The organism is Enterobacter sp. ECC-219, assembly GCF_043966805.1.
GTDB classification, from domain to species: domain Bacteria; phylum Pseudomonadota; class Gammaproteobacteria; order Enterobacterales; family Enterobacteriaceae; genus Enterobacter; species Enterobacter cloacae_N.
Genome location: NZ_CP143680.1, coordinates 4,576,723 through 4,806,752, shown reverse-complemented (window position 1 = coordinate 4,806,752; position 230,030 = coordinate 4,576,723). Strand labels below are relative to the sequence as shown.

212 protein-coding genes, 9 tRNA genes, 1 other RNA gene and 1 pseudogene (2 of these 223 only partly in view) are annotated in these 230,030 nt (G+C 56.7%); 150 read left to right on the top strand and 73 right to left on the bottom strand.

What is annotated here, in order from left to right; translation table 11 throughout:
• The 5 genes in view from V1603_RS22845 to V1603_RS22825 are tightly spaced (at most 54 nt apart) and all read right to left on the bottom strand, a layout consistent with a single transcriptional unit that may run on beyond the window.
• Positions 1–559: the start of a ShlB/FhaC/HecB family hemolysin secretion/activation protein gene (locus V1603_RS22845; RefSeq protein ID WP_395313305.1), read on the bottom strand. The gene continues 1,175 nt to the left of window position 1, outside the view; only the first 559 of its 1,734 coding nucleotides appear in the window; the start codon lies at positions 557–559; its stop codon lies off the left edge, out of view.
• A 17-nt stretch (positions 560–576) separates the two neighbouring features.
• The gene (locus V1603_RS22840; RefSeq protein WP_233002838.1) at positions 577–1,572 is read right to left on the bottom strand and encodes a fimbrial protein; all 996 of its coding nucleotides are present in this window, start codon (positions 1,570–1,572) and stop codon (positions 577–579) included.
• Positions 1,569–4,142: a fimbria/pilus outer membrane usher protein gene (locus V1603_RS22835; protein ID WP_395313304.1), complete on the bottom strand. Its 2,574-nt coding sequence runs from the start codon at positions 4,140–4,142 to the stop codon at positions 1,569–1,571. The genes V1603_RS22840 and V1603_RS22835 overlap by 4 nt, the downstream gene beginning before the upstream one ends.
• 29 nt (positions 4,143–4,171) lie before the next feature.
• The gene (locus V1603_RS22830) at positions 4,172–4,909 is read right to left on the bottom strand and encodes a molecular chaperone (RefSeq protein WP_395313303.1); all 738 of its coding nucleotides are present in this window, start codon (positions 4,907–4,909) and stop codon (positions 4,172–4,174) included.
• Positions 4,910–4,963: 54 nt separating this feature from the next.
• On the bottom strand, positions 4,964–5,542 hold the full coding sequence (locus V1603_RS22825; RefSeq protein WP_233002841.1) for a fimbrial protein: 579 nt from the start codon (positions 5,540–5,542) through the stop codon (positions 4,964–4,966).
• 400 nt (positions 5,543–5,942) lie between these two features.
• On the opposite strand from V1603_RS22825, the gene speB reads away from it, so the two are divergent.
• Positions 5,943–6,863 (top strand): agmatinase, encoded by a 921-nt coding sequence (gene speB / locus V1603_RS22820; protein WP_008499737.1) that lies wholly within the window; start codon positions 5,943–5,945, stop codon positions 6,861–6,863.
• A gap of 3 nt (positions 6,864–6,866) precedes the next feature.
• Here the strand turns inward: speB and V1603_RS22815 are convergent, their stop codons facing one another.
• Complete coding sequence (locus tag V1603_RS22815) at positions 6,867–8,078, bottom strand: MFS transporter (protein ID WP_395313302.1); 1,212 nt, start codon at positions 8,076–8,078, stop codon at positions 6,867–6,869.
• A gap of 414 nt (positions 8,079–8,492) precedes the next feature.
• On the opposite strand from V1603_RS22815, the gene V1603_RS22810 reads away from it, so the two are divergent.
• The 14 genes from V1603_RS22810 (at position 8,493) to V1603_RS22745 (ending at position 21,183) form a co-directional block, all read left to right on the top strand.
• Positions 8,493–8,816: a non-heme iron oxygenase ferredoxin subunit gene (locus V1603_RS22810; RefSeq protein ID WP_116341948.1), complete on the top strand. Its 324-nt coding sequence runs from the start codon at positions 8,493–8,495 to the stop codon at positions 8,814–8,816.
• Positions 8,813–9,121: a recombinase-like helix-turn-helix domain-containing protein gene (locus tag V1603_RS22805; protein WP_163329644.1), complete on the top strand. Its 309-nt coding sequence runs from the start codon at positions 8,813–8,815 to the stop codon at positions 9,119–9,121. The genes V1603_RS22810 and V1603_RS22805 overlap by 4 nt, the downstream gene beginning before the upstream one ends.
• A 10-nt stretch (positions 9,122–9,131) precedes the next feature.
• Positions 9,132–10,154, top strand: coding sequence for a Rieske 2Fe-2S domain-containing protein (locus tag V1603_RS22800; protein ID WP_395313301.1), 1,023 nt, complete (start codon positions 9,132–9,134; stop codon positions 10,152–10,154).
• Positions 10,154–10,903 carry an SDR family oxidoreductase gene (locus tag V1603_RS22795; RefSeq protein WP_166712304.1) on the top strand — a complete coding sequence of 250 codons (750 nt, stop codon included), beginning with the start codon at positions 10,154–10,156 and terminating at the stop codon, positions 10,901–10,903. The genes V1603_RS22800 and V1603_RS22795 overlap by 1 nt, the downstream gene beginning before the upstream one ends.
• A 12-nt stretch (positions 10,904–10,915) precedes the next feature.
• The gene (locus V1603_RS22790; RefSeq protein WP_116342271.1) at positions 10,916–11,704 is read left to right on the top strand and encodes an IclR family transcriptional regulator; all 789 of its coding nucleotides are present in this window, start codon (positions 10,916–10,918) and stop codon (positions 11,702–11,704) included.
• 78 nt (positions 11,705–11,782) lie between these two features.
• Entirely contained in the window at positions 11,783–12,709 is a 927-nt protein-coding gene (locus V1603_RS22785; RefSeq protein WP_395313300.1) for a VOC family protein, read from the top strand.
• On the top strand, positions 12,706–13,893 hold the full coding sequence (locus tag V1603_RS22780; RefSeq protein WP_395313299.1) for an NAD(P)/FAD-dependent oxidoreductase: 1,188 nt from the start codon (positions 12,706–12,708) through the stop codon (positions 13,891–13,893). The genes V1603_RS22785 and V1603_RS22780 overlap by 4 nt, the downstream gene beginning before the upstream one ends.
• Before the next feature lie 21 nt (positions 13,894–13,914).
• Positions 13,915–15,171, top strand: a complete 1,257-nt coding sequence (locus tag V1603_RS22775; protein WP_395313298.1) for an MFS transporter — start codon at positions 13,915–13,917, stop codon at positions 15,169–15,171.
• A gap of 10 nt (positions 15,172–15,181) precedes the next feature.
• Positions 15,182–15,712, top strand: a complete 531-nt coding sequence (locus V1603_RS22770) for a cupin domain-containing protein (RefSeq protein WP_116341934.1) — start codon at positions 15,182–15,184, stop codon at positions 15,710–15,712.
• Positions 15,713–15,721: 9 nt separating this feature from the next.
• On the top strand, positions 15,722–16,492 hold the full coding sequence (locus tag V1603_RS22765) for an alpha/beta fold hydrolase (protein ID WP_395314008.1): 771 nt from the start codon (positions 15,722–15,724) through the stop codon (positions 16,490–16,492).
• Positions 16,476–17,270 carry an SDR family oxidoreductase gene (locus tag V1603_RS22760; RefSeq protein WP_395313297.1) on the top strand — a complete coding sequence of 265 codons (795 nt, stop codon included), beginning with the start codon at positions 16,476–16,478 and terminating at the stop codon, positions 17,268–17,270. Before V1603_RS22765 ends, V1603_RS22760 begins: the two co-directional genes overlap by 17 nt.
• Positions 17,271–17,279: 9 nt before the next feature.
• Complete coding sequence (locus tag V1603_RS22755; RefSeq protein ID WP_395313296.1) at positions 17,280–18,050, top strand: aspartate dehydrogenase; 771 nt, start codon at positions 17,280–17,282, stop codon at positions 18,048–18,050.
• 9 nt (positions 18,051–18,059) lie between these two features.
• Positions 18,060–19,529, top strand: coding sequence for an aldehyde dehydrogenase (locus tag V1603_RS22750; protein WP_395313295.1), 1,470 nt, complete (start codon positions 18,060–18,062; stop codon positions 19,527–19,529).
• Between the two features lie 13 nt (positions 19,530–19,542).
• On the top strand, positions 19,543–21,183 hold the full coding sequence (locus V1603_RS22745; protein ID WP_116341924.1) for a thiamine pyrophosphate-binding protein: 1,641 nt from the start codon (positions 19,543–19,545) through the stop codon (positions 21,181–21,183).
• Between the two features lie 54 nt (positions 21,184–21,237).
• On the opposite strand, the gene V1603_RS22740 is transcribed toward V1603_RS22745, so the two are convergent.
• The gene (locus V1603_RS22740) at positions 21,238–22,506 is read right to left on the bottom strand and encodes an OprD family outer membrane porin (protein WP_116341921.1); all 1,269 of its coding nucleotides are present in this window, start codon (positions 22,504–22,506) and stop codon (positions 21,238–21,240) included.
• A 210-nt stretch (positions 22,507–22,716) separates the two neighbouring features.
• Entirely contained in the window at positions 22,717–23,475 is a 759-nt protein-coding gene (locus V1603_RS22735) for a M48 family metallopeptidase (protein WP_116342269.1), read from the bottom strand.
• A 271-nt stretch (positions 23,476–23,746) separates the two neighbouring features.
• Here V1603_RS22735 and tkt point away from each other — a divergent pair, with 271 nt between their 5' ends.
• From tkt to V1603_RS22695, 8 genes are all read left to right on the top strand, one after another.
• Positions 23,747–25,738 (top strand): transketolase, encoded by a 1,992-nt coding sequence (gene tkt, locus V1603_RS22730; RefSeq protein WP_080330053.1) that lies wholly within the window; start codon positions 23,747–23,749, stop codon positions 25,736–25,738.
• Between the two features lie 500 nt (positions 25,739–26,238).
• Positions 26,239–28,584, top strand: coding sequence for a glycoside hydrolase family 18 protein (locus V1603_RS22725; protein WP_395313294.1), 2,346 nt, complete (start codon positions 26,239–26,241; stop codon positions 28,582–28,584).
• A 317-nt stretch (positions 28,585–28,901) separates the two neighbouring features.
• Positions 28,902–29,921 carry an erythrose-4-phosphate dehydrogenase gene (gene epd, locus V1603_RS22720; protein ID WP_061097136.1) on the top strand — a complete coding sequence of 340 codons (1,020 nt, stop codon included), beginning with the start codon at positions 28,902–28,904 and terminating at the stop codon, positions 29,919–29,921.
• A 49-nt stretch (positions 29,922–29,970) separates the two neighbouring features.
• On the top strand, positions 29,971–31,134 hold the full coding sequence (pgk, locus tag V1603_RS22715) for a phosphoglycerate kinase (RefSeq protein WP_023309116.1): 1,164 nt from the start codon (positions 29,971–29,973) through the stop codon (positions 31,132–31,134).
• Positions 31,135–31,226: 92 nt separating this feature from the next.
• The gene (gene fbaA / locus V1603_RS22710) at positions 31,227–32,306 is read left to right on the top strand and encodes a class II fructose-bisphosphate aldolase (RefSeq protein ID WP_061097137.1); all 1,080 of its coding nucleotides are present in this window, start codon (positions 31,227–31,229) and stop codon (positions 32,304–32,306) included.
• Between the two features lie 186 nt (positions 32,307–32,492).
• A complete protein-coding gene (gene mscS / locus V1603_RS22705; protein WP_163329636.1) occupies positions 32,493–33,347 on the top strand; it encodes a small-conductance mechanosensitive channel MscS in 855 nt (284 codons plus the stop codon).
• Positions 33,348–33,492: 145 nt separating this feature from the next.
• Entirely contained in the window at positions 33,493–34,128 is a 636-nt protein-coding gene (gene argO, locus V1603_RS22700) for an arginine exporter ArgO (protein ID WP_395313293.1), read from the top strand.
• 92 nt (positions 34,129–34,220) lie between these two features.
• Entirely contained in the window at positions 34,221–34,961 is a 741-nt protein-coding gene (locus tag V1603_RS22695; RefSeq protein WP_116341915.1) for an oxidative stress defense protein, read from the top strand.
• Between the two features lie 48 nt (positions 34,962–35,009).
• Here the strand turns inward: V1603_RS22695 and argP are convergent, their stop codons facing one another.
• A complete protein-coding gene (gene argP / locus V1603_RS22690; RefSeq protein WP_003860089.1) occupies positions 35,010–35,903 on the bottom strand; it encodes a DNA-binding transcriptional regulator ArgP in 894 nt (297 codons plus the stop codon).
• A gap of 127 nt (positions 35,904–36,030) precedes the next feature.
• Between argP and rpiA the strand changes: the two genes are divergently transcribed.
• Positions 36,031–36,690, top strand: coding sequence for a ribose-5-phosphate isomerase RpiA (gene rpiA, locus V1603_RS22685; protein ID WP_003860091.1), 660 nt, complete (start codon positions 36,031–36,033; stop codon positions 36,688–36,690).
• A gap of 266 nt (positions 36,691–36,956) precedes the next feature.
• The gene (gene serA, locus V1603_RS22680) at positions 36,957–38,189 is read left to right on the top strand and encodes a phosphoglycerate dehydrogenase (RefSeq protein WP_116341913.1); all 1,233 of its coding nucleotides are present in this window, start codon (positions 36,957–36,959) and stop codon (positions 38,187–38,189) included.
• 102 nt (positions 38,190–38,291) lie between these two features.
• Here serA and V1603_RS22675 read toward each other — a convergent pair whose 3' ends face one another.
• From V1603_RS22675 to zapA, 3 genes are all read right to left on the bottom strand, one after another.
• The gene (locus tag V1603_RS22675; RefSeq protein WP_320719827.1) at positions 38,292–38,888 is read right to left on the bottom strand and encodes a 5-formyltetrahydrofolate cyclo-ligase; all 597 of its coding nucleotides are present in this window, start codon (positions 38,886–38,888) and stop codon (positions 38,292–38,294) included.
• A 24-nt stretch (positions 38,889–38,912) separates the two neighbouring features.
• Positions 38,913–39,096: non-coding RNA, 6S RNA (gene ssrS / locus V1603_RS22670), on the bottom strand.
• A gap of 41 nt (positions 39,097–39,137) precedes the next feature.
• The gene (gene zapA / locus V1603_RS22665; RefSeq protein ID WP_006811891.1) at positions 39,138–39,467 is read right to left on the bottom strand and encodes a cell division protein ZapA; all 330 of its coding nucleotides are present in this window, start codon (positions 39,465–39,467) and stop codon (positions 39,138–39,140) included.
• A gap of 167 nt (positions 39,468–39,634) precedes the next feature.
• Here zapA and V1603_RS22660 point away from each other — a divergent pair, with 167 nt between their 5' ends.
• The 8 genes from V1603_RS22660 to V1603_RS22625 all read left to right on the top strand — a co-directional run bounded on the left by V1603_RS22660 (position 39,635) and on the right by V1603_RS22625 (position 49,663).
• The gene (locus tag V1603_RS22660) at positions 39,635–40,213 is read left to right on the top strand and encodes a YecA family protein (RefSeq protein ID WP_028014333.1); all 579 of its coding nucleotides are present in this window, start codon (positions 39,635–39,637) and stop codon (positions 40,211–40,213) included.
• A gap of 31 nt (positions 40,214–40,244) precedes the next feature.
• Entirely contained in the window at positions 40,245–41,558 is a 1,314-nt protein-coding gene (pepP, locus tag V1603_RS22655; RefSeq protein ID WP_395314007.1) for a Xaa-Pro aminopeptidase, read from the top strand.
• The gene (gene ubiH, locus V1603_RS22650; RefSeq protein ID WP_233002857.1) at positions 41,555–42,733 is read left to right on the top strand and encodes a 2-octaprenyl-6-methoxyphenyl hydroxylase; all 1,179 of its coding nucleotides are present in this window, start codon (positions 41,555–41,557) and stop codon (positions 42,731–42,733) included. Before pepP ends, ubiH begins: the two co-directional genes overlap by 4 nt.
• 12 nt (positions 42,734–42,745) lie before the next feature.
• On the top strand, positions 42,746–43,948 hold the full coding sequence (gene ubiI, locus V1603_RS22645; protein WP_116341907.1) for an FAD-dependent 2-octaprenylphenol hydroxylase: 1,203 nt from the start codon (positions 42,746–42,748) through the stop codon (positions 43,946–43,948).
• A 397-nt stretch (positions 43,949–44,345) separates the two neighbouring features.
• Positions 44,346–45,440 (top strand): glycine cleavage system aminomethyltransferase GcvT, encoded by a 1,095-nt coding sequence (gene gcvT, locus V1603_RS22640; protein WP_116341905.1) that lies wholly within the window; start codon positions 44,346–44,348, stop codon positions 45,438–45,440.
• Between the two features lie 23 nt (positions 45,441–45,463).
• Complete coding sequence (gcvH, locus tag V1603_RS22635; protein ID WP_008499718.1) at positions 45,464–45,853, top strand: glycine cleavage system protein GcvH; 390 nt, start codon at positions 45,464–45,466, stop codon at positions 45,851–45,853.
• Between the two features lie 124 nt (positions 45,854–45,977).
• Complete coding sequence (gcvP, locus tag V1603_RS22630) at positions 45,978–48,851, top strand: aminomethyl-transferring glycine dehydrogenase (RefSeq protein ID WP_395313292.1); 2,874 nt, start codon at positions 45,978–45,980, stop codon at positions 48,849–48,851.
• A gap of 68 nt (positions 48,852–48,919) precedes the next feature.
• A complete protein-coding gene (locus V1603_RS22625) occupies positions 48,920–49,663 on the top strand; it encodes an SDR family oxidoreductase (RefSeq protein WP_047650195.1) in 744 nt (247 codons plus the stop codon).
• A 47-nt stretch (positions 49,664–49,710) separates the two neighbouring features.
• On the opposite strand, the gene bglA is transcribed toward V1603_RS22625, so the two are convergent.
• Together bglA and V1603_RS22615 are read right to left on the bottom strand one after the other, a co-directional pair.
• Positions 49,711–51,144 carry a 6-phospho-beta-glucosidase BglA gene (gene bglA / locus V1603_RS22620; RefSeq protein WP_033146593.1) on the bottom strand — a complete coding sequence of 478 codons (1,434 nt, stop codon included), beginning with the start codon at positions 51,142–51,144 and terminating at the stop codon, positions 49,711–49,713.
• A gap of 116 nt (positions 51,145–51,260) precedes the next feature.
• On the bottom strand, positions 51,261–51,992 hold the full coding sequence (locus V1603_RS22615; protein WP_192982836.1) for a MurR/RpiR family transcriptional regulator: 732 nt from the start codon (positions 51,990–51,992) through the stop codon (positions 51,261–51,263).
• A 265-nt stretch (positions 51,993–52,257) separates the two neighbouring features.
• Between V1603_RS22615 and V1603_RS22610 the strand changes: the two genes are divergently transcribed.
• On the top strand, positions 52,258–52,917 hold the full coding sequence (locus V1603_RS22610) for a hemolysin III family protein (RefSeq protein ID WP_192982607.1): 660 nt from the start codon (positions 52,258–52,260) through the stop codon (positions 52,915–52,917).
• 62 nt (positions 52,918–52,979) lie between these two features.
• Here the strand turns inward: V1603_RS22610 and ygfZ are convergent, their stop codons facing one another.
• Positions 52,980–53,960 (bottom strand): tRNA-modifying protein YgfZ, encoded by a 981-nt coding sequence (gene ygfZ / locus V1603_RS22605; protein ID WP_116341899.1) that lies wholly within the window; start codon positions 53,958–53,960, stop codon positions 52,980–52,982.
• 294 nt (positions 53,961–54,254) lie between these two features.
• Here ygfZ and sdhE point away from each other — a divergent pair, with 294 nt between their 5' ends.
• Both sdhE and V1603_RS22595 read left to right on the top strand, forming a co-directional pair.
• The gene (gene sdhE, locus V1603_RS22600) at positions 54,255–54,521 is read left to right on the top strand and encodes an FAD assembly factor SdhE (protein ID WP_010435322.1); all 267 of its coding nucleotides are present in this window, start codon (positions 54,255–54,257) and stop codon (positions 54,519–54,521) included.
• Entirely contained in the window at positions 54,502–54,912 is a 411-nt protein-coding gene (locus tag V1603_RS22595; protein ID WP_116341897.1) for a protein YgfX, read from the top strand. Before sdhE ends, V1603_RS22595 begins: the two co-directional genes overlap by 20 nt.
• Before the next feature lie 6 nt (positions 54,913–54,918).
• On the opposite strand, the gene fldB is transcribed toward V1603_RS22595, so the two are convergent.
• Positions 54,919–55,440: a flavodoxin FldB gene (gene fldB / locus V1603_RS22590; RefSeq protein ID WP_116341895.1), complete on the bottom strand. Its 522-nt coding sequence runs from the start codon at positions 55,438–55,440 to the stop codon at positions 54,919–54,921.
• A 101-nt stretch (positions 55,441–55,541) separates the two neighbouring features.
• Between fldB and xerD the strand changes: the two genes are divergently transcribed.
• From xerD to lysS, 5 genes are all read left to right on the top strand, one after another.
• Positions 55,542–56,438 carry a site-specific tyrosine recombinase XerD gene (gene xerD, locus V1603_RS22585; RefSeq protein WP_116341893.1) on the top strand — a complete coding sequence of 299 codons (897 nt, stop codon included), beginning with the start codon at positions 55,542–55,544 and terminating at the stop codon, positions 56,436–56,438.
• Positions 56,439–56,466: 28 nt separating this feature from the next.
• Positions 56,467–57,180 (top strand): bifunctional protein-disulfide isomerase/oxidoreductase DsbC, encoded by a 714-nt coding sequence (gene dsbC / locus V1603_RS22580; RefSeq protein WP_116341891.1) that lies wholly within the window; start codon positions 56,467–56,469, stop codon positions 57,178–57,180.
• Positions 57,181–57,185: 5 nt separating this feature from the next.
• Complete coding sequence (recJ, locus tag V1603_RS22575) at positions 57,186–58,919, top strand: single-stranded-DNA-specific exonuclease RecJ (protein ID WP_395313291.1); 1,734 nt, start codon at positions 57,186–57,188, stop codon at positions 58,917–58,919.
• 90 nt (positions 58,920–59,009) lie between these two features.
• A protein-coding gene (gene prfB, locus V1603_RS22570) for a peptide chain release factor 2 (protein WP_096059326.1) occupies positions 59,010–60,108 on the top strand; the annotation gives its coding sequence in 2 pieces (ribosomal slippage) (positions 59,010–59,084 and positions 59,086–60,108; 1,098 coding nt in all).
• 9 nt (positions 60,109–60,117) lie between these two features.
• Entirely contained in the window at positions 60,118–61,635 is a 1,518-nt protein-coding gene (gene lysS / locus V1603_RS22565) for a lysine--tRNA ligase (protein ID WP_061097156.1), read from the top strand.
• Positions 61,636–61,672: 37 nt separating this feature from the next.
• Here the strand turns inward: lysS and idi are convergent, their stop codons facing one another.
• Positions 61,673–62,215, bottom strand: a complete 543-nt coding sequence (idi, locus tag V1603_RS22560; RefSeq protein WP_116341887.1) for an isopentenyl-diphosphate Delta-isomerase — start codon at positions 62,213–62,215, stop codon at positions 61,673–61,675.
• 163 nt (positions 62,216–62,378) lie between these two features.
• On the opposite strand from idi, the gene actS reads away from it, so the two are divergent.
• Both actS and V1603_RS22550 read left to right on the top strand, forming a co-directional pair.
• Complete coding sequence (gene actS, locus V1603_RS22555; protein WP_116341885.1) at positions 62,379–63,122, top strand: amidase activator ActS; 744 nt, start codon at positions 62,379–62,381, stop codon at positions 63,120–63,122.
• An 80-nt stretch (positions 63,123–63,202) separates the two neighbouring features.
• A tRNA-Gly gene (locus tag V1603_RS22550) sits at positions 63,203–63,276 on the top strand.
• A 620-nt stretch (positions 63,277–63,896) separates the two neighbouring features.
• Here V1603_RS22550 and V1603_RS22545 read toward each other — a convergent pair.
• On the bottom strand, positions 63,897–64,706 hold the full coding sequence (locus V1603_RS22545) for a LecA/PA-IL family lectin (protein WP_395313290.1): 810 nt from the start codon (positions 64,704–64,706) through the stop codon (positions 63,897–63,899).
• 537 nt (positions 64,707–65,243) lie between these two features.
• Here V1603_RS22545 and V1603_RS22540 point away from each other — a divergent pair.
• Both V1603_RS22540 and V1603_RS22535 read left to right on the top strand, forming a co-directional pair.
• Positions 65,244–65,873, top strand: a complete 630-nt coding sequence (locus V1603_RS22540; RefSeq protein WP_116341877.1) for a helix-turn-helix domain-containing protein — start codon at positions 65,244–65,246, stop codon at positions 65,871–65,873.
• 94 nt (positions 65,874–65,967) lie between these two features.
• Entirely contained in the window at positions 65,968–66,582 is a 615-nt protein-coding gene (locus V1603_RS22535; RefSeq protein ID WP_302221267.1) for an outer membrane beta-barrel protein, read from the top strand.
• Positions 66,583–66,641: 59 nt separating this feature from the next.
• On the opposite strand, the gene V1603_RS22530 is transcribed toward V1603_RS22535, so the two are convergent.
• Entirely contained in the window at positions 66,642–67,037 is a 396-nt protein-coding gene (locus tag V1603_RS22530) for a hypothetical protein (protein ID WP_395313289.1), read from the bottom strand.
• Between the two features lie 287 nt (positions 67,038–67,324).
• Here V1603_RS22530 and yjdI point away from each other — a divergent pair, with 287 nt between their 5' ends.
• Both yjdI and V1603_RS22520 read left to right on the top strand, forming a co-directional pair.
• On the top strand, positions 67,325–67,555 hold the full coding sequence (yjdI, locus tag V1603_RS22525) for a 4Fe-4S mono-cluster protein YjdI (RefSeq protein ID WP_032660181.1): 231 nt from the start codon (positions 67,325–67,327) through the stop codon (positions 67,553–67,555).
• 10 nt (positions 67,556–67,565) lie between these two features.
• Positions 67,566–67,838 (top strand): GNAT family N-acetyltransferase, encoded by a 273-nt coding sequence (locus V1603_RS22520; RefSeq protein ID WP_013098585.1) that lies wholly within the window; start codon positions 67,566–67,568, stop codon positions 67,836–67,838.
• A gap of 27 nt (positions 67,839–67,865) precedes the next feature.
• On the opposite strand, the gene V1603_RS22515 is transcribed toward V1603_RS22520, so the two are convergent.
• Positions 67,866–68,477: a LysE family translocator gene (locus V1603_RS22515; protein WP_192982593.1), complete on the bottom strand. Its 612-nt coding sequence runs from the start codon at positions 68,475–68,477 to the stop codon at positions 67,866–67,868.
• Positions 68,478–68,591: 114 nt separating this feature from the next.
• Here V1603_RS22515 and V1603_RS22510 point away from each other — a divergent pair, with 114 nt between their 5' ends.
• Positions 68,592–69,062, top strand: a complete 471-nt coding sequence (locus V1603_RS22510) for an Lrp/AsnC family transcriptional regulator (protein WP_061097185.1) — start codon at positions 68,592–68,594, stop codon at positions 69,060–69,062.
• 36 nt (positions 69,063–69,098) lie between these two features.
• Here the strand turns inward: V1603_RS22510 and V1603_RS22505 are convergent, their stop codons facing one another.
• Both V1603_RS22505 and V1603_RS22500 read right to left on the bottom strand, forming a co-directional pair.
• Entirely contained in the window at positions 69,099–70,328 is a 1,230-nt protein-coding gene (locus V1603_RS22505) for an amino acid permease (protein ID WP_233002864.1), read from the bottom strand.
• Positions 70,329–70,447: 119 nt separating this feature from the next.
• Entirely contained in the window at positions 70,448–70,909 is a 462-nt protein-coding gene (locus tag V1603_RS22500; protein WP_116341865.1) for a multidrug/biocide efflux PACE transporter, read from the bottom strand.
• A 104-nt stretch (positions 70,910–71,013) separates the two neighbouring features.
• On the opposite strand from V1603_RS22500, the gene V1603_RS22495 reads away from it, so the two are divergent.
• The 6 genes from V1603_RS22495 to wzz(fepE) all read left to right on the top strand — a co-directional run bounded on the left by V1603_RS22495 (position 71,014) and on the right by wzz(fepE) (position 78,090).
• A complete protein-coding gene (locus V1603_RS22495; protein WP_395313288.1) occupies positions 71,014–71,880 on the top strand; it encodes a LysR family transcriptional regulator in 867 nt (288 codons plus the stop codon).
• Between the two features lie 93 nt (positions 71,881–71,973).
• Positions 71,974–73,152, top strand: coding sequence for an acetyl-CoA C-acetyltransferase (locus V1603_RS22490; RefSeq protein ID WP_116341861.1), 1,179 nt, complete (start codon positions 71,974–71,976; stop codon positions 73,150–73,152).
• A 235-nt stretch (positions 73,153–73,387) separates the two neighbouring features.
• Positions 73,388–74,224 carry a 5-dehydro-4-deoxy-D-glucuronate isomerase gene (gene kduI / locus V1603_RS22485; RefSeq protein ID WP_166712274.1) on the top strand — a complete coding sequence of 279 codons (837 nt, stop codon included), beginning with the start codon at positions 73,388–73,390 and terminating at the stop codon, positions 74,222–74,224.
• A gap of 63 nt (positions 74,225–74,287) precedes the next feature.
• A complete protein-coding gene (gene kduD / locus V1603_RS22480; RefSeq protein ID WP_395313287.1) occupies positions 74,288–75,049 on the top strand; it encodes a 2-dehydro-3-deoxy-D-gluconate 5-dehydrogenase KduD in 762 nt (253 codons plus the stop codon).
• Between the two features lie 313 nt (positions 75,050–75,362).
• Complete coding sequence (locus V1603_RS22475) at positions 75,363–76,778, top strand: sugar porter family MFS transporter (protein WP_395313286.1); 1,416 nt, start codon at positions 75,363–75,365, stop codon at positions 76,776–76,778.
• Positions 76,779–76,965: 187 nt separating this feature from the next.
• Positions 76,966–78,090, top strand: a complete 1,125-nt coding sequence (gene wzz(fepE), locus V1603_RS22470) for an LPS O-antigen length regulator Wzz(fepE) (protein ID WP_395313285.1) — start codon at positions 76,966–76,968, stop codon at positions 78,088–78,090.
• Between the two features lie 39 nt (positions 78,091–78,129).
• On the opposite strand, the gene V1603_RS22465 is transcribed toward wzz(fepE), so the two are convergent.
• The gene (locus tag V1603_RS22465; protein WP_233002867.1) at positions 78,130–78,453 is read right to left on the bottom strand and encodes a cupin domain-containing protein; all 324 of its coding nucleotides are present in this window, start codon (positions 78,451–78,453) and stop codon (positions 78,130–78,132) included.
• Positions 78,454–78,586: 133 nt separating this feature from the next.
• Here V1603_RS22465 and V1603_RS22460 point away from each other — a divergent pair, with 133 nt between their 5' ends.
• Positions 78,587–79,279, top strand: a complete 693-nt coding sequence (locus V1603_RS22460; RefSeq protein WP_116341851.1) for an aspartate/glutamate racemase — start codon at positions 78,587–78,589, stop codon at positions 79,277–79,279.
• On the opposite strand, the gene V1603_RS22455 is transcribed toward V1603_RS22460, so the two are convergent.
• Positions 79,274–80,200: a LysR family transcriptional regulator gene (locus V1603_RS22455; RefSeq protein WP_116341848.1), complete on the bottom strand. Its 927-nt coding sequence runs from the start codon at positions 80,198–80,200 to the stop codon at positions 79,274–79,276. The genes V1603_RS22460 and V1603_RS22455 overlap by 6 nt on opposite strands.
• 122 nt (positions 80,201–80,322) lie before the next feature.
• On the opposite strand from V1603_RS22455, the gene lysA reads away from it, so the two are divergent.
• On the top strand, positions 80,323–81,585 hold the full coding sequence (gene lysA / locus V1603_RS22450) for a diaminopimelate decarboxylase (RefSeq protein ID WP_395313284.1): 1,263 nt from the start codon (positions 80,323–80,325) through the stop codon (positions 81,583–81,585).
• On the opposite strand, the gene V1603_RS22445 is transcribed toward lysA, so the two are convergent.
• Positions 81,555–82,592, bottom strand: coding sequence for a LacI family DNA-binding transcriptional regulator (locus V1603_RS22445; protein WP_061097196.1), 1,038 nt, complete (start codon positions 82,590–82,592; stop codon positions 81,555–81,557). The genes lysA and V1603_RS22445 overlap by 31 nt on opposite strands.
• Positions 82,593–82,812: 220 nt before the next feature.
• Here V1603_RS22445 and V1603_RS22440 point away from each other — a divergent pair, with 220 nt between their 5' ends.
• Complete coding sequence (locus V1603_RS22440; protein ID WP_302221236.1) at positions 82,813–83,298, top strand: GNAT family N-acetyltransferase; 486 nt, start codon at positions 82,813–82,815, stop codon at positions 83,296–83,298.
• On the opposite strand, the gene galR is transcribed toward V1603_RS22440, so the two are convergent.
• Positions 83,259–84,275: an HTH-type transcriptional regulator GalR gene (gene galR, locus V1603_RS22435; RefSeq protein ID WP_116341842.1), complete on the bottom strand. Its 1,017-nt coding sequence runs from the start codon at positions 84,273–84,275 to the stop codon at positions 83,259–83,261. The genes V1603_RS22440 and galR overlap by 40 nt on opposite strands.
• Before the next feature lie 624 nt (positions 84,276–84,899).
• On the opposite strand from galR, the gene aas reads away from it, so the two are divergent.
• Positions 84,900–87,059 (top strand): bifunctional acyl-ACP--phospholipid O-acyltransferase/long-chain-fatty-acid--ACP ligase, encoded by a 2,160-nt coding sequence (aas, locus tag V1603_RS22430; protein WP_233002870.1) that lies wholly within the window; start codon positions 84,900–84,902, stop codon positions 87,057–87,059.
• Positions 87,052–88,245 carry a lysophospholipid transporter LplT gene (gene lplT, locus V1603_RS22425; RefSeq protein WP_233002871.1) on the top strand — a complete coding sequence of 398 codons (1,194 nt, stop codon included), beginning with the start codon at positions 87,052–87,054 and terminating at the stop codon, positions 88,243–88,245. Before aas ends, lplT begins: the two co-directional genes overlap by 8 nt.
• A 93-nt stretch (positions 88,246–88,338) precedes the next feature.
• Here the strand turns inward: lplT and V1603_RS22420 are convergent, their stop codons facing one another.
• The 4 genes and pseudogenes from V1603_RS22420 to V1603_RS22405 form a co-directional block, all read right to left on the bottom strand.
• Positions 88,339–89,379 carry an NADP(H)-dependent aldo-keto reductase gene (locus V1603_RS22420; RefSeq protein ID WP_028014287.1) on the bottom strand — a complete coding sequence of 347 codons (1,041 nt, stop codon included), beginning with the start codon at positions 89,377–89,379 and terminating at the stop codon, positions 88,339–88,341.
• Positions 89,380–89,510: 131 nt separating this feature from the next.
• On the bottom strand, positions 89,511–89,729 hold the full coding sequence (locus tag V1603_RS22415; protein WP_014885085.1) for a YgdI/YgdR family lipoprotein: 219 nt from the start codon (positions 89,727–89,729) through the stop codon (positions 89,511–89,513).
• A 128-nt stretch (positions 89,730–89,857) separates the two neighbouring features.
• A complete protein-coding gene (gene mutH / locus V1603_RS22410; protein WP_233003223.1) occupies positions 89,858–90,550 on the bottom strand; it encodes a DNA mismatch repair endonuclease MutH in 693 nt (230 codons plus the stop codon).
• 151 nt (positions 90,551–90,701) lie between these two features.
• Positions 90,702–90,791 (bottom strand): annotated as a pseudogene (locus V1603_RS22405) (hypothetical protein); the annotation flags it as partial.
• 442 nt (positions 90,792–91,233) lie between these two features.
• Between V1603_RS22405 and rppH the strand changes: the two are divergent.
• From rppH to recD, 12 genes are all read left to right on the top strand, one after another.
• Positions 91,234–91,764, top strand: a complete 531-nt coding sequence (rppH, locus tag V1603_RS22400; RefSeq protein WP_013098553.1) for an RNA pyrophosphohydrolase — start codon at positions 91,234–91,236, stop codon at positions 91,762–91,764.
• Between the two features lie 12 nt (positions 91,765–91,776).
• Positions 91,777–94,023: a phosphoenolpyruvate--protein phosphotransferase gene (ptsP, locus tag V1603_RS22395; RefSeq protein ID WP_116341830.1), complete on the top strand. Its 2,247-nt coding sequence runs from the start codon at positions 91,777–91,779 to the stop codon at positions 94,021–94,023.
• A 259-nt stretch (positions 94,024–94,282) separates the two neighbouring features.
• On the top strand, positions 94,283–95,158 hold the full coding sequence (gene lgt / locus V1603_RS22390; protein ID WP_116341828.1) for a prolipoprotein diacylglyceryl transferase: 876 nt from the start codon (positions 94,283–94,285) through the stop codon (positions 95,156–95,158).
• Between the two features lie 6 nt (positions 95,159–95,164).
• On the top strand, positions 95,165–95,959 hold the full coding sequence (thyA, locus tag V1603_RS22385) for a thymidylate synthase (protein WP_014885081.1): 795 nt from the start codon (positions 95,165–95,167) through the stop codon (positions 95,957–95,959).
• Positions 95,960–96,171: 212 nt separating this feature from the next.
• Positions 96,172–96,609 (top strand): prepilin peptidase-dependent protein, encoded by a 438-nt coding sequence (locus V1603_RS22380; protein ID WP_395314006.1) that lies wholly within the window; start codon positions 96,172–96,174, stop codon positions 96,607–96,609.
• Positions 96,600–97,160, top strand: a complete 561-nt coding sequence (locus V1603_RS22375; protein WP_192982570.1) for a prepilin peptidase-dependent protein — start codon at positions 96,600–96,602, stop codon at positions 97,158–97,160. Before V1603_RS22380 ends, V1603_RS22375 begins: the two co-directional genes overlap by 10 nt.
• Entirely contained in the window at positions 97,157–97,558 is a 402-nt protein-coding gene (locus V1603_RS22370; RefSeq protein WP_192982567.1) for a DUF2509 family protein, read from the top strand. The genes V1603_RS22375 and V1603_RS22370 overlap by 4 nt, the downstream gene beginning before the upstream one ends.
• The gene (locus V1603_RS22365) at positions 97,543–97,866 is read left to right on the top strand and encodes a prepilin-type N-terminal cleavage/methylation domain-containing protein (protein WP_163331126.1); all 324 of its coding nucleotides are present in this window, start codon (positions 97,543–97,545) and stop codon (positions 97,864–97,866) included. Before V1603_RS22370 ends, V1603_RS22365 begins: the two co-directional genes overlap by 16 nt.
• A 12-nt stretch (positions 97,867–97,878) precedes the next feature.
• Positions 97,879–101,253: an exodeoxyribonuclease V subunit gamma gene (gene recC, locus V1603_RS22360; RefSeq protein WP_395313283.1), complete on the top strand. Its 3,375-nt coding sequence runs from the start codon at positions 97,879–97,881 to the stop codon at positions 101,251–101,253.
• 263 nt (positions 101,254–101,516) lie between these two features.
• Positions 101,517–104,399, top strand: coding sequence for a pitrilysin (gene ptrA / locus V1603_RS22355; RefSeq protein ID WP_395313282.1), 2,883 nt, complete (start codon positions 101,517–101,519; stop codon positions 104,397–104,399).
• Positions 104,396–107,938: an exodeoxyribonuclease V subunit beta gene (gene recB / locus V1603_RS22350; RefSeq protein ID WP_395313281.1), complete on the top strand. Its 3,543-nt coding sequence runs from the start codon at positions 104,396–104,398 to the stop codon at positions 107,936–107,938. Before ptrA ends, recB begins: the two co-directional genes overlap by 4 nt.
• Positions 107,935–109,755, top strand: a complete 1,821-nt coding sequence (gene recD, locus V1603_RS22345; protein ID WP_116341810.1) for an exodeoxyribonuclease V subunit alpha — start codon at positions 107,935–107,937, stop codon at positions 109,753–109,755. The genes recB and recD overlap by 4 nt, the downstream gene beginning before the upstream one ends.
• A gap of 34 nt (positions 109,756–109,789) precedes the next feature.
• Here the strand turns inward: recD and argA are convergent, their stop codons facing one another.
• Positions 109,790–111,121 carry an amino-acid N-acetyltransferase gene (gene argA, locus V1603_RS22340; protein WP_014885072.1) on the bottom strand — a complete coding sequence of 444 codons (1,332 nt, stop codon included), beginning with the start codon at positions 111,119–111,121 and terminating at the stop codon, positions 109,790–109,792.
• Between the two features lie 226 nt (positions 111,122–111,347).
• Here argA and amiC point away from each other — a divergent pair, with 226 nt between their 5' ends.
• Positions 111,348–112,601 carry an N-acetylmuramoyl-L-alanine amidase AmiC gene (gene amiC, locus V1603_RS22335; protein WP_014885071.1) on the top strand — a complete coding sequence of 418 codons (1,254 nt, stop codon included), beginning with the start codon at positions 111,348–111,350 and terminating at the stop codon, positions 112,599–112,601.
• An 88-nt stretch (positions 112,602–112,689) separates the two neighbouring features.
• Here amiC and V1603_RS22330 read toward each other — a convergent pair.
• The 3 genes from V1603_RS22330 to V1603_RS22320 form a co-directional block, all read right to left on the bottom strand.
• Positions 112,690–112,766 (bottom strand) — tRNA-Met (locus V1603_RS22330).
• A 33-nt stretch (positions 112,767–112,799) separates the two neighbouring features.
• A tRNA-Met gene (locus V1603_RS22325) sits at positions 112,800–112,876 on the bottom strand.
• Positions 112,877–112,910: 34 nt separating this feature from the next.
• Positions 112,911–112,987, bottom strand: a tRNA-Met gene (locus V1603_RS22320).
• A gap of 209 nt (positions 112,988–113,196) precedes the next feature.
• Between V1603_RS22320 and mltA the strand changes: the two genes are divergently transcribed.
• Together mltA and tcdA are read left to right on the top strand one after the other, a co-directional pair.
• Positions 113,197–114,294 (top strand): murein transglycosylase A, encoded by a 1,098-nt coding sequence (gene mltA, locus V1603_RS22315; RefSeq protein WP_116343499.1) that lies wholly within the window; start codon positions 113,197–113,199, stop codon positions 114,292–114,294.
• 75 nt (positions 114,295–114,369) lie between these two features.
• Entirely contained in the window at positions 114,370–115,176 is an 807-nt protein-coding gene (tcdA, locus tag V1603_RS22310) for a tRNA cyclic N6-threonylcarbamoyladenosine(37) synthase TcdA (protein WP_233003228.1), read from the top strand.
• On the opposite strand, the gene csdE is transcribed toward tcdA, so the two are convergent.
• Positions 115,167–115,613: a cysteine desulfurase sulfur acceptor subunit CsdE gene (gene csdE, locus V1603_RS22305; protein WP_047364461.1), complete on the bottom strand. Its 447-nt coding sequence runs from the start codon at positions 115,611–115,613 to the stop codon at positions 115,167–115,169. The two genes, tcdA and csdE, sit on opposite strands and share 10 nt — an antisense overlap.
• On the bottom strand, positions 115,613–116,818 hold the full coding sequence (gene csdA, locus V1603_RS22300) for a cysteine desulfurase CsdA (RefSeq protein ID WP_233003229.1): 1,206 nt from the start codon (positions 116,816–116,818) through the stop codon (positions 115,613–115,615). Before csdA ends, csdE begins: the two co-directional genes overlap by 1 nt.
• A gap of 192 nt (positions 116,819–117,010) precedes the next feature.
• On the opposite strand from csdA, the gene V1603_RS22295 reads away from it, so the two are divergent.
• From V1603_RS22295 to rlmM, 4 genes are all read left to right on the top strand, one after another.
• Entirely contained in the window at positions 117,011–117,238 is a 228-nt protein-coding gene (locus tag V1603_RS22295; RefSeq protein WP_008499648.1) for a YgdI/YgdR family lipoprotein, read from the top strand.
• Between the two features lie 354 nt (positions 117,239–117,592).
• Positions 117,593–118,510 carry a glycine cleavage system transcriptional regulator GcvA gene (gene gcvA / locus V1603_RS22290; protein WP_014885066.1) on the top strand — a complete coding sequence of 306 codons (918 nt, stop codon included), beginning with the start codon at positions 117,593–117,595 and terminating at the stop codon, positions 118,508–118,510.
• A gap of 39 nt (positions 118,511–118,549) precedes the next feature.
• Entirely contained in the window at positions 118,550–118,945 is a 396-nt protein-coding gene (locus V1603_RS22285) for a DUF423 domain-containing protein (RefSeq protein WP_028014272.1), read from the top strand.
• A complete protein-coding gene (gene rlmM, locus V1603_RS22280) occupies positions 118,938–120,038 on the top strand; it encodes a 23S rRNA (cytidine(2498)-2'-O)-methyltransferase RlmM (protein WP_028014271.1) in 1,101 nt (366 codons plus the stop codon). The genes V1603_RS22285 and rlmM overlap by 8 nt, the downstream gene beginning before the upstream one ends.
• Before the next feature lie 121 nt (positions 120,039–120,159).
• Here rlmM and xni read toward each other — a convergent pair whose 3' ends face one another.
• From xni to queF, 5 genes are all read right to left on the bottom strand, one after another.
• The gene (gene xni, locus V1603_RS22275) at positions 120,160–120,915 is read right to left on the bottom strand and encodes a flap endonuclease Xni (protein ID WP_395313280.1); all 756 of its coding nucleotides are present in this window, start codon (positions 120,913–120,915) and stop codon (positions 120,160–120,162) included.
• 112 nt (positions 120,916–121,027) lie between these two features.
• Positions 121,028–122,395, bottom strand: coding sequence for an L-serine ammonia-lyase II (sdaB, locus tag V1603_RS22270; RefSeq protein WP_028014269.1), 1,368 nt, complete (start codon positions 122,393–122,395; stop codon positions 121,028–121,030).
• Positions 122,396–122,460: 65 nt separating this feature from the next.
• Positions 122,461–123,756: an HAAAP family serine/threonine permease gene (locus V1603_RS22265; RefSeq protein WP_028014268.1), complete on the bottom strand. Its 1,296-nt coding sequence runs from the start codon at positions 123,754–123,756 to the stop codon at positions 122,461–122,463.
• Between the two features lie 514 nt (positions 123,757–124,270).
• Positions 124,271–125,635: a nucleotide 5'-monophosphate nucleosidase PpnN gene (gene ppnN / locus V1603_RS22260; protein ID WP_023309027.1), complete on the bottom strand. Its 1,365-nt coding sequence runs from the start codon at positions 125,633–125,635 to the stop codon at positions 124,271–124,273.
• 114 nt (positions 125,636–125,749) lie between these two features.
• Positions 125,750–126,592, bottom strand: a complete 843-nt coding sequence (gene queF, locus V1603_RS22255; protein ID WP_116343495.1) for an NADPH-dependent 7-cyano-7-deazaguanine reductase QueF — start codon at positions 126,590–126,592, stop codon at positions 125,750–125,752.
• A gap of 69 nt (positions 126,593–126,661) precedes the next feature.
• Here queF and syd point away from each other — a divergent pair, with 69 nt between their 5' ends.
• From syd to V1603_RS22205, 10 genes are all read left to right on the top strand, one after another.
• Entirely contained in the window at positions 126,662–127,207 is a 546-nt protein-coding gene (syd, locus tag V1603_RS22250; RefSeq protein ID WP_395313279.1) for a SecY-interacting protein, read from the top strand.
• Between the two features lie 761 nt (positions 127,208–127,968).
• The gene (locus V1603_RS22245; RefSeq protein WP_395313278.1) at positions 127,969–128,460 is read left to right on the top strand and encodes an Hcp family type VI secretion system effector; all 492 of its coding nucleotides are present in this window, start codon (positions 127,969–127,971) and stop codon (positions 128,458–128,460) included.
• A gap of 87 nt (positions 128,461–128,547) precedes the next feature.
• On the top strand, positions 128,548–129,021 hold the full coding sequence (locus V1603_RS22240) for a putative adhesin (RefSeq protein ID WP_233003233.1): 474 nt from the start codon (positions 128,548–128,550) through the stop codon (positions 129,019–129,021).
• An 83-nt stretch (positions 129,022–129,104) separates the two neighbouring features.
• On the top strand, positions 129,105–129,434 hold the full coding sequence (locus V1603_RS22235; protein WP_233003234.1) for a YqcC family protein: 330 nt from the start codon (positions 129,105–129,107) through the stop codon (positions 129,432–129,434).
• Positions 129,431–130,207, top strand: a complete 777-nt coding sequence (gene truC / locus V1603_RS22230; RefSeq protein WP_233003235.1) for a tRNA pseudouridine(65) synthase TruC — start codon at positions 129,431–129,433, stop codon at positions 130,205–130,207. The genes V1603_RS22235 and truC overlap by 4 nt, the downstream gene beginning before the upstream one ends.
• 24 nt (positions 130,208–130,231) lie before the next feature.
• The gene (locus V1603_RS22225; protein WP_163330075.1) at positions 130,232–130,681 is read left to right on the top strand and encodes a flavodoxin; all 450 of its coding nucleotides are present in this window, start codon (positions 130,232–130,234) and stop codon (positions 130,679–130,681) included.
• Positions 130,682–130,973: 292 nt separating this feature from the next.
• Positions 130,974–132,329, top strand: coding sequence for a galactarate/glucarate/glycerate transporter GudP (gene gudP / locus V1603_RS22220; protein WP_116343490.1), 1,356 nt, complete (start codon positions 130,974–130,976; stop codon positions 132,327–132,329).
• The gene (locus V1603_RS22215; RefSeq protein ID WP_163330076.1) at positions 132,329–133,669 is read left to right on the top strand and encodes an enolase C-terminal domain-like protein; all 1,341 of its coding nucleotides are present in this window, start codon (positions 132,329–132,331) and stop codon (positions 133,667–133,669) included. The genes gudP and V1603_RS22215 overlap by 1 nt, the downstream gene beginning before the upstream one ends.
• A 15-nt stretch (positions 133,670–133,684) precedes the next feature.
• Positions 133,685–135,022 carry a glucarate dehydratase gene (gene gudD / locus V1603_RS22210; RefSeq protein WP_116343488.1) on the top strand — a complete coding sequence of 446 codons (1,338 nt, stop codon included), beginning with the start codon at positions 133,685–133,687 and terminating at the stop codon, positions 135,020–135,022.
• 77 nt (positions 135,023–135,099) lie between these two features.
• Positions 135,100–136,239, top strand: a complete 1,140-nt coding sequence (locus V1603_RS22205) for a glycerate kinase (protein WP_163330078.1) — start codon at positions 135,100–135,102, stop codon at positions 136,237–136,239.
• 107 nt (positions 136,240–136,346) lie between these two features.
• Here V1603_RS22205 and barA read toward each other — a convergent pair whose 3' ends face one another.
• Positions 136,347–139,106, bottom strand: a complete 2,760-nt coding sequence (gene barA, locus V1603_RS22200; RefSeq protein WP_163330079.1) for a two-component sensor histidine kinase BarA — start codon at positions 139,104–139,106, stop codon at positions 136,347–136,349.
• Positions 139,107–139,163: 57 nt separating this feature from the next.
• Between barA and rlmD the strand changes: the two genes are divergently transcribed.
• The 5 genes from rlmD to eno all read left to right on the top strand — a co-directional run bounded on the left by rlmD (position 139,164) and on the right by eno (position 146,848).
• Positions 139,164–140,462: a 23S rRNA (uracil(1939)-C(5))-methyltransferase RlmD gene (rlmD, locus tag V1603_RS22195; RefSeq protein ID WP_316380122.1), complete on the top strand. Its 1,299-nt coding sequence runs from the start codon at positions 139,164–139,166 to the stop codon at positions 140,460–140,462.
• A gap of 51 nt (positions 140,463–140,513) precedes the next feature.
• Positions 140,514–142,745, top strand: coding sequence for a GTP diphosphokinase (gene relA / locus V1603_RS22190; RefSeq protein WP_008499628.1), 2,232 nt, complete (start codon positions 140,514–140,516; stop codon positions 142,743–142,745).
• 69 nt (positions 142,746–142,814) lie between these two features.
• Complete coding sequence (mazG, locus tag V1603_RS22185) at positions 142,815–143,606, top strand: nucleoside triphosphate pyrophosphohydrolase (RefSeq protein WP_116343483.1); 792 nt, start codon at positions 142,815–142,817, stop codon at positions 143,604–143,606.
• A gap of 223 nt (positions 143,607–143,829) precedes the next feature.
• Complete coding sequence (gene pyrG, locus V1603_RS22180; RefSeq protein WP_116343482.1) at positions 143,830–145,467, top strand: glutamine hydrolyzing CTP synthase; 1,638 nt, start codon at positions 143,830–143,832, stop codon at positions 145,465–145,467.
• Between the two features lie 82 nt (positions 145,468–145,549).
• Entirely contained in the window at positions 145,550–146,848 is a 1,299-nt protein-coding gene (gene eno, locus V1603_RS22175) for a phosphopyruvate hydratase (RefSeq protein ID WP_006811784.1), read from the top strand.
• 53 nt (positions 146,849–146,901) lie between these two features.
• Here the strand turns inward: eno and V1603_RS22170 are convergent, their stop codons facing one another.
• Positions 146,902–148,011 (bottom strand): SDR family oxidoreductase, encoded by a 1,110-nt coding sequence (locus V1603_RS22170; RefSeq protein WP_116343481.1) that lies wholly within the window; start codon positions 148,009–148,011, stop codon positions 146,902–146,904.
• A 357-nt stretch (positions 148,012–148,368) separates the two neighbouring features.
• A complete protein-coding gene (locus V1603_RS22165; protein ID WP_116343480.1) occupies positions 148,369–149,193 on the bottom strand; it encodes a MurR/RpiR family transcriptional regulator in 825 nt (274 codons plus the stop codon).
• Between the two features lie 165 nt (positions 149,194–149,358).
• Here V1603_RS22165 and V1603_RS22160 point away from each other — a divergent pair, with 165 nt between their 5' ends.
• The 3 genes from V1603_RS22160 to queE are packed head-to-tail and all read left to right on the top strand — an operon-like array spanning position 149,359 to position 152,351.
• Entirely contained in the window at positions 149,359–150,918 is a 1,560-nt protein-coding gene (locus V1603_RS22160; protein ID WP_395313277.1) for a PTS transporter subunit EIIC, read from the top strand.
• Positions 150,918–151,625, top strand: coding sequence for an N-acetylmannosamine-6-phosphate 2-epimerase (locus V1603_RS22155; RefSeq protein WP_395313276.1), 708 nt, complete (start codon positions 150,918–150,920; stop codon positions 151,623–151,625). Before V1603_RS22160 ends, V1603_RS22155 begins: the two co-directional genes overlap by 1 nt.
• A 54-nt stretch (positions 151,626–151,679) precedes the next feature.
• Complete coding sequence (gene queE, locus V1603_RS22150) at positions 151,680–152,351, top strand: 7-carboxy-7-deazaguanine synthase QueE (protein ID WP_116343477.1); 672 nt, start codon at positions 151,680–151,682, stop codon at positions 152,349–152,351.
• A gap of 28 nt (positions 152,352–152,379) precedes the next feature.
• On the opposite strand, the gene queD is transcribed toward queE, so the two are convergent.
• Complete coding sequence (queD, locus tag V1603_RS22145; protein ID WP_014885039.1) at positions 152,380–152,742, bottom strand: 6-carboxytetrahydropterin synthase QueD; 363 nt, start codon at positions 152,740–152,742, stop codon at positions 152,380–152,382.
• A 306-nt stretch (positions 152,743–153,048) separates the two neighbouring features.
• Here queD and cysJ point away from each other — a divergent pair, with 306 nt between their 5' ends.
• From cysJ to cysH, 3 genes are read left to right on the top strand one after another with little or no spacing between them, the layout of a single operon-like run.
• Positions 153,049–154,854 (top strand): NADPH-dependent assimilatory sulfite reductase flavoprotein subunit, encoded by a 1,806-nt coding sequence (gene cysJ, locus V1603_RS22140; RefSeq protein ID WP_395313275.1) that lies wholly within the window; start codon positions 153,049–153,051, stop codon positions 154,852–154,854.
• Entirely contained in the window at positions 154,854–156,566 is a 1,713-nt protein-coding gene (gene cysI / locus V1603_RS22135) for an assimilatory sulfite reductase (NADPH) hemoprotein subunit (protein ID WP_116343475.1), read from the top strand. The genes cysJ and cysI overlap by 1 nt, the downstream gene beginning before the upstream one ends.
• A 15-nt stretch (positions 156,567–156,581) precedes the next feature.
• The gene (gene cysH / locus V1603_RS22130; protein ID WP_116343474.1) at positions 156,582–157,316 is read left to right on the top strand and encodes a phosphoadenosine phosphosulfate reductase; all 735 of its coding nucleotides are present in this window, start codon (positions 156,582–156,584) and stop codon (positions 157,314–157,316) included.
• A gap of 71 nt (positions 157,317–157,387) precedes the next feature.
• On the opposite strand, the gene V1603_RS22125 is transcribed toward cysH, so the two are convergent.
• A complete protein-coding gene (locus V1603_RS22125; RefSeq protein ID WP_116343473.1) occupies positions 157,388–158,431 on the bottom strand; it encodes an aminopeptidase in 1,044 nt (347 codons plus the stop codon).
• 246 nt (positions 158,432–158,677) lie between these two features.
• On the opposite strand from V1603_RS22125, the gene cysG reads away from it, so the two are divergent.
• From cysG to rpoS, 13 genes are all read left to right on the top strand, one after another.
• Positions 158,678–160,027 (top strand): siroheme synthase CysG, encoded by a 1,350-nt coding sequence (gene cysG, locus V1603_RS22120; protein ID WP_192982835.1) that lies wholly within the window; start codon positions 158,678–158,680, stop codon positions 160,025–160,027.
• Positions 160,028–160,036: 9 nt separating this feature from the next.
• Positions 160,037–160,945 carry a sulfate adenylyltransferase subunit CysD gene (gene cysD, locus V1603_RS22115; protein ID WP_008499613.1) on the top strand — a complete coding sequence of 303 codons (909 nt, stop codon included), beginning with the start codon at positions 160,037–160,039 and terminating at the stop codon, positions 160,943–160,945.
• Between the two features lie 9 nt (positions 160,946–160,954).
• Positions 160,955–162,379, top strand: a complete 1,425-nt coding sequence (gene cysN, locus V1603_RS22110) for a sulfate adenylyltransferase subunit CysN (protein WP_395313274.1) — start codon at positions 160,955–160,957, stop codon at positions 162,377–162,379.
• A complete protein-coding gene (gene cysC, locus V1603_RS22105) occupies positions 162,379–162,984 on the top strand; it encodes an adenylyl-sulfate kinase (protein ID WP_080330141.1) in 606 nt (201 codons plus the stop codon). The genes cysN and cysC overlap by 1 nt, the downstream gene beginning before the upstream one ends.
• 58 nt (positions 162,985–163,042) lie before the next feature.
• Complete coding sequence (locus tag V1603_RS22100; RefSeq protein WP_192982541.1) at positions 163,043–163,369, top strand: DUF3561 family protein; 327 nt, start codon at positions 163,043–163,045, stop codon at positions 163,367–163,369.
• Between the two features lie 79 nt (positions 163,370–163,448).
• Positions 163,449–163,760, top strand: a complete 312-nt coding sequence (gene ftsB, locus V1603_RS22095; protein ID WP_008499609.1) for a cell division protein FtsB — start codon at positions 163,449–163,451, stop codon at positions 163,758–163,760.
• Positions 163,761–163,779: 19 nt separating this feature from the next.
• Entirely contained in the window at positions 163,780–164,490 is a 711-nt protein-coding gene (ispD, locus tag V1603_RS22090; RefSeq protein ID WP_116343470.1) for a 2-C-methyl-D-erythritol 4-phosphate cytidylyltransferase, read from the top strand.
• Entirely contained in the window at positions 164,490–164,969 is a 480-nt protein-coding gene (ispF, locus tag V1603_RS22085) for a 2-C-methyl-D-erythritol 2,4-cyclodiphosphate synthase (protein ID WP_116343469.1), read from the top strand. Before ispD ends, ispF begins: the two co-directional genes overlap by 1 nt.
• On the top strand, positions 164,966–166,015 hold the full coding sequence (gene truD, locus V1603_RS22080; RefSeq protein WP_192982538.1) for a tRNA pseudouridine(13) synthase TruD: 1,050 nt from the start codon (positions 164,966–164,968) through the stop codon (positions 166,013–166,015). Before ispF ends, truD begins: the two co-directional genes overlap by 4 nt.
• Positions 165,996–166,757: a 5'/3'-nucleotidase SurE gene (gene surE / locus V1603_RS22075; RefSeq protein WP_028014238.1), complete on the top strand. Its 762-nt coding sequence runs from the start codon at positions 165,996–165,998 to the stop codon at positions 166,755–166,757. The genes truD and surE overlap by 20 nt, the downstream gene beginning before the upstream one ends.
• The gene (locus tag V1603_RS22070) at positions 166,751–167,377 is read left to right on the top strand and encodes a protein-L-isoaspartate(D-aspartate) O-methyltransferase (RefSeq protein ID WP_116343467.1); all 627 of its coding nucleotides are present in this window, start codon (positions 166,751–166,753) and stop codon (positions 167,375–167,377) included. The genes surE and V1603_RS22070 overlap by 7 nt, the downstream gene beginning before the upstream one ends.
• A 116-nt stretch (positions 167,378–167,493) precedes the next feature.
• Positions 167,494–168,618, top strand: coding sequence for a murein hydrolase activator NlpD (gene nlpD, locus V1603_RS22065; RefSeq protein WP_041908436.1), 1,125 nt, complete (start codon positions 167,494–167,496; stop codon positions 168,616–168,618).
• A 59-nt stretch (positions 168,619–168,677) separates the two neighbouring features.
• Entirely contained in the window at positions 168,678–169,670 is a 993-nt protein-coding gene (gene rpoS, locus V1603_RS22060) for an RNA polymerase sigma factor RpoS (RefSeq protein WP_013098493.1), read from the top strand.
• Between the two features lie 52 nt (positions 169,671–169,722).
• Here the strand turns inward: rpoS and V1603_RS22055 are convergent, their stop codons facing one another.
• Both V1603_RS22055 and V1603_RS22050 read right to left on the bottom strand, forming a co-directional pair.
• The gene (locus V1603_RS22055) at positions 169,723–170,103 is read right to left on the bottom strand and encodes a DUF4440 domain-containing protein (protein ID WP_163330088.1); all 381 of its coding nucleotides are present in this window, start codon (positions 170,101–170,103) and stop codon (positions 169,723–169,725) included.
• Entirely contained in the window at positions 170,100–171,302 is a 1,203-nt protein-coding gene (locus V1603_RS22050; protein WP_233003247.1) for an MFS transporter, read from the bottom strand. Before V1603_RS22050 ends, V1603_RS22055 begins: the two co-directional genes overlap by 4 nt.
• A 108-nt stretch (positions 171,303–171,410) precedes the next feature.
• Here V1603_RS22050 and V1603_RS22045 point away from each other — a divergent pair, with 108 nt between their 5' ends.
• Complete coding sequence (locus V1603_RS22045) at positions 171,411–172,298, top strand: LysR family transcriptional regulator (protein WP_395313273.1); 888 nt, start codon at positions 171,411–171,413, stop codon at positions 172,296–172,298.
• On the opposite strand, the gene V1603_RS22040 is transcribed toward V1603_RS22045, so the two are convergent.
• Positions 172,295–172,702 carry a MarR family winged helix-turn-helix transcriptional regulator gene (locus V1603_RS22040; protein ID WP_116343463.1) on the bottom strand — a complete coding sequence of 136 codons (408 nt, stop codon included), beginning with the start codon at positions 172,700–172,702 and terminating at the stop codon, positions 172,295–172,297. The genes V1603_RS22045 and V1603_RS22040 overlap by 4 nt on opposite strands.
• A gap of 172 nt (positions 172,703–172,874) precedes the next feature.
• On the opposite strand from V1603_RS22040, the gene V1603_RS22035 reads away from it, so the two are divergent.
• Genes V1603_RS22035 through V1603_RS22025 form a run of 3 tightly spaced genes read left to right on the top strand, consistent with a single transcriptional unit; the run spans position 172,875 to position 175,126 of the window.
• Positions 172,875–173,477, top strand: coding sequence for a non-oxidative hydroxyarylic acid decarboxylases subunit B (locus V1603_RS22035; protein ID WP_116343462.1), 603 nt, complete (start codon positions 172,875–172,877; stop codon positions 173,475–173,477).
• Positions 173,467–174,894, top strand: a complete 1,428-nt coding sequence (locus tag V1603_RS22030) for a non-oxidative hydroxyarylic acid decarboxylases subunit C (RefSeq protein WP_395313272.1) — start codon at positions 173,467–173,469, stop codon at positions 174,892–174,894. Before V1603_RS22035 ends, V1603_RS22030 begins: the two co-directional genes overlap by 11 nt.
• A 10-nt stretch (positions 174,895–174,904) precedes the next feature.
• The gene (locus V1603_RS22025; RefSeq protein ID WP_059311755.1) at positions 174,905–175,126 is read left to right on the top strand and encodes a non-oxidative hydroxyarylic acid decarboxylases subunit D; all 222 of its coding nucleotides are present in this window, start codon (positions 174,905–174,907) and stop codon (positions 175,124–175,126) included.
• 93 nt (positions 175,127–175,219) lie between these two features.
• On the opposite strand, the gene mutS is transcribed toward V1603_RS22025, so the two are convergent.
• Positions 175,220–177,781 (bottom strand): DNA mismatch repair protein MutS, encoded by a 2,562-nt coding sequence (gene mutS, locus V1603_RS22020; protein WP_045261242.1) that lies wholly within the window; start codon positions 177,779–177,781, stop codon positions 175,220–175,222.
• Between the two features lie 113 nt (positions 177,782–177,894).
• Positions 177,895–178,125 (bottom strand): SymE family type I addiction module toxin, encoded by a 231-nt coding sequence (locus V1603_RS22015; protein WP_395313271.1) that lies wholly within the window; start codon positions 178,123–178,125, stop codon positions 177,895–177,897.
• Between the two features lie 175 nt (positions 178,126–178,300).
• Here V1603_RS22015 and V1603_RS22010 point away from each other — a divergent pair, with 175 nt between their 5' ends.
• Positions 178,301–178,645 carry a nitrous oxide-stimulated promoter family protein gene (locus V1603_RS22010; RefSeq protein ID WP_395313270.1) on the top strand — a complete coding sequence of 115 codons (345 nt, stop codon included), beginning with the start codon at positions 178,301–178,303 and terminating at the stop codon, positions 178,643–178,645.
• A 5-nt stretch (positions 178,646–178,650) separates the two neighbouring features.
• On the opposite strand, the gene V1603_RS22005 is transcribed toward V1603_RS22010, so the two are convergent.
• The 10 genes from V1603_RS22005 to hypA all read right to left on the bottom strand — a co-directional run bounded on the left by V1603_RS22005 (position 178,651) and on the right by hypA (position 188,586).
• Positions 178,651–179,871 (bottom strand): MDR family MFS transporter, encoded by a 1,221-nt coding sequence (locus V1603_RS22005; protein WP_371199882.1) that lies wholly within the window; start codon positions 179,869–179,871, stop codon positions 178,651–178,653.
• A 16-nt stretch (positions 179,872–179,887) separates the two neighbouring features.
• Positions 179,888–180,649, bottom strand: a complete 762-nt coding sequence (locus tag V1603_RS22000) for an ABC transporter ATP-binding protein (RefSeq protein WP_371199881.1) — start codon at positions 180,647–180,649, stop codon at positions 179,888–179,890.
• Complete coding sequence (locus V1603_RS21995) at positions 180,649–181,686, bottom strand: iron ABC transporter permease (RefSeq protein WP_163330096.1); 1,038 nt, start codon at positions 181,684–181,686, stop codon at positions 180,649–180,651. The genes V1603_RS22000 and V1603_RS21995 overlap by 1 nt, the downstream gene beginning before the upstream one ends.
• A complete protein-coding gene (locus tag V1603_RS21990; protein WP_395313269.1) occupies positions 181,686–182,684 on the bottom strand; it encodes an ABC transporter substrate-binding protein in 999 nt (332 codons plus the stop codon). Before V1603_RS21990 ends, V1603_RS21995 begins: the two co-directional genes overlap by 1 nt.
• Before the next feature lie 153 nt (positions 182,685–182,837).
• The gene (flhA, locus tag V1603_RS21985; RefSeq protein WP_166712227.1) at positions 182,838–184,910 is read right to left on the bottom strand and encodes a formate hydrogenlyase transcriptional activator FlhA; all 2,073 of its coding nucleotides are present in this window, start codon (positions 184,908–184,910) and stop codon (positions 182,838–182,840) included.
• A gap of 64 nt (positions 184,911–184,974) precedes the next feature.
• Positions 184,975–185,985: a hydrogenase expression/formation protein HypE gene (gene hypE, locus V1603_RS21980; RefSeq protein WP_395313268.1), complete on the bottom strand. Its 1,011-nt coding sequence runs from the start codon at positions 185,983–185,985 to the stop codon at positions 184,975–184,977.
• Positions 185,982–187,103 (bottom strand): hydrogenase formation protein HypD, encoded by a 1,122-nt coding sequence (hypD, locus tag V1603_RS21975; protein ID WP_395313267.1) that lies wholly within the window; start codon positions 187,101–187,103, stop codon positions 185,982–185,984. Before hypD ends, hypE begins: the two co-directional genes overlap by 4 nt.
• Before the next feature lie 2 nt (positions 187,104–187,105).
• Positions 187,106–187,378 carry a HypC/HybG/HupF family hydrogenase formation chaperone gene (locus V1603_RS21970; RefSeq protein ID WP_047650282.1) on the bottom strand — a complete coding sequence of 91 codons (273 nt, stop codon included), beginning with the start codon at positions 187,376–187,378 and terminating at the stop codon, positions 187,106–187,108.
• On the bottom strand, positions 187,369–188,232 hold the full coding sequence (gene hypB, locus V1603_RS21965) for a hydrogenase nickel incorporation protein HypB (RefSeq protein ID WP_395313266.1): 864 nt from the start codon (positions 188,230–188,232) through the stop codon (positions 187,369–187,371). The genes V1603_RS21970 and hypB overlap by 10 nt, the downstream gene beginning before the upstream one ends.
• 3 nt (positions 188,233–188,235) lie before the next feature.
• Positions 188,236–188,586: a hydrogenase maturation nickel metallochaperone HypA gene (hypA, locus tag V1603_RS21960; protein ID WP_116343446.1), complete on the bottom strand. Its 351-nt coding sequence runs from the start codon at positions 188,584–188,586 to the stop codon at positions 188,236–188,238.
• 211 nt (positions 188,587–188,797) lie between these two features.
• Here hypA and hycA point away from each other — a divergent pair, with 211 nt between their 5' ends.
• The 9 genes from hycA to hycI all read left to right on the top strand — a co-directional run bounded on the left by hycA (position 188,798) and on the right by hycI (position 196,579).
• Complete coding sequence (gene hycA / locus V1603_RS21955; RefSeq protein ID WP_116343501.1) at positions 188,798–189,262, top strand: formate hydrogenlyase regulator HycA; 465 nt, start codon at positions 188,798–188,800, stop codon at positions 189,260–189,262.
• A gap of 73 nt (positions 189,263–189,335) precedes the next feature.
• Positions 189,336–189,944, top strand: a complete 609-nt coding sequence (locus V1603_RS21950) for a 4Fe-4S dicluster domain-containing protein (RefSeq protein WP_163330102.1) — start codon at positions 189,336–189,338, stop codon at positions 189,942–189,944.
• Positions 189,941–191,755, top strand: coding sequence for a formate hydrogenlyase subunit 3 (gene hycC, locus V1603_RS21945; protein ID WP_316380145.1), 1,815 nt, complete (start codon positions 189,941–189,943; stop codon positions 191,753–191,755). The genes V1603_RS21950 and hycC overlap by 4 nt, the downstream gene beginning before the upstream one ends.
• Position 191,756: 1 nt before the next feature.
• The gene (locus V1603_RS21940) at positions 191,757–192,680 is read left to right on the top strand and encodes a respiratory chain complex I subunit 1 family protein (RefSeq protein WP_395313265.1); all 924 of its coding nucleotides are present in this window, start codon (positions 191,757–191,759) and stop codon (positions 192,678–192,680) included.
• A gap of 15 nt (positions 192,681–192,695) precedes the next feature.
• Positions 192,696–194,405, top strand: coding sequence for a formate hydrogenlyase subunit HycE (gene hycE, locus V1603_RS21935; protein WP_116343442.1), 1,710 nt, complete (start codon positions 192,696–192,698; stop codon positions 194,403–194,405).
• Between the two features lie 9 nt (positions 194,406–194,414).
• Positions 194,415–194,957, top strand: a complete 543-nt coding sequence (locus V1603_RS21930; protein ID WP_116343441.1) for a formate hydrogenlyase complex iron-sulfur subunit — start codon at positions 194,415–194,417, stop codon at positions 194,955–194,957.
• Positions 194,957–195,724: an NADH-quinone oxidoreductase subunit B family protein gene (locus V1603_RS21925; protein ID WP_116343440.1), complete on the top strand. Its 768-nt coding sequence runs from the start codon at positions 194,957–194,959 to the stop codon at positions 195,722–195,724. The genes V1603_RS21930 and V1603_RS21925 overlap by 1 nt, the downstream gene beginning before the upstream one ends.
• Entirely contained in the window at positions 195,721–196,131 is a 411-nt protein-coding gene (locus V1603_RS21920; protein ID WP_116343439.1) for a formate hydrogenlyase maturation HycH family protein, read from the top strand. Before V1603_RS21925 ends, V1603_RS21920 begins: the two co-directional genes overlap by 4 nt.
• Positions 196,124–196,579, top strand: coding sequence for a hydrogenase maturation peptidase HycI (hycI, locus tag V1603_RS21915; protein ID WP_166712212.1), 456 nt, complete (start codon positions 196,124–196,126; stop codon positions 196,577–196,579). The genes V1603_RS21920 and hycI overlap by 8 nt, the downstream gene beginning before the upstream one ends.
• Positions 196,580–196,667: 88 nt before the next feature.
• Here hycI and V1603_RS21910 read toward each other — a convergent pair whose 3' ends face one another.
• Both V1603_RS21910 and ascF read right to left on the bottom strand, forming a co-directional pair.
• Positions 196,668–198,092, bottom strand: a complete 1,425-nt coding sequence (locus tag V1603_RS21910) for a 6-phospho-beta-glucosidase (protein ID WP_395313264.1) — start codon at positions 198,090–198,092, stop codon at positions 196,668–196,670.
• A gap of 18 nt (positions 198,093–198,110) precedes the next feature.
• Positions 198,111–199,562 (bottom strand): PTS cellobiose/arbutin/salicin transporter subunit IIBC, encoded by a 1,452-nt coding sequence (gene ascF / locus V1603_RS21905; protein WP_116343436.1) that lies wholly within the window; start codon positions 199,560–199,562, stop codon positions 198,111–198,113.
• Between the two features lie 213 nt (positions 199,563–199,775).
• Here ascF and V1603_RS21900 point away from each other — a divergent pair, with 213 nt between their 5' ends.
• The 4 genes from V1603_RS21900 to V1603_RS21885 all read left to right on the top strand — a co-directional run bounded on the left by V1603_RS21900 (position 199,776) and on the right by V1603_RS21885 (position 204,713).
• Positions 199,776–200,789, top strand: a complete 1,014-nt coding sequence (locus V1603_RS21900; RefSeq protein WP_395313263.1) for a LacI family DNA-binding transcriptional regulator — start codon at positions 199,776–199,778, stop codon at positions 200,787–200,789.
• Positions 200,790–200,920: 131 nt separating this feature from the next.
• The gene (gene hydN / locus V1603_RS21895) at positions 200,921–201,466 is read left to right on the top strand and encodes an electron transport protein HydN (protein ID WP_008499565.1); all 546 of its coding nucleotides are present in this window, start codon (positions 200,921–200,923) and stop codon (positions 201,464–201,466) included.
• Between the two features lie 6 nt (positions 201,467–201,472).
• Positions 201,473–203,689, top strand: coding sequence for a carbamoyltransferase HypF (gene hypF, locus V1603_RS21890; protein WP_395313262.1), 2,217 nt, complete (start codon positions 201,473–201,475; stop codon positions 203,687–203,689).
• A gap of 1 nt (position 203,690) precedes the next feature.
• The gene (locus V1603_RS21885) at positions 203,691–204,713 is read left to right on the top strand and encodes a HoxN/HupN/NixA family nickel/cobalt transporter (protein WP_395313261.1); all 1,023 of its coding nucleotides are present in this window, start codon (positions 203,691–203,693) and stop codon (positions 204,711–204,713) included.
• A gap of 113 nt (positions 204,714–204,826) precedes the next feature.
• Here the strand turns inward: V1603_RS21885 and norW are convergent, their stop codons facing one another.
• Both norW and norV read right to left on the bottom strand, forming a co-directional pair.
• Positions 204,827–205,960, bottom strand: coding sequence for an NADH:flavorubredoxin reductase NorW (gene norW / locus V1603_RS21880; protein WP_395313260.1), 1,134 nt, complete (start codon positions 205,958–205,960; stop codon positions 204,827–204,829).
• The gene (norV, locus tag V1603_RS21875; RefSeq protein WP_320720734.1) at positions 205,957–207,399 is read right to left on the bottom strand and encodes an anaerobic nitric oxide reductase flavorubredoxin; all 1,443 of its coding nucleotides are present in this window, start codon (positions 207,397–207,399) and stop codon (positions 205,957–205,959) included. The genes norW and norV overlap by 4 nt, the downstream gene beginning before the upstream one ends.
• A 186-nt stretch (positions 207,400–207,585) precedes the next feature.
• On the opposite strand from norV, the gene norR reads away from it, so the two are divergent.
• Entirely contained in the window at positions 207,586–209,100 is a 1,515-nt protein-coding gene (norR, locus tag V1603_RS21870; RefSeq protein WP_192984374.1) for a nitric oxide reductase transcriptional regulator NorR, read from the top strand.
• Here the strand turns inward: norR and gutQ are convergent.
• The 7 genes from gutQ to srlA all read right to left on the bottom strand — a co-directional run bounded on the left by gutQ (position 209,097) and on the right by srlA (position 214,007).
• A complete protein-coding gene (gene gutQ, locus V1603_RS21865; protein WP_116343430.1) occupies positions 209,097–210,062 on the bottom strand; it encodes an arabinose-5-phosphate isomerase GutQ in 966 nt (321 codons plus the stop codon). The genes norR and gutQ overlap by 4 nt on opposite strands.
• Entirely contained in the window at positions 210,055–210,828 is a 774-nt protein-coding gene (locus V1603_RS21860) for a DNA-binding transcriptional repressor (RefSeq protein ID WP_032640855.1), read from the bottom strand. Before V1603_RS21860 ends, gutQ begins: the two co-directional genes overlap by 8 nt.
• A gap of 63 nt (positions 210,829–210,891) precedes the next feature.
• The gene (gene gutM, locus V1603_RS21855; protein WP_233003265.1) at positions 210,892–211,251 is read right to left on the bottom strand and encodes a transcriptional regulator GutM; all 360 of its coding nucleotides are present in this window, start codon (positions 211,249–211,251) and stop codon (positions 210,892–210,894) included.
• 67 nt (positions 211,252–211,318) lie between these two features.
• Complete coding sequence (gene srlD, locus V1603_RS21850) at positions 211,319–212,098, bottom strand: sorbitol-6-phosphate dehydrogenase (protein ID WP_116343428.1); 780 nt, start codon at positions 212,096–212,098, stop codon at positions 211,319–211,321.
• Between the two features lie 14 nt (positions 212,099–212,112).
• On the bottom strand, positions 212,113–212,475 hold the full coding sequence (gene srlB, locus V1603_RS21845; RefSeq protein WP_023308951.1) for a PTS glucitol/sorbitol transporter subunit IIA: 363 nt from the start codon (positions 212,473–212,475) through the stop codon (positions 212,113–212,115).
• Between the two features lie 12 nt (positions 212,476–212,487).
• Positions 212,488–213,447: a PTS glucitol/sorbitol transporter subunit IIB gene (locus V1603_RS21840; RefSeq protein ID WP_116343427.1), complete on the bottom strand. Its 960-nt coding sequence runs from the start codon at positions 213,445–213,447 to the stop codon at positions 212,488–212,490.
• Complete coding sequence (gene srlA, locus V1603_RS21835) at positions 213,444–214,007, bottom strand: PTS glucitol/sorbitol transporter subunit IIC (protein ID WP_023333189.1); 564 nt, start codon at positions 214,005–214,007, stop codon at positions 213,444–213,446. The genes V1603_RS21840 and srlA overlap by 4 nt, the downstream gene beginning before the upstream one ends.
• Positions 214,008–214,259: 252 nt before the next feature.
• On the opposite strand from srlA, the gene mltB reads away from it, so the two are divergent.
• The 19 genes from mltB to V1603_RS21740 all read left to right on the top strand — a co-directional run bounded on the left by mltB (position 214,260) and on the right by V1603_RS21740 (position 228,852).
• Positions 214,260–215,360: a lytic murein transglycosylase B gene (gene mltB, locus V1603_RS21830; protein ID WP_170228335.1), complete on the top strand. Its 1,101-nt coding sequence runs from the start codon at positions 214,260–214,262 to the stop codon at positions 215,358–215,360.
• Between the two features lie 324 nt (positions 215,361–215,684).
• Positions 215,685–216,338: a metal ABC transporter ATP-binding protein gene (locus tag V1603_RS21825; RefSeq protein WP_116344152.1), complete on the top strand. Its 654-nt coding sequence runs from the start codon at positions 215,685–215,687 to the stop codon at positions 216,336–216,338.
• On the top strand, positions 216,335–217,195 hold the full coding sequence (locus tag V1603_RS21820) for a metal ABC transporter permease (RefSeq protein WP_166712185.1): 861 nt from the start codon (positions 216,335–216,337) through the stop codon (positions 217,193–217,195). The genes V1603_RS21825 and V1603_RS21820 overlap by 4 nt, the downstream gene beginning before the upstream one ends.
• Positions 217,196–217,209: 14 nt before the next feature.
• Complete coding sequence (locus tag V1603_RS21815; protein ID WP_395313259.1) at positions 217,210–218,088, top strand: metal ABC transporter substrate-binding protein; 879 nt, start codon at positions 217,210–217,212, stop codon at positions 218,086–218,088.
• A gap of 129 nt (positions 218,089–218,217) precedes the next feature.
• On the top strand, positions 218,218–218,715 hold the full coding sequence (pncC, locus tag V1603_RS21810) for a nicotinamide-nucleotide amidase (protein WP_061097290.1): 498 nt from the start codon (positions 218,218–218,220) through the stop codon (positions 218,713–218,715).
• Positions 218,716–218,804: 89 nt separating this feature from the next.
• A complete protein-coding gene (recA, locus tag V1603_RS21805) occupies positions 218,805–219,863 on the top strand; it encodes a recombinase RecA (protein ID WP_028014189.1) in 1,059 nt (352 codons plus the stop codon).
• A gap of 68 nt (positions 219,864–219,931) precedes the next feature.
• Positions 219,932–220,432 carry a recombination regulator RecX gene (gene recX, locus V1603_RS21800; protein ID WP_233003269.1) on the top strand — a complete coding sequence of 167 codons (501 nt, stop codon included), beginning with the start codon at positions 219,932–219,934 and terminating at the stop codon, positions 220,430–220,432.
• A gap of 131 nt (positions 220,433–220,563) precedes the next feature.
• On the top strand, positions 220,564–223,191 hold the full coding sequence (alaS, locus tag V1603_RS21795; protein WP_116344148.1) for an alanine--tRNA ligase: 2,628 nt from the start codon (positions 220,564–220,566) through the stop codon (positions 223,189–223,191).
• Between the two features lie 241 nt (positions 223,192–223,432).
• Positions 223,433–223,618, top strand: coding sequence for a carbon storage regulator CsrA (csrA, locus tag V1603_RS21790; RefSeq protein WP_000906486.1), 186 nt, complete (start codon positions 223,433–223,435; stop codon positions 223,616–223,618).
• Between the two features lie 342 nt (positions 223,619–223,960).
• Positions 223,961–224,053 (top strand) — tRNA-Ser (locus V1603_RS21785).
• Between the two features lie 4 nt (positions 224,054–224,057).
• A tRNA-Arg gene (locus tag V1603_RS21780) sits at positions 224,058–224,134 on the top strand.
• Positions 224,135–224,198: 64 nt separating this feature from the next.
• Positions 224,199–224,275, top strand: a tRNA-Arg gene (locus tag V1603_RS21775).
• A gap of 29 nt (positions 224,276–224,304) precedes the next feature.
• A tRNA-Arg gene (locus tag V1603_RS21770) sits at positions 224,305–224,381 on the top strand.
• A 28-nt stretch (positions 224,382–224,409) separates the two neighbouring features.
• Positions 224,410–224,486, top strand: a tRNA-Arg gene (locus tag V1603_RS21765).
• A 258-nt stretch (positions 224,487–224,744) separates the two neighbouring features.
• On the top strand, positions 224,745–225,311 hold the full coding sequence (yqaB, locus tag V1603_RS21760) for a fructose-1-phosphate/6-phosphogluconate phosphatase (protein ID WP_116343828.1): 567 nt from the start codon (positions 224,745–224,747) through the stop codon (positions 225,309–225,311).
• Positions 225,308–225,736, top strand: a complete 429-nt coding sequence (locus V1603_RS21755; protein WP_008499541.1) for a YqaA family protein — start codon at positions 225,308–225,310, stop codon at positions 225,734–225,736. Before yqaB ends, V1603_RS21755 begins: the two co-directional genes overlap by 4 nt.
• Positions 225,737–225,819: 83 nt before the next feature.
• Positions 225,820–227,364 (top strand): glutamate--cysteine ligase, encoded by a 1,545-nt coding sequence (gene gshA, locus V1603_RS21750; RefSeq protein ID WP_316380162.1) that lies wholly within the window; start codon positions 225,820–225,822, stop codon positions 227,362–227,364.
• Positions 227,365–227,517: 153 nt separating this feature from the next.
• Positions 227,518–228,033 (top strand): S-ribosylhomocysteine lyase, encoded by a 516-nt coding sequence (gene luxS / locus V1603_RS21745; RefSeq protein ID WP_014884972.1) that lies wholly within the window; start codon positions 227,518–227,520, stop codon positions 228,031–228,033.
• Between the two features lie 54 nt (positions 228,034–228,087).
• Positions 228,088–228,852: an AraC family transcriptional regulator gene (locus V1603_RS21740; RefSeq protein WP_395313258.1), complete on the top strand. Its 765-nt coding sequence runs from the start codon at positions 228,088–228,090 to the stop codon at positions 228,850–228,852.
• Here V1603_RS21740 and leuA read toward each other — a convergent pair.
• On the bottom strand, positions 228,839–230,030 hold the 3' portion of the coding sequence (gene leuA / locus V1603_RS21735; RefSeq protein WP_395313257.1) for a 2-isopropylmalate synthase. Its footprint extends 464 nt past the window's final position; 1,192 of the gene's 1,656 nt are visible here — the last part of the coding sequence; its start codon lies off the right edge, out of view; the stop codon is at positions 228,839–228,841. The genes V1603_RS21740 and leuA overlap by 14 nt on opposite strands.

The following is a 230,030-nucleotide window of genomic DNA, read 5'->3' as shown; positions in this document are numbered from 1 at the left end:
GGATCTTGTCTTTAGCAAACGGGTAGGCGGTAAAAAGACGTGTGCTATCACGCAGACCCGGTGTCTGGCCGTTAACTTTGAAATTGTTGATCTTTCCCCACAGCACGCGAAGCTTAAGCGTACCGCTCTTGATGTTGCCGGGGTCGATGCTGATAAGGGTGGTGGCATAGCCACGGGAAATATAAAAATCCGTTAACTCTTTCACTAAGGTGAAAATGTCAGATTTACCCAGATCCTTTCCCAGATAGCGCTGGACGATCTCCTCGCGCTGCGGCGATCCGTCGAACAAATGATCGTCGAGGATCTCGATCCTGGTTACGTTGAACTTCCACGATGAGTCTGCCGGCAGTCCGGTCTCCGCGTCTTCTCCGCGAATTTCGCGCTGCTGTTGCAGCAATGCTTCCGTTCTTTTCGCCTCTTCAATCAGATATTGGTTACTCTGCCGCTCCAGGCGGTCAAGTTCCTGCTTGTTCTGAACTGAGGGCAGTATGGCGGCATGGGCCACCTGTAATAAAGGCAGTAAAAACAGGACGTTTTTAATTTTGAAATGACAACGCATCACTCTCTCCCTGAGCGTTATTTAATGACAACAGTGTATTGAACGGCGCCGACAACTTTGCCGGGGGTGAGGGCCGTCTTACGATCGACCCCGCCGCCAACATAGATATGTGCCTGATAGTTTTTGGTGAGCGTGGAGGCGGTATAGACCTTCTCCTTACCCAGCGTGATCGCGGTTGAGTTCTTCTCAAAAAGGCGAATACTAAAATTACTTGCATAGCCATCGCCGCTTTCAACGCCGATCACACCGGTCAATGCTCCTAAGGGGGTGTTAATTAAGGAATTGAAGGTGATGCCAATTTGTTCCGTGGAAGGGCAGCCCACGGTGATGCTGAAGTCTTTTTTAACACCTTGAAAAGTGTCGTCGTTTTGAAAATCGGCGATGTTATAGGTGCCTAAATCGACGTTCGTCGCTGAGGGGTAAATTGAGCACGAAGCGGTAACCACCTTAATGGCAACACCAAAATTGATGGCCATAATCGGCAGTTTTTCGCTTTCATCGGTGGATGGGATCACCAGTGCCTCCGCCACCTTACCCGCTGGAATAAAGTATTCCCCTTCAGGCATTGAGCCGGTCTGGACCATTTCCACCAGAACCGTACTGTTTTTCACCCCACAACCGGTGGAACACGTGGTCGGCGATCCTGAGTTACCCGGCAGCCATGAAGATTCGGTCTGCGTGGGCCACCGCATGCGAATGCCAATCCCCGGGATTTCGGTGTTATAGACATGATCAATCTGCGACCGGATATAGCTTCGCGAGTAGCTTGAATGCCATGAGGATTGTGTGGAAGCGTCGCAGGTGTAGCTGACATCTGGCACCTGATAGGTTTTGCTCCATAAAACCTTGCCGACTTCACGCTGCTTTATGACGTTAAGCGTGATGTCGTCCATGATATTCAGCGTCGCCAAAGGGGACGTGAGGGTGCACAACGCCGCATAGGCGTTGTTGCACGTTAAAGAGAAAAACGCCGAGGATAAAAGAATCAGCGCAGCCGTAAAGCTCCGTTTCATGGTGTTGCCCCGTTATTGATGCAGGTAATTTCAATAGCCTTAAACGCCTCTTCCTCGGATGGCCGATCCTTAGTGCCTTGCTTCACATAACGCGCACCGCACTGCGTGGGCTTTTTATTTTTCTTCCACTGGAGGGTAAAGACGTTTTGGCCTTCCTTAAGCGCCACCATCGCCACGCCGTTTTGCCCGACCATGCCGATCGCGTTGTGCGAGTCGTCCAGTACCGACGCACCAAATGGGATCACTTCGCCGGAAGGCTGCATAAAGCGCACAAAGCTCTGGCTATTGGCCTGGGTGTCCATTTTGATCAGCACTGCCGCGCCGGAGGTTGGCACGATGGTTCGGCGGGTGTCGTCGACCTCAACGGTATACGCGGTGCCTTTCGGGTCGGCGTACACCTCGTTGTACTTGTAAGGCACCAGATATCCGACAATGCCGTAGCCGTTGTCTTTGATGACGGCCTGGGAATCCGGGTAGATGCGGGAGCCTTCGGCGCCTTTTGCTTCCACAATGCCAATGGTGTCTGCGAGGCTAGGCACAAAGTTGATGCCGCCTTCATGCACCACCACGCCGCCGTTCAGGTTGACCCCTCCCATAAAGGAATCTCGGGACTGGCTGTAGGTCATCCCGCCCGAGGCGCTCTCGCCCGTATAGGAGAGGTTCATGCCGAAGTTGGTTTCCGGCGTGTTGGACTGGCTGAAATAGCCGCCAAAGCCAAACTGTGAGCGTTCCCCGGCGGAGCCGTTCAGCGAGGTACGGAAGTTAGCCTCTTCGCTGTTATAGCTAAAGTTGGCCCCCAGGCGAGCTTGCTTCTCGTAGTGGTGGCCAAGCGGCATGCTCACGTTTAGGTAGAGCGTATCTTCGTGGTCGCCATCGTCGTTATTGGTACGGCCAAGGGAGATCCCCCAGGTCGTAATGCCAAACTGGTTGTTGTAGCCCAGCACGAAGTTCGACTTTTCATTCCGACCCTGTTCGTTATTCCAGACGTTGCCCACAAACCCGCTGAGGTAGAAGCTTCCCCAACCGGCCGGAAGCGTCTGGTTGATGTTGGCTTCCAGGCGCTCTCGATAGCGTTCCGGGAGAAAGTCTTCTTCATCGGCTTCAATTGAGCGCTTCAGGCTGACCGCATCGCTCAGGGAGTAGAAATTCGCACTTGAATAGCGATAGCCAATCAAGCTGAAGTTCGTCCCGGTAGTCGGAAGGGTTTTCGCCAGGCTAATGCGCAGGCTCATATTGCAAAACGTGCCGCAGCCTGCGGTGTCGGGCTGCCCCTCGAAGCGGGTAAAGGAGCGCGTCACGTCTATGCCTAATGCGCCCAGACGAGTGTTAATCGCAAAACCGGTCATCAGCGCCGCATAATCACCTTCGAACGCGCTCTGTCCGCCAACGTAGCCGGTAAAGTTATTGAATAAGCCGTACTGAAACGTGCCCTCAACCGCTTTCGGATCCTCTTTCAGCCAGGTATCGCGGATTTCACCTGCAGCCACAGAGTAGCGGGAGTAACCCTCGCGCAGCAGCTGCGGCACGCTGGAGTAGGGGACCACGAAGTAGGACTCTTTGCCGTTTGTCTCTTTAACTGTGACCTCAAGATCGCCGTTATAGCCGGTCGCATAGAGATCGCTGATAGCGAACTCCCCAGGCGGCACCACCTTTTCATACAGGGTGTTGCCAGCCTGCTTGATGGTCACCGTGGCATTGCTGTTGGCGATGCCACGCACCACCGGGGCGTAGTTGCGTACAGAGTCGGGAAGCATGCGATCGTCCGTGGCGAGACGAACGCCACGCAGAGCGGTAGTGTCAAAAAAATCACCGGTGGTGTTCAGATCGCCCAGCACTATCTGCGATTGCAGCGGCGCAATCGCCCGCTCTGCATAGGCCTGGATATGCTGTACGCCGGTATTTTCAGTGTCGCTGCCGGAGCTAAGGCTGTCGTAAGTCGTAAAACGCCATGCACCCAATGCGAGGGTGTTGTGCAAATTGCTGTAGAGATAGGTCGCGTTATCCTGAGCGGGGCGATAACGTGAACTGGTGGCGCTAAGGGTATAGGAGGACATCAGCGCCGGTACGCCGTTATCCCATAACTCCGGGCTTACGTAACCGGCAGGCGTGTTAAGCAGCATTGCCTGAGGAATCGTGACATCCAGCTGTTCTTCTACCGCGTTATAATTAACCGTCGCGCCTTTAATCAGCTCAGGGAGAATAATGCAGGTATTTTGCTTCCAGTCGGGAGGAAGTTTTGATGTGTCGACGTCAAAGCGGACGACCATTTCGGGCGTCATGCAGGCGTTGAATCCCTGCTCATTATTTGCAGCAACAAAGGTCACGGTCCAGGTATTAACAGGCTTTAGATTGCTGTAAACCTCAAGCGCATATTTACCCGGTTTTATTTTTTCAACGCCGTCAAATTGTGTCAGATCAATTCCGCTATCGTAATACTTCATAAACCCATGAGAAAATGTCATCGGCTTACTGGTATCACTGGCATAAACTGCGAGTGGCGCAATTGTCACCGAAATGACAAAGCCACTAATCACCCGCAGGGTGTTAGTTTTCTTGTAAAACATCGACATATCACCGTCCTGGTCAATATGATTACAAATCAGAAGTTATACGTGCGCTTAATATAGGCACCCAGATCGGTAATATAATTGTATTGGAATGTCCCTTTTCCCTGTACGGCATTGACCTTCGGGAAGTGATATACCATCGTGCTATATGGCGCAATCATCTCGCCATCAATCATGACATCTTTGCCCTGAGCATCTCTGAGCCAGACATTTGTCATACTTACATGGAAAGGCGAATTATTTGTTCCAACGACGTCATAACCATTGGCTGTTTTTTTCAATTGCCAGGTTAACTCATCTGCCGCTTTCATTGGATTACCTTTCAGGCCAACCGGGCGATAGAAAAATTTAATCAGCGTTCTGAACGCCATCTTTAGCTGGTTTTTATCTGCGTCTTCCGCCATTTCAGGGGGAATATCCAGGACATTAAGCCACAGGACCGTTTCACGATCTTTTGGATATTTCGCGGCTGCGCCTTCCGTCTGGAATATGCGGAAAACTTTCCCCTTTTGGCCGTTAATTCTGGCCGCCGGTGGGGTGATAAAGAAAGGCAAGTTTTCTTTGGCGATGCCGTCACTCTTATCGGTGCTGGAAAGCCATACCTGAACCAGTTCAGGCGTTTTGCTGACGTTATTAATACGAATCGTTTGTTCTTTCTCCCCAGCGTTGAATGCCACGCGGGTCGTCATAATTTGAATCGTTGCACTGGCCGCAAAGGAAAAGGCCAGCGTCATCATGAGTACAGAAGATATAACAAGTTTTTTTAACATCTGGCCTAATCCTTTAGGTGATACTCTTAGCAGATAAACCCGCGGTGCGCGCGGTTACTGATATTTAATGGAGTACACAACGTCGGTTGATACTTGACCGGCAGTAGCTGCACCACCCGTTGCCACATATTGTGCCCAGTAATCAAAGCGAGCCGTATTACCGGCAACCGTAACGGTTTTAGCGTTATTGTTTGCGGTATTCAGGTTCAGAATTGCTTTTGAAGAATCCAGTAAACCAACCTGAACTTTCTCCGCACCGCCTGATGCTTTAGCCACGGTATTTTTCAGGTTACCGGTGGTGGCATCGATATTGGTGCTTTGCGCCAGTTCGAAGAATACGCTGGCAATTTTGCCATCGGTGCAGTTAGCGCCGCTTAACGTAATGTGGAATGGGGTATCACCCGCACGCTGTCCATCCGTTGCAAGCGCGGTTGTACTAATAGAAGGTAAATGAACGGTAAAATCAGGGCTGGTAGATTCGCCCTGTGCGTCACCGCCGGTAATAGTACAGGTTGCGTCGCTAATAGTACCTTCAAAAGTAATAGTGCCATCTTCTGCTGCCGCGGCGGTACCGATGGTTGAAAGAACGGCCAGGATTACAAGCTTAGATAACTTATTCATAAAAATATCCATATTATTTTATTGGGAGCGCTATTGTATAGAGGTCATCTCCTCCACCGCTATCGTCCAGACATAAATATATTCCTATTTTTAAAATGATATATTTATTAAATCTATGGATTAATTTTTGATTAGGGCTTTTAAGCGCAAATAATGCGAGGTAATGCGTGGCTTAAGAGAATATAAATTATAAAAATGAATTTTATCTGTGTGGCGAATATTTGAGGGCCGTAAAAGTCTGGCAACGCAATTGATTTATGTTTTGAAAAGTGAGCTTGAATCTTCACGTTCCAGAGGCTAGCATTAGGCAAAAGCAGTAAGGACATCAATCCCTTCCTCGTCGGGTTTAACGACGCGGAGGGGATTTTTTTTCATCTGTATCTAATGCAACGACTTTCAATGAGGTCAGGACATGAGCACTTTAGGTCATCAGTACGATAACTCTCTGGTATCTAACGCGTTTGGTTTTTTACGTCTTCCGATGAACTTCCAGCCGTACGACAGTGACGCTGACTGGGTAATCACCGGCGTACCGTTCGATATGGCGACCTCTGGCCGCGCGGGTGGTCGTCACGGCCCGGCGGCGATCCGTCAGGTTTCCACTAACCTGGCCTGGGAGCACAACCGCTTCCCGTGGAACTTCGACATGCGCGAGCGCCTGAACGTCGTGGACTGCGGTGACCTGGTGTACGCCTTTGGCGACGCGCGTGAAATGAGCGAAAAGCTGCAGGCCCATGCTGAAAAACTGCTGGCCGCCGGCAAGCGCATGCTCTCCTTTGGCGGTGACCACTTCGTGACCCTGCCGCTGCTGCGCGCCCACGCGAAGCACTTCGGTAAAATGGCGCTGGTGCATTTTGATGCGCATACCGACACCTACGCGAACGGCTGCGAGTTCGACCACGGCACCATGTTCTTCACCGCGCCGAACGAAGGTCTGATCGACCCAAACCACTCGGTGCAGATCGGCATCCGCACCGAGTTTGACAAAGACAACGGCTTCACCGTGCTGGACGCGGGCCAGGTTAACGATCGCGGCGTGGACGATATTCTGGCGCAGGTGAAGCAGATCGTCGGCGACATGCCTGTTTACCTGACTTTCGATATCGACTGTCTGGATCCGGCATTTGCACCGGGCACCGGTACGCCGGTCATCGGCGGCCTGACGTCTGACCGCGCCATCAAGCTGGTGCGCGGCCTGAAGGATCTGAACATCGTCGGGATGGACGTAGTAGAAGTGGCACCGGCCTACGACCAGTCCGAGATCACCGCGCTGGCCGCGGCGACCCTGGCGCTGGAAATGCTTTACATCCAGGCGGCGAAAAAAGGCGAATAAGCCTTACGCGCTCACTGCTGCTGCGCGACGCATGTGCAGCAGCAGCATTCCTCCTGCGAGCAGGGTAATGACCTGCGAGACGACCAGCACCGAAAAACCAGAACTGACCGACCCCACCGATTTCATCACCATCCCCATCAGCAGCGGAATAAACGCCGCGAAGATATTGCCTGTCCCATTGATAATGCCGTACGCACTGCCCACGGCGTCCCGCGCGGCGTGATGTTGGATCACCGCAGGAATGGCGGCCCCCTGAACTCCCCAGAACACATTGGCGGACAGCATAAACAGCGCCAGCCATGCGGGCTGATGGCTTAGCATCAGTGCCACCACGGAGAGCGCCGTCAGCGTTCCTCCCGCGACAAACAGCACCGGCGCCTGCTCCGGGCGCATTTTGTCGAGCAGCACGCCGCCGAGGAATTTAGAGCCCAGGCTCAGCAGGAAGGGAATGGCCGCAAGCATGCCGGTGGCATGCAGCGAGAAGTGGTGTTCGTCGCGAAGCCATGCTGGCAGCCAGGCGCTGCTCCCCCAGAGGTAGCTCAGCGTGGCGACTTCAACCAGCAGGATCCAGCCCAGCAGCGGCGTTTGCCACGCCAGGGTGAAGGTGCGAACAAAACCCGGTTTTTTCGTCGTTGGGAGGCCGCCCGGCACGGGCAGGTATCGCCAGATGAGTCCGCCACCGAGAGCCAAATTCAGTATCGCCAGCGCATAAAACGACCCGGCCCAGCCCAGATGGTCCATCAGCCAGGTCACCAGCGGAAAGCCCACGGCCAGGCCGAGCGAGACGCCCAGCGCGGTCACGGCGTTGGGTTTGCCGATCTCATCCGCGCTAAAGTTATCGCTGATGAAGCGCGTTTTCAGGGAAAAGAGCGGTCCTTCCGCCACCCCAAGAATCACGCGCGCGATGAGCATCCCCATCAGCGAGCCGAGCAGGGGAGAGATTGCACAGACCGCGGCCCAAATCACAATACTGCCTAATAACCCCTGCCGATAATGAAGTTTGCTTTCAATAACTGGTGTTAATAATAAAGCTGAGAAACCATAACCCAGAAGAAAGCAGGTCATTAGCATTCCCTGTAACATCCTGTTTTCATTTAGCTGAAAATGATGGGCAAATTCCGGGTTTAATATCATTACAGAAATATTTACCCGGTCGATGTAGGAGATAATGATGAGTAATAACAGTGCAATTGTACCTTGCCATCTTGCCGTCATGTTGCCTGCCTTATGCGTGCGCATAGTTATATTTTTATCAGCGTGATTGTCACGGTTCTAAAATGATTCACCAGTGAAACTTGTTGTTTTAAAAGAATAAAATAAATATTTGTTTCACTGGTGAAACATTAAGCGCTTCCTCTCTTTTATTTGTACGAAGCAAAAACAAAGAAAGTCAATATCTGAGTAATGAAATTTAAAGTCATCGAAAAATCGTATTCATTCACGCTGCAATAATGAAAATTTCATATCGCTGCATTTTTTCGTGATCCTTTCCACACTTAGTTAATTAATTACCTTTCCATTAACAAATTCTTCACATCAGCGCTTGACGAAACATTCATCGCTTTTATATTGACCGTATTAAATAAGAAACAGAGTTTCATATATGAAACAAAAGCCTGGAGGATCGTGATGAGCTGGATAGGCGTATGTGACGCAGAACAAGTACAGGAAGATTTCCCTTTTAGCGGTAGCGTCGACGGTAAAGAGATCGGCGTTTATTTGATTGACGGCGAGTATTACGCGCTGGAAGACGTATGTCCGCACGCTTATGCCCTCCTGAGCCAGGGCTTCGTCGAAGATGGAAAGGTGGAATGCCCGCTGCACGAGGCGGTCTTCGACGTTAAAACCGGCCAGTGCCTGCACGGCCCCGGCGGTCGCAACCTTAACCGCTACCCGGTTCGGGTCTATGAAAACCAAATCCAGATTACTTTCGTCGAGGAGACCGTGGCATGAGCAACACCCTGAACTACAACCCGGCGCTGCCGGAAAGCCGCCAGTTTACCCCGCCTGCAGAAGGCGGTAACGGCGCCATTCATAAGCCAGGCGATTACCAGAATCTCATCTGGCAAACCCGCAGCCGCGAACCGGAAAACTGGGAGGTGAACCTCATTGCGACGCTGGAAGAGCTCTTTGAGCAGGGTGTTGAAACCTTACCGGAGCTGGTGAACGGCCTGAACGCGGTGCGCATGCACGACCAGCAGGGCGAGCCGTGGAGCAACGCCAGCTTCCAGGCATTCTTACAGGTTAACGGCTACTGAGGACAACGCGATGACGACGACCGTACAACATTATCTCGATAAAGGCCTGCGCGGCCTCTGGTATCCGGTGCTGTCGAGCTGGGAAGTGCAGTCCGCGCCGGTGGGGATTACCCGCCTGGGCGAGCAGATTGTGGTCTGGCGTAACAAGGACGGTCAGGTCCAGGCGCTGGAAGACCGCTGTCCGCACCGCGGCGCGCGCCTGTCCATGGGCTGGAACCTCGGCGACCGTATCGCCTGCTGGTATCACGGCGTGGAAGTGGCGGGCAACGGCGAGGTGAAAGACGTGCCCGCCGTGGATAAATGTCCGCTGGTCGGTCAGCAGTGCGTGCGCAGCTATAACGTGCAGGAGGCGCACGGCGCCATCTTCCTGTGGTTTGGCGTCACCGCTGACCAGCAGCCGGACGAGCTGACCTTCCCGGATGAACTCGCCGACACGGAGAACTTCAGCAACTTCCTCTGTACCGCCGCGTGGAAATGCAACTACCAGTACGCGCTGGAAAACGTAATGGACCCGATGCACGGCACCTATTTGCACTCGTCCTCACACTCGATGGCGGAAGGGGACCGCAAAGCCGACATGGTTCTTCAGCCGACCAAAACCGGCTTCATCTTCGAGAAGAAGGGCCAAAGCGGCGTTAACTTTGACTGGGTGGAGCTGGGCAATAGCGGCACCTGTTGGATGCGTCTCTCCATTCCGTATAAGAAGCGCTTCGGACCGGGCGGCCACTTCTTTATTGTCGGCATGGTGGTGCCGGAAGATAACGACAACTGCCGCGTCTTCTTCTGGCGTATTCGCCGCGTGCAGGGCTGGCAGCGCGACATGTGGCGCTTTATGTACCGCAACCGTCTGGAAAAGCTGCACTGGGAAGTGCTGGAGCAGGACCGCGTGGTGCTGGAAAGCCTGGCGCCAAACGCCCGCGACCATGAGTACCTTTATCAGCACGACGTTGGGCTCTCTCGCCTGCGCCGCATGATGCAGAAGGCCGCCAAAGAGCAGCTGGCGATGCGCGAAGCGCAGCAGGGAGCCGCCTGATGAACGGACTGCTGGGGGGAAAGCGCATCGTCGTGACCGGCGCCGCGCGCGGGCTGGGCTACCACTTTGCCAGAGCCTGCGCGGAGCAGGGCGCGTCGGTGGTGATGTGCGACATCCTCAAAGGCGAACTGGCCGAGAGCGCGCAAACGCTCCGCGAACAGGGCTATGCGATCGAGCCGCACGTCATCGATCTGGCCGATCCGCATTCCATTGAGCAGGCGTTCAGCGCCATTGGCGAGCAGGGGCAGTTTGACGGCCTGGTGAACAACGCGGCAATGGCGACGGGCGTGGGCGGCAAAAATATGCTCGATTACGATCCGGACCTGTGGGACCGCGTGATGAGCGTGAACGTCAAAGGTACCTGGCTGGTGACGCGCGCCGCCGTGCCGCTGCTTCGCGAAGGGGCGGCAATTGTGAATGTGGCGTCCGATACCGCGCTGTGGGGCGCCCCGCGCCTGATGGCCTACGTCGCCAGTAAGGGGGCGGTGATTGCCATGACCCGCTCGATGGCGCGCGAGCTGGGCGAAAAGCGCATTCGTATCAACGCTATCGCGCCGGGGCTGACCCGCGTCGAGGCAACCGAATATGTGCCCGTCGAGCGGCATCAGCTCTACGAAAACGGACGTGCACTCGCGGGCGCGCAGCAGCCGGAAGATGTGACCGGCAGCGTGGTCTGGCTGTTAAGCGATCTGTCGCGGTTTGTCACCGGGCAGCTGATCCCGGTCAACGGCGGCTTTGTCTTTAACTGAGGTATGGCGATGATGGCAAATGATCGGGAAGTGAAGTATCTGGTGCCGGGGCTGGAGCGCGGCCTGCAACTGCTGTTGGCCTTCGGCGAGCAGCATCGCGAACTGACCTTTGCCGAACTGCACCGGCTGGTGGATATGCCGAAGGCCACCGCCTACCGGGTAGTGCAGACCCTGGAGTACATGGGTTTTCTGGAGCGCAACGCGCGCACCAATACCTTTTCGCTCGGCATGAACGTGCTGCGCCTGGGCTTTGAGTACATCGCTTCGCTGGACGTGGCGCAGGTCGGCCAGCCGGTGATCGAGCAGCTGCGCGACGTCAGCCAGTGCAGCAGCCATCTGGCGATCCGCGACGGGCGCGACATTATCTATATCGCCCGCGTCAGCGCCGCCGGGTCACGCATCAATCAGGTCAGCATTGGCACCCGTCTGCCGGTGCACTGCACCTCGCTCGGGCGCATGCTGCTGACCGATGTATCCCGTGCCGATTTTGAACAGTTGTTCCCGCACGAGCGTCTGCCGGGCAACACGCCGGGGCAGCTTCACGACCGCGAAGCTCTCTGGCAGATGGTGCAGCAGGATAAAGCCCGTGGGTACGTGATCGGTGAATCCTTCTTCCGCCACGGCATCTCCTCCATCGTCTACCCGGTGTATGACCGAAGCGGACGCGTGGCGGCGGTGGTCAGCATTCTGGTGCCGTCGGAAGAGATCCCGCAGACCGACCGCGAACGCCTGCAAAACGAGGTTCGCCTCGCGGCGGATAGAATTTCTGGCTTCCTAGGGTATCTGTCACAGGCCAGTTAAATCAGTGAGTTAACGTCAGGCGCTTGACCGCGTCGGGCATGTTTTACGCCCAATTTGGGCCAGATGAGGCAACGAACGATGAGTGTAACCGGAATTGAAAAGCTGGAATTTGGCGTAGAAGACCTGACGCACTGCGCCAAATTTATGCGTGATTTTGGCCTGACGGGCGATGCCAGCGGCCAGCGTTTTACTACCCTGAGCGGCGCGCGCGTGGAGCTTAACCAGATCGACAGTTCAGACCTGCCGCCAGCGTTTGAGACGGGCAACACCCTGCGCCGCATGACCTGGGCGGTTGAGAGTCAGTCAGATCTTGACGCGCTGCGCCCGAAGCTGGCGCAGCAGCCCGGCTTTCGCGAGGTGGGCGACGCGCTGGAGTGCCTCGACCCGAACGGTATGACCCTGCGCGTGCAGGTCAGCCAGCAGACCGAGGTAGAGCTGAACGTCGAGCCGATTAACCAGTGGGGCGACGTCCGCCGCATCGACACCCCGAGCCCGGTTTACGATCGCGCCCAGCCCATCAACGTTGGGCACGTGGTGTTCTTCGTGGAAGAGCTGGCGGCGGTGGAGAAATTCTACCGCGAGGTGCTCGGCTTCCAGGTCTCTGACCGCTACATCAACCGGGCCGTGTTCCTGCGCTGCGGCGCGCGCGGCGGCCATCACAACCTGTTCCTGCTGCAGCTGCCGAACCGCAGGCGCGGTCTCAACCACGTGGCCTTCACGGTACGTGATATTCATGAGGTGATCGGCGGTGGGATTGCGATGAATAAACACGACTGGAGCACCTTTATCGGGCCGGGCCGCCATCCGGTGTCGTCGGCCTATTTCTGGTACGTCAACAGCCCGACCGGCGGCGCGTTTGAGTATTACACCAACGACGACTACCTGACCGAAAACTGGCAGCCGCGCGAGCTGGAGCACTCGCTCGTCTCCTTTACCGAATGGGCGGTGGAAGGTGGGATTGACCACGACACGCGCCGCCAGCAGAAAAAGCCGGAGGCGGTATGACGTCGCGCATTGTCATTATTGGCGGCGGCCAGGCGGGCGGCTGGGCGGCGAAAACCCTGCGCGACGAGGGCTTCGACGGCGAGATTTGCGTGGTGGCAGAAGAGGAATGGGATTTCTACGAACGGCCGCCGCTGTCGAAGGCGTCTCTGCTGGAGCCGGACGCGGCGCTCCCGCGCCTGTTTACCGACGAGGTGCAGCAGGCGCTGAACCTGACCTGGTTCCGCCCGCTGCGTGCGGAGCAGATCGACCGAGCAGCGAAAACGGTGCGGTTAAGCAACGGCGAGTATCTTAGTTACAACATTCTTTTGATTGCCACCGGAGGGCGGGCGCGCCTGCCGGGTGAGGCGTGGGCTTCCCATCCGCAGGTCTACACCCTGCGCCACTGGCAGGACGCGCAGCGCCTGAAGGTGCGTCTGGCGGAAAGTCAAACTCTGGCGATTGTCGGCGGCGGCTGGATTGGGCTGGAGATTGCCGCCTCCGCGCGCAAAAGCGGCGTGGCGGTTACCCTGTTCGAGCAGCAGCCTGCGCTCTGCATGCGCTCGGTGAGCGGTGAGGTGTCGCAGCGCCTGGAAGCCCTCCATCGCGGGCAGGGTGTCGAGATACGTACCGGCTGCGGCGCGCTGGAGCTGGAGGACGATAGCGGCCTGCCGGTTATCCACTGCGATGGCCGGCGCGAAACCTTTGACGCGGTGGTGGTGGGGATCGGCGTCGATCTCAATCTGGAGCTGGCGCGCGATGCGGGGCTGCGCACCGAACGAGGGATCGTCGTCGATGCCCAGGGGCGAACGTCGGATCCGTCCATTTTTGCCGCAGGCGATGTGGCCCGGCATCATCACTACGGCCTGTGCATCCAGTCCTGGGCCTTTGCGCAGAATCAGGCGGTGGCGACGGCAAAAGCGATGCTCAACCCCGATGCGCCAGGCTACGACGACGCGCCGTGGCTGTGGTCGGATCAATATCAGCACAACATCCAGATCCTCGGCATACCGCAGCCGGGAAGCACAACGATAGCGCGCGAAGATTCGCTGTTCTTCTCGCTGGACGAGAGCGGGCGGCTGACGCAGCTGGTGGCGTTTAACGATGCGCGTACCGTCAAGCTGGCGAAGCGCTGGATGGCGGCAGGGCGGGATCTGTCCGACGTGCCGCTCGCCGACCCGACTTTTTCACTGATGTCACTGCGATAACCCGCACCCGTAGGGGGAGACATGACCACATTAGAGACCAACACCGCGCCCGTTGAGGCGAGCGGTGAGGGAGCCCGCACGCCTGAAAAAGCGGTGCGCTGGGCTATCCCGCTGTCGCTGCTGGCCTGCGTGCTGCTGGCGTTTTTCGACAAAATCAGCATCGCGGCGCTGTTTTCCGACGGCCATTTCCAGCAGGCGATGGGGATCGATTTCGACACCACGCGCCTCGGCATTCTGATGAGCGCCTTTCTGCTCAGCTACGGCTTTTCGTCGGTATTTTTAAGCGGCTTAGGCGACAAGATCGCGCCGCTGCGCCTGCTCACCGGAATGATGGTGGTGTGGTGCGTGCTGATGGTGGCGATGGGCTTTACCCATAACTACACGCTGATGATCGTTCTGCGCATTCTGCTGGGCGTGGCGGAAGGGCCGCTGTTCCCGCTGGCCTTTGCCATTGTGCGGCACAACTTTCCGCAGCATCTGCAGGCGCGCGCCACCATGCTGTGGCTGCTGGGCACGCCGGTGGGCGCGGCAATCGGTTTCCCGCTCTCCCTCTGGCTGCTGAACGCCTTCGGCTGGCAGAGCACCTTCTTCGTGATGGCGATGCTCACCGTGCCGGTGCTGATTTTCGTGCGCGTAGGTCTGTGCGGGATCCGTCTGGAAGCAAAACCCGGCACCTCGCAGGCGTCTCAGGACGAGCGCCGCGCCGCGCGCCGCGAGCTGTTTGTCAGCCCGCACTTCTGGATCATCTGCATCTTTAACATTGCCTTCCTGACCTACCTTTGGGGCATCAACGGCTGGCTGCCGGGCTACCTGATTAAGGGGAAAGGCATTCACCTGGAGCACGCGGGCTGGCTGTCGTCGATGCCGTTCATCGCCATGCTGGCGGGCGAGGTGATTGGCGCGTGGCTGTCGGACCGGGTCGATAAGCGCGCGGCGGCCTGCTTTATCTCGATGGCGGGAGCGGCGGTAGGCCTGGCGGCGGTGATGCACCTTGACACCCCGCTGACCATCATCGCGGCGATGAGCTTCAGCACCTTCATGTGGGGCACCGGTGCACCCAACATTTTCGCCCTGCTGGCGAAGGCCACCCATCCGCGGGTGAGCGCTACGGCGGGCGGCATTTTCAACGGGCTGGGAAACTTTGCGGGCGCACTGTCGCCGGCGGTGATGGGCGCGCTTATCGCCTTCACCCACAGCATGGATTCCGGGCTGATTTTTCTGGCGGTGATGGCGGCGGTGGGCTGCGTCCTGTTACTGCCGCTGCTGAGACGTTACTGAGGAGAGTGTCATGACTGATTCAACCGTAACCAAGACATCTGGCATCAAGCCTGACCACCTGACGATGGAAGAGTGGGTCGAGTCGCGCATCGCGCGCTTCGAAGGCCGCAAGTACGACTGGAACGCGCTGAAGTTCCAGGCCGATTTTGACCCGAAGTACCGCCGGGCGCAGATGCGCTACATCGGCACCGGCGCAACGGGCGTGGCGAACGACACCAACACCGTGCAGGCGGATCACTTTACCTTCTCCACCATGGTGCTGCCGTCGAAGTGCGAGGGGCCGCTGCACCTGCACGACGACGTGGAAGAGGTGTTCTTCATGCTTAAAGGGCAGATCACGCTGATGATCCAGGACGGCGACAACTACACCGAAACCGTGCTGCGCGAGCGCGATTTGATTTCCGTCCCGCCGGGGATCTATCGCGGCCTGTTTAACCATGGGGAAGAAGAGGCGCTGATGTGCGTCATGCTGGGAACCAACAAGCCGGAAATCCCGACCTATCCGGCCGACCATCCGCTCTCAAAAGTGAAGCGGAACTAAGGGGGCATGATGACGGGGTTTCGTGAACAGGGAAGCGGCATTCCGCTGATGCTGCTGCACGGCATCAGCTCCGGCGCGGCCTCCTGGCACAAGCAGATGACGCTGGAAGGCTTTCGCGTGTTGGCGTGGGACATGCCCGGCTATGGCGAAAGCCCGATGCTGGCGGTTGAGCGTGCGAACGCGGGGGATTACGCCGACGCGCTGGCGGCGATGCTCGACCGCGCGGGCGTCTGGCAGACGGTGCTGGTGGGCCATTCACTCGGCGCGCTGGTCGCCAGCGCCTTTGCGGCGAAGTATCCGCAGCGCGTGCTGCAACTGGTGCTGGCGGACGCCGCGCAGGGCTACGGCAATGCTGTCCCGGAGCAGCGGGAGCAGGTCTGGCGCAGCCGCGAGCAGCAGATGGCGCTCGGCGGTGAAATCCTCGCGCAGACCCGCGCCGCGAAGCTGCTGCGCCCCGGCGCGCGCGCGGACGATATCGCCACCGTCGCGGCGGGCATGCGCGCGCTGCGCCCGGAAGGCTACCTTGCCGCCGCGTGGATGCTGGCGCACGACGACATTCATACCTGGCTCAAGCGGCACCCCGGCACGTTTGAAGTCTGGTGCGGCGAGCAGGACGCCATCACGCAGCCCGAGCTGGTACAGGGGCTGGCGCTGCGCTACCGCATGCCGTTTACCGCCATACCGCAAGCCGGGCACGCCAGCTATCTCGATAACGACGCGTTTTTTAACCAACAGCTTTTACGCATTAACGAAGAGGTGCGCGATGAATGCACACATTGACGGCCGCGTAGCGGTAGTCACCGGCGGTTCTTCCGGCATTGGCTTTGAAACGCTGCGCCTGCTGCTGGGCGAGGGAGCAAAAGTGGCCTTCTGCGGCCGCGACTCGGACCGGCTCGCCAGCGCCCACGCGACGCTGCAAAACGACTATCCCGACGGGGAGATTTTCTCTTACCGCTGCGACGTGCTGAACGCTGACGAGGTGCAGGCTTTCGCGGATGCCGTTCAGGCCCAATTTGGCGCGGCGGATATGCTGATCAACAACGCCGGGCAGGGCTACGTGGCGCATTTCCACGACACCCCGCGTGAGGCGTGGCTGCACGAGGCCGAGCTGAAGCTGTTCGGGGTGATCAACCCGGTTCAGGCGTTTCAGCCTCTGCTGGAGCGGTCCGACATCGCCTCGATCACCTGCGTCAATTCCCTGCTGGCGCTGCAGCCGGAGGAGCACATGATTGCCACTTCTGCCGCCCGCGCCGCGCTGCTGAACATGACGCTCACTCTCTCAAAAGAGCTGGTGGGCAAAGGCATTCGCGTCAACTCCATTTTGCTCGGCATGGTGGAATCCGGGCAGTGGCAGCGCCGCTTCGAAAGCCGGGCGGACAAAAGCCAGAGCTGGCCGGCCTGGACGGCGGATATCGCGCGCAAGCGCGGCATTCCGATGGCGCGCCTCGGCAAGCCGCACGAGCCCGCGCAGGCGCTGTTGTTTCTCGCTTCGCCGCTGGCTTCGTTTACTACCGGTGCCGCGCTGGACGTTTCCGGCGGCTTCTGCCGCCATCTGTAAGGACGCATCATGAAAAAGGTAATGTTAATTGGGTTTGGCGCCATGGCGCAGGCGGTGATTGAGCGTCTGCCCGCCGGCGTGGCTATTGGCTGGATCGTGGCGCGTGAAGCCCACCACGCGGCCATTCGCGCGCAGTTTGGTGATGCGGTAACGGCGCTGACCTCGCCGGTGGACTGCGCGGAAGCGCCCGACCTGGTGCTGGAGTGCGCCAGCCAGCAGGCGGTGGCGCAGTATGGCGAAGCGATTTTAAGTCGCGGCTGGCATCTGGCGGTGATCTCCACCGGTGCGCTGGCGGACAGCGTGCTGGAGCAGCGCCTGCACGCGGCGGGCGGCAGGCTGACGCTGCTCTCCGGTGCGGTTGCCGGCATTGACGGGCTGGCGGCGGCGAAAGAGGGAGGGCTTGAGCGGGTTACCTATCAGTCGCGCAAAAGCCCGGCCAGCTGGCGCGGTAGCTATGCCGAGCAGCTTATCGATCTTAACGCGGTCTCAGAGGCGAAGGTCTTCTTTGAAGGCAGCGCCCGCGAGGCGGCTCGCCTGTTCCCGGCGAACGCCAACGTGGCGGCAACCGTGGCGCTCGGCGGCGTGGGGATGGACGACACCCGCGTGCAGCTCATGGTCGACCCGGCAACGAAGCGTAATACCCACACGCTGCACGTCGAAGGATTGTTCGGCGAGTTCCATCTGGAGCTGAGCGGGCTGCCGCTGGCGTCCAATCCCAAAACCTCCACCCTTGCGGCACTGAGCGCGGTTCGCGCCTGCCGCGAGCTGTCCCTGAGCTGAGGAGTGACGATGGACGATCTGATGATTTTTATCGGCGGCCAGTGGCGACGCGGCGGCGGTAACCCGATGCAAAGCCATTTCCCGGCTGACGGGTCGATCAATGCGACGCTGAATGCCGCAAGCCCCGACGATCTCGTGGAGGCGATAGAGGCCGGCGAGCGGGCGTGGCGCGATCCCGCGTGGAGCAACAGTCTGCCGCATATGCGCGCGAAGATCCTGCATAAGGTCGCCGATCTGATTGAATCCCGCGTGGATGCTCTGGCGCAGATGCAGAGCCGCGATAACGGCAAGCCGCTGGCGGAAGCGCGCGGGCTGGTGATGAGCGCGGCGGGAACGGCGCGCTACTTTGCCGCCGCCTGCGAGCTGCTGGAAGGCGAGCTCCCGACGCCGCGCCAGCCGGATTTGCTGACCCTGAGCCGCTACGAGCCGCTTGGCGTGGTGGCCGCCATCACGCCGTGGAATTCGCCGATTGCCAGCGAGATGCAGAAGATCGCGCCGGCGATTGCCGCGGGTAACGCAGCGATCCTCAAGCCCGCCGAAGCCACGCCGCTGATGGCGCTGGAGCTGGCGCGGATTTTTGAACAGGCCGGGCTGCCCGCCGGGCTGTTGAGCGTCCTGCCAGGAAAAGGCTCGGTAATTGGCGATGCGCTGGCGCGTCATCCAAAGGTGCGGAAAATTTCGTTTACCGGCGGCACCACTACGGGCCGTCATCTGGCGCACGTGGCGGCGGAAAAGCTGATCCCGGCCTCGCTGGAGCTGGGTGGAAAATCCCCGACCATCGTGCTGGAGGATGCCGACGTTGAGCAGGCCGCGCGCGGGATCTGCTACGGCATTTTCAGCTCGGCAGGGCAGGCGTGCATCGCCGGGTCGCGCCTGTTTATTCACGAAAGCATCTACGCGCCGCTGATGGCGCGGCTACTGGAATTAACTCGCGGGCTGCGCGTGGGGCACCCCTTCACCGACGGCGTCCACGTTGGGCCGCTGATCAATGAGAAACATCGCCAGAGCGTGCAGGAATACGTCGAGCTGGCTAAGCGCGAGGGGGGCCGCGTGCTGTGCGGCGGGGAGATCCCGGCGGATCCTGACCTGGCAAACGGCAGCTTCTTCCTGCCGACCATTATCGAAGGGTTGACGAACAGCGCCCGCGCCTGCCAGGAAGAGATCTTCGGCCCGGTGCTGGTGGCAATGCCGTTTCGCGATGAAGCCACGCTTATCCGCGAGGCGAACGACTCGGTTTACGGCCTGGCGGCAGGGATCTGGACCCGCGACACCGGGCGCGCGTTGCGCCTGAGCGAACGGCTGGAGGCGGGCACGGTGTGGATCAACACCTACAAAGTTTTTGCGATTTCGACCCCGTTCGGGGGCTTTAAAGAGAGCGGTCTGGGCCGCGAAAAGGGCATTCAGGGGCTTAAAGCCTGGATGCAGCAAAAGAGCATTTATCTGGCGACGGGTAATAGCGTCAACCACTGGTGCGACTGAGAAAGGGTGAGCAATGAGCGAAATGATAACCGTCGGCGACGCCATCGCCAGAACGCTGGAGCAGTATCAGGTTGAGGCCATCTACGGCGTCATCTCCATTCACAACCTGCCGATCGCGGACGCGGTGGGGCAGCGCGGCAACATTCGCTTCGTGCCCGCGCGCGGCGAGGCGGGATCCGTCACCATGGCCGACGCCCACGGGCGTTTTTCCGGCCTCGGCGTGGCGCTGACCAGCACCGGCGCCGGGGCAGGCAACGCGGTCGGCGCGCTGGTAGAAGCCATGAACGCCTGCACGCCGCTGCTGCATTTAACCGGACAGGTGGAGAAAGCGTGGCTGGATGCCGACACCGGGTTTATCCACGAAACCCGCGACCAGCTGACCTTCCTGAAGGCCAGCTCAAAGCGGGCCTACCGCATCAGCAACGCCAACCAGGCGATAGCGATTCTGCATAAAGCGATTCAGGAGGCGCAAACGCCGCCGTGCGGGCCGGTTTCAGTGGAGATCCCGATTGATATTCAGGGGGCCCAAATTCCAATGTCGCTGGTGACCGCACCGGTGAAACCGGCTTCGGTTGCAGCCGTGGAGCCCGCGTCGGTCGATGCATTGTGGGCACAGCTCAGGCAGGCGAAACGGCCGCTGCTGTGGCTGGGCGGCGGGGCGCTGGGAAGCGCTGAAGCCGTGAAAACGCTGGCGGATGCGGGCGTGACGGTGATTTCCAGCACCCACGCGCGCGGCGTGCTGCCGGACAGCCATCGCGCCAGCCTGCGGGCGTTCCATAATTCTCCGTCGGTGGAGGCGATTATCGCGCAGTGTGACTTTACGCTGATCGCCGGTTCACGCCTGCGCAGCAACGAAACCCGCTCCTGGACGCTGGCGCTGCCCTCTCCGCGCGTGCAGATTGATATCGATCCGGCGGCAGCGAGCCGCAATTACCTGATGGATAACACGCTGATAGCCGACTGCTCCACGCTGCTTCGCGCGCTGGCCGACAAAGCCCAGGGCCGGGAGTGGGGCGACGCGCAGTGGGATACGCAGGTGCAGCAGGCGGTTGCCAAAGCAGAGCAGGGGCTGCGCGAACAGTGCGGCGCCTACGCGAAACTTAACGACGCCATTGAGAAAGCCCTGCCGCAGGACGGCCTGCTGGTGCGCGATATCACCGTTTCCGGCAGCCTGTGGGGCAGTCGTCTGTTCCGCGCTAACGGTCCGCTGATGAATATCCACTCGCTGGCTGGCGCAATTGGTATGGGACTACCGATGGCCATCGGTACCGCGATTGCTAACCCGCAGCGTAAGGTGGTGGGGCTGGTGGGCGACGGTGGCCTGAGCCTGAATTTAGGCGAGCTGGCAACGCTGGCGCAGGAGAAAGCCAACGTGACGCTGCTGATCATGAACGACGGCGGCTACGGCGTGATGCGCGGCATCCAGGATAAGTATTTCGGCGGGCGTCAGTATTATAACGAACTGCATACGCCGGACTTTACCCTGCTGGCACAGGCAATTGGCTTGCAGGCGTGGAGCGTGGAGCGGGCAGAGGATTTTGATGCGGTAATGACGGAGGCGCTTGCGATGCCGGGGCCGTCGGTGGTGGAAGTGCGGATGGGACAGATTGGCGCGCTGAAGTTTGCCGGGCCGCCGCAGAAGACGCTTTACTGATATGCGAGATTTCCCCTCTCCCCAAAGGGGAGAGGGTTAGGGTGAGGGGGTAAATCAGAACACGTTAAACGGGTATTCCACGTAGGCGCGGATCTCATCCCCGCCCACGTTGTACTCGCTGGCGTTGCTGGAGACGCGCAGCACGGAGTAGCGCAGGCGCAGCGTCAGGTCTTTCGCCGGGCCGTCCTGCACCTTGTACTGGATCTGGTTAAACCACTCGTGCTCTTTGCCGTTGCTGGTTTCAGAGGTTTTGATGTTGTCCCCACGCACGTAGGCGGTGGTCCAGCTCAGGCCCGGCAGGCCAAGGCCGCCAAAGTCCAGGCCGTACGACGCTTGCCATGAGCGCTCGTCTTCACCGTTGAAATCAGACCAGTAGGAGTTCGCCAGCCAGATGGTATTGCCACCGTCACCCACGCCGCCCTTGTCGCGATAGCCGCCGTAGTTGTAGCCGGTGCTGCCGCTGCTCTGCTGGTATGCCACTTTGAACGTATGAATATCCCAGATGTAGCTTGCCGCCAGGCTCCAGATGGTGTTGCTGCGGCCGGTGTCGAGGCTGTCAGCGTAACCCTGATCAAGACGCGAGTTATAGCCGTTAAAGTCGAGTACCAGCTGCTGTCCGGTGCTGAACGGCTGTTTGAAATTCAGGCCCAGATACTGTTTGTTCATCACCTCTTCGTTATGAGAGGCGTACAGCGCACCGCTGAACTGGTCGTTGAACTGGTAGCTTGCGCCCCCGAAGGTCAGGCTTTTCAGGCCGCTGTCGTGGCGGTCGTCGCTTTTACGCTGCTCGTCGGTGAAATAACCGGCGTTCACTTCCAGCCCGTCGATCTCTTTCGAGGTCAGCATGGCACCGGTGTAGCTTTCAAACAGCAGGCGGGAGTTATCGGCGTTAACGATAGGCAGTTCAGGGCGCTGGTTACCGTAGCTCAGCACGGTATTTGAGATGCGCATTTTGGCGGTTGCGCCAAATTTCGCTAGATCGGATTTGGCCCTCCCATCGTCTTCCTGTTTAAAGAAGTCGATACCGCCCGCGCCGCTCTTGCCGCGACCGCCATCCAGGCGCACGCCGTACTGTGCGATGCCGTCCACGCCAAAGCCCACCAGCCCTTCGGTATATCCGGATTCAAATGTGGCGATGATACCCTGGCCCCATTCGGCTTTATCCTGCTGGCCCTGATGGTAATCACGGCTGATATACGCATTGCGTAAAAACAGGTCTAAATGGCTGTCGTCGATAAAACCCATGCTGTCAGATTGCTGGCTTGCAGCGGCAGGTAATGCGGCGAATAAACTTAAAGCAATTAACGATAATTCTTTTTTCACGGAGGGAACGTCTCTGTCTTAATATATTAAATTGAATTACTGCGCGCTTGATAATTACCGGAAAGGTTAACGATTGCAATAAATATGTGACCAGACGTTTCAGCAGGAAAGGGCAGATTTGACGGGGTTTTCAGAGGTGTTACCGATACGTGCGATTTAGTTAGCAATTCATGCGAAATAAAAAGGAGGCAAAATTGCCTCCTTTCAATATTATTTAATTCCGTCAGCGGCCATACGGTCGCGAATATGCTGCGCGCGCGCTTCTGAGGCCGGGTGATCGTCAAACATGGAGCTCTGGCGACCCGCTTCCAGCTTGGCCAGCTTTTCGAAGCTGGTGGCTAAACCAGATGGATTAATCCCGCGTTTGCGCAACAGATCGTAGGAGTAGTCATCCGCTTCGGACTCCTGACGCTGTGAGAACTGGGAGTTAACCAGCTTTTCGCCTACGTCACCAAGCTGAGACTGGGACAGGCTGCCAACGATACCGCCCGCAGAGGCCGCCGCCGCGCGGATGGCATTGGTGCCTAAGGCAACCTGCATCCCTTTCTTGACGTGGCCGAGCGCAACGTGGCCCATTTCGTGGCCGATCACCGCTTCGACTTCGTTGTCGGTCATCATGTCCATCAGCCCGCTGTAGACGCGGATGCAGCCGTTCGCCATCGCGAAGGCGTTCACGTCTTTCGCCATGTAAACCTTGTAGTTCACCGGCTGGCCGTTGATGTTATCGCCGAGCGCGGAAGCAATCTTATTCAGACGCTGTGTGTAGGTACTGTCAGCCGGCGCAAGCGTGGCTTTTCCGTCCATATCTTTACAGGCCTGATCGCTCAGCGCTTTAACCTGCGCGTCACTCAGGGAGTAGGCCTGAAAGGCTTCTGCACCTGAGGTCATCAGACCGTTAGAGTCCATATTCTGACAGCCGCTCAGCATGAGCGTTGTACCCAGGGCCAGCACTATTGCACGCATTTTCATGAAGTTGCTTCCGTACTCGTTAATCTGAATAAAATCCGAAAAGTGCACCCGCAACGAAGCCGGGGCGGGGTAAGTATAAGGAATATCTACAGGCGCGGGCGAGCAGATTGCGCAACATGCGAGCATGATCCAGAGATTTCTTAAGCTGCAAAAGAATGGTCCATGTACATGCCCTGCGGCTTGGGTTACATTGTTGGCACTTTTTTCCGGCGTAGCCCAAAACGCGCTGTCGTCAAGGGCATGGCCTTTAACAGTCCGATCTGGAGTTAAAATGTCCTCACGTAAAGAGCTTGCTAATGCTATTCGTGCGCTGAGCATGGACGCAGTACAGAAAGCCAAGTCCGGCCACCCGGGTGCCCCTATGGGTATGGCTGATATCGCCGAAGTCCTGTGGCGTGATTTCCTTAACCACAACCCGCAGAACCCGGCATGGGCTGACCGCGACCGTTTCGTGCTGTCTAACGGCCACGGCTCTATGCTGATCTACAGCCTGCTGCATCTCACCGGCTACGATCTGCCTATCGAAGAGCTGAAAAACTTCCGTCAGCTGCACTCCAAAACTCCAGGTCACCCGGAAGTGGGCTACACCGCTGGTGTAGAAACCACCACCGGCCCGCTGGGTCAGGGTATTGCTAACGCTGTGGGTATGGCGATTGCTGAGAAGACCCTGGCGGCGCAGTTCAACCGTCCTGGCCATGACATCGTGGACCACTTCACCTACGCCTTCCTGGGCGACGGCTGCATGATGGAAGGCATTTCTCACGAAGTGTGCTCCCTGGCCGGTACCCTGAAGCTGGGTAAACTGGTTGCGTTCTATGACGACAACGGCATCTCCATCGACGGTCACGTTGAAGGCTGGTTCACTGACGACACTGCAGCACGTTTCGAAGCTTACGGCTGGCACGTTGTGCGTGGCGTTGATGGCCATGATGCTGACTCGATTAAACGTGCAGTAGAAGAAGCGCGCGCAGTGACCGACAAACCGTCCCTGCTGATGTGCAAAACCATCATCGGCTTCGGTTCTCCGAACAAAGCGGGCACCCATGACTCCCACGGTGCACCGCTGGGTGACGCGGAAATCGCACTGACCCGTGAAGCGCTGGGCTGGAAACACCCTGCATTCGAAATCCCGTCTGAGATCTATGCACAGTGGGATGCAAAAGAAGTGGGCCAGGCGAAAGAAGCGGCCTGGAACGAGAAGTTCGCTGCCTATGCGAAAGCGTTCCCACAGGAAGCGGCTGAATTCACCCGTCGTATGAAAGGCGATATGCCGTCTGACTTCGACGCGAAAGCCAACGAATTCATCGCTAAGCTGCAGGCGAATCCGTCTAAAATCGCGAGCCGTAAAGCGTCTCAGAATGCGATTGAAGCGTTCGGTCCTCTGCTGCCTGAATTCCTCGGCGGCTCCGCTGACCTGGCGCCATCTAACCTGACCCTGTGGTCTGGTTCTAAGCCAATCAACGAAGATACTGCCGGTAACTACATCCATTACGGTGTACGTGAATTCGGTATGACCGCTATCGCGAACGGTATCTCCCTGCACGGTGGTTTCCTGCCGTACACCTCTACCTTCCTGATGTTCGTTGAATATGCACGTAACGCCGTGCGTATGGCCGCGCTGATGAAACAGCGTCAGGTGATGGTCTACACCCACGACTCCATCGGTCTGGGCGAAGATGGCCCAACTCACCAGCCGGTAGAGCAGGTGGCTTCCCTGCGCGTGACCCCGAACATGAGCACATGGCGTCCATGTGACCAGGTTGAATCCGCGGTAGCGTGGAAATACGGCGTTGAGCGTCAGGACGGTCCAACCGCGCTGATCCTCTCCCGTCAGAACCTGGCGCAGCAGGAACGCACGCCAGAGCAGCTGGCGAACATCGCGCGCGGTGGTTACGTGCTGAAAGATTGCGCGGGCCAGCCTGAACTGATCTTCATCGCCACCGGTTCTGAAGTTGAACTGGCTGTTGCCGCGTGGGAAAAACTGACTGCCGAAGGCGTGAAAGCGCGCGTGGTCTCCATGCCGTCTACCGACGCGTTCGACAAGCAGGATGCCGCTTACCGCGAATCCGTACTGCCTAAAGCGGTTTCCGCTCGCGTGGCAGTGGAAGCGGGTATCGCTGACTACTGGTTCAAATACGTGGGCCTGAACGGCGCTATCGTCGGTATGACCACCTTCGGTGAGTCTGCTCCGGCAGAACAGCTGTTCGAAGAGTTCGGCTTCACCGTTGAGAACGTTGTCGCTAAGGCGAAAGAACTGCTGTAATTCCTCTCAAAGAAAGCCCGTACCATTGAGCAGAGCTCAGTCGGTACGGGCAGAAATCAAGCATAACGTATTGTGATCTTCAGAGGGTGTCAGTGCCTCAGAAGATCATCTTTTCGTAAAATTTTATGTCACTTCGTGATCTCCATTCTAAAAAATGCACTTTATCGCCCTCCGCAGACAGCATCCGTTGTATTAAATTATTTTTTATGTCTGAGACTTTTTTCACATATCTTTTTTTTGTTTATGATTTTATTTCATCTTTATTCAGGATAGTCCTGGTGATTTATTATTTAAGTTGTATCAGTAGATTGATATGTATCATTTACAGGAATGTATATTTTAATTCGCAATGTTCATTTTCTGTATTATAAGAAAATCTAACGATTATCGTTAATATTACTTCATTGGTTTTTAACTTCCTTGTTTGTTACTTTGTTTTAACTGATGGATTTATATCTGAAAGTCAGTAATACAAACGTTTATTAAAATAAGGATGTTATATGCAATTCAGACCCACATTGATCGCTATGACAATAGCGACAAGCCTGCTTTCTGCAAATGCAATGGCAGAATTAAAAGCAAACGACAGCACCAACAAAATTGATGGTACTTATAATGGCGCACTCATGCGCTCTACAGATAATGGGGAATCATGGCTTGAATTTGCGGCTAATGATGGAACAGATGCTGGCGTGAATAATGACTTCCCAGGAGCCGAAACGGTTGTCGTCGCCAACAGACTGGATGAAGTGATACAAACCCCGCTCTACGATCCTACTCTCAGCTACAGTCAGCCCAATACCCGGGTACGCTACAACGGCTATTATTGGACCAATCAGTGGTGGGCAAACCCAGGTGAAATGCCAGGCAGTAATGCGGTCTGGCTGAAAGGTGCACCCACTAATCTTGAACAAAACGTTGTAGATAGCTTTAATTTCACGCCATGGACCGGGCAGGAAGCTGAAGATTATCAAAAACAGCAAAAAGAGAAGGTTGCTAACCAAACGAAGATTTACGGCTATTATCCTGAATGGGGAGTTTATGAAGCGCACAACTACTTCACTCCTGATAAAATTGCCTGGGATTTGATGACCCATATTTCTTATGCCTTCGCCATCATCAAAGACGGCGTTGTTATTACTCACGATACTGAAAAAGGTCCTGAGTTGATGAAGGAACTCGCCAGTGCCAGCGAGCAGAATGGGGTAACAAATATTCTTTCTGTCGGGGGTTGGACTAACTCGGAAGATGGGGTATTTGAAAGCGCAACGTCAACCCCGGAGGGGGTTGAGAAACTTGCGCAAAGTATTGTCGATTACATGATTCAATGGAAATTCGATGGCGTCGATATTGACTGGGAGTATCCCGATTCTGACCAGGAGAAAACCCAGTTTACCAATCTCATCACCAGCCTTCGTACGAAACTGGATGACATTGGTAAGAAAAATGACCGTTATTATCAACTGTCGGCTGCCGTAACGGTTAATCACAACTCAATGTCCTATATCAACCCATCCGTGACGGCTTCTATTCTCGACTCCGTAAACGTCATGGCGTATGACATTCATGGGGCGTTTGATCCTATTACCGGCCATAATGCGCCGTTATATGCGAACAGCCAGGATGAAGATCAGAAGCTTAATATCTCTTCCGCTATATCTGAATATGTGAATACCTGGGGCATTCCGAAAAACAAATTAACGATGGGCATTCCTTTCTACGGTCGCGGCTGGGGGGATGTTCAGCCGACAGAGAAAGTTGCAGGTTTGCCAGGATTGTTTGTTCCGGGGAGTGCAACGGTGCATGGTGCCTGGGATGATGAAGGACAGTTTACGGGAACTAACCCTTTCTATGTTCTTCAGCAAAAGCTGGCGAGCGGGCAATACACCCGTTACTGGGATGCTGAGTCGCACGTGCCGTATCTGTATAACGCCTCAAGTAAAGAATTCCTGACCTATGACGATGAATCCTCTATCGCGGATAAAGTGAACTACATCAAAGACCAGGGTCTTGGCGGCGCCATTATATGGGACATCAGCGGCGATGATACCAATCATACGCTGGGCAAAATTGTTGCGACGCTGAAAGATTCTGACAGCGACGATGATGATGACGATGATGACACCAGTGTCATCTCTTATCTGACGCTTTCCCGCGCTGCTAACGATATCTGGGCGTCAACGCCAACGACTGGTAAGTCCTATTTCGACAGCAAAACAGGCATATTTACCATGGCGTATGGCGTCTTCTTTGAAATGCCGACGGAGGATTTCCAAAGCGGCATATTTGATATACGTGTAAACAACATATCGATTGCCAAAGTGAATAAAGGGAAAGTCACGAACGGTAACTTTGACAAAGGCAGTGAAAGTACTGATGTGCATACCAACTACGCCAATCTGAAAGAGGGGGACGTCGTTACGGTGGTAAGGACAGATACTGAGCATGAAAGCGTTCAGATAACGAAAACGGTGACCAAAGAGATGCTCGGGGATGCGGTGTTAACCACTGATGGTTCTTTGCAGGCGATCTATGTTCTCAGTATGGCAGGTAAAACCCTATACCCTTACTTCGCAATAGAGGTTCTGTTGCCACAATGTTCTGATAGCGGTGAGTATCAGGTCTATCTCAATGATGTTCGCGTTTCTTCTGTGAAAACGCTTGCGGATTGTAGGGACGCGATGGACCATATGGATAAAGGTGGCCAGGGCAAGAATATGGCATATTCTACGTCCAGTGATATTGTTTTACATGAGGGTGATGACGTTAAGGTCTATAATGTGACTAACGGAAACCAGGTTTTAGCTGGTCATTTGACCATTCCTCATAACTTTACTTACTATTGATTTACGTTGAGTTATCCATCCGGGCTTTTTCTGGCCCGGATTTCCAAATCTGCCCTGACGCTATTCCTGATCAATGTAGTGCTTCTGAGAACTATTCCACTCAAAATGTGACGCAAGTCATATAGCTCGCTTATTCATCTGGACAGACATTCCTTTTATTCCTCGATTCGCTTATTCTTGCTGAAGCGTTTCAGTCGATTAAATGTTCGACAATTGACCAATCAATCGCAGTTTGTGATAGCAAGGATTCCCCTTCGGGCGTAGCTGGATTACTCTTTCAGCCACCTCAAACTCAGGGATAGCTTTGCAGGAGATCTATGACCGTACGCGTAGCGATTAATGGCTTCGGTCGCATCGGGCGCAACGTGGTTCGTGCTTTATATGAATCCGGGCGTCGTGCGGAAATCACCGTGGTGGCAATCAACGAACTGGCGGATGCTGCGGGCATGGCGCATTTGTTGAAATATGACACCAGCCACGGCCGTTTTGCCTGGGATGTTCGCCAGGAAAGAGAGCAGCTGTTTGTCGGTGACGACGCGATTCGCGTACTGCATGAGAGCAGTATTGCAGGACTACCCTGGCGGGAACTGGGCGTGGATGTGGTGCTCGACTGCACCGGTGTTTACGGTAACCGCGAGCACGGCGAAGCGCATCTGGCCGCTGGCGCAAAAAAAGTCCTGTTTTCTCATCCCGGCAGTAACGATCTCGACGCGACCGTCGTGTTTGGCGTCAACCAGCATGAGCTGAAGGCTGAACACCTCATCGTTTCCAACGCCTCCTGCACCACCAACTGCATTATTCCGGTCATCAAACTGTTAGACGATGCGTACGGCATTGAATCCGGCACCGTGACCACGATTCACTCCGCCATGCACGATCAGCAGGTTATCGACGCTTACCATCCGGATTTACGACGCACGCGCGCGGCGAGCCAGTCAATCATTCCGGTGGACACAAAGCTGGCGGCAGGGATCACCCGAATTTTCCCGCAGTTTAATGACCGTTTTGAAGCGATTGCCGTGCGTGTCCCGACAATTAACGTGACGGCAATTGACCTCAGCGTGACGGTGAAAAAACCGGTAAAAGCCTGTGAAGTCAACCTGTTGCTGCAAAAAGCGGCACAGGGAGCATTTCATGGTATAGTTGACTATACGGAATTACCGTTGGTCTCAGTAGATTTTAACCACGACCCGCACAGCGCCATCGTCGATGGCACGCAGACGCGAGTCAGTGGCGCACACCTTATCAAGACGCTGGTCTGGTGTGATAACGAATGGGGCTTTGCTAACCGGATGCTCGACACCACGTTAGCAATGGCCGCTCAAGGTTTCAGGTAAGACGCATCGTGCGTCTGCAAAACTTTAAGAATCAACGAGAGGATTCACCATGTCTGTAATTAAGATGACCGATCTGGATCTGGCTGGTAAACGCGTTTTCATCCGTGCCGATCTGAACGTACCGGTTAAAGATGGCAAAGTGACCAGCGACGCGCGTATCCGTGCATCTCTGCCAACCATCGAGCTGGCTCTGAAGCAGGGCGCTAAAGTGATGGTCACCTCCCACCTGGGCCGTCCAACCGAAGGCGAGTACAACGAAGAGTTCTCTCTGCTGCCAGTTGTTAATTACCTGAAAGACAAACTGTCCAACCCAGTTCGCCTGGTGAAAGATTATCTGGACGGCGTTGAAGTGGCTGCCGGTGAACTGGTGGTTCTGGAAAACGTTCGCTTCAACAAAGGCGAGAAGAAAGACGACGAAACCCTGTCCAAAAAATACGCTGCACTGTGCGACGTATTCGTGATGGATGCGTTCGGTACAGCTCACCGTGCGCAGGCGTCTACCCACGGTATCGGTAAATTCGCAGACGTAGCGTGCGCCGGTCCTCTGCTGGCCGACGAACTGGAAGCGCTGGGTAAAGCGCTGAAAGAGCCTGCTCGTCCAATGGTGGCTATCGTTGGTGGTTCTAAAGTTTCTACCAAACTGACCGTTCTGGATTCCCTGTCTAAAATCGCTGACCAGCTGATCGTCGGCGGTGGTATTGCGAACACCTTCGTTGCTGCTCAGGGCCACAACGTGGGTAAATCCCTGTACGAAGCAGACCTGGTTGACGAAGCCAAACGCCTGCTGGGTACCTGTGATATCCCGGTTCCAACTGACGTTCGCGTGGCGACCGAGTTCTCCGAAACCGCTACCGCGACCCTGAAATCTGTAAACGACATCAAAGATGAAGAGCAGATTCTGGACCTGGGCGACGTTTCTGCACAGAAACTGGCTGAAATCCTTAAAAACGCAAAAACTATCCTGTGGAACGGTCCTGTTGGCGTGTTCGAATTCCCGAACTTCCGCAAAGGGACTGAAATCGTTGCTAACGCTATTGCAGACAGCGAAGCGTTCTCTATCGCAGGCGGTGGTGACACCCTGGCAGCAATCGACCTGTTCGGTATCGCTGACAAAATCTCCTACATCTCCACTGGTGGCGGCGCATTCCTCGAATTCGTGGAAGGCAAAGTACTGCCAGCAGTAGCAATGCTCGAAGAGCGCGCTAAGAAGTAAGCCATTCAAGGGCAGGGAAACCTGCCCAATTTTCAGCGCGCTTCTAAGAGCTCGCACCTTTTCTAACGGCCGAAGATACAGGACTAAGCAACATGTCTAAAATTTTTGATTTCGTAAAACCTGGCGTTATCACTGGTGATGACGTACAGAAAGTGTTCCAGGTAGCTAAAGAAAACAACTTCGCTCTGCCAGCAGTTAACTGCGTAGGTACCGACTCCATCAACGCCGTACTGGAAACTGCTGCTAAAGTTAAAGCGCCAGTTATCGTTCAGTTCTCTAATGGTGGCGCTGCGTTCATCGCAGGTAAAGGCGTGAAAACTGACATTCCTCAGGGTGCTGCAATCCTGGGCGCTATCTCCGGTGCACATCACGTACACCAGATGGCTGAGCACTACGGTGTTCCGGTTATCCTGCACACTGACCACTGCGCGAAGAAACTGCTGCCGTGGATCGACGGTCTGCTGGACGCGGGTGAAAAACACTTCGCGGCAACCGGTAAGCCACTGTTCTCTTCTCACATGATCGACCTGTCTGAAGAGTCACTGCACGAAAACATCGAAATCTGCTCTAAATACCTGGCGCGCATGGCCAAAATGGACATGACCCTGGAAATTGAACTGGGTTGCACCGGCGGTGAAGAAGACGGCGTGGACAACAGCCACATGGACGCTTCTGCACTGTACACCCAGCCAGAAGACGTTGATTACGCTTACACCGAGCTGAGCAAAATCAGCCCACGCTTCACCATCGCAGCGTCCTTCGGCAACGTCCATGGCGTTTACAAACCAGGTAACGTGGTTCTGACTCCAACCATCCTGCGTGATTCTCAGGAATACGTTTCCAAAAAACACAACCTGCCGCACAACAGCCTGAACTTCGTCTTCCACGGCGGTTCCGGTTCTTCTGCTCAGGAAATCAAAGACTCCGTAAGCTACGGCGTAGTGAAAATGAACATCGATACCGACACCCAGTGGGCAACATGGGACGGTATCCTGCAGTACTACAAAACCAACGAAGCTTACCTGCAGGGCCAGCTGGGCAACCCGAAAGGCGAAGACCAGCCGAACAAGAAATACTACGATCCACGCGTATGGCTGCGCGCTGCTCAGACGTCCATGGTGACCCGTCTGGAGCAGGCTTTCAAAGAACTGAACGCAATCGACGTTCTGTGATTTGAGCTGCTAACAGCATCGGAAGGCCCGCAAATGCGGGCCTTTTTTTATGCATTTTCAACATGCTGCAACATCTGATTTTGTGATCTGTTTGGCAAAACATGCGCTTTTTGTTTACCCTTTACTGACCTGCCTGTCTCCATGGGGGATGGATTTAGTGTTTTGGTTTAACAAAAGGAAGAATAAATGGAACAACTCGATGTTGTAGACAGCATCAATAACGCCGGTAACTGGCTGGTGCGCAACCAGGCGCTGCTGCTGAGCTATGCCGTGAACATCGTTGCGGCAATTGCGATCATTATCGTCGGGATGATCGTGGCGCGTATCGTATCGAACGCGGTTAACCGCGTAATGCTGGCCCGTCACATTGACGCCACGGTGGCTGACTTCCTCTCCGCACTGGTGCGCTACGGCATTATCGCCTTTACGCTGATTGCGGCGCTGGGCCGTGTGGGCGTGCAGACCGCCTCCGTTATTGCCGTTCTCGGTGCCGCCGGTCTGGCTATTGGTCTGGCGCTGCAGGGCTCGCTTTCAAACCTGGCGGCAGGCGTGCTGCTGGTGACCTTCCGTCCGTTCCGCTCCGGCGAATACGTTGATCTGGGCGGCATTGCCGGCACCGTGCTGCAGGTGCAGATTTTCTCTACCACCCTGCGTACCGTCGACGGCCGTATCGTGGTGGTGCCGAACGGGAAAATCATCGCGGGCAATATCATTAACTTTTCCCGCGAGCCGGTGCGTCGTAACGAGCTCATCATCAGCGTGGCGTATGATTCAGATATCGATCAGGTGAAGTCGCTGATCGCGAACATCATCGCTTCTGACGACCGCATTCTGAAAGACAAAGAGCAGACGGTTCGCCTGAACGAACTGGGCGCGTCATCGATTAACTTCGTGGTGCGTATCTGGAGCAAAAGCAGCGATCTGCAAAATGTTTACTGGGACGTGCTGGAGCGCATTAAGCGCGACTTCGATGCCAACGGCATCAGCTTCCCGTACCCGCAGATGGACGTAAACGTCAAAAAAGTTAAAGAAGCGGAATAACTTCACCCGTAGGCCCGGTAAGCGCTAGTGACACCGGGCTTTATTTTTATAAGCGCCGCTAATCTCCAATTAATATTATCAATTTCCTCTAATGTGATTCGCGCAGTATAGTCGGCTTCCAGAACAAGACTGTGAGAATTGCGTTATGTTATCCTATTACTTTCAAGGGCTTGCCTTAGGTGCGGCCATGATCCTCCCTCTCGGGCCGCAAAATGCGTTCGTCATGAATCAAGGCATTCGCCGCCAGTATCATCTGATGATTGCCCTGCTTTGCGCGGTGAGCGATCTGCTGCTGATTTGCGCCGGGATTTTCGGCGGCAGCGCGCTGCTGATGCAGTCCCCCTGGCTGCTGGCGCTGGTAAACTGGGGCGGCGTGGCGTTTCTGCTGTGGTACGGATTCGGCGCCCTGAAAACCGCTATGAGCAGCAATCTTGAGCTGGCGAGCGCCGAAGTGATGAAGCAGGGGCGCTGGAAGATCATCGTCACCATGCTGGCGGTCACCTGGCTTAACCCGCACGTTTACCTTGATACGTTCGTGGTGCTGGGTAGCCTGGGCGGGCAGCTGGACGTTGAGCCCAAACGCTGGTTTGCGCTCGGTACGGTCAGCGCCTCTTTCCTCTGGTTCTTCGGTCTTGCGATCCTGGCGGCGTGGCTGGCTCCACGGCTGCGGACTGCCAAAGCGCAGCGCATCATTAACACGCTGGTCGGTCTGGTGATGTGGTTTATCGCTTTCCAGCTGGCGAAGGAGGGCATTCATCATGTACAGGGATTGCTCAACTAAGCGTTGTCTTATGGACAACTGAACAAGACCCGCTAAGCTTGCTGGCATGCGCCCTGTTGTTGGGGCACTCTTCGCAACATGGAGGAATGACAGTGAAGTTTAAAGTGATGGCCCTGGCGGCATTAGTGAGTTTCGGTGCGGTGTCGGTGCAGGCAAGTGAATTGCCGGATGGCCCGCACATCGTCACGTCAGGCACCGCAAGCGTGGACGCGGTACCGGATATTGCAACCCTGGCAATTGAGGTCAATGTCGCTGCGAAAGATGCGGCCTCCGCCAAGAAGCAGGCGGACGATCGTGTTGCGCAATATCTCTCTTTCCTCGAGCAGAACGGTGTAGGTAAAAAAGATATCAACTCCGCGAACCTGCGTACTCAACCTGATTACGACTACCAGAACGGCAAAAGCATCCTGAAAGGCTACCGCGCCGTGCGTGCTGTTGAAGTGACCGTGCGTCAGCTGGACAAGCTGAATTCACTGCTGGACGGCGCGCTGAAGGCTGGCCTGAACGAAATCCGTTCGGTGTCGCTGGGCGTTGCGCAACCGGAGAAATACAAAGACGAAGCGCGTAAAGCCGCGATTAATGATGCAATCCATCAGGCAGAGCAGCTGGCGTCCGGCTTTAAGAGCAAGCTCGGCCCGGTATACAGCGTGCGTTACCACGTCTCTAACTACCAGCCAAGCCCGATGGTACGGATGATGAAGGCTGATGCAGCCCCGGTGTCCGCTCAGGAAACCTATGAGCAGCCAACCATTCAGTTCGACGATCAGGTGGATGTGGTGTTCCAGCTGGAGCCAACTCAAACTCAGCAAACTGAGGCGGCTAAGGCGCAGTAGTTTGCCCTCACCCTAACCCTCTCCCACAGGGAGAGGGAATTCAAGCGATTAATCCTGTCTCAACACCTTATGCCCAAACGCCAGCAGCGCGTCAGTAACGTTGCGCATCATGCGGCTTTCCGGCGCAAAACGGTGCCAGTAGAGCATCCGGCGCTGATACAGCCCCGGCGTTAGGTCAATCAACTCACCGCTTTTCAACTCTTTCTCAATCTGCAGGTGCGGGATCATGCAGCAGGTCGTGCCCTGACGCGCAAGCTGCACAAAGGCTTCGGACGAGTTGACGATATGGCACGGTACGCTGCCCGGCGGCAGGTCAAAGTTTTGCTGCAAAAATGCCTGGTGCATATCGTCCAGATGGTCGAACGCCACGGCCGGCGCTTTCAGCAGCGCTGCGCGGGTGACGCCGTTCGGGAAGTAGCGCTCCGCAAAGGCTTTTGAACCCACGAACAGGTAGTCCAGCGCGCCCAGCTGATCGACAAGACAGCTTGGCAGCGCCTGCGGCTGAATACTGACTGCCCCCACCACTTCACCGCGACGCAGGCGCTCCTGGGTGCGGGTTTCATCTTCAACCTGGAGATTCAGGCGGATAGGGGAGTCGGCCAGGACCGGCGCAAGGGCCGGCAGCAGCCAGGTTGCCAGACTGTCGGCGTTGACCGCCAGCGAGAGCAGCAGCGGCGTGGAGCCCGTTTGTTCGTCACCCAGCCATTCGTCTTCCAGCAGCTCAACCTGACGCAGCAGGGCGAGAAGTTTTTGCCCTTGCTCCGTTGGGCGCGGCGGCACGGTACGCACCAGCAGCGGCTGCCCGAACATGTTTTCAAGCTGTTTGATACGCTGTGATACGGCGGACTGGGTGATACACAGCTTTTGCGCTGCGCGCTCAAAGCCACGTTCACGAATAACTGCATCAAGTGCCTGTAGTGTTCTGTAGTCCGGACGTTTCATTGCTCTGGCTGGCTCCTTAATTTTGCTTAATCTGCACTATGACACAATTTTCCCTTCCTGGCAGACGAAATCCATTCGACGTGTTCTATAATGCGCCCTGAGTTTTCACACCACAGGCAAAACGATCATGACGCAGGATGAACTGAAAAAAGCAGTAGGATGGGCCGCTCTCCAGTACGTACAGCCAGGGACCATTGTCGGTGTTGGTACGGGGTCAACGGCGGCGCACTTTATCGATGCACTGGGCACGATGAAGGGGCAGATCGAGGGCGCGGTTTCCAGCTCCGATGCGTCCACGGAAAAGCTGAAAAGCCTCGGCATTACCGTTTTCGATCTCAACGAAGTGGATCGTCTGGGCATTTACGTTGATGGTGCGGATGAAATCAACGGCCATATGCAGATGATCAAAGGCGGCGGCGCGGCGCTGACCCGTGAAAAGATCATCGCCTCGGTTGCGGACAAGTTCATCTGCATCGCGGATGCCTCCAAGCAGGTCGACATTCTGGGTAATTTTCCGCTGCCGGTCGAAGTGATCCCGATGGCGCGCAGTGCGGTTGCCCGTCAGCTGGTGAAGCTGGGTGGCCGTCCGGAATACCGTCAGGGCGTGGTCACCGACAACGGTAACGTCATCCTCGACGTTCACGGCCTGGAAATTCTCGACGCGATTGCCCTGGAAAACGCCATCAACGGCATTCCAGGCGTTGTTACCGTAGGGTTATTTGCCAACCGCGGCGCGGACGTGGCACTGATAGGTACGGCCGACGGCGTCAAAACCATCGTAAAATGATCTGACGGGGGGAGGGCTCCCCCCGCTAAAAAATTTTTGAAAAGCTATATTTGGTGACTTGTGTCACGCTTTTCCGCCTCTTTTGCCGATCCTGCCACGTTTGTAAATTTCCTCAGCATTTTACTCTGCCATTTAGCCCTGTATGACTTTTCTTCAGAGTGCCGACGCAAACGTTCATATTGCTGCAATAGTTTTTTTTGATATGTTGGCTACAGCGGATTTCAATCCAGCACAACATCAGTTCAGATAAAAACAGGGTCGGGGAAATGGCAAAGGTATCACTGGAGAAAGACAAGATTAAATTCCTGCTGGTCGAGGGCGTGCATCAGAAAGCGCTTGATAGCCTTCGTGCGGCGGGTTACACCAATATCGAATTTCACAAAGGCGCGCTGGACACGGAAGAGCTGAAAGCCGCCATCCGTGATGCCCACTTCATTGGCCTGCGATCCCGTACCCACCTGACTGAAGACGTGATTGCCGCGGCGGAAAAGCTGGTTGCCATTGGCTGTTTCTGCATCGGCACCAACCAGGTCGACCTGAACGCTGCCGCAAAACGCGGTATCCCGGTCTTTAACGCGCCGTTCTCGAACACCCGTTCCGTGGCGGAACTGGTGATTGGCGAACTGCTGCTGCTGCTGCGCGGTATTCCGGAAGCTAACGCCAAAGCGCACCGCGGCGTGTGGAACAAACTGGCCGCGGGCTCATACGAAGCCCGTGGTAAAAAGCTGGGCATCATCGGCTACGGCCACATCGGTACTCAGCTGGGGATCCTGGCGGAGTCGCTGGGAATGCACGTTTACTTTTACGATATCGAAAGCAAGCTGCCGCTGGGTAACGCGACGCAGGTGCAGCATCTCTCTGACCTGCTGAACATGAGCGACGTAGTCAGCCTGCACGTGCCGGAAAACGCCTCCACCAAAAACATGATGGGTGCGGAAGAGCTGGCGCTGATGAAGCCGGGCTCTCTGCTGATCAACGCCGCGCGCGGTACGGTGGTCGATATCCCTGCGCTGTGCGATGCGCTGAAGCGTAAGCATCTGGCGGGGGCAGCCATCGACGTATTCCCGACGGAGCCTGCGACCAACAGCGATCCGTTTAACTCTCCGCTGTGCGAGTTCGACAACGTGATCCTGACGCCACACATCGGTGGTTCTACTCAGGAAGCGCAGGAGAATATCGGTCTGGAAGTGGCGGGCAAGCTGAGCAAATATTCCGACAACGGTTCAACGCTCTCTGCGGTGAACTTCCCGGAGGTGTCTCTGCCGCTGCACGGCGGTCGCCGTCTGCTGCACATCCACGAAAACCGTCCTGGCGTGCTGACCGCCATCAACCAGATCTTTGCCGAGCAGGGCGTCAACATCGCCGCGCAATATCTGCAAACCAACTCGCAGATGGGTTATGTGGTTATCGATATTGAAGCCGATGAAGACGTTGCCGAGAAAGCGCTGCAGAGCATGAAGGCTATTCCGGGGACGATTCGCGCGCGCTTGCTTTACTGATAGTGTGGTTTGTGGTGTCGGGTGGCGCTTACGCTTACCCGACCTACAATGCCCGAGGATTTATGTAGGCCGGGTAAGGCATAGCCGCCACCCGGCTTTGTTCTACCAGACCCAGATTTTACTGGGCGTCACCACAGCCGGTAACGGCACATCCCATTTCTCCACCGGCAGGGCCTCTACAGCCTGGCAATCATGCGCATAACCCACCGGCTGTAGCCCGTACTCCTGCCAGTTTTGCAGCGTTCTGTCATAGAACCCGCCGCCCATGCCTAAACGCTGGCCCTGTTCATCAAACGCCACCAGCGGGGTAATCAGCACGTCCAGCCCGGACAGCGGTAATACGTCGCGCACGTCGAGTTTCGGTTCGGTAATTTTCAGACGATTTACCACCAGCTCGCTGTGCGGGTGGTAGTGTAGAAACAGCAAATTACCTTGGCTAAATGGATGCAGTACCGGCAGATAAACCTTCTTTCCGGCGCGCCAGAGCTGGTCGATAAGCGGCTGGGTATCCAGCTCGCCATCAAACGACAGAAACAGAGCGACCGTGTTCGCCATTACCACTGGCGGATACGCCATCATGCGGGCTGCGGCCTGCTGCGCAAAGTGTGCTTGTTGCTCGGACGTAAGCGCGCGACGACGCTGGCGAATAAGCTGACGGATATCCTGGCGTGAGGCAGAAACTTCAGGGAATTGAGTCATGGTAGTGGGTAGAAGAAGAAAGAGGGAATCTCCGAGATGCCGCCGCAGGCTGTAACCCTTGAACCCTTGGTTCAAGGTGAATGTGTCGTCATAGTTTTAAGGCTTCTCGGACGAACCGAGCATGCTCACCAACCATGGAGCGCCACATTCTTGTGGTATGAAATATCGGCTCAGGGGACTGGCCCGCTTGCGAACATCTCAGAGAAATTTTGTCTTCACAGTTACTCTACCATAGTCAACTGAGAAGTGTTATTCAAACTTTGGTCCCGGTCTTTCGGGATTGCGACCTTGATCAAGCAACGCCTGTTCAATGGTCTGCTGGAGCATTTTAATGCGCTGCTCCATGCTAGCCGCGTAGTCGCGGGTCTTCGCTTTTTCCTGAGTCAGTTCATAGCTGATGTTCAACGCGGCGATGAAAACCAGCTGCTCAGTATTTGTGACTCTAGTGCGTTCTTTTAGATCTTGCAACCGCTGATTCAAATCGTCCGCAGCCTGATTCAAAGCATCCCTTTGTTCAGGCGGACAATTCACTCGCAGTGAACGGCCAAAAATCTGGAGATCGACGGGTTGTGCAGACATGCCACCTTCCTGCTGATTGACTGCGCTGCCTTCGCTTACTGCCCCGGGGGCTGCGAAGGGGCGACACTATAGCTACCCTGATGTGAAGATACAAGCCCTTTTCTGGTATCACCAGGGTCCAAAGTGGTAGCATACCATGAATATCCTCCCTTTGATGACGAATGCGTATGTCTATACAGAACGAAATGCCTGGTTACAAGGATTTAAACCAGTTACTGAACCAGCAGGGAGTCGGTCTTACCCCTGCCGAAATGCACGGTCTGATCAGCGGCATACTGTGCGGCGGAAACAGCGACAGCTCATGGCAGCCGCTGATCCACGACCTCACGAACGAAGGGCTGGCTTTTGGCCACGAATTGGCGGAAGCGCTGCGAAAAATGCACGCGGCCACCAGCGATTCGCTGGAAGACGATGGCTTCCTTTTTCAGCTTTATCTGCCTGAAGGTGACGATGTCAGCGTCTTCGATCGTGCCGATGCGCTCGCAGGTTGGGTAAACCACTATCTGCTGGGGCTGGGCGTGACGCAGCCTAAGCTTGATAAAGTCACCGGCGAAGCGGGTGAAGCGATCGACGATCTGCGTAACATTGCCCAGCTCGGCTACGATGAAGAGGAAGACCAGGAAGAGCTGGAGATGTCTCTCGAAGAAATTATCGAGTACGTGCGCGTGGCGGCGTTGCTGTGCCACGACAACTTTACGCGCTCGCAGCCGACCGCGCCGGAAGTTCGCAAGCCAACCTTACATTAAGAAAAATAACGCACAGGAGGGTGTCATGGTTATCTCGCAACAAGAGTATTTGCGCCGTCGTCAGGCGCTGCTGGCAAACATGCAGCCGGGCAGCGCGGCGCTGATTTTTGCCGCGCCAGAGGTGACGCGCAGCGCCGACAGCGAATACCCCTATCGCCAGAGCAGCGATTTTTGGTACTTCACCGGCTTTAACGAACCGGAAGCGGTGCTGGTGCTGATTAAGAGCAATGACACCCATAACCACAGCGTGATTTTCAACCGCGTACGAGACTTAACCGCTGAAATCTGGTTTGGCCGCCGCTTAGGGCAAGAGGCCGCACCGGAAAAGCTGGGCGTTGACCGTGCGCTGGCGTTTAGCGAAATCAACCAGCAGCTCTATCAGCTGCTAAACGGCCTCGACGTGCTCTACCACGCGCAGGGCGAATATGCGTACGCCGATGAGGTTGTTTTCACCGCGCTGGATAAGCTGCGCAAAGGCTCGCGCCAGAACCTGTCCGCGCCCGCCACCCTCACGGACTGGCGTCCGGTAGTGCACGAGATGCGCCTGTTCAAATCTGAAGAAGAGCTGAACGTGATGCGCCGTGCGGGCGAAATCAGCGCGCTGGCGCACACCCGCGCGATGGAAAAATGCCGTCCCGGGATGTTCGAATATCAGCTGGAAGGCGAAATTCATCACGAATTTAACCGTCACGGTGCGCGCTTCCCGTCCTACAACACCATCGTTGGCGGTGGGGAAAACGGCTGCATTCTGCACTACACCGAAAACGAAAGCGCGCTGCGCGACGGCGATCTGGTTTTGATTGACGCCGGTTGCGAATATCAGGGCTATGCGGGCGACATCACCCGTACTTTCCCGGTGAACGGTAAATTTTCACCAGCGCAGCGGGCAATTTATGACATCGTTCTCGAGTCACTTGAGACGGCGCTCACGCTGTATCGGCCAGGCACCTCTATTCAGGAGGTGACCGGCGAAGTCGTGCGCATCATGGTGACCGGGCTGGTGAAGCTCGGCATTCTGAAAGGCGACGTGGACACCCTGATTACCGAGAATGCCCATCGTCCGTACTTTATGCACGGCCTGAGCCACTGGCTGGGGCTGGACGTGCACGACGTGGGCGCATACGCCCCTGAACGTTCACGCGTGCTGGAGCCGGGCATGGTGCTGACCGTCGAGCCGGGTCTGTACATCGCGCCGGATGCCGACGTGCCAGAGGAATACCGCGGAATCGGCATTCGTATTGAAGACGACATCGTCATCACCGAAACCGGCAACGAAAACCTGACCGCGAGCGTGGTGAAAAAAGCGGACGATATCGAGGCGCTGATGGCAGCGGCGCGCGTATGAGCGTGATTATCGTTGGCGGCGGCATGACGGGCGCCACGCTGGCCTTGGCTGTCTCGCACTTAACGAAGGGGCAACTTCCGGTGCATCTTGTCGAGGCGGTCGCCCCACAAACGAAGAATCACCCCGGTTTTGATTCCCGCGCCATTGCCCTGGCGCAGGGCACCTGCCAGCAGCTGTCCCGGATTGGCATCTGGCAGGCCATCGCCGACTGCGCCACCGCCATTAATACCGTGCACGTGAGCGATCGCGGCCATGCCGGGTTTGTGACGCTGGATGCCCACGATTACCGTATTGACGCGCTGGGTCAGGTCGTTGAACTGCACGATATTGGCCTGCGCCTGTTCCGCCTGTTGCAGGACGCGCCGGGCGTTACGCTGCACTGCCCGGCACGCGTTGCCAGCTTCACCCGCAGTGAAGAAGCGGTCAGCGTAACGCTGGACAATGGCATCGTGCTCGATGGACAGCTTTTGGTTGCGGCGGACGGGTCGCGCTCGGCGCTCGGCACCCAGTGCGGCGTAGAGTGGCGACAGCAGCCTTACGGGCAGGTCGCGGTCATCGCGAACGTCTCGACCGCAGCAGAACACAACGGCCGGGCATTTGAACGCTTCACCCGGCACGGTCCGCTGGCGATGCTGCCGATGACGGACGGGCGCTGCTCGCTGGTCTGGTGCCACCCGCAGGATAAAGCCGAAGAGGTTAAGGCCTGGTCCGACGAACGCTTTTGTACCGAGCTGCAGAAAGCCTTTGGCTGGCGGCTGGGGCGTATTACCCATGCCGGGAAACGTGCGGTCTATCCGCTGTCGTTAACCACGGCATCACAGTCTGTTTCTCACCGCGTGGCGCTGGTCGGCAATGCGGCGCAAACCCTCCACCCCATCGCCGGCCAGGGCTTTAATCTTGGCTTGCGGGATGTGATGAGCCTTGCCGAAACGCTTTCGCAGGCGTGGAGCGAACAAAAAGACTGTGGCGCTTACCCGGTGCTAAGCCATTACCAGACGCGACGCCAGCCCGATAAAGAGGCGACAATTGGCGTCACCGATGGTTTAGTCCATCTCTTTGCCAATCGCTGGGCGCCGCTGGTTGCCGGCCGCAACCTCGGGCTGATGGCGATGGAACTGTTCATTCCGGCACGTGACGTGCTGGCGCAGCGGACCCTGGGTTGGGTTGCGCGTTAAGGAGTTATCACCGTGCAAAATGTTGATGTTGCCATCGTTGGCGGAGGAATGGTTGGGCTGGCGCTGGCCTGTGGATTGCAGGGCAGCGGCCTGCGCGTGGCGGTGCTGGAGCAAAAGCCGCCTCAGCCCGTCGCACCTGATGCCCCGCCAGAACTCCGCGTCTCGGCGATTAACGCGGCCAGCGAAAAGCTGCTGACGCGTCTCGGCGTCTGGTCAGATATCGTCGCCCAGCGCGCCAGCTGCTATCACGGCATGGAAGTGTGGGACAAAGACAGCTTTGGCCATATTGCCTTCGATGATGAAAGTATGGGCTATAGCCATCTGGGCCATATCATTGAGAATGGGGTGATCCATCACGCGCTGTGGCAGAAAGCAGAGCTGTGCAGCGACGTGACGCTGGTCGCGCCTGCGCAGATCCAGCAGGTGGCGTGGGGCGAAAACGAGGCGTTTATCACCCTGCAAAGCGGCGACATGCTGACCGCGCGTCTGGTGGTCGGTGCCGACGGCGCAAACTCCTGGCTGCGTAATAAAGCCGATATCCCGCTGACGTACTGGGATTACCGCCATCATGCGATGGTGGCAACAATCCGTACCGAAGAGCCGCACGGCGGCGTGGCCCGGCAGATTTTCCACAACGACGGTATTCTGGCCTTCCTGCCGCTTGCCGATCCGCACCTGTGCTCGATTGTCTGGTCCTTAGTGCCGGAAAAAGCGCAGCAGATGCAGGAGGCGACGCCCGAGGCCTTTAACCAGGCGCTGTGCGTGGCGTTTGATAACCGCCTTGGCCTGTGCACGCTTGAAAGCGAGCGTCAGGTGTTCCCGTTAACCGGCCGCTACGCGCGCCAGTTTGCCGCGCATCGTCTGGCGCTGGTGGGCGATGCCGCGCATACCATTCATCCGCTGGCCGGGCAGGGCGTCAACCTCGGCTTTATGGACGCGGCGGAGCTGGTTGAGGAACTGCGCCGCCTGCATCGTGAAGGCAAAGATATCGGTCAGCATCTCTACCTGCGTCGCTACGAGCGCAGCCGCAAGCACAGTGCGGCGATGATGCTGGCAGGGATGCAGGGCTTCCGCGAGCTGTTTGCCGGGGCAAATCCGGCGAAGAAACTGCTGCGCGATATCGGTCTTAAACTCGCAGATACCCTTCCTGGCGTCAAACCGCAACTTCTTCGTCAGGCGATGGGTCTTAACGACCTGCCGGACTGGCTTAAATAATATTGACCCCCGTCACACTATAATTTCCCGGCCTCTGCGCCGGGGAAATCCCCTCGTTTGAAATATTCTAATTTCACGTCATTTTTCGCATTAGATAATCTAATGTCGTGTTTTTCTTGTTACGGAAATTCGGCCCGTTTTTCCGCACGAAATATCACCATGTGCTAAATCCTGTTAGATCATTGTTAATTTTGTGCGGGGTTAATCGCATTTTTCCAGTGAATAACTCTGTAGGCTTTTCAGCGTTTTTTGGTCATAAGCTAATGTGATGACCCGTTTTACCTTATGGTTAACCGCCGGTTTCGGTGGTAAGTTCAGGTAAAAGAGAACGTTTGCGTCGGCATTCGGGAACGAGGCCGATACCGGGTTTCACGGTGAATTTTTCAACGAGGACAAGATGGCTCAACAGACTCCTTTGTACGAACAGCACGTGTTATGCGGCGCCCGCATGGTGGACTTCCACGGCTGGATGATGCCGCTGCACTACGGGTCGCAGATTGATGAGCACCACGCGGTGCGCACCGATGCCGGTATGTTCGACGTGTCCCATATGACGATTGTCGACCTGCGCGGTAGCCGCACCCGGGAGTTTTTGCGTTATCTGCTGGCAAACGACGTCGCCAAACTGAAGACGCCGGGTAAAGCGCTCTATACCGGCATGCTGAATGCTTCGGGCGGCGTGATTGATGACCTCATCGTCTATTACTTCACTGAAGATTTCTTCCGCCTCGTTGTAAACTCCGCCACCCGCGAAAAAGACCTCTCCTGGATCACCCAACACGCTGAACCTTATGCCATCGACATCACCGTCCGTGACGATCTGTCGCTGATCGCCGTGCAGGGGCCAAACGCGCAGGCGAAAGCCGCGTCTCTGTTTAACGACGAGCAGCGCAAAGCCACAGAGGGCATGAAGCCTTTCTTCGGCGTGCAGGCGGGGGATCTGTTTATCGCCACTACCGGCTACACCGGTGAAGCGGGCTACGAAATTGCGATGCCAAACGAGAAGGCCGCTGATTTCTGGCGTGCGCTGGTGGAAGCGGGCGTGAAGCCAGCGGGCCTGGGCGCGCGCGATACCCTGCGTCTTGAAGCGGGTATGAACCTCTACGGCCAGGAGATGGACGAAGGCGTCTCTCCGCTGGCCGCCAACATGGGCTGGACCATCGCATGGGAACCGGCTGACCGTGACTTTATTGGCCGTGAAGCGCTGGAGATGCAGCGCGAGAAGGGTACCGAACAGCTGGTGGGGCTGGTGATGAAGGAAAAAGGCGTGCTGCGCGGCGAACTGCCAGTGCGCTTCACCGATGCCGACGGCAATCATCTCGAAGGCGTGATCACCAGCGGCACCTTCTCCCCGACGCTGGGCTACAGTATTGCACTGGCACGCGTGCCGGCGGGCATTGGCGACACGGCGGTGGTACAGATCCGCAACCGCGAAATGCCGGTCCACGTGACCAAACCGATTTTTGTTCGCGCCGGTAAGCCGGTCGCCTAATCATTTTTATCAGGAGAACTTCAATGAGCAATGTGCCAGCAGAACTGAAATACAGCAAAGAACACGAGTGGCTGCGCAAAGAGGCGGACGGCACTTACACCGTAGGGATCACCGAGCACGCGCAAGAGCTGCTGGGCGACATGGTGTTTGTTGACCTGCCTGACGTGGGCACGACCGTTAGCGCGGGCGACGACTGCGCCGTGGCGGAGTCCGTAAAAGCGGCATCTGACATCTACGCTCCTGTGAGCGGCGAAATCGTTGCCGTCAACGACGCGCTGAGTGATTCGCCAGAGCTGGTGAACAGCGAGCCGTATGAAGGCGGCTGGATCTTCAAGATCAAAGCCAGCGACGAATCTCAGGTTGCCGCGCTGCTGGATGCGACCGCGTACGAAGCATTGTTAGAAGACGAGTAATTGTTTATCCCCCTCTCCCTCTGGGAGAGGGCAGGGGTGAGGGTGCCAGTCTTCCCCTCACCCTAACCCTCTCCCAGAGGGAGAGGGAACTTAAATTCACTGCACGTTTCAGGAACCATCGCTCATGACACAGACTTTAAGCCAGCTTGAAAACCGTGGCGCCTTCATTGAACGTCACATTGGGCCGGATGCTCAGCAACAGCAGGAGATGCTGAAGACAGTTGGCGCGGATTCATTAAACGCACTGATCGGCCAGATTGTGCCAAAAGACATCCAGCTTGCCACGCCGCCTCACGTGGGGGAAGCCACCACGGAATTCGCCGCGCTGGCGGAGCTGAAGGCTATCGCAGGCCTGAACAAGCGCTATAAGTCTTACATTGGCATGGGCTACACCAACGTGCAGTTGCCGCCGGTTATCCTGCGCAACATGCTGGAGAACCCGGGCTGGTACACCGCTTACACCCCGTATCAGCCAGAAGTCTCCCAGGGCCGTCTGGAAGCGCTGCTGAACTTCCAGCAGGTGACGTTGGATCTGACCGGTATGGATATTGCCTCCGCCTCGCTGCTGGATGAAGCCACCGCTGCCGCCGAAGCAATGGCGATGGCAAAACGCGTCAGCAAGCTGAAAAATGCTAACCGCTTCTTCGTGGCGGCGGACGTGCATCCTCAGACGCTGGACGTGGTGCGCACCCGTGCGGAAACCTTCGGCTTTGACGTGATCGTCGACGACGCTGACAAAGTGCTGGATCACCAGGACGTCTTCGGCGTACTGCTGCAGCAGGTAGGTACGACGGGTGAAGTACACGACTACGGCACGCTGATTGCCGAGCTGAAGTCCCGCAAAGTGGTTGTCAGCGTTGCCGCCGATTTTATGGCGCTGGTGCTGCTGACGGCGCCGGGCAAACAGGGCGCGGATATTGTCTTCGGCTCTGCGCAACGCTTTGGCGTGCCGATGGGCTACGGCGGCCCGCACGCGGCGTTCTTCGGCGCGAAAGATGAATTCAAACGCTCCATGCCTGGCCGCATTATCGGCGTCTCAAAAGATGCTGCCGGTAACACCGCCCTGCGCATGGCGATGCAGACTCGCGAGCAGCATATCCGCCGCGAGAAAGCGAACTCCAACATCTGTACCTCCCAGGTGCTGCTTGCAAACATCGCCAGCCTGTACGCCGTGTTCCACGGCCCGGCTGGCCTGAAGCGCATTGCCAGCCGCATTCACCGCCTGGCCGATATTCTGGCCTGTGGTCTGCAGCAGAAAGGCCTCAAGCTGCGCCACGCTCACTACTTCGACACTCTGTGTGTGGAAGTGGCGGACAAAGCGGCGGTGCTGGCGCGTGCGAATGCGGCAGAGATCAACCTGCGCAGCGACATCCACAACGCGGTCGGCATTACGCTGGATGAAAGTACCACCCGTGACGATATTCTGAACCTGTTCAGCGTGTTGCTGGGTGACGCGCACGGTCTGGACATTGATGCGCTCGACAAAGAGGTCGCGCTCGACAGCCGCTCCATTCAGGAAAGCATGCTGCGTGTTGACGCGATCCTGACCCATCCGGTGTTCAACCGCTACCACAGCGAAACCGAGATGATGCGCTATATGCACTCTCTGGAGCGCAAGGATCTGGCGCTGAACCAGGCGATGATCCCGCTGGGCTCCTGCACCATGAAGCTGAACGCCGCGGCAGAGATGATCCCTATCACCTGGCCTGAGTTCTCCGAACTACACCCGTTCTGCCCGCCAGAGCAGGCGGAAGGTTATCATATGATGATCAACCAGCTTTCCGACTGGCTGGTGAAGCTGACCGGTTATGACGCGCTCTGCATGCAGCCGAACTCCGGCGCGCAGGGCGAATACGCGGGCCTGCTGGCGATTCGTCACTATCATGAAAGCCGCAACGAAGGACACCGCGATATCTGCCTGATCCCAAGCTCTGCTCATGGCACCAACCCGGCCTCTGCCCAGATGGCGGGCATGGAAGTGGTGGTCGTGGCGTGCGATAAGAACGGCAACATCGATCTGGCAGACCTGCGTGCGAAAGCCGAACAGGCGGGCGACAAGCTCTCCTGCATCATGGTGACCTACCCTTCCACCCACGGCGTATACGAAGAGACCATCCGTGAAGTGTGCGAAGTGGTGCACCAGTTTGGCGGTCAGGTTTACCTCGACGGCGCAAACATGAACGCTCAGGTGGGCATTACCTCTCCGGGCTTTATTGGCGCGGACGTGTCGCACCTGAACCTGCACAAAACCTTCTGCATCCCGCACGGCGGTGGCGGCCCGGGCATGGGCCCAATCGGCGTGAAAGCGCACCTGGCACCGTTTGTGCCGGGCCACAGCGTGGTGCAGATTGAAGGCATGCTAACCCGTCAGGGCGCGGTCTCTGCGGCACCGTTCGGTAGCGCCTCTATCCTGCCAATCAGCTGGATGTACATCCGCATGATGGGCGCGGAAGGGCTGAAGCAGGCGAGCCAGGTGGCGATCCTGAACGCTAACTACATTGCGACTCGCCTGAAGTCCGCCTTCCCGGTGCTTTACACAGGCCGCGACGGTCGCGTGGCGCACGAGTGCATCCTCGATATTCGTCCGCTGAAAGAGCAGACCGGTATTAGCGAGCTGGATATCGCCAAGCGTCTGATCGACTACGGCTTCCACGCGCCAACCATGTCGTTCCCGGTTGCGGGGACGCTGATGGTGGAGCCGACCGAGTCTGAAAGCAAAGCCGAGCTGGATCGCTTTATCGACGCGATGCTGGCCATCCGCATGGAGATCGACCGCGTGCAGGACGGCGAATGGACGCTGGAAGATAACCCGCTGGTTAACGCCCCGCACACTCAGCACGAGATGGTGGCAGAGTGGAACCACGGCTACTCCCGCGAACTGGCCGTCTTCCCGGCAGGCGTGGCGAACAAATACTGGCCGACCGTGAAGCGTCTTGATGATGTCTACGGCGACCGTAACCTGTTCTGCTCCTGCGTACCGATGAGCGAATATCAGTAATTATTTGCCATACTGTAGGCCGGGTAAGCGTAAGCGCCACCCGGCTTTTTTTTATCTGGAGGTTGTGAATGGCAATTGCACTGGTCACCGGCGCGAGCCGGGGCATTGGGAAAGCCACCGCGCTGCAGCTGGCACGTGAAGGCTACACCGTGGCGGTAAACTATCACCACAACATTAAAGCCGCGACGGACGTGATCAACCAGATCGTTGAGGCGGGCGGTAAAGCGTTTGCCGTGCGTGCGGACATCAGCGACGAAGCTCAGGTGCTGGCGATGTTTGACAGCCTCGATCGTGAAGGCGAGCCGCTTCGTGCGCTGGTCAATAATGCGGGCATTCTGTTTGAGCAATCCACTATCGAGAATCTCTCCGCTGAGCGCATTAACCGCGTCCTTGCGACCAACGTCACGGGCTACTTTCTCTGCTGTCGGGAAGCGGTAAAACGCATGTCCTTCAAACATGGCGGCAAGGGTGGGGCGATAGTGAACGTCTCTTCCGCGGCATCGCGTCTGGGCGCGCCGGGTGAATATGTGGATTATGCCGCGTCCAAGGGGGCGGTGGATTCGCTGACAACCGGGCTATCGCTGGAGGTGGCAGCACAGGGTATCCGCGTGAATTGCGTGCGGCCCGGGCTTATCTATACTGATATTCACGCATCCGGCGGGGAGCCGGGGCGGGTGGATCGGGTGAAATCGCTGCTGCCGATGCAGCGCGGCGGCCAGCCGGAAGAGGTGGCGCAGGCGATTGTCTGGCTGCTGAGCGAGAAGGCGTCGTACGTAACGGGTAGTTTTATCGAGTTAGCGGGTGGGAAATAAATCCCTCACCCTAACCCTCTCCCCAAAGGGGAGAGGGGATCACTGCGTTAAAGTTTTTCGCCGTTGCTGGCAATCACTTCCTTATACCAGTTAAAGCTCTTCTTACGGGAACGCGACATGTCGCCCGTTCCGTCGTCGTGCTTGTTCACGTAGATAAAGCCGTAGCGCTTGCTGTACTGGCCGGTGGTGAACGACACGCAGTCGATGCAGCCCCACGGGGTATAGCCCATCAGATCCACGCCATCGTGCGTGACGGCTTTGATCATCTCTTCCACGTGTGCACGCAGGTAGTCGATACGATAGTCATCGTTGATGCTGCCGTCTTCTTCCACTTTGTCATAGGCGCCGAAGCCGTTTTCCACGATAAACAGCGGCTTCTGATAACGCTCGTACAGTTCGCACAGGGAATAACGCAGGCCCACCGGGTCAATCTGCCAGCCCCAGTCGGATGCCTTCACGTGCGGGTTCGGTACGCTGCCTTCAAAGCCGGAGATGGCGTCACCGGTACCGCCTTCCGCCTTCACCGCATTGGTCATGTAGTAGCTGAAACCTAAGTAGTCGCAGGTACCTTCACGCAGGATCTGCTCGTCGCCTGCCTCCATTTTGATGGAGAAGCCGCGGCGCTCCCACTCGTTCAGCACGTAGGACGGGTAGTAACCACGCAGCTGGACGTCGGTAAAGACATAGCGCTCGCGCATCGATTCCTGGGCGAACATCACGTCTTCCGGCTTGCAGGAGAACGGATAGAGCGCCACCATGGCCAGCATACAGCCCACTTTCATCTCCGGGTTGATGCGGCGCGCGGCTTTCACCGCCAGGGCGCTGGCCACAAACTGGTGGTGCAGGACCTGGTACATGGTCTCTTCCGGATTGTCATGTTCGGTATAGACCACGCCCGAGCAGCAGTAACCGAACAGCGGCGCGCGCCAGTTACGCTGGTTATTGATTTCGTTGAAGGTCATCCAGTATTTGACCTTGTTTTTGTAGCGCTCGAAGACCACTTCCGCGAAGCGCACAAAGAAATCGACCACTTTACGGTTGGTCCAGCTACCGTACTCCTGCACCAGGTGCAGCGGCATTTCGAAGTGGGAGAGGGTGATCACCGGTTCGATGTTGTACTTCAGCAGCTCATCGAACATGTCGTCGTAGAATTTTAGCCCTTCCTCGTTTGGCTGCGTTTCGTCACCTTTCGGGAATATGCGTGTCCAGGCAATAGAGGTACGGAAGCACTTGAAGCCCATCTCGGCAAACAGCTTGATGTCTTCTTTATAGTGGCCGTGGAAATCGATGGCCTCATGATTGGGGTAATATTTACCCGGCACCACCTCCTGCGTGATTTCGCGCGGCACGCCGTGTGCGCCGCCGGTTAAGACGTCGCAAATGCTTGGCCCTTTGCCGCCTTTGTTCCAACCGCCTTCAACCTGGTGAGCGGCAACCGCGCCGCCCCATAAAAAATCTTTTGGTAAGGTTAATTTTTTCATCGCTGCTATTCTCAACAAATGGCTTATTGGCATTGAGTCTAGCAAAGCGAAATTGATTGTCACGATATAACAATTTGCGGAAATTGTGATTTGTCACATCAAAAAAACAGGGTGTTTTATTCCGTCAGTTTCTTCGCCAGCTTGCGTCCGAGGGATTCCAGAATATAGATGACGGGGATTTGCGTGGTGATATCGTAGACGCCGCCAATTCGCGTCTGGGGAACGTGCCAGGAGAGATTAAAGTCCGCCAGTTTTGCCAGGCGAGAGTGCTCATGGCTGGTGATGGAGAGCACCTTACAGTGATGCAGGCTGAACTGGCTGGCGAAGCGCAGTATCTCCTCGGTTTCGCCCGAGACGGAGAGCACAATGGCCAGCGCATTTTTCGCCATATCATTGGTGACCGGGAAATAAGGGTCATCAATATGATTACTGAATTTACCAATATTCGAAAAGAAACGTGCGCCATATTTCGCCAGTGAGCCTGACGTGCCCGCCCCGACAAAAATAATGCGCTCTGAAGAGAGAATGATATTTACCGCGTCATCTAATAACGCGTCGAACTCTTCATTATTCACGCTTTTAAAGAAGCTGATAATTTCGCTGGCACCGAAATTCGCCTGCTGGGGCTCATTCTGCTCAAGATAGAGCTTAAAGCGCACGCGAAATTCCGAATATCCTTCGCAGTTGAGCTTGCGGCAAAAGCGCAGGATGGTGGTGGTTGAGACGCCGGCCGCATCCGCCAGCTCGCGGATGGTCATATACATCACTTTGTCTCGATTTTTGATGACATAGTTGTAGACCATCATCTCCAGGTTATTGAGACTGGCAATGGCGGAGTGGGTGAACATACTCACTGTGGCAAAACTCTCATTCAGACCTCATTTATCCATCATAACATGCAGCCAGACGGCACGGGCCAATTTTATGCCATTGATTAGTAACGCTTAAATTTTTATGTGAACAAATGTCAGGTGAATTGTTTGTTTATGTTTTTGATTTTTATTATAAAAATTTACGTTAAAATTATTTTAGCTAACAGGTGTTCACTGGAATCATTCTCAGTTAGCATAGTCATGCGATGAATAATCATCTTTAGTTTTCCCGGAGTTTTGTATGGCGAGCAGACCATTAATCGCACAGGGATATTCGCTGGCTGAGGAAGTAGCCAACAGCATCAGCCACGGCATTGGCTTGGTGTTTGGGATTGTCGGTTTAGTGTTATTGCTGGTACAGGCGGTAGATACCAATGCCAGCGTGATGGCGATTACCAGCTATAGCCTGTATGGCGGAAGCATGATCCTGCTGTTCCTGGCGTCGACGCTCTATCACGCGATTCCGCATCAACGGGCCAAAATATGGCTCAAGAAATTTGACCACTGCGCTATCTATCTTCTGATTGCGGGTACCTATACGCCTTTCCTGCTGGTGGGGCTAAACTCACCGCTGTCGCGCGGCCTGATGATAGTTATCTGGAGCCTGGCACTGCTGGGGATCCTGTTTAAGCTGACGATTGCGCACCGGTTTAAGGTGTTGTCGCTTGTCACCTATCTGACGATGGGCTGGCTGTCACTGATTGTAGTGTATCAGCTGGCGATTAAGCTGGCGGTCGGCGGGGTAACGCTGCTGGCCGTGGGTGGCGTGGTGTACTCGCTGGGCGTTATTTTCTACGTCTGCAAGCGCATCCCGTACAATCATGCTATCTGGCACGGCTTTGTTCTGGGCGGCAGCGTATGCCACTTTTTGGCGATTTATTTGTACGTGGGGCAGGTGTAGTTTTTTCCACCGTGCGGGCGGTGGCCCTCTCCCACAGGGAGAGGGAGGACACCTGTCGACGATTACTCTTCCAGTGAATACGGCAGCGGCTCAATACTCAACGTATTGGCGTCGTCGCGCACGCGGAACACGCTGTCGGCTTCCATGTCGTTGTTCATGACGGCTTGAACCAAAAGACGGCCATCGTCCAGCTGTACGGCGGCTAACACGGTGCCGGTGCGGCGCCAGTTATCACCCATCTTCAGCTCTAAGTCTTCACCCGCTTCAGGTACACGGCTGGCATGGCCCGCCAGAGTCCACAGCGCACGTTTGTTTGCCCCACGGAATTTTGCACGCGCCACCATCTCCTGACCGGTGTAGCAGCCTTTTTTAAAGCTGATGCCCCCCAGCGCCTGCAGGTTAGTTGCCTGAGGAATAAACTGCGCGCTGTTGGCTGCGTCAATTACCGGCAGACCCGCTTCGATGTTCAGCGCCAGCCACTGCTGGCTGTTGTTGAGCTGCGCTTCGCCGCGCAGCGCATCGGTCACGCGTTCGGCGGTTGCGGCATCCGTGACTAACAGGAAGCGCTCTGCCGGGTGTTCAAACCACAGAATGGAGGTCGCGCCCTCGCTGACCACCTGTTTTTCTGCATCCGGCAGTTCAGCAAACAGGTTTTTCAGCGCTGCACGCGCCTGGAAGCCCGCCACGCCCAGCAGAACATGTTCGTCGTCCGGGGCGATGGTGACTTTGGAAAAGACTGCGTATTTTTTCAGCTCTTTGAGCTGCGCATCACGCAGGCTGCGGCGTTCGATAAAGGCAAATCCATCCTGACGGCGGAACAGACGCAAGTTGCTCCACATTTTGCCTTTAGGATCGCAGTGCGCGGCCAGCAGATGCTGGTGTTCAGTCATCTGCGCGACATCCGCGGTGACCTGACCCTGCAGGTATTTTTCGGCGTCAGCGCCGGAAAGGGTAGCCAGCGCCCAGTCATCAAGAGAAATAAGCGTCAGCGGCAGACGCGCAGAGGCGGCGGGCTGGCGAGGAGAAAATGGTGTAAATGCCATAACGATATCCTGAATTGCTTAACGCTTTGATAATGCCTAATGGTAAAAGAGCCTGCAGGCATTGCAAGCGCTTTCAGCAGACCATTTGTGCCATAAACCGGTTATGCGTAGCGCTAAGCAAAATAGTGTAATCCGCTGTCTTTGTAGGGAATATTCTGGAAGCCAGCTCGTCGATCGCAATATTCCAGTAATGAAACGGTCAAAAACACGTTACACTAGCTGGTGTCCCCGTAAAGAAATTAAGAACAGAGAACGGGGTACCGACTGTGCCAAACGTAATGCAGGAAACTGAACATGGATATTAACAACAAGGCCCGTATTCACTGGGCATGCCGTCGCGGCATGCGTGAACTTGATATTTCCATCATGCCTTTCTTCGAATATGAGTACGACAGCTTAAGCGATGATGATAAGCGTCTGTTTGTTCGGTTGCTTGAGTCTGACGATCCGGATTTATTCAACTGGCTGATGAACCACGGCAAACCCGCCGACACCGAGTTGCAACGGATGGTGCAATTAATTCAAACACGGAATCGGGAACGTGGTCCTGTGGCAATCTGATCTTCGCGTCTCGTGGCGTTCGCAGTGGATGTCTTTATTGCTCCACGGCCTGGTTGCGGCCATCGTGTTGCTGATGCCGTGGCCCCTGAGCTATACGCCGCTGTGGCTGCTGTTGCTGTCGTTTGTCGTTTTTGACAGCGTACGCAGCCAGCGTCGCATTAATGCGCGCCAGGGGGAAATCAAGTTACTGATGGACTCCCGCCTGCGCTGGCAGGGAAAAGAGTGGGATATTCTTGGTATGCCCTGGATGCTCAACTCCGGGATGATGTTACGGTTACGCAAGGTTGATGGCGGACGTTGCCAGCACCTGTGGCTGGCGGCTGACAGCATGGACGCGTCAGAATGGCGGGATCTGCGCCGGATGTTGCTGCAACAGCCGACGCAGGAGTAGGGGGCGTTAGCTAAATTTTTCTGCCATTTCGCCGAGGATCTGCTCGCACCAGGTCTGCAGGCGCTCGTCGCTGAGATCGTACTGATTGGTTTCATCCAGCGCGAGCCCAACAAACAGCTCGCCGTCGGCAATAATCGGTTTTTTACTGGTGAATTCATACCCTTCGGTTGGCCAGTAGCCGATAAACGTCGCCCCTTTTGGTGCCAGCTTGTCGTGCAGCATGCCGAGTGCGTCCAGGAACCATTCGCCGTAGCCCAACTGGTCACCCATGCCGTACATCGCAATAATTTTACCGTCGAAATTGACTGAATCGAGCTGATCCCAGATGGCTTCCCAGTCTTCCTGTATCTCCCCAAAATCCCAGGTTGGGATGCCGAGGATCAGCACATCGTACTGTTCCATCAGCGCGACCGCGTCATCTTTCAGGTTATGCAACGTCACCAGTTCCGGGCCAATGATGTCGCGAATTTTCTCTGCCGCCATCTCGGTGTAGCAGGTGCTGGAACCATAGAACAGACCAATATTCATCGCGTAACTATCTCAATTCATGCTTTGACATTGCGCGTAGTGTACCAGAAACCGGTCGCAATCAGGCATAATGGCCTGACTGCAAAATCAAAGGGGCTGATGTGGAAAAGGATCTCACACTCGTTGAACAGTTTCTCGACGCGCTGTGGCTGGAGAAAAATCTGGCTGAGAATACCCTCAGTGCCTACCGGCGCGATCTCTCCATGCTGGTGGAGTGGCTGGCGCGTCGGGAGCTATCGCTTGCAAGTGCGCAAAGCGACGACCTGCAGGCGCTGCTCGCTGAACGTGTAGAAGGGGGTTACAAAGCCACCAGCTCTGCACGCTTGCTCAGCGCAATGCGTCGGCTTTTCCAGCATCTCTACCGCGAGAAGATTCGCGGGGACGATCCCAGCGCGCTGCTGGCGTCCCCGAAACTCCCGCAGCGGCTGCCGAAAGATCTCAGCGAAGCACAAGTTGAGAGATTATTACAGTCACCGGCTGTTGACCTGCCGCTGGAGTTACGCGATAAAGCCATGCTTGAGTTATTGTATGCTACCGGCTTGCGCGTTTCGGAACTGGTTGGCCTGACGATGAGCGACATCAGCCTGCGTCAGGGCGTGGTGCGCGTCATCGGTAAAGGAAACAAGGAGAGGCTGGTGCCGCTGGGTGAAGAGGCGGTTTACTGGCTGGAGACGTACCTTGAGCATGGCCGTCCGTGGTTGCTTAATGGCGTGTCTATCGACGTCCTGTTTCCGAGCCAGCGCGCGCAGCAGATGACGCGGCAAACGTTCTGGCATCGCATCAAGCATTACGCCACACTGGCGGGTATCGACAGTGAAAAGCTCTCGCCGCACGTATTGCGTCACGCCTTCGCGACGCATTTGTTAAACCACGGCGCAGATTTACGCGTGGTGCAGATGCTGCTGGGACACAGCGATCTTTCAACGACGCAAATTTACACCCATGTCGCGACGGAACGCCTGCGGCAGCTACACCAACAGCACCACCCTCGTGCGTGAGTGCCGACAAATTGTAACAGGATCACATATGAAAAAGTCTTTCGCGCTGCTCACCCTGCTGGCAGCCTCATTTACCGGCTTCGCCCATGCGGACGACGCCGCTATCAAACAGTCTCTGGCTAAGCTTGGCGTCACCAGCAGCGACATCCAGCCTGCGCCGGTTGCCGGCATGAAAACGGTACTGACCAACAGCGGCGTGCTGTACGTCACCGAAGACGGCAAACACTTCATTCAGGGGCCGCTGTACGACGTGAGCGGCGCGCAGCCGGTGAACGTCACCAACCAGCTGCTGATGAAAAACCTTAATGCACTCGAAAAAGAGATGATCGTCTATAAAGCGGCGCAGGAAAAACACGTGATTACCGTCTTCACCGACATCACCTGCGGCTACTGCCACAAGCTGCATGAACAGATGAAAGACTACAACGCGCTGGGCATTACCGTGCGCTATCTGGCCTTCCCGCGCGCGGGCGTGCAGAGCCAGCCTGAACAGGACATGAAGGCGATCTGGTGTGCGAAAGACCGCAACAAAGCGTTTGATGACGCAATGAACGGCAAAGGCATTAAGCCTGCCTCCTGCGACATCGACATTGCTAACCACTACGCGCTGGGCGTGCAGTTTGGCGTGAGCGGTACGCCAGCGATTGTCCTGAGTAACGGCTATGTTGTTCCGGGTTATCAGGGACCAAAAGAGATGAAAGAGTTCCTCGACGCGCACCAGAAACAGTTTGGTGGTAAATAATTCGCGTGAAAGCCCCCATCAAATTGCGCCGCCGCGAGGCGGTTGAACCCGTTGATTTGCCGGACGATCTACCGGCGCTGCTGAAGCGCCTCTACGCCAGCCGCGGCGTGCGTCGCGCTGAGGATCTTGAGCGCAGCGTGAAAGGGATGTTGCCATGGCAGCAGCTGAACGGTATCGAGAAAGCTACCGAAATGCTCTACAACGCGCTTCGCGAGGGAACGCGCATTGTAGTGGTCGGGGATTTCGACGCCGACGGCGCAACCAGCACCGCGCTGAGCGTGCTCAGCCTGCGCGCGCTGGGCTGCGATAACGTCACGTATCTGGTGCCGAACCGCTTTGAAGACGGCTATGGCCTCAGCCCGGAAGTTGTCGATCAGGCCCACGCCCGCGGTGCGCAGATGATCATGACCGTAGACAACGGGATCTCCTCCCATGCGGGCGTCGATCATGCTCACGCTTTGGGGATCCCGGTGCTGGTCACCGATCACCACCTGCCCGGCGATACGCTCCCCGCAGCGGAAGCGATTATTAACCCCAACCTGCGCGACTGCGATTTTCCATCGAAATCTCTCGCCGGCGTGGGGGTGGCGTTTTATCTGATGCTGGCGTTACGGACCCTGCTGCGTGATAAGGGCTGGTTCGAATCCCGCGGTATTGCCATACCAAACCTGGCCGAATACCTCGACCTGGTGGCGCTGGGCACCGTAGCGGACGTGGTGCCTCTTGATGCCAATAACCGCATTTTGACCTGGCAGGGCTTAAGCCGCATTCGTGCGGGCAAGTGCCGCCCCGGAATTAAGGCGCTGCTGGAGATTGCCAACCGCGATCCGCTCAAGCTGGCGGCAAGCGACCTGGGCTTTGCCCTCGGGCCGCGTCTGAATGCTGCCGGCAGGCTGGACGATATGTCCGTCGGCGTGGCGCTGCTGCTGTGCGACAACATTGGCGAAGCGCGCGTACTGGCCAACGAGCTGGACGCCCTGAACCAGACCCGTAAAGAGATTGAGCAGGGGATGCAGGCCGAAGCGCTGACCCTGTGCGAAAAGCTCGAACGCAGCGGCGATACGCTGCCGGGCGGGCTGGCGATGTACCATCCTGAGTGGCATCAGGGCGTGGTTGGCATTCTGGCGTCGCGCATTAAAGAGCGCTTCCACCGCCCGGTGATTGCGTTTGCACCCGCGGGCGACGGCACGTTGAAAGGCTCTGGCCGTTCGATTCAGGGGCTGCACATGCGCGATGCGCTTGAGCGTCTGGATACGCTATACCCGGGTCTGATGATCAAGTTCGGCGGCCACGCGATGGCGGCTGGCTTGGCGCTGGATGAGGCGAAATTCGACGAGTTCCAGCGCCTGTTTGGCGAGCTGGTCACCGAGTGGATTGACCCGGCGCTTCTGCAGGGAGAGGTGGTCTCTGACGGTGAGCTGTCTGTCTCCGAAATGACGATGGACGTGGCGCAGATGCTGCGCGATGCCGGTCCATGGGGGCAGATGTTCCCGGAACCGCTGTTCGACGGGCGATTCCGCCTGCTGCAGCAGCGTATCGTCGGCGAACGTCACCTGAAAGTGATGGTCGAGCCCGTGGGCGGCGGACCGCTGCTGGACGGCATTGCTTTCAACGTTGATACCTCTATCTGGCCGGACAACGGCGTGCGCGAGGTCGAACTGGCGTACAAACTGGATATCAACGAGTTTCGCGGTAACCGCACCCTTCAGATCATCATCGACAATATCTGGCCAATTTAGCGGCAGTAATCTCTATAAAAAAGGGCGTGGATTCGGTACAATCCCGCTCTTATCACCGCATTTTGACAAGTCCATAAAAGAAAACAGACCATGTTTGAAATTAATCCGGTAAAAAACCGTATTCAGGACCTTACGGAGCGCTCCGACGTTCTTAGGGGGTATCTTTGACTACGATGCCAAGAAAGAGCGTCTTGAAGAAGTAAACGCCGAGCTGGAACAGCCGGACGTCTGGAACGAACCTGAACGCGCACAGGCGCTGGGGAAAGAGCGTTCCTCTCTCGAAGCTATCGTAGATACGCTGGATCAAATGGCCCAGGGGCTGGAAGACGTTTCCGGTTTGCTGGAGCTGGCCGTCGAAGCCGACGACGAAGAGACCTTTAACGAAGCCGTGGCAGAACTCGACGTACTGGAAGAGAAGCTGGCGCAGCTGGAATTCCGTCGCATGTTCTCCGGCGAATACGACAGCGCTGACTGCTATCTCGATATTCAGGCAGGGTCTGGCGGTACCGAAGCACAGGACTGGGCCAGCATGCTGACGCGTATGTACCTGCGTTGGGCAGAGGCGCGCGGCTTCAAAACCGAAATTATCGAAGAGTCTGAAGGTGAAGTGGCCGGTATTAAATCCGTCACCATCAAGATCATTGGCGATTACGCCTACGGCTGGCTGCGTACCGAAACCGGCGTTCATCGTCTGGTGCGTAAGAGTCCGTTTGACTCCGGTGGCCGTCGTCATACCTCCTTCAGCTCCGCGTTTGTTTACCCGGAAGTTGACGAAGATATCGATATCGAAATTAACCCGGCGGACCTGCGTATTGACGTTTACCGTGCTTCCGGCGCGGGTGGTCAGCACGTTAACCGTACGGAATCTGCGGTGCGTATTACCCACATTCCAACCGGGCTGGTAACACAGTGCCAGAACGACCGTTCCCAGCATAAGAACAAAGACCAGGCCATGAAGCAGATGAAAGCGAAGCTTTATGAGCTGGAGATGCAGAAGAAAAATGCTGAGAAACAGGCGATGGAAGATAACAAGTCCGACATCGGTTGGGGCAGCCAGATCCGTTCTTACGTCCTTGATGACTCCCGCATCAAAGACCTGCGTACCGGGGTTGAAACCCGCAACACGCAGGCGGTGCTGGACGGCAGCCTGGACCAATTTATCGAAGCAAGTTTGAAAGCAGGGTTATGAGGAACCAACATGTCTGAACAACAAGCACAGGGCGCTGACGCGGTAGTCGATCTTAACAACGAACTGAAAACCCGCCGCGAGAAGCTGGCAGCGCTGCGCGAGCAGGGCGTGCCGTTCCCGAACGATTTTCGTCGTGACCACACCTCAGACCAACTGCACGCTGACTTCGACGGTAAAGAGAACGAAGAGCTGGAAGCGCTGAACGTTGAAGTGGCCGTTGCAGGCCGCATGATGACCCGTCGTATCATGGGTAAAGCCTCTTTCGTGACCTTGCAGGACGTTGGCGGCCGTATTCAGCTGTACGTTTCCCGTGACGACCTGCCGGAAGGCATCTACAACGAGCAGTTCAAGAAGTGGGACCTGGGCGATATCCTGGGCGCGAAAGGTAAGCTGTTCAAAACCAAAACTGGTGAACTGTCTATCCACTGCACCGAGCTGCGTCTGCTGACCAAAGCCCTGCGCCCGCTGCCGGACAAGTTCCACGGCCTGCAGGATCAGGAAGCGCGCTACCGTCAGCGTTATCTGGATCTCATCTCTAACGATGAATCCCGTAAGACCTTCAAAATTCGCTCCCAGATCATGGCCGGTATCCGCCAGTTCATGGTGAACCGCGACTTTATGGAAGTGGAAACCCCGATGATGCAGGTGATCCCAGGCGGCGCGTCTGCGCGTCCGTTCATCACCCATCACAACGCCCTGGACCTGGACATGTACCTGCGTATCGCGCCGGAACTGTACCTGAAGCGTCTGGTGGTTGGTGGTTTCGACCGCGTATTCGAAATCAACCGTAACTTCCGTAACGAAGGTATCTCCGTTCGTCATAATCCAGAGTTCACCATGATGGAACTCTATATGGCGTATGCGGACTACAAAGATCTGATCGAGCTGACCGAGTCCCTGTTCCGTACCCTGGCTCAGGACATTCTGGGCACCACGCAGGTACCTTACGGTGAAGAAGTGTTCGACTTCGGCAAGCCGTTCGAAAAACTGACCATGCGCGAAGCGATCAAGAAATACCGTCCGGAAACCAACATGGCGGATCTGGATAACTTCGACTCTGCGAAAGCAATCGCTGAAAGCATCGGTATTAAAGTGGAGAAGAGCTGGGGTCTGGGCCGTATCGTGACCGAAATCTTCGAAGAAGTGGCGGAAGCACACCTGATTCAGCCGACCTTCATTACTGAATACCCGGCTGAAGTTTCTCCTCTGGCACGTCGTAATGACGAGAACCCGGAGATCACTGACCGCTTTGAATTCTTCATCGGCGGCCGTGAAATCGGCAACGGCTTTAGCGAGCTGAACGATGCAGAAGACCAGGCGCAGCGCTTCCAGGATCAGGTTGACGCGAAAGCGGCAGGCGACGATGAAGCGATGTTCTTCGATGAAGACTACGTGACCGCACTGGAGCACGGCCTGCCACCAACTGCAGGTCTGGGTATTGGTATCGACCGTATGGTTATGCTGTTCACCAACAGCCACACCATCCGTGACGTTATCCTGTTCCCGGCGATGCGTCCGGTGAAATAAGGCGTTAAGATGTGAAAAAGCCCCGAAAGGGGCTTTTTTATTGCGCCGCGAACGCTCTCAGAGCCTCTCGTGCGGTGGTTGCTTCCAGCACCATCCACGGGCTAAAGCTCCAGGGCGCGGCGTCCAGCGCGCGGAATAACGACTCCAGCCTGACCCATTCAAATTCCATTACTTCATCGTGATTAATACACAGTTCGCTGGTAACGCGTGCCGCGAAGACCGGGCAAATTTCGTTTTCCACGATGCCGGAAGGATCGGTTTCACGGTAGCGAAACTCGGAGGCGACAGGCGTAATCGCGGTGATTTCAGCACCGACTTCATAGCGGCAGCGGCGGATAATCGCCTCTTCCGTCTTTTCACCGGATTGAGGGTGCCCGCAGACGGAGTTCGTCCAGACGCCCGGCCAGGCTTTTTTGCTTAACGCGCGTCGTGTGACCAGACATTCGCCTTCGGCGTTAAAGAGCCAGGATGAGAACGCCAGGTGCAGAGGGGTTTGGGCAGTATGCGCGGCGTACTTCTCCTGAGTGCCAATCACCATTCCCTGGTCATTTACCAAAATAACGTGTTCTTGAATACTCATTCATGCTCCAGTGCCAACGATGCGGATGGTTTTGCACCATCAGCAGGGAACATTATACGGCATTCTTATACGAACGGTTTGTCTCCTGGAGCGGAAAAGGGCTGACCCATATCTCTCCGGGCTGGTATCATAGTGCGCCATTCACGCTGACCGAGGATCTGTTTTGTTTGCAGGAAGCCTGACGAGAAACCCCATCATCGCCATCTTTTGCCTGACGCTGACGCTATTCCTGGCAGGCTGTTCAGGGAGCAAATCATCGGATATGGGTAGCTATTCCGGTTCGGTTTATACCGTTAAGCGCGGGGATACGCTGTACCGGATTTCGCGCGCAACGGGGACCAGCGTGAAGGATCTGGCGCGCCTGAATAACATCTCTCCGCCGTACACCATCGAAGTGGGACAAAAGCTGAAGGTGAACGGCAGTTCGTCCTCGGGCAAAAAATCTTCATCGAAAGGCAAAACCGCCAAAGTGACGCCGTCCTATCAGGTACCGCAATCGTCATGGCCGCCGGTTGGACAGCGCTGCTGGATTTGGCCTGCCAGCGGTAAAGTTGTTGCTCCTTACTCACTCTCTGAAGGTGGTAACAAGGGTATTGATATCGCCGCTGCGCGCGGTACGCCGGTTTATGCCTCCGGGGCAGGGAAGGTGGTTTACGTCGGTAACCAGCTGCGCGGCTACGGTAACCTGATCATGATTAAGCACGGCGAAGACTACATCACGGCCTATGCGCATAACGAAACGATGCTGGTCAACAACGGGCAGAACGTGAAGGCGGGGCAAAAGATTGCCACGATGGGCAGCACGGGAACGGACTCGGTGAAGCTGCATTTCCAGATTCGCTATAAAGCGACGGCCATCGATCCGCAGCGTTATCTTCCTGCGCCAGGCAGCAAACCGAAGTGCTAAGTGATTATTTAATCGCCATTTAGTAGTGAAGAGGCTTGTATGAAAAGGCGTAAGGTCTATAATGCCTTACGCACCTCAAAGCGGGCGTAGTTCAATGGTAGAACGAGAGCTTCCCAAGCTCTATACGAGGGTTCGATTCCCTTCGCCCGCTCCATATCTCTCCCCTTGTTGCAAAACACCACCCAAAATTGGCTTAAATGTGTTTCGCTATCAACAAGTTACTTAACATACGTTGTCTGTTATCGTTCAACAATTGAACGACGTTTACCAATAAGAGGTATGATCTGCTGCCCCCTGAATTAACCAGACAGGTCTTGTATCGTTCAGCGATATACCGGCAGTACAATTACGTTGCCTTTTAATTAAACAAGGATGTGCTTTGCTAATTACAGATTATGGCTCTTTCATGGTGCGCTTTTGCAGGCACCATGATCTTTTTGATTACGTGAATATGCAGCCCTGAATGTGTATTCAGAACCGATATTACCCCACTGGTGTTTATTAGGCATGAAGTTAGTGTGTTACTTCCGCTCAGATACCCTAACCGAAAGCGTGCTGTGTTTCAGGATAGCGTTAATCGAGACGCGTCTTGTTTCTAATCACAGCCGATACTGAGAGGATATACAACATAATAAAGAGTAATGCCGTGTGTTTATTGCCTGTTGGTGTAGCGCATATGTTGATCATGTGCGCTACACAATTTTTTAATCCTGTTTTGAACATCGAACTGCCATCCAGCATTCATGCCGAATAGCAGACCGACACTCCTGTAGATTATCCCTTAATTTTTAGCTCCTTAATTCTGAAATCATTCCCCATACTTGCTGTAACATGGCTGACTACCGCGAGTTCAGCCTGACTGCCCGCGGCTTTGAATTTTCCACTAAGGGTTACCCATTCATTCGCCTGCTTCAGCTCCAGCGGTGCGGAGATGTCTTTGCCATCTGCACGGAGAGAAATTTTTGGCGCTTCATATTTTCCAATAATGCGCGCAGCTTTCAGCGTCCAGGTATATTCATGCCCGGCAGTCAGACCTGTCAGCGTCTTTTTGAGGATCTCTCCGGCATGATTTTTATTGGGCTTGGTAATAAACTCGACGGCGCGGGCGCTGGCGTCAACCAGGTAAAGATCGTGCCCGGCAGGTCCCGCCTGCCAGCTATTCCAGTTATCACGTTCAAAGTTGGTTAAATCTTCAAACGGTGCTGTCGTCGCTGTAATATCCGCCTCGCGATACACTTCAACGCTGAATTCGCCCGAGTTGTCTTTGTACTGGTCTTTACCATCGGCATAAATCAGCGTCAGAATACCTTCAGCAGGAATTGACCAGCGATATTTATGGTTGCCAACCGGATATGTTTCACTCCCAATCCGTGCCAGAAGTGAAGGATTGCGTATCGTTAGCGGTTCGCCCTCTCTGGGAATACGTCCCTGTGGCGCGGTCAGAGCAAAAGTTTCGCTACCATTTTTGGCCCAGCCATCGGCCAGAATCGTAATGATCTCCCCTCGTTTGAGGGAAAGGCCTGTATTTATCCCTTCGGCACTTTTTGCATCAACTTTTCCTGACCAGATTAAATTTGCGCTCATGTCTGACTCCTGTGAGAGTGGCGTACAATTTCGCCATTGAAAGATAGTCCTTGCGAAATGAGTTTTTTAATGACTCACATCGGCTAACAGCCTGATAAAGCGAATAAATGAATCTATATGTATTACACTTTACGCATATTCATTTCCGGAATGTTTTCGGCTCGAAAGAGAATAGTCAGGCTGTATATACAATTCAAAAGCTGGAACGGCCTGTTTTGGCTTGATATTTCCTAATTATTTAAAAAACAACAAATATTTGTTGTTTTATTAGGAATAATCTTAATGAGGTGATGTGTAAGAAGAAAAGATTGTTCAGGTTTTAATAGTCTTTTCTCCCCAGTGTTTTCATAGGTATTAGAGCAAGCACCAACAAATATCAGTTACCTATTACCGACGTTCTTGATGGGAAATTCAAAAATAAACAAAGTTTTTTTTTACTCATGTTTTTCTATCTGATATCACTTCCCCCTCATACTTGTCTGATCAATGACTGTTGTAGTCTATACTGGCCATTACCCAACGCTAAAAGGCTGTGTTATGAATATTTTACCTCCTGTTCGGCCTGAACAATCCATTGAACGTTTGACGGCGATCCTTGAGCCAATCGCAGAGAAAGTGAAGCTCGCGCCGCGCAAGCGGATCACCTGGAAACACAAAGGCCACCAGCAGATGTACCTTTTTCAGGACGGGGAGCTTTCGCTGCTGCGGGCCTCTGATGGACTGCTCTTAGTGACCGTTTTCGAGCCTCATCTGTTCGGCATTGCCGAGATGATCCAGCCGACACAAGGGCATATTTTACGTGCAGAAAGAGAGTCTATAATTTTACGTGCTGATGCAGATGAAGCAGCTGCGCTATTTCGTGAAAAGGGCGTCTGGGAAGACGTTGCGGCCTTACTGTCGTATCATACGGCGTATCTGATTTATCGTGATGCGCAGGTCGTGCAGCAACGTACCTATTCCGTGATTCGTAGCTATCTGCAGGAAATGATATTACTTCCCGAAGAGGCGCGTATGCGGACGAGCATTCTGGAATATATTCAGGATCGTACGCTTCTTTCACGCAGCAGCATTCTCAACGTATTATCGGCGCTTAAGCAAGGTCAATATATTGCGTTTAAGCGCGGCGGTTATTTACTGGAAGTGGGAAATTTACCTGAGTCGTTCTAAAATTTAAAATTAAACAGAAAAGCATTTCACGTTGTTCTCGTTTGTCTATATCGTTTGCTCACTGAAAATATTTAGCAGAGTAAACGGGATTTGTATGAAGAAGACACTTTTTGCATTAATTATTGCTAACGCGTTCACTGCAACGGCTGCATTTGCAGCTGCGGATACAGGTACATGGTATAGCGGGGCTAAATTTGGCTGGTCACACTATTTTGACGCCAGCACAGGTTCTAAAGCGAGCGATAATAACAATGGCTCAAGCCAGTATAATATCGATCATGATAACGTCGGCGGTGGGGTTTACGCTGGCTATCAGATGACACCCTGGCTCGCAGTAGAAGGTGGTTATGATTATTTAGGAAATATGCAGATGAAAGGCAACCATAGTGCGGGCGCACAAATGAAAAGCCAGGGGCTGCAGATGTCCTTAAAAGCAAGCTATGCCGTGACCGACAGCTGGGATATCTATGGGCGTGCCGGGGCGATGGCGTATCGCGCAGAATCTGATGTAAGTGGTCACAATCGTTTTGATACAGGCATTCGCCCGCTTGCCGCAGTGGGGACGGAGTATGCGTTCAACAAAAATTTGGCTGGCCGCCTGGAATATCAATGGGTAAGCAATGTGGGTAACGCCAACCAGATTGGCGTCAGCAGCGACGTAAGCTCCGTAACGGCAGGCCTGACATGGCGATTCGGACAGCACGATTAATCGTTGTTAGCCTCTCAATTAAAAAAGCCCAGCTGCTCAGCAGTTGGGCTTTTTGGCATTTAAGTGACTAAAGGCTGAAGGGCAAGTTTAATCTTTTGCAGACCGGTAACATTTTTATCTTTCAGGTATTGCTGATTAATCATTTCCAGCTGTTCCAGTTTTGTCAGCGAGGCGTAGACCGGCTGAACGGGGCTGTCTTCGGTGAAAATATCCTTCGCGGTGGCGTGCTGTAAATACCGTGATTTCAGCTGTGTTGCTATTTTATTTATCTGTATTTTATTTTCTTCATAAAGTGCTGCAATATGTGATGCCGGAACGGCAGGCGGTTTTTCTCCCGGTAAAACTAGCGGGACCTGCAGATGGTGTATTTGTTCAACCTTATCTGGCTCAGAAGCGCTGCACGCGGTTAATAAATTGAGGCTGAGCAGAGTCAGTAATAATGGGCGTGTCTTCATGGGTAACTCATGTTAAATAAGCAGAGCGGACATTATCGTAAACGACAGGCTCATCTTCAGATTAAACTTGTTTAATTTTAAACATCTCACCGGGGATACTCAGTAACAGAATGTCGGATCACGCTTAATGCGTAAAACAGCCTGTATGCGCACCCACCGATGTACGCAGGGGGACGCAATCCGGCGAGAAGTGTTGCGAACTGGCTTTTCGTTTTCAGCGTGATAGCTATCGGGATCCCATAAGGCTATGCTTCATTCAGCACGAGAATAATTACAGAGGCAATGTCATGGATAAAGAACTACTGGATGCAGGCTACCGGGCCTATACCGGCGAGAAAATTGACGTTTACTTCAACACCGGGATCTGCAAACACTCCGGTAACTGCGTGCGTGGGAGCGCAAAGCTGTTTAATCTGAAGCGTAAGCCGTGGATTGTTCCTGATGAAGTGGACGTGGAAACGGTTGTACGCGTGATTGATACCTGCCCGAGCGGTGCGCTGAAGTACCGCCAAAAATAAGCGAGGAACCATGGATATTCTGGAAGGCCACAACAAGTTTTACGTGAACGATGCGAACGGCAATCAGGTCGCTGAGATTGTCTTCGTGCCGACCGGCGAACACCTGAGCATTATTGAGCATACCGATGTCGATCCGAGCCTGAAGGGGCAGGGTGTGGGCAAGCAGCTGGTGGCGAAAGTGGTTGAGAAGATGCGCGGTGAGAACCGCAAAATTATCCCGCTGTGCCCGTTTGCGAAGCATGAATTTGATAACACGCGGGAATATGACGATATTCGGGCGTAAAACACACCGGCGATGGCCGGTGTTTTTTTATCTCATCTGTTCAAACAGCAATATCAACGCGATCATCACCATTATCCCGCCCGATGCCATGCTCACCAGACGCGCCGCCTGTGGCCGGGTCGCCAGCACCGCTCTCGAACCATACCCCACCAGCAGATAGACCAGCGTGCAGGTGATCAGGTGCATCACGCCAAGCGCGGACATCTGCATCGCTATCGACCAGCTTCCGGCAGGGTCTGTAAACTGCGGAAGCAGCGCCAGAAAAAGCAAAAAAACTTTCGGGTTAAGGCCGCTAATGCAGAGCCCTTTCACCGCCCACTGTTTCCAGTTTCCCGCGTGGTGGGTGGCCTTTTCCGGCGCGGCGGGATGACGTAATAGCGTAATGCCAAGCCACAGGAGATACACGGCCCCCGCAATGGTCAGCCCGGTTAGCGCCAGAGGATGTTGAGCAATCAGTACGCCTACGCCAGCCACCACGATCAGCGTGGCTAACAGATGCCCTGACATCAACCCCATCACCGCCGGCACCACGCGCCGCCCGTTAATCCCGGCGCTAATGGCGTAGGCCCAGTCGGCGCCAGGCGTCATGATGAGCAGAAACGAAACCACCCAAAAGCCGGCCACAATACTCATTTCCATCGTCCTGAAGACTCCTGCAGTGCGTCAAAGTTGAGAAAAAGAATATCGCTAACCCTGCGAAATAGGCTTTCAATGTTATGCTCATAACACCGTCAAAATGAGAAAATCTTCCACATGGATAGCATTGATCGAAAAATTCTTGCGGAGCTGCAGTCCGATGGCCGCTTATCCCTTACCGAGCTGGCTGAACGGGTGAATCTGAGCCTTTCACCGTGCCATCGTCGCGTCCGGGCGCTGGAGCAAAGCGGGGCCATAACGGGATACCGTGCCAGCCTTGACCCCGCCAAAATGGGCTTTAACTTTCTGGCGATAGTGTTTGCGACGCTAAAAGAGGGTGACCGAAAGGCGGTAAGCGCGTTTGAAGAGGCGGTAGAAGAGATCCCACAGATCGTGCTGGCACAGCGTCTGTTTGGCGATCCGGATTATCTGATGCACGTTGTGACCCGCGACCTGTCGGCCTTTCAGAAACTCTATGACGAGAAACTCTCCGCCATGCCTGGCGTGCAGCACCTTCGCTCTACGCTTGTCATGAAAACGGTAGTGCAGGACAGACCTTTTCCGCTGGAGTCAGCAGGGCGAGACTGAGAGGCATGCCCGACAGAATGTCGGGCATGAGTATGTTTAGCCCACAAACATCACCGACACGCATAGCACGCCGACGATCAGTGTCAGCAGGCTGCCAATGGAACGGTATTGTTTCAGGGAGGGGATCAGATACGTCGACAACGTCGGCATGATAAACAAAATCATGGCGATAAGTGGACCGCTGATGGCGTAAATCATCGAAATGGCGTTCGGGTTAATGCAGCAGACGGCAAAGGTGATTAACGACACCCCCATAATGGAAAGCGCGCGGTTGAAGGCGCGGCTTTTTTTTACGCCGATCTGATTTAGCGACGACTTCACGATCTCCGTCGCCCCTTCAATCACCCCAAAATAGGTGCCGAGGAACGATTTCGACATCGCAACAATCGCCACCACAATGCCGGAAATGCCCAGCCACGCCGGTGAAGAAGGCATCATCGACAGCGCGGACAGGATCGTTACCCCTTGCTCTTTGGCGGCTACAATATACGACGGTGGAATAGAGAGCAGGCAGCTGAAGACAAAGAACAGCACGCTCAGGCAGATGATCAGGTACGCCACCTTCATGATTTTCTTGCATTTATCCATGGCGCCGTCGGCAAATTTCTCGCGACGGTCAACGGCAAATGTGGAGATAATCGGGGTATGGCTGAACGCAAACACCATCACCGGAATCGAAATCCAAACCTGGTGCAGCGTATGGCGATCGACGGCCATCTGGCTGGTCAGCAGCGAGGGTTGCCAGCTGCCGATCAGGTAGAGCGAGACAAACAGGAAATAGGCAATCAGCGGAAACACCAGGAAGCCCATCACTTTTATTGTGATATGCCGTCCCATCAGGAAGATCAGATTCAGAACCAGCACCACGCCCAGGCTGACCAGCACGCGAACGACGGTATCCACCGCCAGGTGTTTCGCCAGCTGTTCGGTTAACGAGTTGGTGATGGCCACCGCATATATCTGCACCACCACAAAGAAGGCGATGAAATAGAGCGTGGTGATCAGGTTGCCAATCTTCTTACCATAGTAGTGGGAGACGGCGCCGGTGATCCCTTCATTACCTTTTGTTTTTGAAGAGAGAATAAATTGCGTCAGCGCCCGGTGCGGCCAGTAGGTTAACGGATAGGCCACAAGGGCGGTGATAAACAGGACAATAGCGCCTGCGGAGCCCAGCTGAATGGGCAAGAACAGCGTTCCTGCGCCCACGGCCGTGCCATAGAGAGCGAAACTCCAGAGAGTCTCATCTTTTGACCAAATTTTCGACATTAGAGCAACGTTTCAACTAACAAACCATCAGAATGGCGTGCAATTTACCATAGTTATGCCTGAAGAGCGCAGTTGCTTCGACGGAGTTTGGCCGGAACGGGCGTCCGGCCAGCGTGAGTTTAGCCTGCCAGAGCGCGTCGTTGCTGGCGGCGCTTAAGAAATTTCTCGCGCAGGTTATCGTATGCCCAGTTATAGAACATGGTGTACGGCAGGAAGAACAGGAAGAAACCTATTTCCAGCGTGAATGCCTGAAGCAAGGTCACGCCCAGCACGGCGGCGACAATCGACACGCCAATCACAATAAACCCACATTCGAACCCCAGCGCGTGCAGCGCACGCACTTTTGCCGTACGTTTTACGCGCTGGACAGGCCAGAAACGGTCGAAGCCGAAGTTATAGATAATGTTCCAGAGCATGGCGGTGGTAGCCAGGATAATGGTTAACCCGCCCATCTCCACCACGGAGCGCTGCATCAGCCACGCCGCCGTGGGGGCGAGAATTGCCGTGGCAATCCCTTCGAAACAGACAGCGTGAAAGATCCGCTCCGGCAGCTTACGTTGGAGTACATCCTGGTGTTGCATAGTGTAGACCTCATTAATTCGCCGGTATGGGCGTTGATGCAGCCTATTTTTATCGCTAAAGCTGATATATTAAAGATGGTGTCCATCGATAAAGTAGATAGGTTATGCGCTATTCACCTGAAGCCCTTACCGCGTTTGTTGAGACCGTTGCGGCAGGCTCTTTCTCTGCTGCCGCGCGCCGGCTGCGTAAAAGCCAGTCGACGATCAGCACCTCCATTGCCAATCTTGAGGTCGATCTGGGTTTCGAACTGTTTGACCGCTCGGCGCGGCAGCCGGTGCTAACGGTCCTGGGGGAACAGGTGCTGGGCTACGTGCAGGCCATCCTCGCCGCCAGCACGCGGCTTGATGAGCTGGCGGTGTCGTTAACGGCACGAACCGAAGCGCGTTTGACGTTTGTCCTTTCCGATACCCTCAACCCGGACGTGCTGGAAGATCTGATGAAGCAGTTTGACGCCCGCTTTCCCCATACGGAATTCGAATGTCTGATTGGCGAGGAAGAAGACGTGATCGATCTGCTGCAAAAGGAGCGCGCGCAGGTGGGTCTGACGGAAGCGCGAGACAGTTATCCTACGGATATTGGCGCCACCCGGCTGCCGGTGCAGACCCGAATGGCGATATATGTCGCGACCACGCATCCGCTCGCCGGGCAACACGAGGTGCAGAGCGACGAGCTGCACGGCTGGCGGGAGCTGAGGCTCAGCACCTACCTTGAGCGCGAGGCTGAGATTGCTCGGGGGCCCGTCTGGTCAGCGCCGAACTACCTGTTACTGCTGAGTATGGCCGTCCAGGGTTTCGGCTGGTGCGTGCTGCCGTGCGCGCTGGTGGATGAATTCGCCGCGGCGAAATCGCTGGTACAGCTCAATGTTCCCGGCTGGCCAAGGGCGATCGGCATCGATTTGCTGTGGAATAAACGATCCCCGCCCGGCGTTGCCGGAAGCTGGCTGCGGCAGTATTTGCAGGATGCGCGCTAATCCTTGTGATTAAACTCACTATTTTTAAACAATTAAGATAATTGCCAGTAACAATCCTCTACTATCGTCATGTCATTTAACACAGAGGTCGTGATGAAAGATGTCGTAATAGTGGGTGCGTTGCGTACGGCTATCGGCTGTTTTCAGGGAGCGCTTGCGCGTCACTCGGCGGTTGACCTGGGCAGCGTGGTAGTTAAAGCGCTGGTGGAACGTAGCGGGATCGCCGCACATGAAGTTGATGAAGTGATCCTGGGGCAGGTTCTCACGGCCGGAGCCGGGCAGAACCCTGCGCGCCAGGCGGCGCTGAAGGGCGGGTTGCCCAATACCGTATCCGCCATCACCATTAACGACGTCTGTGGTTCAGGATTAAAAGCGCTGCATCTCGCCACCCAGGCCATTCAGTGCGGTGAAGCGGATGTGGTTATTGCTGGCGGACAAGAGAACATGAGCCGCGCGCCGCACGTTCTGACCGACAGCCGTACCGGCGCGCAACTGGGCAACAGCCAGCTGCTCGACAGCCTCGTGCATGACGGGCTGTGGGATGCGTTCAACGACTATCATATGGGCGTGACGGCAGAAAATCTGGCGCGCGAGTACGGCATCAGCCGCGAACTGCAGGACGCCTATGCGCTAAGTTCGCAGCAAAAAGCGCGTGCCGCGATTGATTCCGGTCGTTTTCGCGACGAGATTGTCCCGGTCAGCACGCAGCGTCAGAACGGTGAGGTTATCGTTATAGATACCGATGAACAGCCGCGCACCGATGCCAGTGCTGAAGGCCTGGCAAGACTGAATCCCGCGTTTGAGACCCAGGGCTCGGTCACGGCGGGAAATGCCTCTTCCATTAACGACGGCGCCGCGGCCGTCATGATGATGAGTGAAAGCAAAGCCCTTGAACTCGATCTCCCCGTGCTGGCCCGCATTAAGGCATTTGCCAGCGTGGGCGTGGATCCTGCGTTAATGGGGATCGCGCCGGTCTACGCTACCCGCCGCTGCCTGGATCGCGCAGGGTGGCAGCTTTCTGATGTGGATCTGATTGAAGTGAACGAAGCCTTTGCCGCGCAGGCGATCTCGGTCGGCAAAATGCTGGAGTGGGATCCGCTGCGGGTCAACGTAAACGGCGGGGCCATTGCGCTGGGGCATCCCATCGGTGCATCCGGTTGCCGAATCCTGGTCTCCCTGGTCCACGAAATGAAAAAGCGAAACGCCCGCAAAGGGATTGCTACTCTCTGTATAGGCGGCGGACAAGGGGTGGCGCTGGCCATCGAGCGCTAATCTTACCTCATTAAAAAAACCTCCTTCGGGAGGTTTTTTTATGGCGCTGTTTTTGCCTGGCGTATTTATCGTGATCCGAACGTCATTTCCGCTATAAATAAAATAAAAAATGAAACGTTGTTTTAAGTTGGGTTGAAAAGCCTATTTTCTGCCGCTAGTATGTGCTCATAATGAAAAACGGAACGCTGTTTCGTTTATTTTCTTCTTTCGGGAATGACCACATCTGGAGGTTACCGTGGACGTCAGACAAAGCATTCACAGCGCGCACGCCAAAACGCTGGATACTCAGGGGCTGCGCAGCGAGTTTTTAATTGAGCAGGTGTTCGAAGCCGACACGTACACCATGGTCTATAGCCACATCGACCGCATTATTGTGGGCGGCATTATGCCGGTGGCGAAAACCGTCTCCGTGGGCGGCGAAGTGGGCAAGCAGCTGGGCGTCAGCTACTTCCTGGAACGTCGTGAACTGGGCGTGATTAATATCGGCGGGCCGGGCACGATTACCGTGGACGGCCAGTGCTACGAGATTGGCCACCGCGACGGGCTGTACGTCGGCAAAGGGGCGAAAGAGGTGGTCTTTGCCAGCATCGACGGCGCTAAGCCCGCGAAGTTTTACTACAACTGCGCCCCCGCGCACACCGCTTATCCAACCAAAAAAGTGACGCCAGCGGACGTTGCGCCCGTGACGCTGGGCGATAACCTCACCAGCAACCGCCGCACCATCAATAAATACTTCGTTCCGGATGTGCTGGAAACCTGCCAGCTCAGCATGGGGCTGACCGAACTGGCTCCGGGCAACCTGTGGAACACCATGCCGTGCCATACCCATGAGCGCCGCATGGAAGTCTACTTCTACTTCAACATGGACGACGATGCCTGCGTGTTCCACATGATGGGACAGCCGCAGGAGACGCGCCATATCGTCATGCATAACGAGCAGGCGGTCATTTCACCCAGCTGGTCTATTCACTCCGGCGTGGGGACGAAAGCCTATACCTTCATCTGGGGTATGGTTGGAGAAAACCAGGTCTTCGATGACATGGACCACGTCGCTGTTAAGGATCTGCGCTAGTCGCGGGCAGCTAAGTATCAATCTGCCTGTTGGTGACAGGCGCTGAAAGAGTAAGGAACAAACATGATTCTGGATGCATTCTCTCTGCAGGGTAAAGTGGCTGTGGTTTCCGGTTGTGATACCGGGCTGGGCCAGGGGATGGCGCTAGGCCTGGCGGAAGCGGGCTGCGACATCGTCGGGATTAACATTGTTGAGCCCACGGAAACGATTGAACGCGTGACCGCGCTGGGCCGTCGTTTTCTCAGCCTGACCGCCGACCTGCGTAAAATCGACACCATTCCGGACCTGCTGGATCGCGCCGTGGCGGAGTTTGGCCATATCGATATTCTGGTCAACAACGCCGGGCTGATTCGCCGTGAAGACGCGATTAACTTCAGCGAGACCGACTGGGACGACGTCATGAACCTGAACATCAAGAGCGTGTTCTTTATGTCTCAGGCGGCGGCGAAGCACTTCATCGCCCAGGGGAAAGGCGGCAAAATCATTAATATCGCTTCGATGCTCTCCTTCCAGGGCGGCATCCGCGTGCCGTCTTACACCGCGTCAAAAAGCGCGGTGATGGGCGTGACCCGCCTGCTGGCGAACGAATGGGCGCAGCACAACATCAACGTCAACGCGATTGCGCCGGGCTATATGGCCACTAACAATACCCAGCAGCTGCGGGCGGACGAAGAGCGCAGTGCGGCGATCCTTGAGCGTATTCCGGCTGGCCGCTGGGGGCTTCCGAGCGATCTGATGGGGCCGGTTGTGTTCCTGGCTTCCCCTGCATCGGACTATATCAATGGTTATACCGTCGCGGTTGATGGAGGCTGGCTGGCGCGATAGACCCACTTATGACAAATACCTCTGCTCTTCGGCGGAGGTTTTTTTTGCTTAAAATTTGCCAAAGTCCATATTGATAAACACGAAAAATCCATACTGAAAAATCATAGATGACCGCCATCACACTTTTATTACTGAAAAATTAAGGTATTAGTAAAATAAGGTGATTATCCAGCATTGGTTGAAATTGTAATGTCCATCACAGATCGCTATGCCATAGCGAAATAATCCATATCTTCACGAATTCCGGCCTGACACTTTTCCCCGCTATCTCGTAATTTCACTTAACGAATTTTGCTGTTGAGGCAGGAAAAATATGACATCTATAAATGACTCTACCCTGATGCCCGCTGCGCTGCGCGATACCCGCCGCATGAACCAGTTTGTCTCCATTGCGGCAGCCGTGGCCGGTTTACTGTTTGGCCTGGATATCGGCGTTATCGCCGGTGCGCTGCCGTTTATTACCGATCACTTTACGCTGAGTAACCGCCTGCAGGAGTGGGTGGTGAGCAGCATGATGCTCGGCGCGGCCATCGGCGCGCTGTTTAACGGCTGGCTTTCGTTCCGCCTCGGGCGCAAATACAGCCTGATGGTCGGGGCGGTCCTGTTTGTTGCCGGATCCATTGGTTCGGCGTTTGCCACCAACGTTGAAGTGCTGCTGCTCTCCCGCGTGCTGCTGGGCGTGGCGGTGGGGATCGCCTCCTACACCGCACCGCTGTATCTCTCCGAAATGGCGAGCGAGAACGTGCGCGGCAAGATGATCAGCATGTACCAGCTGATGGTGACGCTGGGCATCGTGCTGGCGTTCCTGTCCGATACGTACTTCAGCTACAGCGGTAACTGGCGGGCGATGCTCGGTGTGCTGGCGCTGCCTGCGGTTGTGTTGATTGTATTAGTGATTTTCCTGCCGAACAGCCCGCGCTGGCTGGCGCAAAAAGGGCGTCACGTGGAGGCGGAAGAGGTGCTGCGTATGCTGCGCGACACGTCTGAGAAAGCGCGTGAAGAGCTGAACGAGATCCGCGAAAGCCTGAAGCTGAAGCAGGGTGGCTGGTCATTGTTCAAGGTTAACCGCAACGTGCGCCGCGCGGTATTTCTCGGTATGTTGCTCCAGGCGATGCAGCAGTTCACCGGGATGAACATCATCATGTACTACGCGCCGCGCATCTTCAAAATGGCCGGTTTTACCACCACCGAACAGCAGATGATCGCCACGCTGGTGGTGGGGCTCACCTTTATGTTCGCCACCTTTATTGCGGTGTTCACCGTCGATAAAGCCGGACGTAAGCCAGCGCTGAAAATTGGCTTCAGCGTGATGGCGCTCGGTACGCTGATCCTCGGCTACTGCCTGATGCAGTTTGATAACGGCACGGCGTCCAGTGGCCTCTCATGGCTCTCCGTGGGCATGACCATGATGTGCATCGCTGGCTACGCGATGAGCGCCGCGCCGGTGGTGTGGATCCTGTGCTCTGAAATTCAGCCGCTGAAATGTCGCGATTTTGGTATCACCTGTTCCACCACCACCAACTGGGTATCGAACATGATCATCGGCGCGACCTTCCTGACGCTGCTGGATGCGATTGGCGCGGCGGGAACTTTCTGGCTCTATACGGTGCTGAACGTGGCGTTTATTGGCGTCACATTCTGGCTAATTCCAGAAACCAAAGGCGTGACGCTGGAGCATATTGAACGCAAGCTGATGAGCGGGGAGAAACTGCGAAATATCGGCGTGTAAGGGGTAATGCCGGGTAAGCGCAGCGCCACCCGGCGTTTTGTTAGCGTGATGCTTAATAACTACCAACTTTGATAGCAATCTCTCAGATAGTCCATTCTCGCATTCAGATTATTCTTAGTTTCTTGTATTATCGGGCAACTGAACTCATCCGGCAGGAATTTACTGCACCCGAAACAGAAGAACGGTTATGTCAGCAATGGATTTCAAGAAAAAAACGGACCTCGATTTTCCCTCATATGCCCCCCCAGCAGTCAGTTCAAAAGAGATCGATCTTCTGGGTCTGTTAGATGTTCTGATTACCGCGAAAAAACGTATTGCCACCATTATCTTTGTTTTCGCGCTGGCAGGTCTGGCAATTGCGCTTCTACTGCCGCAAAAATGGACCAGTAAAGCGGTGATCACTCCGGCGGAACAGACACAGTGGAACCCGCTGCGCCAGATGATGGTTGCGCTGCAGGTTCTTGACGTGAAGGTGACGGTCACCCGTCAGGAAATCTTTGACCTGTTTATTAAAAAATTCCAGTCGCAGTCATTGCTCGAAGAGTATATGACCTCTTCCCCTTACGTGATGGCGCAGCTTAAGAATGCGGAAGTGGACCCGCTTGAACTGCACCGTGCGGTTGTTAATATCGCAGACAGAATGAAAGCGGTGAATGATGTTCAGGGAAAAGACGCGGATAAATCGCCTTTCGTCTCCTGGACATTGAGCTTCACCGCGCCGACCGCAGCCGATGCCCAATCCGTCCTGGAGGGGTATATCGAGTATATCTCGGCAATTGTTGAGAAAGAGACGGTGCAAAATATCCGCAATCAGATCGCCCTCAAAACGAACGAGGTAGAACAGCAGCTGGCGCTCGACCGCGTTCGTCTGACCAATGTGCACAACACCAACCTGCAGCGGCTGAATTATTCGCTGGAAGTGGCGAATGCCGCGGGCATTAAGAAGCCCGTGTACAGCAACGGACAGGCGGTAAAAGACGATCCGGATTACTCCGTTGCGCTCGGGGCTGACGGTATCGCGCAAAAGCTAAAGATTGAAAAAAATCTCAAGGACGTGACGGAGCTGAACGCGGATTTCCAGAACCGGGAATATTACCTGGCGCAGCTGAAAAAACTCTCCTTTGCAGACGTTAAGCTTGAGCCATTCAGGTATCAGCTTTCGCCATCGATGCCAGTGAAAAAAGACGGCCCGGGCAAAGGGATGATTGTCATTCTGGCAGCGATCCTTGGCGCTCTGTTTGCCTGCGGCAGCGTGTTACTGCGTGAGGCCATGCTCAGCCGAAACCCATCGCCAGAGCCGGTAACGGAATAAATTCTGCATACAGGAAAGGCGCTGAAACAGCGCCTTTTTTTATTTCAGGAAATCCTCGCGGACAGGCGTAAAGGTGTCCAGCAGCGTGCCGGACTTGAGGCAGAGGCAGCCGTGCATCACATGCGGTTTTTTGTAGAGCGTATCTCCCGCCGTCACGACATGCTTCTCTTCACCAATCGTAAATTCAAACTCGCCGGAGAGAACATAGGTTAACTGTTCGTGCGGGTGGTTATGCAGTGGGCCAATTGCACCCTGCTCAAAATGCACTTCAACCGCCATCATCCTGCCGCCGTGGGCCAGCACACGACGCGTAACGCCGTTCCCTAAATCTTCAGACGCGGTCTCTTTGTGGAACATAAACATGGTCTTGCCCTTTATAATAAAACGGTGTTTTATTTAATTTATATGGGCCAGCTTAAAAAGAAAACGACGCAACAAAGATCTGGAAACAGGATCACAAGTTTGCTTCACTGGCTTAAACAGAGAAGGAGGGATGATGAAAACGATTGGCCTGTTAGGTGGGATGAGCTGGGAATCGACTATCCCTTATTACCGCCTGATTAACGAAGGCGTAAAGCAGCGTCTGGGCGGCCTGCACTCCGCGAGCCTGCTGCTGCACAGCGTTGATTTTCATGAAATCGAAGCCTGTCAGTCGAGCGGCGAATGGGATAAAGCCGGAGAAATACTGGCCGATGCCGCGCTGGGGCTGGAGCGTGCGGGGGCGCAGGGCATTCTGCTGTGTACCAACACGATGCACAAAGTGGCCTCGCACATTGAAGCGCGCTGTTCGCTGCCGTTCCTGCACATCGCGGATGCCACCGGACGCGCAATTCGCGCCTCGGGAATGTCGCGCGTGGCCTTGCTGGGCACACGTTACACCATGGAGCAGGATTTCTATCGCGGGCGCTTGCACAGCGAGTTTGGGATAGAAAGCCTGATCCCGGATGAGGAGGACCGGGCGCGCATTAATCAGATTATCTTCGACGAGCTCTGCCTCGGAACCTTCAGCGAAACCTCCCGTGCGTATTACGTGAGCGTAATAGAGAAACTGGCGCAACAGGGGGCTGAAGGGGTGATTTTCGGCTGCACGGAGATCGGTTTACTGGTGCCGGCCGAACGAAGCCCCATCCCGGTGTTTGATACCGCGGCTATTCACGCGGCAGATGCCGTGGAATTTATGCTGTCATAACGGGTTTTGCAGGTCAGGCAAGCGAAGCGCCGCCTGACGCGCATGCTCAACTAAGTGTTCGGTGAATGCGTCCACCAGCGCGGAAGCCGGACGGTGCAACGGGCGGATAAGGCTTACGGTGAACGGGACGGAAACGCTAAAACGGCGGATGACGATCCCGCTCCCGGCATAGTCCAGCGCCGTAAGCGGATTGACGACCGCGACGCCGACGCCCGCACGAACCATCGCGCATATTGAGGCCGCGCTGTGCGTTTCTACCACCATCCGCCGCTTCACCTGATGCTCAGCAAAAAGCGTATCCAGCAGCTGCCGGTAGCTGTCGGTTTGCGACAGGCTAATGTAGTTCTCACCGTGAAAATCCGCAGGCGTCAGCACCGCTTTGTGAGCAAGCCGATGCCCGGCGGGCAGAACGCACACTTCATCCAGCGCGAGCAGTTCCGTGCGCGCCGTTCCTGCAGGTGTCGAGAAGGTCTCGGTTAACCCGAGATCGTGCCGCTGTGCCGACAGCCACTCTTCAAGCAGAGGCGACTCCTGCGGCACGATGGTGAGATTGACCTCGGGATAGCGGGCCAGAAAAGGCTGGAGCAGCGTCGGTAAGAAGGACTGAGAGAAGACAGGCAGGCAGACAATCGACAGCTCGCCCTGACGAAACTCGCGCAGGCTTTCCGCCGCGCTGACGATTCTGTCCAGCCCGTACCATGAGCGCTGCACTTCCTCAAACAGGCGCAACCCCTGAACCGTCGGGTGAAGCCTTCCCCGGGCGCGTTCGAACAGCTTCAGCCCCAGCACTTTCTCGAAGCGCGCCAGCTCGCGGCTGACCGTCGGCTGGGAGGTATGCAGCATCTGTGCGGCTTCGGTGAGATTGCCGGCGGTCATCACGGCGTGAAAAATCTCGATGTGGCGTAAATTGACGGCGGGCATAGGGCACCTGAAAGCAAAGAACTGTCCATATCATTTTTGCATAGACTCGCGATAAAACGATATTTTTTATTCGGCTTCCGCTGTGGCGTAATCATTAAAAATGAATTGACCCGGAGAAGACCATGCCACGCCCGCTCAACCAGACGGATACCGATTTGAACGCTGAAAACCTGCTGCGCCTGCCCGCCGAGTTTGGCTGCCCGGTATGGGTCTATGACGCGCAGATCGTTCGCGAGAAGATCGCCGCCCTGCATCAGTTTGACGTGGTGCGTTTTGCCCAGAAGGCCTGCTCCAATATTCACATTCTGCGCCTGATGCGCGAGCAGGGCGTGAAGGTTGACTCCGTGTCGCTGGGTGAAATCGAGCGTGCGCTGGCGGCCGGGTTCGATCCGAAAACCGATCCTGATGCGATCGTCTTTACCGCGGATGTGATCGACGACGCCACGCTTGCGCGCGTGCATGAACTGCAGGTGCCGGTGAATGCCGGTTCTGTGGATATGCTGGAGCAGCTTGGGCAGGTTTCGCCTGGTCATCGCGTCTGGCTGCGGGTGAACCCGGGCTTCGGTCATGGCCACAGCCAAAAAACCAACACCGGGGGCGAAAACAGCAAGCACGGGATCTGGTACGCCGATATGCCTGCTGCCCTGGAGGTGCTGCAGCGCTACAACATGAAGCTGGTGGGCATTCATATGCATATTGGCTCTGGCGTCGATTACGGGCACCTGGAGCAGGTGTGCGGGGCAATGGTGCGCCAGGTTGTCGACTTCGGCCAGGATCTGGAGGCGATCTCTGCCGGTGGCGGTCTTTCCATTCCTTATCGCGAAGGGGAAGAGGCGATCGACACCGATCACTATTACGGCCTGTGGAGCGCCGCGCGCGATCAAATCGCCGCGCATTTTGGTCATGCCGTGAAGCTGGAAATTGAACCGGGTCGTTTCCTGGTGGCCGAAGCCGGCGTGCTGGTGGCGCAGGTGCGCAGCGTCAAAGAGATGGGCTCCCGCCACTTCGTGCTGATTGACGCGGGCTTTAATGACCTGATGCGTCCGTCCATGTACGGCAGCTACCATCACATTACCGCCCTTGCCGCCGATGGCCGCGATTTAACGCACGCGCCGCGCCGCGAGACGGTGGTCGCAGGCCCGCTGTGTGAATCCGGTGACGTATTTACCCAGCAGGAAGGCGGCAAAGTGGAAACCCGTGCGCTGCCGGAGGTAGCGCCTGGCGATTACCTGGTGCTGCACGATACCGGCGCGTACGGGGCGTCTATGTCCTCGAACTACAACAGCCGTCCGCTGCTGCCGGAAGTGCTGTTTGATAACGGCAAGGCGCGGCTGATCCGTCGTCGTCAGACCATTCAGGAACTGCTGGCGCTGGAACTCGTTTGATGAAAGTACGGCCCCGTTGTGACCGAATCGCGTAATACCAGCGTGCCGGTAAACGGCGGGATCGCATCGACCGGCTGGTTCTTCGCCAGCCGGATCGCCTGATCGATAGCCGTGACGATCATGTTATCTATCGGAAGATAAACCGATGAGAGCGCAGGCTCCAGCCACTTCGCGCTTGGGGCATCGTCAAAGCCGAACAGGGAGATATCCTGCGGGATCTTAAGCCCTGCCTGATGCAGCGCTTTGGACGCGCCCAGCGCCATATCATCGTTACAGGCAAACAGCGCGCTGAACGATACCCCTTCAGCAATCAGCTCCTTACACAGCTCATAGCCCCGCGTCATTCCCGCATCACCGTACTTTATTCGACGCTCGTCCAGACGAATGCCGTGCTTTTCCAGCGCCTTACGGTAGCCCATTAGCCGCGCTTTACCCGTGGGGGTGTGGATCGGGACGGTAATGCAGGCGATCTCCCGGTGGCCCTGATTGATCAGGTAATCCACCGCCTTAAACGCGGCATCCTGCTGTTCGAAGAATACGCAGCGCTCCGGTGCCTGGCTGACTTCACGGTTGATGACCACCAGAGGCGTTTGCACGGTATTAATCAGCTTGATGATCGCCTTTTCGCTCATATAGCGCGTGTAAAGCACGATGGCATCGCACTGGCGGTCGGCCAGCATCTGCACCGCCTGTTCTTCCTGCTCTGGCGCGTCGTGACCGTCGGTGACGATCAGTTGTTTCCCGTGGGTTTCGGTCTGCCGCGACGCCTGCTGCAAAAGACGACCAAAGTAAAAGCCGTCGAAGGTAGAGACGACCAGACCAATGCTGTTGCTGGTCTGGTTAGCCAGCGAACGCGCGAGAAAGTTTGGGCGGTAGCCCAGCTCTTCCATCGCAGCAAAGACCTGCTGACGCGTACTCTCTTTAACCTGACCTGTGCCGTTCAGCACGCGCGAGACGGTAGCCTTCGACACGCCCGCGCGCAGTGAGACATCCAGCATTGTTGCCATTCTACATTCCTGCTTCCACGTAATGGTCTGCAGTTTAACACAGACCTGACAGCGTATAAGCGATGCGGGAAGCGCAAAACTTCTGCCACGATCACGCTTTTTGGTCACGATTCGCCTGGCCTGCCAGAAGTAAAACTAAATAGTCTGACTCTGGTAAAATACTCGCCAAACCCGGCTGGAGGCGTCAGGCCAGCATATTCATTAAAAACGCAGGTGAAACGTGAAAAAGACCGTCATCCTCCCGCTTTACGAGGCACCGCACTATGCGGAGCAGGTTACCGACTGGCTATGGCAGGCCTTTGGCGAGGGGCTTTCACGGGAATTTTTCCACAGCATCGTTGCGCACAGCCAGACGCCGGATGTCCTGCCGCTGACCTTTATCGCCGTAGAAGATGAACGGCTTCTCGGCACGGTGGGACTCTGGCGCTGCGATTTGATTACCCGTCAGGATCTTTTTCCGTGGCTGGCGGCGCTCTACGTTGACGACGCGGCGCGCGGCAAGGGGCTGGCAGGAAAGTTACAGCAGCACGTTATTCGCTTCGCCGCACGGGCCGGGTACGAGGAACTCCATCTCTGGTCTGCCTGCCGCGACTTCTATGAACGTTACGGCTGGCAGTATATTGGCGATGGGCTGGAGTATCCGGATAAAACGGTACACCTGTATCGTTATTCGCTCTGCGCGTCAGCAGGCGCTGCAACGGAGTGACGGCGCACTAACGTTGGGCTGAAGAGATGGGTAATCTCCGGCGGCTGGCGTTGCTCGGCCAGCGCCAGCGCCAGCTCTGCGGCCTGGGTGGCCATCGTGATGATTGGGTAACGGACGGTGGTCAGGCGCGGGCGCACGTACCGGGAGACCAGGACATCGTCAAAGCCAATCAGTGAGATCTCCGTCGGCACCTCAATCCCGTTGTCATTCATGACACCCATTGCCCCGGCGGCCATCGAATCGTTATAGCTGGCAACCGCGGTGAAATTTCGTCCACGACCCAGCAGCTCCGTCATGGCCTGTTCGCCGCCGCTTTCATCCGGCTCTCCGTAGGCCACCAGACGGTCATTACACGGCAGACCATTTTCGCGCAGGGCGTCGTAGTAGCCCTGCAGGCGGTCTTCCGCATCAGAAATAGGGTGATTGGAACAGAGATAGCCAATCCGGGTGTGACCCTGTTGAATCAGATGACGAGTTGCAAGCCAGGCGCCGTAGCGGTCGTCGAGGGCCACACAGCGTTTTTCAAAGCCGGGGATAATACGGTTGATGATCACCATTCCGGGCATCTGCTTCATCAGGTGAATCAGTTCGGCATCCGGGAGCATTTTGGCGTGAACAACCAGCGCCGCGCAGCGGTGGCGGATCAGCTGCTCAATAGCCTGGCGTTCTTTTTGTTCATTGTGATAGCCATTGCCGATCAGTAAAAAATTACCCGTCTGATAAGAGACCTGTTCAACCGCTTTAACCATGGCCCCGAAAAAGGGGTCGGAAACGTCGCCCACCACCAGCCCAATGGTATCCGTTGACTGCTGGGCGAGCGCGCGGGCGTTGGCATTTGGATGGTAATTCAGGGTTTCCATGGCGCTTTGTACCGCCTGGCGTGATGCGTCACTGGCTTTGGGTGAATCATTAATCACGCGGGAGACGGTGGCTACCGACACACCTGCCAGACGAGCCACATCCTTTATTGTCGCCATTTATAACCTTCTTATTTGGGGTAAGCGTTTACACACTAAATAGTGTTGCGGAAAAGTGACGCGCATTCAAGGGAAGCCGATTCCCTCGCGCCACAAACGTGACGCAGACCCACCCTGATAGTGTAATCGTTACACGCCTGGTCATGTCTGAGGAATGTCAATCTGAACCTTTAGTTACACTTTGCCTCAGGCTGTTGCGATTGGCCGGTGGCGATGACGTTAAAGAGGTTGGTAGAGTTGAGGTCCCAGAGGTATTGATAGGTGGAATCAACTCCGGTTGATTAACACGACTTACACCAGCCTGCGTTCTTACGCAGGTTTTTTTTTGCCTGACAGTTCAACCTGTAACAGCAACAGAGAATATTCACACCTGGTTGCATTTCGGCTCATTCCCTTGCGTTTTACTGCTGGCGAAGCGCAGGGTCAACAGCCACAATCAAGATCCCAGAGGTATTGATTGGTGAGAATTCTTAGTACGGTTTCGTACTCATCACTTGCACCAACCTGCGCGGATGCGCAGGTTTTTTTTCGTCCCCACTTTTGCTGTCGCTCCTGTATCACTTCTCGTGTAATCTGCCACCATTTACCGTCACCCCACCACACTGTCTGGCAAAGGGAGTTGAGATGCTATTTGGGTTTTTCCGTACACTGTTCCGTATTCTTTTTCGCATCCGCGTCACTGGCGACGCCCAGGCGCTTCGCGGCGAGCGCGTTCTCATCACACCCAATCATGTTTCCTTTATAGACGGCATTCTGCTGGCGCTATTTCTGCCCGTGCGCCCGGTGTTTGCGGTGTACACCTCCATCAGCCAGCAGTGGTACATGCGCTGGCTCACCCCGCTGATTGATTTTGTGCCGCTCGACCCGACAAAGCCGATGATGATTAAACATCTGGTACGTCTGGTAGAGCAGGGGCGTCCGGTGGTTATTTTCCCGGAAGGGCGCATTTCAGTGACCGGTTCGCTGATGAAAATCTACGACGGCGCGGGTTTTGTCGCGGCGAAGTCAAAAGCGACCGTGGTGCCGCTGCGTATCGAAGGTGCAGAGTTGACCCACTTCAGCCGCCTGAAGGGGCTGGTGAAGCAGCGTCTGTTCCCCAAAATCACTCTGCATATTCTGCCGCCAACGTCGCTCCCGATGCCCGACGCGCCGCGTGCCCGCGATCGCCGTAAAATCGCCGGGGAAATGCTGCACCAGATTATGATGGAAGCGCGCATGGCCGTGCGCCCGCGCGAAACGCTGTACGAATCCCTGCTTTCCGCGCAGTACCGCTATGGCGCAAAGAAAAACTGCATCGAAGACATCAACTTTACCCCGGATTCCTATCGCAAGCTGCTGACCAAAACGCTGTTTGTGGGCCGCATTCTGGAGAAGTACAGCAAGAAGGGCGAAAAGATCGGCCTGATGCTGCCAAACGCGGGCATCAGCGCGGCGGTGATTTTTGGCGCGGTTTCCCGTGGACGTATACCGGCGATGATGAACTACACGGCGGGGGTGAAAGGGCTGACCAGCGCCATTACCGCCGCCCAGATAAATACCGTCTTTACCTCCCGACAGTTCCTGGACAAAGGCAAGCTCTGGCATCTGCCAGAACAGCTGACCCAGGTGCGCTGGGTCTTTCTGGAAGATCTGAGAGCGGACGTGACCACCGGAGACAAGCTGTGGATTTTTGCACACCTGCTGATGCCGCGTCTGGCGCAGGTCAAACAGCAGCCGGAAGATGATGCGATTATCCTCTTCACGTCGGGTTCGGAGGGCAACCCGAAAGGCGTTGTTCACAGCCACAAGAGTATTCTGGCGAACGTTGAGCAGATCAAAAGCATTGCCGACTTTACTGCCAGTGACCGCTTTATGTCGGCGCTGCCGCTGTTCCACTCCTTTGGCCTGACGGTGGGACTTTTTACGCCGCTGCTGACCGGTGCGGAAGTGTTCCTCTATCCCAGCCCGCTGCATTACCGCATTGTGCCGGAGCTGGTGTATGACCGTAACTGCACCGTCCTGTTCGGGACCTCAACCTTCCTGGGTAACTATGCCCGTTTCGCCAATCCGTATGATTTCTTCCGCGTGCGCTATGTGGTGGCCGGTGCGGAAAAGCTGCAGGAGAGTACGCGTCAGATCTGGCAGGACAAGTTTGGCCTGCGCATTCTTGAGGGCTATGGCGTTACCGAGTGCGCGCCCGTGGTCTCCATCAACGTACCCATGGCGGCGAAACCGGGTACGGTGGGCCGAATTCTGCCGGGGATGGATGCGCGTCTGCTGGCCGTGCCGGGCATTGAGGAGGGGGGCCGCCTGCAGCTGAAAGGGCCAAACGTGATGAACGGCTACCTGCGCGTAGAAAACCCAGGCCGGCTGGAAGCGCCGACGGCGGAAAACGTCAACGGCGAGGTTGAAACCGGCTGGTACGACACCGGTGATATCGTGCGTTTCGATGAGCAAGGCTTTGTGCAGATTCAGGGACGCGCAAAACGCTTCGCCAAAATCGCCGGTGAAATGGTCTCTCTGGAAATGGTCGAACAACTGGCGACGGCTGTCTCCGCCGATAAAATGCATGCGACGGTGGTGAAGAGTGATGCCAGCAAAGGCGAGGCGCTGGTGCTGTTTACCACCGACGGCGAGCTTAAGCGCGACAGGCTACTGAGCTATGCGCGTGAGCATGGCATTCCCGAGCTGGCGGTGCCGCGCGATATTCGCTACCTGAAGCAGCTTCCGGTGCTGGGTAGTGGGAAACCCGATTTCGTGACCCTGAAAGGCATGGTTGAAGAGGCGGAACAGCAAAATGCGTGAGTCAGTACACACTAACACCTCACTGCGTTCAAAAGGCATGATGGCGGTCATTGCCGCGCAGTTTCTCTCTGCGTTCGGCGATAACGCGCTGTTGTTCGCCACGCTGGCCCTGCTGAAAGCCGAGTTTTACCCCGACTGGAGTCAGCCGATCCTGCAGATGGTGTTTGTGGGCGCTTACATTATCTTTGCCCCGTTTGTGGGGCAGGTGGCGGACAGTTTCCCGAAGGGCCGGGTGATGATGTTTGCCAACGGTCTCAAGCTGCTGGGTGCCTCCAGCATTTGCTTTGGCTTCAATCCGTTTATTGGCTATACGCTTGTGGGCATCGGCGCTGCTGCCTACTCTCCGGCGAAGTATGGCATTCTTGGCGAGCTGACCACGGGCGATAAGCTGGTCAAAGCCAACGGTCTGATGGAGTCGTCAACCATTGCCGCTATCCTGCTCGGCTCCGTCGCAGGAGGCGTACTGGCCGACTGGCATGTCCTGGCGGCTCTGGGCGTATGCGCGGCGGTGTATGGCGGGGCGGTCGTGGCTAACCTGTTTATTCCGAAGCTGCCGGTCGCTCGCCCGGGGCAATCCTGGCGCTTCAAACCGATGACTGGCAGTTTCTTCAACGCGTGCCGCGTGCTGTGGCGTAACGGGGAAACGCGTTTCTCCCTGATGGGAACCAGTATGTTCTGGGGGGCGGGCGTCACGCTGCGCTTCCTGCTGGTCCTGTGGGTACCGGTGGCGCTGGGAATTACTGACAATGCGACGCCGACCTATCTTAATGCGATGGTAGCGATCGGCATCGTGGCTGGCGCAGGCGCTGCAGCGAAGCTGGTAACGCTCGAAACGGTAGCACGCTGCATGCCGGCGGGGATCCTGATTGGCGTCGTGGTGCTTATTTTCTCGCTTCAGCATGCGTTGCTGCCCGCTTATGCCCTGCTGATCCTGATTGGTATTCTGGGCGGTTTCTTCGTGGTGCCGTTGAATGCGTTACTTCAGGAGCGCGGCAAGCAGACCGTCGGGGCGGGGAATGCCATTGCGGTACAAAACCTCGGCGAAAACCTGGCAATGCTGTTAATGCTGGGACTCTATTCGCTGGCGGTGAAAGTGGGGGTACCGGTGGTGGCGATTGGCGTCGGATTTGGTGGACTGTTCGCGTTGGCGATTGCGGGATTGTGGGTTTGGCAGCGTCGGCGCTGATAAGTGCGGCCTGATGCCCTCACCCCGGCCCTCTCCCACCGGGAGAGGGGGCAAACCCTAAAAACGGCAACGCACGTTGCCGTTTTGCTTTTATTACGGTGCCGGGTATGTGTATACCTGATGCACCGCTTCAATCTCCGCCAACACCTCTTCACTCAGGTTCAGATGGAAACTCTCAATATTGGTTTTAAGCTGTTCCATCGTGGTCGCGCCCAGCAGGGTGCTGGCAACAAACGGCTGACGGCGCACAAAGGCCAGCGCCATCTGCGCCGGATCAAGGCCGTGGCGCTTCGCGATATCCACATAGGCTGCAACGGCTTTTTGCGTTTGTTCGCCGCTGTAGCGGGTAAAGCGGCTAAAGAGGGTATTGCGCGCCCCGGCCGGTTTCGCACCGTTGAGGTATTTCCCCGTCAGGGTGCCAAAACCCAGGCATGAATAAGCGAGCAGTTCCACTTCCTCATATTGCGTCACTTCGGCCAGCCCCACTTCGTAGCTGCGGTTAAGCAGGCTGTACGGGTTCTGGATGGTGACGATGCGCGGCAGATCGTGTTTATCCGCCAGGTGCAGGTAACGCATGACCCCAAAGGCCGTTTCGTTGGACACGCCAATGTAGCGGATTTTTCCCGCACGCTGGCACTCCGTCAGCGCTTCCAGCGTTTCCAGCAGGGTAACGGCGGGGGCGCTCTCGTTCCAGCTGTAGCCGAGCTTGCCAAAGCAGTTGGTTGGGCGCTGGGGCCAGTGGACCTGGTACAGGTCGAGATAGTCGGTTTGCAGACGCTTCAGGCTCGCGTCCAGCGCGGCGCGGATATTTTTGCGATCGAGGATCTGATTTGGGCGGATCCCGGCATCGTTGTTTCGCGCGGGGCCACTGACTTTCGAGGCGATGACCAGCTTTTCACGGTTACCGCGTTTTGCCAGCCAGTTACCGACGTAGGTTTCGGTAAGTCCCTGTGTTTCAGGGCGTGGTGGCACAGGGTACATCTCTGCAACATCAATCAGGTTAATCCCCTGACTGACGGCATAATCGAGTTGTGCATGGGCATCGGCTTCGCTGTTTTGTTCACCAAATGTCATCGTGCCCAACCCCAGTTGACTTATCTCCAGAGCGCTGTGGGGGATACGGTGATAATGCATAGCCGGCTTCCTTCAATAGACATGTAGACCGCGTCAGGAACCTCCCGACAAAGGAATATAAACATGGCAGAGGGGAAGCAAAAGGGGAAGAAAAAAATCAAAAAGGCCAGTAAGCTACTGACCTCCGACCGTTATCGCTCAATAATTTGCGAGACTTCGTCGCGATTGATCTGCATTTTATTGCCTGCCTGGTCGTGGTAGCTGACCAGACCGGTATCGTCGTCGACTTCGGGTTTGCCGTCGGTCAGGATCATCCGGCCATCTTTCGTTGCCATGACGTAATCGCTGCTGCAGCCCGATACGGCAAACGCCAACCCGACAGCTGAAATTAACACCGCCCATTTTTTCATCGTTATCGTCCTCATCTGGCTCGTATCAAATCATAGTGTAGTATTAACCCGTTATGGCAACAGGGTGAAGCGGTAAAATCTTAAAAACCAGGTGATTATGTTTGTGAGCTCGCAAAATAAGTAAAAAACTATGTTTTAAGTAAGAAATGACGAGCAAGCAGCGCGCCGGTGAAATTCTTTTTAAGATAAAAACCGCGCGGCAGCGTCAGTATGGGTTCGCCCATCGCGCCGATCGCCTCGGTAAGCGCTTTGCTGTTTGCCGCTTTCGGGCGCAGCTGTAACACTTCTCCGTGTCGGGCGGTAATTCGCTCGACCTGCCCGAGCACAATCATGTCCATCAGCTCTTCCCAGTCCAGGCGCAGCTGATGCTCCTCCTCTTCATCCGGACTCCAGAGCAGCGGTGCGCCAACGCGACGTTCGGCCAGCGGGATCTGCCGTTCACCTTCAACCGGTACCCAAAGCACGCGTTTCAGCTTATGACGCACGTGGCTGGTTTCCCACGTCACGCCGGTATTGCCGGTTAAGGGCGCAACGCAGACAAAGGTTGTCTCCAGGGGGCGACCCCAGCTGTCGATGGGGATGGTTTTTAACTCGACGCCAAGGGCGGCAAAATCTTGCTCAGGTTTGCTCCCGGCGCTGGCACCCAGCCACAGCTCCAGCAGCATGCCGATCCAGCCTTTATCCCGTTTAAGATCCTTCGGGATCTGAAGCCCTGCCATAGCCGCCAGTTCGCCAAGCGAGAAGCCTGCCAGGCGCTGTGCCTGCTCTAGCAGCTGGCCTTCGCTGGACGGCGGTGAGAGCAAGGGGGTAAGCGAATGCATGAAGGTAACCTTTTGATTAAAAAATAAACGAAGAAATTGTCCCCTGTGGATAGAGTTTATCTTTTTCTGTCCCAATATTCCATGCCTATGATTTATAGGTTTTTTTATGAGGTTTTAACTGTTTCATCTGAGACGTAAAACGGGTTGTTCAAATCTGGTCACTGACAATAAACAGGATCTTACACCATGTTATCCACAGAAAAGTGGGATAACTGGGCATAACCCTGACTACTGTTTCAATTTACAGCCTTGACGTGCGATGAAAATCCAAATTTCAGACAAATTGTGCCTAACTTATTGGCACAATCTGTGGATAAAACCGACGCTGTTCGATCTTTCATCAGTACGACGATCCCTGCTGTGACGAACGTCACGCTAATCTGCGTTTTATTTACTGGTATTAAGTTAATTGTATGAAAAATATGATTTTATATTGACGGTGTGAAAGAGGGCGGGAGAGGTTGTTTAAGGTTGTTCATCGGTAATCAGACACTTCTTCACAACTATATCCACAGAAAAGGTGAATAAAATTGTCCTCGTTACCGTATATCTGTTTATAACTCTGCACTTATTTGTGAGTTATTCAAATGTTATTAGGTTGCAGGCCTGTAAGAGAGTGGTTTACCGCCTCACTGTAGTGTGAAACAATCATTCATATATAAGGTTTAGTTTGGGGTAGTCCGGTGATTGATGACGATGGCTACCGCCCGAACGTAGGAATAGTAATTTGTAATCGTCAGGGCCAGGTAATGTGGGCCCGTCGATATGGTCAGCACTCCTGGCAGTTCCCGCAAGGCGGGATCAATCCGGGAGAGTCCCCAGAACAAGCGATGTACCGGGAGCTTTTTGAAGAGGTCGGTTTAAGCCGAAAAGATGTTCGCATCCTCGCCTCGACCCGCAACTGGTTGCGTTACAAGTTACCGAAACGTTTGGTGCGTTGGGACACAAAGCCGGTTTGTATCGGCCAGAAACAGAAGTGGTTTCTTCTGCAGTTGGTGGGCAACGATTCAGACATCAATATGCAAACCAGCAGTACGCCGGAGTTCGATGGCTGGCGCTGGGTGAGCTATTGGTATCCTGTTCGTCAGGTCGTGTCATTTAAGCGCGATGTTTACCGTAGGGTGATGAAAGAGTTTGCAAGTGTGGTTATGCAGCTTCAGGAGATCCCGCCTAAGCCGCAGAGCGCACCTGCATGGCGACGTAAAAGAGGTTAAGCTACGCAAATCATGCTCACCCGCTTGCGAGAAATAGTCGAGAAGGTGGCCAGTGCTCCGCGTCTCAACGAGGCGCTGAATATTCTGGTCACTGACATCTGTCTTGCGATGGAGACCGAAGTCTGTTCGGTGTATCTGGCCGACCACGATCGGCGCTGCTATTACCTGATGGCGACCCGTGGTTTGAAAAAGCCACGGGGACGCACCGTAACGCTCGCATTTGATGAAGGTATCGTCGGCCTGGTTGGGCGGCTGGCTGAACCTATCAACCTTGCCGACGCGCAAAAACACCCCAGCTTTAAATACATCCCTTCCGTAAAAGAAGAGCGTTTCCGCGCGTTCCTTGGCGTGCCGATTATCCAGCGTCGTCAACTTTTGGGCGTGCTGGTCGTCCAGCAGCGGGAGCTGCGTCAGTACGATGAAAGCGAAGAGTCCTTCCTCGTCACGCTGGCGACACAGATGGCGGCGATCCTCTCACAGTCTCAGCTTGCAGCGCTCTTCGGTCAGTATCGCCATACGCGCATTCGTGCCCTTCCGGCATCGCCAGGGGTAGCGATTGCTGAAGGCTGGATGGACGCCACGCTGCCGTTAATGGAGCAGGTTTACGAAGCCTCTACGCTCGATGAAGCGCTGGAGCGCGAGCGTCTTACCGCCGCGCTGGAAGAGGCGGCAAATGAATTTCGCCGCTACAGCAAACGCTTTGCGGCGGGTGCGCAAAAAGAGACGGCGGCTATCTTCGACCTTTATTCGCACCTGCTTTCCGACGCGCGGCTGCGCCGTGAGCTTTTTGCGGAAGTGGATAAAGGTTCGGTAGCAGAATGGGCCGTTAAAAAGGTCATCGAAAAATTTGCTGAGCAGTTTGCAGCATTAACAGACGGTTACCTGAAGGAGCGTGCCGGCGATCTCCGTGCGCTGGGGCAACGTCTGCTGTTCCATCTTGATGACACCATTCAGGGGCCAAACGCCTGGCCAAAACGGTTTGTGCTGGTGGCCGATGAACTCTCGGCAACGACGCTGGCTGAACTGCCGCAGGACCGGCTGGCCGGTGTCGTGGTGCGCGATGGTGCCGCTAACTCCCACGCCGCCATTATGGTGCGCGCGCTCGGTATTCCTACCGTTATGGGGGCGGATATCCAGCCGTCGGTACTGCATCGACGCACGCTGGTGGTGGATGGTTACCGCGGTGAACTGCTGGTCGATCCTGAACCCGTTCTGCTCCAGGAATATCAGCGTCTCATCAGCGAAGAGAATGAATTAAGCAAGCTGGCGGAAGATGACGTTAACCTTCCCGCACAGCTGAAGAGCGGTGAGCGGATCAAAGTCATGCTCAACGCCGGTTTAAGCCCTGAGCACGAAGAGAAGCTGGGCAGCCGCATCGACGGTATTGGCCTGTACCGTACTGAAATCCCGTTTATGCTGCAGAGCGGTTTCCCCTCCGAAGAGGAGCAGGTGGCGCAGTATCAGGGGATGTTGCAAATGTTCAACGACAAGCCTGTCACCCTGCGTACCCTGGATGTCGGGGCGGATAAACAGCTGCCGTATATGCCGATCAGCGAAGAGAACCCGTGTCTTGGCTGGCGCGGGATCCGCATTACGCTCGATCAGCCGGAGATCTTCCTGATCCAGGTGCGCGCCATGCTGCGCGCTAATGCTGCGACGGGCAATCTCAGCATCTTACTGCCGATGGTCACCAGCATTGATGAGATCGACGAAGCGCGGCGCCTGATTGAGCGTGCTGGTCGTGAAGTGGAAGAGATGATTGGCTATGCGATCCCGAAACCACGGATCGGCGTCATGCTCGAAGTGCCGTCTATGGTCTTCATGCTGCCGCAGCTGGCAAACCGCGTTGATTTTATCTCTGTCGGTACCAACGACCTGACGCAATATATTCTGGCCGTCGACCGGAACAACACCCGCGTCGCCAGTATCTACGATAGCCTGCATCCGGCAATCATTCGCGCGCTGGCGATGATTGCCCGTGAGGCTGAACAGTACGGTATTGATCTACGCCTGTGCGGTGAAATGGCCGGAGATTCGATGTGCGTCGCGATCCTGATTGGTCTGGGATACCGCCATCTGTCGATGAACGGCCGTGCCGTAGCGCGCGTGAAGTATTTGTTGCGTCATATAGACATCAATGATGCCCGTGAGCTGGCTGAGCGCAGCCTTGACGCACAGCTGGCGGCTGAGGTTCGTCACCAGGTGGCGGCATTTATGGAACGACGCGGTATGGGCGGCCTGATTCGCGGTGGTCGCTAAAGCCTTCCCCTCTCTCACAGGGCTGAGGGATCCCCACAAATTAATGCGAGCAGTGAACAATCCCCTCGCCCCTTTGGGGAGAGGGCCAGGGTGAGGGGACCAGCGTGCACAAAACCCTATACACATCTTTTACATCTCTGGCGCATCCTCCGCGCCAGCCTTATGCTATGATTCGCAACTTTGGAGCCTCTGCTTAAGGCAGAATCGCATTTCTACCGCTGTCCACTTTCAGCGGAATAACAACATCTTGTGGTGACAGATGAACAGTGGTTATCTGCATTTTCCGGAGTTTGATCCGGTCATTTTCTCAGTAGGACCTGTTTCGCTTCACTGGTACGGTCTGATGTACCTGGTGGGCTTCGTTTTTGCCATGTGGCTCGCGGGCCGTCGCGCCAGCCGTCCTGGCAGCGGCTGGACCAAAAATGAAGTTGAAAACCTGCTATACGCAGGCTTCCTCGGCGTGTTCCTCGGTGGCCGTATTGGGTATGTTCTGTTCTATAACTTCCCGGTATTCCTGAACGATCCCCTCTATCTTTTCCGCGTCTGGGACGGCGGCATGTCTTTCCACGGCGGCCTGATTGGGGTGATCCTGGTGATGGTGATTTTTGCCAAACGCACCAAGCGCAACTTCTTCCAGGTGTCAGATTTTATCGCACCGCTGATCCCGTTTGGTCTCGGGGCTGGTCGTCTGGGCAACTTTATCAACGGTGAGCTGTGGGGCCGCGTTGACCCAAGCGTGCCGTACACGATGCTCTTCCCGGGCTCCCGCGCGGAAGATATCGCGCTGCTGCCGTCGCACCCGGAGTGGCAGTCCATTTTCGATACCTACGGCGTGCTGCCGCGTCATATGTCCCAGCTGTACGAACTGGCGCTGGAAGGCGTGGTGCTGTTTATCATTCTGAACCTGTTTATTCGCAAGCCGCGCCCGATGGGGGCTGTTTCCGGGCTGTTCCTGATTGGCTATGGCGCGTTCCGCATCATCGTCGAATTCTTCCGCCAGCCCGACGCCCAGTTTACCGGCGAATGGGTACAGTACATCAGCATGGGGCAGATCCTCTCCATTCCGATGATCGTAGCGGGTGCCATTATGATGATTTGGGCGTATCGTCGTCGTCCACAGCAACAACTTTCCTGAGGAATCATGAAACAGTATCTTGAATTGATGAAAAAAGTGCTCGATGAGGGCACGCCGAAAAACGACCGTACCGGTACCGGTACGCTCTCCATTTTTGGCCACCAGATGCGCTTCAATCTGCAAGAAGGCTTCCCTCTGGTGACGACAAAGCGCTGCCACCTGCGCTCTATCATTCATGAACTGCTCTGGTTCCTGCAAGGCGATACCAACGTTGCGTATCTGCACGAAAATAACGTCTCCATCTGGGACGAATGGGCAGATGAAAACGGCAACCTGGGCCCGGTATACGGCAAGCAGTGGCGCGCATGGCCAACGCCTGATGGCCGCCATATTGACCAGATCACAACCGTCATGAACCAGTTGAAAAACGATCCGGACTCGCGCCGAATCATCGTTTCTGCCTGGAACGTGGGTGAGCTGGATAAAATGGCGCTGGCACCGTGCCACGCGTTCTTCCAGTTCTATGTGGCCGACGGCAAGCTCTCCTGCCAGCTCTACCAGCGCTCCTGTGACGTGTTCCTCGGCCTGCCGTTTAACATTGCCAGCTATGCGCTGTTAGTCCACATGATGGCGCAGCAGTGTGACCTTGAAGTGGGTGATTTCGTCTGGACAGGTGGGGACACCCATCTCTACAGCAATCATATGGAACAGACGCATCTTCAGCTCACCCGCGAACCGCGTGCGCTACCGAAGCTGATTATCAAACGCAAACCGGCATCAATCTTCGACTACCGCTTTGATGATTTTGAGATTGAGGGCTACGACCCGCACCCAGGCATCAAAGCGCCCGTCGCTATCTGATGCGATAAAGCGTGACACAACCGGTGCTGTTTAGCGCCGGTTTTTTTTTCGTCTCCATCCCGTTTTACGAGGCGTTATCAAGAAAGCGTGCAACACGCTGCAACACGCTCAATTCTTCGGATAACGCCTCCTAAAACCCTTATTCACCGCTCGCCACGCCCTCGTCGAATCGCCACACTTCCCGCATGAAAAAAGAGAACGGCTTTACGCTTATCGAAACGCTGGTGGCTGTCTCGCTGGTTGTCATACTCAGCGCCTCAGGTCTGTACGGCTGGGACAGCTGGCAGCGGCAGCAGCGGTTGTGGCAAACCGCCGACCAGGTGCGCGACTATCTGGTCTTTCTGCGCAACGACGCCAACCGGCACAACCGCGACCATCAAATTCGCCTTCAGCGGGTGGGCGAAAAGGAGTGCCTCGTGAGCTCAGCCGTACAAGGCTGTGAGAAGGGAAGCCCCTTTGTTCTGATTCCACTCTGGCCAGAGGTCGCGGTGAGCGAAGTCACGCCGTCATTAGGGTTCTATGGGTTAAGGGATACGGCATGGGCAGAGCGGATAAGGGTTCAAAGCCGTGCCGGAGAATGGCTGATCATAGTCTCAGACGGAGGGCGCATCAGAATGTGTAAGGTCTCACAGGGAGGTTCATGTCGATGAGACAGCGCGGTTTTTCGCTGACTGAAGTTCTGATTGCCACGGCCATCAGTAGCCTGTTGTTGATTGGCGCATCGCGCTTTTTACCCGGATTGCAGCGGGCGGTATTACTGCAATCCGGCCAGAGAGAGCTGGAAGAAGAGGTCTGGCAGCGCCTGTTTGCTTTCGGCAAACAGCTTCAGCGTGCGGGTTACTGTGCGGGGAACTGTCAGGGGCAAGGGCTGACGATCGCAAGGCAGGGCAGTTGCGTCATTGTGCGGTGGGATGCCAACAGTAACGGCCGCTGGGATCGCAGTGCATCAGAAAACGACAGCACCGGTTTTCGTCTGGAATCGGGCGCGCTGGAAACCCTGCGTGGAGCAACCTCGTGTGAAGGTAAGGGATGGGAAAAGCTCACGGACCCGGACAGGCTTGCGATTGCACACTTTGTGGTGAGGAAAGTTACACGCGCCGGGTTTGCGCCGGAGCTGAATATCGAACTGTCCGCCCTTCGCAAAGGCGAGCAGGGGGAGCCTTATCAGGCGTTGTATACGGTCACGGGGTACAACCTGTGAACCGTCAACGCGGTATGTCTTCTCTGGGGCTGGTCCTGCTTTTGCTGGTGCTCGGTACCCTGATCCTCACTGGCCTAAACCAGCAGCTCACCACGTTTAGTGCGCTCGTTGGCGGTGAAAGCCGTTCGCTACAGCAGCAGGCTTCTGTCCAGTCAGCGCTTGAGTGGGGACGCGTTCAGAACTGGTCACCCGACCCTGACGTTCAATGTAAAAAGGCACCCGCGTGGCGAGTGTGTTTGCGGCAACTGAGTGAAACCACTGTTTTACTGATTGCCGGAGTCAACGACCTGCTGCTCTGGCGTTCAGGAGAGATCGTCGACGGTAAAATTCGCTTTTCGCCTCACGGCTGGAGTGATTTTTGTCCGCTAGAGGAGCGTTCGCTATGCCAACTGCCATAAAAAAAGAGAAAGGATTTAGCATGGTTGAGGTTCTGCTGGCGATGATGCTGCTGGTCATCATCGTCACGGCACTGGCCGGCTATCATCGGGCGCTGGCGGCGCGGTTTAACCTGTTTAACCAGTATCGCCAGCTCTGGCACCATGCATGGAATCAGGCACAGCTCTCGACAAATGTTCTGCCCGCAGGCTGGCAGGCCAGTCGGGTGCAGACAACGCACGCAGGATGTGTCAGCATCACGGTTACACTTATTTCTCCTCTGGGGCGACGCGGTGAGATAACGCGTCTGCATTGCCCGGTTAGCCAGTAGTCGGGAGCGTCTATGTTAAGGGTCTACCACTCAAATCGTCTGGATGTGCTGGAAGCGCTGATGGAATTTATCGTTGAGCGCGAGCGGCTTGACGATCCTTTTGAGCCAGAAATGGTGCTGGTGCAGAGCACCGGTATGGCACAGTGGCTGCAAATGTCGCTTTCCCGTAAGTTTGGCATTGCCGCGAACATTGATTTCCCGCTGCCCGCGAGCTTTATCTGGGATATGTTCGTGCGCGTGTTGCCAGACATTCCCGAACAGAGCGCCTTCAACAAGCAGGGCATGAACTGGAAACTGATGGCGCTACTGCCGGAAATGCTGCAACACGATGAATTCGCAATGCTGCGCCACTACCTCAATGACGATACCGATAAGCGCAAGCTGTTCCAGCTGGCGTCCCGCACCGCCGATCTCTACGACCAATACCTTGTTTACCGTTCTGACTGGTTAATTCGCTGGGAAGCGGGCGAACTGGTTGAAGGACTACCGGAGGCGCAAATATGGCAGGCACCGCTGTGGAAAGCGCTGGTAGAGCATACGGAGAAGCTTGGGCAGCCTAAGTGGCACCGTGCCAACCTGTACGATCGGTTTATCTCAATACTCGAGAATGCGTCGGAGCGTCCAGCCCGACTGCCGTCACGCGTTTTTATCTGTGGGATATCCGCATTACCGCCTGTTTATCTGAAGGCCTTGTATGCGCTGGGTAAACATATTGATATTCATATTTTGTTCACCAACCCTTGCCGACAGTATTGGGGGGATATCCTCGACGAACGTTGGCTTGCGCGGCTGGTAACTCGCCAACGAAAGCGCCTTTTTGAAGAACGATCCGTCCCGCTGTTTAAAGACGGTTCGACTGCCGGGCAGCTTTTTGATGAAGACGGTATCCAGAACCTGCCCAATCCACTGCTTGCCTCATGGGGGAAGCTGGGGCGTGATTACATTCATATGCTCTCCGATATTACCTCATCAGGCGAGGGTGACGTTGACGCCTTTGTCGAGATCGCGCCGGATAGCCTGCTGCATAATATTCAATTAGATATTCTGGATCTGGAAAACCGTGCCGTTATGGGCGTGACGGCGAAAGAGTTTGAGCGCAGCGACAGCAAGCGGAAGCTGGATGCTGAGGATCGCAGTATCACGTTCCATGTTTGCCATAGCCCTCAGCGTGAGGTCGAAGTACTTCACGACCAGTTGCTGGCGATGCTGCAGGACGACCCTGAACTCACCCCGCGCGATATCGTGGTGATGGTGGCGGATATCGACAGCTACAGTCCCTTTATTCAGGCCGTTTTCGGCAGTGCGACCGGGGAGCGGTACCTGCCTTATGCTATCTCTGACCGTCGTGCCCGCCAGTCTCACCCGGCATTGCAGGCATTTGTTACCCTGCTTTCACTGCCGGATAGCCGCTTTATCTCCGAAGATGTTCTGGCATTACTGGATGTTCCCGTGCTGGCCGCGCGCTTCAACATCAATGAAGAAGGGCTGCGCTACCTTCGCCAGTGGGTAAACGAATCAGGCGTTCGCTGGGGGATCGATGACGATAACGTCCAGGAGTTCGAGCTTCCCCCAACCGGGCAGCATACCTGGCGGTTTGGCCTGACGCGTATGCTGCTGGGCTACGCCATGGAGAGCAGCCAGGGCGAGTGGAACGAAGTGCTGCCTTACGATGAGTCCAGCGGTTTGATTGCTGAACTGGTAGGGCATTTAGCTTCTCTCCTGATGCAGCTAAACCGCTGGCGCCGTGAGCTAATGCAGCCGCGTCCGCTTGAAGCGTGGCTCCCGGTTTGCAGGGCGTTACTTAATGATTTCTTCCTGCCAGACAGTGACACCGAAGCGGCGATGGCGCTCATTGAAACGCAGTGGCAGGCTATCGTCGACGAGGGCGTGAATTCCCACTATCACGAGGCAATTCCTTTGTCGCTGCTGAGAGATGAGTTGACGCAGCGCCTTGATCAGGAGCGAATCAGCCAGCGTTTCCTGGCAGGCCCCATCAATATCTGTACCCTGATGCCAATGCGCTCAATTCCCTTTAAGGTGGTCTGTCTGCTCGGCATGAACGACGGTGTTTATCCTCGTGCCCTGGCACCGCTGGGGTTCGATTTGATGAGCGCAGATCCAAAGCGGGGTGACCGTAGCCGTCGCGATGATGACCGCTATCTCTTCCTTGAAGCGCTTATCTCTGCTCAAAGTAAGCTCTATATCAGCTATATCGGCCGCTCCATTCAGGACAACAGCGAGCGCTTCCCCTCAGTTCTGGTGCAGGAACTGGTGGACTATATTGGCCAGAGCCACTATCTGGCTGGCGATGACGCGCTTAACTGCGATGAAAGCGAGCAGCGGGTGAAGGCGCACATTACGTGTATCCACAGCCGCATGCCGTTTGACCCGGTAAACTATATTGTCAGCGAACAGCAGAGCTATGCCCGCGAATGGCTGCCGGCAGCGAAAAAAGAGGGACGAGCCCATACGGATTTCATTCAGCCGCTTGATCCGCTGCCCATTAGCACCCTGACTTTCGAACAGCTTCAGCGGTTTTGGGCGCACCCGGTGCGCGCCTTCTTCCAGCAGCGACTACAGGTCAATTTCCGTTCTGAAGAGAGTGAAATTCCGGATGCAGAACCCTTTACCCTGGAAGGGCTGGAGCGCTATCAGTTAAACCTCCAGCTGCTGAATGCGCTGGTTGAAGAGGAAGATGCTGACAAACTTTACCGCCGCTACCGCGCTGCAGGGCAACTGCCTTACGGGGCGTTTGGGGAAATTGTCTGGGAGGCGCAGTGCCAGGAGATGACCGCTCTGGCTGAGCGCGTAAGGGAGCACCGCCAGCCCGGACAAAGCATCGAAATCGATCTCCACTGTAATGGCGTACAGCTCACGGGCTGGCTAACCCAGGTTCAGCCCGATGGGCTATTGCGCTGGCGGCCTTCTTTGCTCAGCGTTTCACAAGGATTGCAACTCTGGCTGGAACATCTTGTCTACAGTGCGGGTGGCAATAAAGGCGAAAGCCGGATCTTCGTGCGCAAAGACGGCGAGTGGCGCTTCCCACCAATGGAGGCAGAACAGGCGTTACGCTATCTGTCTTTGTACATCGAGGGCTATCTTCAGGGAATGAACAAACCCCTCCTGCTACTGCCCGAAAGTGGCGGTGCGTGGATAAAAGCCTGTTATGACGCGCAGAATGATGCGATGTTAACGGACGAGGCTTCGCTGCAGAAAGCGCGCAGTAAATTTATGCAGGCCTATGAAGGAAACATGATGGTGCGCGGTGAAGGTGAGGATGTCTGGTATCAACGTTTATGGCGAACGCTTGAGCCAGAATACTTCGAGGCTATTACGGAAGAGGCGCAACGCTACCTGTTACCGTTGTTTAAATTTAATCAGTCCTGAGCGCTGTATAAAAATTGCGCAGCATGGGGTGTTCATTTATGATGCACTTCTTATCACGGACTGATGTACCCAAATAAAGAGATGTTGGCGTGTCCAGCACGCAGTTTGTTAATGATGTTTGCCCTAAGTAATTCGAGTTGCAGGAAGGCGGCAAGGGCGTGAATCCCAGGGAGCTTACATGAGTAAGTGACTGGGGTGAACGCATGCAGCCGACGCACATGCAACTTGAAGTATGACGGGATAGCCGTGATAAAGAGGTCGTAATGCCAGGCAGCACCTTGTTCAAAGCATTTGTTTTGTTTGTCGCCCTTTGGGCGCCCGTCACTCAGGCAGACTCCGGTTGGCAACCCGTCCAGGAAACTATCCGTAAGAGCGAAAAAGATACCCGTCAGTATCAGGCTATTCGCCTTGATAACGGTATGACCGTGCTGCTGGTTTCCGATCCGCAGGCGGTGAAATCCCTCTCGGCGTTAGTGGTGCCTGTTGGATCGCTGGAAGATCCTGAGGCGCATCCGGGGCTGGCGCATTACCTCGAACACATGACGCTGATGGGCTCTAAAAAATATCCGCAGCCGGATAGCCTGTCCGAGTTTTTGAAAATGCACGGCGGCAGCCACAACGCCAGTACGGCACCGTACCGCACGGCCTTTTATCTCGAAGTCGAAAATGACGCGCTGGCAGGGGCGGTTGATCGCCTTGCCGATGCTATCGCCGCGCCGCTGCTGGATAAAAAATACGCCGACCGCGAGCGTAACGCCGTCAATGCGGAGCTGACCATGGCCCGTACCCGGGACGGTATGCGCATGGCGCAGGTCAGCGCCGAAACGATCAACCCGGCGCATCCTGGGTCACGTTTCTCGGGCGGTAACCTGGAGACGCTGAGCGATAAACCGGGAAGCCCGGTCATTGACGCCCTCCATGCGTTTCGCGACAAATACTACTCTGCCAACCTGATGAAGGCGGTTATTTACAGCAACAAACCGTTGCCGGAGCTTGCTGGCCTGGCGGCACAAACGTTTGGCCGGGTGCCGAATAAAAATATCGGCCTGCCGAAGATAGACGTACCGGTTGTCACGGACGCGCAAAAAGGGATCATCATCCACTACGTCCCTGCCATGCCCCGCAAAGTGCTGCGCGTTGAGTTCCGCATTGATAACAACACCGCCCAGTTCCGCAGCAAAACCGACGAGCTGGTGACCTACCTGATTGGTAACCGCAGCCCGGGAACCTTATCTGACTGGCTGCAAAAACAGGGACTGGTGGAAGGGATCCGCGCCGATTCCGATCCCGTGGTAAACGGCAACAGCGGCGTGCTGGCGATCTCCGCCACCCTGACCGACAAAGGGCAGGCCAACCGTGATGAAGTGGTTGCGGCTATCTTTAGCTACCTCTCTTTACTGCGCGAGAAAGGCGTCGATAAACGCTACTTTGATGAACTGGCGCACGTGTTGGATCTCGATTTCCGTTACCCGTCCATTACCCGCGATATGGATTACGTGGAGTGGCTGGCAGATACCATGATCCGTGTACCGGTGGCGCACACGCTTGACGCGGTCAATATTGCCGATCGTTATGATGCCGAGGCGGTTAAAGCGCGCCTGGCGATGATGACGCCGCAGAATGCCCGCATCTGGTACATCAGCCCGAACGAACCGCATAACAAGACGGCGTACTTTGTTGATGCTCCTTATCAGGTAGACAAAATCAGCGACCAGACCTTCGCCGACTGGCAGAAGAAGGCCGGTGAGATTGCGTTGAAGCTGCCGGAGCTGAACCCCTATATCCCGGATGATTTCTCGCTGATCAAAACGACTAAGGATTATCCGCACCCGGAGCTTATTATTGATGAGCCGACGCTGCGCGTGGTGTATACCCCAAGCCGTTATTTCGCGAGCGAGCCAAAGGCCGATGTCAGCGTGGTCCTGCGTAATCCTAAAGCGATGAACAGCGCCAAAAATCAGGTGATGTTCGCGCTCAATGACTATCTGGCCGGTATCGCGCTCGATCAGCTCAGCAACCAGGCGGCCGTGGGCGGGATCAGCTTCTCCACCAACGCCAACAACGGTTTGATGCTCAATGCAAATGGCTATACCCAGCGTTTGCCTCAGCTTTTCAAGGCGCTGCTGGAGGGCTACTTTAGCTACACGCCAACGGAAGAGCAGCTTGAGCAGGCTAAATCCTGGTATGCGCAGATGATGGATTCAGCAGAGAAGGGCAAAGCTTACGATCAGGCGCTTATGCCTGCGCAGATGCTGTCGCAAATACCTTATTTCCAGCGTGAAGAACGCCGTGCATTGCTGCCATCAATCTCATTAAAAGAGGTGCTGGCTTACCGTGACGCGCTGAAAACTAACACGCGTCCGGAATTTCTTATCGTCGGCAACATGAGCGAAGATCGGGCTAAAACGCTGGCAGAGAATGTTCGCACGCAGCTCGGTTCGAAAGGCGACGAGTGGTGCCGCAACCAGGACGTGCTGGTTGAGAAAAAACAGAATGTGATTTTTGAAAAAGCGGGGAGTAGCACCGATTCCGCGCTGGCCGCGGTGTTTGTGCCAACGGGCTATGATGAATTTTCCAGCTCTGCGCAAAGCGCCGTTCTGGGACAAATTGTTCAACCGTGGTTCTATAACCAGCTGCGCACAGAAGAGCAGCTTGGCTACGCGGTGTTTGCCTTCTCGATGAACGTAGGCCGTCAGTGGGGGCTGGGCTTCCTGCTGCAAAGCAGCGACAAACAACCGGCCTATCTCTGGCAGCGCTATCAGGCGTTCTTCCCGCAGGTGGAAGCAAAACTGCGCGCCATGAAGCCGGAAGAGTTTGCCCAGATCCAGCAGGCCGTCATCGCGCAGGTGATGCAGCCGCCGCAGACGCTGGGCGAAGAGGCCTCGCAGCTGAGCAAAGATTTCGATCGCGGTAATCTGAAATTTGATTCGCGTGATAAAGTAGTGGCCGAGATAAAACAGCTGACGCCGCAGAAGGTTGCCGACTTCTTCCATCAGGCGGTCATTAAGCCGCAGGGGATCACCATTCTGTCCCAGGTTTCTGGTAGCCAGAACGGGAAAACGGAGTACGTGAACCCGAAAGGCTGGATAGTCTGGAAGAGCGTCAGCGCGCTGCAGCAATCTATGCCCTGGAGTAAGAAAGAATGATCGACACCGCTGAGTCCCTTGATCCCTTACGTTTACCTCTGCAGGGTGAACGATTGATTGAAGCCTCAGCGGGAACCGGAAAAACGTTCACCATCGCCGCGCTCTATCTGCGCCTGCTGTTAGGGCTTGGCGGCAACGCCGCTTTTCCACGGCCTTTGAGCGTGGAAGAGCTGCTGGTGGTCACCTTCACCGAGGCCGCCACCGCTGAGTTGCGCGGTCGTATTCGGACCAACATCCACGAACTGCGCATCGCCTGTCTGCGCCAGAGCACGGATAACCCTCTCTACGCGAGTCTTCTGGAAGAGATAGCCGATAAGCAACAGGCAGCCCAGTGGCTGCTCCTCGCAGAACGGCAGATGGACGAAGCGTCCGTCTTCACCATTCACGGTTTTTGCCAGCGTATGCTGAGCCTGAACGCGTTTGAATCCGGCATGCTGTTTGAACAACAACTCATTGAAGATGAATCCGTGCTTCGCTATCAGGCCTGCGCGGATTTCTGGCGTCGCCACTGCTATCCGTTACAGCGAGATATTGCCGAAGCGGTACATGCGTTGTGGAAGGGGCCTGAAGCGCTGCTGCGCGCCATCGATCGTTACCTTCAGGGGGAAGCGCCGGTCATCAAATCTCCGCCGCCAGCGGATGAAACCCTGGCTTCCCGCCATGAAAAAATCATCGCGAAAATTGCCGACATCAAGCAAAAATGGATTGAGTCAGTCGGCGAGATTGACGCGATCATCGAGAATTCCGGGATCGACCGACGTAAGTTCAATCGCGGTAACCAGGGCAAATGGATCGAGAAGGTCAGCGCGTGGGCGCAGGAAGAGACGCGCGGTTACCAGCTCCCGGATGCGCTGGAGAAATTCTCCCGGCGTTTCCTGGTTGAGCGGACCAAAGCCGACGGCATCGTGCCTGAACATCCCCTGTTTGTGGCGATTGAAACCCTGCTTGCGGAACCCCTGACGCTCAACGATCTGATGATCGTCCGTGCCATGACGGAGATTCGCGACGCCGTCGCGCGCGAAAAGCGCCGCCGTGGCGAGCTGGGGTTCGACGATATGCTGAGCCGACTTGATGCGGCGCTGTGCAGTGAAAATGGCGAAGCGCTTGCCGCCGCGATTCGCACCCGCTTTCCGGTGGCGATGATCGACGAATTTCAGGATACCGACCCTCAGCAGTACCGCATTTTCCGCCGTATCTGGCGCCAGCAGCACGGCACCGCGCTGTTGTTAATCGGCGATCCGAAACAGGCCATTTACGCCTTTCGCGGTGCGGATATTTTTACCTATATGAAAGCCCGCAGCGAGGTTGATGCGCACTACACGCTCGACACCAACTGGCGCTCTTCGCCCGGCATGGTGGAAAGCGTCAATGCGCTGTTCAGCCGCATGGATACGGCATTTATGTTCCGGGAGATCCCTTTCCAGCCGGTCAAATTTGCCCCGAAAAATACCACCCTGCGCTTCGAGTTTAACGGCGAAACTCAGCCCGCCATGAACTTCTGGCTGCTGGATGGGGAAAGCTGGGGCGTCGCGGACTATCAAAATGCTATGGCCCAGCATTGTGCCGCGCAAATCCGTGACTGGCTCAGCGCAGGCGCGCGCGGTGATGCGCTGCTGTGGAAGGAGGATAAACCAGCCCCGGTAAAGGCATCCGATATCACGGTGCTGGTGCGCAGCCGTCAGGAGGCCGCGCTCATCCGCGACGCCCTGACGCTACTGAATATTCCCTCCGTTTACCTCTCCAACCGCGACAGCGTCTTTGAAACGCTGGAAGCCCTGGAGATGCTGTGGCTGCTTCAGGCCGTCCTGGCCCCGGAGCGGGAAAGCACGCTGCGCAGCGCCTTAGCGAGCGCGATGCTCGGGCTGAACGCGCGTGACATTGATGCGCTCAACAATGACGAAGCCGCGTGGGATTCTGTGGTAGACGAGTTTGTTCGCTACCGTGAAAAATGGCAGAAACGTGGCGTGATGGCGATGGTGCGTGAGCTTATGGCACAGCGTCATATTGCGGAGAATATGCTGGCGACAGCGGGCGGCGAGCGCCGTCTAACCGATATTTTGCACATCAGCGAGCTGCTCCAGGAAGCGGGTACGCAGCTGGAGAGCGAGCATGCCCTGGTGCGCTGGCTGGCCCAGCAGATTGCCGACCCGAACAGCAACTCCTCAAGCCAGCAGATGCGCCTCGAGAGCGATAAACATCTGGTGCAGATCGTCACCATTCACAAGTCGAAAGGGCTGGAGTATCCGCTGGTCTGGCTGCCGTTTATCGCCAATTATCGCGTGCAGGACCAGGCCTTTTACCACGATCGCGAGTCGTTCGAAGCGGTACTCGATCTCAGCAACGCGGAGTCCAGCGTTGAGCTGGCCGAAGCCGAGCGTCTCGCGGAAGACCTGCGCCTGCTCTATGTGGCGCTGACCCGTTCGGTCTGGCACTGTTCCCTGGGCGTCGCGCCGCTGTTCCGTCGCCGTGGCGAAAAGAGCGGCGAGAGTGATTTTCATCTGAGCGCGCTGGGGCGGCTTATACAGCGCGGCGAACCCAAAGATGCTGCCGGTCTGCGCCAGTGCATCGAATCACTTTGCTCAGAGCATGTTGCCCTGCATATCCCATCCCAGCCCGACAGCAGTCGCTGGCAGACGCTGGAGCAGGGAGAGTCAGCGCTGCATGCCCGCGAGGTGACGCGCACCATTGCTGACGACTGGCGCGTCACCAGTTACTCCGGTTTACAGCAGCACGGGCAGAGTATCGCGCAGGATCTGATGCCAAAACTGGACGTGGATGCCGCTGGGGCCGGTAGCGTGCCCGTCGAGCCGGTGCTCACGCCGCACCAGTTCCCGCGCGGCGCCTCACCGGGTACGTTTTTGCACAGCCTCTTTGAAGAGCTGGATTTTACCCAGCCGGTCTCTGAAGAGTGGGTGCAGAAGATGCTGCAGAGCGGCGGCTACGACGCGCAGTGGCTGCCGGTTCTCACTGAATGGATCCGCGCTATTCTGCACGCGCCGCTCACGGCGCAGGGGATCTCGCTGAGCCAACTGACCGCCAAAGATAAGCAGGTGGAGATGGAGTTTTATCTCCCCATCGCCAGCCCGCTCAGGGCCGAGGTGCTTGATGCGTTGATCCGCGAGCACGATCCGTTATCCGCCGGGTGCCCGCCTCTCAACTTCCGCCAGGTGCAGGGAATGCTGAAAGGCTTTATCGACCTGGTTTTCCGCCACGAAGGGCGCTACTACCTGCTGGATTACAAATCGAACTGGCTGGGTGAAAACAGCGAAGCCTATACCCAGCAGGCGATGGCCTCAGCGATGCAAATGCATCGCTACGATCTGCAGTACCAGCTCTACACCCTCGCGCTGCACCGCTACCTGCGCCATCGCATGGCCGATTATCGTTACGAAGACCATTTCGGCGGCGTCATTTACCTGTTCCTGCGCGGCGTGGATGCGAACGACCCGCGTTCGGGTATCTTCAGCACCCGTCCGGCTGCGGAGTTGATTGAAAAGATGGATAACCTGTTTGCTGCAAGCACGGAGGAGGTGGCATGACGATGCAGGCGCTACTGCTGGAAGCAGTTGAACAACGAACACTTCGCCACCTGGACGTGCAGTTTGCCATGATGGTGGCGGACGAGGAGCCTGCCGTTATGCTCGCCGCCGCGATCCTGAGTAAAGACGCGGGGGAGGGACATGTGTGTCTTCCACTGTCGCGTCTGGTGGTGGATGAAAAAATGCCCCCGGCGTTACAGGCGTGTTTCGCGCTGCTGGGTAATGCGGTGGACTGGCAGGCGATATTACTCGGCTCGCCTGCCGTGAGCGGAGCCGATACCGGGACGCCAATGATCCTTGTCGGCGAGCGTTTGTATCTTAACCGGCTGTGGCGTAACGAACTGACGGTAGCGCGCTTTTTCAGCGAGACCAACGCCCCGCTTCCCTGTGATGAAGCACAGCTCCGGCAAACGCTGGATACGCTGTTTATCTCTGACGACGAGACAGACTGGCAGAAAGTGGCGGCAGCGGTGGCGTTAACGCGGCGGATATCAGTGATTTCGGGCGGCCCGGGCACCGGGAAGACGACCACCGTGGCAAAGCTGCTTGCCGCGCTGATTCAGTTATCGGGTGAGAAAAAGTGTCGTATTCGCCTGGCGGCACCCACCGGTAAAGCGGCTGCACGTCTGACGGAGTCGTTAGGCGGGGCGCTGCAAAAACTGCCGCTTACCGGGGATCAGCTTGCGCTTTTCCCTAACGAAGCCAGCACGCTGCACCGTTTACTTGGCGCTCAGCCGGGTAGCCAGCGTCTGCGCTACCATGCCGGTAACCCACTGCACCTGGACGTGCTGGTGGTGGATGAAGCATCGATGATTGACCTGACAATGATGTCGCGGTTGATTGACGCTTTGCCGCCGCACGCGCGCGTCATTTTCCTCGGAGACCGCGATCAGCTTGCCTCCGTGGAGGCCGGGGCCGTGCTGGGCGATATCTGCACCTATGCCAGCCTCGGGTATACCGCAGAACGCGCTGAGGAGCTAGCGCGCCTGACCGGATGCTCGCTCGTGGCTGAAAATCATGTACTTGCGGGAGCGCTGCGCGACAGCCTGTGCCTGCTGCAAAAAAGCTACCGTTTTGGCAGCGACTCCGGCATTGGCCAGCTTGCAGCGGCGGTGAACCGGGGCGACCGGCACACGACCTGTGCGGTATTTGACGGCACCTTCACCGATATTGAGAAAAAATCGCTGCAAACCGGGGAAGAGTATCAGGCGATGCTGGATGACGCTCTTCTGGGGTACCAACGTTTTCTGACGGGCGTACAGCAGCAAAGCACGCCGGAGCAGGTTATTGCTGCGTTTGGCGAATACCAGCTGCTCTGCGCGCTCAGAGAAGGGCCCTTTGGCGTCAGCGGCCTGAACGACAGGCTGGAACAGCTGCTGGCGCAAAAGCGTAAAATCAGCCGTACCCCACATTCGCGCTGGTATGAAGGCCGGCCGGTGATGATCTCCCGCAACGACAGCGCGCTGGGATTGTTTAACGGGGATATCGGGATTGCGCTCGATCGCGGACAGGGGCTCCGCGTCTGGTTCCAGATGCCGGACGGTAGCGTGAAGTCCTTCCAGCCGAGCCGCTTGCCCGAGCATGAAACCGCCTGGGCGATGACGGTGCATAAATCCCAGGGCTCCGAGTTTAACCATGCGGCGCTGATCCTGCCCACACAGCTTTCCCCCGTCGTTACCCGCGAGCTGATCTATACCGCCATTACGCGCGCGCGTCAGCGTCTGTCGCTGTATACCGATGAACGGGTGCTGGTGCAGGCGATCGCTACCCGGACGGAACGCCGAAGTGGGCTGAGCGCGATATTTGAGTCCCTCTGAACGAAAGCCCTCGCCGGACGGTGAGGGCGTCGTATCATCCCAGGTCAGCCATCAGCACTTTTGAACGGCGCTGATAGTTGTACATCTCTTTCTTCGTTTCCGGCAGGGAATCAATATCCACCGGCGTGAACCCGCGCTCCTGGAACCAGTGAATGCTGCGCGTCGTCAGGACGAACAGCTTGCTCAGCCCCATCTGACGCGCCTGTGCCGCCACGCGCTCAAGCAGCATTTCACCGCGTGAAGAGCTGCGGTAATCCGGGTGCACCGCCACGCAGGCCATTTCTCCGATCTTCTCTTCCGGGAACGGGTAGAGCGCGGCGCAGGCGATGGTCAGGTTATCGCGCTGGATAATAGTGAATTTGTCGATCTCCATCTCCAGCTGCTCGCGGGAGCGACGAACCAGGATACCCTGCTGTTCCAGCGGGCGGATCAGCTCCAGAATGCCGCCGATATCGTTGATGGTGGCGCGGCGAATTTGCTCCGCACTCTCCATCACAATCTGGGTGCCAATACCGTCGCGGGAGAACAGCTCCTGCAGCAGGGCGCCGTCTTCCTGATAGCTGATCAGGTGGCTACGGCGCACGCCGCTGCGGCAGGCCTTCACGGCGCCACGCAGGAAGCGGACGGTGCCGGAGTGGTAATCCCCTTCGGCTTCCAGCGCTTCCACGCGGGCCTGGGCTTCGTTAGGGAAGAGTTCCGGCACAATCACCCCTTCATCGTTTACGACGCCCTGGGAAGAGCAAAACCCAATCATTTTTTCCGCCTTCAGCTTGATTGCCAACTGGGTGGCAATCTCTTCGGACGTCAGGTTAAAGCTTTCGCCAGTTACGGAAACGGCCACCGGTCCCATCAGCACGATGGCACCGCTGTCCAGCTGACGGTGAATGGCCTCTTCATCAATACGACGAATGCGGCCGCTGTGGCAGTAATCCACGCCATCGTCCACGCCGAGCGGCTGAGCGATGATGAAGTTGCCGCTCACGACGTTGATATGCGCGCCCTGTAGCGGCGTGTTGTTCAGGCTCATCGACAGGCGAGCGGTGATATCAAGCTGCAGCAGCCCCGCCGCCTGTTTCACCAGCTCAAGGGTTTTAGCATCCGTGACGCGGGTGTGTTTGTGGTAAATCGGCTCGTGGTGGTGAGCAGCCAGGTTGGCATCGATCTGCGGGCGCGCGCCATAGACCACCACCAGGCGGATCCCGAGGCTGTGCAGCAGGCCGATGTCATTGACGATGCTGGAAAAATTTTCATGCTCAATGGCTTCGCCGCCAAGCATGATGACAAACGTTTTTCCCCGATGGGCGTTGATATAGGGAACAGAATGGCGGAATCCCTGGACCAGTTCGGTTCTACGTTCCTTCACCATGGCACAACCCTTAATGAATGTTTATTCGTAATTTCTGTATTTTTATTCGATTGTGGTCGCGGGTGCAAGTGCAAATTTTCTGCGACCAACAGAAATTAATAAGTAATCCGTGCGTTAGCGTATGATTGTTTACCCTTTTATAGATGACAGTTTATGCGTCATTCGTTAAAGTTTTCGGTCAATCTGCACTTTTGTATATCAGTTTGTTTTCTTGCTCGGGAGAAGCATGTCGGGATCCAATTCAGCAATAAGCCGCCGCCGTTTGTTAAAAGGGGCCGGGGCAATGTGGTTGCTTAGCGTCAGCCAGGTCGGTCTTGCCGCCACGAGTCAGGTGGTTGCGGTGCGCGTCTGGCCGTCGTCGACCTATACGCGCGTGACGGTTGAATCCAATCGCGTGCTGAAATATAAGCAATTTGCCCTCAGCAACCCGGAACGTGTGGTGGTGGATCTCGAAGGCGTTAACCTCAACTCCGTGCTGAAAGGCATGGCGGCGCAGATCCGCGGTGACGATCCGTTTATTAAATCGGCGCGCGTTGGGCAGTTTGATCCGCAAACCGTGCGCATGGTGTTTGAACTGAAGCAGAACGTTAAGCCGCAGCTGTTTGCCCTGGCGCCCGTTGCGACCTTCAAAGAGCGCCTGGTGATGGATCTCTACCCGGCGAATGCGACGGATATTCAGGATCCGCTTCTCGCCCTGCTGGAGGACTACAACAAAGGCGATCTTCAGCGTCAGGTGCCCCCTGCCCAAAGCGGCCCGCAGCCGGGGAAAGCAGGGCGCGATCGTCCGATTGTGATCATGCTCGATCCCGGCCACGGCGGCGAAGACTCCGGTGCGGTGGGGAAATACCATACGCGTGAAAAAGACGTGGTGCTGCAAATTGCCCGTCGTCTGAAGGCGTTAATTGATAAAGAGGGCAATATGCGCGCCTACATGACGCGCAATGAGGATGTCTTTATTCCGCTGAAGGTGAGGGTGGCGAAAGCGCAGAAGCAGCGTGCCGATTTGTTCGTCTCGATCCATGCGGATGCCTTTACCAGCCGCCAGCCGAGCGGCTCGTCGGTGTTTGCGCTCTCAACCAAAGGCGCGACCAGTACCGCGGCGCGATACCTTGCGGACACCCAGAACGCCTCGGACCTGATCGGTGGCGTGAGCAAAAGCGGCGACCGCTACGTCGACCACACCATGTTCGACATGGTGCAGTCCCTGACCATTAACGACAGCCTGAAGTTTGGTAAAGCGGTGCTGGGCAAGCTGGGGAATATCAATAAGCTGCACAAAAACAGCGTTGAGCAGGCCGGGTTTGCGGTGCTGAAGGCACCGGATATCCCGTCCATTCTGGTAGAAACCGCGTTTATCAGTAACGTTGAAGAAGAGCGTAAGCTCAAGACGGCAAAGTTCCAGCAGGAGGTGGCGGAGTCGATTCTGGCGGGGATACGGGCGTATTTCTCAGACGGGGCGACGCTGGCGCGGCGCGGGTAGGTTTTTAGCCGGGTGAAATGCCCGGCAAATTCACAAACGGCAGATACAAAAAAACACCCTTAAGGGTGTTTATTGTTTTCAGAAGTGTTGGTTGCGGGGGCCGGATTTGAACCGACGACCTTCGGGTTATGAGCCCGACGAGCTACCAGGCTGCTCCACCCCGCGGCACCGTACTTCTTATCTTTTCTAAAATTTGATTGGTTGCGGGGGCCGGATTTGAACCGACGACCTTCGGGTTATGAGCCCGACGAGCTACCAGGCTGCTCCACCCCGCGTCACCGTACTGCTTATACTTCATCAAATTTTAATTGGTTGCGGGGGCCGGATTTGAACCGACGACCTTCGGGTTATGAGCCCGACGAGCTACCAGGCTGCTCCACCCCGCGTCCGTGGAAGCGCACTATACTCGGATAGGTTTGTGATGCAACCCCTTTTTCACATAAATCATTAACTTTGTATGTAAATTGAACGGCATTGCGTCATTTGGACTATTTTTTGCTCAGAATTTGCCAAAGGGCATGCGATCGCATTTCATTCGCTTTGTCGGTTTGTTATCTTCATCACGCGGAAATGGGCAACTTAAAGACGAGATATAATGAAAGGACGTTGGGCGAAGTATCTAATGGCGGGCGCAATGGTAGCGATTCTTGCGGCCTGTTCTTCCAAACCGACCGATCGCGGTCAGCAGTATAAAGACGGGAAGTTATCCCAGCCTTTCTCTTTAGTTAATCAGCCTGACGCCGTTGGCGCGCCGATCAACGCCGGTGATTTCTCCGAGCAGGTCTACCAGATCCGCAACGCGTCGCCGCGTCTGTATAGCTCACAGAACAATGTTTATAGCGCGGTACAGGACTGGCTGAAGGCGGGCGGCGATACGCGCAACATGCGCCAGTTTGGTATTGATGCCTGGCAGATGGAAGGGGCGGATAACTACGGCAACGTCCAGTTCACTGGCTACTACACGCCCGTGATTCAGGCGCGACACACGCGCCAGGGCGAGTTCCAGTACCCTATCTACCGTATGCCGCCAAAACGCGGCCGTCTGCCGTCCCGCGCCGAAATCTACGCCGGTGCGCTGAGTGAAAACTACGTCCTGGCCTACAGCAACTCCCTGATGGATAACTTCATCATGGACGTGCAGGGCAGCGGCTACATTGATTTTGGCGACGGTTCGCCGCTCAACTTCTTCAGCTATGCCGGGAAAAATGGCCATGCCTACCGCAGCATCGGTAAGGTCCTCATCGACCGCGGCGAAGTGAAGAAAGAAGATATGTCGATGCAGGCGATCCGCGAGTGGGGCGAAAAGCACAGTGAAGCCGAGGTGCGTGAGCTTCTTGAGCAGAACCCGTCGTTCGTCTTCTTTAAACCGCAAAACTTTGCCCCGGTGAAAGGCGCCAGCGCGGTACCGCTGATTGGCCGTGCCTCGGTGGCATCGGATCGTTCTATCATTCCTGCGGGTACCACGCTGCTGGCGGAAGTCCCTCTGCTCGACAACAACGGCAAGTTCAACGGCAAGTATGAGCTGCGTCTGATGGTAGCCCTGGATGTGGGCGGAGCGATTAAGGGCCAGCACTTTGATATCTATCAGGGCATTGGCCCTGACGCAGGCCATCGCGCGGGCTGGTATAACCACTACGGACGCGTATGGGTGCTGAAGGCGGCGCCGGGCACCGGAAACGTATTCAGCGGCTGATTGTGGTATTCTGAGCGCAATACGGATTATTGTTCAGGGTGAGGATAACCTCACCCTTTTTACATCTGAGGTTTTATGTCTGTGGTAATCAGCGATGCCTGGCGCCAGCGTTTTGGCGGCACGGCACGTCTCTATGGTGAAAAAGTCCTGCAGCTGTTTGCGGATGCGCACGTCTGCGTTGTGGGCATTGGCGGTGTCGGTTCCTGGGCGGCGGAAGCGCTGGCGAGAACCGGGATTGGCGCGATCACGCTGATTGATATGGATGACGTTTGTGTGACCAACACTAACCGCCAAATCCACGCCCTGCGCGATAACGTCGGCCTGGCGAAGTCCGAGGTGATGGCGGAGCGCATCCGTTTGATCAACCCGGAGTGCCGCGTGACGGTGATTGACGACTTTGTGACGGCAGATAACGTCGCGGAGTATATGAGCAAAGGCTACAGCTACGTGATTGACGCTATCGACAGCGTGCGGCCAAAAGCGGCGCTGATCGCATACTGCCGTCGTTACAAGGTGCCGCTGGTCACGACGGGCGGCGCGGGTGGGCAAATCGATCCCACGCAGATTCAGGTGGCCGACCTGGCGAAAACTATTCAGGATCCGCTGGCAGCCAAGCTGCGTGAACGCCTGAAGAGCGACTTCAACGTGGTGAAGAACAGCAAGGGCAAGCTGGGCGTCGACTGCGTATTCTCCACCGAAGCGCTGGTCTACCCGCAGGCGGATGGTTCAGTCTGTGCGATGAAAAGCACGGCGGAAGGGCCAAAACGCATGGACTGCGCTTCAGGCTTTGGGGCGGCCACCATGGTAACCGCCTCCTTTGGCTTTGTGGCGGTCTCTCACGCACTGAAGAAGATGATGGCGAAGGCGGAACGTCAGGCCTGAGCCTGACGGGCTGCGTCCAGCACTGCATCGCTGAGCGCGATTAGACCCTGACCGCGCGAGGCGCTCAGCTGCGCGCGCAGCCCCAGCTCGTCGAACAGCGCCAGCGGTGAATGCGTTAACAATTCCGCCGCGCTTTTCCCCTCTATGGCGGTTAACAAGACCGCCAGCAGCCCGCGTACGATGCGTCCTTCGCTGTCGCCAAAGAAATGCAGCTTCTCACCGGATACGCTCACGCCCAGCCAGACGCGGTTTTCACAGCCTGCGATCTCTTTCGCCTGCGCTTTGAGATCGTCTGAAAGGGCAGGGAGCTGTTTACCCAGCAGGATCAGCTGTCGATATTTATCTTCCCACTGCTGGAGCGGGGCGAAGGTCTGTTTTAAGGTCTCTTCTGTGATGACCGTGCCAAACGGATGTCCGGCTAAAGCAGCGCTAGTCATTAATCCACCAGTATTTCAAGGGCGCGGTCAACGGCGGCAACCAGCGCGTCGACATCGCTTTGAGTGTTATATGGCGCAAACGAGGCGCGCAGCGTACCGGTAACACCGAGCGCCGCCAGCAGCGGCTGGGCGCAGTGTTGTCCGGCGCGCAGGGCAATGCCGTACCCGGCCAGCAGCGTCACCATGTCGCTATGATGCACGCCAGCAAAATCAAAGGCGAGCAGGCTGGAGTCCTGAACGCGGAACGAGCGGAAACCCGGGCGTTTTTTCAACTCTTCTTCGGCAAGAGTGGCAAGGCCCCGGCTCCAGCTTTCAGCCTGTACAATGTCTGTTTCAGCCAGCCACTCCAGCGCCGCGCTTAAGCCAATGACGCCCGCCACGTTCGGCGTACCGGCTTCCAGACGATAGGGGACATCCTGCGTTTTGAAGCCATCGAACGACACTTCGGTAATCATTTTGCCGCCACCGAGCCACGGCGTCATTTTTGCCAGCAGTTCCGGCTTACCGTACAGCGCGCCAATCCCGGTTGGCCCGTAGAGCTTATGTCCTGAGAAGGCATAGAAGTCGATATCCAGCGCCTGCACATCAGCAGGGAAATGGACCACGCCCTGAGCGCCGTCGACCATCACCACCACGCCGCTGGCATGGGCAATCTCAATGGCGCGAGCCAGATCCGGACAGCCACCGGTAACGTTGGACATCTGCCCCAGCGCCAGGATACGGCTGCGAGGGGTAATCAGCTCGGGGAGACGGGCCACCTCTGGCAGCAAGTCTGCACCCAACGGGAGCTTTACAACGCTCGCCCCCGTTTGCTCCGCCACCATCAGCCACGGCACCAGGTTAGCGTGGTGTTCCGCCTCGCTGACGATGATCTCATCGCCCGACTGAAGCAGCGGGCGGGCATAGCACTGGGCCACCATATTGATGGCTTCGGTCGTGCCGCGCGTCCAGACGATATTTTTCCCGCTTTCGGCATTGAGCAGGCGAGCGACCTGGTCCCGTGCGGCTTCGTAGCGCGCGGTCAGTCGCTGCGCTTCGGCAAACTGGCTGCGATGTACGTTGCCGGCGCTCAGGCTATAGAACTGCTGCGTGGCCTCGATCACCGCCTGAGGCTTCAGGGCCGTGGCGGCGCTATCAAGGTAAATACCGGCATCGGCCAGCGCCGGAAACTGTGCGCGAAACTGCGCAGGACTGAAAGCGTTCATGGAATTCCTCGTGTCGATAGAGAGATCGTCGCGCAATTTCAGCGGCAGAGCAAGGAGGTTGATATCTATCAGAATTGTCTGCTTATCCTTACGACCTCAAAAAAGCAGGTTATGCTAAATAGTGTTAGGCGGATGTTTTAGCCTGTTATAAATCGAGGTTTGAATAGCATTAATTGCTAAAGGAGAATAATCATGAATAAGACAGCTGCAATCATTTCTGCCTGTGCGTTTACTTTTGCCCTGAGCGCCTGTTCCGGTAACAATTACGTGATGCACACCAACGATGGTCGTTCTATCGTTTCGGAAGGGAAACCGACTACTGATAACGATACCGGGATGATTTCGTATAAAGATGCTAACGGGAACAAGCAGCAGATCAACCGCACGGACGTGAAAGAGATGAAAGAGATCGAGCACTAAAACCACCGATCGCAGGCGAAAAAAAAGCACCGCAAATTGGCGGTGCTACATTAATCACTATGGACAGACAGGGTAAATGTACAGGAAGTGAAAAATTGGTAGCGTTGCTACCGTGGTCTGAATCGCAGACCAATTGCAAACACAACAACACAACATCACAACCGTAAGCCAAAAGCCCTTCAGAACACGCATTCCGAAAAAAGCTCTTCGTTCCGGCTCAGGAAGTGCCGCCACTATAGGTATTTGCTGGTAGTTCCTCAACGGACAAATTATAATGGCTCAGATAAAAAAAACTAATAGGTTAAACGTTGTTTCCTGTTTGTTAAATTCCGTTAACATCGAAGCCAGATAACCATGTCAAAGCGATTGCCACCCCTTAACGCATTACGGGTTTTTGATGCAGCAGCACGTCACCTGAGCTTCACCCGTGCGGCAGATGAGCTTTTTGTGACACAGGCCGCAGTAAGTCACCAAATCAAGTCTCTGGAGGATTTCCTGGGCCTTAAGCTGTTCCGCCGACGCAATCGTTCATTGCTGTTGACCGAAGAGGGGCAGAGCTATTTTCAGGATATAAAAGAGATTTTTTCCCAGCTAACGGAAGCCACACGTAAGCTGCAGGCCCGCAGTGCAAAAGGTGCCCTGACTGTTAGTTTATTGCCCAGTTTTGCCATTCAGTGGCTGGTGCCAAGGCTCTCAAGCTTTAACTCAGCTTATCCGGGGATCGACGTTCGAATCCAGGCGGTGGATCGTCAGGAAGACAAGCTGGCCGATGATGTGGATGTCGCCATTTTTTATGGTCGCGGTAACTGGCCGGGCTTGCGTGTAGAGAAATTATACGCAGAATATCTGCTGCCGGTCTGTTCGCCTCTGCTTTTAACGGGCGACAAGGCGCTGAAAACACCCGCTGACCTTGCGCAGCATACGCTTTTACATGATGCCTCTCGCCGCGACTGGCAAACTTATACCCGTCAATTAGGTCTTAGTCATATAAACGTGCAGCAGGGCCCCATTTTTAGCCACAGTGCGATGGTGCTACAGGCTGCCATTCACGGACAGGGCGTGGCGTTGGCAAATAACGTCATGGCGCAGTCCGAAATTGAGGCAGGCCGTCTGGTTTGCCCTTTTAATGATGTACTGGTCAGTAAGAATGCGTTTTATCTGGTTTGTCATGACAGTCAGGCAGAACTGGGTAAAATAGCCGCCTTCCGGCAGTGGATACTGGCGAAAGCGGCAAGCGAGCAAGAAAAATTCCGCTTCAGGTATGAACAATAACGTTTGTGTGCCGGGCACGCATCAATTCAGGACTTAAACATGACCAGCCGATTCATGCTGATTTTTGCCGCGGTGAGTGGCTTTATTTTTGTTGCACTGGGCGCCTTTGGCGCGCACGTATTGAGCAAGTCTTTGGGCGCCGTCGAGATGGGCTGGATCCAGACCGGCCTTGAATACCAGGCGTTCCATACGCTGGCTATTTTTGGGCTGGCGGTGGCGATGCAGCGCCGGATCAGCATCTGGTTTTACTGGAGTAGCGTATTTATGGCGCTGGGTACCGTGCTGTTCAGCGGCAGCCTTTACTGCCTGGCACTCTCGCATTTGCGCCTCTGGGCGTTTGTTACACCTGTCGGCGGCGTCAGCTTCCTGGCGGGATGGGTATTAATGTTTATCGGAGCTATCCGTCTGAAACGCAAGGGCGTTGTTCATGAATAAGGTTGTTTTATATTGTCGCCCGGGGTTTGAGAAAGAGTGCGCCGCGGAAATTACCGATAAAGCGGCGAAGCGTGAAGTCTTCGGTTTTGCCCGCGTCAAAGAGAATGCGGGTTATGTGGTATTCGAATGTTATCAGCCTGAAGACGCCGACAAGCTGGCGCGCGAGCTGCCGTTCAGCTCGCTGATCTTCGCCCGCCAGATGTTCGTCGCGGGTGAGCTGCTGAAAGACCTTCCGCCGGAAGATCGCATCACGCCGATTGTGGGCATGCTGCAGGGCGTGGTGGAGAAGGGCGGCGACCTGCGCGTTGAGGTTGCCGATACCAACGAAAGCAAAGAGCTGATGAAGTTTTGCCGTAAGTTCACCGTGCCGCTGCGCGCTGCGCTGCGTGACGCGGGCATACTGACGAACTACGAAACGCCGAAGCGTCCGGTGGTGCATATCTTCTTTATCGCACCGGGCTGCTGCTATGCGGGCTATTCGTACACCAATAACAATTCGCCATTCTTTATGGGCATCCCGCGTCTGAAGTTCCCGGCAGATGCGCCGAGCCGTTCAACCCTGAAGCTGGAAGAGGCGTTTCACGTCTTTATCCCGGCAGATGAGTGGGACGAGCGTCTGGCTAACGGCATGTATGCCGTCGACCTTGGCGCGTGCCCGGGCGGCTGGACCTATCAGCTGGTGAAACGCAACATGTGGGTGTCGTCTGTGGATAACGGCCCAATGGCGCAAAGCCTGATGGATACCGGACAGGTCACCTGGCTGCGTGAGGACGGTTTCCGCTATCGCCCAACCCGCAACAACATCTCGTGGATGGTGTGCGACATGGTGGAGAAGCCGGCGAAAGTGGCCGCGCTGATGGCCTCCTGGCTGGTGAACGGCTGGTGCCGTGAGACCATTTTCAACCTCAAGCTGCCGATGAAAAAGCGCTACGAGGAGGTATCCCAGAACCTGGCCTATATTCAGGCACAGCTGGATGAGCACGGTATTAACGTGGAGATCCAGGCGCGTCAGTTGTACCACGACCGTGAAGAGGTGACGGTACACATTCGTCGCTGGTGGGCGGCTGTAGGCGGACGTCGCGACGAGCGATAATTCAATGTTTCCCCTCACCCTAACCCTCTCCCCGGAGGGGAGAGGGGAGAGGGGATTGCTCGGTGCTGTCTTTTCACCCTCGCCCCTTTGGGGAGAGGGCCGGGGTGAGGGGGGGCGGCTATTACCGTTCTAACCTTAACTGCTGCAAATTCCCGTCCAGCTGTAAATCCGTTCGTAACGTCGCTACATCCCGGCAGATAAACGCCATCTCTTTATGCGCTTCCAGCTTCTTGCGCCATTTTTCCGGCACGTCATCCAGACGAGAGTAAATTCCTTCCAGGCTCTGAAAGTCCGTCAGCAGCTGGGCGGCGCTCTTCGGCCCTATGCCTGCAACCCCCGGCACCTTTGAGCTGCTTATCCCCGCCAGCCCCCAGTAGTCAGGCAATTGCACTGGCGAAACGCCAAACTCGCTGGCAATGAAGGGGGCATCGAGCCAGCGTTTCTGGAAATAATCGCGAATGCGGATCGTGGGTGAAAGGAGCTGGCAGTAGCCTTTGTCGGTTGAAACGATCGTCGCCTGGTGTCCTGCGCTGGCCACCTTTACCGCAAGTGTCGCGGCCAGGTCGTCAGCTTCATTGCCGTGTGCGCCCCAGCAGGGGACGCCGCGCTGCTCAAAGGCGGCCCGGAGGGCGGGCATTTCGGCATGCAGATCGTCCGGCATCGGTGCGCGTCCGGCTTTGTAGTCGGGCAGGCGCTGATGTCGCCAGCCGCTGTTGCGCGCTTCGTCATCAAACACGGCCACGACATGCGTCGGTTCGCTGTGGCGAATGAGCTGCTCCAGCGCGTGCAGGCAGGTGTCCTTGCAGGGCGTGCCTTGTACCGCATGGATCCGGCGAATCAGATTGAGCGCGTCGACGATAAGCAAATGAACAGCCACAGATATTCTCCCTTAAATCTAATGGGTGAAGGGTATCACTGTCGGCAGGATGAAACGAATAGCGTGAGGAAAAACAGGAAGAAGCCTCGCAAAACGAGGCTTCCGGGGAGGCTTAATCGCAGGTCACGATCTTCATCGCCAGGCCGCCGCGAGAGGTTTCGCGGTATTTGGCGTTCATATCTTTACCGGTTTCGTACATGGTTTCGATAACTTTATCGAGACATACGCGCGGTTCGCTGGTGCGGCGCAGCGCCATACGCGCCGCGTTCACCGCCTTGACGGAGGCGATCGCGTTTCGCTCGATGCACGGCACCTGTACCTGTCCGGCAACCGGATCGCAGGTTAGCCCCAGGTTATGTTCCATGCCGATTTCCGCAGCGATGCACACCTGCGCCGGGCTTGCGCCCAACAGCTCCGCCAGGCCCGCCGCCGCCATGGAGCACGCCACGCCGACTTCACCCTGACAGCCTACTTCCGCACCGGAAATGGAGGCGTTCATTTTATACAGCGAACCAATCGCGCTGGCGACCAGCAGGTAGCGCGCCAGCGAGTTGGCGTTCACTTCACGGATAAACTTGTCGTAGTACGCCAGCACGGCCGGAACGATACCGCATGCACCGTTGGTTGGCGCAGTGACCACGCGGCCCCCTGCGGCGTTCTCTTCGTTCACCGCCAGGGCGAACATGTTGATCCAGTCGACGACGGCCATCGGGTCCGTTGTCGTTTTGTCGGTGCTCACCAGCATACGGCGCAGCGCCGCCGCACGACGCGGTACGCGAAGCTTGCCCGGCAGCACGCCTTCGGTGGTGATCCCGCGCTCAATGCCGCCGCGCATCACTTCCCAGACGCTAGCGAAGTGCTGTTCCAGCTCTTCTTTGCTGTGAAGGGCCAGCTCGTTTTTCATCATCAGACCGGAGAGAGAAAGACCCGTCTCCTGGCAGTGGCGCTGGAGGTCCGCCGCGGTTTTGTACGGATACGGCACCTCAACAGAAGAGGTGGTGGTTTGACCAAAGTGGTCTTCGTCGACGATAAAGCCGCCGCCGATGGAGTAATACGTCTGGCTGTAAACCGCTTTGTCGCCGGCCAGCGCGGTAATGCGCATGCCGTTTTCGTGCAGCGACAGGTTGTCCGCATGGAAATTCATGCAGTGGTCAACCGGGAATTCAACCTCATGCTCACCGTTTGCCAGCAGCAAACGACCGTGGGTGTTCACGTCCTGGATGAAGCCAGGGATCGCGTCAATATCAACGGTATCCGGCAGATTTCCCGCCAGGCCCATGATAATGGCGATATCGGTATGGTGGCCTTTCCCGGTCAGGGAAAGCGAGCCGTACACATCGACAACCACGCGGGTGATGTCGTGCAGAATGCCGCGTGCAATCAAGTCATCCGTGAACTGCTTACCGGCTTTCATTGGTCCGACGGTGTGAGAGCTGGAAGGACCAATACCGATTTTGAAAATATCGAATACGCTAATCATGATGCGTCCATTGCTTTCAGTCAGAGGGGGAGGAGTGCGCCGCCCGAAGGCGGCGCGGGCGTTCATCAGAACATGGTGTACAGGGAGTAGAAGATCGCAGAGATAGCGATAAGGCCCATGATAACCACAAACACGTTGCTGACCTGGCCGCTGTACTTGCGCATGGCAGGCACTTTCTGAATCGCGTACATCGGCATCAGGAACAGAATCATCGCGATAACCGGGCCACCCAGGGTTTCAATCATGCCCAGGATGCTTGGGTTCAGCGTTGCTACCGCCCAGGTGGTGAGCAGCATGAACAGTGCAGTGATTTTGTTCAGCTTGTTGATTTCAATGCTCTTGCCTTTACCGCGCAGAGATTTAATCACCATACCGTTGAAGCCTTCACGTGCGCCCAGGTAGTGGCCCAGGAAGGATTTGGTGATGGCGATCATCGCGATGATCGGTGCCATCCACGCAATCAGCGGTGCGTTAAAGTGGTTTGCCAGGTAAGACAGAATAGAGATGTTCTGCTCTTTCGCTGCCGCCAGGTCCGCCGGGGAGAGGCTCAGTACGCAGCTGAAGACGAAGAACATCACGGTCAGCACCATCATCACGTGAGCGCGGGCCAGGATGCTGGAGCACTTCTTCTCTGCACCATTACCGTACTCTTCGCGTTTCGCCACGGCGAAAGAGGAGATGATTGGGGAGTGGTTGAAGGAGAAGACCATTACCGGGATCGCCAGCCACAGGGTCATCAGCAGGCCGTTACCGGTCGCAGACGCGCTGCTCAGGGACAGGGTTTCCAGCGCTGCACCGTTCCACTGTGGGATCAGGTAGCAGGCCAGCAGCATCAGCGCAGCCACAAACGGGAAGACCAGCACGCTCATGGCCTTAACAATCATCTGCTCGCCGAAGCGCACGATGGTCATCATACCCACGATCAGGATCAGAGACAGAATGGCACGCGGTGGTGGCGTCATGTGCAGCTGGTGCGTCATGAAGCTTTCAACGGTGTTGGTGATTGCCACGCTGTAAACCAGCAGGATTGGGTAAATCGCGAAGAAGTAGAGCAGGGTAATCAGTTTACCTGCGCCAACGCCAAAGTGTTCTTCAACCACTTCGGTGATGTCTTCGCCCGGGTTTTTACCGGACAGCACGAAGCGGGTCAGACCGCGGTGTGCGAAGTAGGTCATCGGGAAGGCGATGATGGCCATAATGATCAGCGGAATCAGACCGCCGACGCCTGCGTTGATAGGAAGGAACAGTACACCAGCGCCGATTGCCGTGCCGTAAAGGCCAAGCATCCACATGGTATCCGTTTTGCGCCAACCACTTCGGGATTCAATCGAAGCAACGGTGCTGGTTTGAGTGGTTTCCATCTGTATCTCCTGGAGGAAGCAAATTGTCAGGTTTTTAGTCAAATCCGATGAAAAAGTGCCTGACGGTAATATGAAATTCGTTCAGTGACGGTTTTTTAATAATTTTCGCCCGTAACTATTGGCGGGCGGAAAGATACATTCTCGTTATGAATCTATCAGTGATCGCGATCCCAAATGCAATAATCCACTTATGATGTGGGCATCTTTAGACCATTTATCTGTTAAAAAAACATCAAAGAGAATTTACGCGCGCGAAGGCTACCACCAACGACATGTAAGCTAAAAGAGCGGCCCGCGAGATAGGTGTCTTTCGCTGTAAAGAAATGTCTTTATAGGATTTTCTGGCAGGTAATTTGGATTAAGGCTGATAAATTACGGTTGTTAAATGGAGGTAATCGTTTGCGTTCACCGTAAATTTGTTAAATCTATACGTGAAACCTATGAATTGATTCGGTAATAAAAAAAGCCGGGACCGCTACAGGGTGCCCCGGCTTTACGAAGAAGACGCTGAGCGTTACGTGCAGATTTCGTAGCACGGAATGTAGGCTGAACCCGGCAACTTCATACGGTGTTGAGCCACAAAGCCCTGTAGCATGTCATCCATACGGCGCATCATCTCCGGGTCGCCGTGGATCTTGTACGGACCATACTGCTCAATCGCGCGGATGCCCATCTCCTTCACGTTCCCCGCCACAATCCCGGAGAAGGCGCGACGCAGGTCGGCGGCCAGCACTTCCACCGGCTGGTCCGGATAGAGTTTCAGGTTCGCCATATTTTCATGGGTAGGCTCGAACGGGATCTGAAGGTCTGGTGCAATACGGATCGACCAGTTAAAGCTGTACGCATCACCGGTATCACGACGATTCTCTTTCACCAGCGGCATCGCTTTTTTCATCTGACGCGCCACTTCCGCCGCGTCATCAATGATGATGCGATAGTGACGACGTGCGGCTTCGCCCAGCGTATGCACGATAAACTCGTCCAGCACGCGGAAGTAGTCGGCGCTCTCTTTTGGCCCGGTCAGGATCAGCGGCAGAACCTGATCTTTGTTGGCCGGGTTCATCAGAATCCCCAGCAGATAGAGCAGCTCTTCCGCCGTTCCCACGCCGCCCGGGAAGATGATAATCCCGTGAGCGATACGGACAAACGCCTCAAGGCGCTTCTCGATATCCGGCATGATAATCAGCTCATTGACCAGCGGGTTAGGCGGCTCGGCGGCAATGATTGATGGCTCAGTCATGCCGATAAACCGTCCTTCTTTGTAACGCTGCTGCGCATGACCCACCGCTGCACCTTTCATTGGTGCTTCCATCGCACCCGGACCACAGCCGGTACAGATATTCAGCTCGCGCAGGCCAAGCTGCGTTCCGACCCGGCGGGCATAGAGATATTCGGTTTCGTTAATCGAGTGGCCGCCCCAGCAGACGACCATGTTCGGTGCTTCGCCAACGTGCAGGGCGCGGGCGTTGCGCAGAATAGAGAACACCAGGTTGGTGATATGGACCGAGCTTTCCAGGTCGAGATGCTGGAAGCGGCCTGCGTTGTGGATCTGCCCGTTAACAAACAGGATATCGCGCAGCACCGCAAACAGGTTAGCCTGAAGGGAACGAATGATACGCCCGTCGACAAAGGCCTCTTCCGGCGGGTTGATGACTTCAAGCTTCACGCCGCGCTCGCGGCGCAGCACGTTAATATCAAAGCTTTCGAAGCGGGACAGCAGTTCTTTACTGTTATCTGTCAGGCTTCCGGAGTTCAGTACGGCAAGTGAACAGTTACGAAACAGTTGATAAAGATCGCTGCTGGCCGTGCGTTTAAGCATGTCCACTTCCAGCTGCGACAACATATCCATTGAGCCAAGCGGGCTAATATGTGTAATCAAGTGAGCTCCTTATGGGACGATTATCGTCATTCCCTTTGATTACAATAGCCCTGGCGCGTGACGTTTCACAACACTTCGGCGGAATACCGCCCGCATATTGTGAAAATATTTATATTATTGACGTACCAGCCGACCCGTTGCCGGCACAAAATCGGTGTTGGTGCGCCACGGGTTAATGTCCAGCCCGCCACGGCGGGTATAGCGCGCGTAGACGCTCAGCTTTTCCGGCTGGCAGAAACGCTGAATATCGTTAAAAATGCGCTCCACGCACTGCTCGTGGAATTCGTTGTGATTGCGGAACGACACCAGATAGCGCAGCAGCTTTTCCCGGTCAATTTTCGGCCCGCGGTACTGGATCTGCACCGAGCCCCAGTCCGGCTGGTGGGTAATCAGGCAGTTAGACTTCAGCAGATGGCTGACCAGCGTCTCTTCAACCACTTTTCCGCTCGCCGCGTTTTCGAGGTAATCGGCGCTGAAATCATAATTCTCCACCTCGATGTCCTGCTCGTCGATGCAGGTCCCGTGGAAGTGGGCAATCGGCTGCCCCTCCAGCTCGTGCAGGCGGTACAGTGACACGCTCACCTTTCCCTGTGCGCAGGCGGTTAAATCGCGTTCCAGCGTCTGCTGAACATCATCCCAACTGTTAAATTTGGTCTGGTTAAAGCTGTTGAGATAGAGCTTAAAGCTTTTGGATTCCACCAGGTTCTGGCTGGCGTAATCCAGCTCAACGTGGCCGACCGCCACCTGAGGCAGACCGCGCGCGTTAAGCCACGAGAGTTCGTACAGCGTCCAGATATCGCCGCCGACAAACGGCAATGCGTCCGCATGCAGTCCAAGGGGATCGCGGTTCAGGCTGCGCGGCACACCCTGCAGCAGGCCTGCATCGTAGGTATCGCGGTAATCGGTCGATTTACCCAGCGTTAAGCCGGTTAACGCCTGATGATTTTCGTAAGACATGTTTCATAGCCACTTTACAGGTACACTTATGGGCAGAGTTTATCCTGTCTTACAAGAAGAGAGAAATCTGTGGACATCGAAACCGCAAATGCCCTTACTACCTTCACGACCCGCTATTGCGATGCATGGCATGAAAAGCACGGAACATGGCCGCAAAGCGCTGATTTATATGGCGTGCCGTCGCCGTGCATTATCTCTTCGCAGGATGACAATGTTATCTGGCAACCGAAGCCCAATACCGCTGAGCAAAATGTAAATGCGGTTGAACGGGCTATGGACCTTGTGGTAAAACCAGCGGTTCATGCGTTTTATGCCACGCAGTTTGCAGGGGATATGCCCGCGCGCTTTGGTGATTTGACGCTGACGCTGTTGCAGACCTGGAGCGAAGACGATCTGCAGCGTGTTCAGGAAAACCTGATTGGTCATCTGGTCACGCAAAAACGCCTTAAGCTTTCTCCGACGCTCTTTATTGCCACGCTGGACAGCGAACTGGATGTGATATCCGTCTGCAACCTGTCCGGGGAAGTGATTAAAGAGACCATCGGTACCCGCAATCGCGAAACTCTCGCCCCCTCTCTTGCGGATTTCCTTACCCAGCTTGAGCCACTTCTGTAATCCATGATGCTACGGCGCGTGTGAGAGATCTCTTACAAGGTTTGTGAGAGATCGCTGGATCGTTCAGTATTGCCTTATTTAATTCAGAATAATATCACTCTGTTTTTCAAAGAATTAATTGTTCATCGCATCTTTTTTAGGGATTTCTTACGGCTTACAGTGCTGCAAGGGTGGGTTGTAAGACGAAGCGGAATAGCGGATTCTATCTCCGTCGACAGGACGCCGACACGAGAAACGAACATCAGGATGATGGCGTTTCTTACTCAGGACACGTCAGGATGGCGCTGCAGGAAGGCTTCAGGATGAAGCAAAGGGATAACGCAGGACGCGTAAGGGACACCTCCAGGAAGGAGAACGAGAACCGAACAGGATGGTCGGTGGGTCAGGAAGGCCAGGACGTTTCAGGATGAAACAAGCGCGTCAGGAAGATGCGGGCAGGATGCGAAAGGTATAAGGATGACCAGGCCTTCGGGCATCAGGAAAAGTTGTCACGGAAGAGCAGGGAGCACGAATTGTAGCTGGAATGCTGCGAAACGAACCGGGAGCACTGTTTTTACAGTGCTCCCTTTTTTTATCACCTGAAGAAATAACCTCCGCTAATTATCTTCATACAAACTCACTCCTCCGATGATTAAATTTATTCTGAGATCGCCGCGCCATTCTTAAATTTTATTGTGCTGCCATTTTTGTCTCTTTATTATCGATTTTGATTTTAAGTCTTATCTATAAACTTCATGCATTATTCTATTCTGGAGAAGAAAATGGCAATTCCTGCTTATTTATGGCTGAAGGATGATGGCGGCGCGGATATAAAAGGGGCAGTCGACGTTGTTAATCGTGAGGGGAGTATTGAAGTATTAAGTTTTTCTCATGGTCTGGATATTCCTGTGAGTGGCAATGATGGTAAAATTACAGGAACACGAATTCATAATGCAATGACGATTGGCAAAGAGTTTGACCGCTCCTCGGCTTATCTCTATAAGGCTGCTGCAACAGGGCAGACGTTGAAATCTGCTGAGCTTAAGTGGTACAGAATCAACGATGCGGGGATGGAAGAAGAGTACTTCAACATCTTTGTTGAGAATGTCAAAATCGTATCTATTCATCCTTTGATGAACAATTGCAAAGACCCAGCCACTTCACATATTAACCATATGGAATTTATTAGTCTGAGATATGATACGATCACCTGGAAGAATTGTGATGGAAATATAATGTTCACGGATTCATGGAATGACAGGCGAACCGCGTAATAAAATTGGTTTTGAAAGCTTATATACTATCAGCTTAAAAACTCATTCCTGTCAATTTAGGGGGCAAACTTCCCTTAAGGTCATTTTATGCCTGTCTACAAGTATAAAAATGTTATTATTTCAAGTGCCTCTTCTAGCGCCAGACAGGCAGTGTTGATCTGTCATGGCGGCCATACTCCTGCTCGAAACAGACTCATGACGGGATCGGGAGAGGTAATGGTGCCACATGGATTGAATGTTGGCTTTAACACGACTGAAGATAACTTTTCTATTGGGCCAAGGGTACTGCATTTTTTGCAAGGTTATGATTATTCGCCTGTTGAGATCGTGCGCGGAGGTGAAATCATAAAAAATTACTCGCTCAGCTGTGATGAAAAATATGCGGAACTCAATCCTACGTTAGATAAAGATGTGATTACGATATCTGATAAAGGGAAGGCACATATGTCAGATGTCTTTGAGGCGATTCGTATCCACTCTCTCATGTATACTACCCTCTACAGTTTTGCCTGCCGGGTCAACAAGCTGACTTACACCGGTGCAATCCAGGTAAGACGCTAAACTTGATGAACAAACGTTCAGCGAAGCTGGGGACTCCAGTCCCATCCAGCCTTGCTGGACGTCATTATCATTCCTGAGAGATTATGGAACAGAGTAATAAAATACGTCTTCAACTTCACGCCATCGAAGCCCTTTTGCGCCAACATCAGCTGTGGCAGGAGACTGCGCCGCAGCCGGAAGCGTTCGCCAGTACCCAGCCATTCTGCCTGGATACGCTGGCCCCGTTCGAGTGGCTCCAGTGGGTATTAATTCCGAGAATGCACGCGCTGCTGGAAGGCGGCCACCCGCTGCCGCAGGCGTTTGCTGTTTCTCCCTATTATGAAATGGCGCTTGAGGCGACGCACCCTGCTCGGGCTGTCATGCTGGCTGAGCTGGAAAAACTGGACGCCCTGTTTGCCGGTGATGAGGCATGACGCTGGAAATCCTCTATCAGGATGAGTGGCTGGTAGCGGTGAACAAACCGTCTGGCTGGCTGGTGCACCGCAGCTGGCTCGATCGCGACGAGAAAGTGGTGGTGATGCAGACCGTGCGCGACCAGATTGGTCAGCATGTTTTTACCGCCCATCGTCTCGACAGGCCCACTTCCGGCGTGCTGCTGATGGGGCTTTCCAGCGAGGCGGGCCGCCTGCTGGCACAGCAGTTCGAGCAGCATCAGATCCAGAAGCGCTACCATGCGATCGTCCGTGGCTGGCTGACCGAATCCGCCACGCTCGACTATCCGCTGGTGGAGGAACTGGACAAAATCGCCGATAAATTTGCCCGGGATGACAAAGGTCCGCAGCCCGCAGTGACGGATTATCGCGGCATGGCGATCGCGGAAATGCCGGTGGCAACAAGCAAGTTTCCCACCACACGCTACAGCCTGGTTGAGCTTTTGCCCAAAACCGGACGCAAGCACCAGCTTCGTCGCCACCTTGCGCACCTGCGCCACCCGATAATTGGCGATAGCAAGCACGGCGATCTGCGCCAGAACCGCAGCGCGGCAGAGCATTTTGGCTGTAATCGTTTAATGCTGCACGCCAGCGAGCTTAGCCTGACTCACCCGTTTACCGGCGAACCATTGATCATCCGTGCGGGGCTGGACGACGTCTGGATGCAGGCGCTGTCACAGTTTGGCTGGCGGGGGCAACTCCCCGAAAATGAAAGGGTTGAGTTTGTATCAGGCAACGTTCAGGATGAACGGTAAGCGCAATAATCATGGGAGCAAAGCATGGCTGAAGTAGGCATTTTTGTCGGCACGATGTACGGCAACTCACTGCTGGTAGCGGAAGAGGCTGAGGCGATTTTGACAAGCCGGGGCCATAAAGCCACGGTCTATGAAGATCCAGAGCTGGCGGACTGGGAAAAGTATAAAGATAAATACATTCTGGTGGTGACCTCCACCACCGGGCAGGGCGATCTGCCGGACAGCATCGTGCCGCTTTTCCAGGGTATTAAAGACCAGCTTGGCTACCAGCCAGATGTTCACTACGGCATCATTGCCTTGGGTGATAGCTCCTACGCCAACTTCTGCGGCGGCGGTAAGCAGTTCGATGCGCTTCTTCAGGAACAGAGCGCTAAGCGCGTCGGCGAGATGCTGCTGATCGATGCCGGTGAGCATCCTGAACCCGAAAGCGAGTCGAACCCGTGGGTTGAACACTGGGCAACGCTCCTTAAATAGTTTCGTAAGCCGGGTAAGGCGTAGCCGCCACCCGGCAATACACCCCGCACCAAACGCCAATTCCGTGAACCACCTTCCACTCACCTGGGCTTATGCCATAAACAACCTCTCACATGTCCTTTAATACTGTGTTTTTGCACGGTGAGAGGACGCGTCACTCCTTCATATACTTTTCCGGTCACGATAAAACGGCTTCAGGCCGAACTAAAACGACAAAACTAATCTCATTCTGATTACCCTACCGGTGCTGTACAGAATGAACAGGCGAAAGCTATGTTTCAGGAGTGCAACAATGAGTACATTAAGCCACGCAGCGAGCAGCGCTGAAAAGCGCACCAATGCCCGCTACTGGATAGTGGTGATGCTGTTTATCGTCACGTCCTTTAACTATGGTGACCGCGCCACGCTGTCGATTGCCGGCTCGGAAATGGCAAAAGACATCGGCCTTGATCCGGTGGGCATGGGTTACGTTTTCTCTGCATTCTCATGGGCCTACGTCATCGGCCAAATTCCTGGCGGCTGGCTGCTGGACCGCTTTGGCTCTAAACGCGTCTATTTCTGGTCCATTTTTATCTGGTCTGCTTTTACCCTTTTGCAGGGTTTCGTCGATATCTTCAGCGGCTTCGGCATTATCGTGGCGCTCTTTACGCTGCGCTTCCTGGTGGGCCTGGCGGAAGCACCTTCCTTCCCGGGCAACAGCCGCATTGTCGCGGCCTGGTTCCCGGCGCAGGAGAGGGGAACGGCGGTGGCAATTTTTAACTCCGCCCAGTATTTCGCGACGGTGATCTTTGCACCCATTATGGGCTGGTTGACGCATGAGGTGGGCTGGTCGCACGTCTTCTTCTTCATGGGCGGGCTTGGGATCGTCATCAGCTTTATCTGGCTGAAAGTGATCCACGAACCCAACCAGCATCCTGGCGTGAACAAAAAAGAGCTGGAGTACATTGCCGAGGGCGGGGCGCTGATCAATATGGATCAGAAATCCGAGAAAGCAAAAGTCCCGTTCAGCCAGAAATGGGCGCAGATCAAACAGCTCGTCGGCTCGCGCATGATGATTGGTATCTATCTCGGCCAGTACTGTATCAACGCCTTAACCTACTTCTTTATCACCTGGTTCCCGGTTTACCTGGTGCAGGCGCGCGGTATGTCGATCCTGAAGGCGGGGTTTGTCGCCTCGGTCCCGGCAATCTGCGGCTTCATCGGCGGCGTGCTTGGCGGGGTAATTTCCGACTGGCTGATGCGCCGTACGGGGTCGCTGAATATCGCGCGGAAAACGCCGATCGTGCTCGGCATGCTGCTCTCCATGACCATGGTGTTCTGTAACTACGTCAGCGCCGAGTGGATGATTATCGGCTTTATGGCGATGGCCTTCTTCGGCAAAGGCATTGGCGCGCTGGGCTGGGCGGTGATGGCGGATACTGCGCCAAAAGAGATTAGCGGCCTGAGCGGCGGCCTGTTCAATATGTTCGGCAACGTTTCCGGGATTGTCACGCCAATCGCTATCGGCTACATCGTCGGCACCACGGGGTCTTTCAACGGCGCGCTGATCTACGTCGGCGTGCATGCTCTGGTGGCGGTTCTGAGCTACCTCGTGCTGGTAGGCGATATCAAACGCGTCGAACTTAAACCTGTTGGGGAGCGCGGCTGATGACAACGCAATCGAGCCCAACCGTGACCGAAATGAAGGTCATACCGGTGGCCGGTCAGGACAGCATGCTGCTCAATATTGGCGGCGCGCACAACGCCTGGTTTACCCGGAATATCGTCGTGCTGAAAGACAGCGCAGGGAATACCGGCGTGGGCGAGGCCCCTGGCGGAGAGGTGATTTACCAGACGCTGGTCGATGCCATTCCGCAGGTGGTGGGCCAGGAGGTCGCCCGCCTGAACAAGGTGGTTCAGCGAGTGCATAAGGGTAACCAGTCGGCGGACTTTGATACCTTTGGCAAGGGCGCATGGACGTTCGAGCTGCGCGTCAATGCGGTGGCCGCCCTGGAAGCGGCGCTGCTGGATTTACTCGGTAAAGCCCTTAACGTTCCGGTCTGCGAACTGCTGGGGCCGGGCAAACAGCGTGATGCGGTCACCGTGCTGGGCTATCTGTTCTACGTTGGCGACCGCAATAAAACCGATCTCCCCTATCTGGCCCGCTCACCGGGCGACCACGACTGGTATCAGCTGCGCCACCAGGAAGCGCTCTCCAGCGAGGCGGTGGTCCGCCTCGCTGAGGCGGCGCAGGATCGCTACGGTTTTAAGGATTTCAAGCTGAAGGGCGGCGTATTGCCCGGCGAACAGGAGATTGAAACGGCACGGGCGCTGAAAAAACGCTTCCCGGCGGCGCGCATCACCGTTGACCCGAACGGCGCATGGCTGCTGGATGAAGCGATTAGCCTGTGCAAAGGGCTGAGGGAAGTCCTGACCTACGCTGAAGACCCGTGCGGCGCTGAGCAGGGCTTTTCTGGCCGCGAGGTGATGGCTGAGTTTCGTCGTGCCACCGGCCTGCCGGTCGCGACCAATATGATCGCCACCAACTGGCGCGAAATGGGCCATGCGGTAATGCTGAACGCCGTCGACATCCCGCTGGCGGACCCGCACTTCTGGACGCTTTCAGGAGCGGTGCGCGTGGCGCAGCTGTGCGACGACTGGGGTCTGACCTGGGGTTGCCACTCGAACAATCACTTTGATATTTCGCTGGCGATGTTTACCCACGTTGGCGCGGCGGCGCCGGGGAACCCGACAGCCATCGATACCCACTGGATTTGGCAGGAAGGCGAAGCCCGCCTGACGAAAAATCCGCTGGAAATCAAAAACGGTAAAATTGCTGTACCCGATGCGCCCGGACTGGGCGTGGAGCTTGACTGGGATCGGGTCCATAAAGCCCACGAGGCGTATAAAAAGCTACCGGGCGGCGCGCGTAACGACGCGGGTCCGATGCAGTATCTTATTCCCGGCTGGACATTTGACCGTAAGCGCCCTGTTTTTGGACGTCACTGATAAAAGGATTACACGATGAGTACTTTTACTACCCCTGTCGTCACTTCCATGCAAATCATTCCGGTCGCGGGCCATGACAGCATGTTGATGAACCTGAGCGGGGCGCATGCGCCGTTTTTTACCCGCAATATTGTCATTATCAAGGACAATGCCGGCCATACCGGCGTGGGTGAAATTCCGGGCGGGGAGAAGATCCGCAAAACGCTGGAAGATGCCATTCCGCTGGTGGTGGGAAAAACGCTGGGTGAGTACAAAAATGTCCTCAACACCGTGCGCAACACCTTTGCCGATCGCGATGCCGGTGGCCGCGGCCTGCAAACCTTCGATTTGCGCACCACTATCCATGTGGTGACCGGCATTGAAGCCGCGATGCTGGATCTGCTGGGCCAGCACCTGGGCGTTAACGTTGCCTCGCTGCTGGGCGAGGGCCAGCAGCGCAGTGAAGTGGAGATGCTCGGCTATCTCTTCTTTGTCGGCGACCGCAAGCTGACGCCGCTGCCGTACCAGAGCCAGCCGGACGAACGATGCGACTGGTACCGCGTACGTCACGAAGAAGCGATGACCCCGGATGCGGTAGTGCGCCTTGCGGAAGCTGCGTATGAAAAATATGGTTTTAATGATTTCAAACTGAAAGGCGGCGTGCTGGCCGGGGAAGAGGAGGCGGAAGCCATTACCGCGCTGGCAAAACGTTTCCCGCAGGCGCGCGTGACGCTCGATCCGAACGGTGCGTGGTCGCTTGATGAAGCGATCAACATTGGCAAACAGCTGAAAGGCGTGCTGGCGTATGCGGAAGATCCGTGCGGGGCTGAGAAAGGCTTCTCGGGCCGCGAAGTCATGGCGGAATTCCGTCGCGCCACGGGGCTGCCGACTGCGACCAATATGATCGCCACCGACTGGCGTCAGATGGGGCACACGCTCTCTCTGCAGTCGGTGGATATCCCGCTGGCAGACCCGCACTTCTGGACGATGCAGGGCTCGGTTCGTGTAGCGCAGATGTGCCATGAGTTTGGCCTGACCTGGGGTTCACACTCCAACAACCACTTCGACGTGTCGCTGGCGATGTTCACCCACGTTGCCGCCGCCGCGCCGGGCACCATTACCGCGATTGACACGCACTGGATCTGGCAGGAGGGTAACCAGCGCCTCACCAAAGAGCCGTTTGAGATTAAAGGTGGCATGGTGCAGGTACCGTCAACTCCAGGTCTTGGCGTGGAGCTGGATATGGACCAGGTGATGAAGGCTCACGAGCTGTATCAAAAACACGGTCTGGGCGCGCGCGACGACGCGATGGCGATGCAGTACCTGATCCCTGACTGGACATTCGACAATAAACGTCCGTGCATGGTACGATAAACGCATTGGGACCGCTCCCATGAGCGGTTCTCTACGTGGTGTATGCTTAACGTAACGACTATGCGTAAGGATGGCTTATGAAAATTGTTATCGCACCGGACTCGTATAAGGAAAGTTTGAGTGCGCTTGAGGTTGCGACAGCAATCGAGCGCGGTTTTCGCGAGATTTTCCCTGAGGCGGTTTACGTCAAACTGCCGGTCGCTGACGGCGGTGAAGGCACAGTTGAGGCGATGATCGCAGCAACGCAGGGACGCATTGTGCACGTTCCGGTGACCGGTCCGCTGGGCGAGCGAGTGGAAGGGTTTTATGGGATATCCGGTGACGAGCAGAGCGCCTTTATTGAAATGGCGGCGGCAAGCGGTCTGGAACTGGTGGTACCTTCACTGCGTGACCCTCTGAAAACGACCTCCTGGGGTACGGGTGAACTTATCCGCCACGCGCTGGATGCGGGCGTTAAGCATATCATCATCGGTATCGGCGGCAGCGCCACCAATGACGGCGGCGCCGGGATGGTGCAGGCGCTGGGGGCGAAGCTGCTGGACGACAATGAACAGCCGCTGGGGCAGGGCGGGTGCGAGCTGGGTAGACTCGCGCGTATTGACCTGAGCGGCCTCGACAAGCGTCTGGCGGAGTGCCGGATAGAAGTCGCCTGCGATGTGACGAATCCGCTCACCGGTAAGGATGGCGCGTCAGCAGTGTTTGGCCCGCAAAAGGGCGCCACGCCCGAGATGATCGTCACCCTGGACAACGCGCTTGCGCACTATGCGAGAGTTATTGCCCGGGACCTGGATATTGATGTGCTCAACCTTGCCGGTGGCGGCGCGGCGGGTGGCATGGGCGCGGCGCTGTACGCTTTTTGTGGCGCACAGTTGCGCCAGGGCATTGAGATTGTGACCGATGCGCTACACCTGGCCGACCAGGTGGCCGATGCGGATCTGGTGATCACCGGGGAAGGCCGCATCGACAGCCAGACGATCCACGGCAAAGTGCCGGTGGGGGTGGCGAAAGTGGCGAAACGCTTTAATAAGCCCGTTATCGGCATTGCGGGCAGCCTGACGGCGGACGTTGGCGTGGTACACGATCACGGCTTAGACGCGGTGTTTAGCGTGCTCTATACCATCTGCTCGCTGGAGGACGCGCTGGAAAATGCCAGTGCGAATGTACAGATGGCCGCAAGGAATATCGCGGCGGTGCTGAAAGTGGGGCAGGGAATGTAGTTCACCCCCTCACCCTAACCCTCTCCCCAAAGGGGAGAGGGGACGTTATACACCCTGGCCCTTTGGGGATAGGGCCGGGGTGAGGGGAAAATCAGGCCGCACCCGCCTCAGCTCCCCAATACCTTCATCGCTTCCCGCGTTACGTTATCCATTTCATCCAGCAGCTCCAGGAACTCCGGTTCAAGCTCCGATTCCGGCGTACCCGCGCGCAGCTGCTGCTCCAGCAGCTGGCAGAGGTTTTTCAGTCGCGGTACGCCACTGTAGCCGCAGCTGCCGTGCAGCTTGTGGATCGCTTCCAGCAGTTCTTCCGGGTTCTCGCCCACCAGCTGTTCTTCAACCTTGTTCCGAATCTCCGGCAGAAACGCGACCAGCATTTGCAGCATCTCTCGCGCTAAATCGGGTTTCCCTGCTGCCTGGCGCAGGGCAAGCTGCCAGTCAAAGGTCGCGTTCTGGTTGACGCTGATTTCAACCGGTTCGCTGGAAACCGTGTACGTCCCGCCAATATGACCCGGCTTATAGCGTAACAGCAGGTTATGAAGCTTCTCTTCGTCGATAGGTTTCGCCAGGTAATCATTCATCCCGGCACTCAGCAGCTTCTCTTTCTGACCGGCCATCGCATGCGCGGTGACCGCAATCACTGGCGTTTGCTGCTGGTGCGGGAGCTGGTGGATCAGCTCACAGGCCCGAATGCCATCCATGCCCGGCATCTGAATATCCATCAGAATCAAATCGAACTGCATCTGTTTAGCCAGTTCAACCGCCTGCGCGCCGCTGGTACACAGCTCAACGTGCTGAACCTGGTCTTCCAGCAATACGCCAATTAGCTTCAGGTTTGCCGGATTATCATCCACCGCCATCACGCTCATGGGCAGTTTTTGCTCATCGTTAATCAACGGCAGAGCGTGCTGGCTAAGACGGCAATACTCCGTGAGCGCGGGCAGCAGGCGAGTCGCGGTGAGCGGCTTAAGCAGGCATGCGGCCGCCCCGTCGTTTTTCAACTCTTCCGCATTTATCTGGGCGTGGCAGGGCAGTGCCAGCAGCAGATAGTCTGTCATCGACGCGGCTTTCGCCAGCCGCTCCTGCTGCATGGTCAGCTCGCCGGTGAAAGTCACCGGGATCCCCATCAGCAGAATGTCGTAATGATCAACGGCAAGGGCTGAGAAGGTTGGACTGTAAACCACCTCCAGCGGCGTGGTGCTTAAGATATCCAGCGCGCACTGCGCCGCCGCCGCGTTAGGCTCGACGTAGGCCAGACGCTTCCCTTTCAGACAGTCCGTCACCGGGCCGTCGGTCAGCACGTTTGGATTGAGGTCCAGGTTAATGTGGAACCAGAAGGTTGAGCCGCGGTTTGGCTGGCTATGGAAAGAGATATCTCCGCCCATCTCGTTCACCAGCCTCTGCGTGATCACCAGCCCAAGCCCGGTACCGCCATGGCGGCGGGAAATGCTGGCATCTGCCTGGCGGAAGGCCTGGAACAGACGCGACTGATCCCGCTCCGGAATGCCGATGCCGGTATCGCGGATTTGAACCTCAATCTGTACCTTGTTATTACTGATCGCGCGTTTTTCTACCAGGATGTCGATGTTGCCGCTTTCGGTGAATTTAATGGCATTCCCGACAAGATTGGTAATGACCTGCTGCAGGCGCAGCGGATCGCCAATGACGTTGTCCGGCACGTCGTTTTTAATATTGAGCGTTAGCTCAAGGCCCTTGTCGTGCGAGGAGTGCGCGAGCAGCGTCACCACTTCATCGAGCGTACTGCGCAGCGGGAACGGAATACTTTCCAGAATCAGTTTGCCCGCCTCCAGCTTGGAGAAGTCCAGCACGTCGTTAATGATCGCCAGCAGGTTATTGGCCGAACGTTCAATGGTGTGCAGGTGATCGCGCTGAGTCGGATTAAGCTCACTTTTTAGCGTCAGGCGGGTAAAGCCGATCACGCCATTGAGCGGCGTGCGCAGCTCGTGCGACATATTGGCCAGGAACTCAGACTTAATACGCGCCGCTTCCTGAGCGCGCTTTTTCGCCAGATCCAGCTCAACGTTCTGGATCTCCATCTGCTCCAGCGTTTCGCGCAGGTCAGAGGTGGCCTGGTCAACGTTATGCTGCATCTCTTCATGATAGGCCGCCAGCGACATCGCCATCGAGTTAATGCCGTTTTTCAGCATATCCAGCTCGCCCAGCATAAATCCTTCCACGCGGCTGTCGAGCTGTCCCCGGCGGATGCGGTCAACGGTGTTAACCATATTACGGATGGGGCCTGTTACGTCGCGCATCAGACGCCAGCCGAAGATCAGCGCAATACCAATGCAGAACAGCATCATCACGCCAGAGATAAAAATTTCTTTGTACTGCTGCAGCCGTACCGATTTGAGATCCAGCTCCAGCGCTACATATCCCAGCATGTTATTGCTGGATTTAGCATCGGATTGCGCAGACTCATCGGGGGAATAGCTTTCCGACACGATCGGCGTGCGCAGAATCATGATATCGCCACGGCGCAACACGGTGAGATGGCGCGGGAAGGGCGTACCGTCCGGGATCTTCAGCGTTGCCGGATCGAGATGAAAATTCGAGGTGACAAACAGGCGGTTATGTTCGTCGTAGACGGAAATGGCGCGAACAATCTCCGAGTGGCGCCGGTGGAGCACACTGATTAACTGACCAATGGATTCGCGGTTTTGCAGGTTCATCCCGTACTCGCTTGAGACGGCGAGCGGTTCGATAATGCTGGCGCCTGCATCCTCCAGCTGTCGCTGCAAATCGTTATAGCGGTGCACGACAAAGAAGATACTCAGCAGCAAACCGATGAGAACGGTGGGGGCGAGGATCAAAATCATCATGCGCGCGCGCAGGCTGTAGTTGGTCATGGCGTTCCGTTATGGGACAATTAAAATAATTATGTTTATGTGAGAAAAATCTCGGCGATGGCGCAATTCTACTCTGCAAAGCGACGCGTGACGACGCGTCAAATCATTACTGTTGAAGCCACGGATCTTGATCCGTTTGGTCAGGGAGTGGCTCGTCACAATGGTAAGACTCTGTTTATAACAGGTTTGCTGCCAACAGAACGAGCAGAAATTACGCTGACGGAAGACAAACGCCAGTACGCACGCGGACAGGTGAAGCGTCGCCTCAACGATAGCCCGCAGCGCGTGGCGCCCCGCTGCCCCCATTTTGGCGTGTGCGGCGGCTGCCAGCAACAGCATGCGAGCACAGAATTACAGCAAAAAAGTAAAAGCCAGGCCCTGGCGCGTCTGCTGAAGCACGACGTTAACGAAATTATCGCCGATGAGCCCTGGGGCTATCGCCGCCGCGCGCGTCTTAGCCTGAGCTATCAGCCTAAAACGGCGCGGCTGGAGATGGGTTTTCGCAAAGCGGCCTCCAGCGATATTGTTGACGTGAAGCAGTGCCCCATTCTGGTGCCCCATCTTGAGGCATTGCTTCCTGACGTGCACCGCTGTCTTGCATCGCTCGACGGGGTGCGTTCACTGGGCCACGTTGAACTGGTGCTGGCGAACAATGGCCCGCTGATGGTGCTGCGCCACACCGCGGCGCTGTCGAAAAAAGATCGCGAAAAACTGGAACGCTTTTCGCATTCTCATGAGCTTGCGCTTTTCCTCGCGCCGCAAAGCGAGATACTTGAACAGGTAACAGGTGAAGCTCCCTGGTATGCGTCAGACGGGCTACGCTTAACGTTCAGCCCGCGGGATTTCATTCAGGTCAACGACGGCGTAAACCAGCAGATGGTGGCGAACGCCCTGGCATGGCTTGACGTACAGCCCACTGACCGGGTGCTCGATCTGTTCTGCGGCATGGGTAACTTTACTCTGCCGTTGGCGCGCAGAGCGGCAAGCGTCGTCGGCGTGGAAGGCGTTGAGGCGCTGGTAGCGAAAGGGCAGGAGAACGCGCGGCAGAACGGCTTGCAAAATGTGACATTCTTTCATCAAAATCTTGAGGACGATGTCACCCAACAGCCGTGGGCACAGCAGGGCTTTGACAAAATCCTGCTCGACCCGGCGCGTGCCGGTGCCCCGGGCGTGATGGCACATATTATTAAACTCGCGCCAAAGCGTGTGGTCTATGTTTCCTGTAACCCGGCAACGCTTGCCCGGGACAGTGAGGCGTTACTCAGCGCGGGTTACCAGATTCAGCGTCTGGCAATGCTGGACATGTTCCCGCACACTGGACATCTGGAATCGATGGTGTTGTTCGAGCACATCTAATTTGTTTGGCTTGTCGACTTCGACAGGCCCTGGTCCCTAAAGGAGAGGACAATGGTTGCGGTAAGAAGTGCACATCTCAATAAAGCTGGGGAGTTTGACCCACAAAAATGGATCGCAAGTCTGGGAATTTCCAGCCAGCAGTCGTGTGAACGCTTAACCGAAACCTGGGCCTACTGTCTGCGCACCACGCAGGGACACCCGGATGCCGATCTTCTCTTATGGCGCGGCGTGGAGATGGTGGAAATCTTGTCCATGCTGAACATGGACATCGAAACCCTGCAGGCCGCGCTGCTGTTCCCTCTCGCGGATGCGGACGTAGTCAGCGAAGATGTGCTGCGCGACAGCGTCGGGAAATCCGTCGTTGCACTGATCCACGGCGTGCGCGATATGGCGGCTATCCGCCAGCTTAAAGCCGCGCATACCGACTCCGTCTCCTCTGAGCAGGTTGATAACGTCCGCCGGATGCTGCTTGCCATGGTGGATGATTTCCGCTGCGTGGTCATCAAGCTGGCCGAGCGTATTGCCCACCTGCGCGAGGTCAAAGATGCGCCGGAAGACGAGCGCGTGCTGGCCGCAAAAGAGTGTACGAACATTTATGCCCCGCTGGCGAACCGCTTAGGGATTGGTCAGCTGAAATGGGAGCTGGAAGATTACTGCTTCCGCTACCTGCATCCGGCAGAATATAAGCGCATTGCTAAACTTCTGCACGAGCGCCGTATCGACCGCGAGCACTATATCGAGGAATTTGTCGGCGGCCTGCGCCAGGCGATGAAAGAAGAGAATGTGCGTGCCGAAGTTTACGGTCGACCTAAGCATATCTACAGCATCTGGCGCAAAATGCAGAAGAAACACCTCGCCTTTGACGAGCTGTTTGACGTGCGCGCCGTGCGTATCGTGGCGGAGCGTCTGCAGGACTGCTACGCCGCGCTGGGTATAGTACATACTCACTTCCGCCATCTGCCGGATGAGTTCGATGACTACGTCGCGAACCCCAAACCAAACGGCTATCAGTCCATTCATACCGTGGTTCTTGGCCCCGGCGGCAAAACGGTCGAGATTCAGATCCGCACCAAACAGATGCATGAAGACGCCGAGCTGGGCGTTGCCGCGCACTGGAAATATAAAGAAGGTACCTCGGGCGGAGCGCGTTCTGGTCACGAAGACCGCATTGCCTGGCTGCGCAAGCTGATTGCGTGGCAGGAAGAGATGGCCGACTCCGGCGAGATGCTCGATGAGGTGCGTAGCCAGGTCTTTGATGACCGCGTCTACGTCTTTACCCCGAAAGGGGACGTTGTCGACCTGCCGGCCGGCTCTACGCCGCTCGATTTTGCTTACCATATCCACAGCGACGTGGGGCACCGCTGCATCGGGGCGAAGATCGGCGGACGTATCGTACCGTTTACCTACCAGCTGCAGATGGGCGACCAGATTGAAATCATCACCCAGAAGCAGCCTAACCCGAGCCGCGACTGGCTTAACCCGAACCTGGGCTACGTCACTACCAGCCGCGGGCGCTCTAAAATCCACGCCTGGTTCCGCAAGCAGGATCGTGACAAAAACATTCTTGCCGGTCGCCAGATCCTCGACGACGAGCTGGAGCACATCGGGATCAGCCTGAAAGAGGCGGAAAAGTTCCTGCTGCCGCGCTACAACTTCAACGAGCTGGACGAGCTGCTGGCGGCGATTGGCGGCGGTGATATCCGTCTTAATCAGATGGTCAACTTCCTGCAGGCGCAGTTCAACAAGCCTAGCGCGGAAGAGCAGGACGCGGCGGCGCTGAAGCAGCTGCAGCAGAAAACCTATGCCCCGCAGCAGCGCAGCAAAGACAACGGCCGCGTGGTGGTTGAGGGCGTGGGCAACCTGATGCACCACATCGCCCGCTGCTGCCAGCCGATTCCGGGTGACGACATTGTCGGCTTTATCACTCAGGGGCGCGGGATCTCTATCCACCGCTCCGACTGCGACCAGCTTGCGGAGCTGCAGTCCCATGCGCCGGAGCGCATCGTGGAGGCGGTCTGGGGTGAGAGCTACTCCGCCGGTTACTCGCTGGTGGTGCGCGTTACCGCCAACGACCGCAGCGGCCTGCTGCGCGATATCACCACCATTCTCGCCAACGAGAAGGTCAACGTGCTGGGCGTTGCCAGCCGCAGCGATACTCGCGAGCAGCTTGCCACCATCGATATGACCATCGAAATCTACAACCTGCAGGTGCTCGGCCGCGTGCTGGGCAAGCTGAACCAGGTGCCGGATGTGATTGACGCGCGTCGTCTGCACGGCGGTTAAGATTTCCCTCTTTTGTAGGCCGGGTAAGGCGTAAGCCGCCACCCGGCATTTTTTTATCAGGACTTAATCATGACTCAAATCGACCGCCTGCTTGGCATCATGAAACGCCTGCGCGACCCGGAAAACGGCTGTCCATGGGACAAAGAGCAGACTTTCGCCACCATCGCGCCCTATACCCTCGAAGAGACCTATGAGGTGCTGGACGCCATTTCCCGCGAGGACTTCGATGACCTGCGCGGTGAACTCGGCGACCTGCTGTTCCAGGTGGTCTTCTACGCCCAGATGGCGCAGGAGGAAGGGCGCTTTAACTTTGAGGATATCTGCGCCGCTATCAGCGACAAGCTGGAGCGCCGCCACCCGCATATCTTTGGCGATGCCACCGCAGGAAACAGCGCAGAGGTGCTGGCCCGCTGGGAGCAGATAAAAAGCGCCGAGCGCGCTGAAAAGTCCCAGCACTCTGCGCTGGACGACATCCCGCTGAGCCTGCCCGCGCTGATGCGCGCCCACAAAATTCAGAAACGCTGCTCGGCCGTGGGTTTTGACTGGGATTCCCTGGGACCGGTGCTGGGTAAAGTGCATGAAGAGATCGACGAAGTGATGCACGAAGCGCAGCAGGCGGTGGTGGATGAAGCAAAGCTGGAGGAAGAGATGGGCGACCTGCTGTTCGCGACCGTCAACCTTTCTCGCCATTTAGGGGTAAAAGCGGAAACCGCCCTGCAAAAAGCCAACCTGAAATTCGAACGACGCTTTCGTGAAGTAGAGCGGATTGTGGCCTCGCGCGGCCTGGAAATGACCGGAATTGACCTCGACGCTATGGAAGAAGTCTGGCAGGAAGTAAAACGCCAGGAATCTGATCTCTAACGGAATTTTGCGATCAAGCGCAATTTGTGTGATTTTTTAAATGACAAGCGCTTGATTTGCGTCAAAAACATTTACCCAAAAGGGGCTATTTTCTCACTCCTTATGTTTGTCATGGCCTGGAATGGAGACGAAGAATGAAAGTTTGTGGCGCTCGCCGTGTTCGGGTATACTACTTTCCCGTCCTGGTTATTCCATCGTTTCACCCTAACTTCTCAGGTTCAGCATGACAACGAACTATATTTTTGTGACCGGCGGGGTCGTATCCTCTCTGGGTAAAGGCATTGCCGCAGCCTCCCTCGCAGCCATTCTTGAAGCCCGTGGCCTCAATGTGACCATGATGAAACTGGATCCGTACATCAACGTCGATCCTGGCACCATGAGCCCAACCCAACACGGGGAAGTGTTCGTTACTGAAGACGGCGCTGAAACCGATTTGGATCTTGGCCACTACGAGCGTTTCATTCGTACCAAAATGACCCGTCGTAACAACTTTACGACTGGCCGCATCTACTCTGACGTTCTGCGTAAAGAGCGCCGCGGTGACTACCTGGGCGCGACCGTGCAGGTTATCCCACACATCACTAACGCAATCAAAGAGCGTGTCCTTGCCGGTGGCGAAGGGCATGACGTTGTGCTGGTTGAAATCGGCGGCACCGTGGGTGATATCGAATCCCTGCCATTCCTCGAAGCGATTCGTCAGCTGGCGGTAGACATTGGTCGTGAACACGCGCTGTTCATGCACCTGACGCTGGTGCCTTACATGGCGGCAGCAGGTGAAGTGAAAACCAAACCGACTCAGCACTCCGTTAAAGAGCTGCTCTCCATCGGTATTCAGCCTGACATCCTGGTTTGCCGTTCCGATCGCGCAATCCCGGCGAACGAACGTGCGAAAATTGCATTGTTCTGTAACGTGCCTGAAAAAGCCGTTATTTCAATGAAAGATGTCGATTCCATTTATAAAATCCCGGGCCTGTTGAAATCACAGGGTCTGGACGATTATATTTGTAAACGATTCAGCTTGAACTGTCCGGAAGCTAACCTGTCTGAATGGGAACAGGTTATTTACGAAGAAGCTAACCCGGCGGGCGAAGTGACTATCGGTATGGTCGGCAAGTACATCGAACTGCCGGACGCCTATAAGTCCGTTATCGAAGCGCTGAAACACGGTGGTCTGAAGAACCGCGTCTCCGTGAACATCAAGCTGATTGATTCGCAGGATGTTGAAACACGTGGCGTTGAAATTCTGAAAGATCTGGATGCTATCCTCATCCCTGGCGGCTTCGGCTACCGTGGTGTTGAAGGCAAGATCGCCACTGCACGCTATGCGCGTGAAAACAATATTCCATACCTCGGCATCTGCCTGGGTATGCAGGTTGCGCTGATCGAATTTGCGCGTAACGTAGCGGGAATGGAAAACGCGAACTCTACGGAATTTGTGCCAGACTGTAAGTACCCTGTAGTGGCGCTGATTACGGAATGGCGTGACGAAGACGGTAACGTTGAAGTCCGTACCGAGAAGAGCGATCTGGGTGGCACTATGCGTCTTGGCGCACAGGCCTGCCAGCTGTCCGACGATAGCGTGGTTCGCAAGCTGTACGGCGAGCCGGTCATCACCGAGCGCCATCGTCACCGCTATGAAGTCAACAACATGTTGTTGAAACAAATTGAAGCCGCGGGCCTGCGTGTTGCGGGTCGCTCCGGGGATGATCAGTTAGTCGAGATCATCGAGGTGCCAAACCATCCGTGGTTTGTCGCCTGCCAGTTCCACCCGGAATTTACTTCAACGCCGCGTGATGGACATCCGCTGTTTGCAGGCTTCGTTAAAGCCGCCAACGAGTACCAGAAGCGTCAGGCGAAGTAAAAAAAGTTAGAACGGCAACGCGTACCAACGGTACGCGTTGTTTGTCTGGAGTTTTAGTTTAACTTGTACTGAGGAAAATCTAATGTCCAAAATCGTTAAAGTCATCGGTCGTGAAATCATCGACTCCCGTGGTAACCCGACCGTTGAAGCCGAAGTTCATCTGGAAGGTGGTTTCGTCGGTATGGCAGCTGCTCCATCAGGTGCTTCTACAGGTTCCCGCGAAGCGCTGGAACTGCGTGATGGCGACAAATCCCGTTTCATGGGCAAAGGCGTACTGAAAGCGGTTGGCGCTGTTAACGGTCCTATTGCTCAGGCTATCGTTGGCAAAGATGCCAAAGATCAGGCTGGCATCGACAAGATCATGATCGATCTGGACGGTACTGAAAACAAATCTAACTTCGGTGCGAACGCAATCCTGGCCGTTTCCCTGGCGAACGCCAAAGCAGCAGCCGCTGCTAAAGGTATGCCACTGTTCGAGCACATCGCTGAACTGAACGGCACCCCAGGCAAATACTCTATGCCTGTACCAATGATGAACATCATCAACGGTGGTGAGCACGCAGACAACAACGTTGATATTCAGGAATTCATGATTCAGCCAGTTGGCGCGAAAACCCTGAAAGAAGCGGTTCGTATGGGTTCTGAAGTGTTCCACAACCTGGCGAAAGTTCTGAAAGCTAAAGGTATGAACACTGCTGTTGGTGACGAAGGTGGCTACGCGCCAAACCTGGGTTCTAACGCAGAAGCACTGGCTGTTATCGCTGAAGCGGTTAAAGCAGCAGGCTACGAGTTGGGCAAAGACATCACCCTGGCGATGGACTGTGCAGCATCTGAATTCTACAAAGACGGTAAATACGTTCTGGCTGGCGAAGGCAACAAAGCGTTCACCTCCGAAGAGTTCACTCACTTCCTGGAAGACCTGACCAAACAGTACCCAATCGTTTCTATCGAAGACGGTCTGGACGAGTCTGACTGGGATGGTTTCGCATACCAGACCAAAGTGCTGGGCGACAAAATCCAGCTGGTTGGTGACGATCTGTTCGTAACCAACACCAAGATCCTGAAAGAAGGCATCGAGAAAGGCATCGTTAACTCCATCCTGATCAAATTCAACCAGATCGGTTCTCTGACCGAAACGCTGGCTGCGATCAAAATGGCGAAAGACGCTGGCTACACCGCTGTTATCTCTCACCGTTCTGGCGAAACTGAAGACGCGACCATTGCTGACCTGGCTGTGGGTACCGCTGCTGGCCAGATCAAAACTGGTTCTATGAGCCGTTCTGACCGTGTTGCTAAATACAACCAGCTGATTCGTATCGAAGAAGCGCTGGGTGAAAAAGCGCCTTACAACGGTCGTAAAGAGATCAAAGGCCAGGCATAATTGCTTAAGCCTTAAAATGAAAATGCCAGTCGAATGACTGGCATTTTTTTTGGCTATTTAAAATCGACCGCCATCTGCTCCGGAATGGTTAGCCCCCGGGTGGTTTGCACGCAGCGGGCAATATAATCCGTAAACCGGGGTGGCTTTGGCATCCCCATGCTGAGCAGCTTATCGTTGCTGAAGCGCACGTTCAGCGTGGCAAAGGCACCGTATAAACGCATGGCTCTCAGCATCAGACGTTCGTTGCATGGGCCAAAAATTGTTTTCAGCTCACGGCGCATTTTGACCAGCGTTTCGTAGCTGACCTGCGCGTACTTATCGCCAACAGGCGCTTTCTCCAGTGCCTGCGCCATCGCCCGATCGATATCCGCAAAGCGAACGCTATTCTCTTCCCCGGCAGAAATGTGTACCACTTCTCCCGGACGCGCGTTGCTGTTGAGCAGCATTAACATCGCATCGGCGCAATAATCCACCGGGACAACGTCGATCCGGTCTTCCATCGAGCACATAAACTTTTGCAGCATCAGGCCCATGCTAAAGACCCAGAAGATGCTGCTCGACGGCGTGCAGCCGTGGCGGGTATGGCCGACGACGATGGACGGACGAGCGATGAGCAGCGGCAGATTCGGGCACTTCTGGCGCATCAGCTGTTCGATGGTTGACTTCGAATACGTGTATTCCACCAGGTGCTCAGCATTTTCTCTGAATTCCGCACTTTCGGCGACCAGCGAATCCTGCTCCGGCGTGCATGACATTGCGGTGCCTACGTGCAGGAAACGCTGCAGCCCTGCGACCTGCTCCATGCGGCGCGCCAGCGCAAGGGTACCTTCGACGTTTACCTTCCAGATCAGCGGGTTATTCCCAAATGACGCAACTGCCGCACAGTTAACGACATGCGTAACCTGGTCCAGTCGGGGATCGTTCAGAAAGGCTTCCGGGTGGCTGAGGTCACCAATAAGGATATTATCCACGCTCAGGGAGGCCAGCTTCTTCTCAGGAACGTTAAACTTACGCATGTTCTCCTGCACGCGCGCCAGCCCGCTCTGCGGATCGTCGGCGCGGGCAAGCAAAAGGAGTTTTACGGATTGATCGCTGGTCAGGATTTTTTCAAGTACTGCCCCGCCCAGAAAACCGGTCACGCCTGTAATCAATAACATCTTCATTAATACCGTCTCATTATGATTGATGAGGCGGATTGTAGGCGCGCAAAAGTAAACGGCATTTAAATAATAAAACGCAGGAATCGAGAGCGTCTTAAGCTTATTTTAAGGAAAGGAAATTAGGTGAAAATATTGGACAGTGCGGAGAGCGGAAAAATTCAATTTATTAATATTTATATTTCAACTATATGATTTTAAATCTATTTTATAGAAGGTGGTGGCGCGGTGAGTGTAATTCAAAATGTAATAAATAAAACACTTTGTTACACCAAATGTTTATCAAATAAATGAATTGAGCCTTGCTTAAGTGAAATTGGAAAAAATAAAACGCAGGCTATTTATTAAGCCTGCGAATGGTTTTCAGAGCAGAAGAGGAAGCGTGGCGCTGGCCGTTTGCTGGCTAACGTCAGCGTAATGGCCATCCAGCGCAATCATGGATGTCGTCAGCAATTCGATCAGCAGCATCACCCCAACCTTGGCATTGAGCGCACCTGCGCTAAGGGGGCCTTCTGGCTTGGCGGCCACCAGCTGCATATCGCTAAGAGACGCCAGCGGGCTGCGGGGCGTGTTGCTGAGCGCAAGAACTTTCACGCCCCGCTTGCGGGCAAGTTTCACCACGTGAAGCAAATCTCGCGTTGAACCGGAACTGGAGATCGCCACCACCAGCGTCTCTGCCGAAAGCGTTGTCGCATTCATGGCTGCGCGGTGCATATCGCTAAACAGCTGTGCAGGTTTACCCAGCCTTAATAGCTTGTAATGCAAGTACTCCCCGAGGATCGCGCTGGCCGCGACGCCATAAATCTGCACGGATTGCGCCTGGTGCAGCGCCAGTGCGGCCTTTTCAAGTAGCGCGCGGTCGAGGAGTCTCGCGGTATCCTGCAGAGCCTGAACCGACTCATCCACCACGCTGTCAATCTCATCCCCCGCCTGACGCGCGGGCTGGCCCTGCTGAATATCCAGCGCCAGCGCCATTTTAAATTCGTTATACCCTTTGCAGCCCAGCGTCCGGCAAAGACGCGTCACGCTGGCCTCGCTGGTGTGGCTCTCGCGCGCCAGCTCGGTGATGGTCAGGTAGAGCACCCGGGCAGGGTCGCTCAGGACAAACTCGCCGAGTTTTTGCTGCGTTGGGCTGTACCCGGAAGCTTCCTGGCGGAGCTTCAGCAGCAGATTTTCATGGTCCGACATGCCACGTCCTTAATGTGTTTCACTGCGACTAGTGTGGCGGAAAGCGGGGGAAAGATGCCAGTCATTTTAAAAAAGTATGATCGGCCTCCTGGTTTTTGATGATAATTTTCACTATTAAATATTAATATGATAAAAATTTTCATCTTTTAATGGGGGGATGAAAAAATGATGCAAATATTCAGTGGCGCTTCGTCGGGGGGATGGTTTGAAAAAGCTCAGCGCTTTGGCAAATCCTTTATGTTGCCTATCGCCGTGTTGCCCGCGGCGGGTCTGCTGCTCGGTATCGGCGGGGCGTTATCGAACCCCAATACGCTGGCGGCCTATCCATTTTTAGATGTGAGCTGGCTTCAGGCCATTTTCACTATCATGAGCAGTGCCGGTTCAATTGTGTTTGCGAACCTCTCGGTGCTGTTTGCCGTTGGGGTGGCCGTCGGTCTGGCAAAAAGCGATAAGGGCACGGCGGGGCTGGCGGCGCTACTCGCGTTTCTGGTGATGAATGCCACCATCAACGCGCTGCTGATCCTCACCGGCAAACTGGCGCACGAAAACCCCGGTGCCGTCGGGCAGGGCATGACGCTGGGCATTCAGACGCTGGAAACCGGCGTGTTTGGCGGCGTGGTGATTGGTCTCGTGACCTGCGCGCTGCACCACCGTTTTAACAAGATAGCGCTTCCGCAGTTCCTGGGCTTTTTTGGCGGCTCGCGCTTTGTCCCTATTATCAGCTCGCTGGCGGCGATACTCGTCGGTGCGCTCATGACCGTGGTCTGGCCGCACTTCCAGAAGCTGATTTTTGGTCTGGGTGGGCTGGTGGATGCCACCGGTTATCTGGGCACCCTGCTGTACGGCTTCATTTTACGCATGCTGGGCCCGTTTGGTCTGCACCACATCTTCTATCTGCCGTTCTGGACCACCGCGCTCGGCGGCAGCGAGATTGTCAACGGTCACCTGGTGGAGGGCACGCAGCGGATCTTCTTCGCCCAACTGGCCGATCCCACGACGCGTCAGTTTTACGAAGGCACGTCACGCTTCATGTCCGGGCGCTTTATCACGATGATGTTTGGCCTCCTCGGCGCCTGTCTGGCGATGTACCACACGGCTAAACCGGAGAATAAAAAGCGCGTTGCCGGGCTGCTGCTCTCCGCGGCGTTAACCTCGTTTCTGACGGGAATAACCGAGCCCATCGAGTTCTCCTTCCTGTTTATTGCCCCGGTGCTCTACGTCATTCACGCGCTGTTTGACGGGCTGGCGTTCATGCTCGCACACATGCTGCACATCACCATCGGACAAACCTTCTCCGGCGGTTTTATCGACTTCGTGCTGTTCGGCATCCTGCAGGGGGAGGCCAAAACCAACTGGATGTTCGTTCCGCTGGTCGGCGTGCCCTGGTTCTTCCTCTACTACTTCACTTTCCGCTATCTGATTAACCGCTTTGATTTTGCCACGCCGGGTCGGGAAAAGGAGGCGATGGCCAATGAAGTGGCCTTATCGCAGAGTGAGCGCGCCGTTGCGGTGATCGCCGGGTTAGGCGGAAAAGACAATCTCGAAGAGGTGGACTGCTGCGCCACGCGTCTTCGCGTCACGGTGAAAGACGGCAGCAAAGTGAATGACGCGGCGCTGAAAGCCACCGGCGCGCGCGGCGTCATCGTGCGCGGTAACGGCGTGCAGGTCATTTATGGCCCGCACGTCACGATTATCAAAAATGAAGTGGAAGAGATCTTATCGTAATGAAAACTGTACTGGATAACCTGAAGGGAAAACTGGTCGTCTCCTGTCAGGCGCTGGAAAATGAACCGCTGCACAGCCCGTTTATCATGTCGCGGATGGCGCTGGCGGCGGCACAGGGCGGGGCCGCCGCCATTCGCGCCAACAGCGTGGTGGATATCGAAGCCATTAAGCAGCAGGTGTCCTTACCGGTTATCGGCATCATCAAACGGGATTATTCAGATAGTGAGGTGTTCATCACCGCCACGATGAAGGAGGTGGATGAGCTGATGGCCGTCTCTCCGGAAATCATTGCGCTTGATGCGACGGCGCGGGAGCGTCCCGGTGGGGAATCCCTGGAAACGCTGGTCACGCGCATCCGCTCGCGCTATCCCGCGGTACTGCTGATGGCGGATATTTCCACGGTAGACGAGGCCGTGATGGCGCAGGCGCTTGGCATTGACTGCGTCGGCACCACGCTTTATGGCTATACGGCGGAAACGGCGGGCCATTCGCTTCCGGAGAACGACTGCGCGTTCCTGAAGGCCGTGCTGGCTGTCGTGACGGTTCCGGTGATTGCCGAAGGCAATGTGGATACGCCTGAACGCGCGGCCAGATGCCTGGCGCTGGGCGCGCATACGGTCGTTGTCGGCGGGGCGATTACCCGTCCACAGCAAATTACCGCGCGCTTTATGGCGGCGATTAGCGCGCAAAGCACCGATGGAGCATGACCATCCGGCGGGGATCTGCGATACTTATCGTTTATCCCCTTTACTGAGATGACTATGCAGTACCCGATTAACGAGATGTTCCAGACCCTGCAAGGCGAGGGTTACTTTACCGGCGTTCCCGCTATTTTCATTCGTTTACAGGGATGCCCGGTTGGCTGTGCCTGGTGTGATACCAAACATACGTGGGATAAGCTCGCAGATCGGGAAGTGTCGCTGTTTAGCATTCTGGCGAAAACCAAAGAGAGCGATAAGTGGGGCGCGGGCAGTCCAGAGGATCTCCTGGCCATTATTGGTCGTCAGGGCTGGACGGCGCGCCACGTCGTGATCACCGGCGGTGAACCCTGCATCCACGATCTGACGCCGCTGACCGAGTTGCTCGAAAAGAACGGCTACAGCTGCCAGATCGAGACCAGCGGCACCCATGAAGTGCGCTGCTCGCACACCACCTGGGTGACGGTATCGCCAAAAGTGAATATGCGCGGCGGATATGACGTGCTGTCTCAGGCGCTGGAGCGCGCGGATGAAATCAAGCACCCGGTAGGGCGCGTGCGTGATATCGAAGCGCTGGATGAACTGCTGGCAACGCTGACGGATGAGAAGCAGCGGGTGATTGCCCTGCAGCCGATCAGCCAGAAAGAGGATGCGACGCGCCTGTGCATTGAAACCTGCATTGCGCGCAACTGGCGCCTGTCGATGCAGACGCACAAGTACCTGAATATTGCCTAAAAAAAAGCCCGGTTTGCCGGGCTTTTTTTTACTCTCCGCGATACACGCAGCCTGCCGTGCAGGTCTCTTTGATCATCACCGCGCTCAGCAGCGGTACCAGCGGCTTCATCTGATCCCAAATCCATTTTGCCAGCACTTCGCTGGTCGGGTTTTCAAGACCCGGGATTTCATTCAGGTAGTAGTGATCCAGACGATCGTAGGTCGGCTTAAACGCGGCCTTCAGCTCGGCAAAGTCCATGATCCAACCGGTATGCGGATCAACTTCACCGGTGATCTCAAGACGCACCATGAACGAATGCCCGTGCAGGCGGCCGCATTTATGCCCTTCAGGCACATGCGGAAGGTGGTGGGCGGCTTCGAAGGTGAAATCTTTAAACAGTGTGGTGGACATGATCGCTCTCAGTAATGCGGAAAAAACCGCCGCATAGTACCGGAAAGCACAATTTTTAGCATTAACTAAAACGGCTCTGAACGACACCAGCCTCACATTCAGGGGCTTTATCTATTTTTATTATTGCATTTCAATAGGTTATTTAATCGTTTTTATCGTTAAGAACGATAACTAAAACAGGTTAGTCCATTTGGTTATTTATTATTTCCATCCCTTCTTTAATTGTTATTATCCACGCCGTTAACCTTATCTTCAGTTTGGATTTATTCGCTTAAAGTCCGCTTGGCTACTGGAACATAACGACGCATGACAACACAGGCCCCACCTTCAAATTTGCTTCCCTTGAACCCGGAGCAACTGGCGCGCCTTCAGGCTGCCACCTCTGATTTTTCTCCCACTCAGCTTGCCTGGGTCTCCGGTTATTTCTGGGGAATGCTCAACCAGCAGCCTGGCGCTGTGGCAGGCGCACCGGCAACGGCCGTGGAAATTCCGGCCATTACGCTGATCAGCGCCTCGCAAACGGGCAACGCACGCCGCGTGGCCGAAGCGCTGCGTGACGACCTGCTGGCCGCCAAACTGAATGTGAACCTGGTCAACGCCGGGGATTATAAATTCAAGCAAATCGCGTCAGAAAAACTGCTGGTGATGGTGGCTTCTACGCAGGGTGAAGGTGAACCTGCTGAAGAAGCGGTGGCGCTGCATAAGTTCCTGTTCTCGAAAAAAGCGCCGAAGCTGGATGGCACTGCGTTTGCCGTATTTGGCCTGGGTGATACCTCCTATGAATTCTTCTGCCAGTCCGGTAAAGACTTCGACAGCAAGCTGGCGGAGCTGGGCGCGGAGCGCCTGCTGGATCGCGTGGATGCGGATGTCGAGTACCAGACCGCCGCCGCCGAATGGCGCGCGCGCATCGTTGAGGTGCTGAAAGCGCGTGTGCCGAAAGAGACGCCGGCGCAGGCCGCCGTGACCGCTGCAGGCACCGTCAATGAGATCCACACCAGCCCCTACACCAAAGAGGCGCCGCTGACGGCGAGCCTGTCGGTGAACCAGAAAATTACCGGTCGCGACTCGGAAAAAGACGTGCGCCATATTGAAATCGATCTTGGCGACTCCGGCCTGCGCTATCAGCCTGGCGATGCGCTGGGCGTCTGGTATCAGAACGATCCGGCGCTGGTGAAAGAGCTGGTGGAACTGCTGTGGCTGAAGGGTGATGAGCCTGTCACCGTGGACGGCAAAAGGCTGCCGCTCTCCGAGGCGCTGCAGTGGCATTTCGAGCTGACGGTGAACACCCCGAATATCGTTGAAAATTACGCCACCTTAACGCGCAGCGAATCGCTGCTGCCGCTGGTGGGCGATAAGGCGAAGCTGCAGCATTACGCCGCGACAACGCCGATTGTCGATATGGTGCGTTTTTCTCCGGCACAGCTGGATGCCGACGCGCTGATCGGTCTGCTGCGTCCGCTGACCCCACGCCTGTACTCCATTGCCTCTTCCCAGGCGGAAGTGGAAAGCGAAGTTCACGTTACCGTCGGCGTGGTGCGCTACGACATCGAAGGCCGCGCTCGCGCGGGTGGCGCGTCAAGCTTCCTGGCCGATCGCGTGGAAGAAGAGGGCGAAGTGCGCGTCTTTATCGAGCACAACGACAACTTCCGCCTGCCGGCGAACCCTGAGACCCCGGTCATCATGATTGGACCGGGCACCGGCATTGCGCCGTTCCGCGCCTTCATGCAGCAGCGTGCTGCAGACGAAGCGCCGGGCAAAAACTGGCTGTTCTTCGGCAACCCGCACTTTACCGAAGATTTCCTCTACCAGGTTGAGTGGCAGCGCTACGTCAAAGAAGGCGTACTGACCCGCATTGACCTGGCCTGGTCCCGCGACCAGAAAGAAAAAATATACGTACAAGACAAACTGCGCGAACAGGGCGCAGAGCTGTGGCGCTGGATCAATGACGGTGCCCACATTTATGTCTGCGGCGACGCCAATCGCATGGCGAAAGACGTTGAGCAGGCACTGCTGGAAGTGATTGCCGAGTTCGGCGGTATGGATGCCGAAGCGGCGGATGAATTTTTAAGTGAGCTGCGCGTTGAGCGCCGTTATCAGCGAGATGTCTACTAATGAGCGAAAAACATCCAGGGCCACTGGTGGTCGAAGGTAAACTGACAGACGCCGAGCGCATGAAGCTGGAAAGCAACTATCTGCGCGGCACCATTGCTGAAGATCTGAATGACGGTCTCACCGGCGGCTTCAAAGGCGACAACTTCCTGTTGATCCGCTTCCACGGCATGTATCAGCAGGACGACCGCGATATCCGCGCCGAGCGAGCTGAACAGAAGCTGGAGCCTCGCCACGCCATGCTGCTGCGCTGCCGCCTGCCGGGCGGGGTGATCACCACCAAACAGTGGCAGGCGATCGACAAGTTTGCCGGTGAAAATACAATTTATGGCAGCATCCGCCTGACCAACCGTCAGACCTTCCAGTTCCACGGCATTCTGAAGAAGAACGTCAAGCCGGTTCACCAGATGCTCCACTCCGTCGGGCTGGACGCGCTGGCGACCGCCAACGACATGAACCGTAACGTGCTCTGCACCTCGAACCCGTACGAGTCCGAGCTGCACGCCGAAGCGTATGAGTGGGCGAAGAAGATCTCCGAGCACCTCCTGCCGCGCACCCGCGCCTACGCGGAGATCTGGCTCGATCAGGAGAAAGTCGCCACCACCGACGAAGAACCGATCCTCGGTCAGACCTACCTGCCGCGTAAGTTTAAAACTACCGTGGTGATCCCGCCGCAGAACGATATCGATCTGCACGCCAACGACATGAACTTCGTGGCGATTGCCGAAAACGGCAAGCTGATTGGCTTTAACCTGCTGGTGGGCGGCGGCCTGTCTATTGAGCACGGTAACAAGAAAACCTACGCCCGCACCGCAAGCGAGTTCGGTTTCCTGCCGCTGGAGCACACGCTGGCCGTGGCAGAAGCGGTGGTGACCACCCAGCGCGACTGGGGCAACCGTACCGATCGTAAAAACGCGAAAACCAAATACACCCTCGAGCGCGTGGGCGTGGAGACGTTCAAAGAGGAAGTGGAGCGTCGCGCGGGGATCAAATTTGAGCCGATCCGCCCTTACGAATTCACCGGTCGCGGCGATCGCATCGGCTGGGTGAAAGGGATCGATAATAAATGGCACCTGACGCTGTTTATTGAAAACGGCCGTATTCTGGATTATCCGGGCCGTCCGCTGAAAACCGGTCTGCTGGAAATTGCGAAGATCCACAAAGGCGAGTTCCGCATTACCGCTAACCAGAACCTGATCGTTGCCGGCGTGCCGGAGAGCCAGAAGGCGAAGATCGAGAAGCTGGCGCGCGATCACGGGTTGATGGATGCGGTCAAACCGCAGCGTGAAAACTCGATGGCCTGCGTGTCGTTCCCGACCTGCCCACTCGCGATGGCCGAAGCGGAACGTTTCCTGCCGTCATTCACGGATAAAGTGGAAGCGATTCTGGAAAAACACGGTATTCCGGACGAGCATATTGTTATGCGCGTGACGGGCTGCCCGAACGGCTGCGGTCGAGCGATGCTGGCCGAACTGGGGCTGGTAGGCAAAGCGCCGGGTCGCTATAACCTGCACCTGGGCGGTAACCGTATCGGCACGCGCATTCCGCGCATGTTCCGCGAGAACATCACCGAGACGGAAATTCTTGATTCCATCGACGAGCTTGTCGGGCGCTGGGCGAAAGAGCGCGAAGCGGGTGAAGGCTTCGGCGACTTTACGGTGCGTGCGGGCATCATTCGCCCGGTGCTCGATCCCGCAAGGGATTTCTGGGAATAACCACGAGAGGTAATTATGTCCGTACTCGATCTAAATGCCCTGAATGAACTGCCAAAAGTCGAACGCATTCTTCAGCTTTCAGAAACTAACGCCCACCTTGAAACGCTGGATGCCGAAGGGCGCGTGGCGTGGGCGCTGGAAAACCTGCCGGGAGACTATGTACTCTCGTCGAGCTTTGGTATTCAGGCGGCAGTCAGCCTGCATCTGGTGAATCAGATCCGTCCGGACATTCCGGTGATCCTCACCGATACCGGCTACCTGTTCCCGGAAACCTATCAGTTTATTGACGAGCTGACGGACAAGCTCAGGCTGAACCTCAAAGTCTACCGCGCCACGGAAAGCGCGGCCTGGCAGGAGGCGCGCTACGGCAAGCTGTGGGAGCAGGGCGTTGAGGGCATTGAAAAATACAATGAGATCAACAAAGTTGAGCCGATGAACCGGGCGCTGAAAGAGCTAAACGCGCAGACCTGGTTTGCCGGCCTGCGCCGCGAGCAGTCGGGAAGCCGCGCCACGCTACCGGTGCTGGCGGTTCAACGCGGCGTGTTCAAAGTGCTGCCGATTATCGACTGGGATAACCGGACGGTGTATCAGTATCTGCAAAAACACGGGCTGAAGTACCATCCGCTGTGGGACCAGGGCTATCTGTCGGTGGGCGACACCCACACCACGCGCAAATGGGAACCGGGAATGGCGGAAGAAGAGACGCGATTCTTCGGGCTGAAGCGCGAGTGCGGGCTACACGAAGGGTAATCCTTTATCCTCCCTCTCCCGGTGGGAGAGGGTTGGGATGAGGGCATCAGGCCGCGCTACACTTAAAAAACTCAGGCTTTCCCCGCTTTCGCCAGCTCCTTCACCAGCGGCAGCATCACCTTCACCACGTCGCGGCTGCGGTGTTCAATCCGCTGCGGCAGGGCACTGTCTATGTGCTGCTGGTTATCCAGTTGCACATTATGCCAGCTGGTCCCGTCCGGGAACGCTTTCGATTTAGCGCGCTGCTGATAGCCATCTTTTTTGCCCAGCGCCCAGTTCGTCGCCTCGACGTACAGCACCGGAATGCCTGCCTTATCAAACACTTCTCCGTCATTACAACAGCCAGTGCCTTTTGGATAATCCGGGTTACCGCCTGGGTTTGTCGCGGCATAGACGCCATGCGTACGGGCAAGCGCCAGCGCGCGGTCGCGGGTGAGTTTACGCACGCTGCTCGGCGTGCTCTGTCCGCTATTAAAATAGAGCTTATCGCCCACTATCAGGTTATCGAGGTTAATCACCAGCAGCGTATTTTTCTTCTCCTCGGCGCTCATCCGTTTAAGGAGATTCTCAGCGCCGAGTTTCCCTTCTTCTTCGCCGCTGGTCGCCACAAAGCGAATACCGTATTTCGTCGGGATATTCTTAAGGCGTTCAGCCAGTTCAAGCATCACGCCGAGACCCGCTGCGTTGTCGTCCATGCCCTGCAGCGTCAGTCCCCCAAGGTTATTATCAATATCGGCGTCGCTCATTGGCGCGTAGGTATCCAGGTGAGCCATGATAATGATCTGCTCAGCCGCCTTTCCTTCGTGCGCTGCAATCACCGTACTGCCGGTCACGTTATGCCAGTTCTGCGTTTTATTGCGTGAGGTATAGATGTAGCGGCTGTGAAACGAGCGAATATCACTCTGGTAGCCCATCTGTGCAAACTGCTGGCGAATATAGTCGGCGGAGAGCATCTCCGCGGGTGAACCGGTCATGCGGCCAGGGAAAACCGTCGCAATATGCCGCGCCTGCATAGTGGCGATTTCACCATAAGGTTGATTTTTTGCCTGAGCCGGAAGGATAAAGCAAACGCCGAGCGCCAGGGCAGCAATACGGTGGCGCGTTGCGGAAAACATAGTGAGTCCTTAAAAACAGAGCAAAATAATAACGTGCATAGTATGAAACTGTGATCGTCCATACACAATTTGAATTGCTCTTAAATGCCCGAAATGTCGCGAGTTAAGCACTTTTTGGTATTTGCTTTTTCACGTCGTTATTCCATTGAGTAACTACTCATTCCAATTCGTAATTTCATTCGATCTAAGCCGCCCCCTATAGTCCCTCTATTCCTCGTTGTTAGTGAGTTGTTGCCTGTGGACTATCTGCCCCTTTTTGCCGCCTTAAAAGACCGACCGGTACTGGTTGTCGGCACGGGTGAAATTGCCGATCGCAAAATCGCGTTTCTGCAGCGTGCAGGGGCACAGGTGCGTGTCGTTGAAGAGGCGGATTTCGACGAGTCACAACTCGACAGTGTGGTGCTGGTGATTGCGGCAACTGAAAATCGGGAACTGAACCGGCGTGTCTCTGAAGCCGCCCAGGCCCGTCACCGTCTGGTGAACGTGGTGGACGACCAGCCTTTATGCTCGTTTATCTTCCCGTCGATCGTTGACCGTTCGCCGCTGCTGGTGGCGATCTCCTCCGGCGGCACCGCGCCGGTGCTGGCGCGCGTGCTGCGGGAAAAAATCGAAGCGCTGCTGCCGACCAGCCTCGGACGCATGGCGGAGAAAGCCAGCTACTGGCGCAACCATTTAAAAAACCGTCTGACCAGCGTGACGGAACGCCGTCGCTTCTGGGAGCGCGTGTTTCGCGGCCGCTTTGCCAGCCTGATGCAGGCGGGAAATGAAACGGCGGCGCAGAAAATTCTCGAAGACGAACTGGATAACCCCGGCAGTACGGGCGGGGAGATCGTTCTGGTGGGGGCCGGGCCGGGCGATGCCGGGCTGCTAACACTGCGCGGCCTGCAGGTTTTGCAGGACGCGGACGTGGTGTTTTACGACCATCTGGTCACCGACGGCGTGCGCGAGCTGATCCGGCGCGACGCAGAGCAAATCTGCGTCGGCAAGCGGGCGGGCGAGCACTCCGTGCCGCAGCACGATACCAACCAGATGCTGATTGCCGCCGCGAAAGCGGGCAAAACCGTGGTGCGCCTGAAAGGGGGCGACCCGTTCATTTTCGGTCGCGGCGGCGAAGAGCTGCAGGCGGCAGCCGAAGCGGGCGTGCCGTTCCAGGTGGTGCCCGGCATCACGGCGGCGTCAGCCGTTACGGCCTACGCCGGTATTCCGCTGACCCATCGCGATTACGCACAAAGCGTCACCTTTGTTACCGGCCACTACAAGGCCGACAGCACGCCGTTCGACTGGTCGCATCTCGCCCAGAGCCGCCAGACGCTGGCGATATACATGGGCACGATGAAGGCCGCAGACATCAGCGAGCAGCTTATTCAGCACGGTCGCGAGGCGACGACGCCGGTAGCCGTGATCTCTCGCGGTACGCGCGTCGATCAGCATGTCGCTATCGGCACATTACAAGACCTTGCAACCCTGGCGAAAGATGCCCCGATGCCTGCCCTGATCGTGGTGGGTGAAGTGGTGCAGCTGCACAGCACGCTCGCCTGGTTCCAACACACAACCGATGCAGAAGGCTTTGGTTCTTCTGTTGTAAATTTGGCTTAAGGAACGGTTATGGACCAAAAACGACTTACTCACCTGCGGCAGCTTGAAGCGGAAAGTATCCATATTATCCGCGAAGTGGCAGCCGAGTTTTCTAACCCGGTGATGATGTACTCCATCGGTAAAGATTCCAGCGTCATGCTGCATCTGGCGCGTAAAGCGTTTTATCCGGGCACGCTGCCGTTCCCGCTGCTGCACGTGGATACCGGCTGGAAATTCCGCGAAATGTATGAATTCCGCGACCGTACCGCGAAAGCCTACGGCTGCGAGCTGCTGGTGCATAAAAATCCGGAAGGGGTGGCGATGGGCATTAACCCGTTCGTGCACGGTAGCGCCAAGCACACCGATATCATGAAAACCGAAGGGCTGAAGCAGGCGCTGAACAAATACGGTTTCGATGCGGCTTTCGGCGGCGCGCGCCGTGATGAAGAGAAATCCCGCGCCAAAGAGCGTATCTACTCCTTCCGCGATCGCTTCCACCGCTGGGACCCGAAAAACCAGCGCCCGGAGCTGTGGCACAACTACAACGGCCAGATCAACAAGGGCGAAAGCATTCGCGTCTTCCCGCTCTCCAACTGGACCGAGCTGGATATCTGGCAGTACATCTATCTGGAAAATATTGAGATCGTGCCACTTTATCTGGCCGCCGAGCGCCCGGTGCTGGAGCGCGACGGCATGCTGATGATGATCGACGACGATCGCATCGACCTGCAGCCGGGTGAAGTGATCAAAAAACAGATGGTGCGTTTCCGTACCCTCGGCTGCTGGCCGCTGACCGGCGCGGTGGAATCCAACGCGCAGACGCTGCCGGAGATCATCGAAGAGATGCTGGTGTCCACCACCAGTGAGCGACAGGGGCGCGTGATTGACCGCGACCAGGCAGGCTCCATGGAGCTGAAGAAACGTCAGGGTTATTTCTAAGGAGCCGCCATGAACACCACTATTGCTCAACAAATTGCCAACGAAGGCGGCGTCGAAGCGTATCTGCATGCGCAACAGCACAAAAGCCTGCTGCGTTTTCTGACCTGCGGCAGCGTGGATGACGGGAAAAGTACCCTGATTGGCCGCCTGCTGCACGATACGCGCCAGATTTATGAAGATCAGCTCTCTTCCCTCCATAACGACAGCAAGCGTCACGGTACCCAGGGCGAAAAACTCGACCTGGCGCTGCTGGTGGACGGCCTGCAGGCGGAACGCGAGCAGGGCATCACCATTGACGTGGCCTACCGCTACTTCTCGACCGAAAAGCGCAAATTTATTATTGCCGACACGCCAGGGCACGAGCAGTACACCCGTAACATGGCGACCGGCGCCTCTACCTGCGATCTGGCGATTCTGCTGATGGACGCGCGTAAAGGCGTGCTGGATCAGACCCGCCGCCACAGCTTTATCTCGACGCTGCTGGGGATCAAACATCTGGTGGTGGCGGTCAACAAGATGGATCTGGTGAACTTCAGCGAAGAGAAATTCGAGGAGATCCGCCAGAGCTACCTGACCTTTGCCGAACAGCTGCCGGGCAACCTGGATATTCGCTTTGTGCCGCTTTCGGCGCTGGAAGGCGATAACGTCGCCTCACAGAGCGCGAACATGCCGTGGTACAGCGGCCCGACGCTGCTGGAAGTGCTGGAGACCGTTGAGATCCAGCGCGTGGTCGACACCCAGCCGATGCGCTTCCCGGTGCAGTACGTTAACCGTCCTAACCTCGATTTCCGCGGCTTCTCCGGCACTATCGCCTCCGGCGCCGTGAAGGTGGGGCAGCGCGTCAAGGTGCTGCCATCGGGTGTGGAGTCGGCTATCGCTCGCATCGTGACGTTCGACGGTGACCTGCAGGAAGCCGGGGCAGGGGAAGCGGTCACGCTGGTGCTGAAAGACGAAATTGACATCAGCCGCGGCGACCTGCTGGTCGACGCGCAGGAGACGTTGGCGGCGGTGCAGGGCGCGTCCGTGGACGTGGTGTGGATGGCCGAACAGCCGCTGACAGCAGGCCAGAGCTACGACATCAAAATTGCGGGCAAGAAAACCCGCGCCCGCGTGGACGGCATTCAGTTCCAGGTGGACATCAACAACCTGACCCACCGTGACGTGAGCGAGCTGCCGCTGAACGGTATTGGCCTGGTGGATCTGATCTTCGACGAGCCGCTGGTGCTGGATCCGTATCAGCAGAACCCGGTAACCGGCGGGCTGATCTTTATCGACCGTCTGACGAACGTTACCGTCGGCGCGGGGATGGTGCGTGAGCCAAACGAGCAGGCGACCGCGGCCTCTGAATTCAGCTCCTTCGAACTGGAACTTAACGCGCTGGTACGTAAGCACTTCCCACACTGGGGCGCCCGCGATCTGCTGGGAGGTAAGTAATGGCCGCCCATGATGAGAACGTCGTCTGGCATCCTCATCCGGTCACCGTCGCTCAGCGCGAACAGCTCCACGGCCACCGTGGGGTTGTGCTGTGGTTTACCGGGCTGTCCGGCTCCGGCAAATCCACGGTAGCGGGCGCGCTGGAAGAGGCGCTGCATCAGCAGGGAGTGAGTACCTACCTGCTGGATGGCGACAACGTGCGTCACGGCCTGTGCAGCGATTTGGGGTTCAGCGACGACGACCGTAAAGAGAACATTCGCCGGGTGGGGGAGGTTGCCAGCCTGATGGCGGACGCCGGGCTGGTGGTGCTGACGGCGTTTATCTCACCGCACCGCGCCGAACGCCAGATGGTGCGCGAGCGCGTGGGCCAGGATCGCTTTATTGAAGTGTTTGTCGATACGCCGCTGGAGATCTGTGAAGCGCGCGATCCGAAAGGGCTGTATAAAAAAGCGCGTGCCGGCGAGCTGCGAAACTTCACCGGAATTGACTCGGTTTACGAAGCGCCTGAATCGCCTGAGATTCATCTGAAGGGTCAACAATTGGTAACAAATTTAGTAAGCCAATTATTAGACCTGCTCAGACGGGACGATATTATCAGATCCTGAGGCGGTATCGTTCGGGAGCTGTCTTCCCGAACGATGAGTCACGGTCACAGGATTAGCTATGCGCAACAGTGAAAACTACATTATCACCACCGGGTCGGAACCGTTAACCACCGATGACGAGACGACCTGGTCCTTCCCTGGGGCGATAGTCGGCTTTGCGTCGTGGTTACTGGCGCTGGGTATCCCGTTTTTGATCTACGGGGGTAACACCCTTTTCTTTTTTCTCTACACCTGGCCCTTCTTCCTGGCGCTGATGCCCGTTGCGGTCGTTGTTGGGGTTGCGCTGCACTCCCTTTTCAACGGCAAGCTCCTGTATAGTGCGGTTATCACGATTGCCACCGTTGTCGTCATCTTTGGTCTGCTGTTTTTATGGCTGATGGGCTAACTTGCGACATAATTAAAACCCCGCAGTAGAGTCGAACGGAAAGTTATGGGATGATGATGCCGTTTTTTCAGGGGGCAGGATGGGTAAACTAACGCTGCTGTTGCTGGCTTTGCTAATCTGGCTGCAATATTCGCTGTGGTTCGGTAAAAACGGACTGCACGACTACAGCCGGGTGAGCGATGACGTCGCGGCTCAGCAGGCAACAAACGCCAAACTTAAGGCGCGTAACGATCAACTCTTTGCTGAAATTGATGACCTCAATGGCGGACAAGAGGCGATTGAGGAACGCGCGCGCAATGAACTCAGTATGACTAAGCCGGGCGAAACCTTTTATCGTCTGGTTCCGGATGCGTCTAAACGCAATCAGGGCTCAGCACAAAACAATCGATAATCAGGCCCAGGATTACGACATGGCAGCAACTTTTTCGGACGTATGTGCCGTGGTGCCGGCCGCAGGTTTTGGCCGGCGCATGCAGACAGAATGTCCCAAGCAGTACCTCTCAATTGGCGATAAAACGATCCTCGAGCACGCCGTGGCGGCGCTGCTGGCGCACCCGCGGGTGACGCACGTGGTCATCGCCATCAGTTCCGGCGATGCGCGTTTTGCGCAGCTGCCGCTGGCAAACCACCCACAGATTACCGTTGTCGATGGCGGTGCCGAGCGCGCCGATTCCGTGCTGGCAGGCATTCAGGCTGCCGGAAACGCGCAGTGGGTACTGGTGCATGACGCGGCGCGTCCGTGTCTCCATCAGGACGATCTGGCACGCCTGCTGGCGCTGAGCGAAACCAGCAAAGTGGGTGGCATTCTGGCCGCGCCGGTGCGCGACACCATGAAGCGCGCCGAGCCGGGCATGCATGCTATCGCCCACACCGTTGAGCGCGTCGACTTATGGCACGCGCTGACGCCGCAATTTTTCCCCCGCGAACTGCTCCACGACTGCTTAACGCGTGCGCTTAACGAAGGTGCGACCATCACGGACGAAGCCTCCGCGCTGGAGTATTGCGGTTTTCACCCAACGCTTGTTGAAGGACGCGCTGATAATATAAAAGTGACGCGCCCGGAAGATTTACAGCTCGCGGAATTTTATCTTACCCGTTCGACCCATCAGGAGAAGGCATAATGCGAATTGGACACGGTTTTGATGTACACGCCTTTGGAGGCGTTGGCCCAATTATCATTGGCGGCGTACGTATTCCTTACGAAAAAGGGCTGCTGGCGCATTCTGATGGCGACGTGGCGCTGCATGCGCTGACCGACGCGCTGCTCGGCGCTGCCGCGCTCGGCGATATCGGCAAGCTGTTCCCGGACACCGATCCGGCCTTTAAAGGAGCAGACAGCCGCGAACTATTGCGCGAAGCGTGGCGCCGCATTCAGGCCAAGGGTTACACCCTCGGCAACGTCGACGTGACGATTATTGCCCAGGCCCCGAAAATGCTGCCGCACATTCCGCAGATGCGCGTGTTCATCGCCGAAGATCTGGGCTGCCATATGGACGACGTCAACGTCAAAGCTACCACCACGGAGAAACTGGGCTTTACCGGTCGTGGCGAAGGGATCGCCTGTGAAGCCGTGGCGCTGCTGGTGAAGGCAACAAAATGACGGACTTCGATAACCTGACGTATCTGCACGGTAAGCCGCAGGGGAACGGTGTGCTGAAAGCCAGCCCGGAGGATTTCCTCGTGGTGGAGGATCTGGGCTTTGAGCCGGATGGCGAAGGCGAACATATCCTGGTGCGTATTCTGAAAAATGGCTGCAATACCCGCTTTGTGGCCGACGCGCTGGCAAAATTCCTCAAAATTCATGCCCGCGAAGTGAGCTTTGCCGGGCAGAAAGATAAACATGCCGTCACCGAGCAGTGGCTCTGCGCGCGCGTGCCCGGCAATACGATGCCTGATTTAAGCAAATTTGAGCTTGAAGGCTGTAAGGTGCTGGAGTACGCCCGCCACAAGCGCAAGCTGCGCCTGGGAGCGTTGAAAGGCAACGCGTTTACGCTGGTGCTGCGCGAAGTGTCTGACCGTGAAGACGTTGAAAAACGCCTGAATGCCATTAATGACCGCGGCGTACCGAACTACTTTGGCGCGCAGCGCTTTGGCATTGGCGGCAGCAACCTGCAGGGCGCGCTGCGCTGGGCGCAAAGCGATGCACCGGTGCGCGACAGGAATAAACGCAGTTTTTGGTTGTCGGCGGCCCGCAGCGCGTTGTTTAATCAGATTGTGAGCGAAAGGCTGAAAAAACCGGACGCGAATCAAGTTGTTGTTGGCGATGCGCTACAATTAGCGGGACGCGGAAGCTGGTTTGTTGCAACGGCCGAAGAAATGGCCGATGTCCAGGCGCGCGTGGATGCCAAAGCGCTGATGATTACCGCAGCTTTGCCGGGCTCAGGCGACTGGGGCCCCCAGGGCGATGCGCTGAGCGCAGAGCAGTCGGCGGTGGCGGATGCGCCAGAATTACAATCCTTGCTGGTGCGGGAAAAAGTCGAAGCAGCACGCCGCGCGATGCTGCTCTATCCGCAGCAGTTAAGCTGGAACTGGTGGGATGACGTAACCGTCGAGTTACGCTTCTGGCTGCCGGCAGGTAGCTTTGCCACCAGTGTTGTCAGGGAACTTATCAACACCTCGGGTGATTATGCGAATATTGCTGAGTAACGATGACGGGATCCACGCGCCGGGCATTCAGACCCTGGCGAAGCACCTCCGTGAATTTGCGGATGTGCAGGTTGTGGCTCCCGATCGTAACCGCAGTGGAGCGTCTAACTCGCTGACGCTGGAGTCGTCGCTTCGCACCTTTACCTTTGAAAATGGCGATATTGCCGTGCAGATGGGCACGCCAACCGACTGCGTCTTTCTGGGCGTGAACGCGCTGATGCGGCCGCGTCCGGATATCGTCGTCTCCGGCATCAACGCCGGGCCGAACCTTGGCGATGACGTGATTTACTCCGGAACGGTAGCGGCGGCAATGGAGGGGCGCCATCTGGGGTTCCCGGCGCTGGCGGTCTCGTTAAACGGCCACACGCACTACGATACCGCCGCCGCAGTGACCTGCTCGATCCTGCGGGCGCTCGGCCGCGAACCGCTGCGTACCGGACGTATTCTCAACATCAACGTGCCGGATCTTCCTCTCAATGAAATTAAAGGCATTCGCGTTACGCGATGCGGAAGCCGACATCCGGCCGATCAGGTGATCCCGCAGCAGGATCCTCGCGGCAACACGCTTTACTGGATAGGGCCTCCTGGCGATAAGTGCGATGCGGGTCCGGACACCGATTTTGCCGCCGTGGATGAAGGCTACGTCTCGGTTACCCCGCTGCACGTAGATTTAACCGCGTATAGCGCGCATGATGTTGTGTCGGGCTGGCTGGATCGCGCAGGAGTGAACGCGCAATGGTAAGCAAACGTGTACAAACTCTTCTGGAACAACTTCGCGCACAGGGGATCCGCGACGAGCACGTGCTTGAGGCGCTCGCTCAGGTCCCGCGTGAGAAATTTGTAGACGAGGCGTTTGAACACAAAGCGTGGGAAAACGTGGCGCTGCCCATCGGGCAAGGCCAGACGATTTCGCAGCCTTACATGGTGGCACGAATGACGGAGCTGCTGGAGCTCACGCCCGACTCACGCGTGCTGGAGATTGGCACCGGGTCGGGGTATCAGACCGCCATCCTGGCGCATCTGGTCCATCATGTCTGTTCCGTTGAGCGGATCAAAGGTTTGCAGTGGCAGGCGCGTCGTCGCCTGAAACAACTTGATTTACATAATGTTTCGACACGACACGGTGATGGATGGCAGGGTTGGCAGGCTCGCGCCCCGTTTGACGCTATCATCGTGACGGCGGCTCCGCCTGAAATTCCCGCTGCGCTCTTGTCGCAGCTGGATGAGGGGGGCATTCTTGTTCTGCCCGTTGGGGACGAGCAGCAGCTGCTGAAGCGCGTTCGTCGGCGCGGCGACGAGTTTATTATCGACACCGTGGAAGCCGTGCGCTTTGTGCCTCTGGTAAAGGGGGAGTTGGCCTGAGACTCGGATTTATCCAGGGTTATTAAGGCAAATTCAGCGTATGGTGTGGCGCGAAAGATTCGTGTCATTACGGTAAATTTTAAGTCACTGGTAGTTAACACATTCCTGGGGGATAAATGAGCGCGGGAAGCCCTAAATTCACCATCAGCCGTGTTGCGGCATTATCACTGGTTTCGCTCTGGCTGGCAGGCTGTACAAGTTCTAATAACGCGCCTGCGCCCGTCAGTTCCGTCGGGGGAAACAGCGGCTCCGGTAACACGTCCAGCGGAATGTTGATCACGCCTCCGCCTAAAATGGGCACTGCTGCGCCGCAGCAAACACCACAAATTCAGCCTGTGCAACATCCTGTTACACAGCCAACGCAGATTCAGCCAGTTGAACAGCCTGTTCAGACCCAAAATGGCCGCATAGTCTATAACCGCCAGTATGGGAACATTCCGAAAGGCAGCTATACCGGCGGCAGCACCTATACCGTGAAGCGCGGCGATACGCTGTTCTACATTGCCTGGATCACCGGGAACGATTTCCGTGACCTCGCGCAGCGCAATAACGTCCAGGCCCCGTATGCTCTGGAAGTTGGCCAAACGCTCCAGGTGGGCAACGCAACGGGTACGCCTCTGACGCCTGGCAACACGGTTTCAGCGGCCGACGTGACGGCTCAAAATAACAGCGTTAAGCCTGCACAAAAATCCACCACGGTGGTTGCTTCACAACCTGTAATTACGTATTCTGAGGATTCAGGTGATCAGACTGCTAACAAAATGTTGCCGAATAATAAAGGGACTGCGACTGTTGTCACAGCACCGACCACGGCACCTGTGGTTAGCTCTACTGAACCGACTGCAAGCAGTCAGAATGCCAGTTCGTCCATCACCGCATGGCGCTGGCCAACCGACGGCAAGATTATCGAGAACTTCGCAACCTCTGAGGGTGGAAACAAAGGGATCGATATCGCAGGCAGTAAAGGACAGGCTATCATCGCGACCGCAGACGGACGCGTTGTGTATGCCGGTAACGCTCTGCGCGGTTACGGTAATCTTATTATCATCAAACATAATGATGATTACCTGAGTGCCTACGCCCATAACGACACAATGCTGGTCCGGGAACAACAAGAAGTTAAGGCGGGGCAAAAAATCGCTACCATGGGTAGCACCGGAACCAGTTCTACACGCTTGCATTTTGAAATTCGTTACAAGGGGAAATCCGTAAACCCGCTGCAGTATTTGCCGCAGCGATAAATTGACGGGGCATGCCAGCCAGGGTGTCTCGTTCAGGGATCACGGGTAGGAGCCACCTTATGAGTCAGAATACGCTGAAAGTTCATGATTTAAATGAAGACGCGGAATTTGATGAGAACGGAGCAGAGGCTTTTGACGAAAAAGCCTTAGTAGAAGAGGAACCCAGTGATAACGATTTGGCTGAAGAAGAGCTGTTATCGCAGGGCGCCACACAGCGTGTACTGGACGCGACTCAGCTTTACCTTGGGGAGATTGGTTACTCCCCACTGCTAACGGCCGAAGAAGAAGTCTATTTCGCACGTCGTGCTTTGCGTGGTGATGTTGCCTCGCGTCGTCGCATGATTGAAAGTAACCTGCGACTGGTCGTGAAAATTGCCCGCCGTTACGGCAATCGTGGTCTGGCTCTGCTGGATCTGATTGAAGAGGGCAACTTAGGTCTCATCCGCGCAGTTGAGAAGTTTGACCCGGAACGCGGGTTCCGTTTCTCAACCTACGCGACCTGGTGGATTCGTCAGACCATCGAACGGGCTATTATGAACCAGACCCGTACGATCCGCCTGCCGATCCACATCGTCAAAGAGTTGAACGTCTATCTGCGTACCGCGCGCGAGTTGTCCCATAAACTGGACCACGAGCCAAGCGCAGAAGAAATTGCCGAACAACTCGACAAACCAGTTGATGACGTAAGCCGTATGCTGCGTCTCAACGAGCGCATTACCTCCGTTGACACCCCTCTGGGTGGCGACTCCGAAAAAGCGCTGCTGGACATCCTGGCCGATGAAAAAGACAACGGTCCGGAAGACACCACGCAGGACGATGACATGAAGCAGAGCATCGTCAAATGGCTGTTCGAACTGAACGCCAAACAGCGTGAAGTGCTGGCACGTCGTTTCGGTTTACTGGGGTATGAAGCTGCGACACTGGAAGACGTCGGCCGCGAAATTGGCCTGACCCGTGAACGTGTTCGTCAGATTCAGGTAGAAGGTCTGCGCCGCCTGCGTGAAATCCTGCAGGGGCAAGGTCTGAATATCGAAGCGCTGTTCCGCGAATAAGCAACCTTTCGTCAAAAAAGGCCCGTCGTGAGACGGGCCTTTTTCTTTTGTGTTACGGCTGTGCCGCCGTTTCGTGCAGCAGACGCCACGTTATTTTGTCGCCTTCCTGACTGAGCACCGCGGTCGACCAGCGCACGTTGACGGGCAGGTCTGGCCGGGTTTGCGTCTCCCGGTAGTGCAGCACCGCGCCGTGGGGCCACGCCTGTCGCGTCGTTAATTCATCAATAACGATCTTCAGTCCGGGACGGCTTCCGCGCTGACTGTGCAGAAAGCCCACAAGGCCGTCATAGTCGACATGGACGCCGCCCGGCGGGATCATCAGAAAATCTGGACGAAAGCGGGCGAGCAGGGCGTCGGAATCGCCTTCACCTTTGCCTAACCAGTCTTCAAGCGCAATGTGGAGGTCGATAATCTCGTGTTCGAAAGGCGTCATAAATTCTCCTGTCGCAGCTGGGTCAGCAGCTGCGTATTGTTAAGACGAAAAACGTACAGTACAGGCAGCAAGGTCATGCCTGCGGCAAAAATAAACATCCCGTGCCAGGCGGCGAGCGGTGCCAGATAACTCTGCGCCAGACTCAGGGCCTCTGCCAGCAGGAGGGCGCCGGCAAAAAAGCTCAGCTGACGATTGAGATTCCACAGCGCGCTGGCATCCGGCATCTCTTCCCGGCTCATCGTCAGAAAAGCGCTGCTCTGAGCTGTACTGCTGCACAGGCTTCCCCCCGCGCCCATCAGGGTAAACGCAACGACAGGAAGCAGCGTAGCCGAGCTGACGTGAATCAAAATCAGGATACCCGTCGCCTGCAGCAGGCAGCCGATGACAATCAGCGGCTGGGGGCCGATACGGTTAAAATAGCGTCCCGTCGCCGTGATGGCGATAAACGATGCCACGGACCAGGGCAGCATGAGCATTCCCGCTGCGGCTGGGCTCATGTTCGCCTCGTGCTGAAGATAAAACATGCCCGTAACGTTCACCCCAATAAACATGCCGGGCACGCATAAATAGACAAGCATAGAAAAACGCAAAAGCGGGTCCGCGAGCAACCGCAGGTTGAGCAGTCTGGCCGCTTTCATCGCGGGTATTTCGTGTTTAAGCCACAGGCAGGCCAGCACAAAGGTCACGATGGCCACCGGGAGCGTGGCGAAAAATATCCAGCGCCAGCTCACTGCCTCTACCAGCACGCCTCCGAGCGCAGGGGAACAGGCGGGAGCAAGCAGCGCCACCAGCATCACCGCCGAGGAGAGTCTGGCACGCTCGTGAGGCTGAAACTGTTGCCAGGTCAGCGCCTGTCCGACGGGGATGAGTAAGCCTCCGCCCACGCCCTGCAGCACGCGCCAGGCAATCAGACTTTCCAGCGTTGCAGACAAGCCTGCCGCAGCAGAAGCCGCGCTGAACAGAAAAAGCGAGAGCAGGATGACGCGCTTTGGTCCGACGCGGCGCGTGAGCATGCTGCTGAACGGGATCGCCAGCGTCAGGCCGGCAATGTACCCGTTACTCACCCAGGCAAGCGCTGAAGGCGTGGCGTTAAGGGCATGCGCCATCGCCGGAAAGGCGACGCTGGCAATAAACATGTTGATCAAATCAAGAAAAAAGCCCAGCAGATAGACAGCGGCGACTTTACTGCGATACGTCATGGTGGATCCTCCCGTGAGGTGGCGTATCGTATCGGCCCCGGAAGTACGGATAAACCTGACAAAGCGCGATATACTGTCAAAAAAATTTTTACAGTAAAAGGCGTGAGGATGATTAACCTACAGCGGACGCAGATGTTTGTTGCGGTGGCCGATACCGGCAGCTTTACTGCCGCAGCCGATGCGCTGGGCCTGACAAAAGCCGTGGTCAGCTTCAATATTCGCCAGCTCGAAGCCGAGCTGGGGGTTACGCTGCTGCTGCGCTCCACCCGCCGCCTGACGTTAACCGAGGCGGGAGCGCTTTTTCATCAGCGCAGCGTGGCGCTTCTGAAGGACGCAGAACGGCTGCAGGATGATGTTCGCGCAAATCATGCGGGACTCACGGGTGAATTGCGGATCACCACCACGCCTGAGTACGGTTCACGGGTCGTGGTACCGTTGCTGGCCAGGTTTAGCCAGATGCACCCGGAGCTTCGCGTGCGTCATGTTTCGTCTTCACTCCATGCCGACCTTATCTCAGAGCGCTTTGACGTGGCTATCCGGTTGGGAACGCTTACCGATTCACGCTACCACGCCGCATTGATTTCACATTTTTCTATCCTGCCCGTCGCGACGCCCGAGTGGCGGGTTAATCATCCGGTTGAATCGCTTGAGCAACTGGTGCACGCCGACTGGATTATTCACGAGCGCTTAGCTTCGCCGCTGCGCTGGCAGGTGAAAGATGCCAGCGGTGCGCCTGAAATGCTGGAGATAAAAAAAGCGCCGCGCCTGTTTGCCGACAGTGCTCAGGCGCTTATGGCCTTTGCGCTCGCGGGAAGTGGCGTGGCGTTACTGCCTGAATGGCTGGTGCGCGATGCGCTTGATGCGGGAAAACTGATCCCGGTTTTACCGGACTATACCTTTACGCGGCAGGGCATCTACGCGGTTTATCCCGATGCCCGGCATGTGCCCGCGAAAGTGCGCACCTTTATCGATTTTATGCGCACCAGCGTCAATTAATCGTGCATCATCTTTTTGATGAGCGCAGAGAACTGCTCCCGTTCGGCCTTATTAAGACGCCCTAAAAACGCCTCATCCACCTCGTTGCCGACCGGCTGGCAGTTTGCAAGCAGGGCTTCGCCTTCCTGCGTCAGGAAGACAAACCGGCGGCGCTTATCTGCGGGATCGTGCTCGCGTTTGACCAGACCGCGCGCCTCCATTCGGCTGAGCATCTCCGCCAGAGTCGCCTTCGTGCTGACCGCCACTTCGGTCAATGCCACCTGCTCAATGCCCGGGTGCTCGGCAATGGAGCGCATAACCGCATACTGCGGCTTGGTCAGTTCCGGCAGGGCATGTTGCCACTTAGCGGTATGCTGTTGAAAAAGCTGACGTAACAGGTGGAACGCCTCTTGTCTTAGTTCCATGAACACTCCGACAGAAAATATCACCTCCTATGATAGCCGCTAAAGCCCGGGATGATAACGCGGGATTTTTTAGCAATTAGTGTGATCGTGTACGAACAATCTTGTCAGTAGAGCGATCCGGGAGTAGTTTATCTACAATGTTCGTACACGAACAAATTGATTGAGGTGATGAATGAGATTGATCGTGGGAATGACAGGAGCAACGGGGGCTCCGCTGGGCGTGGCGCTGCTGCAGGCGCTGAGGGAAATGCCGGAGGTGGAGACCCATCTGGTCATGTCGAAGTGGGCAAAAACAACCATTGAGCTGGAAACGCCTTACAGCGTGCAGGACGTTGCTGCGTTGGCTGACGTTGTTCACAGCCCGGCTGACCAGGCCGCCACCATCTCCTCCGGCTCGTTTCGCACCGACGGCATGATCGTCATTCCCTGCAGCATGAAAACGCTGGCGGGGATCCGCGCGGGCTACGCCGAAGGGCTGGTGGGCCGTGCGGCAGATGTGGTGCTGAAAGAGGGGCGTAAGCTGGTGCTCGTTCCCCGCGAAACGCCGCTCAGCACCATTCATCTGGAGAACATGCTGGCGCTTTCCCGCATGGGCGTGGCGATGGTGCCGCCCATGCCTGCGTATTACAACCACCCGCAAACCGCCGATGACATCACCCAGCATATCGTAACCCGTGTGCTCGACCAGTTTGGTCTGGAGCACAAAAAGGCGCGCCGATGGAACGGGTTGCGGGAGGCGAAACATTTTTCACAGGAGAACAAAGATGGCATTTGATGATTTGAGAAGCTTCCTGCAGGCGCTCGATGAGCAAGGGCAACTGCTGAAAATTGAGGAAGAGGTGAATGCGGAGCCGGATCTGGCGGCGGCAGCCAACGCCACAGGCCGTATTGGGGACGGCGCGCCCGCGCTGTGGTTCGACAATATTCGTGGCTTTACCGATGCCCGCGTGGTGATGAACACCATCGGCTCGTGGCAAAACCACGCCATTTCGATGGGGCTGCCAGCGAATACCCCGGTAAAAAAACAGATCGACGAGTTTATTCGCCGCTGGGACAAATTCCCCGTTACGCCGGAGCGCCGCGCTAACCCGGCCTGGGCGCAAAATACCGTCGACGGTGAAGACATTAACCTGTTCGATATCCTGCCGTTGTTTCGCCTGAACGACGGTGACGGCGGTTTTTATCTCGATAAAGCGTGCGTTGTCTCGCGCGATCCGCTCGACCCGGACCATTTCGGCAAGCAGAACGTCGGGATCTACCGCATGGAGGTCAAGGGCAAGCGCAAGCTCGGCCTGCAGCCGGTACCGATGCACGATATCGCCCTCCATCTGCACAAAGCGGAAGAGCGCGGGCAAGATCTGCCGATCGCGATTACTCTCGGCAACGACCCGATCATCACCCTGATGGGCGCCACGCCGCTGAAATACGATCAGTCTGAGTATGAAATGGCCGGCGCGCTGCGCGAAAGCCCGTACCCGATTGCCACCGCGCCGCTGACCGGCTTCGACGTGCCGTGGGGGTCTGAAGTGATCCTGGAAGGGGTGATTGAAGGCCGCAAACGTGAAATCGAAGGGCCGTTCGGCGAGTTTACCGGACACTATTCCGGTGGCCGTAATATGACGGTGGTCCGTATCGACAAAGTTTCTTACCGCACCAAACCGATCTACGAATCCCTTTACCTTGGCATGCCGTGGACCGAGATTGACTATCTGATGGGACCAGCCACCTGCGTGCCGCTTTACCAGCAGCTGAAGGCGGAATTCCCGGAAGTGCAGGCGGTGAACGCGATGTACACCCACGGTCTGCTGGCTATTATCTCCACCAAAAAACGCTACGGTGGTTTTGCCCGCGCGGTCGGTTTACGCGCCATGACCACGCCGCACGGTCTGGGCTACGTGAAGATGGTGATTATGGTGGATGAGGATGTCGATCCGTTCAACCTCCCGCAGGTGATGTGGGCGCTCTCATCGAAGGTCAATCCGGCAGGGGATCTGGTGCAGCTGCCGAACATGTCGGTGCTTGAACTCGACCCAGGCTCCAGCCCGGCGGGCATTACCGACAAACTGATTATTGATGCCACCACGCCTGTTGCACCGGACACCCGTGGCCACTACAGCCAGCCGGTACAGGATCTGCCTGAAACTAAAGCCTGGGCTGAAAAACTGACCGCGATGCTGGCAGCACGCCAATAAGGAGGAAAAGATGATTTGTCCACGTTGTGCCGATGAGCATATTGAAGTGATGGCGACGTCACCGGTGAAAGGGATCTGGACCGTTTACCAGTGCCAGCATTGTCTTTATACCTGGCGCGATACCGAACCGCTGCGTCGTACCAGCCGCGAGCATTACCCGGAAGCGTTCCGCATGACGCAGAAGGATATTGATGAAGCACCGCAGGTGCCGACGATCCCGCCGCTGTTGTAAAAAAAAGCCCGGTGGCGCTGCGCTTACCGGGCCTACGGGTTTTGTAGGTCGGGTAAGGCGAAGCCGCCACCCGACAAAACAGACCGCAGAAAACTAAACCAGACTCTTCAACCGATAAATCCACTCCAGCGCCTGACGCGGCGTCAGTGAATCCGGGTCGAGGTTCTCCAGCGCTTCCACTGCAGGCGACGTTTCTTCCGCTGGCGCCAACAGCGACATCTGGGTGCCATCGATCTGCGTCGCTGCCGCATTCGGCGACAGGCTTTCCAGCTCACGCAGCTTCTGGCGAGCGCGCTTGATCACCTCTTTTGGTACCCCTGCCAGCGCCGCGACGGCAAGGCCATAGCTCTTGCTCGCCGCGCCATCCTGCACCGTGTGCATAAAGGCGATGGTGTCGCCGTGCTCAAGTGCATCAAGATGAACGTTAGCCACGCCTTCCATTTTCTCCGGCAGCTGCGTCAGTTCGAAGTAGTGGGTGGCGAACAGCGTCATGGCCTTGATTTTATTTGCGAGGCTTTCAGCACAGGCCCAGGCCAGCGACAGGCCGTCATAGGTTGAGGTTCCGCGTCCTACCTCATCCATCAGCACCAGGCTGTGCTCCGTCGCGTTATGCAGAATGTTAGCCGTTTCGGTCATCTCGACCATAAAGGTTGAGCGACCGCTCGCCAGATCGTCCGCTGCCCCAACGCGGGTGAAGATACGGTCGATGGGGCCAATCTCCACTTTTTGCGCCGGGACGTAGCTGCCGATATACGCGAGCAAAGCAATCAGCGCCGTCTGGCGCATGTAGGTACTTTTACCGCCCATGTTCGGGCCGGTAATGATCAGCATTCTTCTCTGTGGCGACAGGCTCAGCGGGTTGGCAATGAACGGTTCGTTCAGCACCTGCTCAACTACCGGGTGACGGCCTTCAGTGATGCGAATGCCAGGCTTGTCGGTAAAGGTTGGGCAGGTATAGTTCAGCGTTTCCGCGCGTTCTGCCAGGTTCACCAGCACGTCCAGCTCCGCCAGCGCGCTGGCGCTCAGCTGCAGGTCGGCCAGGTGCGGCATCAGCATGTCAAACAGCTCGTCATACAGCTGTTTTTCCAGCGCCAGGGCTTTACCTTTCGAGGTGAGCACTTTGTCCTCGTACTCTTTCAGCTCGGGAATGATGTAGCGTTCGGCGTTTTTCAACGTCTGGCGACGGACGTAGTGAATCGGCGCCAGGTGGCTCTGCCCGCGGCTGATCTGAATGTAGTAACCGTGTACCGCGTTATATCCCACTTTCAGTGTGTCGAGCCCAAGACGCTCGCGTTCGCGGATTTCCAGCTTATCGAGATAGTCCGTCGCGCCGTCGGCCAGCGCGCGCCATTCGTCCAGCTCTTCGTTGTAGCCTGGAGCAATCACGCCGCCATCGCGCACCAGAACCGGAGGCGCATCGATAATGGCGCGCTCCAGCAGTTCGCGAAGCTCGGTAAATTCGCCCATGGTTTCACGAAGTTTCTGTACCGGCGCGCTGTCAACGTCGCTCAGCTGAGCACGCAGCTCCGGCAGCTGCTGGAAAGCATGCCGCATCCGCGCGAGGTCGCGCGGGCGCGCGGTGCGCAATGCCAGACGGGCAAGAATACGTTCCAGATCGCCTACCTGACGCAGGACAGGCTGCAGTTCGGTATAGCGATCCTGCAACGCAGCAATCGTCTGCTGGCGGCAAACCAGAGTATCGGTATCGCGAATCGGCATATGCAGCCAGCGTTTCAGCATGCGGCTGCCCATTGGCGTTACCGTACTGTCGAGCACCGACGCGAGCGTGTTTTCAACGCCACCCGCCAGGTTCTGGGTGATCTCAAGGTTACGGCGCGTGGCGGCATCCATGATGATGCTGTCCTGCTGGCGCTCCATGGTGATAGAACGGATATGCGGCAGGGCGGTGCGCTGGGTGTCTTTCACGTACTGCAGGAGGCAACCTGCGGCACACAGCCCGCGCGGAGCGTTTTCCACTCCAAAGCCAATCAGATCGCGGGTGCCAAACTGCAGGTTCAGCTGCTGGCGGGCGGTATCAATTTCGAATTCCCACAGCGGGCGGCGGCGCAATCCGCGACGGCCTTCAATCAGCGCCATTTCGGCGAAGTCTTCGGCGTAGAGCAGCTCTGCCGGGTTGGTGCGCTGCAGTTCGGCAGCCATCGTTTCACGATCGGCCGGCTCACTCAGGCGAAAACGCCCGGAGCTGATGTCCAGCGTGGCATAGCCAAACCCTTTGCCATCCTGCCACAGCGCTGCCAGCAGGTTATCCTGGCGCTCCTGAAGCAGGGCTTCATCACTGATGGTGCCTGGCGTGACGATGCGTACGACTTTGCGCTCAACCGGGCCTTTCGAGGTTGCCGGGTCGCCGATCTGCTCGCAAATAGCGACGGACTCGCCCTGATTCACCAGCTTGGCCAGATAGTTTTCAACCGCATGGTGCGGGATGCCGGCCATCGGAATGGGCTCGCCTGCCGATGCGCCACGTTTGGTCAGCGAGATGTCGAGCAGCTGCGATGCACGCTTAGCATCGTCATAAAACAGCTCGTAAAAATCGCCCATACGGTAAAACAGCAGGATTTCCGGATGCTGTGCCTTCAGCTTCAGATACTGCTGCATCATTGGCGTATGTGCGTCGAAATTGTCGATTGTGCTCATGGAGTTATGATGTCCATTTCTTTGAAAATAAACCGTTTTGAGCGGCTCAGTGGCCGTTTGTTCCTTCTATTGTCGCATGAAAAAAAGGTCCGGCGCAGAAAAATGTGGCGGCTTTACGAGGTGCCTTCCGACAGTAATTCGATGACAATTTTTCCATGCTCTACGCCCACCCTGACCCGGGAGTTGGTGGTAAAGCCCGCTTTTTCAAGCCAGTCGCCTTTTAAGCTCAGCGCCGCATGCACGCTGTACCGCTTTGGAATCTTCGTTTTTCGATCCTCGTGACGTTTTCTGAAATATCCCACTTTTAAATGGCGGTAGGGTTTGCCGATCGCGATCTCTTTCATAGGGTCTCCAGACTATACGGACAACGGTCATTCCTGATGCCTGTATAAAATACCAGTGATTTTTAGCGGACGCAGGGGTAATAGTGGAATCAGGCTTCAGAAAACGGAATGCAACACCTGAAATTCAGCGTGTAAAAGTGTACTATTGATGCATCTTATTGTTCGGTAAGTCGCTATGACCGGTAAACGCATATCACGTGAAAAAGAGACCATCGCGAAAATGATCGCGTTGTACGAAAAGCAGTGTCCACAGGCTTTTCAGGAAGCGGGGCATTATCGGGCGCTCAACGCGTATGCCGATAAGCGCCTGGATAAGTGTGTTTTTGGTGAAGAAAAGCCCGCCTGTAAACAATGCCCGGTGCACTGCTACCAGCCTGCCAGACGTGAAGAGATGAAGCAGATTATGCGCTGGGCAGGCCCGCGTATGTTATGGCGACACCCCATTCTGACCGTCCGTCATCTGATGGATGACCGTCGTCCGGTGCCGGAACTGCCGGAAAAGTATCGCCCGAAAAAATAAGCCTTTCAGCTTCGTAGCGGGCGGCAAATCACATTCATGGCCAGCGCGCTGCAGAGTGGAAAGAGCGCCAGCAGCAGCCAGGGATACATTGCCTGCGTTGAAGGCACCAGCGCGCGATCCAGCAGGCTGCCAAACAACAGGTTTCCGGCCAGTACCGCAATGCCTCCGGCGGTGGAGAGTGCGCCGTAGTGCGCGCCCAGCGTTGATTCCTCGGCGAACCGCGGAATGAGATCTTTTGCCGACGGCACCAGCAGCATCTGTCCCAGCGTCAGCAGCGTGACAAACGAGACCGAGGGCAGAAGCCGCAGCCAGCCTTCAGGCGGTACTGTTGCCGCGAACATTGCCACGCTCGCGAAGGCGGCGGAAAGCAGCAAAAAGCCCACCGGCAGAATGTTCACCGCGCCCACGCGACGGGCGAAACGCGCCAGCGGCAGCTGTAAGGTAATGATCAGAACGGAGGCCAGCATAAAAAGCGGGCCGAGATCTTTCTCGTTACCGCCGGAGCGCTGGATCTCTACCGGCAGCGCCAGATAGAGCTGGTTGTAGCTTAACAGCCAGGAGCTGTACGCAATGATAAAGGCGACAAAGCGCGGCTGGCGGAACGTCGTCCACCAGGGCACTATTTTAATCTTCTGTGAACGGTGTCCAGCAGCAGGCAGACAGAAGTAAAGCACCAGTAACGCAATGATAAAGACGCCTGCACCCGCCAGCGCCACCTGGCGGAAGCCAAGCCCCGTTAGCAGGGCGCCAGCAACCGGGCCTAGTACCGCGCCGAGCTCTCCGCAGACGGCAAAGAGCGCAAACCACTCCGCGCGGCTTCGTTTGCCTTTCGCCTCACTGTGTGTGCCCGCTTTTGCCAGCAGAGCCTCAATTGAGGGAGAAAATAACGCGCCACCGACGCCCGTCAGACACGCGCCCAGAATTATCGGCCACAGCGATCCCCCGAAGGCCAGTAGCAGATAGCCCGAAACACGAACTATACAGCCGCTGAGGATAACCCCTTTCGCGCCAAACCGGTCCGAGAGTGCCCCGCCAACGATAAACATCCCCTGTTGCGAGAACGTGCGCAGGCCCAGGATCAGCCCGATAAGCCCGCCGGAGAGCAGCATGTCGTCGCGCAGAAATATCGCCAGGAAGGGAACGACGGCGTAAAACCCAATGTTAAAAACAAACTGACTACCCAGTAAAACGGGCGGCCAGAGCGTGGTGGCGGGGCGAAGGGACATTGTCGATCACTCGTCCCTACACGATAAAGTGGATGTGCTTTTTGCCATGGAACGGCGAGATCTCAATTTTGGTTTTGACTCTGAAGACCTCCCAGAGCAACGACTCGGATAAAATGTCCTGCGGTGTTCCGGTCGCCACAATTTGCCCTTTCTGCATCACAATCAGCGAGTCGCAGAACATTGAGGCGTGGTTGAGATCGTGGATGGCGACAATGCTGGTAACAGATAATTCGCTGATCAGCTGCATCAGCTGCATCTGATGATGGATGTCCAGGTGGTTGGTCGGTTCATCCAGCAGGATTTCCGTTGGGGTCTGGGCCAGCGCGCGGGCAATATGTACGCGCTGGCGCTCGCCGCCGGAGAGGCTCAGCCAGCCCTGCTCGCTGCGGTCCAGCATATCGACACGCTGCAGAGCCGCGGTGACGGTGTCGTCATCTTGCGCGCTCCAGTTCGAAAAAGCGGAGTGGTGCGGAATTCGCCCGAGTTTCACCACGTCGCGCACGCGCATATTGGCGTCGGTCATCCCGTGCTGCTCAACGAACGCCACCCGGCGGGCAAGCTGCTTTTTGGCGATGCGGGAAATGTCCTGCCCGTCCAGGGTCACGCTGCCCGCATCCGGGCGACGCAGGCCAGCCAGGATACGCAAAAGAGACGATTTGCCGCAGCCGTTAGGGCCAAGGAGACCCACGGTTTCGCCCCGGGAAACCTTCAGCGAGACGTCATTGACGATAACTTTTTTGCCGACCTTCCAGGTAATATTTTCAGCGCAGATACTCATCACTTATTCCTTGAACGGTAGATAATCACGGCAAAGAAAGGCACGCCCACCAGCGCGGTGACTACGCCGACGGGGAGGCTTTGCGGCGCAATCAGCATCCGCGAGGCGATGTCAGCCAGCACCATCAGGATCGCCCCGGCCAGCGCGCTGGCAATCAGCAGCGTGCGGTGCAGCGGCCCGAACAGGAAACGCATAACGTGCGGTACCACCAGCCCCACAAAGCCGATTGAACCCGCCATGCTGACAATCGTCGCGGTAATTAGCGCGGTAGTGGTAAAGAGCGTCAGGCGAACCCACGGGACGGCAATACCTAAAGAGGCCGCGGCGTCATCACCAAAGGTAAAGGCGTCCAGCGCCCGGGAATAGTAGAGGCAGACGGCAAGGCCCGCCAGCACGACAACCAGCGCCAGCTGGAATTCCGGCCATCGCACGCCGCTAAAGCTGCCCAGTAGCCAGAACATCACGTCGCGCGCCTGCTGGGCGCTGGCGGAGGTGCTGATGGTGTAGGCGGTAATGGCGTTGAACAGCTGAGAGGCCGCAACCCCTGCCAGAATGGTACGTTCATTCCCCCCGCGCGCGCCGTTCGTCAGAAATGCGACAAACGCAAAGGCGGCGAACGCCCCGGCAAACGCGCCCGCAGAGAGCGATACCGCGCCAGTGCCGATGCCCAGAACGACGACCGACACCGCCCCGGTTGAAGCTCCCGCCGACACGCCGAGCACGTAAGGTTCCGCCAGCGCGTTTTTCAGCAGGCTTTGCAGCACGGCGCCGCAGATGGCTAAACCGGCCCCGCAGCACGCCGCCACCAGCGCGCGGCTCAGGCGGAAGTCCCAGATAACGCTCTCATAGATGCGGTTGAGCGGAACGTCGGTCAGCCCCAGCTTATTACCGATAGCATAAAAGACATTGGACAGCGGAATCGACAGCTCGCCGACGCTGACGCCAAGGGCAATCACCAGAAACAGCAGGATAACAGCAAGAAGAGCAGAAGTGGTCAGGATCAGGCCCTGGCGGGCCTGAAGTACGGCAACTGTCATCAGTTCAGCCCCAGCTTTCTGAGCTGTTCGCCCACCTGTTCAGCACCGTAAATCGTACGAATCGTCGGGTTCATCGCCTGACCGTCCATCACCACGATATGGCCTTTTTTGACGGCATCAAGCTGGCTCACGGCAGGATCGCTTTTCAGGAATTTGATTTTCTCATCCGCGTTATCCAGCGCCCAGCGGTTGCGGTCCAGACTGGAGACGACAATCACGTCCGGGTTCGCGGCGATAATGCTTTCCCAGCCGACGGTCGGCCATTCGGTCTCAGCGGTAATGGCGTTATGGCCGCCCAGCACGTTGGCAATAAAACCGGAGGCGCTGTTTTTCCCGCCGACATAGGCATCCGCCGAAGGCGAGGCGCTTGAGAACCAGAAGACAAACGAGAGATCTTTTTTGTTTTTACCAAATTCCTGACGCAGGTCGGCCTCGCGTTTTTTGAAATCGGCAATGACGGCCTGGCCGCGCGCTTCAACGTTGAAAATCTTCGCGAAATCTTCAATCTCTTTATAAAGGTACGTCATATCCCATAGCTTCTGGCGGCTGCCGTACATATCGCCTGCGGCCTTTTTGGTGGCGCACATGCCTGGTGATAAATAGCTGTTCACGCCGACGGTGGCCAGATCTTCACGTTTTGCGACCTTACTTTCCGGCCCGAGCAGCAGCGGCAGCTGGGCAGGAACAAAATCGGGATTTTGCGAAAGGATGGATTCAAGGGTAGGAATTTCAACCGTCAGGGTTTTGATTTTGGCATTCTGTTCCGCCAGCTGCGGCAGCACTTTTGTCGGCCAGAAGGCGCTGGCCTTCACCTTATCTTCAAGGCCCAGCAGGAGCAAAATTTCCACGGTGTTCTGGCCCAGGGCCACAACGCGTTCCGGCGCTTTAGCGAATGTCTCTTTGTAGCCACAGTTTTCAATCGTCAGAGGATATGTGGTTGCCAGAGCAGAACTGACCGACGCAATCGCCAGGCCTAACGCGCAGATGACCTTCTTCATGAAATGCTACCCTTCATTAAAATTATTTTTGATGCAAATGAAACGCATTATTAAGGCGGAATTTTATACAGAGGAAACGATTTTGTGTCAATGAGGGACAATTGCGCAGGGTAACAAAAGGCGGTGTCAGAAAAACACCGCCGGAATAAAGCCTTAAATGAGACTCTCTTTATCAATCCCGAGACGCTTCATGCGCGACAGCAGGGTGGTGCGTTTTAACCCCAGCCGCTGGGCCGCCCCTTTCGGCCCGGCCACCACGCCGTTGGTCTCTTTCAGCACGCGCAGAATGAGCTGATATTCATCTTCTCCCTCTTTCGCTACCTCGGCGGCGGGTACGGTCACGTCAGGAAGGGCAATCTCAGGCAGGGAGAGCTGCAGCACGTTCCCGCGCGTCAGCAGCACCGCGCGCTCAATGACGTTTTCCAGTTCACGCACGTTGCCCGGCCACTCCATCGATGAGAGGGTGCGCAGCGTCTCGGCGGGAATGCTGTCGATGTTTCGCCCCATCCGGCGCGCGATTTTCGCGGTAAAGGCCTTGACCAGAAGGGGGATATCTTCCGGGCGTTCGCGCAGCGGCGGCAGGCAGATCGGAAAGACGTTCAGGCGATAGTAAAGGTCGCTTCTGAATTCGCGGTCGGCGACCATTTTTTTCAGATCGCGATTGGTGGCGGCAATCAGGCGCACGTCGGTCTGGATAAGCTTGTTGCTGCCGAGGCGCTCAAACTCCTGCTCCTGCAAAACGCGCAGCAGCTTGGGCTGTAGCTCCAGCGGCATATCGCCCACTTCGTCGAGGAACAGCGAGCTTTTATCCGCCAGCTCGAAACGTCCCAGCCGCTGGCTGCTGGCTCCGGTAAACGCGCCGCGCTCGTGGCCGAAGAGATCGCTTTCCAGCAGACCCGCTGGCATCGCCGCGCAGTTCATCTTCACCATGCGTCGGCTGTTGCGGTTGCTCAGGTTATGGATGGCGCGGGCAATCAGCTCTTTACCGGTACCGGTTTCGCCGAGGATCAGCACCGTGCTGTCGCTCTGTGCCACCATTTCCACCTGCTTGAGGACGCTGTACATGGCGTCGCTGCGCCCGATGATTTCGCCAAACTCGCTGTCCACATTGTTGAGCTGCTCGGTCAGGGCCAGATTCTCGTCCACCAGCCGCTCTTTCAGGCGGTGGATCTCCTGATAGGCGAGGGCGTTATCCAGCGCGATAGAAATACGCTCGGCGATCTGGCGCAGCAGCTTCAGGTTGGCGGTGGTAAACACGGCCTCATCGCACTGCGCCAGTTTGAGCACCCCAAGCATGGTGCTGCCGGACATCAGCGGCAGCAGGCACAGAGTCTGAATTTTGTTGCCCCAGGTGTTAAACAGCATCCGCTCGTACGGCGCCACCGGGTCCTGCTCGCTAAGGTTAAGCAGCAGGATCTCCTTGCTTTTAAACACCCGCTCAGAAAGGGTGCCCGCTTCGTCCACCTCGCTCTGCTCGTGCGCCGGGTTAGCCTCATCGAGGTAGTGGGTGGAATAGATGTTCAGCTTGCCTTTGCGGTTCCCGCGCAGCGCGATGCTGATAGCGTCGATTTTGAAATAGTGGTGGATCTCCTTCGAGACTTCGCTGACCAGCTCATCCATATCGAGGCGCGACAGCACGGCGTTGGTGATGGCGACCAGAATACGAAAGTTGTCGCGCTCGCGGCTCAGCAGGTCGTAATCCACGTTATTGGTGACGCGGCTTTGGATCTGCTCCGCGACGACGGCCACGATCTGGGTAAAGGTATGCAGACGCTCGTACTCCGCCTCGCTCCAGGGCTGGTCGGTATTGCGGATAAACTCGCAGCCGCCAAAAATATGGCCCTCCGCCGCCAGCGGCAGCATGCCGTAATGACCGAAAGGCTGATAAAGATTGCTCTCTGCCAGCCGCGGCCACGCCATCCGAAACTCTTCAAAATTGCAGTGCAGCACTTCAGGCCGGGAGAGAATGCGGCGCACCGGGCCATGCGCCAGATACGTCTCGTCCTCGTACTCAAACGCTTTGCCATTATCGCGCGTTGAGTAGTAGCTCGCGCGGTGCGTTCCGCTATGCCAGAGCACAATCGCCGCGCTGTCCGCCAGCGCTGATTGCCTGACCAGCCGCGTCAGGGCATCGCTCAGCGCGCCGAGATCGGGCTGTTGTAAAAGTGTGCGCGTAATGTCAAACAGGCCCTGCTGTCCAAGATCGCTCATCGGTGTATACGGCATTATTGCTTTCCAATAGAAACTGGCAAAAAAGAGAGATTCAGTGCTGACCGCTTATGGCGCGGCTCTAGCAAATTCGGGGTAGCGGCTCAGCGTGCGGCAGGTCCAGCGTGCGCTTCACGCCATAAAGCCCGGCCAGGCGCACCCCTTTGCGCTCAACCACGTCGCCGATGATGGACGCGTCTTTCCCTAAGGGATGCGCACGTAGCTGCTCAAGCACCGCCTCAGCAGCCTGGCGCTCCACGCCGATCGCCAGCTTGCCTTCGTTAGCAAAGTTTAGCGGGTCAAGCCCCAATAGCTCGCACAGCCCGCGTACGGCAGGCTTAACGGGCAGGCTGCGCTCGGTGAGTTCAATTCCGCACCCGCAGCTTGCGGCGAACTCGTGGACGACGGCATTCACCCCTCCACGGGTGGCATCGCGCAGGGCCTTCACGCCAGGAATGGCGCGCAGCGTCTGAATCAGCGGGGTGAGTACCGCGCAGTCGCTGCGAAGCTCGCCGTCCAGACCTAATCCTTCGCGCAGGTTAAGGATAGTCGCCCCGTGGCAGCCCAGCGTGCCGGTCACGATCAGCACGTCGCCGGCGCTAAGCCGCTGCGCGCCCCAGTGAACGTCTGCGGGGATTGCCCCCATGCCGGCGGTGTTGATGAAGAGCTTATCGGCCGCACCGCGCTGGACCACTTTGGTGTCCCCGGTGACGATAGCGATCCCCGCCTCGCGCGCGGTGTGCGCCATGCTGTTCACCACCGCCGTGAGCGTTTCCATCGGTAACCCTTCTTCGAGAATAAATCCGCAGGAGAGGTAGCGCGGAATGGCGCCGCTGACGGCTACGTCGTTGGCGGTGCCGCAGACGGCGAGCTTGCCGATATCGCCGCCCGGGAAGAACAGCGGGTCAATCACGTAGCTGTCGGTGGAGAACGCCAGCCGATCGCCCTGTTCGGTGAGGGACGCGAGGTCAATGCGCGCCTGATCCTCCTGCTCGGCAAGCCAGGGGTTATTAAAGGCCTCCACGAACAACCGGTTAATCAGCTGCTGCATCGCCTGTCCGCCACTTCCGTGCGCCATTTCCACCGTGTTCATGCTTCACACTCCTGGTTGCGATACTGATACCACGCGGCGCAGGCTCCTTCGGAGGAGACCATCAGCGCGCCAAACGCGGTTTGCGGGTTACAGGTGTTGCCAAATAACGGGCAGTGATGAGGTTTGCATTTGCCGGTAAGCACCTCGCCGCAGCGGGCGCGGGGATCGTCGCACACCTGCTGTGGCTGTGGGCGGAAGTGCGCTTCGGCATCGAATGCGCGATAGGCAGGCGTCAGGTGCACGCCGGATTCGGCAATCAGCCCCAGCCCGCGCCACTCGCTGTCGCCCTCAACGCTAAACACGTCGGCTATCGCCTGCTGCGCCCGTTCATTTCCCGCATCGGGCACCACGCGGCGATACTGATTTTCCACCGCGCTCAGGGCCGCTATTTTCTGCTCAACCAGCATGGTCACACCTTGCAGTAGATCAAGCGGTTCGAAACCAGCGACCACTAACGGACGATTGTACTGTTCAGCGATAAAACCGTAGGCGTCTGTGCCAATCACCATGCTGACGTGGCCCGGTGCCAGAAACGCGTCGATGCCGTTGTCCGGCTCTTCCAGCAGGCTGCGCAGCGTGGGAATGAGCGTAATATGCTGGCAGAAAAAGAAAAAGTTACCGACGCCGCGCGCTTTCGCCTGCTGCAGCGTGATGGCCGTAGCGGGCATGGTGGTCTCAAAACCCAGCCCGAAAAAGACGACCTTGCGCTCAGGGTTATCCATCGCCAGCGTCAGGGCATCCATCGGTGAGTAAACGATCCGCACGTCCGCCCCGCGCGCTTTCGCCTGCAGCAGCGAGCCGTTTTTCCCCGGCACGCGCATCGCGTCGCCAAAGGTGCAGAAAGTAACGTCGGGCTGGCCGGCAATTTCAATGCAGCTGTCGATGCGCCCCATCGGCAGCACGCACACCGGGCAGCCGGGGCCGTGAATAAACTCGATGTTCTCCGGCAGCAGCTGGTCGAGGCCAAATTTGAAGATGGCGTGCGTATGTCCGCCGCACACCTCCATGATCCGCAGCGGCTTTTCTTTCGTGTAGTCCAGCAGCGCCGCGCGCGTTTTCAGATGCCCGATAAGCTGCATCACCTGTTCCGGCGCGCGGTATTCATCAACGTAACGCATGATTACCTTTCCTCGCCGTACAGCAGCGCGCCGACGTCCGGTTCCACGTCGAACATGTTTTGCAGCGCGTCGAGCGTGTCGCGGGCTTCTGCTTCGTTAATCACGCTCATCGCAAAGCCTACGTGGACCAGCACCCACTGGCCGAGGCGCGACGCGCCGCTTTCATCGGTGCTGCCCACCAGCGTCAGGTCGACGTCGCGCAGGATGCCGCAAACCTCGACTTTGGCCTGATTGCCGTCGATGGCGTGAATTTGTCCCGGTACGCCTATGCACATCGTTCGCTCTCCAGCCAGTCCAGCCAGGCGTCCATTCCGTCGCCGCGCGTGGCGGAGACCAGCAGGATGTGAATCGCCGGATTCACTTCCCGGGCATACGCCAGGCACTTATCCACGTCGAAATTCAGGTACGGCAGCAGGTCGACTTTGTTCAGCAGCATGATGGAGGCGGCGGCGAACATGTGGGGGTATTTCAGCGGCTTGTCTTCGCCTTCGGTCACCGAAAGCACCGCCACCTTGTGGCGTTCGCCAAGGTCAAAGCTTGCCGGGCACACCAGGTTACCGACGTTTTCAATAAACAGGATGCCGTTATCCGCCAGCGGCAGGCGCGGCGCGGCGTCGGCAATCATCTGCGCGTCCAGGTGGCAACCTTTACCGGTGTTAACTTGAATTGCCGGGGTGCCGGTTTCGCGGATGCGCGCCGCGTCGTTTACCGTTTGCTGGTCGCCCTCGATCACCGCGCAGGAGACGCGCCCGTTGAGGCGTTTGAGCGTTTCGGTCAGCAGCGTGGTTTTGCCGGAACCGGGGCTGGAGACCAGGTTCAGCACCAGCTGTTTGCGGGCGGCGAAGCGGGCGCGGTTGCGGGCGGCGATCTGGTTATTTTTGTCCAGCACGTCGAGCTCCACCTCCAGCATCTGGCGCTGGCTCATGCCCGGCGCGTGGGTGCCCGCTTCGCCGTGGCCGTAATGCAGGTCACCCGCGCCGGAGCGTTGCGGTGCAAAGGTTATGCCGGTCAGGGCCGCCGCAGGACGCGGGGCGGGGGAAAAGGGCGCGGAGCGAAACGCGGAGTGGGGGCGGTGTTCATCCCCTTCTATATACAGGTTGCCTTCGGCGCAACCGCAGGTACTACACATACTTTACTCCTTCTCGATTTCGAGACGTTGGATCTGCATGCCGTCATCCGCCACGATGCGCAGCCCGGCGCTCTGGCACTGCGGGCAGCGCTGAACCTTCGATGACAGCAGGGTGACGTACTGCTGGCACTGCTCGCACCAGCACTCCGCCTGCTGCTCTTCAATATGCAGCGCGCAGCCTTCCGCCAGCGTGCCGCGGCACACCAGCTCAAAGCAGAAGGCCAGGGCGCTGGTCTCGACGCAGGAAAACGCCCCGACCTTCAGCCAGACGCCAGTGACGCGTTTCGCGCGGTTTTGCACTGCCTGCTGTTCGATAAGTTCCAGAGCACGCTGGCAGAGGGTGATTTCGTGCATGACGCCTCCTCAATGAATTGCGCCATTGAATGCAATAACGGTGCCAGCTTGATTTTTTTTAAGGCGTGACGATGTCAACGCTGTCGAAATGACACGTCGACATCGCAGCGTTGACAGTGAATTTTTTGATAAAGTCATTGTAAATCAATTAATTAAAAACTGGCACGGAATCTGCTTAACAGCCGCTATCTCCATTAACCGGATACCTTTTATGACTATTTGGGAAATCAGCGAAAAAGCGGATTACATCGCGCAACGCCACCAGCAGCTTCAGGATCAGTGGCACCTCTACTGCAACTCTCTGGTTCAGGGGATCACCCTGTCAAAAGCGCGTCTGCATCACGCGATGAGCTGTGCGGCGCAGGGCGATATGCGATTTGTCCTCTTCGGCCATTTCACGGTTTTTGTCACCCTGGCAGACAGCTTTAACAGCCACACCATCGAGTACTACGTCGAGAACAAAGAGGGTGAAAAACAGTGTATTGCGCAGGCCCAGCTGATGGCCGACGGCATGGTCGACGGCTACGTCAGCAACCGCGATCGCCAGCAGGTGCTTGAGCACTATCTGGAGAAAATCGCGCCGGTTTACAACGGTCTCTACGCCGCGGTTGAACACGACTTGCCGGTCGACCTGAAACAGCTGGTCGCGGGAAAGATTCCCGCTAACCCTGCCTGATAACCGTGTGTCGAAAAGTGTCGATGAGACAGTTTTTCGTCGTCAAAAATGACCATCACCTGAGGATTGCCCGGTGAACCGTTTTGTAATTGCTGACTCGACGGTCTGTATTGGCTGTCGAACCTGTGAGGCGGCGTGCTCGGAAACGCACCGCCTGCACGGGCTGCAGTCCATGCCGCGCCTGCGCGTCATGCGTAATGAAAAAGAGTCTGCCCCGCAGCTCTGCCACCACTGTGAAGATGCCCCGTGTGCGGGCGTGTGCCCGGTTAACGCCATCACCCGCGTCGATGGCGCGGTCCAGCTGAACGAAAGCCTGTGCGTCAGCTGCAAGCTGTGCGGCATCGCCTGCCCGTTCGGCGCCATTGAATTCTCCGGCAGCCGCCCGCTCCATATCCCGGCGAACGCCAATACCCCGAAAGCGCTGCCTGCGCCACCCGCTCCGGCGAAGGTGAGCACGCTGCTGGACTGGGTCCCCGGCATCCGCGCTATCGCGGTGAAGTGCGACCTGTGCAGCTTTGACGAACAGGGCCCGGCCTGCGTGCGGACCTGCCCGACCAAAGCGCTGATCCTGGTCAACATCCGCGACATCGCCCGCACCAGCAGGCGCAAGCGCGAGCTGACCATTAATACCGACGTCGGCGATCTTTCGCTTCTGCAGTCGCTTAACGAGGGGGCGAAATGAACGCGATATTTATGATTAACAGCGCCGTGGCGTACTTTGCCGCTGCCGCCGTGCTGGCGCTGGTGTTCTCTTTCCATAAAACCCTGAGCGGCTGGATAGCCGGTATCGGCGGGGCGGTCGGCAGCCTGATGACGCTGGCCGCTGGCGGCGTGGTTCTGCTCGGCGGACAATCCGTGGAAACACTTATGCCGCTGATTCGCCACACCGTGGCGATTACACCGCTAAACGCCATCTGGCTGGTGACCTTTGGCCTGTGCGGGCTGTTTATCAGCCTGTTCAATATTGACTGGCACCGTCATCAGCAGGTCAAAGCCAACGGCCTGCTGGTGAACCTGCTGATGGCCACGGCGGTCTGCACGGTTATCGCCAGCAACCTCGGTGCGCTGGTGGTGATGGCGGAGATCATGGCCCTGTGCGGCGTGTTCCTGACGGGCTGCAGCGCCTCCGGCAAGCTGTGGTTTGCGCTCGGTCGCCTCGGGACGCTGCTGCTGGCGCTGGCCTGCTGGTTGGTGTGGCAGCGTTTCGGCACCCTGGACTTTTCCGCGCTTAACGGCCAGACGCTGGGCAACGACGTCTGGCTGCTTGGCGTAGTCGGCTTTGGCCTGCTGGCCGGGATTATCCCGCTGCACGGCTGGGTGCCGCAGGCGCATGCGAATGCCCCGGCGCCGGCTGCCGCGCTGTTCTCCACAGTGGTGATGAAGGTGGGGCTGTTCGGTATCCTGACCCTCACGCTGACCGGCGGTCAGCCGCCGCTTTGGTGGGGCGTGATGCTGCTGATTGCGGGCATGGTCACCGCGTTCGTTGGCGGGTTGTACGCCCTGATGGAGCACAACATTCAGCGCCTGCTGGCGTACCACACCCTTGAAAACATCGGCATCATCCTGCTCGGTATGGGCGCGGGCGTCGCCGGGCTGGCGCTTAACCAGCCGGCGCTGATTGCTGCCGGGTTTATCGGCGGCCTGTATCACCTCGTCAACCACAGCCTGTTTAAAAGCACCCTCTTCCTCGGGGCGGGTAGCGTCTGGTTCCGAACCGGCCATCGGGATATCGAAAAGCTCGGCGGCATCGGCAAAAAGATGCCCGTCATTTCACTCGCCATGCTGGTGGGGCTGATGGCGATGGCCGCGCTGCCGCCGCTGAACGGCTTTGCCGGGGAGTGGGTGATCTACCAGTCCTTCTTCGCGCTCGGTCAGAGCGATCTCTTTATCGCGCGCCTGTTAGGCCCGCTACTGGCGGTCGGGCTGGCGATTACCGGGGCGCTGGCGGTGATGTGCATGGCGAAGGTTTACGGCGTGACCTTCCTCGGCGCGCCGCGCACCCGCGAAGCTGAAAACGCCTGCTGCGCACCGGTACTGATGTGTGCCAGCGTGGTCGCGCTGGCGCTGTGCTGCATTGCGGGCGGGGTTGCCGCGCCGTGGCTACTGCCGCTGCTGGGCAACGCCGTTCCGCTGCCGCTGACCACGGCGCATACCGTCGTATCCCAGCCGATGATGGCGCTGCTGCTGGTTGCCGCACCGCTGCTGCCATTCGTGCTGATGCTGTTCTTTAAACGCGACCGACTCGCCTCCCGCTCGCGCGGCGCGGCGTGGGCCTGCGGCTACGAACACGAGCAGTCGATGGTCATCACCGCCCACGGTTTCGCCATGCCGGTGAAGGAAAACTTCGCCGCCGTGCTGAAGCTGCGCCGCTGGCTGAACCCGGTGGGCTGGGTACCGGGCTGGCAGAGCGCCGCCGCACCCGCGCTGTTCCGCCGTCTGGCGGTCATCGAGCTGGCGGTGCTGGTGGTTATTGTGATTTCACGAGGAGCCTGACATGAGTCTGTTACTGGCAATTCTTCAGGCGCTGGTACTGTTCGCCGCCGCGCCGCTGCTGTCGGGCATCACGCGCGTGGCGCGCGCCCGAATGCACAACCGCCGCGGGCCTGGGGTGTTCCAGGAGTACCGCGATCTCTTCAAGCTGCTTTCTCGTCAGAGCGTGGCCCCGGACGCCGCAGGCTGGGTCTTCCGCCTGACGCCGTTCGTGATGGTTGGCGTGATGCTGACCATCGCCACCGCTCTGCCGGTGGTGACGGTGGCGTCGCCGCTGCCGGCGCTCGGCGATCTAATCACGCTGATTTACCTCTTCGCCATTGCCCGTTTCTTCTTTGCGATTGCGGGCCTGGATACCGGAAGCCCGTTTACTGGCATTAGCGCCAGCCGCGAGGCGATGCTCGGCGTGCTGGTGGAGCCGATCCTGCTGCTGGGGCTGTGGGTCGCCGCGCAGGTGGCCGGTTCCACCCATATCAGCTTTATCACCGACACCGTTTATCACTGGCCGGTGGCCCGCTCCATTCCGCTGGTGCTGGCGCTCTGTGCCTGCGCGTTCGCCACGTTTATTGAGATGGGCAAACTGCCGTTCGATCTGGCGGAAGCCGAGCAGGAGCTGCAGGAAGGTCCGCTTACCGAGTACAGCGGCTATGGCTTCGCGGTGCTGAAGTGGGGCATCAGCCTCAAGCAGGTGGTGGTGCTGCAGATGTTTGTCGGCGTCTTCTTCCCGTGGGGACAAATGACGCACTTTACCGCGGGTGGTCTGGTGCTGGCCGTCGTGATTGCCGCCCTCAAGCTGCTGGTCGGCGTGCTGGTGATTGCCCTGTTTGAAAACAGCATGGCGCGCCTGCGTTTTGTCGAAACGTCGCGCATCACCTGGGCCGGTTTTGGTTTTGCATTTTTAGCGTTCGTCTCCTTGCTGGTGGCGTGATTAAAGAGAATTTTTATGTCTGAAGAAAAGAAAGGTCAGCAGTATCTCGCCGCGTTGCATCAGGCTTTCCCCGGCGTGGTGCTGGAGGAGTCCTGGCAAACCAAAGACCAGGTAACCGTCACCGTGAAGGTGAACTACCTGCCGGAAGTGGTGGAGTTTCTTTACTACCGTCAGGGCGGCTGGCTGTCGGTGCTGTTCGGTAACGACGAACGCCAGCTGTGCGGCAACTACGCGGTGTACTACGTGATGTCGATGGAGCAGGGCGAGAAGTGCTGGATCACCGTGCGCGTTGAAGTCGACCCGAATAAGCCGGAATACCCGTCCGTCACGCCGCGCGTGCCTGCCGCCGTCTGGGGCGAACGCGAGGTGCGCGACATGTACGGCCTGGTGCCGGTCGGCCTGCCGGACGAGCGCCGCCTGGTGCTGCCGGACGACTGGCCGGACGAACTCTACCCGCTGCGCAAAGACAGCATGGACTACCGCCAGCGCCCGGCGCCGACCACCGACAGCGAAACCTACGAGTTCATCAACGAGCTCGGCAGCAAGAAGAACAACGTGGTGCCGATCGGCCCGCTGCACGTCACCTCCGACGAACCGGGCCACTTCCGCCTGTTCGTCGACGGCGAGAACATCATCGACGCCGACTACCGCCTGTTCTACGTCCATCGCGGCATGGAAAAGCTGGCGGAAACCCGCATGGGCTATAACGAAGTGACGTTCCTCTCTGACCGCGTGTGCGGCATCTGCGGCTTTGCCCACAGCACTGCCTATACCACATCGGTGGAAAACGGCATGGGGATCGTGGTGCCGGAACGCGCGCAGATGATCCGCGCCATTCTGCTGGAGGTGGAACGCCTGCACTCACACCTGCTTAACCTCGGCCTGGCCTGCCACTTCGTTGGCTTTGACTCCGGGTTTATGCAGTTCTTCCGCGTGCGCGAGGCGTCGATGAAGATGGCGGAGATCCTCACCGGGGCGCGTAAAACCTACGGTCTGAACCTGATCGGCGGGATCCGCCGCGACCTGCTGAAGGACGATATGATCCAGACCCGCCAGCTGGCCCAGCAGATGCGCCGCGATGTGCAGGAGCTGGTGGATATGCTGCTCAGCACGCCAAACATCGAGCAGCGCACCGTCGGCATCGGCCGCCTTGACCCGGAAATCGCCCGCGACTTCAGTAACGTCGGCCCGATGGTACGCGCCAGCGGCCACGCCCGCGACACCCGCGCCGATCACCCGTTTGTCGGCTACGGCCTGCTGCCGATGACCGTGCACAGCGAGCAGGGCTGCGACGTCATCTCGCGCCTTAAGGTGCGCATCAACGAGGTGTTCACTGCTCTGAATATGATCGACTTCGGCCTCGATAACCTGCCGGGCGGCCCGCTGATGGTGGAGGGCTTCACCTACATCCCGAACCGCTTCGCCCTTGGCTTTGCCGAAGCACCGCGCGGGGACGACATTCACTGGAGCATGACCGGCGACAACCAGAAGCTGTACCGCTGGCGCTGCCGCGCGGCCACCTACGCCAACTGGCCAACCCTGCGCTATATGCTGCGCGGCAACACGGTTTCCGATGCGCCGCTGATCATCGGCAGCCTCGACCCGTGCTACTCCTGCACCGACCGCATGACCGTCGTGGACGTGCGTAAGAAGAAAAGCCAGGTGGTGCCGTACAAAGAGCTTGAGCGCTACAGCATCGAGCGTAAGAACTCGCCGCTGAAATAAGGACTCGCCATGTTTACCTTTATCAAAAAAGTCATCAAAACCGGCGTGCAGACCAGCAGCTATCCGCTGGAGCCGATGCCGGTGGACAAAAACTTTCGCGGCAAGCCGGAGCACAATCCGCAGCAGTGCATCGGCTGCGCGGCCTGCGTCAACGCCTGCCCGTCGAACGCCTTAACGGTGGAAACGGATCTCAAAACCGGCGAGCTGGCCTGGCAGTTCAACCTCGGGCGCTGCATTTTCTGCGGCCGCTGCGAGGAGGTCTGCCCGACGGTCGCCATTCGCCTGTCGCAGGAATACGAGCTGGCGGTGTGGAAGAAAGAGGATTTTCTGCAGCAGTCGCGCTTTGACCTGTGCAACTGCCGCGTCTGCCAGCGCCCGTTCGCCGTGCAAAAAGAGATCGACTACGCCATCGCGCTGCTGCAGCACAACGGCGACGCCCGCGCGGAGCATCACCGTGAAAGCTTCGAAACCTGCCCGGCGTGCAAGCGTCAGAAGTGTCTGCTGCCGTCCGACCGCATTGATATCACCCGCCACATGAGAGAGGCCAGCTGATGGAAAACCTACTGGGCCCGCGCGACGCTAACGGCCTTCCGGTGCCGATGACGGTGGACGAATCCATCGCCAGCATGAAGGCGTCGCTGCTGAAAAAAATCAAACGCTCGGCCTACGTTTACCGCGTGGACTGCGGCGGCTGTAACGGCTGCGAGATCGAGATCTTCGCTACCCTGTCGCCGCTGTTTGACGCCGAGCGCTTCGGTATCAAAGTCGTGCCGTCCCCGCGTCATGCGGACATCCTGCTGTTTACCGGCGCCGTCACCCGCGCGATGCGCTCGCCCGCGCTGCGCGCCTGGCAGTCCGCACCGGACCCGAAAATCTGCATCTCGTACGGCGCCTGCGGCAACAGCGGGGGCATCTTCCACGACCTTTACTGCGTCTGGGGCGGTACAGATAAAATCGTGCCGGTGGACGTCTACATTCCAGGCTGCCCGCCGACGCCCGCCGCGACGCTGTACGGCTTTGCCATGGCGCTCGGCCTGCTGGAGCAGAAAATCCACGCCCGCGAGCCGGGCGAGCTGGACAACCAGCCTGCCGCCATTCTGCACCCGGACATGGTGCAGCCGCTGCGGGTGAAGGTTGACCGCACGGCGCGCAGGCTGGCGGGCTACCGCTACGGGCGTCAGATTGCCGACGATTATCTGCGCCTGCTGAGCCAGGGCGACCATCAGGTGGCGCGCTGGCTGGAGGCCGAGAACGATCCGCGTCTTAATGAGATTGTGGCGAATCTGAACAGCATCGTGGATGAGGCGCGTATCCGATGAGTGAAACGGTGGTGTTCAGCCAGCTGAGCCGTAAGTTTATTGATGAGAACGATGCCACGCCGGATGCGGCGCAGCAGGTGGTCTATTACAGCCTGGCGATTGGGCATCACCTCGGGGTGATTGACTGCCTGGAGGCGGCGCTGAGCTGCCCGTGGCCCGAGTACCTGGCGTGGATCGCCACGCTGGAGGAGGGCAGTACGGCGCGTCGCAAGATGGAGGGCGTGCCGAAGTACGGCGAGATAGTCATCGACGCCAACCACATTGCGATGCTCGCCAACGCCTTTGACGCGGCGCTCTGCAGGCAAACCCCGGCGCAGCAGGCGTGGAGCACAACGCTGCTCGGCATGTTGCACGATATTCATCAGGAGAGCGCCATCTACCTGATGGTGAGGAGATTACGTGACTGACGTTTTACTGTGTGTCGGCAACAGTATGATGGGCGACGACGGCGCGGGTCCGCTGCTGGCAGAAATGTGCGCCGCGAACCCGCAGGGCAGCTGGGTAGTGATTGACGGCGGCAGCGCGCCGGAAAATGACGTGGTCGCCATACGCGAGCTGCGTCCGGAGAGACTGTTAATCGTCGATGCCACCGATATGGGGCTCAACCCCGGCGAGATCCGCCTGATAGACCCGGACGATATCGCCGAGATGTTTATGATGACGACGCACAATATGCCGCTGAACTACCTGGTCGATCAGATTAAAGACGACGTGGGCGAGGTGCTGTTTCTGGGGATTCAGCCGGACATTGTCGGATTTTATTACCCGATGACGCCGCCGGTGAAAGAGGCGGTGGAAGTGGTCTATTCACGGCTTGCGGGATGGGTTGGGGATGGAGGTTTTTCTCAGCTCTGAGCAGTGCCGGGTGGCGGCTTCGCCTTACCCGGCCTACCAAACCCATCTCCCTCTCCCTGTGGGAGAGGGCTGGGGTGAGGGCAACAGGCTACTCCAGATCCCCCCCGTTACTCGCAATCACCTTCTTATACCACCAGAACGATTTCTTGCGCTTGCGATCCAGCGTGCCGTTCCCGGCGTCATCGCGGTCAACGTACACAAACCCGTAGCGCTTGCTCATCTCCCCGGTTGAGGCAGACACCAGGTCGATGCAGCCCCAGGTGGTGTAGCCCATCAGCGGCACGCCGTCCTCAATCGCGTCGCCCATCGCGCGGATATGCTCGCGCAGATAGCTGATGCGGTAGTCGTCGTTGATCTCGCCGTTTTCATCAATGACGTCCTTCGCCCCGAGGCCGTTTTCAACCAGGAACAGCGGCTTCTGGTAGCGGTCGTACATCATGTTCATGGTAATGCGCAGGCCGAGCGGATCGATGCCCCAGCCCCATTCACTCACCTGAATATGCGGGTTGCGCAGGGACTTCACGATGTTCGCCGCGCTGGTGTTGCCCGCGTTCATGTCCGCCGACGCGCAGCGCGAGGCGTAGTAGCTGAACGAGACAAAATCGACGGTGTTTTTCAGAAGTAGATCGTCACCAGGATCTTTCACAATCACCACGCCTTTCTCGCGGAATACGCGGGCGGAGTAGGCCGGGTAGCTGCCGCGCGCCTGCACGTCGATAAAGAACAGGTTCTCACGGTCTTTCTCCAGCGCCATCCACACGTCTTCCGGCTTGCAGGAGTACGGGTAGAAATTGCCGCCCGCCAGCATGCAGCCGACCTGGTTTTCCGGGTTCACCTCGTGGGCGATTTTGGTCGCCAGCGCGCTCGCCACCAGCTCGTGGTGCGCGGCCTGGTATTTCACCTGGTCCTCGTTTTCACCTTCCTCAAACACCAGCCCCGCGCCGGAGAACGGGCTGTGCAGCATGATGTTGATTTCGTTGAAGGTCAGCCAGTATTTCACCAGCCCGTTAAATTCTTCAAAGCAGGTGCGGGCGTAGCGGGCGAAGAAATCGACCATCTTACGGTTGCGCCACGAGCCGTACTCCGTCACCAGGTGCATCGGCACGTCGAAGTGGCACAGAGTGACCAGCGGCTCAATGTTGTACTTTTTGCACTCCTCGAACACCGCGCGGTAGAAGGCAATACCCTCTTTGTTCGGCAGCGGCTCGTCGCCGTTCGGGTAGAGGCGGCTCCAGGCAATCGAGGTGCGGAACACCGTAAAGCCCATCTCCGCCATCAGGGCGATGTCTTCTTTATAGCGATGGTAAAAATCAATCGCCTCGTGGCTCGGGTAGAATTCGTCGTCACGCAGCGAAAAACGCTTTTCCTGACCGATCTTCACCGCCAGACGATGCGCGCCGTGGGGGATCATATCGACCGTTGTCAGTCCTTTGCCGCCCTCACGGTAAGCACCTTCACACTGGTTGGCGGCAAGCGCGCCGCCCCATAAAAATCCTTGTGGAAAAACAGACATTCTTACCTCGCTTTCAATTTATGCTTTTGCTGCGTTGTTCTGAACCGGTGCGGTCTGCAGGGCGCGCGCTTTTTCAGCTTCGTCTTCGACCGGGATATCCTCAAACCCTAAAAGCAGGGTCAGAACAAACGACAGCACCACCGCCAGCCCCATTACGCCAAACACCCAGACGATGGTCATCGGGTTAGACGGGTCGAAGAACTGCACGCTGGTGAACAGCCCCGGCGCCGCCATCGAGTGGCTGGCGAGACCGGCCATGCCGGCGACCGCCCCGCAGATAAAGCCGCTGATTAGGCTCGCAATCAGAGGACGTTTCAGACGCACCGCCACGCCGTACAGCGCCGGTTCAGAGATCCCCGCCATAATGGCGGAGGCCGCTGCCGCCAGCGCCGTCTGGCGCAGCTCCGGGTTTTTGGTTTTCCAGGCCACCGCCAGCGACGAGCCGCCGAGCGACAGGTTAGCGCCGATTTCCGACGGCATGACCATCCCTTCCTTGCCCGTTTCGGCGATGGTCTGAATGATGGTCGGCGTAAACACGCGGTGCATCCCGGTCATCACCAGCAGCGGCCAGAGCGCGCCCATGATGGCGACGGAGAGCCAGCCCAGATAGCCGTGAATGGTGTAGACCAGCGCGGAGATGGCGCTACCGATCCAGATCCCGAGCGGGCCAATCAGCACGATGGCGAGCGGGGCGGCAATCAGCACGATCAGCATTGGCTTCAGGAAGTTTTTGGTTACCGCCGGGGTAATGCGATCTACCCAGCGTTCGATGTACGACAGGCACCAGGTCATCACCAGTGCCGGGATGACGGTGTAGGTGTATTTCACCGCCGTCACCGGAATAAAGGCGAACTCAACGTGTTCGCCCTGCGCGGCTTTCGCCATCAGCTCGATAAAGCTCGGGTGCACCAGCACGCCCGCGATGGCGATCGCCAGAGACATATTGGTTTTGAACTTCACCGCCGCCGAGGCCGCTACCATCAGCGGCAGGAAGAAGAACGCGCCGTCGCCGATGACGGTCAGAATGGTGAGCGTCGGCGCGCCTTTTGGCAGCACGCCGGTCATCTCAAGGATCATCGCCAGCAGCTTGACCATCGAACCGCCGATGATAGCCGGGATCAGCGGGGACATGGTGCCGATCAGCGCGTCGAGGATCCCGGCACCAATGCGGCGTAAGGTCAGTTTCTGCGGACCTTCCGGTACGGCAGGCTGCAGGCTGGTTGGCAACAGACTCACCACTTCGCGGTACGCCTGTGAAACGGTGTTGCCAATAATGACCTGACACTGGTTGTCATTGCGCACCACGCCGAGCACGCCGCTGATGCTTTTCAGGCGCGCAACGTCGGTGAGGGTTTCGTCTTTCAGAACGAAACGCAGTCGCGTCATGCAGTGGGTGACGGCGACGATGTTCTCTTTGCCGCCCAGCGCGCTGATAACGTCGTTCGCCAGCGCAGCGTAATTTTTGGCCATCGGATGTGATCCTGTTATCGTTGTGTGAAATGTAGGAAACCGGTTCCACATAATCATCATGAGTTTCTTTTGATGAAACAAGACCGCTTTTTGAACATTTTTCTTTTTCGTGATTCAGATCGCAATGAGATGCCGAAAGCGTGATGTTGCCGCTGCGACAATTTTTCCGCGGTGCAGTACACTGCCCGCATGAGTTTCGGATGGAAGAACAGTATGACCACGATGCTGGAAGTGGCGAAGCGGGCAGGCGTTTCGAAAGCGACGGTTTCCCGGGTGTTGTCGGGCAACGGCTACGTTAGCCAGGAGACCAAAGACCGGGTGTTTCAGGCCATTGAAGAGAGCGGCTATCGCCCGAATTTGCTGGCGCGCAACCTGGCGACCAAACGCACCCAGACCCTGGGGCTGGTGGTGACGAACACCCTTTATCACGGCGTCTACTTTAGCGAACTGCTGTTTCACGCCGCGCGGATGACGGAAGAAAAAGGGCGGCAGCTGATCCTCGCCGACGGCAAGCACAGCGCCGAAGAAGAGCGCGAGGCGATCCAGTATCTGCTGGATATGCGCTGCGATGCGGTGATTATTTACCCGCGTTTTCTGAACGTGGAAGAGCTGGACGAGCTCGTTGAGAAATGCGAGCAGCCGATTATGGTGCTCAACCGCCGCCTGCGGAAAAACAGCAGCCACAGCGTCTGGTCCGATCATAAAGCCTCGTGTCAGGACGCGGTGTCGCAGCTGATTGCAAAAGGGCACCGGGAGATTGCGTTTATCACCGGCTCGATGGATTCCCCCACCGGGGTCGAGCGTCTTTCCGGTTACAGGGATGCGCTGGTGCAGCACGCTATTCCGCTGCGCGAGGGGCTGATTGCGCAGGGGAAGTGGAACCCCACCAGCGGCGCAGCGGCGGTTTCTGAACTGCTTGCTCGCGGGGAACGCTTTACCGCGCTGGTGGCGAGCAATGACGATATGGCGATCGGCGCCATCAAGCACTTGCACGACAGCGGCGTCGCTACGCCGGACGCGGTATCCGTCATCGGTTTTGACGACGTGGCCATCGCGCCCTATATCGTGCCATCGCTCTCCAGCGTGCGTATTCCGGTGACGGAGATGATTCAGGAGACCATCAGCCGCCTGATCTTCATGCTCGACGGCGGGGAGTTTAAATATCAGCAAACCTTCTCCGGCGAGCTTGTCCTGCGCGACTCCGTCATTGATGGCCCGTACCGCTGACGTCGACATCTGTCATCGTCACTAATGACGATGACAGAAAATTTGTTTTACATTTCTCTTAAAATCAATACCTTAAATGTTGGCACGGTTTATGAATAGCTTCGCGCATAACAGTTATGCCGGAGAAGCAGATGAACCGTTTTATTATGGCCGATGCCAGTAAGTGCATTGGTTGCCGTACCTGTGAAGTGGCGTGCGTGGTTTCCCATCAGGCGGAGCAGGACTGCGCCTCTCTCACTCCTGATACTTTCCTGCCGCGCATCCACGTCATTAAAGGCGTGAATATTTCCACCGCCGCCATCTGTCGCCAGTGCGAAGACGCACCGTGCGCCAACGTCTGCCCGAACGGGGCGATTAAGCGCGAGAAGGGCTTTGTGCACGTGATGCAGGAGCGCTGTATCGGCTGCAAAACCTGCGTTGTCGCCTGCCCGTATGGCGCGATGGAGGTGGTGGTTCGTCCGGTGGTGCGCAACAGCGGTATGGGGCTGAGCGTGCGGGCAGAGAAGGCCGAAGCCAATAAATGCGACCTTTGCTATCACCGTGAAGCCGGCCCGGCCTGTATGGAAGCCTGCCCGACGCACGCGCTGGTCTGCGTGGATCGCGATAAGCTTGAGCAGATGAGCGCCGAAAAGCGCCGTCGCGCGGCGTTCGACACATCGTCATCGCTGCTGTTTTAAGCCGCGATGAGCGTTAACGGCGTACAGCTTCGGGTGCGCGGCAAGGTGCAGGGCGTGGGGTTTCGGCCCTTCGTCTGGCAGCTGGCGCACCGGCTGAAGCTTGTGGGCGATGTCTGCAACGACGGAGAGGGTGTTCTGGTGCGTCTCGCGGGTAATGGGGGGGACTTTACCGCGAGGCTGCGCCAGGACTGCCCACCGCTGGCGCGTATCGACGAGGTTGATACGCAGCCCTACAGCTGGTCTGGCGTGCCGACGGAATTTACCATCCGCCAGAGCGAGCGCGGAGTGATGGACACGCAAATCGTGCCGGATGCCGCCACCTGTCCGGCGTGTCTGGCTGAAATGCGCGACCCTGGCGAGCGCCGCTACCGTTACCCGTTTATCAACTGCACCCACTGCGGGCCGCGGTTTACTATTATCCGCGCGATGCCCTACGACCGTCCGGCCACGTCGATGGCCGCATTTCCGCTGTGCGCGCCGTGCGAAACCGAGTACCGCAACCCGGCTGACCGGCGTTTCCACGCCCAGCCGGTGGCCTGCCCGGACTGCGGGCCGCAGCTGGAATGGCAGGCCGGAGATGCCGTTGCTACCCGTGAATCGGCTTTACGCGCGGCGGTGGCGATGCTGAAAGGCGGCGGCATTGTCGCGGTTAAAGGGCTGGGCGGTTTCCACCTCGTCTGCGACGCGCTGGATCCGCAGGCGATACTGAAACTGCGGATGCGCAAGCAGCGCCCGACGAAGCCGCTGGCGGTGATGATCCCGGATGCGAACGACCTGCCGGAGACGATACAGACGCTGCTACGCTTGCCCGCTGCACCGATTGTGCTCACGCCAAAAGCCTCGCTTCCCGCGTTCCCCGAGGAAATTGCGCCGGGGCTCGACTGCGTTGGCGTGATGCTGCCCGCGAACCCGCTCCAGCATCTTCTGATGATGGAGTGCCGGCGCCCGCTGGTGATGACCTCCGGCAACCTCAGCGGCAGACCGCCTGCCGTCACTAACCAGCAGGCGCTGGAGGAACTCAGCGGCATCGCGGACGGCTTCCTGCTGCATAACCGCGACATCCTTCAACGCATGGATGATTCGGTGATGGATCGGGATGGCGCTATCCTGCGTCGCGCGCGCGGCTTTGTGCCGGACGCCGTCACGTTGCCCGCGGGTTTTGAGGATATCCCCGCCATGCTGTGCACCGGTGCAGAGATGAAAAACACCTTCTGCCTGGTGCGCGGGAACCAGGCGGTACTGAGTCAGCACTTTGGCGATCTCAGCGACGAGGGCGTCGAGGCGCAGTGGCACAGCGCGCTCTCGACGATGCAGGACATCTATGCCTTTCAGCCGGAGCGCGCGGTGTGCGATGCCCATCCGGCGTACCGCGCCCGACGGTGGGCGCAGGAGCAGGCGCTGCCCGTCGAAACCGTGCTGCATCATCACGCCCATGCGGCGGCGTGTCTGGCGGAGAACGGCTGGCCGCTCGACGGCGGAGACGTTATCGCCCTGACGCTGGACGGGATCGGCATGGGTGAGAACGGCGCGCTGTGGGGCGGCGAGTGCCTGCGGGTCAACTATCTCGACTGCGAACGGCTCGGCGGCCTGCCTGCCGTTGCGCTGCCGGGGGGCGATCTGGCGGCGACGCAGCCGTGGCGAAATTTGCTTGCCCACTGTCTGGCGTTTGTCCCGGACTGGCAGAAGTACCCGGAAACGCGGGCAGTCCAGCGTCAAAACTGGCCACTGCTGGCAACGGCTGTGTCGCGCGGCATCAACGCGCCGCGGGCGTCTTCCTGCGGTCGTCTGTTTGACGCCGTCGCCTGCGCGCTGGGCATCGACGTGCAGCGCTACGAAGGCGAAGCGGCCTGTCGGCTGGAGGCGCTGGCATCGCAGTGCGCGGGGGTTGATCATCCGGTGACGCTGGAAGTGGATAACCTCGCGCTGTTCTGGCGGCAGTGGCTGAGCTGGCAGGCGGAGCCCCGCGAGCGCGCGTGGGCCTTTCACGACGCGCTGGCAAAAGGGCTGGCGCAGCTCGCCGCGTGCCATGCCCGACGCCTGTCGCTGTCGACAATCTGCCTCAGCGGCGGCGTGTTGCACAACCGTCTGCTGCGCGCGCGCCTGCGTCACTATCTTTCTGACTTTACGCTTCTTTTTCCTTCGCGCCTGCCCGCAGGTGACGGAGCGATCTCCTTCGGGCAGGCGGTGGTCGCCGCTGCCCGGTCATGTTCAAAAAGGATTTAAAATGTTACGACTGTTACGCAACGAACCTCGCGCCGCGCTTCTGCTGCTGGCTCTGGTAATGGCAAACCTGCTGGCCTGGGGATGGGCATGGCACACCTTCAGCGGCAGCACGGCGCTGATGGCGGCCAGCCTGCTGGCGTGGTGCTACGGGCTGCGTCACGCCGTGGACGCCGACCACATCGCGGCCATTGATACCGTGACGCGTAAGATGATGCAGCAGGGCAAGCGTCCGTCCGGGGTGGGGGCGTGGTTCTCGCTGGGTCACTCCACCATTGTGGTGCTGGCCTCCATCGCCATCGCCGCCACCGCCACGGCGTTTCAGAAAAACATGGCATGGTTCCACGAGACCGGGAGCCTGATTGGCACCGCGGTGTCCGCCACCTTCCTGCTGGCGATGGCGCTGGTGAATATGGTGATCCTTCGCGGGGTCTGGCGCAGTTTTCAGGCGCTGAAAAAAGGCCAGCCGGTGCAGGGAGACATCACGCTGCCTGCCCAGGGCGGCGTCATGAACTGGTTGTTTGGCAAAACCTTCCGCCTGGTGAATAAAAGCTGGCAGATGTACCTGGTCGGTTTCCTGTTTGGCCTTGGCTTTGACACGGCCACCGAGATCGGCGTGCTGGGGATCTCTGCCGCCAGCGCCTCCAGCGGCATGTCGGTATGGTCAATCATGATCTTCCCGGCGCTCTTCGCCGGCGGCATGGCGCTGGTGGATACTCTCGATAACCTGCTGATGGTCGGCGCTTATGGCTGGGCGTTTGATAAACCGCAGCGCAAGCTCTACTACAACATGACCATCACCGGCACCTCCGTGGTGGTGGCGCTGTTTATCGGCGGGCTGGAAGCGCTGGGCCTGCTGATGGACAAATTTGCCCTCAGCGGCGGCGTCTGGGATCTGATCGGCGCGGTAAACGACAACCTGGGCAACGCCGGGTTTGTGGTGGTCGGGCTGTTTGTCGCCTGCTGGCTGATCTCCATGGTCAACTACCGCTGGCGCGGCTACGACGCGCTGGTGGTGCGTTCCTGAACTACCCAGCCCTTTTTTTGCCCGGCGGCGCTACGCTTGCGCGGGCCTACAAGGTTTACCGTTTTGGGGTTGAGTAGGCCGGGTAAGCGGAGCGCCAGCAGGCATTGCGAGGGTTAAGCAGGTAGCGATTTTAGCAGTGTGAACGCCTCCTTCATCCGCTCTTCACTGACGACAAAGGCGCGTATCTGACCCTCGCTGTCCGCACCTCGCGCGACCATTCCCTGCGGTTCGAGGGTAATTTGCCAGTTCAGATCCTGACGCTGCGTTTCACCTGCGAGATGCAGCGGTAATTCCGGCGTTTTTACTTTTACCAGCATGGCGGGCAATTTCAGCGGCGCGCTTCCGCCGAGCAGATTTTTCGCCAGACACATTGCGCTTAACTGAATCGGCTGCAAAAAGGGCAGCACTTCACCGTTAATTTCCGCACAGTCGCCCAGGGCATAAATGTCCGGCCGCGTGGTTTGCAGGTAGCAGTCTACCTTCACGCCGCGGTTTATCTCAGCCCCTGCGCGATGCGCCAGCGCGGTTTCCGGACGCAGCCCTGTCGCGGCAACCACCGCATCCACTTCTACGCTGCGGCTGCGGTCGAGCGTGGCGCGAATACCGCCTTCGGTTTTGCTCAGGCTCTGCAGCTGCGATTTCAGCAGCAGATGGACGCCCATATCGGTCAGACGATGCTGTAAGCGACTGCTTACTTCTGCGGGCATCAGCGCCGACAGAATACTGGCCGCGTGGTCAACCAGGGTGACGGATTTCCCCGCGCGGCAGAAATCCATCGCCAGCTCGGTGCCGATCAGCCCGCCGCCGACAATCATCACCCGTTGCGCATCGCGGAGCAGGGTTTCGCTGGCCTGGTACTCCTGCTGGCTGTTGAGGGTAATCATCAGCTCGCGGCCCTCAACCGGCGGCACAAAGGCTGATGCCCCGGTCGCCAGCACCAGCCTGTCGTACTGCCAGGTTTTCTCTTTCGCTTTCACCACGTGGGCGTCGGCGTCGATGTCGGTGACCCAGGTGTACGGAAACAGACGCAGGTTAAACTGCTCCGCGAACTCCCCCGCCGTCTGGCGGGTGAGGTCTTCGGCGCGCTGATTCTGGCTGATGACGTGGCTTAAATCAGGCTTGTTGTACTCGTCCATGCTGTCAGCGGCAATCACCGTCAGCGGCACGTGAGCGTCCTGCTTGCGGATATTTTTCACCAGCTGGCGGGCGGCAAAGCCCGAGCCGATGATAACGATGCCGTTGCTCATTTTGCCTCCGCTGCCAGTTCGTCAAAGACGTCTTTGCCGAGGGAACATTCCGGGCAGAGGAAGTTGTCCGGCACCTCGCTCCACGGCGTGCACGGAGAGACATCCTGTAGCGGCTCGCCCAGCTCAGGATCGTAAACCCACTGGCAGACGCTGCACTGCATGCGTGGGCCGAGATCGGCGCTGGCGGCAACGTCACAGGTTTGCGGCTGTTCGGCGGGTGTTGCATCGGCATCAGGAAGCGGTGCGAGCGCCCACTGACGGGCAATGTCGCGACCGTGCTGGCGGCAGATTTCCAGCGCGTCGAGATCAGGACGCCATTTCGCCTTCAGGCTCAGGGACATCTCAAAACCGGCATCCTGTAAACGGGTGGAGAGACGGTCTACCGCGCCGCCGCTCCAGCCGTGTGAACCAAAGGCACTGGCGCGTTTGTTGCGAAAGCGCAGACCGGTCATCTCTTCCACCAGGCCGGCAATTTTCGGCATCATCACGTTATTCATGGTGGAGGTGCCCACCAGCACGCCCTTAGAGCGGAAGACGTTGGTCAATACCTCGTTCTTATCGCTGCGCGCCACGTTGAAGATTTTCACCGCCACGTTCGGGTCCACTTCGTTGATGCCCTGGGCAATGGCGTCCGCCATCATGCGGGTGTTGTTGGACATGGTGTCGTAGAAAATCGTAATGCGGTCTTCCTGATAATCTGCCGCCCATTTCAGGTACAGCTCCACTATCTGGGTTGGGTTTTCACGCCACACCACGCCGTGGGAGGTGGCAATCATCTCCACCGGCAGGTTGAAGCCGAGGATCTCGGTGATTTTCGGCGTCACCAGGCGGCTGAACGGGGTCAGGATGTTGGCGTAGTAACGCTGGCACTGTTCGAACAGCTCGGCTTGGTCCACTTCGTCGTTGAACAGGCGCTCGTCGCAGTAGTGCTGGCCGAAGGCGTCGTTGCTGAACAGCACCGCGTCGCCGGTCATGTAGGTCATCATGCTGTCCGGCCAGTGCAGCATCGGGGTTTCCACAAAGATCAGCTGCTTGCCGTTGCCGATATCCAGCGCGTCGCCGGTTTTCACGGTGTGGAAGTTCCACTCCGGATGGTGATGGTGGCCGTTGATCGAGTCGATGGCGTTGGTGGTGCAGTAGATTGGGGTGTCCGGGATGCAGGACATCAGTTCGGTCAGGGCCCCGGCGTGATCCTCTTCCGCATGGTTGATGATGATGTAGTCGATGGCGTTCAGATCGATTTCGCTGCGCAGGTTCTGCACGAACTCGCGGCTGAACTTGTGATCGACGGTATCGATCAGCACGTTTTTACCTTCGCGAATGAGATAGCTGTTGTAGCTGCTGCCGCGCAGCGTTTTGTATTCCGTCCCGTGGAAATCGCGCACTTCCCAGTCACGTTGACCCACCCAATGAATGTTATTTTTAACCAGAATAGACATAGCAACCTCAGCGTAATACAGCGTTTCAAATAAGATGCTGTACCTATATCAAGGTGCGTGCCAACTATTTAATTGATTGATAATATTGAGTTTATAAATGTATTGTCCGTAAAGGATAGTCATTATGACTATCAAGAAAGCTGTCAATATGACACTATGTATTGTCAAAATGACTGTGAGGCTGACATGAGCTTTTCTGTAGATGTGCTGGCGAAGATTGCCATTGAACTGCAAACCGGTATCGGCCATCAGGACCGTTTTCAACGGCTGATCTCCACGCTGCGCCAGGTGCTGGCGTGTGACGCCTCGGCGCTGCTGCGCTACGAGGGAAGACAGTTTATTCCGCTGGCTATCGACGGGCTGGCGCAGGACGTGCTCGGACGGCGCTTTACCCTTGAAGGCCATCCGCGGCTGGAGACCATCGCCCGCGCGGGTGACGTGGTGCGTTTCCCGGCGGACAGCGATCTGCCCGACCCGTACGACGGCCTGATCCCCGGACAGGAGAGCCTGAAGGTGCACGCCTGTATCGGCCTGCCGCTGTTTGCCGGGCAAAACCTGATTGGCGCGCTGACGCTCGACGGCATGTCGCCGGACCAGTTCGACACCTTCAGCGACGAAGCGCTGCGCCTGATTGCGGCGCTGGCCGCCGGGGCGCTGAATAATGCGCTGTTGATAGAGCAGCTGGAGAGCCAGAATATTCTTCCCGGCAGCCCGGCGGCGTTTGAGCAGGTCACGCACACGGAGATGATCGGTCTTTCGCCCGGCATGGCGCAGCTCAAAAAAGAGATTGAGATTGTCGCCGCGTCCGATCTGAACGTGCTGATCTTCGGGGAGACCGGCACCGGTAAGGAGCTGGTGGCGAAAGCCATTCACGAAGCCTCGCCGCGGGCGGCCAACCCGCTGGTGTACCTCAACTGCGCCGCGCTGCCGGAAAGCGTGGCGGAGAGCGAGCTGTTTGGTCACGTCAAAGGGGCGTTTACCGGGGCGATCAGCAACCGCAGCGGCAAGTTCGAAATGGCCGATAACGGCACGCTCTTCCTGGATGAGATTGGCGAATTATCCTTATCACTTCAGGCCAAACTGCTGCGCGTATTGCAGTACGGCGATATTCAGCGCGTGGGGGATGACCGCAGCCACAGAGTGGACGTGCGCGTGCTGGCAGCGACTAACCGGGATCTGCGTGAAGCGGTGCTGGCGGGCAATTTCCGCGCCGACCTGTTCCACCGCCTGAGCGTGTTCCCGCTGTCCGTGCCCCCGCTACGCGAGCGCGGGGACGACGTGGTGCTGCTGGCGGGCTTTTTCTGCGAGCAGTGCCGCCTCAGGATGGGGCTTTCCCGCGTGGTGCTGAGTCCGGGGGCGAGATCGCATCTGCTGAGCTACGGCTGGCCGGGCAACGTGCGCGAGCTGGAGCATGCGATTCACCGCGCGGTAGTGCTGGCGCGGGCGACGCGCTCGGGGGATGAAGTGGTTATTCATGCGCGCCATTTTGCGCTGCAGGATGAAAATACGCCGTCCGTGAAGCCTGCAACGCCTGAGAGCGTGAACGAGAACCTGCGCGAGGCGACGGAAGCATTTCAGCGTCAGATGATTACCCGCGCGCTGGAGCAGAACAACCGCAGCTGGGCGGCGTGCGCCCGGGCGCTGGAGATGGACGTCGCCAACCTGCACCGGCTGGCGAAGCGTCTCGGGCTGAAGGGTTAGATTATCCCGGCCTGGTAGAAGTCCTGCAGGTTGATGGCGCCGCACAGCCTACCGTGCTCGTCCACCACCGGTGCGGCGGTGATTTTGCGCTTCATCAGCACCTCTTTGGCTTCAATGGCGCGGCTGTCGGCGTTCAGCGTCAGCCCGCCTTTGGTCATGGCGTCCGACACGTTCGTTTCCAGCCTGCCGCCGCCCACCAGCCAGCGGCGCAGGTCGCCGTCGGTGAACACGCCCTTCACGTTGCCACTGTCATCGCACACCGCCACCAGCCCCAACCCGGTGCGGCTGAGTTCCAGCATCGCGTCCATCACGCTGGTATCGAGTTTGACCTGCGGAATGGCATCGTCGGTGCGCATCAGGTGGTGAACTTTATTGAGCAGGCGAGCACCGAGCGCGCCTGCCGGATGCGAACGGGCAAAATCTTCTTCGTTAAAGCCGCGCGCCTGCATCACCGCCATCGCCAGCGCGTCGCCCATCATCAGGGTGTTAACGGTGCTGGAGGTCGGGGCAAGGTGCATCGGACAGGCTTCACGCTCAACGGAAATGTCCAGTGTCGCCTTGGCGGCCAGCGCCAGCGGCGAGCGGGGTTTCCCGGTCATCGCCAGCAGGGCGACCGATTTTTCCTGCAGGCGAGGGATGATGAGATCCAGCTCCTTGGCCGAGCCGGAGTAGGAGATAAACAGCATCACGTCGCGGCTTTCAATCATCCCCAGATCGCCGTGCAGCGCCTCTGCCGGATGCACGAAGAACGCCGGGGTGCCGGTGCTGGCGAGCGTCGCGGCAATCTTTTTGCCGATATGGCCGGATTTACCGATGCCCGCCACGATCACTTTGCCTTCGCAGTGGATAATGGTGTTGGCGGCGCGGACGAAATCCTCGCCCAGACGTTCCGGCAGGCGGCTGGCTTCCTGCAGCTCCAGCATTAGCGTCTGGCGGCCCGTTTCTAACAGAAAATCACTCATCTCTCTCTCCGGTTACGATCACGTCGATGCCTTTTTCTTCCAGCGCTTTTTTGAACGCCGGATCGATACCCGCGTCGGTAATCAGCTTATCAACGCTTTCAAGGCTACAGACAATGTTGGGGCTTTTGCGGCCAAACTTCGATGAGTCTGCCATCAAAATCACTTCCCGCGCGGCGTTGCACATCGCTTTGCTGACGCTGAAGACCTCGTTAAACGTCGTGACGCCCGCGTTCAGGTCGATGCCGTCGGTGCCCATAAACAGTTTATCGAAGCTGAAGTGGTCGAAGGCGTTCTCTGCCAGCTGACCGTGAAACGATGCCGATTTTTTGCGGAAGGTACCGCCGGGCATCAGGATGGTCTGCTCACTGTCGAACTCCGACAGGGCGTTAACGATGTGCAGGCTGTTGGTCATCACCGTGATGTTGTTAAAGCGGCTGAGCAGGGGGATCATCTGCAGGACGGTGCTGCCGGCGTCGAGGATGATGGAATCGCCATCGTGGATAAATTTTACGGCGGCTTCGGCAATCAGCGCTTTCTGGTGGGTATTGATCAGCGTTTTGTGATCGATAGGCGGGTCGGCTTCGTCTTTATTAAGCACCACGCCGCCGTAGGTTCGAATGACGGCGCCAGAGTTTTCGAGCAATACCAGGTCCTTGCGTATCGTCGTGCCGGTGGTGTCAAAGTAGTGGGCGAGGTCCTCTACCGAGCATTTTCCCTGCTTTTGCAGATGCTCAAGAATGGCCGCCTGCCGCTGACGAGGTTTCATAGGCGCTTCGTTCCTTAGGTTGCGAAATGATAATTTCGCAAGTCTATAGCTTTCACAACGAAATTATCCATGTTTCAGATTAAGCGCTAATGATAGTGCATTCTGACAGAGTGGATCATGGGGAAAGATCACATCAGGCCGTAATTCCTGCAGCGAAATGCCGTTGATTGCCTGGATTTTCACCGGACGGGCGAAGACGGTCATGCCGCGCATGATGAGGGAATCGCACACCTTATTGTTTTCATCCAGCGCAACAGCGACGACGACCCGCGGCTTGAAACGTCCACCGGAACGCCCGACGCCCACGCGGCCTTTCTGGCACAGGGCGTCAAACGCGCGGTTAAATTGATGGATTTGCCAGCCGCCAAACGCCATCTGGCAGAGCCAGGCGAGGGCGGCGACGGTAATGAGTGGGGTTACCATATCGACTCCTTGTTTTGTTCCCTCTCCCGGTGGGAGAGGGTTAGGGTGAGGGCATCAGGCCGCTCGATCAGAACATCACCTGCCCACCGGTCACGTTAATCGACTGCCCGGTGCAGTACGAGGCTTTCGGGCTGGCGTAAAACAGCAGCATATTCAGCACGTCCTGATAATCGCACCCGCGCTTCAGCGGCACTTTATCGATGTAGTACTGCTCCACTTCCTCAGCTTTGATGCCGAGCTTGGTGGCATACTGCGGCAGCAGGGACTGGAACATCGGCGATTTCAGCAGGTTGCCCAGCATTAGCGAGTGAACGGTGATGCCGTACTCGGCCAAATCCAGCGCCAGAGACTGCGTCAGCCCCACGCCGCCAAACTTCGCCGCGCTGTAGCCGGAGTTGTGCTTGCTGCCCACTTTCCCGGATTTGGAGTTGATCTGAATGATGCGCCCCTGAATGCCGTCGCGGATCATCAGACGGGAAAACTCGCGGGCGCAGAGGAAATAGCCCACCAGATTCACCTGCAGCGAACGGTCAAAATCCCCCAGTTCGAAATCGCTGATAAAGGCCGCTTTCGCAATCCCCGCGCTGTAGACCAGCAGGTCGGTGCGCCCAAAAATCTCGTCCACGCCGCGGGCCAGCGCCATCACGCTCTGCTCGCTGGTGGCGTCGGCACCAAAGCCGTATGCCACCCCTTCGCCAAATTCGGTGTTGATGGCGTCCGCCACGCGGGCGGCTTTTTCACTCTGAATGTCCACTACCGCCACGCGGTAACCCTCTGCGGCAAGCCCACGGCAGAGGAACTCGCCTAAGGTTTGTCCTCCACCAATGACAACGGCAACCTGACTCATGTGATTCTCCTTAATTACGCAACAAATTTTAACGTGCAGCCTGGGGTGACAGCCTGCGGAACCGGGCCCGCTACGTGCACCGTGCCGGGATACTCGGCCTGCGGCTGGCCGTCGAAACGCAGGGTGATGTGGCCCAGCTCGCGCAGGTTTTGCTCGGCCACGTCGCCGACGGCGGTCACGGCATAGCGCGCCTCGCCCAGCTCCAGCTGGCTTCCTGCCTTCAGCTCGCCCTTCAGCTCGCCGTGGCAGTGGATAAAGCAAAACTCTTCGATATCCGCAGGCGCGCCTTCGCGGAAGGTGATTAGCATCTGGTCGCTCAGCGCGTCCGCTGCGCTCTGGCCGATGCGGGTAATGGTGGTCTGGTAAATGACGGTCATCGCAGGAACCTCTTATTGATAAATAAAGCCGGAGACAAACCAGGCAATCAGCACCGTCGGCGCGCCCGTCAGGAAGCGGCTGACCAGCACCGACGGCACGCCCACGCGCACGGTGTCCTGGCGCGCTTCGGCCAGCGACAGCCCAACGGGGATAAAGTCGCACGCCGCCTGGGCGTTAATGGCAAACAGAGCGGGCAGGGCGAGGTGCGGAGGGATGTTCCCCAGACCAATCTGCACGCCAATCAGCACGCCGATGACCTGGGCAATCACCGCGCCCGGGCCGAGGAACGGCGACAGCAGCGGGAAGGAGCAGATCAGCGCCAGCGTCACCAGCCCCAGCGGGTGGCTGGCGAGCGGGGCGAGGCCGTGGGCAATCCAGTCGCCCAGGCCGGACGCCATGATGATGCCGATCAGCGCCGAGACGAACGCCATAAACGGCAGGATGGTTTTCAGCACCGTGTCGATGGTGTCGCGCCCGGACTGGAACAGCACCGCCACGGCGGAGCCCATCCCCATTCCGACCTTTGCCAGCAGGCCGTCGCTCTGCTCGGTGATTTTCTTGCTGGTGTCGTACTCGCGCGGGGCCGCTTTTTGCGGCGCAGGACTGCCATTCACCACAGTGATGTTGTCCTCCTTTACGCCTGAGACATAAATGTCCTCAAGGATGTACTGTGCCAGCGGGCCGGATTTTCCGGTGGAGTGAATATTCACCGTCGGAATGCGGCGCTTCGGATAGATACCGCAGCGCAGCGTGCCGCCGCAGTCGATCACCGCCACGCCGATGTCCGCTTCCGGCGGTTCGCCTTCCTTGAAGCCGTCGACCGCTTCCCAGCCGGTCAGCTCGTGCAGCCTGTCGACGATTGCCGGGCGCGTCCCTGCGGTGATGTAGACGATCTTTTTGCCTTCGGTAGCGTCGAACTCCAGCGGGCCGCCCCAGCCGCCCGTGCCTTTCTCAATGCGGATCCGGTTCATGCTGTGGCTCCTGAAAGATGGACCTTCTGTTCAAGCTGGATGCCCATTTTTTTCTCGAAAATGGCGGTGGTGAGGTCGGTCACCCAGCCGCGGAAGAAGTTGGTGACCAGGCCGACCAGCAGGTAGCTCACCGCCAGCGGGCCGAGCGGAAGGCCAAGGGTGGTGAGACCGCTGGCGATCCCGAGATAGACAAACAGCTCTCCGGGGTTAATGTGCGGGAACAGGCCGTTCATGGAATGGCAGCTGTAGGAGGCGGCGGCGTAGTAGCTCGGCTTGTACTTCTCTGGCATAAAGCGGCCGAGGCTCAAGGTCATTGGGTTGCAGAAAACAAAGGTACCGATAAACGGCAATACCAGGTAACGGGACAGCGGATTACCGGCGCAGCGCTGGGCAAAGCGTTCGATGCGCTGCTGGCCGATAAAGTTAATCAGCGCGTTCATGATCACCAGCAGGCTGATCAGCAGAGGCAGGATCCCGGTCACCATGCCGGTGAACACTTCTCCGCCTTTCTGAAACAGCCCGATGAACCACTCGGCGCCGTGGGTGATGGTCTCTATCATTCTTCTCTCCTGTGGGGCTTTTTTGTTTTGTATTACTGTGGCTAATAATAATCACTTTGAAAGATTTTAAAGTGTTAATTAGATCTCACAATGAAAGAAAAATGGATTATTTTGAAAGTTAATTGATGGGGTGAATGATTTTCAGTGGAAAAAAGCGCGGATTTGCGTGGGAGAGGTGCGTACCGCTTCCTTGAGGTGTTGCGGATGCTTTACCATACTGGGTTCTTATCGAACCCGTTAAATGGATGTCTCATGTTCAAGCGTCGTTATGCAGCGCTGTTGCCTGCGCTTATCCTGCTGTCTGCCTGTAGCAGCAAACCTAAGACCGAAGCCGTTCAGCAAACGGCGGGCGCGCCTTCCGGGGGATTCCTGCTGGAGCCGCAGCACAATATGATGCAGATGGGAGGCGACTTCGCGAATAACCCGGCGGCCGAGCAGTTCATCGATAAAATGGTGAGCAAACACGGTTTCGACCGCCAGCAGCTGCATGAAATTTTGTCTCAGGCCAAGCGTCTGGACTACGTGCTGCGCCTGATGGACAGGCAGGCACCGTCCGCCCAGGTGCCGAGCGGGCCAAATGGCGCATGGCTGCGCTACCGCAAACAGTTTATTACCCCGGACAACGTGCAAAACGGCGTGGTGTTCTGGAACCAGTATGAAGATGCGCTCAACCGCGCGTGGCAGGTCTACGGCGTGCCGCCGGAAATCATCGTCGGGATTATCGGCGTGGAGACCCGCTGGGGCCGCGTGATGGGCAAAACCCGCATCCTTGATGCGCTGGCGACGCTCTCCTTTAACTACCCGCGCCGCGCCGAATACTTCTCTTCCGAGCTGGAAACCTTCCTGCTGATGGCGCGCAACGAGCAGGACGATCCGCTCGATTTGAAAGGGTCGTTTGCCGGCGCGATGGGCTACGGCCAGTTTATGCCGTCCTCCTATAAGCAGTATGCCGTCGACTTTAACGGAGACGGCCACATTAACCTGTGGGATCCGGTGGATGCCATCGGCAGCGTGGCGAACTACTTCAAAGCGCACGGCTGGACGCCGGGCGGGCAGGTGGCCGTGCAGGCGAACGGCGAGGCGTTTGGTCTGGAAAATGGCTTTAAAACAAAATACAGCGTAGCGCAGCTAACGGCGGCAGGCTTAACGCCAACCCAGCCGCTGGGCAACGTTGACCAGGTGAGCCTGCTGCGTCTGGATGTGGGAACCGGGTACCAGTACTGGTACGGTATGCCGAACTTCTACACCATCACCCGCTATAACCACAGTACGCACTACGCGATGGCGGTGTGGCAGCTGGGGCTGGCGGTGTCTCAGGCGCGCGTTCCTGCGGCGTCACCGTTTAGTCAGTAAGTCGCTTTATTCCCCCTCTCCCTGTGGGCTGAGGGATCCCCACAAAATAATGTTTGCATGGACTACCCCCTCTCCCTTGAGGGAGAGGGCTGGGGTGAGGGCACCCGCGCGCACCTATTTCCTGCAGAAACATTTCGCCACACTCCCGTTTCAAACCCGCCGTTTACATCTCTGCCGTCTTTCATTATTGTTATGTTATAACATTTAATTAGGTGTCGAGATGTCAACCTCCCTTTTTTCTCTTTCTGCGCCGGTTCGGCTTTTGCTGGCGCTGGGACTTACTGTGTTGCTCGGCCTGGCCGTGCGCTGGGCGGTGGCGCTGCCATGATTGTGATGAACGAACTGGTTGCGGGCTATGACCGCCAGCCCGTCACGCGTCCGCTTTCGGGTGTGATTGAACGCGGCAGCATGACCGCCATTATCGGCGCTAACGGCTGCGGGAAATCCACGCTGCTGAAAACGCTCGCCGGATTTATTCCGCCCGTCAGCGGCAGATTTCGCTGGCAGGGTAGACGACCGGTAATCGGCTGGCTGGCACAGCGTCACGCGCTGGAGGCGCAGTTTCCGCTGACCGTGCAGGACGTAGTAAGCATGGGCTGCTGGCCCGGAATTTCGCTTTTTGCCGGTTTTCGTCGTGAAGCGCGCCTGCGTATTAGTGGCGCACTTGAGCGCGTGGGGCTGGAGTCAATGGCGTTATCCACTATCGATGAACTCTCCGGCGGCCAGTTTCAGCGCATGCTGTTTGCCCGCGTATTAGTGCAGCAGGCGCCGCTGGTAATGCTGGACGAGCCTTTTACCGGCGTTGATGAAGCAACCTGCAACGTGCTGATGGATCTGATGCTGGAGATGTATATGCAGGGGCAAACCCTGCTCGCGGTGCTGCACGACAGCGAGCGCGTGGCGCGCCACTTCCCGCAGACGCTGCGGCTGGATGCTGATATTCCCCAGTGGAAAACCGAGCGGGTGAGGGTGGCATGATCTGGCACACATTCTTCCAGCCGTTTATTGAGTACGGCTTTATGCGTCGCGCGCTGGTGGTTTGCCTGGCGCTTTCTATCAGTACCACCGCGCTCGGCGTGTTTCTTCAACTGCGTCGGATGAGCCTGATGGGCGATGCGCTTTCTCACGCCATTTTGCCCGGCGTCGCCGTGGGGTATTTGCTCAGCGGGATGTCACTAATGGCGATGACCGTCGGCGGGTTTATCGCCGGAATTGCCGTTGCGCTGGTGGCCGGGCTGGTCAGCCGCCGCACGCCGCTGAAAGAAGATGCCAGCTTTGCCGGATTTTACCTGGGTTCACTGGCGCTGGGCGTCACGCTCGTTTCGCTGCGCGGCTCGAATGTCGATCTGCTGCATCTGCTGTTTGGCTCCATCCTCGCCGTGGACAATGACGCCGCGCTGTTTGTGACCGGCGTGTGCATCTTCACCCTTATCACGCTGGCCCTTTTTTACCGCGGGCTGGTGACGGAGGCGTTTGATACCGCCTGGCTGCAGGTGAATACCCGCTGGCTGCCCGGGCTGTTGCACGGCCTGTTTCTGGCGCTGCTGGTGCTTAACCTGGTGGCCGGTTTTCAGGTGCTTGGCACGCTGATGGCCGTCGGGCTGATGATGCTCCCGGCGGTGGCGGCGCGCTGTTGGGTACGCACCTTACCCGGATTACTCCTGATGGCCGGTATCAGCGGTATTTTCTGCGCGTGGCTGGGGCTGAGCCTCTCCTGGGCGGCAAGTTTGCCCGCGGGGCCGTCCATTGTGCTGACTGCCAGCGCGCTGTTCTTTATTTCCATTTTATTTGGCACGCAAAGCAGGCTTGCTGGCAGTCTGCGGGCGCTTTTTTAACGTAAGGGGAAACGATGAAACGTACAGGATTAATCATGGCGCTTGCGCTGGGGATGATGTCGCATAGCGTAATGGCGAAAACGCTGAATGTGGTCACCAGCTTTTCGATACTGGGGGATATCACGCAGGAGGTGGGGGGAGATCGCGTGAACGTGACGACGCTGGTCGGGCCGGACGGCGATCCGCATACCTTTGAACCGTCACCAAAAGACAGCGCGGCGCTGAGCAAGGCTGACGTAGTAGTGGTCAACGGCCTGGGGCTGGAAGGCTGGCTCGACCGTCTGGTTAAAGCCTCCGGGTTCAAAGGGCAGCTGGTCGTCGCCTCAACCGGAGTGAAAACCCACACGCTTGAGGAAGATGGAAAGAACGTGACCGATCCGCACGCCTGGAACAGCGCGGCGAACGGTGCGCTGTATGCACAAAATATTCTGAACGGGCTGGTGAAAGCCGATCCGGAAGGCAAAGCGGCGCTGGAGGCTTCAGGGAAGCCGTACATTGCGCAACTGACTCAGCTGGACGGCTGGGCTAAAACACGCTTTAGCCAGATCCCGCAGGAAAAGCGTAAAGTGCTGACCAGCCATGACGCGTTCGGCTATTTTGGCCGCGCTTACGGCGTAACCTTCATGGCACCTCAAGGACTCTCTTCCGAGAGCGAGGCCAGCGCGGCGCAGGTTGCGGAGATTATCAATCAGATTAAAGCCGACGGCGTGAAAACGTGGTTTATGGAAAACCAGCTCGATCCGCGTCTGGTGAAGCAGATTGCGTCGGCGACGGGCGCACAGCCGGGCGGCGAACTTTACCCGGAAGCGCTGTCGGCCAAGGGTGGGGTGGCAGACACCTACGTTAAGGCGTTTCGTCATAATGTCGATACGATTGCGAACAGCATGAAATAACATTTCTATAGCCGGTGCGCCCGCACCGGCTTTTTTCTGAAGCCCCCTCGTAAAACCTGAAGCGCATCCCCATATCTGACGAGAAAGTGCTATCTTGTGCTGCACGTTTTTTTCAAGCCTGGAGCAAGAATGACTGACCATGAATTGATGCAGCTTAGCGAGATCGTTGGCCTTGCACTGAAGCAGCGTGGCGCGACAATTACCACCGCAGAATCCTGCACCGGCGGCTGGGTGGCGAAAGCGATTACCGATATCGCCGGCAGTTCCGCCTGGTTTGAACGCGGCTTTGTGACCTACAGTAACGAAGCTAAGGCGCAGATGATTGGCGTGCGCGAAGCCACGCTGGAACAGCATGGCGCGGTCAGTGAACCGGTTGTCATTGAAATGGCCATTGGCGCGCTGAAAGAGGCGCGGGCAGATTACGCCGTTTCCATCAGCGGTATCGCGGGGCCCGACGGCGGCAGCGACGTGAAGCCTGTCGGCACCGTCTGGTTCGGGTTTGCCACGTCCAAAGGGGAAGGGATCACCCGCCGGGAGTGCTTCAGCGGCGATCGTGAAAGCGTGCGTCGTCAGGCAACCGTGTATGCGTTAAAAACGCTCTGGCAACAATTTCTACAAAACACTTGATACTGTATGACCATACAGTATAATTGCACCAACAGAACAGAAGTCCATGGTGAAGCGCAGTTGCTTCTCCCGGCATGACAGGAGTAATAATGGCTATCGACGAAAACAAACAGAAAGCGTTGGCGGCAGCACTGGGCCAGATCGAAAAGCAATTCGGTAAAGGCTCCATCATGCGCCTGGGTGAAGACCGTTCCATGGATGTGGAAACTATCTCCACCGGTTCGCTTTCTCTGGATATCGCACTGGGCGCGGGCGGTTTGCCGATGGGGCGTATCGTAGAAATCTACGGTCCGGAATCCTCAGGTAAAACGACTCTGACCCTGCAGGTTGTTGCAGCGGCGCAGCGCGAAGGTAAAACCTGTGCGTTTATCGATGCCGAGCACGCGCTGGACCCGGTCTATGCCCGTAAGCTGGGCGTTGATATCGACAACCTGCTGTGTTCCCAGCCGGATACCGGCGAGCAGGCGCTGGAAATTTGTGACGCGCTGGCGCGCTCTGGTGCGGTTGATGTGATCATCGTCGACTCCGTTGCGGCGCTGACGCCAAAAGCGGAAATCGAAGGTGAAATCGGTGACTCTCACATGGGCCTCGCGGCACGTATGATGAGCCAGGCGATGCGTAAGCTGGCCGGTAACCTGAAGCAGTCCAATACGCTGCTGATCTTCATCAACCAGATCCGTATGAAAATTGGTGTGATGTTCGGTAACCCGGAAACCACCACCGGTGGTAACGCGCTGAAATTCTACGCCTCTGTCCGTCTGGATATCCGCCGTATCGGCGCGGTGAAAGAGGGCGAGAACGTGGTGGGTAGCGAAACCCGCGTGAAGGTTGTGAAGAACAAAATCGCCGCACCGTTCAAACAGGCTGAGTTCCAGATCCTCTACGGCGAAGGTATCAACTTCCTCGGCGAGCTGGTTGACCTGGGCGTGAAAGAGAAGCTGATTGAAAAAGCGGGCGCCTGGTACAGCTACAACGGTGACAAGATTGGTCAGGGTAAAGCGAATGCTATCTCCTGGCTGAAAGAGAACCCGGCTGCGGCGAAAGAGATTGAGAAGAAGGTGCGTGAGCTTCTGCTGAACAACCAGGACTCCAAACCTGATTTCGTGGTGGATGCTGCGGATGCTGAAGAAACCAACGAAGACTTTTAAGTCTCTCGTGTAAAGATGAAGGGCTGCTGACGCGGCCCTTTTTGCATTTCTGAATCTGCAGGTTTTTTATGAGTGAACCGACATCACGCCGACCCGCCTACGCGCGCTTGCTGGACCGTGCGGTACGCATTCTCGCCGTGCGCGACCACAGTGAGCAGGAGCTGCGGCGGAAGCTGTCAGCGCCCGTCATGAGCAAAAACGGGCCGGAAGAGATTGATGCCACTGCGGAAGACTACGACCGCGTGGTGGCCTGGTGTTATGAGCATCATTACCTGGACGATGACCGCTTTGCCTCGCGCTTTCTTGCCAGCCGCGGCCGCAAAGGGTATGGGCCCGTGCGCATCCGGCAGGAGCTGAACCAGAAAGGGGTAGCCAGGGAGTCCATCGAAAAAGCGATGCGCGAAAGCGACACCGACTGGTGCGAGCTGGCTAAAGAGCAGGCTATTCGTAAATACGGCGAACCGCTGCCGCGTGAATTTTCAGAAAAAGTCAAAATCCAGCGCTTTTTGCTCTACCGCGGCTTTCTGATGGAAGATATTCAGGATATCTGGCGTAATTTTGCCGATTGAACGCATGCGGGATTTTACTTCCCACTAAAGAAAACTTATCTTATTCCCACTTTTTCCAGTAGCTGGTCTGTCCAACGGTTTACCGATACAGGCTGGCTACGACATTTCGTTAGCTTGATTTCAGGATAATTATGAGCAAGAGCACCGCTGAGATCCGTCAGGCGTTTCTCGATTTTTTCCATAGTAAGGGACACCAGGTTGTTGCCAGCAGCTCCCTGGTACCGAACAACGATCCGACTCTGCTGTTTACCAACGCCGGGATGAACCAGTTCAAGGATGTGTTCCTTGGTCTCGACAAGCGTAATTATTCCCGCGCTACAACCTCACAGCGTTGCGTGCGTGCGGGCGGTAAACACAACGACCTGGAAAACGTCGGTTACACTGCGCGTCACCACACCTTCTTCGAAATGCTGGGTAACTTCAGCTTCGGCGACTACTTCAAACACGATGCCATTCAATACGCGTGGGAACTGCTAACCGGTGAAAACTGGTTCAACCTGCCGAAAGAGCGTCTGTGGGTTACCGTCTATGAAACCGATGACGAAGCGTTCGAAATCTGGGAAAAAGAGGTCGGTATCCCGCGCGAGCGTATTATTCGCATCGGTGATAACAAAGGCGCGCCATATGCGTCTGATAACTTCTGGCAGATGGGTGATACCGGTCCTTGCGGTCCGTGCACCGAGATCTTCTACGATCATGGCGACCATATCTGGGGCGGCCCTCCAGGTAGCCCGGAAGAAGACGGCGATCGCTATATTGAGATCTGGAACATCGTCTTCATGCAGTTCAACCGTCAGGCTGACGGCACCATGGAGCCGCTGCCGAAGCCGTCCGTTGATACCGGTATGGGCCTGGAGCGTATCGCCGCGGTTCTGCAGCACGTTAACTCCAACTACGAGATTGACCTGTTCAGCACCCTGATCAAAGCCGTTGCAGAAGTGACCGGCGCGACCGATCTGAACAACAAATCGCTGCGCGTTATCGCAGACCATATTCGTTCCTGTGCGTTCCTGATTGCTGACGGCGTTATTCCGTCGAATGAAAACCGTGGCTACGTGCTGCGTCGCATCATTCGTCGTGCGATCCGTCACGGCAACATGCTGGGCGCGAAAGACACCTTCTTCTACAAACTCGTTGGGCCACTGATTGGCGTGATGGGTTCAGCCGGTGACGAGCTGAAACGCCAGCAGGCGCAGGTTGAGCAGGTTCTGAAAACCGAAGAAGAGCAGTTTGCCCGTACGCTGGAGCGCGGCCTGGCGCTGCTGGACGAAGAGCTGGCGAAGCTTAAGGGCGACACGCTGGACGGCGAAACCGCTTTCCGCCTGTACGATACCTACGGCTTCCCGGTTGACCTGACGGCGGACGTTTGCCGCGAGCGCAACATCAAGGTTGATGAAGCAGGCTTTGAAGCCGCGATGGAAGAGCAGCGTCGCCGTGCGCGTGAATCCAGCGGTTTCGGTGCAGACTACAACGCGATGATCCGCGTTGATAGCGCGTCTGAATTTAAAGGTTATGAAGCGCTGGAACTGACCGGCAAAGTGACCGCCCTGTTTGTTGACGGTAAAGCCGTAGACAGCATCAGCGCGGGCCAGGAAGCCGTCGTCATTCTGGACAAAACCCCGTTCTATGCGGAATCCGGTGGCCAGGTTGGCGATAAAGGCGAACTGAAAGGCAACGGCTTTAGCTTCAGCGTAAGCGACACCCAGAAATACGGTCAGGCGATTGGTCACCAGGGCAAACTGGTTTCCGGTTCTCTGAAAGTGGGCGAGGGCGTACAGGCTAACGTTGATGAAGCACGCCGCGCGCGTATTCGCCTGAACCACTCTGCAACCCACCTGATGCACGCTGCCCTGCGCGACGTGCTGGGCACCCACGTTGCACAGAAAGGTTCTCTGGTTAACGACAAGGTGCTGCGTTTCGACTTCTCGCATTTTGAAGCGATGAAACCGTCTGAAATCCGCGCGGTGGAAGACCTGGTGAACGCGCAGATCCGTCGTAACCTGCCAATCGAGACCCACATCATGGATCTTGAGGACGCGAAGAAAAAAGGTGCGATGGCGCTGTTTGGCGAGAAATATGACGAGCGCGTTCGCGTGCTGAGCATGGGTGACTTCTCTACCGAGCTGTGCGGCGGTACTCACGCCTCGCGCACCGGTGACATCGGCCTGTTCCGCATTGTTTCCGAATCCGGTACGGCGGCAGGTGTGCGTCGTATTGAAGCGGTAACCGGTGAAGGCGCAATCGCCAGCCTGCATGCGCAGAGCGATCAGCTGCACGACATCGCGCAGCTGCTGAAAGGCGATAGCCAGAACCTGAGCGAGAAAGTGCGCGTTGCGCTGGATCGTACCCGTCAGCTGGAAAAAGAACTTCAGCAGCTGAAAGAACAGGCTGCGGCGCAGGAGAGTGCAAACCTCTCCAGCAAAGCGGTAGACATTAAGGGCGTCAAACTGCTGGTCAGCGATCTGGCGGGCGTGGAGCCTAAGATGCTGCGTACTATGGTCGACGATCTGAAGAACCAGCTTGGTTCAACGGTTATCGTGCTGGCGACGGTGGCAGAAGGTAAGGTTTCTCTGATTGCGGGCGTCTCTAAGGATGTGACCGACCGCGTTAAAGCAGGGGAACTGATTGGTATGGTCGCCCAGCAGGTGGGCGGTAAGGGTGGCGGTCGTCCGGACATGGCGCAAGCCGGTGGTACGGATGCGGCGGCACTTCCTGCAGCATTAGCCAGCGTTGAAAGCTGGGTGAGCGCGAAATTGTAATAACTACAAAGCACAATCAGACGCCATAGCGGTAACGTTATGGCGTCTTGTTCACTGTGCTATCGATAACGATAAAGTCAGGTTGAGTTTGTGTATATCGGCTAAACTTACGTTTAACAGAATGTGATGCCGTGACTGCTTACACTTTACGTGTTTGTCATCGCTTACTTTTTGGCGTTATATGATGGATAATGCCGGGATACAAGAGACCCGACTCTTTTAATCTTTCAAGGAGCAAAGAATGCTGATTCTGACTCGTCGAGTTGGTGAGACCCTCATGATTGGGGATGAGGTCACCGTGACAGTTTTAGGGGTAAAGGGTAACCAGGTACGTATTGGTGTTAACGCTCCTAAAGAAGTATCTGTCCACCGTGAAGAGATCTACCAGCGTATCCAGGCTGAAAAATCCCAGCAGTCCAGTTACTGATATTGTCGCGTCTCGCTGTCGGGCGAGACGCAACCCTCCCGCTATTTTTCCTGCTTAAAGTTACCGTTTAATTTCAATCGCTCTCTTTTTAACCACTACGTTGCCCTTAACTCGTCTCAACACCGCCATTTCGTCAGATGTTTTCTGTGGCGTTGCCTGCAAAATCCGCTTATAAAACACCCTCTTTGCGGCTTTTACATGCGAATTGCGTGTGATTTGTGCAAACGATAAAAGCTTTTGGAAAATTGTTTGACTTATAAGTCCCAGAAAGTAATATATGCGCCACGCAGCGACGAGAAGCTCTTAACGAGTAACTCGAAGCACTCGAAAGAGGCGTTGTGTGGTGAGGTGGCCGAGAGGCTGAAGGCGCTCCCCTGCTAAGGGAGTATGCGGTCAAAAGCTGCATCCGGGGTTCGAATCCCCGCCTCACCGCCATTTTGCATCCGTAGCTCAGCTGGATAGAGTACTCGGCTACGAACCGAGCGGTCGGAGGTTCGAATCCTCCCGGATGCACCATCTATTACTTCATATTGCTTTAGAAGTGATATGAATATCGAGCAGTACAGTAGTAAATCCCGATGCATCCGTAGCTCAGCTGGATAGAGTACTCGGCTACGAACCGAGCGGTCGGAGGTTCGAATCCTCCCGGATGCACCATTTACTATCTCTGAAAGCAGTACCCTGATGCATCCGTAGCTCAGCTGGATAGAGTACTCGGCTACGAACCGAGCGGTCGGAGGTTCGAATCCTCCCGGATGCACCATTTACTGTTTCTAAAAGCATTTCCCGATGCATCCGTAGCTCAGCTGGATAGAGTACTCGGCTACGAACCGAGCGGTCGGAGGTTCGAATCCTCCCGGATGCACCATATTCTCCTGGATAACAGCGATGCTGTTGTTTTAAGGTCTGCGAGTTAATCGCAAGCACCAGGGAGGATAACGTTGCTTTAGCAACGGCCCGCAGGGCGAGGCGTAAGCCGAGTAATCCTACCGGATGCACCATCTCTTCTGCCTTTCCCTTCGATGTTTAGTTCTTAATCACTCTCGTTGTTATCATTTCGCAATCAGCGACAAAAACCACCTTTTACGATAAAGTAATGCTTTGTTAATCGTTTAGCGAGAGCACGATGTACGCACAGTATGACGGTTTGATCTTCGACATGGATGGCACCATCTTGGATACCGAACCCACGCATCGTCAAGCCTGGACCGAGGTCCTTGGTCGCTACGGCATGCGTTTCGACCTTCAGGCGATGATTGCCCTCAACGGATCCCCTACCTGGCGTATTGCGCAGGCCGTGATTGAACTGAATCAGGCCGATCTCGACCCACACCTTCTCGCGCGTGAAAAAACCGATGCGGTAAAAGCCATGCTTTTAGATACCGTACGCCCTCTGCCACTGATTGATGTGGTAAAAGAGTGGCACGGGCGTCGCCCGATGTCTGTCGGTACGGGCAGCGAGAGCGCGATAGCAGAAGCGTTGCTCAACCATCTTGGCCTGCGCCACTATTTTTCTGCCGTGGTTGCCGCCGATCATGTTAAAAATCACAAGCCCGCACCGGACACCTTTCTGCTCTGCGCAGAATTAATGGGCGTACCGGCGGCAAAATGCGTCGTGTTTGAAGATGCCGATTTCGGTATTCAGGCCGCGCGTGATGCCGGAATGGATGCGGTGGATGTGCGCTTGCTGTGAGTGACGCGCTGTCACTTGCCTCATTATTCGCCAGCAGTTTTCTAAGCGCCACGCTGTTACCGGGAAATTCGGAAGTGGTGCTGGTGGCGATGCTGTTGTCCGGCGTCAGTCAGCCCTGGCTGCTTGTATTAATAGCAACAATGGGTAATAGCCTTGGAGGGCTGACTAACGTTATTCTTGGGCGTTTCTTTCCGCTGCGCGAAAAGTCGCGCTGGCAGGAAAAGGCAGTCGGCTGGCTAAAACGCTATGGCGCTGCCACGCTGTTATTAAGCTGGATGCCTGTAATAGGCGATTTACTGTGTCTGCTGGCGGGATGGATGCGCATCTCCTGGGGACCGGTGCTCTTTTTTTTGTGCCTTGGCAAGGCGTTGCGCTATGTTCTCGTGGCGTGGGCAACACTACAGGGTATGACGTGGTGGCACTAATTGGTGGAATGAATACGCGACCTTCAATCGTCAACCATTACAATTATGCTGAGTAACATTACTTTGACAGGCGGGAGGTCAAATTGATCCCGGACGTATCTCAGGCGCTGGCCTGGCTGGAAAACCACCCTCAGGCTCTGAAGGGTATTCAGCGTGGTCTTGAGCGTGAAACGCTGCGCGTTAACGCGGACGGTAGCTTAGCGACGACGGGTCACCCGAAGGCGTTAGGCTCGGCGCTGACACATAAATGGATCACAACCGATTTCGCTGAAGCGCTGCTGGAGTTCATTACGCCGGTGGACGGCGATATCGATCATATGCTGACGATCCTGCGCGATATCCATCGCTACACCGCGCGCAATCTTGGCGATGAGCGCATGTGGCCGCTCAGCATGCCGTGCTATATCGAGCAGGGCCAGGAGATTGAGCTGGCGCAGTACGGCACGTCAAACATTGGCCGGCTGAAAACGCTCTATCGCGAAGGTCTGAAAAATCGCTACGGCGCACTCATGCAGACTATCTCTGGCGTGCACTACAATTTCTCTTTGCCGATGGCGTTCTGGCAGGCGAAGGGGGGAGAAACGGATAAAGAAGCGATCTCCGCCGGTTATTTCCGTCTGATCCGCAACTATTACCGTTTCGGCTGGGTGATTCCGTATCTGTTTGGCGCGTCGCCTGCCATTTGCTCATCGTTCCTGCAGGGGAAACCGACCACGCTGCCGTTCGAAAAGACGGAGTGCGGAATGTACTATCTCCCGTACGCGACTTCTCTGCGCATGAGCGATCTGGGCTATACCAATAAATCGCAAAGCAATCTCGGTATTACGTTTAACGAATTGCACGAATATGTGGCAGGATTGAAGCGGGCGATCAAAACCCCGTCGGAAGAGTACGCGAAAATCGGCCTCGAAAAAGACGGAAAGCGCCTGCAAATCAACAGTAACGTATTGCAGATTGAAAACGAACTGTATGCGCCAATTCGTCCGAAGCGCGTGACGCGCAGCGGAGAAACGCCGTCGGATGCGCTGCAGCGCGGCGGCATTGAATACATTGAAGTGCGCTCGCTGGACATCAACCCGTTCTCACCGATTGGCGTTGACGAGCAGCAGGTTCGCTTCCTGGATCTGTTTATGGTCTGGTGCGCGCTGGCGGATGCGCCGGAAATGAGTTCAGACGAATTGCTTTGTACGCGCACGAACTGGAACCGCGTAATTCTGGAAGGGCGCAAGCCTGGCCTGACGTTAGGCATTGGCTGCGAAACGGCGCAGTTCCCGCTGGCTAAGGTGGGTAAAGATCTGTTCCACGACCTGAAGCGTGTTGCCCGGACAATGGACAGCATCGACGGCGGCAACGCGTATCAACAGATCTGCGACCAACTGGTGGAAAGTTTTGATAATCCGGAACTGACGTTCTCTGCGCGCATTCTGCGTTCTATGATTGATCAGGGCATTGGCGGCACGGGGCGTTCACTCTCAGCGGAGTACCGTGAGATGCTGATGCAGGAGCCGTTAGAAGTGCTGAGCGAAGCGGATTTTGTCGCGGAACGCGAGGCGTCCGTTGTGCGTCAGAAAGAGGTTGAAGCGGCGGATACCGAGTCGTTTGAGGCGTTTCTGGCGAAGCAGGCTTAAGCAGAAAAGAAAAAGGCCACATCGCTGTGGCCAAAATATACATCTCTGAATTCAGGGATGATGATAACAAATGCGCGTCTTTCATATACTCAGACGCGCGTTCTGTAGAAGAGTTCAGTTTATTTTAAAAAAAATCACTATCGGAGGTGACGTATGCCGTTATTAGATAGCTTTACTGTCGACCATACCCGTATGGAAGCACCTGCAGTCCGCGTGGCGAAGACCATGCACACCCCGCACGGCGACACGATCACCGTCTTCGATCTGCGCTTCTGCGTGCCGAATAAAGAAGTGATGCCGGAGAAAGGCATTCACACTCTGGAACACCTGTTTGCCGGTTTCATGCGTGACCACCTGAACGGCAACGGCGTTGAGATCATCGATATCTCTCCGATGGGCTGCCGTACCGGCTTTTACATGAGCCTGATTGGTCAGCCGGAAGAGAAACGCGTCGCCGATGCGTGGAAAGCGGCCATGGAAGACGTGCTGAAGGTGAAAGAGCAGAACCAGATCCCTGAGCTGAACGTTTACCAGTGCGGAACTTACCAGATGCACTCTCTGGAAGAAGCGCAGGACATCGCCCGTCACATCATCGAGCGTGACGTTCGCGTGAACAGCAACGAAGAGCTGGCCCTGCCAAAAGAAAAACTGCAGGAGCTGCACATCTAGTGCACCTTTTCCCTCTCCCACCGGGAGAGGGTAGGGTGAGGGTGGTTTAACCCCATGACCACAACCTCTACGTTCTCCTTTACCCATCGTCCCCTCGTTCCGTTTGCCCATGATTACGTTCATGGCGACAGCGAGCCGTGGCACGAGCACGACTGCGCACAGCTGCTGCACAGCCTGACGGGCGTCGTGCGGCTCGATACGGCATCAGGTTGTTGGGTTGTTCCTCCCGGGCGCGGCGTCTGGCTACCGGCGGGAACACAGCACTCGCTTCGCATCACCGGCAACGTTGCAGCGCGAACGCTGTTTGTCGATCCGCTGGCGCGGGCCGATCTCCCGGCCACCTGCCAGATCGTGCAGATCGCGCCGCTGTTGCGCGAGCTTATCCTCGTCTCCCTTACTTTACCTGAATCGTACTCACCGGGAAGCCGGGATGAGCGCGTCTATGAGCTCATTCTGGATGAAATTCGCACTATGCCGGTGCTGCCGTTTCACCTGCCGGAGCCGGAAAGTGAAGCGTTACGCCAGCTGTGTCGGCAGGTCCGTCAGTCACCAGGTGAAAGCTGGAGCGGTCAACAGAGCGCGAGCCTGCTCGGCATGAGCGAGCGTACCCTGAACCGCCATTTTCAGCAGCAGACGGGATTAAGCTACGGCGAGTGGTTGAGAAGGGCGCGTCTGCTGGAAGCCTTAGTGCGGCTGGCGCAGGGCCAGCCGGTATTACGCGTGGCGCTGGATATGGGGTACGGCAGCCACAGCGCCTTTACGGCAATGTTCCGCCGGGTGATGGGCTTTTCACCCAGCGATTACTTTAAGAACGACTAACCGCGTTAAACAGAGCCTGAAGCGACGCGCGCGCCACGTCGCTGTCAATGCCCACGCCCCAGCTGCTGGTGCCGTCCTGGAACAGGCAGCGAATATAGGCCACCGAGCGGCTGTCGCTGCGTTCACCCAGCGTATGCTCGTGATAATCCTTAATCACAAACGGCGCATTGACCCAGCGGCTTAAACCCTGAGCGGCAGCGGAGAGCAGCCCGTTACCCTGACCCTCCAGCTGACGGGTTCCCCCCTGCGTGACGACGCTTGCCGTCAGCCGCAGCTGGCCATCCTGCTGGCCGTCACTGCGGTAGGATTGCAGCGCAAACTGCGGCGTGGTCACCAGCCCGTAGCGGGTGCGGAACAGCTGCCAAAGCGCGTTCTGCGTCATCTCTTTTCCGTGGCGGTCGGTTTCCTGCTGCACATGCTGGCTGAAATCCTGCTGCAGGGCGCGGGGCAGTTTCAGCCCATGATTTTGCTCGATAAGCCACGCGCTGCCGCTTTTTCCTGACTGGCTGTTCACGCGGATCACCGCTTCGTAGGTGCAGCCGATATCCTGTGGATCGACGGGCAGATAGGGCATCTCCCAGCGATCGCCAGGCCTGCGGGCATCAAAGCCTTTCTTGATGGCATCCTGGTGCGAGCCGGAGAAAGCAGTATAGGCCAGCCGTCCTGCCCACGGATGGCGCGGGTGCACCGGCAGCTGATTGCAGGTTTCCACCGTTTCCACCACCCGGTTCATGTCGCTGAAATCCAGATTCGGGCTAATGCCCAGGCTGTAGAGGTTCATCGCCAGCGTCACCAGACAGACGTTACCCGTGCGTTCACCGTTGCCGAACAGGCAGCCCTCCACGCGGTCCGCGCCCGCCATTACGGCCAGCTCGGCGCTGGCAACGCCGGTACCTCGGTCGTTATGCGGATGCACGCTAATGCAGACGTCGCGGCGGCGGCTGAAGTGGCGACAGAAATACTCAATTTGGTCGGCATAGACGTTTGGCGTGCTGACCTCGACGGTGGCGGGTAAGTTGATAATCATCGGACGTGCATCGCACGGCTGCCAGATCTCCGCCACGGCTTCACAAATCTCCAGCGCAAACTCCGGCTCGGTAAAGCAGAAGGTTTCCGGGGAGTACTCGTACTGCCAGCAGGTATCCGGGTTCTCTTCGCACAGCTGGCGGATAAGGCGC

What these genes read in the sequence shown, in the direction of transcription:
- V1603_RS22840 (WP_233002838.1), bottom strand. Translation starts at nt 1,572, where the DNA reads ATGAAACGGAGCTTTACGGCTGCGCTGATTCTTTTATCCTCGGCGTTT.
- V1603_RS22835 (WP_395313304.1), bottom strand. Translation starts at nt 4,142, where the DNA reads ATGTCGATGTTTTACAAGAAAACTAACACCCTGCGGGTGATTAGTGGC.
- V1603_RS22830 (WP_395313303.1), bottom strand. Translation starts at nt 4,909, where the DNA reads ATGTTAAAAAAACTTGTTATATCTTCTGTACTCATGATGACGCTGGCC.
- V1603_RS22825 (WP_233002841.1), bottom strand. Translation starts at nt 5,542, where the DNA reads ATGGATATTTTTATGAATAAGTTATCTAAGCTTGTAATCCTGGCCGTT.
- speB (WP_008499737.1), top strand. Translation starts at nt 5,943, where the DNA reads ATGAGCACTTTAGGTCATCAGTACGATAACTCTCTGGTATCTAACGCG.
- V1603_RS22815 (WP_395313302.1), bottom strand. Translation starts at nt 8,078, where the DNA reads ATGACGGCAAGATGGCAAGGTACAATTGCACTGTTATTACTCATCATT.
- V1603_RS22810 (WP_116341948.1), top strand. Translation starts at nt 8,493, where the DNA reads ATGAGCTGGATAGGCGTATGTGACGCAGAACAAGTACAGGAAGATTTC.
- V1603_RS22805 (WP_163329644.1), top strand. Translation starts at nt 8,813, where the DNA reads ATGAGCAACACCCTGAACTACAACCCGGCGCTGCCGGAAAGCCGCCAG.
- V1603_RS22800 (WP_395313301.1), top strand. Translation starts at nt 9,132, where the DNA reads ATGACGACGACCGTACAACATTATCTCGATAAAGGCCTGCGCGGCCTC.
- V1603_RS22795 (WP_166712304.1), top strand. Translation starts at nt 10,154, where the DNA reads ATGAACGGACTGCTGGGGGGAAAGCGCATCGTCGTGACCGGCGCCGCG.
- V1603_RS22790 (WP_116342271.1), top strand. Translation starts at nt 10,916, where the DNA reads ATGGCAAATGATCGGGAAGTGAAGTATCTGGTGCCGGGGCTGGAGCGC.
- V1603_RS22785 (WP_395313300.1), top strand. Translation starts at nt 11,783, where the DNA reads ATGAGTGTAACCGGAATTGAAAAGCTGGAATTTGGCGTAGAAGACCTG.
- V1603_RS22780 (WP_395313299.1), top strand. Translation starts at nt 12,706, where the DNA reads ATGACGTCGCGCATTGTCATTATTGGCGGCGGCCAGGCGGGCGGCTGG.
- V1603_RS22775 (WP_395313298.1), top strand. Translation starts at nt 13,915, where the DNA reads ATGACCACATTAGAGACCAACACCGCGCCCGTTGAGGCGAGCGGTGAG.
- V1603_RS22770 (WP_116341934.1), top strand. Translation starts at nt 15,182, where the DNA reads ATGACTGATTCAACCGTAACCAAGACATCTGGCATCAAGCCTGACCAC.
- V1603_RS22765 (WP_395314008.1), top strand. Translation starts at nt 15,722, where the DNA reads ATGACGGGGTTTCGTGAACAGGGAAGCGGCATTCCGCTGATGCTGCTG.
- V1603_RS22760 (WP_395313297.1), top strand. Translation starts at nt 16,476, where the DNA reads ATGAATGCACACATTGACGGCCGCGTAGCGGTAGTCACCGGCGGTTCT.
- V1603_RS22755 (WP_395313296.1), top strand. Translation starts at nt 17,280, where the DNA reads ATGAAAAAGGTAATGTTAATTGGGTTTGGCGCCATGGCGCAGGCGGTG.
- V1603_RS22750 (WP_395313295.1), top strand. Translation starts at nt 18,060, where the DNA reads ATGGACGATCTGATGATTTTTATCGGCGGCCAGTGGCGACGCGGCGGC.
- V1603_RS22745 (WP_116341924.1), top strand. Translation starts at nt 19,543, where the DNA reads ATGAGCGAAATGATAACCGTCGGCGACGCCATCGCCAGAACGCTGGAG.
- V1603_RS22735 (WP_116342269.1), bottom strand. Translation starts at nt 23,475, where the DNA reads ATGAAAATGCGTGCAATAGTGCTGGCCCTGGGTACAACGCTCATGCTG.
- tkt (WP_080330053.1), top strand. Translation starts at nt 23,747, where the DNA reads ATGTCCTCACGTAAAGAGCTTGCTAATGCTATTCGTGCGCTGAGCATG.
- V1603_RS22725 (WP_395313294.1), top strand. Translation starts at nt 26,239, where the DNA reads ATGCAATTCAGACCCACATTGATCGCTATGACAATAGCGACAAGCCTG.
- epd (WP_061097136.1), top strand. Translation starts at nt 28,902, where the DNA reads ATGACCGTACGCGTAGCGATTAATGGCTTCGGTCGCATCGGGCGCAAC.
- pgk (WP_023309116.1), top strand. Translation starts at nt 29,971, where the DNA reads ATGTCTGTAATTAAGATGACCGATCTGGATCTGGCTGGTAAACGCGTT.
- fbaA (WP_061097137.1), top strand. Translation starts at nt 31,227, where the DNA reads ATGTCTAAAATTTTTGATTTCGTAAAACCTGGCGTTATCACTGGTGAT.
- mscS (WP_163329636.1), top strand. Translation starts at nt 32,493, where the DNA reads ATGGAACAACTCGATGTTGTAGACAGCATCAATAACGCCGGTAACTGG.
- argO (WP_395313293.1), top strand. Translation starts at nt 33,493, where the DNA reads ATGTTATCCTATTACTTTCAAGGGCTTGCCTTAGGTGCGGCCATGATC.
- argP (WP_003860089.1), bottom strand. Translation starts at nt 35,903, where the DNA reads ATGAAACGTCCGGACTACAGAACACTACAGGCACTTGATGCAGTTATT.
- rpiA (WP_003860091.1), top strand. Translation starts at nt 36,031, where the DNA reads ATGACGCAGGATGAACTGAAAAAAGCAGTAGGATGGGCCGCTCTCCAG.
- serA (WP_116341913.1), top strand. Translation starts at nt 36,957, where the DNA reads ATGGCAAAGGTATCACTGGAGAAAGACAAGATTAAATTCCTGCTGGTC.
- V1603_RS22675 (WP_320719827.1), bottom strand. Translation starts at nt 38,888, where the DNA reads ATGACTCAATTCCCTGAAGTTTCTGCCTCACGCCAGGATATCCGTCAG.
- zapA (WP_006811891.1), bottom strand. Translation starts at nt 39,467, where the DNA reads ATGTCTGCACAACCCGTCGATCTCCAGATTTTTGGCCGTTCACTGCGA.
- V1603_RS22660 (WP_028014333.1), top strand. Translation starts at nt 39,635, where the DNA reads ATGTCTATACAGAACGAAATGCCTGGTTACAAGGATTTAAACCAGTTA.
- ubiH (WP_233002857.1), top strand. Translation starts at nt 41,555, where the DNA reads ATGAGCGTGATTATCGTTGGCGGCGGCATGACGGGCGCCACGCTGGCC.
- gcvT (WP_116341905.1), top strand. Translation starts at nt 44,346, where the DNA reads ATGGCTCAACAGACTCCTTTGTACGAACAGCACGTGTTATGCGGCGCC.
- gcvH (WP_008499718.1), top strand. Translation starts at nt 45,464, where the DNA reads ATGAGCAATGTGCCAGCAGAACTGAAATACAGCAAAGAACACGAGTGG.
- gcvP (WP_395313292.1), top strand. Translation starts at nt 45,978, where the DNA reads ATGACACAGACTTTAAGCCAGCTTGAAAACCGTGGCGCCTTCATTGAA.
- V1603_RS22625 (WP_047650195.1), top strand. Translation starts at nt 48,920, where the DNA reads ATGGCAATTGCACTGGTCACCGGCGCGAGCCGGGGCATTGGGAAAGCC.
- bglA (WP_033146593.1), bottom strand. Translation starts at nt 51,144, where the DNA reads ATGAAAAAATTAACCTTACCAAAAGATTTTTTATGGGGCGGCGCGGTT.
- V1603_RS22615 (WP_192982836.1), bottom strand. Translation starts at nt 51,992, where the DNA reads ATGTTCACCCACTCCGCCATTGCCAGTCTCAATAACCTGGAGATGATG.
- V1603_RS22610 (WP_192982607.1), top strand. Translation starts at nt 52,258, where the DNA reads ATGGCGAGCAGACCATTAATCGCACAGGGATATTCGCTGGCTGAGGAA.
- ygfZ (WP_116341899.1), bottom strand. Translation starts at nt 53,960, where the DNA reads ATGGCATTTACACCATTTTCTCCTCGCCAGCCCGCCGCCTCTGCGCGT.
- sdhE (WP_010435322.1), top strand. Translation starts at nt 54,255, where the DNA reads ATGGATATTAACAACAAGGCCCGTATTCACTGGGCATGCCGTCGCGGC.
- fldB (WP_116341895.1), bottom strand. Translation starts at nt 55,440, where the DNA reads ATGAATATTGGTCTGTTCTATGGTTCCAGCACCTGCTACACCGAGATG.
- dsbC (WP_116341891.1), top strand. Translation starts at nt 56,467, where the DNA reads ATGAAAAAGTCTTTCGCGCTGCTCACCCTGCTGGCAGCCTCATTTACC.
- lysS (WP_061097156.1), top strand. Translation starts at nt 60,118, where the DNA reads ATGTCTGAACAACAAGCACAGGGCGCTGACGCGGTAGTCGATCTTAAC.
- idi (WP_116341887.1), bottom strand. Translation starts at nt 62,215, where the DNA reads ATGAGTATTCAAGAACACGTTATTTTGGTAAATGACCAGGGAATGGTG.
- V1603_RS22545 (WP_395313290.1), bottom strand. Translation starts at nt 64,706, where the DNA reads ATGAGCGCAAATTTAATCTGGTCAGGAAAAGTTGATGCAAAAAGTGCC.
- V1603_RS22540 (WP_116341877.1), top strand. Translation starts at nt 65,244, where the DNA reads ATGAATATTTTACCTCCTGTTCGGCCTGAACAATCCATTGAACGTTTG.
- V1603_RS22535 (WP_302221267.1), top strand. Translation starts at nt 65,968, where the DNA reads ATGAAGAAGACACTTTTTGCATTAATTATTGCTAACGCGTTCACTGCA.
- V1603_RS22530 (WP_395313289.1), bottom strand. Translation starts at nt 67,037, where the DNA reads ATGAAGACACGCCCATTATTACTGACTCTGCTCAGCCTCAATTTATTA.
- yjdI (WP_032660181.1), top strand. Translation starts at nt 67,325, where the DNA reads ATGGATAAAGAACTACTGGATGCAGGCTACCGGGCCTATACCGGCGAG.
- V1603_RS22520 (WP_013098585.1), top strand. Translation starts at nt 67,566, where the DNA reads ATGGATATTCTGGAAGGCCACAACAAGTTTTACGTGAACGATGCGAAC.
- V1603_RS22515 (WP_192982593.1), bottom strand. Translation starts at nt 68,477, where the DNA reads ATGGAAATGAGTATTGTGGCCGGCTTTTGGGTGGTTTCGTTTCTGCTC.
- V1603_RS22510 (WP_061097185.1), top strand. Translation starts at nt 68,592, where the DNA reads ATGGATAGCATTGATCGAAAAATTCTTGCGGAGCTGCAGTCCGATGGC.
- V1603_RS22505 (WP_233002864.1), bottom strand. Translation starts at nt 70,328, where the DNA reads ATGTCGAAAATTTGGTCAAAAGATGAGACTCTCTGGAGTTTCGCTCTC.
- V1603_RS22500 (WP_116341865.1), bottom strand. Translation starts at nt 70,909, where the DNA reads ATGCAACACCAGGATGTACTCCAACGTAAGCTGCCGGAGCGGATCTTT.
- V1603_RS22495 (WP_395313288.1), top strand. Translation starts at nt 71,014, where the DNA reads ATGCGCTATTCACCTGAAGCCCTTACCGCGTTTGTTGAGACCGTTGCG.
- V1603_RS22490 (WP_116341861.1), top strand. Translation starts at nt 71,974, where the DNA reads ATGAAAGATGTCGTAATAGTGGGTGCGTTGCGTACGGCTATCGGCTGT.
- kduD (WP_395313287.1), top strand. Translation starts at nt 74,288, where the DNA reads ATGATTCTGGATGCATTCTCTCTGCAGGGTAAAGTGGCTGTGGTTTCC.
- V1603_RS22475 (WP_395313286.1), top strand. Translation starts at nt 75,363, where the DNA reads ATGACATCTATAAATGACTCTACCCTGATGCCCGCTGCGCTGCGCGAT.
- V1603_RS22465 (WP_233002867.1), bottom strand. Translation starts at nt 78,453, where the DNA reads ATGTTTATGTTCCACAAAGAGACCGCGTCTGAAGATTTAGGGAACGGC.
- V1603_RS22460 (WP_116341851.1), top strand. Translation starts at nt 78,587, where the DNA reads ATGAAAACGATTGGCCTGTTAGGTGGGATGAGCTGGGAATCGACTATC.
- V1603_RS22455 (WP_116341848.1), bottom strand. Translation starts at nt 80,200, where the DNA reads ATGCCCGCCGTCAATTTACGCCACATCGAGATTTTTCACGCCGTGATG.
- lysA (WP_395313284.1), top strand. Translation starts at nt 80,323, where the DNA reads ATGCCACGCCCGCTCAACCAGACGGATACCGATTTGAACGCTGAAAAC.
- V1603_RS22445 (WP_061097196.1), bottom strand. Translation starts at nt 82,592, where the DNA reads ATGGCAACAATGCTGGATGTCTCACTGCGCGCGGGCGTGTCGAAGGCT.
- galR (WP_116341842.1), bottom strand. Translation starts at nt 84,275, where the DNA reads ATGGCGACAATAAAGGATGTGGCTCGTCTGGCAGGTGTGTCGGTAGCC.
- aas (WP_233002870.1), top strand. Translation starts at nt 84,900, where the DNA reads ATGCTATTTGGGTTTTTCCGTACACTGTTCCGTATTCTTTTTCGCATC.
- lplT (WP_233002871.1), top strand. Translation starts at nt 87,052, where the DNA reads ATGCGTGAGTCAGTACACACTAACACCTCACTGCGTTCAAAAGGCATG.
- V1603_RS22420 (WP_028014287.1), bottom strand. Translation starts at nt 89,379, where the DNA reads ATGCATTATCACCGTATCCCCCACAGCGCTCTGGAGATAAGTCAACTG.
- V1603_RS22415 (WP_014885085.1), bottom strand. Translation starts at nt 89,729, where the DNA reads ATGAAAAAATGGGCGGTGTTAATTTCAGCTGTCGGGTTGGCGTTTGCC.
- mutH (WP_233003223.1), bottom strand. Translation starts at nt 90,550, where the DNA reads ATGCATTCGCTTACCCCCTTGCTCTCACCGCCGTCCAGCGAAGGCCAG.
- ptsP (WP_116341830.1), top strand. Translation starts at nt 91,777, where the DNA reads ATGCTCACCCGCTTGCGAGAAATAGTCGAGAAGGTGGCCAGTGCTCCG.
- lgt (WP_116341828.1), top strand. Translation starts at nt 94,283, where the DNA reads ATGAACAGTGGTTATCTGCATTTTCCGGAGTTTGATCCGGTCATTTTC.
- thyA (WP_014885081.1), top strand. Translation starts at nt 95,165, where the DNA reads ATGAAACAGTATCTTGAATTGATGAAAAAAGTGCTCGATGAGGGCACG.
- V1603_RS22375 (WP_192982570.1), top strand. Translation starts at nt 96,600, where the DNA reads ATGTCGATGAGACAGCGCGGTTTTTCGCTGACTGAAGTTCTGATTGCC.
- V1603_RS22365 (WP_163331126.1), top strand. Translation starts at nt 97,543, where the DNA reads ATGCCAACTGCCATAAAAAAAGAGAAAGGATTTAGCATGGTTGAGGTT.
- recC (WP_395313283.1), top strand. Translation starts at nt 97,879, where the DNA reads ATGTTAAGGGTCTACCACTCAAATCGTCTGGATGTGCTGGAAGCGCTG.
- ptrA (WP_395313282.1), top strand. Translation starts at nt 101,517, where the DNA reads ATGCCAGGCAGCACCTTGTTCAAAGCATTTGTTTTGTTTGTCGCCCTT.
- recB (WP_395313281.1), top strand. Translation starts at nt 104,396, where the DNA reads ATGATCGACACCGCTGAGTCCCTTGATCCCTTACGTTTACCTCTGCAG.
- recD (WP_116341810.1), top strand. Translation starts at nt 107,935, where the DNA reads ATGACGATGCAGGCGCTACTGCTGGAAGCAGTTGAACAACGAACACTT.
- argA (WP_014885072.1), bottom strand. Translation starts at nt 111,121, where the DNA reads ATGGTGAAGGAACGTAGAACCGAACTGGTCCAGGGATTCCGCCATTCT.
- amiC (WP_014885071.1), top strand. Translation starts at nt 111,348, where the DNA reads ATGTCGGGATCCAATTCAGCAATAAGCCGCCGCCGTTTGTTAAAAGGG.
- mltA (WP_116343499.1), top strand. Translation starts at nt 113,197, where the DNA reads ATGAAAGGACGTTGGGCGAAGTATCTAATGGCGGGCGCAATGGTAGCG.
- tcdA (WP_233003228.1), top strand. Translation starts at nt 114,370, where the DNA reads ATGTCTGTGGTAATCAGCGATGCCTGGCGCCAGCGTTTTGGCGGCACG.
- csdE (WP_047364461.1), bottom strand. Translation starts at nt 115,613, where the DNA reads ATGACTAGCGCTGCTTTAGCCGGACATCCGTTTGGCACGGTCATCACA.
- csdA (WP_233003229.1), bottom strand. Translation starts at nt 116,818, where the DNA reads ATGAACGCTTTCAGTCCTGCGCAGTTTCGCGCACAGTTTCCGGCGCTG.
- V1603_RS22295 (WP_008499648.1), top strand. Translation starts at nt 117,011, where the DNA reads ATGAATAAGACAGCTGCAATCATTTCTGCCTGTGCGTTTACTTTTGCC.
- gcvA (WP_014885066.1), top strand. Translation starts at nt 117,593, where the DNA reads ATGTCAAAGCGATTGCCACCCCTTAACGCATTACGGGTTTTTGATGCA.
- V1603_RS22285 (WP_028014272.1), top strand. Translation starts at nt 118,550, where the DNA reads ATGACCAGCCGATTCATGCTGATTTTTGCCGCGGTGAGTGGCTTTATT.
- rlmM (WP_028014271.1), top strand. Translation starts at nt 118,938, where the DNA reads ATGAATAAGGTTGTTTTATATTGTCGCCCGGGGTTTGAGAAAGAGTGC.
- sdaB (WP_028014269.1), bottom strand. Translation starts at nt 122,395, where the DNA reads ATGATTAGCGTATTCGATATTTTCAAAATCGGTATTGGTCCTTCCAGC.
- V1603_RS22265 (WP_028014268.1), bottom strand. Translation starts at nt 123,756, where the DNA reads ATGGAAACCACTCAAACCAGCACCGTTGCTTCGATTGAATCCCGAAGT.
- queF (WP_116343495.1), bottom strand. Translation starts at nt 126,592, where the DNA reads ATGTCTTACGAAAATCATCAGGCGTTAACCGGCTTAACGCTGGGTAAA.
- V1603_RS22245 (WP_395313278.1), top strand. Translation starts at nt 127,969, where the DNA reads ATGGCAATTCCTGCTTATTTATGGCTGAAGGATGATGGCGGCGCGGAT.
- V1603_RS22240 (WP_233003233.1), top strand. Translation starts at nt 128,548, where the DNA reads ATGCCTGTCTACAAGTATAAAAATGTTATTATTTCAAGTGCCTCTTCT.
- V1603_RS22235 (WP_233003234.1), top strand. Translation starts at nt 129,105, where the DNA reads ATGGAACAGAGTAATAAAATACGTCTTCAACTTCACGCCATCGAAGCC.
- truC (WP_233003235.1), top strand. Translation starts at nt 129,431, where the DNA reads ATGACGCTGGAAATCCTCTATCAGGATGAGTGGCTGGTAGCGGTGAAC.
- V1603_RS22225 (WP_163330075.1), top strand. Translation starts at nt 130,232, where the DNA reads ATGGCTGAAGTAGGCATTTTTGTCGGCACGATGTACGGCAACTCACTG.
- gudP (WP_116343490.1), top strand. Translation starts at nt 130,974, where the DNA reads ATGAGTACATTAAGCCACGCAGCGAGCAGCGCTGAAAAGCGCACCAAT.
- V1603_RS22215 (WP_163330076.1), top strand. Translation starts at nt 132,329, where the DNA reads ATGACAACGCAATCGAGCCCAACCGTGACCGAAATGAAGGTCATACCG.
- gudD (WP_116343488.1), top strand. Translation starts at nt 133,685, where the DNA reads ATGAGTACTTTTACTACCCCTGTCGTCACTTCCATGCAAATCATTCCG.
- V1603_RS22205 (WP_163330078.1), top strand. Translation starts at nt 135,100, where the DNA reads ATGAAAATTGTTATCGCACCGGACTCGTATAAGGAAAGTTTGAGTGCG.
- barA (WP_163330079.1), bottom strand. Translation starts at nt 139,106, where the DNA reads ATGACCAACTACAGCCTGCGCGCGCGCATGATGATTTTGATCCTCGCC.
- rlmD (WP_316380122.1), top strand. Translation starts at nt 139,164, where the DNA reads ATGGCGCAATTCTACTCTGCAAAGCGACGCGTGACGACGCGTCAAATC.
- relA (WP_008499628.1), top strand. Translation starts at nt 140,514, where the DNA reads ATGGTTGCGGTAAGAAGTGCACATCTCAATAAAGCTGGGGAGTTTGAC.
- mazG (WP_116343483.1), top strand. Translation starts at nt 142,815, where the DNA reads ATGACTCAAATCGACCGCCTGCTTGGCATCATGAAACGCCTGCGCGAC.
- pyrG (WP_116343482.1), top strand. Translation starts at nt 143,830, where the DNA reads ATGACAACGAACTATATTTTTGTGACCGGCGGGGTCGTATCCTCTCTG.
- eno (WP_006811784.1), top strand. Translation starts at nt 145,550, where the DNA reads ATGTCCAAAATCGTTAAAGTCATCGGTCGTGAAATCATCGACTCCCGT.
- V1603_RS22170 (WP_116343481.1), bottom strand. Translation starts at nt 148,011, where the DNA reads ATGAAGATGTTATTGATTACAGGCGTGACCGGTTTTCTGGGCGGGGCA.
- V1603_RS22165 (WP_116343480.1), bottom strand. Translation starts at nt 149,193, where the DNA reads ATGTCGGACCATGAAAATCTGCTGCTGAAGCTCCGCCAGGAAGCTTCC.
- V1603_RS22160 (WP_395313277.1), top strand. Translation starts at nt 149,359, where the DNA reads ATGATGCAAATATTCAGTGGCGCTTCGTCGGGGGGATGGTTTGAAAAA.
- V1603_RS22155 (WP_395313276.1), top strand. Translation starts at nt 150,918, where the DNA reads ATGAAAACTGTACTGGATAACCTGAAGGGAAAACTGGTCGTCTCCTGT.
- queE (WP_116343477.1), top strand. Translation starts at nt 151,680, where the DNA reads ATGCAGTACCCGATTAACGAGATGTTCCAGACCCTGCAAGGCGAGGGT.
- queD (WP_014885039.1), bottom strand. Translation starts at nt 152,742, where the DNA reads ATGTCCACCACACTGTTTAAAGATTTCACCTTCGAAGCCGCCCACCAC.
- cysJ (WP_395313275.1), top strand. Translation starts at nt 153,049, where the DNA reads ATGACAACACAGGCCCCACCTTCAAATTTGCTTCCCTTGAACCCGGAG.
- cysI (WP_116343475.1), top strand. Translation starts at nt 154,854, where the DNA reads ATGAGCGAAAAACATCCAGGGCCACTGGTGGTCGAAGGTAAACTGACA.
- cysH (WP_116343474.1), top strand. Translation starts at nt 156,582, where the DNA reads ATGTCCGTACTCGATCTAAATGCCCTGAATGAACTGCCAAAAGTCGAA.
- V1603_RS22125 (WP_116343473.1), bottom strand. Translation starts at nt 158,431, where the DNA reads ATGTTTTCCGCAACGCGCCACCGTATTGCTGCCCTGGCGCTCGGCGTT.
- cysD (WP_008499613.1), top strand. Translation starts at nt 160,037, where the DNA reads ATGGACCAAAAACGACTTACTCACCTGCGGCAGCTTGAAGCGGAAAGT.
- cysN (WP_395313274.1), top strand. Translation starts at nt 160,955, where the DNA reads ATGAACACCACTATTGCTCAACAAATTGCCAACGAAGGCGGCGTCGAA.
- cysC (WP_080330141.1), top strand. Translation starts at nt 162,379, where the DNA reads ATGGCCGCCCATGATGAGAACGTCGTCTGGCATCCTCATCCGGTCACC.
- V1603_RS22100 (WP_192982541.1), top strand. Translation starts at nt 163,043, where the DNA reads ATGCGCAACAGTGAAAACTACATTATCACCACCGGGTCGGAACCGTTA.
- ftsB (WP_008499609.1), top strand. Translation starts at nt 163,449, where the DNA reads ATGGGTAAACTAACGCTGCTGTTGCTGGCTTTGCTAATCTGGCTGCAA.
- ispD (WP_116343470.1), top strand. Translation starts at nt 163,780, where the DNA reads ATGGCAGCAACTTTTTCGGACGTATGTGCCGTGGTGCCGGCCGCAGGT.
- ispF (WP_116343469.1), top strand. Translation starts at nt 164,490, where the DNA reads ATGCGAATTGGACACGGTTTTGATGTACACGCCTTTGGAGGCGTTGGC.
- truD (WP_192982538.1), top strand. Translation starts at nt 164,966, where the DNA reads ATGACGGACTTCGATAACCTGACGTATCTGCACGGTAAGCCGCAGGGG.
- surE (WP_028014238.1), top strand. Translation starts at nt 165,996, where the DNA reads ATGCGAATATTGCTGAGTAACGATGACGGGATCCACGCGCCGGGCATT.
- V1603_RS22070 (WP_116343467.1), top strand. Translation starts at nt 166,751, where the DNA reads ATGGTAAGCAAACGTGTACAAACTCTTCTGGAACAACTTCGCGCACAG.
- nlpD (WP_041908436.1), top strand. Translation starts at nt 167,494, where the DNA reads ATGAGCGCGGGAAGCCCTAAATTCACCATCAGCCGTGTTGCGGCATTA.
- rpoS (WP_013098493.1), top strand. Translation starts at nt 168,678, where the DNA reads ATGAGTCAGAATACGCTGAAAGTTCATGATTTAAATGAAGACGCGGAA.
- V1603_RS22055 (WP_163330088.1), bottom strand. Translation starts at nt 170,103, where the DNA reads ATGACGCCTTTCGAACACGAGATTATCGACCTCCACATTGCGCTTGAA.
- V1603_RS22050 (WP_233003247.1), bottom strand. Translation starts at nt 171,302, where the DNA reads ATGACGTATCGCAGTAAAGTCGCCGCTGTCTATCTGCTGGGCTTTTTT.
- V1603_RS22045 (WP_395313273.1), top strand. Translation starts at nt 171,411, where the DNA reads ATGATTAACCTACAGCGGACGCAGATGTTTGTTGCGGTGGCCGATACC.
- V1603_RS22040 (WP_116343463.1), bottom strand. Translation starts at nt 172,702, where the DNA reads ATGGAACTAAGACAAGAGGCGTTCCACCTGTTACGTCAGCTTTTTCAA.
- V1603_RS22035 (WP_116343462.1), top strand. Translation starts at nt 172,875, where the DNA reads ATGAGATTGATCGTGGGAATGACAGGAGCAACGGGGGCTCCGCTGGGC.
- V1603_RS22030 (WP_395313272.1), top strand. Translation starts at nt 173,467, where the DNA reads ATGGCATTTGATGATTTGAGAAGCTTCCTGCAGGCGCTCGATGAGCAA.
- V1603_RS22025 (WP_059311755.1), top strand. Translation starts at nt 174,905, where the DNA reads ATGATTTGTCCACGTTGTGCCGATGAGCATATTGAAGTGATGGCGACG.
- mutS (WP_045261242.1), bottom strand. Translation starts at nt 177,781, where the DNA reads ATGAGCACAATCGACAATTTCGACGCACATACGCCAATGATGCAGCAG.
- V1603_RS22015 (WP_395313271.1), bottom strand. Translation starts at nt 178,125, where the DNA reads ATGAAAGAGATCGCGATCGGCAAACCCTACCGCCATTTAAAAGTGGGA.
- V1603_RS22010 (WP_395313270.1), top strand. Translation starts at nt 178,301, where the DNA reads ATGACCGGTAAACGCATATCACGTGAAAAAGAGACCATCGCGAAAATG.
- V1603_RS22005 (WP_371199882.1), bottom strand. Translation starts at nt 179,871, where the DNA reads ATGTCCCTTCGCCCCGCCACCACGCTCTGGCCGCCCGTTTTACTGGGT.
- V1603_RS22000 (WP_371199881.1), bottom strand. Translation starts at nt 180,649, where the DNA reads ATGAGTATCTGCGCTGAAAATATTACCTGGAAGGTCGGCAAAAAAGTT.
- V1603_RS21995 (WP_163330096.1), bottom strand. Translation starts at nt 181,686, where the DNA reads ATGACAGTTGCCGTACTTCAGGCCCGCCAGGGCCTGATCCTGACCACT.
- V1603_RS21990 (WP_395313269.1), bottom strand. Translation starts at nt 182,684, where the DNA reads ATGAAGAAGGTCATCTGCGCGTTAGGCCTGGCGATTGCGTCGGTCAGT.
- flhA (WP_166712227.1), bottom strand. Translation starts at nt 184,910, where the DNA reads ATGCCGTATACACCGATGAGCGATCTTGGACAGCAGGGCCTGTTTGAC.
- hypE (WP_395313268.1), bottom strand. Translation starts at nt 185,985, where the DNA reads ATGAACACGGTGGAAATGGCGCACGGAAGTGGCGGACAGGCGATGCAG.
- hypD (WP_395313267.1), bottom strand. Translation starts at nt 187,103, where the DNA reads ATGCGTTACGTTGATGAATACCGCGCGCCGGAACAGGTGATGCAGCTT.
- V1603_RS21970 (WP_047650282.1), bottom strand. Translation starts at nt 187,378, where the DNA reads ATGTGCATAGGCGTACCGGGACAAATTCACGCCATCGACGGCAATCAG.
- hypB (WP_395313266.1), bottom strand. Translation starts at nt 188,232, where the DNA reads ATGTGTAGTACCTGCGGTTGCGCCGAAGGCAACCTGTATATAGAAGGG.
- hypA (WP_116343446.1), bottom strand. Translation starts at nt 188,586, where the DNA reads ATGCACGAAATCACCCTCTGCCAGCGTGCTCTGGAACTTATCGAACAG.
- hycA (WP_116343501.1), top strand. Translation starts at nt 188,798, where the DNA reads ATGACTATTTGGGAAATCAGCGAAAAAGCGGATTACATCGCGCAACGC.
- hycC (WP_316380145.1), top strand. Translation starts at nt 189,941, where the DNA reads ATGAACGCGATATTTATGATTAACAGCGCCGTGGCGTACTTTGCCGCT.
- V1603_RS21940 (WP_395313265.1), top strand. Translation starts at nt 191,757, where the DNA reads ATGAGTCTGTTACTGGCAATTCTTCAGGCGCTGGTACTGTTCGCCGCC.
- hycE (WP_116343442.1), top strand. Translation starts at nt 192,696, where the DNA reads ATGTCTGAAGAAAAGAAAGGTCAGCAGTATCTCGCCGCGTTGCATCAG.
- V1603_RS21930 (WP_116343441.1), top strand. Translation starts at nt 194,415, where the DNA reads ATGTTTACCTTTATCAAAAAAGTCATCAAAACCGGCGTGCAGACCAGC.
- V1603_RS21925 (WP_116343440.1), top strand. Translation starts at nt 194,957, where the DNA reads ATGGAAAACCTACTGGGCCCGCGCGACGCTAACGGCCTTCCGGTGCCG.
- V1603_RS21920 (WP_116343439.1), top strand. Translation starts at nt 195,721, where the DNA reads ATGAGTGAAACGGTGGTGTTCAGCCAGCTGAGCCGTAAGTTTATTGAT.
- V1603_RS21910 (WP_395313264.1), bottom strand. Translation starts at nt 198,092, where the DNA reads ATGTCTGTTTTTCCACAAGGATTTTTATGGGGCGGCGCGCTTGCCGCC.
- ascF (WP_116343436.1), bottom strand. Translation starts at nt 199,562, where the DNA reads ATGGCCAAAAATTACGCTGCGCTGGCGAACGACGTTATCAGCGCGCTG.
- V1603_RS21900 (WP_395313263.1), top strand. Translation starts at nt 199,776, where the DNA reads ATGACCACGATGCTGGAAGTGGCGAAGCGGGCAGGCGTTTCGAAAGCG.
- hydN (WP_008499565.1), top strand. Translation starts at nt 200,921, where the DNA reads ATGAACCGTTTTATTATGGCCGATGCCAGTAAGTGCATTGGTTGCCGT.
- hypF (WP_395313262.1), top strand. Translation starts at nt 201,473, where the DNA reads ATGAGCGTTAACGGCGTACAGCTTCGGGTGCGCGGCAAGGTGCAGGGC.
- V1603_RS21885 (WP_395313261.1), top strand. Translation starts at nt 203,691, where the DNA reads ATGTTACGACTGTTACGCAACGAACCTCGCGCCGCGCTTCTGCTGCTG.
- norW (WP_395313260.1), bottom strand. Translation starts at nt 205,960, where the DNA reads ATGAGCAACGGCATCGTTATCATCGGCTCGGGCTTTGCCGCCCGCCAG.
- norV (WP_320720734.1), bottom strand. Translation starts at nt 207,399, where the DNA reads ATGTCTATTCTGGTTAAAAATAACATTCATTGGGTGGGTCAACGTGAC.
- norR (WP_192984374.1), top strand. Translation starts at nt 207,586, where the DNA reads ATGAGCTTTTCTGTAGATGTGCTGGCGAAGATTGCCATTGAACTGCAA.
- gutQ (WP_116343430.1), bottom strand. Translation starts at nt 210,062, where the DNA reads ATGAGTGATTTTCTGTTAGAAACGGGCCGCCAGACGCTAATGCTGGAG.
- V1603_RS21860 (WP_032640855.1), bottom strand. Translation starts at nt 210,828, where the DNA reads ATGAAACCTCGTCAGCGGCAGGCGGCCATTCTTGAGCATCTGCAAAAG.
- gutM (WP_233003265.1), bottom strand. Translation starts at nt 211,251, where the DNA reads ATGGTAACCCCACTCATTACCGTCGCCGCCCTCGCCTGGCTCTGCCAG.
- srlD (WP_116343428.1), bottom strand. Translation starts at nt 212,098, where the DNA reads ATGAGTCAGGTTGCCGTTGTCATTGGTGGAGGACAAACCTTAGGCGAG.
- srlB (WP_023308951.1), bottom strand. Translation starts at nt 212,475, where the DNA reads ATGACCGTCATTTACCAGACCACCATTACCCGCATCGGCCAGAGCGCA.
- V1603_RS21840 (WP_116343427.1), bottom strand. Translation starts at nt 213,447, where the DNA reads ATGAACCGGATCCGCATTGAGAAAGGCACGGGCGGCTGGGGCGGCCCG.
- srlA (WP_023333189.1), bottom strand. Translation starts at nt 214,007, where the DNA reads ATGATAGAGACCATCACCCACGGCGCCGAGTGGTTCATCGGGCTGTTT.
- mltB (WP_170228335.1), top strand. Translation starts at nt 214,260, where the DNA reads ATGTTCAAGCGTCGTTATGCAGCGCTGTTGCCTGCGCTTATCCTGCTG.
- V1603_RS21825 (WP_116344152.1), top strand. Translation starts at nt 215,685, where the DNA reads ATGATTGTGATGAACGAACTGGTTGCGGGCTATGACCGCCAGCCCGTC.
- V1603_RS21820 (WP_166712185.1), top strand. Translation starts at nt 216,335, where the DNA reads ATGATCTGGCACACATTCTTCCAGCCGTTTATTGAGTACGGCTTTATG.
- V1603_RS21815 (WP_395313259.1), top strand. Translation starts at nt 217,210, where the DNA reads ATGAAACGTACAGGATTAATCATGGCGCTTGCGCTGGGGATGATGTCG.
- pncC (WP_061097290.1), top strand. Translation starts at nt 218,218, where the DNA reads ATGACTGACCATGAATTGATGCAGCTTAGCGAGATCGTTGGCCTTGCA.
- recA (WP_028014189.1), top strand. Translation starts at nt 218,805, where the DNA reads ATGGCTATCGACGAAAACAAACAGAAAGCGTTGGCGGCAGCACTGGGC.
- recX (WP_233003269.1), top strand. Translation starts at nt 219,932, where the DNA reads ATGAGTGAACCGACATCACGCCGACCCGCCTACGCGCGCTTGCTGGAC.
- alaS (WP_116344148.1), top strand. Translation starts at nt 220,564, where the DNA reads ATGAGCAAGAGCACCGCTGAGATCCGTCAGGCGTTTCTCGATTTTTTC.
- csrA (WP_000906486.1), top strand. Translation starts at nt 223,433, where the DNA reads ATGCTGATTCTGACTCGTCGAGTTGGTGAGACCCTCATGATTGGGGAT.
- yqaB (WP_116343828.1), top strand. Translation starts at nt 224,745, where the DNA reads ATGTACGCACAGTATGACGGTTTGATCTTCGACATGGATGGCACCATC.
- luxS (WP_014884972.1), top strand. Translation starts at nt 227,518, where the DNA reads ATGCCGTTATTAGATAGCTTTACTGTCGACCATACCCGTATGGAAGCA.
- V1603_RS21740 (WP_395313258.1), top strand. Translation starts at nt 228,088, where the DNA reads ATGACCACAACCTCTACGTTCTCCTTTACCCATCGTCCCCTCGTTCCG.